General features: G+C 70.3%; 155 protein-coding genes, 5 tRNA genes, 6 pseudogenes and 1 riboswitch. Of the genes and pseudogenes, 80 read left to right on the top strand and 86 right to left on the bottom strand.

Annotated features, from left to right (window positions below; all coding sequences use genetic code 11):
• Positions 1-109: 109 nt before the first annotated feature.
• From AB0M62_RS18595 to iolC, 5 genes are all read right to left on the bottom strand, one after another.
• A complete protein-coding gene (locus tag AB0M62_RS18595) occupies positions 110-1,609 on the bottom strand; it encodes a CoA-acylating methylmalonate-semialdehyde dehydrogenase (protein ID WP_366075287.1) in 1,500 nt (499 codons plus the stop codon).
• Positions 1,610-1,620: 11 nt separating this feature from the next.
• Positions 1,621-3,495 carry a 3D-(3,5/4)-trihydroxycyclohexane-1,2-dione acylhydrolase (decyclizing) gene (gene iolD / locus AB0M62_RS18590; protein WP_366075286.1) on the bottom strand — a complete coding sequence of 625 codons (1,875 nt, stop codon included), beginning with the start codon at positions 3,493-3,495 and terminating at the stop codon, positions 1,621-1,623.
• Positions 3,492-4,322 (bottom strand): 5-deoxy-glucuronate isomerase, encoded by an 831-nt coding sequence (iolB, locus tag AB0M62_RS18585; protein ID WP_366075284.1) that lies wholly within the window; start codon positions 4,320-4,322, stop codon positions 3,492-3,494. Before iolB ends, iolD begins: the two co-directional genes overlap by 4 nt.
• 22 nt (positions 4,323-4,344) lie before the next feature.
• On the bottom strand, positions 4,345-5,217 hold the full coding sequence (locus AB0M62_RS18580; protein ID WP_366075298.1) for a deoxyribose-phosphate aldolase: 873 nt from the start codon (positions 5,215-5,217) through the stop codon (positions 4,345-4,347).
• 221 nt (positions 5,218-5,438) lie between these two features.
• Positions 5,439-6,497 carry a 5-dehydro-2-deoxygluconokinase gene (iolC, locus tag AB0M62_RS18575; RefSeq protein WP_366075283.1) on the bottom strand — a complete coding sequence of 353 codons (1,059 nt, stop codon included), beginning with the start codon at positions 6,495-6,497 and terminating at the stop codon, positions 5,439-5,441.
• A 125-nt stretch (positions 6,498-6,622) separates the two neighbouring features.
• Here iolC and AB0M62_RS18570 point away from each other — a divergent pair, with 125 nt between their 5' ends.
• From AB0M62_RS18570 to AB0M62_RS18560, 3 genes are all read left to right on the top strand, one after another.
• On the top strand, positions 6,623-7,534 hold the full coding sequence (locus AB0M62_RS18570) for a sugar phosphate isomerase/epimerase (RefSeq protein ID WP_366075282.1): 912 nt from the start codon (positions 6,623-6,625) through the stop codon (positions 7,532-7,534).
• A 10-nt stretch (positions 7,535-7,544) separates the two neighbouring features.
• Positions 7,545-8,558 carry a Gfo/Idh/MocA family oxidoreductase gene (locus AB0M62_RS18565; protein WP_366075281.1) on the top strand — a complete coding sequence of 338 codons (1,014 nt, stop codon included), beginning with the start codon at positions 7,545-7,547 and terminating at the stop codon, positions 8,556-8,558.
• 203 nt (positions 8,559-8,761) lie between these two features.
• Complete coding sequence (locus AB0M62_RS18560) at positions 8,762-8,962, top strand: MerR family transcriptional regulator (protein ID WP_366075280.1); 201 nt, start codon at positions 8,762-8,764, stop codon at positions 8,960-8,962.
• A 139-nt stretch (positions 8,963-9,101) separates the two neighbouring features.
• Here the strand turns inward: AB0M62_RS18560 and AB0M62_RS18555 are convergent, their stop codons facing one another.
• Positions 9,102-10,157 carry a zinc-dependent alcohol dehydrogenase family protein gene (locus AB0M62_RS18555; RefSeq protein ID WP_366075279.1) on the bottom strand — a complete coding sequence of 352 codons (1,056 nt, stop codon included), beginning with the start codon at positions 10,155-10,157 and terminating at the stop codon, positions 9,102-9,104.
• Positions 10,158-10,540: 383 nt separating this feature from the next.
• Between AB0M62_RS18555 and AB0M62_RS18550 the strand changes: the two genes are divergently transcribed.
• Both AB0M62_RS18550 and AB0M62_RS18545 read left to right on the top strand, forming a co-directional pair.
• On the top strand, positions 10,541-10,846 hold the full coding sequence (locus AB0M62_RS18550; RefSeq protein ID WP_366075278.1) for a cation transporter: 306 nt from the start codon (positions 10,541-10,543) through the stop codon (positions 10,844-10,846).
• Between the two features lie 140 nt (positions 10,847-10,986).
• Complete coding sequence (locus AB0M62_RS18545) at positions 10,987-13,221, top strand: heavy metal translocating P-type ATPase (protein ID WP_366075297.1); 2,235 nt, start codon at positions 10,987-10,989, stop codon at positions 13,219-13,221.
• A gap of 463 nt (positions 13,222-13,684) precedes the next feature.
• On the opposite strand, the gene AB0M62_RS18540 is transcribed toward AB0M62_RS18545, so the two are convergent.
• The 5 genes from AB0M62_RS18540 to AB0M62_RS18520 form a co-directional block, all read right to left on the bottom strand.
• Entirely contained in the window at positions 13,685-14,974 is a 1,290-nt protein-coding gene (locus tag AB0M62_RS18540; RefSeq protein WP_366075277.1) for a citrate synthase, read from the bottom strand.
• A 102-nt stretch (positions 14,975-15,076) separates the two neighbouring features.
• Positions 15,077-17,413: an ATP-dependent RecD-like DNA helicase gene (locus tag AB0M62_RS18535; RefSeq protein ID WP_366075275.1), complete on the bottom strand. Its 2,337-nt coding sequence runs from the start codon at positions 17,411-17,413 to the stop codon at positions 15,077-15,079.
• A 229-nt stretch (positions 17,414-17,642) separates the two neighbouring features.
• Complete coding sequence (locus AB0M62_RS18530; RefSeq protein WP_366075274.1) at positions 17,643-18,473, bottom strand: sugar phosphate isomerase/epimerase family protein; 831 nt, start codon at positions 18,471-18,473, stop codon at positions 17,643-17,645.
• Complete coding sequence (locus AB0M62_RS18525) at positions 18,470-19,630, bottom strand: dihydrodipicolinate synthase family protein (protein ID WP_366075273.1); 1,161 nt, start codon at positions 19,628-19,630, stop codon at positions 18,470-18,472. The genes AB0M62_RS18530 and AB0M62_RS18525 overlap by 4 nt, the downstream gene beginning before the upstream one ends.
• Positions 19,627-20,778, bottom strand: a complete 1,152-nt coding sequence (locus AB0M62_RS18520; RefSeq protein WP_366075272.1) for a Gfo/Idh/MocA family oxidoreductase — start codon at positions 20,776-20,778, stop codon at positions 19,627-19,629. The genes AB0M62_RS18525 and AB0M62_RS18520 overlap by 4 nt, the downstream gene beginning before the upstream one ends.
• 109 nt (positions 20,779-20,887) lie before the next feature.
• Between AB0M62_RS18520 and AB0M62_RS18515 the strand changes: the two genes are divergently transcribed.
• The 5 genes and pseudogenes from AB0M62_RS18515 to AB0M62_RS18495 all read left to right on the top strand — a co-directional run bounded on the left by AB0M62_RS18515 (position 20,888) and on the right by AB0M62_RS18495 (position 25,940).
• Positions 20,888-21,952, top strand: a complete 1,065-nt coding sequence (locus AB0M62_RS18515; protein ID WP_366075270.1) for a LacI family DNA-binding transcriptional regulator — start codon at positions 20,888-20,890, stop codon at positions 21,950-21,952.
• A gap of 27 nt (positions 21,953-21,979) precedes the next feature.
• Positions 21,980-22,237: pseudogene (locus tag AB0M62_RS18510) on the top strand (MarR family transcriptional regulator); the annotation flags it as partial.
• The gene (locus AB0M62_RS18505) at positions 22,234-23,022 is read left to right on the top strand and encodes a sugar phosphate isomerase/epimerase family protein (protein WP_366075269.1); all 789 of its coding nucleotides are present in this window, start codon (positions 22,234-22,236) and stop codon (positions 23,020-23,022) included. The pseudogene AB0M62_RS18510 and the gene AB0M62_RS18505, both read left to right, overlap by 4 nt.
• A gap of 390 nt (positions 23,023-23,412) precedes the next feature.
• Complete coding sequence (locus AB0M62_RS18500) at positions 23,413-25,233, top strand: glycoside hydrolase family 3 protein (protein WP_366075267.1); 1,821 nt, start codon at positions 23,413-23,415, stop codon at positions 25,231-25,233.
• A 65-nt stretch (positions 25,234-25,298) separates the two neighbouring features.
• The gene (locus AB0M62_RS18495) at positions 25,299-25,940 is read left to right on the top strand and encodes a hypothetical protein (RefSeq protein ID WP_366075266.1); all 642 of its coding nucleotides are present in this window, start codon (positions 25,299-25,301) and stop codon (positions 25,938-25,940) included.
• Positions 25,941-25,974: 34 nt separating this feature from the next.
• Here AB0M62_RS18495 and AB0M62_RS18490 read toward each other — a convergent pair whose 3' ends face one another.
• The 7 genes from AB0M62_RS18490 to AB0M62_RS18460 form a co-directional block, all read right to left on the bottom strand.
• Entirely contained in the window at positions 25,975-27,405 is a 1,431-nt protein-coding gene (locus AB0M62_RS18490) for an aminopeptidase (protein WP_366075265.1), read from the bottom strand.
• Positions 27,406-27,505: 100 nt separating this feature from the next.
• Entirely contained in the window at positions 27,506-27,898 is a 393-nt protein-coding gene (locus tag AB0M62_RS18485; protein WP_366075264.1) for a hypothetical protein, read from the bottom strand.
• Between the two features lie 72 nt (positions 27,899-27,970).
• Positions 27,971-31,879: an ABC transporter ATP-binding protein gene (locus AB0M62_RS18480; protein WP_366075263.1), complete on the bottom strand. Its 3,909-nt coding sequence runs from the start codon at positions 31,877-31,879 to the stop codon at positions 27,971-27,973.
• A gap of 107 nt (positions 31,880-31,986) precedes the next feature.
• Positions 31,987-32,943, bottom strand: coding sequence for a serine hydrolase (locus tag AB0M62_RS18475; RefSeq protein ID WP_366075262.1), 957 nt, complete (start codon positions 32,941-32,943; stop codon positions 31,987-31,989).
• Positions 32,944-33,056: 113 nt separating this feature from the next.
• Positions 33,057-34,745, bottom strand: coding sequence for a thiamine pyrophosphate-binding protein (locus tag AB0M62_RS18470; RefSeq protein ID WP_366075261.1), 1,689 nt, complete (start codon positions 34,743-34,745; stop codon positions 33,057-33,059).
• Entirely contained in the window at positions 34,742-35,719 is a 978-nt protein-coding gene (speB, locus tag AB0M62_RS18465; RefSeq protein WP_366075260.1) for an agmatinase, read from the bottom strand. Before speB ends, AB0M62_RS18470 begins: the two co-directional genes overlap by 4 nt.
• Before the next feature lie 150 nt (positions 35,720-35,869).
• Positions 35,870-37,348 (bottom strand): sodium:solute symporter, encoded by a 1,479-nt coding sequence (locus tag AB0M62_RS18460; protein ID WP_366075259.1) that lies wholly within the window; start codon positions 37,346-37,348, stop codon positions 35,870-35,872.
• A gap of 119 nt (positions 37,349-37,467) precedes the next feature.
• Here AB0M62_RS18460 and AB0M62_RS18455 point away from each other — a divergent pair, with 119 nt between their 5' ends.
• The 3 genes from AB0M62_RS18455 (at position 37,468) to tesB (ending at position 41,162) form a co-directional block, all read left to right on the top strand.
• A complete protein-coding gene (locus AB0M62_RS18455; RefSeq protein WP_366075258.1) occupies positions 37,468-39,000 on the top strand; it encodes a PucR family transcriptional regulator in 1,533 nt (510 codons plus the stop codon).
• A gap of 100 nt (positions 39,001-39,100) precedes the next feature.
• On the top strand, positions 39,101-40,258 hold the full coding sequence (locus AB0M62_RS18450) for an acyl-CoA dehydrogenase family protein (RefSeq protein WP_366075257.1): 1,158 nt from the start codon (positions 39,101-39,103) through the stop codon (positions 40,256-40,258).
• A 28-nt stretch (positions 40,259-40,286) separates the two neighbouring features.
• A complete protein-coding gene (tesB, locus tag AB0M62_RS18445) occupies positions 40,287-41,162 on the top strand; it encodes an acyl-CoA thioesterase II (protein WP_366075256.1) in 876 nt (291 codons plus the stop codon).
• Between the two features lie 16 nt (positions 41,163-41,178).
• Here tesB and AB0M62_RS18440 read toward each other — a convergent pair whose 3' ends face one another.
• The 4 genes from AB0M62_RS18440 to AB0M62_RS18425 all read right to left on the bottom strand — a co-directional run bounded on the left by AB0M62_RS18440 (position 41,179) and on the right by AB0M62_RS18425 (position 43,383).
• On the bottom strand, positions 41,179-41,601 hold the full coding sequence (locus AB0M62_RS18440; RefSeq protein WP_366075255.1) for a PIN domain nuclease: 423 nt from the start codon (positions 41,599-41,601) through the stop codon (positions 41,179-41,181).
• On the bottom strand, positions 41,598-41,807 hold the full coding sequence (locus AB0M62_RS18435) for a type II toxin-antitoxin system VapB family antitoxin (RefSeq protein WP_366075254.1): 210 nt from the start codon (positions 41,805-41,807) through the stop codon (positions 41,598-41,600). The genes AB0M62_RS18440 and AB0M62_RS18435 overlap by 4 nt, the downstream gene beginning before the upstream one ends.
• 69 nt (positions 41,808-41,876) lie before the next feature.
• The gene (locus tag AB0M62_RS18430) at positions 41,877-42,662 is read right to left on the bottom strand and encodes a phosphatase (RefSeq protein ID WP_366075253.1); all 786 of its coding nucleotides are present in this window, start codon (positions 42,660-42,662) and stop codon (positions 41,877-41,879) included.
• 118 nt (positions 42,663-42,780) lie between these two features.
• Positions 42,781-43,383: a TetR/AcrR family transcriptional regulator gene (locus tag AB0M62_RS18425; protein WP_366075252.1), complete on the bottom strand. Its 603-nt coding sequence runs from the start codon at positions 43,381-43,383 to the stop codon at positions 42,781-42,783.
• Between the two features lie 89 nt (positions 43,384-43,472).
• Here AB0M62_RS18425 and AB0M62_RS18420 point away from each other — a divergent pair, with 89 nt between their 5' ends.
• The 11 genes from AB0M62_RS18420 to AB0M62_RS18370 all read left to right on the top strand — a co-directional run bounded on the left by AB0M62_RS18420 (position 43,473) and on the right by AB0M62_RS18370 (position 57,339).
• Positions 43,473-45,089, top strand: a complete 1,617-nt coding sequence (locus AB0M62_RS18420; protein WP_366075251.1) for a carboxyl transferase domain-containing protein — start codon at positions 43,473-43,475, stop codon at positions 45,087-45,089.
• 8 nt (positions 45,090-45,097) lie between these two features.
• The gene (locus AB0M62_RS18415) at positions 45,098-47,134 is read left to right on the top strand and encodes a biotin carboxylase N-terminal domain-containing protein (RefSeq protein WP_366075250.1); all 2,037 of its coding nucleotides are present in this window, start codon (positions 45,098-45,100) and stop codon (positions 47,132-47,134) included.
• Positions 47,131-48,069: a hydroxymethylglutaryl-CoA lyase gene (locus AB0M62_RS18410; protein WP_366075248.1), complete on the top strand. Its 939-nt coding sequence runs from the start codon at positions 47,131-47,133 to the stop codon at positions 48,067-48,069. The genes AB0M62_RS18415 and AB0M62_RS18410 overlap by 4 nt, the downstream gene beginning before the upstream one ends.
• Positions 48,070-48,071: 2 nt before the next feature.
• Positions 48,072-49,232: an acyl-CoA dehydrogenase family protein gene (locus AB0M62_RS18405; protein WP_366075247.1), complete on the top strand. Its 1,161-nt coding sequence runs from the start codon at positions 48,072-48,074 to the stop codon at positions 49,230-49,232.
• 487 nt (positions 49,233-49,719) lie between these two features.
• Positions 49,720-49,923: a hypothetical protein gene (locus AB0M62_RS18400; RefSeq protein ID WP_366075246.1), complete on the top strand. Its 204-nt coding sequence runs from the start codon at positions 49,720-49,722 to the stop codon at positions 49,921-49,923.
• A 124-nt stretch (positions 49,924-50,047) separates the two neighbouring features.
• On the top strand, positions 50,048-51,079 hold the full coding sequence (locus AB0M62_RS18395) for an ABC transporter substrate-binding protein (protein WP_366075245.1): 1,032 nt from the start codon (positions 50,048-50,050) through the stop codon (positions 51,077-51,079).
• Positions 51,080-51,113: 34 nt separating this feature from the next.
• On the top strand, positions 51,114-51,998 hold the full coding sequence (locus AB0M62_RS18390) for a siderophore-interacting protein (RefSeq protein WP_366075244.1): 885 nt from the start codon (positions 51,114-51,116) through the stop codon (positions 51,996-51,998).
• A 191-nt stretch (positions 51,999-52,189) separates the two neighbouring features.
• Positions 52,190-53,710: an aspartate aminotransferase family protein gene (locus AB0M62_RS18385; protein WP_366075242.1), complete on the top strand. Its 1,521-nt coding sequence runs from the start codon at positions 52,190-52,192 to the stop codon at positions 53,708-53,710.
• Positions 53,694-54,989: a lysine N(6)-hydroxylase/L-ornithine N(5)-oxygenase family protein gene (locus tag AB0M62_RS18380; RefSeq protein ID WP_366075241.1), complete on the top strand. Its 1,296-nt coding sequence runs from the start codon at positions 53,694-53,696 to the stop codon at positions 54,987-54,989. The genes AB0M62_RS18385 and AB0M62_RS18380 overlap by 17 nt, the downstream gene beginning before the upstream one ends.
• A complete protein-coding gene (locus AB0M62_RS18375; RefSeq protein WP_366075240.1) occupies positions 54,986-55,555 on the top strand; it encodes a GNAT family N-acetyltransferase in 570 nt (189 codons plus the stop codon). Before AB0M62_RS18380 ends, AB0M62_RS18375 begins: the two co-directional genes overlap by 4 nt.
• Positions 55,552-57,339: an IucA/IucC family siderophore biosynthesis protein gene (locus AB0M62_RS18370; RefSeq protein WP_366075239.1), complete on the top strand. Its 1,788-nt coding sequence runs from the start codon at positions 55,552-55,554 to the stop codon at positions 57,337-57,339. Before AB0M62_RS18375 ends, AB0M62_RS18370 begins: the two co-directional genes overlap by 4 nt.
• A 61-nt stretch (positions 57,340-57,400) precedes the next feature.
• On the opposite strand, the gene AB0M62_RS18365 is transcribed toward AB0M62_RS18370, so the two are convergent.
• On the bottom strand, positions 57,401-58,996 hold the full coding sequence (locus AB0M62_RS18365; protein WP_366075238.1) for a beta-N-acetylhexosaminidase: 1,596 nt from the start codon (positions 58,994-58,996) through the stop codon (positions 57,401-57,403).
• A 131-nt stretch (positions 58,997-59,127) separates the two neighbouring features.
• Here AB0M62_RS18365 and AB0M62_RS18360 point away from each other — a divergent pair, with 131 nt between their 5' ends.
• The 3 genes from AB0M62_RS18360 to glmS all read left to right on the top strand — a co-directional run bounded on the left by AB0M62_RS18360 (position 59,128) and on the right by glmS (position 62,222).
• Positions 59,128-59,991: a DUF4429 domain-containing protein gene (locus AB0M62_RS18360; protein ID WP_366075237.1), complete on the top strand. Its 864-nt coding sequence runs from the start codon at positions 59,128-59,130 to the stop codon at positions 59,989-59,991.
• 66 nt (positions 59,992-60,057) lie between these two features.
• Positions 60,058-60,336, top strand: a complete 279-nt coding sequence (locus AB0M62_RS18355) for a hypothetical protein (protein ID WP_366075236.1) — start codon at positions 60,058-60,060, stop codon at positions 60,334-60,336.
• Positions 60,337-60,407: 71 nt separating this feature from the next.
• Positions 60,408-62,222 (top strand): glutamine--fructose-6-phosphate transaminase (isomerizing), encoded by a 1,815-nt coding sequence (glmS, locus tag AB0M62_RS18350; protein WP_366075235.1) that lies wholly within the window; start codon positions 60,408-60,410, stop codon positions 62,220-62,222.
• Positions 62,223-62,328: 106 nt separating this feature from the next.
• On the opposite strand, the gene AB0M62_RS18345 is transcribed toward glmS, so the two are convergent.
• A complete protein-coding gene (locus AB0M62_RS18345) occupies positions 62,329-62,898 on the bottom strand; it encodes an acetate uptake transporter (RefSeq protein WP_366075234.1) in 570 nt (189 codons plus the stop codon).
• Between the two features lie 152 nt (positions 62,899-63,050).
• Positions 63,051-63,572 (bottom strand): universal stress protein, encoded by a 522-nt coding sequence (locus tag AB0M62_RS18340; RefSeq protein WP_366075233.1) that lies wholly within the window; start codon positions 63,570-63,572, stop codon positions 63,051-63,053.
• Positions 63,573-64,278: 706 nt separating this feature from the next.
• On the opposite strand from AB0M62_RS18340, the gene AB0M62_RS18335 reads away from it, so the two are divergent.
• The 3 genes from AB0M62_RS18335 (at position 64,279) to AB0M62_RS18325 (ending at position 66,388) form a co-directional block, all read left to right on the top strand.
• The gene (locus AB0M62_RS18335; protein WP_366075232.1) at positions 64,279-65,523 is read left to right on the top strand and encodes a helix-turn-helix domain-containing protein; all 1,245 of its coding nucleotides are present in this window, start codon (positions 64,279-64,281) and stop codon (positions 65,521-65,523) included.
• Positions 65,524-65,528: 5 nt separating this feature from the next.
• Entirely contained in the window at positions 65,529-66,131 is a 603-nt protein-coding gene (gene orn / locus AB0M62_RS18330) for an oligoribonuclease (RefSeq protein ID WP_366075230.1), read from the top strand.
• Between the two features lie 184 nt (positions 66,132-66,315).
• Positions 66,316-66,388 (top strand) — tRNA-His (locus AB0M62_RS18325).
• A gap of 78 nt (positions 66,389-66,466) precedes the next feature.
• Here AB0M62_RS18325 and AB0M62_RS18320 read toward each other — a convergent pair.
• Positions 66,467-67,495, bottom strand: a complete 1,029-nt coding sequence (locus AB0M62_RS18320) for a LacI family DNA-binding transcriptional regulator (RefSeq protein WP_366075229.1) — start codon at positions 67,493-67,495, stop codon at positions 66,467-66,469.
• A gap of 241 nt (positions 67,496-67,736) precedes the next feature.
• On the opposite strand from AB0M62_RS18320, the gene AB0M62_RS18315 reads away from it, so the two are divergent.
• From AB0M62_RS18315 to AB0M62_RS18295, 5 genes are all read left to right on the top strand, one after another.
• A complete protein-coding gene (locus AB0M62_RS18315; RefSeq protein WP_366075228.1) occupies positions 67,737-69,080 on the top strand; it encodes an extracellular solute-binding protein in 1,344 nt (447 codons plus the stop codon).
• A gap of 5 nt (positions 69,081-69,085) precedes the next feature.
• Positions 69,086-70,099 (top strand): sugar ABC transporter permease, encoded by a 1,014-nt coding sequence (locus tag AB0M62_RS18310; RefSeq protein WP_366075227.1) that lies wholly within the window; start codon positions 69,086-69,088, stop codon positions 70,097-70,099.
• Positions 70,096-70,938, top strand: a complete 843-nt coding sequence (locus AB0M62_RS18305) for a carbohydrate ABC transporter permease (protein WP_366075226.1) — start codon at positions 70,096-70,098, stop codon at positions 70,936-70,938. The genes AB0M62_RS18310 and AB0M62_RS18305 overlap by 4 nt, the downstream gene beginning before the upstream one ends.
• Before the next feature lie 54 nt (positions 70,939-70,992).
• Positions 70,993-72,402 (top strand): GH1 family beta-glucosidase, encoded by a 1,410-nt coding sequence (locus AB0M62_RS18300; RefSeq protein WP_366075225.1) that lies wholly within the window; start codon positions 70,993-70,995, stop codon positions 72,400-72,402.
• A 95-nt stretch (positions 72,403-72,497) separates the two neighbouring features.
• Positions 72,498-72,935, top strand: a complete 438-nt coding sequence (locus AB0M62_RS18295; protein WP_366075224.1) for a CBS domain-containing protein — start codon at positions 72,498-72,500, stop codon at positions 72,933-72,935.
• 256 nt (positions 72,936-73,191) lie between these two features.
• On the opposite strand, the gene AB0M62_RS18290 is transcribed toward AB0M62_RS18295, so the two are convergent.
• The 3 genes from AB0M62_RS18290 to AB0M62_RS18280 all read right to left on the bottom strand — a co-directional run bounded on the left by AB0M62_RS18290 (position 73,192) and on the right by AB0M62_RS18280 (position 76,919).
• Positions 73,192-74,658 (bottom strand): cellulose binding domain-containing protein, encoded by a 1,467-nt coding sequence (locus AB0M62_RS18290; RefSeq protein ID WP_366075223.1) that lies wholly within the window; start codon positions 74,656-74,658, stop codon positions 73,192-73,194.
• 162 nt (positions 74,659-74,820) lie between these two features.
• Positions 74,821-76,221, bottom strand: a complete 1,401-nt coding sequence (locus tag AB0M62_RS18285; protein WP_366075222.1) for a HAMP domain-containing sensor histidine kinase — start codon at positions 76,219-76,221, stop codon at positions 74,821-74,823.
• A complete protein-coding gene (locus AB0M62_RS18280) occupies positions 76,218-76,919 on the bottom strand; it encodes a response regulator transcription factor (protein ID WP_366075221.1) in 702 nt (233 codons plus the stop codon). Before AB0M62_RS18280 ends, AB0M62_RS18285 begins: the two co-directional genes overlap by 4 nt.
• Positions 76,920-77,029: 110 nt before the next feature.
• Between AB0M62_RS18280 and AB0M62_RS18275 the strand changes: the two genes are divergently transcribed.
• Positions 77,030-77,563 (top strand): hypothetical protein, encoded by a 534-nt coding sequence (locus AB0M62_RS18275; RefSeq protein ID WP_366075220.1) that lies wholly within the window; start codon positions 77,030-77,032, stop codon positions 77,561-77,563.
• A 68-nt stretch (positions 77,564-77,631) separates the two neighbouring features.
• Here the strand turns inward: AB0M62_RS18275 and AB0M62_RS18270 are convergent, their stop codons facing one another.
• A complete protein-coding gene (locus tag AB0M62_RS18270) occupies positions 77,632-78,501 on the bottom strand; it encodes a fused MFS/spermidine synthase (protein WP_366075219.1) in 870 nt (289 codons plus the stop codon).
• 33 nt (positions 78,502-78,534) lie between these two features.
• On the bottom strand, positions 78,535-79,047 hold the full coding sequence (locus AB0M62_RS18265; RefSeq protein WP_366075296.1) for a hypothetical protein: 513 nt from the start codon (positions 79,045-79,047) through the stop codon (positions 78,535-78,537).
• 262 nt (positions 79,048-79,309) lie between these two features.
• On the opposite strand from AB0M62_RS18265, the gene AB0M62_RS18260 reads away from it, so the two are divergent.
• Positions 79,310-80,689: a tetratricopeptide repeat protein gene (locus AB0M62_RS18260; RefSeq protein WP_366075218.1), complete on the top strand. Its 1,380-nt coding sequence runs from the start codon at positions 79,310-79,312 to the stop codon at positions 80,687-80,689.
• A gap of 171 nt (positions 80,690-80,860) precedes the next feature.
• On the opposite strand, the gene AB0M62_RS18255 is transcribed toward AB0M62_RS18260, so the two are convergent.
• Complete coding sequence (locus tag AB0M62_RS18255) at positions 80,861-81,460, bottom strand: histidine phosphatase family protein (RefSeq protein ID WP_366075217.1); 600 nt, start codon at positions 81,458-81,460, stop codon at positions 80,861-80,863.
• Between the two features lie 163 nt (positions 81,461-81,623).
• Here AB0M62_RS18255 and AB0M62_RS18250 point away from each other — a divergent pair, with 163 nt between their 5' ends.
• The 7 genes from AB0M62_RS18250 to AB0M62_RS18220 all read left to right on the top strand — a co-directional run bounded on the left by AB0M62_RS18250 (position 81,624) and on the right by AB0M62_RS18220 (position 88,018).
• A complete protein-coding gene (locus AB0M62_RS18250; RefSeq protein ID WP_366075216.1) occupies positions 81,624-82,553 on the top strand; it encodes a phosphatase PAP2 family protein in 930 nt (309 codons plus the stop codon).
• A complete protein-coding gene (locus AB0M62_RS18245; protein ID WP_366075295.1) occupies positions 82,486-83,655 on the top strand; it encodes a hypothetical protein in 1,170 nt (389 codons plus the stop codon). The genes AB0M62_RS18250 and AB0M62_RS18245 overlap by 68 nt, the downstream gene beginning before the upstream one ends.
• Positions 83,646-85,268, top strand: coding sequence for a hypothetical protein (locus tag AB0M62_RS18240; RefSeq protein ID WP_366075215.1), 1,623 nt, complete (start codon positions 83,646-83,648; stop codon positions 85,266-85,268). Before AB0M62_RS18245 ends, AB0M62_RS18240 begins: the two co-directional genes overlap by 10 nt.
• A gap of 104 nt (positions 85,269-85,372) precedes the next feature.
• On the top strand, positions 85,373-86,656 hold the full coding sequence (locus AB0M62_RS18235) for an AAA domain-containing protein (RefSeq protein WP_366075293.1): 1,284 nt from the start codon (positions 85,373-85,375) through the stop codon (positions 86,654-86,656).
• 71 nt (positions 86,657-86,727) lie between these two features.
• The gene (locus AB0M62_RS18230; protein WP_366075214.1) at positions 86,728-87,066 is read left to right on the top strand and encodes a hypothetical protein; all 339 of its coding nucleotides are present in this window, start codon (positions 86,728-86,730) and stop codon (positions 87,064-87,066) included.
• Positions 87,067-87,303: 237 nt separating this feature from the next.
• Positions 87,304-87,954 (top strand): bifunctional DNA primase/polymerase, encoded by a 651-nt coding sequence (locus AB0M62_RS18225; RefSeq protein ID WP_366075213.1) that lies wholly within the window; start codon positions 87,304-87,306, stop codon positions 87,952-87,954.
• Positions 87,945-88,018: transfer RNA gene (locus AB0M62_RS18220), tRNA-Lys, on the top strand. The genes AB0M62_RS18225 and AB0M62_RS18220 overlap by 10 nt, the downstream gene beginning before the upstream one ends.
• A gap of 82 nt (positions 88,019-88,100) precedes the next feature.
• On the opposite strand, the gene AB0M62_RS18215 is transcribed toward AB0M62_RS18220, so the two are convergent.
• Positions 88,101-89,339 carry a M6 family metalloprotease domain-containing protein gene (locus AB0M62_RS18215; protein WP_366075211.1) on the bottom strand — a complete coding sequence of 413 codons (1,239 nt, stop codon included), beginning with the start codon at positions 89,337-89,339 and terminating at the stop codon, positions 88,101-88,103.
• A gap of 346 nt (positions 89,340-89,685) precedes the next feature.
• Here AB0M62_RS18215 and AB0M62_RS18210 point away from each other — a divergent pair, with 346 nt between their 5' ends.
• Entirely contained in the window at positions 89,686-91,503 is a 1,818-nt protein-coding gene (locus AB0M62_RS18210) for an EAL domain-containing protein (RefSeq protein WP_366075292.1), read from the top strand.
• Positions 91,504-91,641: 138 nt separating this feature from the next.
• Here the strand turns inward: AB0M62_RS18210 and AB0M62_RS18205 are convergent, their stop codons facing one another.
• From AB0M62_RS18205 to AB0M62_RS18190, 4 genes are all read right to left on the bottom strand, one after another.
• Positions 91,642-93,423, bottom strand: a complete 1,782-nt coding sequence (locus AB0M62_RS18205) for a glycosyl hydrolase family 18 protein (RefSeq protein WP_366075210.1) — start codon at positions 93,421-93,423, stop codon at positions 91,642-91,644.
• Between the two features lie 247 nt (positions 93,424-93,670).
• On the bottom strand, positions 93,671-94,735 hold the full coding sequence (locus AB0M62_RS18200; protein WP_366075209.1) for an LLM class flavin-dependent oxidoreductase: 1,065 nt from the start codon (positions 94,733-94,735) through the stop codon (positions 93,671-93,673).
• 121 nt (positions 94,736-94,856) lie between these two features.
• Positions 94,857-95,576 (bottom strand): decarboxylase, encoded by a 720-nt coding sequence (locus AB0M62_RS18195; RefSeq protein ID WP_366075208.1) that lies wholly within the window; start codon positions 95,574-95,576, stop codon positions 94,857-94,859.
• Positions 95,573-96,373 carry a decarboxylase gene (locus AB0M62_RS18190; protein ID WP_366075207.1) on the bottom strand — a complete coding sequence of 267 codons (801 nt, stop codon included), beginning with the start codon at positions 96,371-96,373 and terminating at the stop codon, positions 95,573-95,575. The genes AB0M62_RS18195 and AB0M62_RS18190 overlap by 4 nt, the downstream gene beginning before the upstream one ends.
• Positions 96,374-96,515: 142 nt before the next feature.
• Between AB0M62_RS18190 and AB0M62_RS18185 the strand changes: the two genes are divergently transcribed.
• Together AB0M62_RS18185 and AB0M62_RS18180 are read left to right on the top strand one after the other, a co-directional pair.
• On the top strand, positions 96,516-97,466 hold the full coding sequence (locus tag AB0M62_RS18185; protein WP_366075206.1) for a D-2-hydroxyacid dehydrogenase: 951 nt from the start codon (positions 96,516-96,518) through the stop codon (positions 97,464-97,466).
• The gene (locus AB0M62_RS18180; RefSeq protein ID WP_366075205.1) at positions 97,459-98,871 is read left to right on the top strand and encodes an amidase; all 1,413 of its coding nucleotides are present in this window, start codon (positions 97,459-97,461) and stop codon (positions 98,869-98,871) included. The genes AB0M62_RS18185 and AB0M62_RS18180 overlap by 8 nt, the downstream gene beginning before the upstream one ends.
• Here AB0M62_RS18180 and AB0M62_RS18175 read toward each other — a convergent pair.
• Positions 98,849-99,352 (bottom strand): DUF3830 family protein, encoded by a 504-nt coding sequence (locus AB0M62_RS18175; RefSeq protein WP_366075204.1) that lies wholly within the window; start codon positions 99,350-99,352, stop codon positions 98,849-98,851. The two genes, AB0M62_RS18180 and AB0M62_RS18175, sit on opposite strands and share 23 nt — an antisense overlap.
• Positions 99,353-99,394: 42 nt before the next feature.
• Here AB0M62_RS18175 and ehuB point away from each other — a divergent pair, with 42 nt between their 5' ends.
• The 6 genes from ehuB to AB0M62_RS18145 all read left to right on the top strand — a co-directional run bounded on the left by ehuB (position 99,395) and on the right by AB0M62_RS18145 (position 103,496).
• Complete coding sequence (ehuB, locus tag AB0M62_RS18170) at positions 99,395-100,270, top strand: ectoine/hydroxyectoine ABC transporter substrate-binding protein EhuB (RefSeq protein ID WP_366075203.1); 876 nt, start codon at positions 99,395-99,397, stop codon at positions 100,268-100,270.
• Complete coding sequence (gene ehuC / locus AB0M62_RS18165; protein ID WP_366075202.1) at positions 100,267-100,926, top strand: ectoine/hydroxyectoine ABC transporter permease subunit EhuC; 660 nt, start codon at positions 100,267-100,269, stop codon at positions 100,924-100,926. Before ehuB ends, ehuC begins: the two co-directional genes overlap by 4 nt.
• Positions 100,923-101,573: an ectoine/hydroxyectoine ABC transporter permease subunit EhuD gene (gene ehuD, locus AB0M62_RS18160; protein ID WP_366075201.1), complete on the top strand. Its 651-nt coding sequence runs from the start codon at positions 100,923-100,925 to the stop codon at positions 101,571-101,573. Before ehuC ends, ehuD begins: the two co-directional genes overlap by 4 nt.
• Entirely contained in the window at positions 101,563-102,318 is a 756-nt protein-coding gene (locus AB0M62_RS18155) for an amino acid ABC transporter ATP-binding protein (RefSeq protein WP_366075200.1), read from the top strand. Before ehuD ends, AB0M62_RS18155 begins: the two co-directional genes overlap by 11 nt.
• 226 nt (positions 102,319-102,544) lie before the next feature.
• Positions 102,545-103,303, top strand: coding sequence for an IclR family transcriptional regulator C-terminal domain-containing protein (locus tag AB0M62_RS18150; protein ID WP_366075199.1), 759 nt, complete (start codon positions 102,545-102,547; stop codon positions 103,301-103,303).
• A 119-nt stretch (positions 103,304-103,422) separates the two neighbouring features.
• Positions 103,423-103,496 (top strand) — tRNA-Lys (locus tag AB0M62_RS18145).
• 55 nt (positions 103,497-103,551) lie between these two features.
• Here the strand turns inward: AB0M62_RS18145 and AB0M62_RS18140 are convergent.
• From AB0M62_RS18140 to AB0M62_RS18115, 6 genes and pseudogenes are all read right to left on the bottom strand, one after another.
• Positions 103,552-103,761 (bottom strand): annotated as a pseudogene (locus tag AB0M62_RS18140) (LuxR C-terminal-related transcriptional regulator); the annotation flags it as partial.
• Positions 103,762-103,793: 32 nt separating this feature from the next.
• Positions 103,794-104,157 (bottom strand): annotated as a pseudogene (locus AB0M62_RS18135) (AMP-binding protein); the annotation flags it as partial.
• An 89-nt stretch (positions 104,158-104,246) separates the two neighbouring features.
• Positions 104,247-104,837 carry a lytic polysaccharide monooxygenase gene (locus AB0M62_RS18130; RefSeq protein WP_366075198.1) on the bottom strand — a complete coding sequence of 197 codons (591 nt, stop codon included), beginning with the start codon at positions 104,835-104,837 and terminating at the stop codon, positions 104,247-104,249.
• 96 nt (positions 104,838-104,933) lie between these two features.
• Positions 104,934-105,584: a nucleoside/nucleotide kinase family protein gene (locus tag AB0M62_RS18125; RefSeq protein WP_366075197.1), complete on the bottom strand. Its 651-nt coding sequence runs from the start codon at positions 105,582-105,584 to the stop codon at positions 104,934-104,936.
• Positions 105,585-105,637: 53 nt separating this feature from the next.
• A pseudogene (locus tag AB0M62_RS18120) lies at positions 105,638-106,552 on the bottom strand (SPFH domain-containing protein); the annotation flags it as partial.
• A gap of 2,015 nt (positions 106,553-108,567) precedes the next feature.
• A complete protein-coding gene (locus tag AB0M62_RS18115; RefSeq protein ID WP_366075291.1) occupies positions 108,568-110,112 on the bottom strand; it encodes a peptidoglycan-binding protein in 1,545 nt (514 codons plus the stop codon).
• Between the two features lie 183 nt (positions 110,113-110,295).
• Here AB0M62_RS18115 and AB0M62_RS18110 point away from each other — a divergent pair.
• The 3 genes from AB0M62_RS18110 (at position 110,296) to AB0M62_RS18100 (ending at position 114,566) form a co-directional block, all read left to right on the top strand.
• Positions 110,296-110,369: transfer RNA gene (locus AB0M62_RS18110), tRNA-Lys, on the top strand.
• Positions 110,370-110,733: 364 nt separating this feature from the next.
• Positions 110,734-112,635, top strand: coding sequence for a cellulose synthase catalytic subunit (locus AB0M62_RS18105; RefSeq protein WP_366075196.1), 1,902 nt, complete (start codon positions 110,734-110,736; stop codon positions 112,633-112,635).
• The gene (locus tag AB0M62_RS18100; protein ID WP_366075195.1) at positions 112,632-114,566 is read left to right on the top strand and encodes a galactose oxidase-like domain-containing protein; all 1,935 of its coding nucleotides are present in this window, start codon (positions 112,632-112,634) and stop codon (positions 114,564-114,566) included. The genes AB0M62_RS18105 and AB0M62_RS18100 overlap by 4 nt, the downstream gene beginning before the upstream one ends.
• Positions 114,567-114,686: 120 nt before the next feature.
• Here AB0M62_RS18100 and AB0M62_RS18095 read toward each other — a convergent pair whose 3' ends face one another.
• From AB0M62_RS18095 to AB0M62_RS18065, 7 genes and pseudogenes are all read right to left on the bottom strand, one after another.
• Entirely contained in the window at positions 114,687-115,697 is a 1,011-nt protein-coding gene (locus AB0M62_RS18095; RefSeq protein ID WP_366075194.1) for a glycoside hydrolase family 6 protein, read from the bottom strand.
• 182 nt (positions 115,698-115,879) lie between these two features.
• Positions 115,880-116,500 (bottom strand): hypothetical protein, encoded by a 621-nt coding sequence (locus AB0M62_RS18090; protein WP_366075193.1) that lies wholly within the window; start codon positions 116,498-116,500, stop codon positions 115,880-115,882.
• A 107-nt stretch (positions 116,501-116,607) separates the two neighbouring features.
• Positions 116,608-117,387, bottom strand: a complete 780-nt coding sequence (locus tag AB0M62_RS18085) for an HAD-IIA family hydrolase (protein ID WP_366075192.1) — start codon at positions 117,385-117,387, stop codon at positions 116,608-116,610.
• A gap of 144 nt (positions 117,388-117,531) precedes the next feature.
• Complete coding sequence (locus tag AB0M62_RS18080; RefSeq protein WP_366075191.1) at positions 117,532-118,665, bottom strand: alkaline phosphatase family protein; 1,134 nt, start codon at positions 118,663-118,665, stop codon at positions 117,532-117,534.
• Positions 118,647-119,027 (bottom strand): annotated as a pseudogene (locus AB0M62_RS18075) (GntR family transcriptional regulator); the annotation flags it as partial. The gene AB0M62_RS18080 and the pseudogene AB0M62_RS18075, both read right to left, overlap by 19 nt.
• Positions 119,028-119,046: 19 nt before the next feature.
• Positions 119,047-119,883, bottom strand: coding sequence for a hypothetical protein (locus AB0M62_RS18070; RefSeq protein WP_366075190.1), 837 nt, complete (start codon positions 119,881-119,883; stop codon positions 119,047-119,049).
• 385 nt (positions 119,884-120,268) lie between these two features.
• Positions 120,269-121,486, bottom strand: coding sequence for an ROK family transcriptional regulator (locus AB0M62_RS18065; protein WP_366075189.1), 1,218 nt, complete (start codon positions 121,484-121,486; stop codon positions 120,269-120,271).
• A gap of 57 nt (positions 121,487-121,543) precedes the next feature.
• Here AB0M62_RS18065 and AB0M62_RS18060 point away from each other — a divergent pair, with 57 nt between their 5' ends.
• Both AB0M62_RS18060 and AB0M62_RS18055 read left to right on the top strand, forming a co-directional pair.
• Positions 121,544-122,680, top strand: a complete 1,137-nt coding sequence (locus AB0M62_RS18060) for a Gfo/Idh/MocA family oxidoreductase (protein ID WP_366075290.1) — start codon at positions 121,544-121,546, stop codon at positions 122,678-122,680.
• The gene (locus AB0M62_RS18055) at positions 122,677-123,147 is read left to right on the top strand and encodes a heme-degrading domain-containing protein (RefSeq protein ID WP_366075188.1); all 471 of its coding nucleotides are present in this window, start codon (positions 122,677-122,679) and stop codon (positions 123,145-123,147) included. Before AB0M62_RS18060 ends, AB0M62_RS18055 begins: the two co-directional genes overlap by 4 nt.
• Before the next feature lie 80 nt (positions 123,148-123,227).
• Here the strand turns inward: AB0M62_RS18055 and AB0M62_RS18050 are convergent, their stop codons facing one another.
• The 4 genes from AB0M62_RS18050 to AB0M62_RS18035 form a co-directional block, all read right to left on the bottom strand.
• Complete coding sequence (locus tag AB0M62_RS18050) at positions 123,228-124,085, bottom strand: fumarylacetoacetate hydrolase family protein (protein ID WP_366075187.1); 858 nt, start codon at positions 124,083-124,085, stop codon at positions 123,228-123,230.
• A 133-nt stretch (positions 124,086-124,218) separates the two neighbouring features.
• Positions 124,219-124,950: a membrane protein insertase YidC gene (yidC, locus tag AB0M62_RS18045; RefSeq protein WP_366075186.1), complete on the bottom strand. Its 732-nt coding sequence runs from the start codon at positions 124,948-124,950 to the stop codon at positions 124,219-124,221.
• 124 nt (positions 124,951-125,074) lie between these two features.
• Positions 125,075-125,356, bottom strand: a complete 282-nt coding sequence (locus tag AB0M62_RS18040; protein ID WP_366075289.1) for a DUF6412 domain-containing protein — start codon at positions 125,354-125,356, stop codon at positions 125,075-125,077.
• A gap of 114 nt (positions 125,357-125,470) precedes the next feature.
• Entirely contained in the window at positions 125,471-126,268 is a 798-nt protein-coding gene (locus tag AB0M62_RS18035) for a class E sortase (protein ID WP_366075185.1), read from the bottom strand.
• 120 nt (positions 126,269-126,388) lie between these two features.
• On the opposite strand from AB0M62_RS18035, the gene AB0M62_RS18030 reads away from it, so the two are divergent.
• Both AB0M62_RS18030 and AB0M62_RS18025 read left to right on the top strand, forming a co-directional pair.
• Positions 126,389-127,396, top strand: a complete 1,008-nt coding sequence (locus tag AB0M62_RS18030) for an SEC-C domain-containing protein (RefSeq protein ID WP_366075184.1) — start codon at positions 126,389-126,391, stop codon at positions 127,394-127,396.
• A 74-nt stretch (positions 127,397-127,470) separates the two neighbouring features.
• Positions 127,471-130,644 (top strand): DUF3427 domain-containing protein, encoded by a 3,174-nt coding sequence (locus tag AB0M62_RS18025; protein WP_366075183.1) that lies wholly within the window; start codon positions 127,471-127,473, stop codon positions 130,642-130,644.
• 130 nt (positions 130,645-130,774) lie between these two features.
• Here AB0M62_RS18025 and AB0M62_RS18020 read toward each other — a convergent pair whose 3' ends face one another.
• Positions 130,775-131,434 carry an ATP-binding protein gene (locus tag AB0M62_RS18020; RefSeq protein ID WP_366075182.1) on the bottom strand — a complete coding sequence of 220 codons (660 nt, stop codon included), beginning with the start codon at positions 131,432-131,434 and terminating at the stop codon, positions 130,775-130,777.
• Between the two features lie 196 nt (positions 131,435-131,630).
• On the opposite strand from AB0M62_RS18020, the gene AB0M62_RS18015 reads away from it, so the two are divergent.
• The 3 genes from AB0M62_RS18015 to AB0M62_RS18005 all read left to right on the top strand — a co-directional run bounded on the left by AB0M62_RS18015 (position 131,631) and on the right by AB0M62_RS18005 (position 133,672).
• Positions 131,631-132,479 (top strand): helix-turn-helix transcriptional regulator, encoded by an 849-nt coding sequence (locus tag AB0M62_RS18015; protein ID WP_366075180.1) that lies wholly within the window; start codon positions 131,631-131,633, stop codon positions 132,477-132,479.
• Positions 132,476-132,673 carry a DUF397 domain-containing protein gene (locus AB0M62_RS18010; RefSeq protein WP_366075179.1) on the top strand — a complete coding sequence of 66 codons (198 nt, stop codon included), beginning with the start codon at positions 132,476-132,478 and terminating at the stop codon, positions 132,671-132,673. The genes AB0M62_RS18015 and AB0M62_RS18010 overlap by 4 nt, the downstream gene beginning before the upstream one ends.
• A 147-nt stretch (positions 132,674-132,820) precedes the next feature.
• Positions 132,821-133,672: an excalibur calcium-binding domain-containing protein gene (locus AB0M62_RS18005; RefSeq protein ID WP_366075178.1), complete on the top strand. Its 852-nt coding sequence runs from the start codon at positions 132,821-132,823 to the stop codon at positions 133,670-133,672.
• 156 nt (positions 133,673-133,828) lie between these two features.
• On the opposite strand, the gene AB0M62_RS18000 is transcribed toward AB0M62_RS18005, so the two are convergent.
• The 4 genes from AB0M62_RS18000 to AB0M62_RS17985 all read right to left on the bottom strand — a co-directional run bounded on the left by AB0M62_RS18000 (position 133,829) and on the right by AB0M62_RS17985 (position 136,035).
• The gene (locus AB0M62_RS18000; protein ID WP_366075177.1) at positions 133,829-133,984 is read right to left on the bottom strand and encodes a hypothetical protein; all 156 of its coding nucleotides are present in this window, start codon (positions 133,982-133,984) and stop codon (positions 133,829-133,831) included.
• Positions 133,981-134,331 carry a hypothetical protein gene (locus AB0M62_RS17995; protein ID WP_366075176.1) on the bottom strand — a complete coding sequence of 117 codons (351 nt, stop codon included), beginning with the start codon at positions 134,329-134,331 and terminating at the stop codon, positions 133,981-133,983. Before AB0M62_RS17995 ends, AB0M62_RS18000 begins: the two co-directional genes overlap by 4 nt.
• 82 nt (positions 134,332-134,413) lie before the next feature.
• A complete protein-coding gene (locus AB0M62_RS17990; RefSeq protein ID WP_366075175.1) occupies positions 134,414-135,046 on the bottom strand; it encodes an N-acetyltransferase in 633 nt (210 codons plus the stop codon).
• A gap of 485 nt (positions 135,047-135,531) precedes the next feature.
• A complete protein-coding gene (locus AB0M62_RS17985; RefSeq protein WP_366075174.1) occupies positions 135,532-136,035 on the bottom strand; it encodes a hypothetical protein in 504 nt (167 codons plus the stop codon).
• Between the two features lie 193 nt (positions 136,036-136,228).
• Between AB0M62_RS17985 and AB0M62_RS17980 the strand changes: the two genes are divergently transcribed.
• Positions 136,229-137,122, top strand: coding sequence for a CHRD domain-containing protein (locus AB0M62_RS17980; RefSeq protein WP_366075173.1), 894 nt, complete (start codon positions 136,229-136,231; stop codon positions 137,120-137,122).
• Positions 137,123-137,180: 58 nt separating this feature from the next.
• On the opposite strand, the gene AB0M62_RS17975 is transcribed toward AB0M62_RS17980, so the two are convergent.
• The gene (locus tag AB0M62_RS17975; protein WP_366075172.1) at positions 137,181-138,482 is read right to left on the bottom strand and encodes a DUF445 domain-containing protein; all 1,302 of its coding nucleotides are present in this window, start codon (positions 138,480-138,482) and stop codon (positions 137,181-137,183) included.
• Positions 138,483-138,629: 147 nt separating this feature from the next.
• Here AB0M62_RS17975 and AB0M62_RS17970 point away from each other — a divergent pair, with 147 nt between their 5' ends.
• On the top strand, positions 138,630-139,904 hold the full coding sequence (locus tag AB0M62_RS17970; RefSeq protein WP_366075171.1) for an SGNH/GDSL hydrolase family protein: 1,275 nt from the start codon (positions 138,630-138,632) through the stop codon (positions 139,902-139,904).
• A 90-nt stretch (positions 139,905-139,994) separates the two neighbouring features.
• On the opposite strand, the gene AB0M62_RS17965 is transcribed toward AB0M62_RS17970, so the two are convergent.
• From AB0M62_RS17965 to AB0M62_RS17950, 4 genes are all read right to left on the bottom strand, one after another.
• Entirely contained in the window at positions 139,995-140,693 is a 699-nt protein-coding gene (locus AB0M62_RS17965) for a DUF1707 domain-containing protein (RefSeq protein WP_366075170.1), read from the bottom strand.
• Between the two features lie 62 nt (positions 140,694-140,755).
• Complete coding sequence (locus AB0M62_RS17960) at positions 140,756-141,718, bottom strand: ATP-binding cassette domain-containing protein (RefSeq protein ID WP_366075169.1); 963 nt, start codon at positions 141,716-141,718, stop codon at positions 140,756-140,758.
• A gap of 8 nt (positions 141,719-141,726) precedes the next feature.
• Positions 141,727-142,491 carry an ABC transporter permease gene (locus tag AB0M62_RS17955; RefSeq protein ID WP_366075288.1) on the bottom strand — a complete coding sequence of 255 codons (765 nt, stop codon included), beginning with the start codon at positions 142,489-142,491 and terminating at the stop codon, positions 141,727-141,729.
• Between the two features lie 76 nt (positions 142,492-142,567).
• Entirely contained in the window at positions 142,568-143,368 is an 801-nt protein-coding gene (locus AB0M62_RS17950; RefSeq protein WP_366075168.1) for an ABC-2 family transporter protein, read from the bottom strand.
• 238 nt (positions 143,369-143,606) lie between these two features.
• Between AB0M62_RS17950 and AB0M62_RS17945 the strand changes: the two genes are divergently transcribed.
• Positions 143,607-146,108, top strand: coding sequence for a transglycosylase domain-containing protein (locus AB0M62_RS17945; RefSeq protein ID WP_366075167.1), 2,502 nt, complete (start codon positions 143,607-143,609; stop codon positions 146,106-146,108).
• A 31-nt stretch (positions 146,109-146,139) separates the two neighbouring features.
• Here the strand turns inward: AB0M62_RS17945 and AB0M62_RS17940 are convergent, their stop codons facing one another.
• The 3 genes from AB0M62_RS17940 to AB0M62_RS17930 all read right to left on the bottom strand — a co-directional run bounded on the left by AB0M62_RS17940 (position 146,140) and on the right by AB0M62_RS17930 (position 147,402).
• Entirely contained in the window at positions 146,140-146,460 is a 321-nt protein-coding gene (locus tag AB0M62_RS17940) for a multidrug efflux SMR transporter (RefSeq protein ID WP_366075166.1), read from the bottom strand.
• 29 nt (positions 146,461-146,489) lie between these two features.
• A riboswitch (guanidine-III (ykkC-III) riboswitch) is annotated at positions 146,490-146,560 on the bottom strand.
• Positions 146,561-146,686: 126 nt separating this feature from the next.
• Entirely contained in the window at positions 146,687-147,028 is a 342-nt protein-coding gene (locus AB0M62_RS17935; RefSeq protein WP_366075165.1) for a co-chaperone GroES, read from the bottom strand.
• A gap of 53 nt (positions 147,029-147,081) precedes the next feature.
• Complete coding sequence (locus AB0M62_RS17930; RefSeq protein WP_366075164.1) at positions 147,082-147,402, bottom strand: DUF3618 domain-containing protein; 321 nt, start codon at positions 147,400-147,402, stop codon at positions 147,082-147,084.
• 131 nt (positions 147,403-147,533) lie between these two features.
• On the opposite strand from AB0M62_RS17930, the gene bcp reads away from it, so the two are divergent.
• From bcp to AB0M62_RS17910, 4 genes are all read left to right on the top strand, one after another.
• The gene (bcp, locus tag AB0M62_RS17925) at positions 147,534-148,001 is read left to right on the top strand and encodes a thioredoxin-dependent thiol peroxidase (protein ID WP_366075163.1); all 468 of its coding nucleotides are present in this window, start codon (positions 147,534-147,536) and stop codon (positions 147,999-148,001) included.
• Positions 148,002-148,141: 140 nt separating this feature from the next.
• Positions 148,142-148,834: an HNH endonuclease signature motif containing protein gene (locus tag AB0M62_RS17920; protein ID WP_366075162.1), complete on the top strand. Its 693-nt coding sequence runs from the start codon at positions 148,142-148,144 to the stop codon at positions 148,832-148,834.
• Complete coding sequence (locus AB0M62_RS17915; protein ID WP_366075161.1) at positions 148,831-149,496, top strand: HNH endonuclease signature motif containing protein; 666 nt, start codon at positions 148,831-148,833, stop codon at positions 149,494-149,496. Before AB0M62_RS17920 ends, AB0M62_RS17915 begins: the two co-directional genes overlap by 4 nt.
• Positions 149,497-149,548: 52 nt before the next feature.
• Positions 149,549-149,632, top strand: a tRNA-Leu gene (locus tag AB0M62_RS17910).
• Between the two features lie 45 nt (positions 149,633-149,677).
• On the opposite strand, the gene rdgB is transcribed toward AB0M62_RS17910, so the two are convergent.
• From rdgB to AB0M62_RS17890, 4 genes are all read right to left on the bottom strand, one after another.
• Positions 149,678-150,280 carry an RdgB/HAM1 family non-canonical purine NTP pyrophosphatase gene (gene rdgB / locus AB0M62_RS17905; RefSeq protein ID WP_366075160.1) on the bottom strand — a complete coding sequence of 201 codons (603 nt, stop codon included), beginning with the start codon at positions 150,278-150,280 and terminating at the stop codon, positions 149,678-149,680.
• A 22-nt stretch (positions 150,281-150,302) separates the two neighbouring features.
• On the bottom strand, positions 150,303-150,692 hold the full coding sequence (locus tag AB0M62_RS17900) for a hypothetical protein (protein WP_366075158.1): 390 nt from the start codon (positions 150,690-150,692) through the stop codon (positions 150,303-150,305).
• A gap of 103 nt (positions 150,693-150,795) precedes the next feature.
• A complete protein-coding gene (gene rph / locus AB0M62_RS17895) occupies positions 150,796-151,521 on the bottom strand; it encodes a ribonuclease PH (protein ID WP_366075157.1) in 726 nt (241 codons plus the stop codon).
• A 106-nt stretch (positions 151,522-151,627) separates the two neighbouring features.
• Positions 151,628-151,942 carry a PTS glucose/sucrose transporter subunit IIB gene (locus AB0M62_RS17890; RefSeq protein ID WP_366075156.1) on the bottom strand — a complete coding sequence of 105 codons (315 nt, stop codon included), beginning with the start codon at positions 151,940-151,942 and terminating at the stop codon, positions 151,628-151,630.
• 142 nt (positions 151,943-152,084) lie between these two features.
• On the opposite strand from AB0M62_RS17890, the gene AB0M62_RS17885 reads away from it, so the two are divergent.
• Positions 152,085-153,386 carry a PTS transporter subunit EIIC gene (locus AB0M62_RS17885; RefSeq protein ID WP_366075155.1) on the top strand — a complete coding sequence of 434 codons (1,302 nt, stop codon included), beginning with the start codon at positions 152,085-152,087 and terminating at the stop codon, positions 153,384-153,386.
• 272 nt (positions 153,387-153,658) lie between these two features.
• Positions 153,659-154,909 carry a PTS transporter subunit EIIC gene (locus AB0M62_RS17880; protein WP_366075154.1) on the top strand — a complete coding sequence of 417 codons (1,251 nt, stop codon included), beginning with the start codon at positions 153,659-153,661 and terminating at the stop codon, positions 154,907-154,909.
• Positions 154,910-155,027: 118 nt separating this feature from the next.
• Here the strand turns inward: AB0M62_RS17880 and AB0M62_RS17875 are convergent, their stop codons facing one another.
• On the bottom strand, positions 155,028-155,780 hold the full coding sequence (locus AB0M62_RS17875; RefSeq protein ID WP_366075153.1) for an MBL fold metallo-hydrolase: 753 nt from the start codon (positions 155,778-155,780) through the stop codon (positions 155,028-155,030).
• Positions 155,781-155,957: 177 nt separating this feature from the next.
• Here AB0M62_RS17875 and AB0M62_RS17870 point away from each other — a divergent pair, with 177 nt between their 5' ends.
• Complete coding sequence (locus tag AB0M62_RS17870) at positions 155,958-156,425, top strand: type II toxin-antitoxin system PemK/MazF family toxin (protein ID WP_366075152.1); 468 nt, start codon at positions 155,958-155,960, stop codon at positions 156,423-156,425.
• A gap of 81 nt (positions 156,426-156,506) precedes the next feature.
• Here the strand turns inward: AB0M62_RS17870 and AB0M62_RS17865 are convergent, their stop codons facing one another.
• From AB0M62_RS17865 to AB0M62_RS17850, 4 genes are all read right to left on the bottom strand, one after another.
• Complete coding sequence (locus tag AB0M62_RS17865; protein ID WP_366075151.1) at positions 156,507-157,457, bottom strand: cysteine synthase; 951 nt, start codon at positions 157,455-157,457, stop codon at positions 156,507-156,509.
• Positions 157,457-157,735, bottom strand: a complete 279-nt coding sequence (locus AB0M62_RS17860; protein WP_366075150.1) for a MoaD/ThiS family protein — start codon at positions 157,733-157,735, stop codon at positions 157,457-157,459. The genes AB0M62_RS17865 and AB0M62_RS17860 overlap by 1 nt, the downstream gene beginning before the upstream one ends.
• Before the next feature lie 100 nt (positions 157,736-157,835).
• Entirely contained in the window at positions 157,836-157,997 is a 162-nt protein-coding gene (locus tag AB0M62_RS17855) for a putative leader peptide (protein ID WP_366075149.1), read from the bottom strand.
• Between the two features lie 286 nt (positions 157,998-158,283).
• Positions 158,284-158,583, bottom strand: a complete 300-nt coding sequence (locus AB0M62_RS17850; protein WP_366075148.1) for a hypothetical protein — start codon at positions 158,581-158,583, stop codon at positions 158,284-158,286.
• A gap of 293 nt (positions 158,584-158,876) precedes the next feature.
• Between AB0M62_RS17850 and AB0M62_RS17845 the strand changes: the two genes are divergently transcribed.
• Positions 158,877-160,106 carry a SpoIIE family protein phosphatase gene (locus AB0M62_RS17845; RefSeq protein ID WP_366075147.1) on the top strand — a complete coding sequence of 410 codons (1,230 nt, stop codon included), beginning with the start codon at positions 158,877-158,879 and terminating at the stop codon, positions 160,104-160,106.
• Between the two features lie 70 nt (positions 160,107-160,176).
• A pseudogene (locus AB0M62_RS17840) lies at positions 160,177-160,320 on the top strand (DUF4279 domain-containing protein); the annotation flags it as partial.
• Between the two features lie 32 nt (positions 160,321-160,352).
• Here the strand turns inward: AB0M62_RS17840 and AB0M62_RS17835 are convergent.
• The 4 genes from AB0M62_RS17835 to clpS form a co-directional block, all read right to left on the bottom strand.
• Positions 160,353-160,775 carry a M67 family metallopeptidase gene (locus tag AB0M62_RS17835; RefSeq protein WP_366075146.1) on the bottom strand — a complete coding sequence of 141 codons (423 nt, stop codon included), beginning with the start codon at positions 160,773-160,775 and terminating at the stop codon, positions 160,353-160,355.
• A 148-nt stretch (positions 160,776-160,923) separates the two neighbouring features.
• A complete protein-coding gene (locus AB0M62_RS17830) occupies positions 160,924-162,372 on the bottom strand; it encodes an amino acid permease (RefSeq protein ID WP_366075145.1) in 1,449 nt (482 codons plus the stop codon).
• Between the two features lie 338 nt (positions 162,373-162,710).
• The gene (locus AB0M62_RS17825) at positions 162,711-163,346 is read right to left on the bottom strand and encodes a DUF2017 domain-containing protein (RefSeq protein ID WP_366075144.1); all 636 of its coding nucleotides are present in this window, start codon (positions 163,344-163,346) and stop codon (positions 162,711-162,713) included.
• Positions 163,346-163,660: an ATP-dependent Clp protease adapter ClpS gene (gene clpS, locus AB0M62_RS17820; RefSeq protein ID WP_366075143.1), complete on the bottom strand. Its 315-nt coding sequence runs from the start codon at positions 163,658-163,660 to the stop codon at positions 163,346-163,348. Before clpS ends, AB0M62_RS17825 begins: the two co-directional genes overlap by 1 nt.
• 80 nt (positions 163,661-163,740) lie before the next feature.
• On the opposite strand from clpS, the gene AB0M62_RS17815 reads away from it, so the two are divergent.
• Positions 163,741-165,069 carry a nicotinate phosphoribosyltransferase gene (locus tag AB0M62_RS17815; protein WP_366075142.1) on the top strand — a complete coding sequence of 443 codons (1,329 nt, stop codon included), beginning with the start codon at positions 163,741-163,743 and terminating at the stop codon, positions 165,067-165,069.
• 154 nt (positions 165,070-165,223) lie between these two features.
• Positions 165,224-165,817: a nicotinamidase gene (locus tag AB0M62_RS17810; protein ID WP_366075141.1), complete on the top strand. Its 594-nt coding sequence runs from the start codon at positions 165,224-165,226 to the stop codon at positions 165,815-165,817.
• Positions 165,818-165,874: 57 nt separating this feature from the next.
• Here the strand turns inward: AB0M62_RS17810 and AB0M62_RS17805 are convergent, their stop codons facing one another.
• Together AB0M62_RS17805 and AB0M62_RS17800 are read right to left on the bottom strand one after the other, a co-directional pair.
• Positions 165,875-166,207 carry a hypothetical protein gene (locus AB0M62_RS17805; RefSeq protein ID WP_366075140.1) on the bottom strand — a complete coding sequence of 111 codons (333 nt, stop codon included), beginning with the start codon at positions 166,205-166,207 and terminating at the stop codon, positions 165,875-165,877.
• A 136-nt stretch (positions 166,208-166,343) separates the two neighbouring features.
• Positions 166,344-168,746, bottom strand: coding sequence for an immune inhibitor A domain-containing protein (locus tag AB0M62_RS17800; protein WP_366075139.1), 2,403 nt, complete (start codon positions 168,744-168,746; stop codon positions 166,344-166,346).
• Positions 168,747-169,135: 389 nt separating this feature from the next.
• Here AB0M62_RS17800 and AB0M62_RS17795 point away from each other — a divergent pair, with 389 nt between their 5' ends.
• Positions 169,136-169,435 carry a hypothetical protein gene (locus AB0M62_RS17795; RefSeq protein ID WP_366075138.1) on the top strand — a complete coding sequence of 100 codons (300 nt, stop codon included), beginning with the start codon at positions 169,136-169,138 and terminating at the stop codon, positions 169,433-169,435.
• Positions 169,436-169,455: 20 nt separating this feature from the next.
• On the opposite strand, the gene AB0M62_RS17790 is transcribed toward AB0M62_RS17795, so the two are convergent.
• Together AB0M62_RS17790 and AB0M62_RS17785 are read right to left on the bottom strand one after the other, a co-directional pair.
• Positions 169,456-170,142, bottom strand: coding sequence for an RDD family protein (locus tag AB0M62_RS17790; RefSeq protein WP_366075136.1), 687 nt, complete (start codon positions 170,140-170,142; stop codon positions 169,456-169,458).
• A gap of 74 nt (positions 170,143-170,216) precedes the next feature.
• Positions 170,217-171,584: an RDD family protein gene (locus AB0M62_RS17785; protein WP_366075135.1), complete on the bottom strand. Its 1,368-nt coding sequence runs from the start codon at positions 171,582-171,584 to the stop codon at positions 170,217-170,219.
• A 224-nt stretch (positions 171,585-171,808) separates the two neighbouring features.
• Between AB0M62_RS17785 and AB0M62_RS17780 the strand changes: the two genes are divergently transcribed.
• Positions 171,809-172,291, top strand: coding sequence for an SsgA family sporulation/cell division regulator (locus AB0M62_RS17780; RefSeq protein ID WP_366075134.1), 483 nt, complete (start codon positions 171,809-171,811; stop codon positions 172,289-172,291).
• Positions 172,292-172,333: 42 nt separating this feature from the next.
• Here the strand turns inward: AB0M62_RS17780 and AB0M62_RS17775 are convergent, their stop codons facing one another.
• Positions 172,334-173,701, bottom strand: a complete 1,368-nt coding sequence (locus AB0M62_RS17775; RefSeq protein WP_366075133.1) for an FAD-linked oxidase C-terminal domain-containing protein — start codon at positions 173,699-173,701, stop codon at positions 172,334-172,336.
• Positions 173,702-173,829: 128 nt separating this feature from the next.
• On the opposite strand from AB0M62_RS17775, the gene AB0M62_RS17770 reads away from it, so the two are divergent.
• A complete protein-coding gene (locus AB0M62_RS17770) occupies positions 173,830-175,506 on the top strand; it encodes a tetratricopeptide repeat protein (protein ID WP_366075132.1) in 1,677 nt (558 codons plus the stop codon).
• Positions 175,507-175,639 lie beyond the last annotated feature (133 nt).

The following is a 175,639-nucleotide window of genomic DNA, read 5'->3' as shown; positions in this document are numbered from 1 at the left end:
GGGGTCCCCCGGGGCTCCCCCCCCACCCCCTCCCCGCCCCGGGGCGCCCGCCCCTTCGGGGCGGCCGCACGGGTGTGGACGGGCCGAAGGGGCGGCCGCACGGGTCCGGTCAGTGGTTGCGCGGGAAGCCCAGGTCCACACCGGCCGGCGCATCGGCCGGGTCCGGCCAGCGGGTCGTGACGACCTTGCCACGGGTGTAGAAGTGCACGCCGTCGTTGCCGTAGATGTGGTGGTCGCCGAAGAGGGAGTCCTTCCAGCCACCGAAGGAGTGGTAGCCGACCGGCACCGGAATCGGGACGTTGACGCCCACCATTCCGGCCTGGACCTCCAGCTGGAAGCGGCGGGCGGCGCCGCCGTCGCGGGTGAAGACGGCGGTGCCGTTGCCGTAGGGCGACGCGTTGATCAGCTCGACGCCCTCCTCGTACGTCTCGGTGCGCAGCACGCACAGCACCGGGCCGAAGATCTCGTCACGGTAGGCGTCGGAGTCGGTGGAGACGTGGTCGAGCAGTGACAGCCCGATCCAGTGGCCGTCCTCGAAGCCGTCGACGGTGTGACCCGTGCCGTCGAGAACCACATCGGCGCCCTGGGCGGCCGCCCCCGTGACGTACGAGGCCACCTTGTCCCGGTGCGCCTTGGTGATGAGCGGGCCCATCTCGGACGTCGGGTCGTTGCCCGGACCGATCTTGATCTTCTCCGCGCGCTCGCGGATCTTCTCGACGAGCTCGTCGGCGATCGACCCGACCGCGACCACGGCGGAGATCGCCATGCAGCGCTCACCGGCCGAGCCGTACGCGGCGGAGACCGCGGCGTCGGCGGCCGCGTCCAGGTCGGCGTCCGGAAGGACCAGCATGTGGTTCTTGGCACCGCCGAGCGCCTGGACGCGCTTGCCGTTGGCGGAGGCGGTGGTGTGGATGTACCGGGCGATCGGCGTGGAGCCGACGAAGGAGACCGCCGCGACGTCCGGGTGGGCGAGCAGCGCGTCGACCGCGACCTTGTCGCCGTGGACGACGTTCAGCACGCCGTCCGGCAGGCCGGCCTCGGACGCCAGCTCGGCCAGCCGGATGGACGCCGACGGGTCCTTCTCGCTGGGCTTGAGGACGAAGGTGTTTCCACAGGCGATCGCGAGCGGGAACATCCACATCGGCACCATGGCCGGGAAATTGAACGGGGTGATGCCCGCGACGACTCCCAGCGGCTGGCGGATCGCGGCGACGTCCACGTTGCTGGAGACGGACGTGGACAGCTCGCCCTTGAGCTGCGTGGTGATTCCACAGGCCAGCTCGACGATTTCAAGACCACGGGCGACCTCGCCCAGCGCGTCCGAGTGCACCTTGCCGTGCTCGGCGGTGATCAGCTCGGCGACCTCGTCACGGTGGGAGTCGAGCAGGGCGCGGTACGCGAAGAGGACCTTGGTGCGGGCGGCGAGGGAGGACTGCCCCCAGCTCTGGAACGCGGCCTTGGCCACGGATACGGCCGCGTCCACCTCCTCCTCCGAGGCCAGGGCGACCTGGGTGGTGACCTCGCCGGTCGCCGGGTCGGTGACCGGGCCGTAGTTGCCCGACGCGCCCTCGACGGTCTTGCCACCGATCCAGTGGTTGACGGTCTTCATTTCGAACTCCTTCACAGATGGCGACGTCGCGCTGCGGCTTGACGGTCGTACTCCTCGCGGGCCAGGACCGCCGACGGGCGGGTCGCGGTCTCGGCCACCGGAACATCCCACCACGCCTGGGCGGCGGGCGCGCCGGACACAGTGTCGGGCGTTTCGGTCTCCACGTAGACACATGTGGGCCGGTCCGCCGTGCGCGCCTCGGCCAGAGCTTCGCGCAGGTCACGCACGGTCTTGGCGCGGATGACATGCATGCCGAGGGAGGCCGCGTTGGCTGCCAGGTCGACCGGCAGGGGATCGCCGGTGTACGTGCCGTCGGCCGCCCGGAAGCGGTACGCGGTACCGAAGCCCTCGGCGCCGACGGACTCCGACAGGCCGCCGATGGAGGCGTAGCCGTGGTTCTGCAGGATGACGACCTTGACCGGAACGTTCTCCTGGACAGCGGTAACGATCTCGGTGGGGTTCATCAGGTACGTACCGTCGCCGACCAGGGCCCAGACCGGGCGCGCGGGGGCCGCGAGACCGACCCCGATGGCGGCCGGGATCTCGTATCCCATGCAGGAGTAGCCATACTCGACGTGGTACTGCCGCGGGGAGCGGGCCCGCCACAGTTTGTGGAGGTCGCCGGGGAGCGAGCCGGCCGCGTTGATGACGACGTCCTCGTCGGTGACCAGGGCGTCGAGCGCGCCGAGCACCTGCGTCTGGGTGGGGCGCACCTCGTCGTTCTCTGCCGCGTACGCGGCGTCGACGCGTGCCTCCCAGCGCGCCTTCGCCTCCCGGTATCCGGCCTCGTAACGCGCGGGAACGCGGTGGTCCTCCAGGTGCCGGAGCAGGATCGTGACGGCCTCCCGGGCGTCGGCGACCAGCGGCAGCGCGGCGAGCTTGTATGCGTCGAAGGCAGTGATGTTGATGTTGAGGAAGCGGACGCCGGGGTGGGCGAAGAGGGTGCCCGACGCGGTGGTGAAGTCGGAGTACCGGGTGCCGATGCCGATCACCAGGTCGGCGGTCCGGGCCAGCTCGTCGGCGGTGGCGGTACCGGTGTGGCCGATGCCGCCTACGTCGGCCGGGTGGTCGTACCGCAGCGAGCCCTTGCCCGCCTGGGTCGAGGCGACGGGGATACCGGTCGCCTCGGCGAGCGCGGCGAGGGCTTCCTCGGCCCCGCTGTGGTGGACGCCGCCGCCGGCGACGATCAGGGGCCTGGCCGATTCCCGCACCGCCCGGATCGCAGCGGCCAGTTCGCGGGTGTCGGGGGCGGGGCGGCGTACGGACCACAGGCGCTCGGCGAAGAACTCCTCCGGCCAGTCGTGCGCCTCGGCCTGTACGTCCTGCGGCAGCGCGAGGGTGACCGCCCCCGTGTCGGCCGGGTCGGCGAGGACCCGCATCGCCTGGAGTGCGGCGGGGATCAGGGCCTCGGGGCGGGTGACGCGGTCGAAGTACTTGGAGACCGGCCGCAGGCAGTCGTTGACCGAGACGTCGCCCGCGTACGGGACCTCCAGCTGCTGGAGCACCGGATCGGCCGGGCGGGTGGCGAAGGTGTCGCCCGGCAGCAGCAGTACGGGCAGGCGGTTGACCGTGGCGAGGGCGGCGCCGGTGACCAGGTTGGTGGCGCCGGGTCCGACGGAGGTGGTCACGGCGTGCGCGGAGAGCCGGCCGCACTGCCGGGCGTACCCGACGGCCGCGTGCACCATGGCCTGTTCGTTGCGGCCCTGGAGGTACCGCATGTCCTGCGCCGATTCCAGCAGTGCCTGGCCGATGCCGGCGACGTTGCCGTGCCCGAAGATCCCCCAGGTGGCGCCGATCAGCCGGTGACGCTGTCCGTCGCGCTCGGTGTACTGGCGGGCGAGAAAGGCCACCAGGGCCTGGGCGGTGGTGAGGCGGCGGGTGCTCATCGGAGGTCCTCGGGTCCGTAGAAGGGCAGCCGTGCGTCGACCGGCTGCGACGGCCAGGTGGAGCGGATCCAGCCGTGGTCGGGGTGGTCGCGGATCAGCCACTCACGCTCCGCCCCCGGCCCCGCCATGACGTTGAGGTAGTACATGTGGTGGCCGGGCGAGGCGATGGACGGGCCGTGCCAGCCGTCCGGGATGAGCACGACGTCGCCGGTGCGCACCTCGGTCAGGATGTCCGTCTTTCCGTGCGGCGACGGGGAGACGCGCTGGTAGCCGAGGCCGGTAGTGCCTTCATGGGCCGCGATCTCGTAGTAGTAGATCTCCTCGAGCTCGGACTCCTCGCCGGGCACGTGCTCGTCGTGCTTGTGCGGCGGGTACGAGGACCAGTTGCCGGCGGGGGTCAGTACCTCGACCGCGATCAGCCGGTCGCACGCGAAGACGCCGGCCGCGGCGAAGTTGTTCACCTGGCGGGAGCAGCTGCCGGTGCCGCGCAGTTCGACGGGAACCTCCGGCGCGGGGCCGTAGCGGGCGGGGAGTCGTCGCTCGCACTTCGCCCCTGCCAAGGCGAACCGGCCCCCCGCGCCGGAGGCGATCTGGGCGTGGGCGTCGCGAGGCACGTACGCGAAGTCGGTGACGCCGGTGAACACGTCCGGCCTGCCCCGCAGTTCGAACACCTCGTCGTCCACCAGGACCGTACAGCCGCCGCTGAGCGGCAGCACGATCCACTCGCTGTCCCCGGCGGCGTGGGATTGCGAGGCGCCGGGCGCCAGTTCCAGCACGCGCAGCGCCGTGTACTGCTGCCGGTGTCCGGGTTCCGCGGGACCACTCATGTCTGTTCTCCCCTCTCGCCCCTCACAGCAGTCCTACCGCGGTGTCGACCGCTCCCGCCACGTCGCCGTCCGCCGGATAGAGCAGCGAACGGCCCACCACCAGCCCCTGAACGGTGGGCAATTGCAGCGCCTTGCGCCACTTCTCGTACGCGGCGTCCTGATCGCCGCCGACCTCGCCGCCCAGCAGGACGGCGGGCAGGGTGGACGTGTCCATCACGCGTGCCATGTCGTCCGGGTCCGCCGTGACGGGAACTTTCAGCCACGTGTAGGCGGACGTGCCCGCCAGCCCCGAGGCGATGGCGATGGACTTGGTCACTGCCTCCGCGGACAAATCGTTGACCAGCTTCCCGCCGACCCGGCGGGAGAGGAACGGCTCGACGAAGACGGGCAGCCGGTGCTCGGCCATCTCGTCGATGGCGCGGGCCGTGGAGTGCAGGGTCCGCAGTGATCCGGCGTCGTCGTAGTCGATGCGCAGGAGCAGTTTGCCCGCGTCGAAGCCGTGGCGGGCGAGGTCCTGGGGGCGGTGGCCGGTGAAGCGGTCGTCCAGCTCGAAGGCGGCGCCGGCGAGACCGCCGCGGTTCATCGAGCCGACGACGACCTTGTCCTCGAGGGCGCCGAGGAGGAGGAGGTCGTCGAGGATGTCGGCGGTGGCGAGGACGCCGTCGACGCCGGGGCGTGACAGCGCCAGGCACAGCCGCTCCAGCAGGCCGGGACGGCTGGCCATGGCGAACTCGCGGTCGCCCACACCGAGTGCGCCCCGGGCGGGATGGTCGGCGGCGATGATCATCAGCCGTCCGCGCTCACCGAGCAGGGGCCGCCGCCTGCGCCGGGCGGCGGCGTCGGCGATGGCCTCGGGGTGCCGGCTGCGCACATGTACGAGATCGGAGACGCGCAGGGGGGTGTGCGGGGCGCGGACGGCGGCACCCGCGAGGTACGGGACCCGGACGACTCCGCCGGTACTGGTGTCCAGGGCGGCCACCGGCTCGGTTCGGGGTTCGGTGGTTCGCGGTGCGGGCGCGGGTGCGGCGGGTCGCGGTGCGGGTGCGAGGGGTCGGGGTGGGGGCGCGGGGGTTCGCGGTGCGGGCGGTTGCTGCCATCCGTCCGGGGCGGGCGCGGTCACGACGCCGCTCCTTCTCGGGGCACGGCGCCGTCCGCGAGGACCCGGTCGACCTCGGCGGGGAACGGCATCGCGGTGGAGCAGGCGAGGCGGGAGGCGACGATGGCACCGGCGGCGTTCGCGTACCGCATCGCTCGCTCCAGCTCCCAGCCCGCCAGCAGTCCGTGGCAGAGGGCGCCGCCGAACGCGTCCCCGGCGCCGAGGCCGTTGAGGACTTCGACGGGAACGGGCGGGACCTCGGCGGTGCTGCCGTCGCGGTGGACGGCGAGTACCCCCTTGGGGCCCTGTTTCACGACGGCGAGCTCGACACCCATGTCCAGCAGGGCGCGGGCGGCGGCGTGCGGCTCGCGCTCACCGGTGGCGACTTCGCACTCGTCGATGTTGCCGACGGCGACGGTGGCGTGCCGCAACGCCTCGGCGTAGTGGGGCCGGGCGGCGGCCATGGCCGCGTGCGCATCCGCGCCTTGGCCGGCCCCGGCAGCCGTGTCCGCGCCCGTGCTTGTCTCCTCGTCCGCCCAGAACATCGGCCTCCAGTCCAGGTCGAAGACCGCGATTCCGCCGCCGGACGCTGCCCGTTCACCCGCCCGGTGCGCCGCGAGCGCCGCCAGGGTGGCCGTGCGGCTGGGCTGTGCGCAGAGGCCGGTGCCGGTCATCCAGAAGATCCGGGCCGCGCTGATGGCGTCCAGGTCCAGCTCGCTCTCGTGGATCTCCAGGTCGGGTGCCTTCGGCAGCCGGTAGAAATACAACGGGAAGTCGTCGGGCGGAAAGATCTCGCAGAAGGTGACGGGCGTGGGGTACTGCGGGACTTCGGTCACCCAGCGGTCGTCGACCCCGAAGGACCGCAGTTCCTGGCGGAGGTAGGCGCCGAAGGGGTCCGCGCCCGTACGTGTCACGACCGCCGTCCGGCGGCCCAGCCGGGCCGCGGCGACCGCCACATTCGTCGCCGAGCCGCCGAGGAACTTCCCGAAGGTGTCGACCTGTGCCAGGGGGACTTGGGCCTGCAAGGGGTAGAGGTCCACGCCGATCCGGCCCATCGTGATCAGGTCGTACGCACTCATACGTGTCCCTCCGAGTCGGCGGCTGTTCCAGGTCTAGCCGTCCGCCCGGAACCCTGTCAACATTTTGTCCTTACATTCGGACCAATCCTTGACACCCTTCTCCCGGGGCCGGAAAGCTGACGCCCATGACCTCCTCCGTACCCGCGCTCAACCGCATCCGGATCGGTTCGGCCCCCGACTCCTGGGGGGTGTGGTTCCCCGACGATCCGCAACAGGTCCCCTGGAACCGCTTCCTCGACGAAGTCGCACAGGCCGGCTACACCTGGATCGAGCTCGGCCCGTACGGCTATCTGCCCACCGACCCCGGCAAGCTCACCGACGAGACGCAACGGCGCGGGCTGAAGGTCTCGGCCGGGACCGTCTTCACCGCCCTCCACCACGGGTCCGCCGTCTGGGAGTCGACGTGGGCGCACGTGTCGCGCATCGCCGCGCTGACCCGGGCGATGGGCGCCAAGCACCTGGTCGTCATCCCGTCCTTCTGGCGCGACGACAAGACCGGCCGAATGCTGGAGGAGCGCACACTGACAGCCGCGCAGTGGCGCGAACTCACCACCCAGACCGAGCGGCTGGGGCGCGAGGTGCGGGAGCGGTACGGCCTGAAGACCGTCGTCCATCCGCATGCCGACACCCACATCGACAGCGAGGAGAACGTCGCCCGCTTTCTCGACGCGACCGACTCCGACCTGGTCTCACTCTGCCTGGACACCGGCCACTACGCGTACTGCGGCGGCGACAGCGTCAAGCTCATCGAGACGTACGGAGAACGGATCGGCTACCTGCACCTCAAGCAGGTGGACCCGCGGATCCTGGCTGAAGTGGTGGCAGGCGGTGTGCCGTTCGGCCCCGCCGTCGCGCGCGGGGTGATGTGCGAGCCGCCCGGCGGGGTGCCGGCACTGGAACCCGTACTGGCCGCTGCGCAGAAGCTGGACGTCGACCTGTTCGCCATCGTCGAACAGGACATGTACCCCTGCCCGCCCGACGAGCCGCTCCCCATCGCCCGGCGCACCCGCGCCTTCCTCCGCTCCTGCGGTGCCTAGGAGATACGACATGAGCCGACCTCTCGGGATCGCCGTCATCGGTACGGGGAAGATGGGCGCGGATCATGTCCGCCGTATCGACGAGACCGTCAACGGGGCGTGCGTCGTAGCGGTCGCCGACCTCGACGCGGAGCGGGTGAAGGACCTGGCCTCCCGCATCGAGGGCTGTACCGCGCACACGGACCCGGTGGCGGCCATGGCGGCGCCGGGTGTCGACGCGGTACTGATCGCCTCCCCCGGCCCCGCCCATGAGGGAGCCCTGCTCGAGGCGTTCGCGCGGGACCTGCCCGTGCTGTGCGAGAAGCCGCTGACGCCGGACTCGGCAGGGGCGCTGCGTGTACTGGAGGCCGAACAGCGGCTGGGACACCGCCGTGTCCAGGTCGGCTTCATGCGCCGGTACGACGCCGAGTACCTGCGCCTCAAATCGCTGCTGGACAGCGGTGAGTTCGGGCGGCCGCTCTTTCTGCACTGCCGGCACCGCAATGCCTCGTCCCCGTCCTTCTTCACCACCCGGATGTTGATCAACGACTCCGTGGTGCACGAAGTGGACGCCGCACGCTGGCTGCTCGGACAGGAGATCACCGCCGTCTCCGTGCTGCGTCCCACTCCGTCCTCGGCCGCGCCCGAGGGGCTGCAGGACCCCCAGCTGGTGCTGCTGGAGACATCGGGCGGCGCGATCGTGGACGTCGAGATCTTCGTCAACTGCGGATTCGGTTACCAGGTGCAGTGCGAGGCGGTTTGCGAGGAGGGGAGCGCGCGCATCGGGGACGGCCATGAGATGGTCACCCAGGCGGCCGGCCGTTGGGGCGGGGAGATCCCGCAGGACTATGTGGTGCGGTTCGCCGACGCGTACGACCGTCAGGTGCAGCGGTGGGTGGAGGCGATACGGCTCGGCCGCGTCGAGGGGCCCAGCAGCTGGGACGGCTATGCGGCGGCCGCCGTCTGCGAGGCCGGCGTACGGGCGCAGGAGACCGGTGTACGCACCACTGTCGAGCTGATCGGAAAACCCGCCCTCTACCGGTGAGGCGGGAGCCACCGGTAAATCCCACTCGTGTCACACATGTCCCGGTTGGGCGGTTCTTCCGTCACAGTCGGTCGACAGGCCCACTCCTGCCCGCAGTGCGCGTCGTTCACGGGACACAGGCTGAGTGATCGTCAGCGTCCGTGCCCCAGCTCCCCCGACGGCCCCCCGGCTGCCGCTGCGGTGCGGACAGGGAGGTGCCACAGATGACCGACCGAAGGCTCTGGTCCTACAAGGACATCGCCGCGCACATCCGGGTACAGCCGGACACCGTTCGCTCGTACCGCAAGCACGGCCTGCTCCCGCCGCCGGACCATGTCGAGGGCGGCAAACCCTACTGGTACGCCGATACCGTCCGCGCCTGGGTGGCCCGCCGGCCCGGGAACCGGGGCAGACGCGAGGACTGAGGCCGCGTGCGGCCTCTCCCTCATCCGCCCCCGCACCGCCGCGCCTCGTCCTCGCAGCAGTGCGGGGCGTCCCGGTCGCCCTGCTGCTTCTCACCCGGTTCAGGCCGCTGCCGACCGTCGCCCGGGCCTGGCAGGACTGTCAGACAGTGCTCGCCCGAGGCTCGATGATGGTGACTCCCGCGGCCGGCGCCGTGGCCATGGCGGCGAGCGCCGCCGGGGCGGCTTCCAGCGCGATGGTCGCGGTGACCAGGAGTTCCGGCCGGAGCACGCCCGACTTCACCATCTCCATCATCGTCGGGTAGGCGTGGGCGGCCATGCCGTGGCTGCCGAGGATCTCCAGCTCCCAGCCGATCACCCGCTCCATCGGGACGACGGGGTCGCCCGCGGCCGAGGGCAGCAGCCCGACCTGCACATGGCGGCCGCGCCTGCGCAGTCCGGCGACCGAGGCGGCGCAGGTGGCCGGAGAACCCAGGGCGTCCAGGGAGAGATGAGCCCCGCCGCCGGTCAGTTCCCGGACCGCCTCGGCGGTACCACCGGGCACCGCCGAGGCATCGACGCACTCCGTGGCGCCGAACTTCCGTGCCAGGTCAAGCGCGCCGGGGGCCACGTCGACCGCGACGACGCGGGCCCCGCACGCGGCCGCGATCATGACGGCGGACAGTCCGACCCCGCCGCAGCCGTGTACGGCGACCCATTCGCCGGGAGCCACCCGCCCTTGAGCCACCACGGCCCGGAAGGCGGTCGCGAAACGGCAGCCGAGTCCGGCGGCTGTCGCGAACGACAGCTCGCCCGGCACGGCCACCAGGTTCACGTCGGCGTTCTCCAGGGCCACGTACTCGGCGAACGAGCCCCAGTGTGTGAACCCGGGCTGCGTCTGGCGCTCGCACACCTGCTGGTCACCGGCCGCGCAGGCGGCACAGCGGCCACAGGCGCAGATGAAGGGCACGGTGACCCGGTCGCCGGGCCGCCAGTTGGCGACGCCGGCGCCCACCTCCTCTACCACACCGGACAGTTCGTGTCCCGGTACATGCGGCAGGGTGATGTCCGGGTCGTGGCCCATCCAGCCGTGCCAGTCGCTGCGGCAGAGTCCCGTAGCCTCGACGCGGACCACCGCACCGTGGTGCGAAGGTTCCGGATCCGGTACCTCCCGGACCTCGGCCCGCCGCCCGTACTGCTCGAAGACCACAGCGCGCATGGGTACCGCCCTTCACTCGACCGCCCCGCCGGCTTCCCCGCACGCTAACGCCCGGCCGTGACCTTGTCCCGCTCCGGGGGGGGCCGGGACGGCGGCGTCCGTGGTCGTGGCCGGCTGTCGCTGAGGCCGAACCGGTCGTGGAAGCGCCGCAGCGGTCCGGGGGCCCACCAGGTGAGGGAGCCCGTCAGCTTCATCACGGCACTCCGGATGAGCCGGCGAAGCCTCGCCGCCGCCAGGCCCGCGGCGAGCGCCGCATCACGCAGCCGCTGGAAGCCGCACTCCTCTTTATACCCCCTAGGGGTATAGTGTGTACGTCAGGAGGCTACGGGGGTACCCGGTGCCCCTGACGCCCCAGACGCACATGCCTTGATAAGGAGAACGACATGACCGCCGAGACCCGAACCCCGCAGACGGCCGGCTCCTGCTGCTCCGCAACCGGCTCCTGCCACGACACCGCGGCCGAGGTCCAGGCGGGTACCGTCACCGCCGTCTACCAGGTCACGGGCATGACGTGCGGCCACTGCGAAGGTGCTGTCGCCGGCGAGATCTCCGAACTCTCCGGCGTCGCCTCGGTCAAGGCCGTTGCCTCCTCCGGCCAGGTGACGGTGATCTCCGCGGCTCCGCTCAGCGAGGACGCCGTACGCGCCGCGGTCGACGAGGCGGGCTACGAACTGGTCGGGCAGGCCTGAGCTCCCCTCTCCTCCGCCGGGCCCTACCGACCAGCTGATACTGGATCCGTACGGCTCGGCCCTTCCTCTCTGGAGCCGGAATGACCAGCACCGCTCATGAGGCGCCCGCCCGTGAAGCAGCCGCCCCCGAGGCGCTGCCCATGGCGCAGACCTCCCAGGTCGAGCTGTCCATCGGCGGCATGACCTGCGCCTCCTGCGCCGCCCGCGTGGAGAAGAAGCTCAACCGCATCGCAGGCGTCACCGCCACGGTCAACTTCGCCACCGAGAAGGCCCGTGTCTCGTACCCCGACGGTGTCGAGGTCGCCGACCTGATCGCGACCGTCGAGAAGACCGGCTACACCGCCGAGGAGCCGCCGCCGCCGGTGCCCGGGCCGGCCGCTCCGGAGATCCCCCCAGCCGTACGGGACCCGGAAACGGCCTCACTGCGGCAACGCCTGCTCGTCTCGCTCGCATTGTCGGCGCCGGTTGTCCTGATGGCGATGATCCCGGCACTCCAGTTCGACAACTGGCAGTGGCTCTCACTGACGCTCGCCGCCCCGGTGGCGGTCTGGGGCGGGTACCCCTTCCACCGGGCCGCCTGGACCAACGCCCGGCACGGCGCCGCCACCATGGACACCCTCGTTTCGGTCGGCACGCTGGCGGCCTTCGGCTGGTCGCTCTGGGCCCTCTTCTTCGGGCACGCGGGAATGACGGGGATGCGGCACACCTTCGACTTCGGCGTCTCGCGCACGGACGGGCCGTCGGCGATCTACCTCGAAGTCGCCGCCGGCGTCATCACGTTCATCCTGCTCGGCCGCTATCTGGAGGCCAGGTCCAAGCGGAAGGCGGGCGCCGCGCTGCGCGCACTGCTGGAGCTGGGCGCCAAGGACGTCGCGGTGCTGCGCGAAGGCAGGGAGATCCGGGTCCCGCCGGCCCAGCTGGCCGTCGGGGACCTGTTCGTCGTACGTCCGGGAGAGAAGGTCGCCACGGACGGCACGGTCCGTGAGGGCAGTTCGGCGGTGGACGCCTCGATGCTGACCGGCGAGTCCGTACCGGTGGACGTGGGCGTGGGCGACGCCGTCACCGGCGCGACCGTGAACGTCTCCGGCCGGCTGGTCGTCGAGGCCACCCGCGTAGGTGCCGGAACCCAGCTCGCGCGAATGGCGAAGCTGGTCGAGAACGCGCAGAACGGCAAGGCGGAGGCACAACGCCTCGCCGACCGGATCTCCGCGGTCTTCGTACCCGTCGTCCTGGTCGTCGCACTCGGCACGCTGCTCACCTGGCTGCTCGTGACCGGCGACGCGACCGCCGCGTTCACCGCCGCCGTAGCCGTGCTGATCATCGCGTGCCCCTGCGCCCTGGGCCTGGCCACCCCGACCGCCCTCATGGTCGGTACGGGGCGCGGCGCCCAGCTCGGCATCCTGATCAAGGGCCCGGAGGTGCTGGAGTCCACCCGCCGCGTCGACACCGTCGTCCTGGACAAGACCGGCACGGTGACCACCGGCCGCATGGCCCTGCAGGACGTCCTCACCGCCGACGGGGTGGACGAGAAGGAGCTGCTGCGGCTTGCAGGGGCGCTGGAGCGCGCCTCCGAGCACCCCATCGCCCAGGCCATCGCCGCCGGCGCGACCCACCGAGCGGGCCCTCTCCCCGAAGCCGGGGGCTTCGAGAACGTCGCGGGGCTCGGAGTGCAGGGCGTCGTCGAGGGCCGTGCAGTGGTCGTCGGCAGGCAGGAGCTGCTGGACGAGTGGGCGATCGAGCTGCCGGAACCGCTCGCCCGGGCCAAGGCCTCCGCCGAGGCGGAGGGCCGAACGGCAGTCGCCGTGGCGTGGGACGGCAAGGCCCGCGGGGTCATCACCGTCGCCGACGCGATCAAGGAGACCAGCGCCGAGGCGGTTTCGCAGTTGCGCGCCCTGGGCCTCACGCCGGTCCTGCTGACCGGCGACAACCGGCTTGTCGCCGATTCGGTGGCGCGAACGGTCGGGATCGACGAGGTGTACGCCGAAGTCCTGCCGCGGGACAAGGTCGCCGTGGTCGAGCGGATGCGGGGCGAGGGCCGCAGTGTGGCGATGGTCGGGGACGGCGTGAACGACGCGGCCGCGCTCGCCACCGCCGATCTCGGTCTGGCCATGGGCACGGGCACGGACGCGGCCATCGAGGCGGGCGATCTGACGCTCGTACGCGGAGATCTGAGGGTGGCCGCCGATGCCATCCGGCTTTCGCGCCGCACCCTGGCCACCATCAAGGGCAACCTGTTCTGGGCCTTCGGCTACAATGTCGCGGCTCTGCCGCTCGCCGCCGGCGGTCTGCTCAATCCGATGATCGCGGGAGCCGCGATGGCCTTCTCGTCGGTGTTCGTAGTGACCAACAGCCTCCGCCTCAGGTCCTTCACATAGCGTCCTCAATATCCACACCTCGGGGCCCGGATCGCCATATCGGTCCCCTTGTGCAGCTACCGGACATATGCAAGAGACGTAGATCACAGCGATCCCAACGTAACCATTGGCGGGGTTCGCGAGTCTAAGAAGCGATGCCAGAAACGTCTTGGGGGACGTTTCACTGGATGTCTTGGGGGACGTCCTGGGCAAGCGTTGGCCGGGGCACGTGCCACGCGGGGAGCTTGAGCGGCCCTCCCGCACGTACGCGTCCCGGCAGACCGCATGCGGAGCTTCTGTATCTCAGACGCCCGGAACGGATCCCGTGGGGGGAATCCGGCACCGGGGAAATGGGAAGCGCCCCGACCGTCGACCCGTGGGGGGATCGGCGGCGGGGCGCTTTTCGCTTACTCGGCGGCCGGCGACACGCTCGGCAGCCGGCGCGGCAGTCGCCGCGCGACAAGTGCCGCGCGCCGGACCTGCGTCAGCGGGCCTCGACCGGGACGAAGTCGCGCAGGACCTCGCCGGTGTAGATCTGGCGCGGGCGGCCGATGCGGGACCCCGGCTCCTTGATCATCTCGTGCCACTGGGCGATCCAGCCGGGCAGCCGGCCGAGTGCGAAGAGCACGGTGAACATCTCGGTCGGGAAGCCCATCGCGCGGTAGATCAGGCCGGTGTAGAAGTCGACGTTCGGGTAGAGCTTGCGCTCCACGAAGTAGTCGTCGGCGAGCGCGTGCTCCTCGAGCTTGAGCGCGATGTCGAGCAGCTCGTCGGACTTGCCGAGGGCCGAGAGGACGTCGTGCGCCGCAGCCTTGATGATCTTCGCCCGGGGGTCGAAGTTCTTGTAGACGCGGTGCCCGAAGCCCATGAGCTTCACGCCGTCTTCCTTGTTCTTCACCTTGCGGATGAAGGTGTCGACGTCGCCACCGGACTGCTTGATGCCCTCGAGCATCTCCAGGACCGACTGGTTGGCGCCACCGTGCAGGGGGCCCCACAGGGCGCTGATACCGGCGGAGATCGAGGCGAACATGTTCGCCTGCGAGGACCCGACCAGGCGCACGGTGGACGTCGAGCAGTTCTGCTCGTGGTCCGCGTGCAGGATCAGCAGCTTCTCGAGCGCAGCGACCACGACCGGGTCCAGGTCGTACTCCTGGGCGGGGACCGAGAAGGTCATACGCAGGAAGTTCTCCACGTACCCGAGGTCGTTGCGCGGGTAGACGAAGGGGTGGCCTATCGACTTCTTGTACGCGTACGCCGCGATCGTCGGAAGCTTCGCGAGCAGCCGGATCGTCGACAGGTGGCGCTGCTGGTCGTCGAACGGGTTGTGGCTGTCCTGGTAGAACGTCGACAGCGCGCTGACCACGGACGACAGCATCGCCATCGGGTGCGCGTCACGCGGGAAGCCGTCGTAGAAGCGCTTGACGTCCTCGTGCAGCAGCGTGTGCTGGGTGATCTCGTTCTTGAAGGCCGCGAGCTCGTCGACCGTCGGCAGCTCACCGTTGATGAGCAGGTACGCCACCTCGATGAAGGTGCTGCGCTCGGCCAGCTGCTCGATCGGGTATCCGCGGTAGCGCAGAATGCCCTGCTCACCGTCGAGGTACGTAATCGCGGATTTATAGGCGGCGGTATTGCCGTATCCGCTGTCCAGGGTGACCAGACCGGTCTGGGTTCGGAGCTTCCCGACGTCGAAGCCCTTGTCACCGACGGTGCTCTCGACCACCGGGTAGGTGTATTCACCGTCCGCGTACCGCAGTACTACAGAGTTGTCGCTCACGTCATCCCTCACCGACGTAGTGCCTCTTCTTCGAGGTGCCCTGACTGTCTCTACCTTCCCCCATTTGGCCCAGGAGAGTGCACTCGGGGTCGACCATCAGGCCTATGGACGGCACTGAGTGCCGCCAACCTCCACATCCTGCCTTCTCCGCCCGGAATCCGGAAACCCCGGCCGGTCCGGCTGGGTGACTCTGCCCGCCGTCAGGGAGCCGGACAGCCGATGGGCGAGGGCCGTATGCCGCCTGCCTGCGGAAACCGTACGGACGGCCTGGCCCAGCGCCTTGCGCGAACCGACCAGGACGACGAGCTTCTTGGCCCGGGTGACTGCCGTGTAGAGCAGGTTCCGCTGCAGCATCATCCAGGCGCCGGTGGTGACCGGGATCACCACGGCCGGGTACTCGCTGCCCTGCGACCGGTGGATCGTCACGGCGTAGGCATGCGCCAGTTCATCCAGTTCGTCGAAGTCGTACGGCACCTCCTCGTCCTCGTCGGTCAGCACCGTCAGCCGCTGTTCGTCGAGATCGAGCGAGGTGACGACACCGACCGTGCCGTTGAAAACACCGTTGCTCCCCTTCTCGTAGTTGTTGCGAACCTGGGTGACCTTGTCTCCGACCCGGAAGACCCGGCCGCCGAACCTTTTCTCCGGCAGATCGGGTCTGGCCGGCGTGATGGCCTGCTGAAGCAGACCGTTGAGCGTGCCCGCGCCCGCCGGTCCCCGGTGCATCGGGGCAAGCACCTGGACGTCCCGGCGCGGGTTCAGCCCGAACTTCGCCGGGATGCGCCGGGCCGCCACGTCCACCGTCAGTCTTCCCGCCTCCTCGGTGTCCTCCTCGGCGAACAGGAAGAAGTCGGGCAGTCCGCCGGTGAGGGGCGGCAGCCCGGAGTTGATCCGGTGGGCATTGGTGACCACACCGGACTGCTGGGCCTGGCGAAAGATCCTGGTCAGCCGGACGGCGGGGACCGGACCGCCCTCGGCGAGCAGGTCGCGCAGTACCTCGCCGGCGCCGACCGAGGGCAGCTGGTCCACATCGCCGACCATCAGCAGATGGGCACCCGGTGCCACTGCCTTGACCAGCTTGTTCGCGAGGAGCAGATCGAGCATCGAGGCTTCGTCGACGACCACCAGATCGGCGTCCAGCGGCCGGTCCCGGTCGTACGCCGCGTCACCACCCGGCTTCAGCTCCAGCAGCCGGTGCACGGTCGAGGCGTCGGTGCCGGTGAGCTCGGCCAGCCGTTTGGCCGCCCGGCCGGTGGGCGCCGCGAGGACCACCTTGGCCTTCTTTGCGCGGGCCAGCTCGACGATGGACCGGACGGTGAAGGACTTTCCGCAACCGGGGCCGCCGGTCAGCACCGCCACCTTCTTGGTGAGCGCGAGCTTGACCGCCGCCTCCTGCTCGGGCGCCAGTTCCGCACCCGTACGGTCCGCGAGCCAGGCCAGCGCCTTGTCCCACGCCACGTCCCGGAAGGCCGGCATCCGGTCCTCCTCGCTGCGCAACAGGCGCATCAGCTGCGCGGACAGGGAGAGCTCCGCACGGTGGAAGGGCATCAGGTAGACAGCGGTGACCGGCAGCTCGGCATCCGGTCCGGGGACCCTTTCGCGCACGACTCCCTCCTCCTCCCCCGCGAGCTCGGCGAGGCACTCGATCACCAGCCCGGTGTCGACCTGGAGAAGCTTGACCGCGTCGCTGATGAGCTGCTCCTCGGGCAGGAAGCAGTGGCCCTGGTCGGTGGACTGCGACAGCGCGTACTGCAGGCCGGCCTTGACCCGCTCGGGGCTGTCGTGCGGGATGCCGACGGCCTGTGCGATCCGGTCGGCGGTGAGGAAGCCGATACCCCACACATCGGCGGCCAGCCGGTACGGCTGGTTCCTCACCACGGAGATCGAGGCGTCGCCGTACTTCTTGTAGATGCGGACGGCGATCGAAGTGGAGACCCCGACGCCCTGGAGGAAGACCATGACCTCCTTGATGGCCTTCTGCTCCTCCCAGGCGGCACCGATCAGCCTCGTGCGCTTGGGCCCGAGGCCGGGCACTTCGACGAGCCGCTCCGGCTGCTGTTCGATGACGTCGAGCGTGTCCGTCCCGAAGTGCTCGACGATCCGGTCTGCGATTCTCGGGCCGATGCCCTTGATCAGGCCGGAGCCGAGGTAGCGGCGGATGCCCTGGATGGTGGCCGGCAGGACGGTCGTGTAGTTCTCCACGGTGAACTGCTTGCCGTACTGCGGGTGGGAGCCCCAGCGGCCCTCCATGCGCAGCGATTCGCCGGGCTGCGCACCCAGCAGAGAGCCGACCACCGTCAGGAGGTCGGCGGCGCCGCGCCCCGTGTCGACTCTGGCGACCGTGTAGCCGCTCTCCTCGTTGGCGTAGGTGATCCGCTCGAGGACGCCTTCGACCACCGCTGAACCGGCCCCGGCTGAGCCGGTCACTGCTGGACTGGACATGACCCGACGCTACCGCCGGGCACCGACAGCGCGTGCGTCCTGTGGACAACTCCGGCTCCGGACCGGCGGGTGCCTCATCGAGGGGGCCCGGCCCGTCGGCCGGAACCCCCTCGCGGTCCCTCCCCGTCAGGTCTTCCCGATCCCCCCGGATCCCCCCGGAAGCCCTGACTCCCAGTACGACCCACCGAGGGCCGGGAAGGTTGCACGGCTGCAGCGAGTTTCTTTCCGCTCACAGCACGTGCTGCACGTACCGCGCCGTGACCTCGGCCAGAACCTCCGCGCCATCCCTCTCCCACAGCCCCTCGTTGAAGATCTCCACCTCCACCGGGCCCGTCCAGCCCGCCGCGTCAACCCGCTCCCGGAACCACCTCAGGTCGATGCTGCCGTCCCCCAGTTGCCCGCGGCCCAGCAGGACACCGGCCGGCAGCGGGGTGATCCAGTCGGCCAGCTGGAAGGCCGCGATACGGCCGCCGTCGCCCGCGCGGGTGACACTCTCCGCGATCGTGTCGTCCCACCACAGGTGGTAGGTGTCGATGACCACGCCCACCTGTTCGGCCGGGAAGCGTTCCGCCAGGTCGAGGGCCTGGGCCAGCGTCGAGACGACGCAGCGGTCGGCGGCGTACATCGGGTGCAGCGGCTCGATGGCGAGGCGCACGCCCGCGGATGCCGCGTACGGGCCGAGTTCCGCCAGCGCGTCCGCGATCCGCTCGCGTGCCCCCGGCAGGTCCCGGCTGCCGGGCGGAAGGCCGCCCGAGACCAGCACCAGGGTGTCCGTGCCCACGGTGGCCGCCTCGTCGACCGCCCGGCGGTTGTCGGCCAGGGCGGCGGCCCGTGCGGCCCGGTCGAGGGCGGTGAGAAAGCCGCCCCGGCACAGGCTGGTGACGGCGAGTCCGGCGTGGCGCACCAGGCGGGCGGCGCGCTCGACGCCGTACTCCTGGACCGGCGCCCGCCACAGACCGACGCCGGGGACGCCCGCCTTGACGCAGCCTTCCGCCAGTTCCGGCAGGGACCACTGCTTGATGGTCTCCTGGTTGAGACTGAACCTGGTCAGGTCGGTCACTGGTCCACCCCGTGTATGGCGAGCAGGTTCTTCATCCGGGCTTCCGCCAGGGCCGGATCCGGGAACAGGCCCAGTCCGTCGGCCAGTTCGTACGCCCGGACGAGGTGCGGCAGCGGGCGGGCGGAATGCAGGCCTCCGACCATGGTGAAGTGGGTCTGATGGCCGGCCAGCCAGGCCAGTAGTACGACACCCGTCTTGTAGAAGCGGGTCGGCGCTTCGAACAGATGACGCGAGAGTCCGACCGTGGGGTCCAGGAGCTCCCGGAAGCCGGGAACGTCTCCGGTGTCCAGTACCCGTATCGCCCCGGCCGCCAGAGGACCCAGCGGGTCGAAGACCCCCAGCAGCGCATGACTGAAGTGCTGGTCGTCGCCCGCGATCAGCTCGGGGTAGTTGAAGTCGTCGCCGGTGTAACAGCGCACGCCCGTCGGCAGCCGGCGACGCAGCCCGATCTCGCGACGGGCGTCCAGCAGCGACACCTTGACGCCGTCCACCTTGTCCGGATGGGCCGCGATGAGCTCCAGGAAGGTGTCGGTCGCGGCGTCGAGACCGGCACTTCCCCAATAGCCCTCCAGGGCCGGGTCGAACATGGGACCGAGCCAGTGCAGGATGACCGGCCGCCCCGCCTGCCGCAGGAGGTGGCCGTAGACCTCCAGGTAGTCGTCCGGGCCGGTCGCGGAGGCCGCCAGCGCCCGGGACGCCATCAGGACCGCCTGCGCGCCCGTTCCCTCCACCAGCGCGAGCTGTGCCTCGTACGCTTCGGTGATCTCGGCCAGGGACCTCGGGCCGGGGGGCAGTTGATCCGTGCCCGCTCCGCACGCGATCGCACCGCCGACGGCCTTGGCCTCGGCCGCGGACCGCCTGATCAGTTCCGCCGCGCCCGTCCAGTCGAGACCCATCCCGCGCTGCGCGGTGTCCATGGCCTCGGCGACCCCGAGGCCGTGCGACCACAGGTGGCGGCGGAAGGCGAGTGTGGCGTCCCAGTCGACGGCGGCGGGGCCGCCCGGGCCCCCGTCGGCGTACGGGTCGGCGACGACGTGGGCCGCGGAGAAGACCGTGCGGGAGGTGAGGGGCGGGCCGCCGGGGGCGGACGGCGCCGGCCGGGAGCGGGGCTCGTACGCGTACAGCCCGCCGCCCGCCCGGGGCAGCCGGATCGTCACAGCGTCAGCTCCGGTACGTCGAGCCGGCGGCCCTCCGCCGACGACCGCAGGCCCAGCTCGGCGAGTTGCACGCCACGCGCTCCGGCGTGCAGGTCCCACGTGTACGGCTCGTCGAGCGCGACGTGCCGGAGGAACAGTTCCCACTGTGCCCGGAAGCCGTTGGCGAACTGGGCGTTGTCCGGCACCTGCTGCCACTGGTCGCGGAACGACTCCGTGGCGGGCAGGTCCGGGTTCCAGACCGGCTTGGGGGTGGTGGAGCGGTGCTGGACGCGGCAGTTGCGCAGGCCCGCGACCGCGGATCCGTGGGTGCCGTCGACCTGGAACTCGACGAGTTCGTCCCGCCCCACGCGGACCGCCCAGGAGGAGTTGATCTGGGCGACCGCCCCGCCCTCGAGCTGGAAGATGCCGTACGCGGAGTCGTCGGCGGTGGCCGCGTACGGCTTCCCCTGCTCGTCCCAGCGCTGCGGGACGTGCGTGGTGACGAGCGCCTGTACGGAGGTGACCCGGCCGAACAGCTCGTGAAGCACGTACTCCCAGTGCGGGAACATGTCGACGGTGATGCCGCCGCCGTCCTCGGCCCGGTAGTTCCAGCTGGGGCGCTGCGCGTCCTGCCAGTCGCCCTCGAAGACCCAATAGCCGAACTCGCCCCGGATCGACAGGATCTCGCCGAAGAACCCCCCGTCGACGAGGCGCTTCAGCTTCAGCAGGCCCGGCAGGAAGATCTTGTCCTGGACGACCCCGTGTTTGATACCGGCGTCGCGGGCCAGACGGGCCAGTTCCAGGGCTCCGGCCAGGCCGGTGGCGGTGGGCTTCTCGGTGTAGACGTGCTTGCCGGCCGCGATCGCCTTCTTCAGAGCCTCCTCACGGGCGGAGGTGACCTGCGCGTCGAAGTAGATGTCGAGGGTGTCGTCGGCGAGGACCGCGTCGAGGTCGGTGGACCAGTGCTCGATGCCGTGCCGCCGCGCCAGGTCCGCGAGCGCGTGCTCACGGCGGCCGAGGAGGACCGGTTCCGGCCAGAGCACGGTGCCGTCGCCCAGGTCGAGGCCGCCCTCATCCCGGATGGCGAGGATCGAGCGGATCAGGTGCTGGCGGTAACCCATGCGCCCGGTGACGCCGTTCATGGCGATGCGCACCGACTTGCGTTCCACGTAAGTTCCCTCCGTACCGCGATAGCAAGCGCTTTCTATGCGCTAAGAAGCTAGCCTGCGGACAGCGGCCCGACAAGGGCCCGGCGAAAAGCACTCCTCGGAGGACCTCATGACAGTGACGCTGGCGGATGTGGCGGCCCGCGCCCAGGTCTCCCCTGCCACGGTCTCCCGTGTGCTGAACGGCAACTACCCGGTGGCCGCGTCGACGCGGGAGCGGGTGCTGCGGGCGGTCGACGAGCTGGACTACGTACTGAACGGGCCGGCCAGTTCGCTCGCCGCCGCCACGTCCGACCTCGTCGGCATCCTGGTCAACGACATCGCCGACCCGTTCTTCGGGATCATGGCCGGGGCCGCGCAGTCCGAGATAGGCGGGCAGGAGGGCACCGGGCGGGGCGGCGGAGAGAAGCTGGCCGTCGTCTGCAACACGGGCGGCTCGCCCGACCGGGAACTCACGTACCTGACTCTCCTGCAGCGGCAGCGCGCCGCCGCGGTCGTCATCACCGGAGGCGCCGTCGAGGACGCGGAACACTCCGCCGCCATGACCGGAAAGCTCGCGAAGCTGGCGGCGGCGGGCACTCGGGTGGTGCTGTGCGGCCGGCCGCGGCTCGCCGGGGCGGAGGAATCCGTGGCGGCCGCCCTCACCTTCGACAACCGGGGCGGCGGGCAGCGGCTGACCGAGCACCTGCTCACGCTCGGCCACCGGCGCATCGGTTACGTCGCCGGCCCGGCCGACCGCACCACCACCCGGCACCGGCTGGAGGGCCACCGTGCGGCGATGGACGCGGCGGGACTCCGCGACGGCGTGGACCGGCTCACGGTGCACGGCCCGTACGACCGCCGCACCGGCTTCGACGCCACGCTGGAACTCCTGCGCCGGGACCCCACCCTGACGGCCGTCGTGGCCGCCAACGACACGGTGGCCCTGGGTGCCTGCGCGGCCCTGCGCGAGCGGGGTCTGAGCATCCCCGGCGACGTCTCGGTGGCCGGCTTCGACGACCTGCCCTTCAGCGCGGACGCGGTCCCCGCCCTCACGACCGTACGGCTGCCGCTGTACGAGGCCGGCGCGCGGGCGGGGCGGCTGGCCATGGGCCGCGAGGAACCGCCGCCGGGGGGCATCGCGACCGTTCGCGCGGACCTGATGGTGCGCGGCTCGACGGCCCGGCCGGGGCCCTGACTCCCCGCTGTCGTGGAACATCACCGCCGGCTGCGCCTGCTGCTGGTCGGCCCCGCGGGCCGGAGGCACCGGATCGGCGAGCAACTTGTCGGCACGGTGGATTTCGCCCGCCGGGCGGGGTACCGGGAACTCGTGCCGTGGACCAAAGACGTACCGGCCGCGGCGCGGAAGATCTGTCAGCGTGCCGGCTTCACGCTCGTCACCGAGAAGCCGCACCGCTCGTACGGAGTGAACCTGGTCGGCCGGGCCTGGCGGCTCGGCCTGAAGGAAGGAACCGCACAGTGAAGTTCGCCTTCTCGACTCTCGGCGTCCCCGGAATCCCGGTTCCCGAGGTGGCGCGGCTCGCGGCCGCACACGGCTACCACGGCGTGGAGCTGCGGGCCCACCCGGAGGAGCCCGTGCACCCGGGCATCGGCGAGAGCGAACGGGCGGACACGGTTGAGGAGTTCCGGGCCGCGGGCGTCAAGATCCTGGCCGTCGCCGGGTACCCGCGGGTCGCGGCTGCGGGCGACGACGAAGCCGTGCGGCAGGAACTGGCCGAACTGCTGCTGCTGGCCCGTGACCTCGGCGCTCCCTACGTGCGGGTCTTCCCCGGCGGCGGCGACCAGGACCCGGCGGAGGCCGATGCGACAGCGGCACGCAGGCTGGCCGCGGTCGCCCCGCTCGCCGCCGACTGCGGCGTGCGTGTCCTGCTGGAGACCCACGACTCGCACCGGACGGGTGCCGACGCGATCCGGGTCCTGGGCCCGGTCGGCCACCCGAACATCGGCGCCCTGTGGGACGTCATGCACACCTGGCTGGGGGGCGAGGACCCGGTGGACAGCCACGCCGCCCTCTCCCCGCACCTCGGCTACGTACAGGTCAAGGACATCGCCTCGGCCGAGGACACCAGGCCGCTGCCGCTGGGCGCGGGTGTGCTGCCGCTGGCCGAGGCGGTGGAGCTTCTGGCGGACGACGTCTGGCTGTGCTGGGAGTACGAGAAGCGCTGGTACCCCGGCGCGGCGGAGCTGCCGGGCCTGCTGGACGAGGGGCGGGAGCAGTTGCTGCGCCTGACGGCACGGAGGCCCTGAGCACGGGAGTGCCTGAGCTCGCGCACGGAGCCGCACAGGCCGGCCCATGCGCACCAGTGATGACAGCCCGGCCCGTCCGTACCATTTCGGCGCAATACCCGGCACGGCGGGAACCGTCGTGGAAGCCGGACCGTCCAACCGCGGTGCCGCCGGAGAGTCTCCGCAGGACGGTGTCGGCCTCGCCGCTGGCTGCGACCGTCGACTCCCCTCTCCAACCGCCTGCGGCCGGCAGCACACCGCCATCGGCGCGCCCCCCTCCGAAGCGCCGGTGGCGGTCACCCCGCCTCTCGAACGACAAAGCTCGGGCGGGTCTCTTGACCTGGCAGTTACTTTCCGGATATCCGTGACTCCTTGGAAGTTTCCTTCACAGCACGGCCGGAAGGAGCTCACGTGCAGTACCGCACCTCCAGACGCACCCTGCTCACCGCGACCGCCGCGGTGGCCGCCGCGGCGGCCACCGCCCCCACGTCGGCCGCCGACGAGCCGGACCGGGCAAGGAACCGGGACCGGGACCGGCTCATGCGGCTCATCGCCCGGATGAGCCTCGAGGAGAAGGTCGGCCAGCTCTTCGTGATGCGGGTGTACGGACACTCCGCGACCGCCCCCGACCAGGCCGACATCGACGCCAACCTGAAGGAGATCGGCGTCCGGACGGCCGCCGATCTGATCGCCGACTACCACGTCGGCGGCATCATCTACTTCACCTGGGCCCACAACACCCGGGACCCGCACCAGATCGCCGACCTCTCCAACGGCATCCAGCGGGCCGGACTCGCCCAGGCCACGCCCGTACCGCTGCTGATCTCCACCGACCAGGAGCACGGCATCGTCTGCCGGGTCGGCAAGCCCGCCACCCTGGTGCCGGGTGCGATGGCGCTCGGCGCGGGCGGCTCCCGCTCCGATGCGCGCCGGGCCGCACAGATCGCCGGCGCCGAACTCGCCGCCGTGGGCATCCTGCAGAACTACGCGCCGGTCGCGGACGTCAACGTCAACCCGGCCAACCCGGTGATCGGCGTCCGGTCCTTCGGCTCGGACCCGCAGGCCGCTGCCCGGCTGGTGGCTGCCCAGGTCAAGGGATACCAGAGCGCCGGAGTCGCCGCGACGGCCAAGCACTTCCCGGGACACGGCGACACCAAGGACGACAGCCACTACGCCTTGCCCACCATCCACCACACCCAGGAGCAGTGGGAGGAGCTGGACGCGCCTCCGTTCCGGGCCGCGATCGCCGCCGGCATCGACTCGATCATGACCGCGCACATCGTCGTCCCGGCGCTGGACCCGGCGCTGGACCCGGCCACCCTCTCCCGCCCGATCCTCACGGGCATCCTGCGGGAGAAACTCGGCTACGACGGAGTCGTGGTCACGGACTCCCTCGGCATGGCGGGCGTACGGCAGAAGTACGGAGACGACCGGGTACCGGTGCTCGCCCTCAAGGCCGGCTGCGACCAGCTGCTGAACCCGCCGAACCTGGCCGTGGCCTGGAACGCGGTGCTGAAGGCGGTCAAGGACGGCGAGATCACCGAGGCGCGGCTCGACGAATCGATCCTGCGCATCCTGCAACTGAAGGCGCGTCGCGGGCTGTTCCGGGATCCGTACGTCACCCACCGGGGTGTCGACCGGACCGTCGGGGCCCGCTCGCACCTCGCCGCAGCGGACCGGATCGCCGAGGAGACCACCACCCTCCTCGCCAACACCGGTGGACTGCTGCCGCTTTCCCGGCTCCGCGAGCCGAAGCTGCTGGTCGTAGGAGCGGACCCGGCCTCGCCGTCCGGGACGACCGGTCCGCCGACCACCGTTCTGGTGCAGGCCCTCACGGAACTGGGCTTCGCCGCCACCGCCCTCTCCACCGGGATCACCCCGACGGCGGCGAAGATCAGCGAGGCGGTGGCCGCCGCACAGGGCAAGGACGCCTTGATCGTCGCCACGTACAACGTCTCGGCGACCAGCCCGCAGCGCACGCTGGTGTCGGAGCTGGCCGCCACCGGGGTGCCCGTGGTGACCGTCGCGATCCGCAATCCGTACGACATCGCCCGGCTCACGGGGTTCGGGGCGAGCCTCGCCACGTACTCCTGGACGGATGTCGAACTCCGGGCCGCCGCCCGGGTCATCGCGGGCCGGGCGGAGCCGTCCGGCCGGCTGCCCGTCCCGGTGCAGCGCTCGGACGACCCCACGCAGGTGCTATATCCGATGGGGCACGGATTGACGTACTAACCTCGGTTCATCTGGCGTGTGCCCGCTCCGGCGGGCCACGCTGGGTGCACTCACCGGGGGGTTATATGGGCAAGTTGCCGTACACGGGGGTGTTGTGCGCCCTGCTGCTGTCAGTCGTCCTGACCGGCTGTCAGAAGCAGCCGGCCGGCGGCGAGCGGCCGGAGGCGAGCCTCGGCGACGGCTCCGCCGCCGTCACGCCCTCGGAGTACGGGGCGACGTTCCTCGGCACGGCGGAGTGCAGTTCACGCGCCCAGGGCGAGTTCCGCGAGGTCTCCTGCACCAGCGAGAAGGCTGCCGCCCGGGTGCTGGCACGGCACGACGGGAGCCGGAAGACCGGCCCGGCCTGTCCGTCCGCCACCGACTTCGTCTTGCACATCAGCGAGAGCGCTCCGGTCGTCGAGAACGGTCCTGGAGCGGTCGGAGTGCCGGTGACCGTGCCGACCGGCTACGCCTGCATGCGCAATCTCGAGGCCCCGCACCCGGGCGACCCCGGGATGGGCGGCGGCCCGCTGACAGTGGTCGGCGACTGCGTCTACAGCTCGCGCAAGGGCCAGGTGAAGGAAACCGCCTGCGACGGATCGGCCGAGTACGCACCCGGGTTCCGGGTGGAGCGGGCGGTCGCCGCGCGCGCCGAATGCCCGCATTCGACGGCGCTGTACGTGCAGTTGGGCGGCGAAAAACCGGTGGGCTGCGCCCGCCGCGTGTGAACGGCTGGCGCAGCCCCTCTCGAACCGGTCGTTGCTACGGGCGGAGCGTCGGCTCGCGCTCGATGTCGTACCTGTCGAGCTTCGCGTCGGACTTCGCCAGCGGCTTGGCCTTCGCCGGGTTCTCCTGGACGGCGGCCGGGGCGACGCCCGCCCACTCCAGGATCTCGGCGGTGGCCTTCGCCTTCTGGTCCGCGAGCAGACCGGCGACGTTGGCACCGTGGTTGGCGCCCGGCGCGGTGAAGACGTAGCTGTCACGCGCGCTCTTGCCGAGGCGGAACGGCTCCGCACCCCACGGGTCGTTCTCGCCGTACACGAACATCATCTGCTTGGCGTTGTGACGCACCCAGCTGTCCACGTCGTCCATCACCCACGGCTTGAAGCGCATCGCGATGTCGCGCGGCACGAAGTTCCGCGGCGGCTGGTAGCCGTAGCGGCTGAGACCGTCGAGGTGCGGAAGCTTGATCGCGGGGGAGCCCAGCTCGGTGCCCGCCTGGTAGTAGTACGGCGTGTACGGCGCCAGGCCCTGGTCCGTGTAGAAGGAGAACCCGGAGATCGCGTCGACGATGTCGTAGATCTCCTGGTCGGAGGCGGAGGCCGGGGGGATCGTGTCGCAGTCGGACGCCAGGCTGTACTGCCAGAAGGCCCACACGAAGTCGAGGACGACGGCCTCGTACGCCTTGTCGAGGCTGCCGACCGTGGTGAAGGTGGCGCCGTTGGCCTCGGCCCACTCCTTGTACTTGGCCTGCAGCGGCTCGCGCCGGACCAACGCCTCGCGCTGGACCGAGTTCAGCTTGTCGCGGCACTCCTTGGTACCGACCGTCTCGAAGAACCGGTCGTACGCCGAATCCTCCTTGTTCACCACGTCGTTGGGGGCCACGTACGCGACGACGCCGTCCATGTCGCGCGGGTAGAAGCGCTCGTAGTACGTGGCGGTCATGCCGCCCTTCGAACCACCCGTGGAGAGCCACTTCTTGGCGTAGATCTTCTTCAACGCCGAGAAGATGCGGTGCTGGTCGCCGGCGGCCTGCCAGATGTCCAGTTTGGCCCAGTTGGCCGGCTCCGGGCGGGACGGCGTGAAGAAGCGGTACTCCATAGACACCTGGTTGCCGTCGATGATCGTCGTCGGCTCGCTGCGGCGCGGGTTGGTGTTGACGCTGTAGCCAGAAGTGAAGAAGACCGTGGGGCGGTTGGTGTCCTTGTGCAGCAGGGTGATCCGCTGCTTGAAGGAGCCCTTCTGCGGGTTCCGGTGGTCGACCGGCTGTGTGTAGTTCAGGACGAAGAAGCGGTAACCGGGGTACGGCTTCTCCTCGATGAGGCTCATCCCCGGTATCGCGAGGATCCGGTCCTTGATGTCCGTGCCGACGGCCGGCTCGGCGGCGGTGGCCGCCCCAGCGGTCGCACCGGCCGCACTCACAGTGCCTATGAGCACCACGAGTGACAGCAGCCATCTGAGCGCCTTGCGCATTCACCCTCCCCTTGGTTCACGACTGTCGCCGTGAACCTAGCGGGGGCAACGCACCGGCCGCCAGACCCAGTTGAAAACGAGCGTCAGGTCGGGCGCGGGTTCAGCAGAGTATCCAGCCGGATGCGGCCGATTTACTTCCCACCGAACCCGTCACCCGCACACAGCGGTTCACCGCGTGCACCGTCACCGGGCCCGCCATGCGCGTGAAGCGGCCGCTGTCCTTGACGGCCCGTCCTCCACGCGGCTGGATGCTGACCGACATCTGCCGGCGGACACCCGGCCGCCGGGAGATCGTGACCGCGCATGCGTGGGTGCGTGTCTTGTAGACGTGCACCTGGCCGGTGGCGAAGGGAACCGTCTTGACGAGCCGCCCGGCGCACGGCGCGGCCGCCTGCGCGCTGGGCGCGCCCGGTACCCCCAGAGCCAGGGCCAGGGCCGACGCGCACACGGCCAGGCCGCGCGCGGGCAGCCTGCTCTTCGAACCGTCGAACACGTTTCTTCCCTTCCGCCGCGTGAGCGTACACGCGTACGGACGCAGGCCGGCCACCGACTGGTTGCGACCGATTCAGGCTGCAGCCGGTTCGTCCTCGCCCACGAAAGTGCGCCAGAGCTCCGCATAGCGCCCGTCGAGCTTCAGCAACTCGGCGTGCGTACCGTCCTCGACGACCCGGCCGTGGTCCATGACGACCACACGGTCCGCGCGGGCCGCCGTGGTCAGGCGGTGGGCCACCACCAGCGTGGTGCGCCTGCCGGTGAGCCGGTCCGTGGCCTGGTTGACCAGTGCCTCGGTCGCGAGGTCCAGCGCGGCGGTGGCCTCGTCGAGCAGCAGCACGTCCGGGTCGACCAGTTCGGCGCGTGCCAGCGCGATCAGCTGCCGCTGGCCGGCCGAGAGATTGCGGCCGCGCTCCGCGACCGTGTGCAGGTAGCCGTCCTTCAGGGTGGCGATCATGTCGTGGGCGCCGACGGCGCGGGCCGCCGCCTCCACCTCGGCGTCGGTGGCGTCCGGCCGCCCGTACGCGATGGCGTCGCGGACCGTGCCGGCGAAGAGGTAGGACTCCTGCGGGACGACACCGAGGCGGTGCCGGTAGCCGGTGAGGTCGAGTTCGCGCAGGTCCGTCCCGTCGGCGGTGACACGGCCGGAGGACGGGTCGTAGAAGCGGGCGACCAGCTTGACGAGGGTGGACTTGCCCGCGCCCGTCTCCCCGACGAAGGCGACGGTCTGGCCGGCCGGGATGGCGAGGTCGATGCCGGAGATGGCTTCCGCCTCCGCATCCGCGCCCTCGGCCCCTCCGGCCCCGGCCTTCGAATAGGCGAAGTGCACGTCCTCGAAGGCGATTTCGCCGCGCAGCGACGAAACCTCGCGCGGCCGCGCCACGAGCGGTGTGGTGGTCGGCTCCTGGAGCAGTTCCTGGATGCGCCGGAGGGAGACCGTCGCCTGCTGGTAGCCGTCGAAGACCTGGGAGAGCTGCTGCACCGGGGCGAAGAACAGGTCGATGTAGAGCAGGTACGCCACGAGCGCGCCCGTCGTCAGGGTCCCGGTCTCAACCCGCCCGGCGCCCACGATCAGCACGGCGGCGGCGGCGACCGAGGACAAAAGCTGGACGAAGGGGAAGTAGACCGATATCAGCCACTGACCGCGCACCCGCGCCTGACGGTAGCTGTCGCTCCGGTCGGCGAAGCGCTCGGCTCCGGTGCGCTCGCGGCGGAAGGCCTGGACGATGCGCAGTCCGGAGACCGACTCCTGGAGGTCGGCGTTGACGGTACTGACCCGCTCGCGTGCGAGTTCGTACGCCTTGACCGACTTCCGCCGGAAGAAGACCGTTCCGACGACGAGCACGGGCAGGGTCGCGAACACGACCATCGCCAGCTGCACGTCGATGACGAGGAGCGCGAAGAGAATGCCGAAGAAGGTGAACACAGACACCACGGCGGTGACCAGACCGGTCTGCAGGAACGTCGACAGAGCGTCCACGTCCGTCGTCATCCGGGTCATGATGCGGCCGGTCAGCTCACGCTCGTAGTAGTCGAGCCCCAGCCGCTGCAACTGCGCGAAGATCTTCACGCGCAGGGCGTACAGCACCCGCTCGCCGGTACGCCCCGTCATACGCGTCTCGCCGAACTGTGCTGCCCACTGGGTGAGTACGACCACCAGGGCCAGCCCGGAGGCGAACCACACCGCGCCGAGCGCGACTTGCTGGACACCCTGGTCGATGCCGTGGCGGATCAGAACGGGCACCAGCAGCCCGGCGCCCGCGTCGACGGCCACCAGCAGCAGGCTGATCAGCAGGGGCGTCCCGAAGCCGCGCAGCAGCCGCCGCAGACCGTACGACTCCTCGGCTCCGGCGGCCCGCGTCTCGTCGACGTCCGGGCTATCGGTGGCAGGCGGGAGTGCGGCGACCTGGGCGAGCAGCTCGGGGGTGGCCGGCATGCCCGCGATGGCGGCGGCCATGCCGGGCCCGCCCGCGGCGAGCTGGGCGGCGGTCGCCGGGCGGCCTCCGGTGTCGGCTCCACCGCGTTCGGAGCGGCGCCACAGCTCAGGGGTGACTCCGTCGACGACACGGCGTTTGGAGCTGACCGGCTCCGAGTCGATCTCCGCCTCGATCTCGATGTCCAGATCCAGGTCCAGCTCGCGGTCGCGCTCGGCCCCGGAGGCCGCGCTCTCCCGGTCGAAGCCATGCGAGGCCGCGGCGACAGCGGCGGCCGCAGGGTCCGGGGATCCACCGGCCAGTTCGTCGGGGTCGGTCAGCAGCCGACGGTAGAGGGCGGAGCGCCGCTCCAGTTCCCCGTGCGTGCCGACGTCGGAGAGCCGCCCGTGGTCCAGTACGGCGATCCGGTCGGCCAGCGCCAGGGTCGAGCGGCGGTGCGCGATCAGCAGGGTGGTACGCCCGGCCATCACCGACCGCAGGGCCTCGTGGATCTCGTGCTCGACCCGCACGTCGACCGCCGAGGTCGCGTCGTCGAGGAGCAGCAGCCGGGGGTCGGTCAGAATCGCGCGCGCCAGGGCGACGCGCTGGCGCTGGCCGCCGGAGAGGGTGAGGCCGTGCTCGCCGACCTTGGTGTCGTACCCGTCGGGCAGGTCGGCGATGAAACGGTCCGCCTGGGCGGCGCGCGCGGCGGTGCGGATCTGCTCCTCGGTGGCGTCCGGCAGGCCGTACGCGATGTTGGCGCGGACGGTGTCGGAGAAGAGGAAGCTGTCCTCCGGTACGAGTCCTATGGCGGCCCTGAGGGAGTCCATGGTCAGCTCGCGCACATCGTGGCCGCCGACGAGGACGGCTCCGGCGCTCACGTCGTAGAAGCGTGGCAGCAGCAATGAGACGGTGGACTTTCCGCTGCCGGAGGCTCCGACCACGGCTACGGTCTCGCCGGGCTCGATGGTGAGGGAGAAACCGTCGAGGACGGGGCGGTCCTCGGTGTAACCGAAGGAGACGGAGTCGAACTCGACGGTCGCGGGCGCGTCGGCCGGCAGCTCCTTCGTACCGTCCTTGATGGACGGCTCGGTGTCGATCAGTTCCAGGACCCGCTCGACGCCCGCCCGCGCCTGCTGCCCGACCGTGAGCACCATGGCGAGCATCCGGACCGGGCCGACGAGCTGCGCGAGGTACGTCGAGAACGCGACGAACGTGCCCAGGGTGACCTGGCCCCGGGTGGCCATCCAGCCGCCGAGCGCCAGCATCGCGACCTGCCCGAGCGCGGGGACGGCTTGCAGGGCGGGGGTGTAGCGGGAGTTGAGCCGGATGGTCCGCAGCCGGCCCGCGTAGAGCCGGCGGCCCGCCGTGCGCAGCTTGCCGGTCTCCTGCTCCTCCTGGCCGAAGCCCTTGACCACCCGGACGCCGGTGACAGCCCCGTCGACGACGCCGGCGACCGCTGCGGCCTGCCCCTGGGCGTACCAGGTGGCGGGGAAGAGGCGGATGCGGCTGCGTTTGGCGATGAACCACAGGGCGGGGGCGACGGCGAGGGCGACCAGCGTGAGCAGCGGGGAGAGCCAGGTCATGATCACGAGCGAGATCACGAACAGCAGGATGTTCCCGATGGTCATCGGGAGCATGAAGAGAAGGCCCTGAATCAGTTGGAGGTCGCTGGTCGCGCGGCCGACGACCTGGCCGGTGGACAGCTCGTCCTGGCGTCTGCCGTCCAGCCGCGTGATCGTCCCGTACATCCCGGTGCGCAGATCGTGCTGGACGTCGAGGGCGAGGCGGCCGCCGTAGTAGCGCCGGATGTACGTCAGGACGTAGACGAGGAGGGCCGCGCCGACCAGGGCGCCCGCCCAGGGGGCCAGGGGCCGCGTCCCCCCACCGATGACATCATCGATGATCACCTTGGTGACCAGCGGGACGAGGGCCATCACGGCCATGCCGGCCAGGGACGATCCGAGCGCGAGAAGGACATGCAGCCGGTACCGCCAGGCGTATCGCGCCAGCCGCCGTGCCCAGCCGTCCTCACATCGGGACGCCTCGCCCTGCTCTGCCGCCGCCACTGGTGCCTCCCGTCGTACCACCGCTGCCGGAAGGCACCAACGCGGCTACCGGCGGATTTCATCCCGCCGCAACAAAACCGTTCCGGTTGCCCGGGGCGGTGCTACGCCTACGGGACCGCCGTGACCAGCGGGACCGCCGGTGCTTCGGGAACGGCGGGGACCGCTTCCTGAGGCGCGGCCGGCGGGATGAACGCCGTCGTCGGGGAGGCGGTGGGGTTGAGGTCCTTGTGCACCACACGCGCCACGGCCTGGATGGTGTTGACGCCGTCGGTCATCGTCTTGTTGTCGTGGGTGAGCACGGTCATCGTGTAGTTGTGCCCGGTGCCCGTGAAGGCACCGATGCTGTGCACGCGCCAGCCGTACGTGGCCCGCTGCAGCCAGCCGTTCTTGACCTGGACGACGACCCCCGCCGGGGCACCGGCCGGGGTGCCCCAGCGCTGGGACGCCACGACACCGCGCATCAGGTACAGCACGTACCCGCGGGAGCTCTCGGTCAGCACGGTGTTCTTGACGGTGAGCATGGAGAGCAGGCGGGCCTGGTCGCGGGCGGTGATCCGGGTGAGCCCCCAGTAGCCGCCGGAGCCGGGAACGGTCTGTGTCATGCCGACCGCGGTGAGGAAGGCCTGCACCTTCGCCACGCCCAGCTGCTTCCACAGGGTGCTGGTCGAGGCGTTGTCCGACTTGGTGATCATCGCGAAGGCGAGGTTCTTCTCGGTCGCCGTCAGCACGCGGTTGTTCTTCTGCGCGTCCAGCAGCAGCGCGCCGAGCACCGTCACCTTGACGACGCTCGCGGAGTCGTACGCTCGCGCGGGGCCGAGCGAGCAGCTGGTGCCGGTGGTGCGGTCGAAGACGGCCACGGAGGTCGTGTAGGTCCGGCCGCCGAGAGCCGTGGTGATGTCCTGGGAGAGCTTGGCTGCCAGTTCCGGCTTCCCCGTACAGACCACGGCCGGCGCGGTGACCGCGGCGGCGGGCGCCGCTCCCGCGGCCACGGGCACGAGCACGCCCGCGGCGAGCACCGCGGAGAGCCCGCCGCGCGCGCGGCGGGATATTCGGTGGTGAGTCATGGAGGCTTTTCCCGTCCCCTGATGTGTGAAGCGGCGCGCCCACCGGCGCACCCGCCCCACATGACTCACCGACGTAAAGGAATGGTTGTACGGTTGCCGATCACACTTCGGAATCAGAGGTGCGTCGGCGCGAACATCCGCAGCAGGGCGGGCAGCACGACCACCGAGGGACCGGGCGTGCCCAGCGCCTTGGCGAGGTCCTCGCCCACGGTCTCCGGCGTCGTGCGGACCGCCGGCACCCCGAAGGACTCGGCGAGCGCCACGAAGTCCGGCCCGGCCAGCTCGGTGGCGGTGGCCTCGCCGAACGCGTCGGTCATGTACTCGCGCAGGATGCCGTAGCCGCCGTCGTCCACGATCAGCCAGGTGACCGGCAGGTCGTACTGACGGGCGGTCGCCAGCTCCGCGATGGAGTACATCGCGCCTCCGTCGCCCGACACGGCGAGCACCGGCCTCGTACGGTCGGCCACGGCCGCGCCGATGGCGGCTGGGAAGCCGTAGCCGAGACCGCCCGCGCCCTGGCCGGAGTGCATGGTGTTCGGTTGCCGGGCGTCGAAGGCGGACCAGGCCCAGTAGCCGAGGATCGTCATGTCCCAGAAGCACGGGGACGTGTCCGGCAGGGCCGCCCGTACGGCCGCGAGGATCTCCTGCTCCAGGGTGAGGTCCTGGCTCGCGATCCGCTCGCGCACCCGGGCGAGCACCGCACGGACGGACTCGGCGGCGGCCGGGTCCTGCCGGACGTCGGGCACGGCCTCCAGCAGGGCAGAGAGCGCGAGCCGCGCGTCCGCGTGGATGCCCAGACCGGCGTAGTTGGACTCCAGCTTGCCGAGGTCCGCCTCGATCTGGATGACCTGGCCGCGCGGCTTGAACGTGTGGTAGTTCGAGGAGAGTTCGCCGAGACCCGAGCCGACGACCAGCAGGACGTCGGCGTCCTCCAGGAAGTCTGTGGTGTGCCGGTCCTCCAGCCAGGACTGGAGCGAGAGCGGGTGCTCCCAGGGGAACGCGCCCTTTCCGCCGAATGTGGTGACGACAGGGGCGTTGAGCTTCTCGGCGAGCGCGAGCAGCTTGCCCGAGGCGTCGGCACGCACGACACCACCGCCGGCGATGACCGCCGGACGCTCCGCCTGTGCCAGCCGGTGGGCGGCCACGGCGATCAGCTCGGGCCGGGGGTGCAGCTCACGCGGAGTGGCGTCCATGGCCGTGACGACCGGCAGGGACGTCTGCGCGAGCAGCACGTCCTGAGGGATCTCGACCCACACCGGCCCGTGCGGGGCGGTGAGCGCGGACTCCCAGGCGGCGGCGATCGCGGAGGGAATCTGCGAGGCCGTGCGGACGGTGTGCACGGACTTCACGACGTCGCGGAACGACGCCTGCTGGTCACGCAGTTCGTGGAGGTAGCCGTGCCGGCCGCCGCCGAGCCCCGGGGTGGGAACCTGGCTGGAGATGGCGAGAACGGGCGCGGAGGCCGCGGCCGCCTCCTGGAGCGCGGCGAGCGAGGTGAGCGCACCGGGACCGGTGGAGAGCAGCAGCGGGGCGACCTCGCCGGTGATCCGGCCGTACGCGTCGGCGGCGAAGCCGGCGTTGTTCTCGACACGAAGGCCGACGTACTGCAGCGAGGAGCGGCGCAGCGCGTCGAACATGCCGAGCGCGTGCTGGCCGGGCAGCCCGAAGACGGTGGTGGCGCCCAGACCGTGCAGCGTCTCGATCAGGAGGTCGCCGCCGTTGCGACCGGCCGGCGGGGCCAGCGCGGCAGCCGTCTGCTCGGCCGTCAGCCGCGGTACTTCGTGGTGGTGGTCGTGGGTCACTTGGCGGCCTCGGTCGCACGCGACTGGGCAATCTGGCGGGACATGATCGTGGTCAGCTCGTACGCGGTGTGGGAGGCCGCGACACAGGTGATCTCCGCGTGGTCGTACGCCGGCGCCACCTCGACGACGTCGGCCGAGACGAGGTTGCACGAGGACAGCCCGCGGATGATCTCCAGCAGCTCGCGGGAGCTCATCCCGCCCGCCTCGGGGGTACCCGTGCCGGGCGCGAAGGCCGGGTCGAGAACGTCGATGTCGATGGAGATGTACAGCGGCCGGTCGCCGATGCGCTGACGCAGCTGGTCGGCCACTTCGTCGGCGCCACGGCGGTAGACGTCGGCCGACGTAACGATGCCGAAGCCCATCTTGGCGTCGTCGTCCAGGTCCTGCTTGCCGTACAGCGGGCCGCGGGTACCGACGTGGGAGAGGGCCTCGGTGTCGAGGATGCCTTCCTCGACGGCGCGACGGAACGGCGTACCGTGCGTGTACTCGGCCCCGAAGTAGGTGTCCCAGGTGTCGAGGTGGGCGTCGAAGTGCAGCAGCGCCACCGGGCCGTGCTTCTTCGCCACCGAGCGCAGCAGCGGCAGCGCGATGGTGTGGTCACCGCCGAGCGTCATCATGCGGGCGCCGGTGCCGAGCAGATCGTCGGCCGCGGCCTCGATCGTCTCGACGGCCTCGTGGATGTTGAAGGGGTTGGCGGCGATGTCACCGGCGTCCGCGACCTGGGCGAGCGCGAAGGGCGAAGCGTCCTGGGCCGGGTTGTACGGGCGCAGCAGCCGCGACGCCTCGCGGATGGCGTTGCCGCCGAAGCGGGCACCGGGGCGGTAGGAGACGCCGGTGTCGAAGGGCACGCCGACCACGGCGACATCGGCGGTGCCGACCTCGTCGAGCCGTGGCAGCCGGGCGAACGTGGCCGGTCCGGCGTACCGCGGGACGCGGGACGAGTCGATGGGGCCGCGCGGCTCGGTGCTGCTCATGGGGGGCTGCCTTCCTGGGGTGCGCTTCGGTACTGCGAACTGCTGATTAGTACGGGTTGTGCTGCTTCGAGTGTGCCTGTACCCCCTTGCGGGGGCACAGGGCGGGGGTGGGTCCCGGCCCGCACGGGGGCAGCGGGCCGGGACCCGGTCTCAGGGGGTGGCCGCCGGGACGGTCTCGGCCACCGGCTCCTCGTCCTCCTCGGCTCCGCGGCCTGCCAGCCGCTCCCGCCAGGCGACGAGGATGGCCTCGTCGGTCGGCTTTGTGGCGAGGGAGACGATCAGATAGGCGGCGAGCGAGGCCAGCAGGCCGTAGTAGACGGGCTCGTTGGCAAGGATGCCGAACTTCCACATCAGCGCGATCACTGTCAGGCCGCCGGTCACGACGGCGGCCAGCGCGCCGTACACCGTCCCGCGCTTCCACAGCAGTCCGCCGAGGATCGGCACCAGCAGTCCGCCGACCAGCAGGTCGTACGCCACGGTGAGGCCTTCGAGCACGCTGCTGAGCTGGATGGCGATGAGGATCACGGCCACACCCATGATCAGGATGAAGACACGGTTGCCCTTCACCTCGTCGTGCTCCTTGGCGCCGTCCCGGGAGACGGCACCGCGCAGCCGTGACCAGATGTCGTTGTTGGCGACGGTCGCGGAGGCGATCAGTGCGCCGGAGGAGGTGGACATCACCGCGGCGAGGGCGGCGGCCAGCACCAGGCCCCTCACACCCATGGGCAGTTCGTCCTTGACGATGGTGGCGAAGGCGTCGTCGGCGTTGGCGAGGTCGGGGTAGAGGACCTTGGCCGCGGTGCCGATGACGGCACCGGCCAGTGCGTACGCCAGACAGTACGTACCGGCCACCGTGCCGCCCCACTTGGCCGTCTTGTCGCTGCGCGCGGTGAACACGCGCTGCCAGATGTCCTGCCCGATCAGCATGCCGAACGTGTAGATCAGGACATAGGTGAAGATCGTCTCGCCGCCGATGCCCAGCGGGTCGAAGTACTCGGTGGGGAGAGTCGCCTTCATCTCGCTGAAGCCGCCCGCCTTGACGACCGCGATCGGCAGCAGGAGCAGCAGGACACCGATGGTCTTGACCACGAACTGCACCATGTCGGTGAGGGTGATCGACCACATGCCGCCGAGCGTCGAGTACGCGACGACGATCGTGCCGCCGAGGACGATCGAGGCGGTGCGGTTGATGTCGAAGAGCACGTCGAAGATGGTGGCGTAGGCGATGGTCGAGGTCACCGCCAGCATCAGCGTGTACGCCCACATCACCACGCCGGAGATGACGCCGGCCTTGCCGCCGTAGCGGAGGTCGAGCATCTCCGAGACGGTGTAGACCTTCAGCCGAGCGATCCGCGCGGAGAAGAAGACGGACAGGGCAAGCAGGCCGAGGCCGATGGTGAAGACCATCCACGCGCCGGAGAGGCCGTACTTGTAGCCGAGGCCGACACCGCCGATGGTGGAGGCACCGCCGAGGACGATCGCGGCCATGGTGCCCGAGTACATCCAGGGACCGAGCCGACGGCCGGCGACCAGGAACTCGCTCTTGGACTTGGCGCGGCGCATGCCCCACCAGCCCATGGCCAGCATGCCGGCCAGATAGACGACGATCACCGCGTAGTCGACAGCCATGGGCCTTCCTCCATTCATCCGCGGGACGCTTGCGTGGGATGACGATAGGTGGCTGAAAAGCAGCGCTGAAGTGTACTTTTCATACATCCTTGACGCGCCCTATGGATGGACCGTCCATCATGCCGGACCTGGCCCCGCCCACTCCGCCCATCCCGCTGCCCGCCCTGCTGGCGTACGGGGATCTCGGGCTGCGCCAGGTCGCGGGGCCGCCGGCCGACGAGGTCGCCGTGCACTGGGTGCACACCTCCGAGATGGGTGACCCGTACCCGTATCTGCTCGGCGGGGAGCTGCTGCTGAGCGCCGGGGTGCACTTCGCGGAGGCAGCCGACGTCGAGGCGCACCTCGACTTCTATGTGTCACGGATCGTCGAGGCGGGCGCGGCGGCGCTCGGGTTCGGCCTCGCGCCGGTGCACCACACCGTGCCGGAGGCGCTGACGGCAGCGTGTGAACGGCACGGCCTGCCGCTGCTGGAGGTCCCGCCGAAGACCACGTTCACCGCGATCGCCCGCGCGGTGTGGCGGCTCATGGCCGAGGCCCGCACCCATGAGCTGCGCCGGGTGACCCGGGCCCAGCAGGGCCTGGCCACCGCCGCGGCCCGGCCCGACCCGGTGCCGTCGGTACTGCGCCAGCTGGCCGCCCGGGTCGGCGGCTGGACGGTGCTGCTCGCCCCGGACGGTACGGAACTCCAGGCCGCCGACCGGCCGCCGCCCGCCGGGGCCCGTGCCGCCCTGGCCCGCCTGGCGCAGGTGGTGACCCCGGCTCCACCCCGGGCAGCGCCGTCCTCCGCAACCGACACCGCCGGGGGCGCGCACCTGGCCGCGTACGCCCTCGGAGGGAATCAGGGGCTCGTCCTCGGTGTCGCCACGGAGGGCCGCGAGTCCGGTGACCACACCATCGCCGGGGTCGCGGCCGTCCTGCTGTCCCTGCTCACCGCGCCCCATCAGGGTGCCGACGCGGCGGGCCGGTCGGCCGCGCTGGTCCGGCTGCTGCTCGGGGCCGCGCCCGACGAGGTGGCCCCGCTGCTGGGGCCGGGCCCGTGGACGGTGGTCCACGCGCGCGCCGGAGGCAAAGGCCGGAGCCTGGGCAGGGACCGGAGCACCGGGGACAGCGGCGGGGACGGGGGCAGCGGCGGGGACGGCACCCCGTTCGCCGCGTCCCCGCTCGCCGCGTCCGCCCTCGGCGCGGCCCTCGGCAGCGCACTGGTCGACGCCGAAGGCGCGACGGTACGGATCGTCACCGACCGGGAGGTCACCCCGCAGCCCGGCTGGATCCTGGGCGTCAGCGCTCCGGCGGCGGCCACGGACCTGGCCGCCGCCGACACCCAGGCGCACCGGGCCCTGCGCCGCGCCGAGGCGGGCCGCGCGGGCCTCGTGCGGCACCGCGAGGCAGGTCTCTCCGCGCTGGTCGCGCCGGACGAGGCACGCGCTCACGCCCGGACCCGGCTGGCGCCGATCGCGGACTCCCCCGCGCTCACCGAGACGCTGCGCGGCTGGCTCTCGCTGCACGGCAGCTGGGACCGTACGGCCGCGTCCCTGGGGGTGCACCGCAACACGGTGCGGCAGCGCATCGCGCGCTGCGCCACGCTGCTCGACGCGGACCTGGACGACCCGGATGTCCGGATGGATCTGTGGTTCGCGCTGCGCTGGCTGTGATGTGCGCGACCGCCTCTGGACAGCGTGTGTGACTGCCGGGTAACTTTTTCTGAGCAAGCGCTTAGACAAGCTGACCAGTGCCGACGAAGGAGGGCGTCCCGTGCGCCGTACGGTTTACAACGAGGACCACGAGGCGTTCCGCGAGACCATCCGTGCCTTCATCGAGGCCGAGGTCGTCCCCGTCTACGACGAGTGGTTCGCCGCCGGTCAGGCGCCCCGCGACTTCTACTACAAGCTCGGCGAGCTGGGCGTCTTCGGCATCAACGTTCCCGAGGAGTTCGGCGGCGCGGGCCTGGACACGCACAAGTTCGAGGCCGTGCTCTACGAGGAGACCTCGCGCGCGGGCGTCAACTTCGGCGGCTCCGGCGTGCATGTGCTGCTCGCCCTGCCGTACATCAAGCTGCTGGCCACCGACGAGCAGAAGAAGAACTACCTGCCGAAGTTCGTCACCGGCGAGGAGATGTGGGCGCTGGCGATGACCGAGCCGGGCACCGGCTCCGACGTCGCGGGCATGAAGACCACGGCCAAGCTCTCGGAGGACGGCACGCACTACGTCCTCAACGGCGCCAAGACCTTCATCACCGGCGGCGTGCACGCCGACCGTGTGATCGTGTGCGCCCGCACCTCCGCCCCGCGCGAGGACGACCGCCGCTTCGGCATCTCGCTGTTCGCGGTGGACACCAAGTCGGAGGGCTACTCGGTCGGCCGCAAGCTGGACAAGCTCGGTCTGCGCACCTCCGACACCGCCGAGCTGGCCTTCGTCGACGTCAAGGTCCCGGTCGAGGACCTGCTCGGCGAGGAGAACAAGGGCTTCTACTACCTCGGCCAGAACCTGCCCTCCGAGCGCTGGGGCATCGCGTTCGGCGCGTACGCGCAGGCCAAGGCCGCCGTCCGGTTCGCCCAGCAGTACGTGACCGACCGCACGGTCTTCGGCAAGCCGGTCGCCTCCTTCCAGAACACCAAGTTCGAGCTGGCCGCCTGCCAGGCCGAGGTGGACGCCGCCGAGGCCGTGGCCGACCGTGCCCTGGAGGCCCTGGACGCCGGCGAGCTCACGGCCGCCGAGGCCGCGTCCGCGAAGCTCTTCTGCACCGAGGTCGCGCACCGCGTGATCGACCGCTGCCTGCAGCTGCACGGCGGCTACGGATACATGAACGAGTACCCGATCGCCCGCCTGTACGCCGACAACCGGGTCAACCGGATCTACGGCGGCACCAGCGAGGTCATGAAGTCGATCATCGCCAAGTCGATGGGACTGTAGGCCAGTTCGACTGCCCTACTGTTCAATCATGAACGAATCCCTGGAGTCCCTGCTCGATCTGCTCGATCTCGAGCAGATCGAGCAGGACATCTTCCGCGGCACCAGCCGCCCTTCGCTGGTGCCGCGCGTCTTCGGCGGCCAGGTCGCCGCACAGGCCCTGGTCGCCGCCGGCCGTACGGTCCCCGAGGACCGCACCGCCCACTCGCTGCACGCGTACTTCCTGCGGCCCGGAGACCCCGGCGCGCCGATCGTCTACACCGTCGACCGGATCCGCGACGGCCGGTCGTTCACGACCCGGCGAGTGGTCGCGGTCCAGCACGGGCACCCGATCTTCCACCTCTCGGCGTCCTTCCAGACGTACGAGGAAGGCCTGGATCACCAGGCGGCCATGCCACACGCGCCCGACCCCGAATCGCTGCCCACCGCCGCCGAGATGCTTCCCCGGTACCGGGACATCTTCAGCGACCCGGGAGTCGTCGACCGGATGATCGAAGCCCGGTCCGCGGTCGACCTGCGCTACGTGGACACACCGCCCTGGGGCAGCGTGGGTGAGCCGCGCGAGCCCCGCTCGCAGGTCTGGTTCCGCACCCAGGGCAAGCTGGCGGACGACCCCCTGCTGCACGTCTGCCTCGCCACCTACGTCTCCGACATGACGCTGCTCGACTCGGTGCTGCTCGCGCACGGGCGCGGCGGCTGGACCGTCGGCGATGTGGTGGGCGCGAGCCTGGACCACGCGATGTGGTTCCACCGGCCTTTCCGGGCCGACGAATGGCTGCTGTACGACCAGGAGTCGCCGTCCGCGCACGGCGGCCGCGGTCTCGGCCAGGCCAGGATCTACACGGCGGACGGCCGGCTGGCGATCTCGGTGATCCAGGAGGGCGTGGTCCGGGTCCCGCGCAGCTGACCTGCCGTGGACCGAGTCATACCGATCCAGGAGGCGCTACCCACACCGTGGGCTGTCCAGTGACCCTGGCGACGGTCTCGAAGTCCGCGTCGTAGTGCAGAACCGCGAGCCCTGCCAGTTCGGCGGTAGCCGCGACAAGCAGATCGACCGGGCCGGCGCTGCGGTGCTCACCGCGTTCGGTCAGCATCCGCTGTACGGTCCGGGCCCGCCGGAGAACGTCGTCGGGTACGGGCGTCCAGTTGAAGAGAGTTGCCAGCAACTCCTCCTTGGAAAGCCGATCGGCCAACGACCGGGCCGAGATCAGCATCTCCAGTTCGGTGATGTCGCACAGTCCGATCACGCCCTCGGCGAGATGTCCGCTCCAGCGCTCCCGGACGGCCTTATTGGTGAGGACCCGGGCAGCCGCGGAAGTGTCGATGAGGTGGGTGACCGGACTCATCGACGGTAGTTGTCCTTGTCCAGGAGGATGTCGAAGTCCCCGCGGTCACCCATGGCCGCGAGCTCTTCCAGCGCCCTGAGACGCCGGTGACGCTGCGCCACCTCCCGCAGAGCCGCGTTCACCGTGTCCTTCTTTGTGGTGGTGCCCAGTATCGAAGCAGCCTCGCTCAGCGCGTCGTCATCGACTTCGACGTAGAGATTCGACATTGCATATCCTCCCTAGGTCAACGGCATATGTAGCATATGTTGCCACTAGGAGACGCCGCCACCTTGCCCTCAGTCGACCGCCAGCCCCGCCGCGTTCAGCAGGTACGCCGTCATCGGGTCGTAGAAGCGCGGGTCCGTCACGTGGTCGTCCAGTGGGACCGTCACCTGGAGCGTGCCCTCGGCCTCGCCGAGGAACAGTGCCGGGTCGTTGGAGTCCGCGTACCCGACGGCGTCGATCCCGCGCCGGCCGGCACACCCGGCCCAGCCGTGGTCCGCGACCACCAGGTCTGGCAGCGGGCGGCCCTCCGCCGCGAGGCCGTCGAGAATCGCCGCCATCGGCTCGGGCGAGTGCGTGTGCCACAGGGTCGCGCCGCGCTCCAGCACCGCGACGTCGGCGAACTGGAAGACGTAGCCCTCGTCGGCCGTCAGGCCTGAGGGAATGACCACGATCTCGCAGCCGGCCGCCCGCAACGCGGCGGCCGTGGCGCGGTGCACGTCCAGCAGGCCGCCCGGGTGTCCGGTGGCGAACAGCACACGCTCCTTGGCCGCGGCGGCCTTGCGCAGCCGCGCCGCCATCCGGTCGAGGGCGTCGACCGTCAGCTCCGGGTCGATCGTGTCCTGACCGAAGCGGTACTGGGGGTCGTCATTGACACCACAGCGCTCGGCCATGACGGCCAGCACGTCCTGCTCATCGGTCCAGCGGTCACCGAGCTCCAGGCCCAGCCAGTAATGGCGGTCGCCGTTGGCGAGCTTGCGGTAGTGGGAGAGGTTGTTGTCGCGCGGAGTGGCGACATCACCGGCGATACGGGTGCGGACAAGGTGTTCGACAAGGGCGGCACGGCTGGGTATCGGCATGTGCCCATTGTGCCGTCAGCCACGGCCCGGAGGCCGGTTGTCCCGAACGCTGGACGGCTCGCCGGGCCGTGGCCGCCGAGGTGACCGCCCCGCCAACCTCGCGACGGACGCGGGCGATTCAGGAGCCGGCTGCCGCCGCGAAGGCACCGCGCGCCAGCCGGTGCAGCAGTTCCGCCGTCGCGGTACGCCCGGGGAGAGCGCCCGGACGTCCGAGGTGCGGAGTCGAGTTCAGCAGCCCGAAGACCGCGTGCACGGTGGCCCGGGCATCGGCCTCGGCAAGGGCGGGATAGCTCTCGCGTACGGTCTCCACCCACAGCTCGACGTACTGCCGCTGGAGCTGGCGCACCAGCTTGCGGTCGCTCTCCCGCAGGCGGTCCAGCTCACGGTCGTGGAGAGTGATGAGCGGACGGTCGTCGAGGGCGAAGTCGATGTGGCCCTCGATGAGCGAGTCCAGCAGCGCCTCGGGCGGGGCAGAGTTCTGCGCGCGCTCCGCCACCCGGTACCTGCCACCCGTCAGCAGCCGGTCGCTGATGCCGACGAGCAGCTCGGCGAGCATCGCGTCCTTGCCCGCGAAGTGGCGGTAGAGACCGGGACCGCTGATGCCCACGGCGGCCCCTATCTCGTCCACGCCGACGCCGTGGAAGCCGCGCTCGGCGAAGAGGCGGGCGGCTTCCTTGAGGATCTGCTCACGGCGGGTCGGGGCCGCGGTCCTGGTGCTCATGGGAATTCATTCTAGACAGGGCTGTTAGCGCTCGTTAACCTAAGGGAAACAACGTTAACGCTCATTAACCGAGCAAGGGAGCTCGAGGGATGCAGCAGGCACCAGTGCTGGCGAGCGCCGCCGATCCGGCGTCCGAAGCCTGGCGGGCCAACGAGGCCGCCCACCAAGAGCTGTCCGACGGGCTGCGGGCCCGGCTGGCGGCGGCCCGGCTGGGCGGCGGCGAGAGGGCCCGCGACCGGCACACGGCACGCGGAAAGCTGCTGCCGAGGGACCGCGTGGACACCCTCCTCGACCCCGGGTCGCCCTTCCTGGAGCTGGCACCACTCGCCGCCGAGGGGATGTACGGCGGGGCGGCCCCGGCGGCCGGCGTGATCGCCGGCATCGGGCGGGTCAGCGGCCGCGAGGTGGTGATCGTCGCCAATGACGCCACGGTCAAGGGCGGCACGTACTACCCGATGACCGTCAAGAAGCACCTCCGGGCCCAGGAGGTCGCCCTGGAGAACCGTCTCCCCTGCCTCTACCTGGTCGATTCCGGCGGCGCCTTCCTGCCGATGCAGGACGAGGTGTTCCCCGACCGCGACCACTTCGGCCGGATCTTCTACAACCAGGCCCGGATGTCCGGCGCCGGCATTCCGCAGATCGCGGCGGTGCTCGGCTCCTGCACGGCGGGCGGCGCGTACGTCCCGGCCATGAGCGACGAGGCCGTCATCGTGCGCGGCCAGGGCACGATCTTCCTGGGCGGCCCGCCACTGGTGAAGGCGGCCACCGGCGAGGTCGTCACCGCCGAGGAGCTGGGCGGCGGCGAGGTCCACTCGCGGGTCTCGGGCGTCACGGACCATCTCGCGGAGGACGACGCGCACGCGCTGCGGATCGTCCGTACGATCGTCTCCACCCTGCCCGAGCGCGGCGGGCTCCCCTGGTCCGTCGAGCCGGTGGAGGAGCCCAAGGTCGACCCGGCCGGGCTGTACGGCGCGGTGCCGGTGGACTCCCGTACCCCGTACGACGTCCGCGAGGTCATCGCGCGGCTGGTCGACGGCTCCCGGTTCGCCGAGTTCAAGGCCGAGTTCGGCACGACCCTCGTCACCGGCTTCGCCCGGATCCACGGACATCCGGTCGGCATCGTCGCCAACAACGGCATCCTCTTCTCCGAATCCGCCCAGAAGGGCGCGCACTTCATCGAGCTGTGCGACCAGCGCGGCATCCCGCTGCTCTTCCTGCAGAACATCTCCGGCTTCATGGTCGGCCGGGACTACGAGGCGGGCGGGATCGCCAAGCACGGCGCCAAGATGGTCACCGCGGTGGCGTGCACGCGCGTACCGAAGCTGACGGTGGTCGTCGGCGGCTCGTACGGCGCGGGCAACTACTCGATGTGCGGCCGGGCCTACTCGCCTCGCTTCCTGTGGATGTGGCCCAACGCCAAGATCTCGGTGATGGGCGGCGAGCAAGCCGCCTCGGTGCTGGCCACCGTCAAGCGCGACCAGATCGAGGCGCGCGGCGAGGACTGGCCGACGGCGGAGGAAGAGGCCTTCAAGGACCCGATCCGCGCCCAGTACGAGACCCAGGGCAACGCCTACTACGCGACCGCCCGGCTGTGGGACGACGGCGTGATCGACCCGCTCGAGACCCGCCAGGTGGTGGGTCTGGCCCTGACCGCGTGTGCCAATGCCCCGCTGGGTGAGCCCGGCTACGGCGTCTTCCGGATGTGAGTGACCAGATGACGACTTTCGACACAGTCCTCGTCGCCAATCGTGGCGAGATCGCGGTACGGGTCATCCGCACCCTGCGGGAGCAGGGCATCCGCTCGGTGGCCGTCTTCAGCGACGCCGACGCGGACGCCCGGCATGTACGGGAGGCCGACACCGCGGTGCGGATCGGCCCGGCGGCCGCCTCGGAGAGCTACCTCAGCGCCGAGCGGCTGCTGGAGGCGGCCCGCCGGACCGGCGCCCGGGCCATCCACCCGGGCTACGGCTTCCTCGCCGAGAACGCGGCCTTCGCGCAGGCGTGCGCGGACGCCGGGATCGCGTTCATCGGACCTCCGCCGCGGGCCATCGCCCTCATGGGCGACAAGATCCGCGCCAAGGAGACGGTCCGGGCGGCAGGCGTGCCGGTGGTCCCGGGCTCGTCCGGCAGCGGACTGACCGACGACGAACTGGCCGCCGCGGCACGGAAGATCGGCATGCCGGTGCTGCTCAAGCCCTCGGCGGGCGGCGGCGGCAAGGGTATGCGGCTGGTCCACGACGAGGCCCTGCTCGCCGACGAGATCGCCGCGGCCCGACGGGAGGCGCGCGGCTCCTTCGGCGACGACACGCTGCTGGTCGAACGGTGGATCGACCGGCCCCGCCATATCGAGATCCAGGTCCTGGCGGACGCCCACGGCAACGTGGTCCACCTCGGTGAGCGCGAATGCTCCCTCCAGCGCCGGCACCAGAAGATCATCGAGGAGGCGCCCTCGGTCCTGCTGGACGAGGCCACTCGCGCGGCGATGGGCAAGGCCGCGGTCCAGGCCGCCCTGAGCTGCGGCTACCGGGGTGCGGGCACGGTGGAGTTCATCGTCCCGGGCAACGACCCCGCTTCGTACTACTTCATGGAGATGAACACCCGGCTCCAGGTCGAGCACCCGGTGACCGAGTTCATCACCGGCCTCGACCTGGTCGAATGGCAGCTGCGGGTCGCCGCGGGCGAACAACTCCCCTTCGGCCAGGCGGACGTCACCCTCACCGGCCACGCGGTCGAGGCCCGTATCTGTGCGGAGGACCCGTCGCGCGGCTTCCTTCCCTCCGGTGGCACGGTGCTGGCGCTGCACGAACCCCGGGGAACCGGCGTGCGTACCGACTCCGGCCTCACCGAAGGCACCGAGGTCGGGAGCCTTTACGACCCCATGCTGTCCAAGGTCGTCGTCCACGCCCCGGACCGCCCGACCGCCCTGCGCAAGCTGCGTGCGGCCCTGGCGGAGACGGTCACCCTGGGCGTACCGACCAATGCCGGCTTCCTGCGCCGCCTGCTGGCCCACCCGTCAGTGGTCTCCGGCGACCTGGACACAGGTCTGGTGGAGCGGGACGCGGACGGGCTGGTGCCCGACGGGGTCCCGGACGAGGTGTACGTGGCAGCCGCGCTGCTGCGAGCCGGGGGTTCCGCCCCGGCGACGGGCTGGGTCGATCCGTTCTCGGTCGCGAGCGGCTGGCGTCTGGGCGGTACCCCCGCGTGGACGGTCCGCCACGTACGCGTGCCAGGGCACGACCCGGTGACCGTCCGCCTGCGCGGTGGAGCCGGGGGCACGGAGGTCCTGGTCGGCGACGTACCGCCGGGCGGCGAAGCCGCACCGGGAAGGGGGCGGCTGGTCGGCGGCGAGAGCCCCCGCACCCGCGTCACCGTCGAGTGGGACGGTGCCACGCACACCTTCAGTCACGCCCCCTCGCCCGACGGCGTCTGGCTCGGCCGGGACGGGGACAGCTGGCACGTCCAGGTCCACGATCCGGTCGTCGCCGCCCTCGCCGGCGCGGGCCGGGCCGGGAGCGCGGACTCGCTCACCGCCCCCATGCCCGGCACCGTCACGGTCGTCAAGGTCGCCGTGGGCGACGAGGTCGCCGCAGGGCAGGGGCTGCTGGTCGTCGAGGCGATGAAGATGGAGCACGTGATCTCCGCCCCGCACGCCGGCACCGTCACCGAGCTGGACGTGATCCCGGGCAGCACCGTCGCCATGGACCAGGTCCTGGCCGTGGTCGCCCCGCACGAGGAGGAGGACCCGTCATGACCGGCGGACTGCCGATGGAGATCCCCGGCGCGGGTCTCCCCCCACGCGTCCGGATCCACGAAGTGGGCCCGCGCGACGGCCTGCAGAACGAGAAGACCGTCGTACCGACCGAGATCAAGGCGGAGTTCGTCCGCCGTCTGGCGGGCGCCGGGCTCTCAACCATCGAGGCGACCAGCTTCGTGCACCCCAAGTGGGTGCCCCAACTGGCCGACGCGGAAGCGCTGTTCCCCATGCTGGACGGGCTCGGAGCCACTCTCCCCGTACTGGTCCCGAACGCGCGCGGCCTGGACCGCGCCATGGCCCTCGGCGCCCGCCGGATCGCGGTGTTCGGCAGCGCGACCGAGACCTTCGCCGCGCGCAACCTCAACCGTACGATCGCCGAATCACTCGCCATGTTCGAGCCGGTGGTCGCCCGCGCCCGGGAGGCCGGGATCCATGTCCGCGGCTACCTTTCGATGTGCTTCGGCGACCCGTGGGAGGGACCCGTCCCCGTCGCTCAGGTCGTCCAGGTCGCCAAGCAGCTCATGGACCTCGGCTGCGACGAGCTGAGCCTGGGCGACACCATCGGCGTGGCCACACCCGGCCATGTGCTGTCCCTTCTCGCCGCACTGAACGAGAAGGGCGTGCGCACCGACACCATCGGCGTGCACTTCCACGACACCTACGGCCAGGCCCTCGCCAACACGCTCGCCGCACTCCAGCACGGGGTGACCACCGTGGACGCGTCCGCCGGCGGTCTGGGCGGCTGCCCGTACGCCAAGAGCGCGACCGGAAATCTCGCCACCGAAGACCTCGTGTGGATGCTCCACGGCCTCGGCATCGAAACCGGGGTCGACCTCGGCCGGCTCACCGCCACCAGCGTGTGGATGGCCGAACAACTGGGCCGACCCAGCCCTTCCCGCACCGTCCGCGCCCTCTCCCACAAGGAGTCGTAGCAATGTCGCTCGACCACCGCCTCTCCCCCGAACACGAGGAACTCCGCCGCACGGTCGAGGAGTTCGCGCACGACGTCGTCGCGCCGAAGATCGGCGACTTCTACGAGCGTCACGAGTTCCCGTACGAGATCGTCCGCGAAATGGGTCGCATGGGCCTGTTCGGCCTGCCCTTCCCCGAGGAGTACGGCGGCATGGGCGGCGACTACCTCGCCCTGGGCATCGCCCTCGAGGAACTCGCCCGGGTCGACTCGTCGGTCGCCATCACCCTCGAGGCGGGCGTGTCCCTCGGCGCCATGCCCGTCTACCGCTTCGGCACGGAGGAGCAGAAGCGCGAGTGGCTCCCGCGTCTGTGCTCCGGCGAAATACTGGGCGCCTTCGGCCTGACCGAGCCGGACTGCGGCTCGGACGCGGGCGGTACGAAGACGACCGCCGTCCGGGACGGCGACGAGTGGGTGATCAACGGTTCCAAGTGCTTCATCACCAACTCCGGTACGGACATCACGGCCCTCGTCACGGTCACGGCGGTCACCGGCCGCAAGGCGGACGGCCGTCCGGAGATCTCCTCGATCATCGTCCCGTCCGGCACCCCGGGCTTCACCGTGGCCACCCCCTACTCCAAGGTCGGCTGGAACGCCTCGGACACCCGCGAGCTGTCCTTCTCCGACGTCCGGGTGCCGCTCGCCAACCTCCTCGGTGAGGAGGGCCGCGGATACGCCCAGTTCCTGCGCATCCTCGACGAGGGCCGCATCGCCATCTCGGCGCTCGCGACGGGTCTCGCGCAGGGTTGCGTCGACGAGTCGCTGAAGTACGCCAGGGAGCGCCACGCGTTCGGCCGCCCGATCGGCGACAACCAGGCCATCCAGTTCAAACTGGCGGACATGGAAATGCGCGCCCACACGGCGCGCATCTCCTGGCGGGACGCGGCCTCCCGGCTCGTCCACGGCGAGCCGTTCAAGAAGGAGGCGGCGCTCGCCAAGCTCTACTCGTCGACGGTGGCGGTGGACAACGCGCGCGAGGCCACCCAGATCCACGGCGGCTACGGCTTCATGAACGAGTACCCCGTGGCCCGCATGTGGCGCGACTCCAAGATTCTGGAGATCGGCGAGGGCACCAGCGAGGTCCAGCGCATGCTGATCGCCCGTGAGCTGGGCCTGCCGGCCTGACCCATCCAGCACGGACCCCGTGGGCCGGTCTCCTCAGCCAGGAGGCCGGCCCTCCGCGTGTCCCACACCGTCTTCGTGCTGGTGGAGAACGGGTGGGCAGCGCGCCGAGCATTGCCCGTCTCGCTCAGGAGGCGCGGCGTGGCGTGCGGCCGCCGACTCGTCAACCGTCCGGCAGCCGCTCGCCCTTGCCTGGCGGGCCGCGGCACCGTGCCTGCTTGCCACAGAGTCGAGCGGTGCATTACGCGATGCCCTACGGATCGCGGTCAGCCGAGGCGCGCGCCTCCCCGCGCCGGGCCCCTTCCGGGACGATCCTTGACGCGACGGCACGAGCGAGGACCCCGTCCCGGGGCAGGAGGAGAACCCTTGAGAACGCCCATCGCGGGCCGGCGCAGCCGGATCAGATACGCCCTCTTCACCCTGTGCGGGATCTTCATCGCGCTGGGACTCCTGTGGGGAGCGACGTCGCTCTTCGACGCGGGGTGACGCCGTGCAGGAAGGCCGCGGCTGGAAGTGGCGGAAGGGCGGCGCCCAGGAGGCCGCCTCGGCGATGAAGGTCGCCGTTCCATCCGCCGCGACCGACCTCCGGGGCGCGATCCGGGACAACTTCCAGGACTCCGCCTACCTGCTGGCCTTCGTCGTACCCGACTCCGATGTCAATGCCTTCGTCAACTCCCTGCACGCCCTGAGCTGACACCGAGCTGACGCGCTGCCACGTTGCGGCGGGCCACCCCCCTGGACAAAAGATGAGGTTAGGCTAACCTACCTTCGAACTTGTCCGGCGGACGGAACCCGCACGTACGAAAGCAGACGCCCTCATGGATCACGCCCGAGCTTCCCACTTCTCCCGTCGCGGCCTGCTTGCCGCGGGCGGCGCCCTCGGCCTTGGTGCGCTGCTCGCCGCCTGCGGCGACAGCGACTCGAAAAAGGGCTCGGACAAGGGCGCCGACAAGGCCGGTCCGTGGTCCTTCAAGGACGACCGCGGCCAGACGGCGAGCACCAAGAGCACCCCGAAGAACATTGTCGCCTTCATCGGTACGGCTGCCGCCCTCCACGACTACGGGATCGGCGTCAAGGGCGTCTTCGGACCGACGAAGCTCCAGGACGGCAAGCCCGACGTCCAGGCCGGCGACCTCGACATCTCCAAGGTCGAGATCCTCGGCAACGTCTGGGGCGAGTTCAACGTCGAGAAGTACGCGGCTCTGGTGCCCGACGTCCTGATCACCAACACCTGGGAGAAGGACGCCCTCTGGTACGTGCCGGACGAGTCGAAGGACAAGATCCTCAAACTCGCCCCCAGCGTCGCCATCGCGGTCGGCGGCGACGTCTCTCTGACCAAGCCGCTGGAGCGCACCGCCGAACTCGCCAAGTCCCTGGGCGCCGACCTGAACGCCAAGGCTGTTGTCGACGCCAAGACCCGCTTCGAGAAGGCGGCCGCGAGCGTCCGCGAGGCGGCCAAGTCCAACCCGGGCATCAAGGTGCTGGCGGGCTCCGCCGCGGCCGACCTGTTCTACGTCTCCACCCCGAAGACCTCTGCCGACCTGCGCTACTTCGAGGAGCTGGGCGTCACGTTCGTCGTCCCGACGAAGCTCGACGCCGGCGGCTTCTTCGAGAGCCTCAGCTGGGAGAACGCGGACAAGTACAAGGCCGACCTGATCATGCTCGACAACCGCACCTCACAGCTCCAGCCCGAGGCGCTCAAGGCGAAGCCGACCTGGGCCCAGCTGCCCGCCGTGAAGGCCGGTCAGATCACCCCGCGCGTCACCGAGCCGATCTTCTCGTACGCCAAGTGCGCGCCGATCCTCGAGGAGCTCGCCGAGGCCATCAAGAAGGCCAAGAAGGTCAGCTGACACCGAGCAGTCCCGAGCCGAGGGAGACCTCCGCATGACCGTCACCGCCCCCGCCCCCGCGATCACGCCCTTCCGATTCTTCGACCTGCGGGTCGTACGGACGCGCCGCCTCGGCCCCTCGCTGGTCCGCATCACCTTCGGCGGCGAGGAGTTGAAGGACTTCGCCGCCGGCGGTTACGACCAGAGCCTGTCGCTGTTCCTGCCGCATCCGCACCAGGACGTCCCGGTCGTACCGGTGGAGGAGGGTGACGGGTGGTTCGCCGCGTGGCGGGCGCTGCCCGCGGACGAGCGGGCGGTCATGCGGTCGTACACCTGCCGCGAGCAGCGCCGCGAGCCGCGGGAGGAGGTCGACATCGACTTCGCCCTCCACGGTGACATCGGCCCGGCCTCCCGCTGGGCGGGCCGGGCCTCGGCCGGAGACCGGGTGAGGGTGCTGGGTCCGGCCGTCGCGGACAACACCGCGATACGTTTCCGCCCGCCGCAGGACCCCGACTGGGTGCTGCTGTTCGCGGACGAGACCGCGCTGCCCGCGGCGGCGGCGATCCTCGACCGGATGCCACGCGACCGCAAGGTCAGGGCGTGGCTCGAGGTCCCGCATCCGGACGACCGCCTCGTGCTGCCCACGCTCGCCGACGCCGAGATCACCTGGATCGTCCGCGGGAGCCAGGGAGAGGGCCGCGAGCGGACCGACCGCGTCGTGGACGAGGTGCGCGCCGCCGAGCTGCCCGACGGGACGCCGTACGCGTGGATGGCGGGCGAGTCCGGCAGCGTGCGGGCGCTGCGGCGCCATCTTGTCCAGGAGCGCGGGTTCGACCGCAGGTCGGTCACCTTCGTCGGCTACTGGCGACTTGGCCTCAGCGAGGAGCAACTCCTCGCCGAGGCCCTCTCGGGCAGCGGCTCGAACGACCAGGCCTTCTGAGCGACTGGTTCTCATCGCCTTCCGGCGTTTTCAGGCAGGGATCCGGACAACGCGTGCGTCCCACAGGGGGCGAGGGTGATTCCGGCTCGAACTTAGGTTAGGCTAACCTCACTTCGACGCCACGCCCTCGCCCCCCGCTTTCCTTCCTGCCCGGAGGGTGTGACGAATTCCCTCACCCCGGAGGACAGTTGATGCGCTCGCATCTGCTCAACCAGACGACCGCGGAGCAGTACAGACTTTCCGTCACCGAGGGCGTCGAGCGGGTGGCCGCCAAACTCGCGACCACCGAACGGCCCCACACCGGTGTCGCCGTCGACCAGCTCGCTCCGGTGATCTCCTCGATCGATCTGGACCAGCCGCTGCACGACCCGGCCGCCGCCCTCGACGAACTCGAGAGCGTCTACCTGCGCGACGCCGTCTACTTCCACCACCCGCGCTACCTCGGCCACCTCAACTGCCCGGTGGTCATCCCCGCGGTCGTCGGCGAGGCGGTGCTCTCGGCCGTCAACTCCTCGCTGGACACATGGGACCAGAGCGCCGGCGGCACTCTGATAGAGCGCCGGCTCATCGACTGGACAGCCGAGCGCATCGGCCTCGGCACCGCGGCGGACGGCGTGTTCACCAGCGGCGGTTCGCAGTCCAACTTCCACGCCCTGCTGCTCGCCCGGGACGAGGCCTGCCGACTGGTTCAAAAGCACCCCGACTACGTAGGGCATGAGCTCGCCAAGGCCGAGATCCTGCCCAAGCTGCGGATATTCGCCTCCGAGTGCAGCCACTTCAGCGTCAAGAAGTCCGCCGCCATGCTCGGACTGGGCTACGAATCCGTCATCTCGGTCCCGTGCGACCAGAACAAGCGGATGCAGACCGTCGCACTCACCCGGGAACTCGAACGCTGCGAGCGCGAGGGCCTCTTCCCCATGGCCGTCGTCGCCACCGCGGGCACCACCGACTTCGGCTCCATCGACCCGCTTCCCGAGATCGCCCGGCTCTGCGGACAGCACGGCGCCTGGATGCACGTGGACGCCGCGTACGGCTGTGGACTGCTCGTCTCCCGCACCCGGCGCCACCTGCTGGACGGCATCCAGCACGCCGACTCGGTGACCGTGGACTACCACAAGTCCTTTTTCCAGCCGGTCAGTTCGAGTGCGGTACTGGTACGCGACCGCGCCACGCTCGGCCACGCGACCTACCACGCGGACTACCTCAACCCGCGCCCAATGGCCGAGGCCGGGGCAGCACCCGCGCACGGGATAGAGGGAAGCGTCCCCAACCAGGTCGACAAGTCCATCCAGACCACCCGCCGCTTCGACGCCCTCAAGCTGTGGATGACGCTGCGCGTGATGGGCGCGGACGGCGTCGGCGAACTCTTCGACGAGGTCGTGGAACTGGCTGCCGAGGGCTGGAAGATGCTCGACGCGGACCCCCGGTTCGAGGTCGTCGTCCAGCCCCAGCTCTCCACCCTCGTCTTCCGCTTCGTGCCGGAGGGCGTCGCCGGCCCGGCGCTCGTCGACCGGGCCAACCTGTACGCCCGCAAGGCCCTGTTCGCCTCCGGCGAGGCCGTTGTGGCCGGCACCAAGGTCGGCGGCAGCCACTACCTCAAGTTCACCCTGCTCAACCCGCAGACGACCACCGGCGACATCGCCGTCGTCCTCGACCTCCTGGCCGAGCACGCAAGCCAGTACCTGGGAGAAGCCCTTGTCCACGCCTCGTGAGCCCCACGACTTCATCGCCATCGGGCTCGGCCCCTTCAACCTGGGACTCGCCTGTCTGACCGAGCCGATCGACGAGCTCGACGGTCTCTTCCTGGAGTCCAAGCCGGGCTTCGAATGGCACGCCGGCATGTTCCTCGAAGGTGCGCACCTCCAGACGCCGTTCATGTCGGACCTGGTGACGATGGCCGACCCCACCTCCGCGTACTCCTTCCTCAACTACCTGAAGGAGTCGGGGCGGCTGTACTCCTTCTACATACGGGAGAACTTCTATCCGTTGCGGACGGAGTACAACGACTACTGCCGCTGGGCCGCCGGCAAACTGAGCAGCGTCCGCTGGAGCACCACGGTGACGTCCGTCGAGTACGACGAGAAGGACGCGCTCTACGCCGTGCGCACGGAGGACGGCGAGACGTTCCGCGCCCGCCACCTGGTCCTGGGCACCGGCACCCCGCCGCACATCCCGGAAGCCTGCCGGAACCTGGGCGGAGACTTCATCCACAACTCGCGCTATCTGGACAACAAAGCGGCCCTCCAGGCCAAGAAGTCCATCACGCTGGTCGGCAGCGGCCAGAGCGCCGCGGAGATCTACTACGACCTCCTCTCCGAAATCGATGTACACGGCTACCGGCTGAACTGGGTCACCCGGTCCCCTCGCTTCTTCCCGCTGGAGTACACCAAGCTCACGCTGGAGATGACCTCTCCGGAGTACGTGGACTACTTCCACGCCCTCCCGGAGGCAACCCGCTACCAGCTGGAGAGCCGGCAGAAAGGTCTCTTCAAGGGCATCGACTCGGACCTGATCGACTCGATCTTCGACCTGCTCTACCAGAAGAACCTCAAGGGCCCGGTCCCGACGCGGCTGATGACCAACACGGCGCTCAGCGAGGCGGCTTACGACGCCGCGACCGGTACGTACACCCTAGGCCTGCGCCAGGAGGAACAGGAACGGGACTTCTCCCTCGTCACCGAGGGCCTGGTCCTGGCGACCGGCTACCGCTACACTCCGCCGGCCTTCCTGGAACCCCTCCACGACCGCATCCGCTGGGACGGTCGCGGCCGCTTCGACGTGGCCCGCAACTACAGCATCGACACCACTGGACGCGGGATCTTCCTGCAGAACGCCGCCGTCCACACCCACAGCATCACCTCGCCCGACCTGGGCATGGCCGCGTACCGCAACGCGTACATCATCGGTGAACTGCTCGGCCGAGAGCACTACACGGTCGAGAAGTCCATCGCGTTCCAGGAGTTCGCCGCCCCGGAGGGCACCCTCGTATGACGGACATATTCTTCTCCCGCACCGACACGACGCTCGGCGAGTTCGCCGTACGCGCCCTCGACCCCTTCGCCGACGCCGAACTGCTGCACGGCTGGGTCACCCACCCCAAGGCCGCCTTCTGGCTGATGCAGGACGCCTCGCTGCCCGACGTCGAGCGGGAGTACATGGCCATCGCCGCGGCGGAGCACCACGACGCGTTCATCGGCCTGCACGAGGGCCGGCCCACCTTCCTCATGGAACGCTACAACCCGGCCGAGGTCGAGCTGAAAGGTCTGTACGAGGCGCAGCCGGGCGATGTCGGCATGCACTTCCTCGTCGCACCGTCCGACACCCCGGTGCACGGCTTCACACATGCCGTGATCACCACCGTGATGGCGGCGCTGTTCGACGACCCGGCGACCGGGCGCGTCGTCGTCGAGCCGGACGTGCGCAACGCCGCCGTCCACGCGCTCAACAAAGCCGTCGGCTTCGAGATCGTCGAGCGGATCGCGAAGCCCGAGAAGGACGCCTACCTGAGCGTGTGTACGCGAGAGCAGTTCGAGGCCACCCGGGGAGCGACGCGATGACGACGGCCCAGCAGGAGGCGGTCGCCCACCTCACCCCCGAGCTCTGGGCCCGGGCCAACCGGCAACTCGTCCGCAAGGCCCTCGCCGAGTTCTCGCACGAACGGCTGCTGACCCCTGAGCTGGTCGCCGACAACCGGTACGCCGTACGAAGCGACGACGGCGGCACCGAGTACCGGTTCACCGCCCGAGTCTTCGCCCTCGACCACTGGCAGGTGTTCGCCGAGTCCGTCACCCGCCACCGCGACGGCGACGAACTCCCGGTGGACGCGCTGGACTTCTTCCTCGAGATGCGTGGCGCGCTGGAGCTGAGCGACGAGATCCTCCCGGTCTATCTGGAGGAGATCAGCTCGACCCTGTCCGGGACGGCGTACAAGCTCACCAAGGAGCAGGTCCCGGCGGCGGACCTCGGCGAGGCCGGCTTCCAGGCCATCGAGACCGGCATGACCGAGGGCCACCCCTGCTTCGTGGCCAACAACGGCCGGCTCGGGTTCGGCGTCCACGAGTACCACGCGTACGCCCCCGAAGCGGCCGCCGGCACCAAACTGGTCTGGCTGGCGGCGCACCGCGACCACGCCACCTTCACGGCGGGCGCGGGTCTGGACTACGACGCGCTGGTCCGCGCCGAGATGAGCGAGACACAGCACGCCCGGTTCGCGGGGACGATGGCCGGCCTGGGCCTGGACCTGGCCGACTACTACCTCTTCCCCGCCCATCCGTGGCAGTGGTGGAACAAGCTCTCCGTCACGTTCGCCGCCGAGGTCGCGCAGCGGCGTCTGGTTTTCCTGGGCGAGGGCGACGACAGCTATCTGGCACAGCAGTCCATCCGCACGTTCTTCAATACGAGCGACCCGGCCAAGCACTACGTCAAAACCGCCCTCTCGGTCCTCAACATGGGCTTCATGCGGGGGCTCTCGGCGGCGTACATGGAGGCCACCCCGGCCATCAACGACTGGCTGGCCGGTCTGATCGCGAGCGACGACATCCTCCGGGCGGCCCGCTTCTCGATCATCCGGGAGCGCGCCGCCATCGGATACCACCACCGCCAGTACGAGGCCGCCACCGACCGCTACTCGCCGTACCGCAAAATGCTCGCCGCGCTCTGGCGGGAGAGCCCGGTGCCATCGCTGGCGCCGGGCGAGAGCCTGGCCACCATGGCGTCCCTGCTGCACACCGACCACGAGGGCGCGTCCTTGGCGGGCGCGCTGATCACCCGGTCGGGGCTGGAGCCGGCGGAGTGGCTGCGGCGCTATCTGCACGCGTATCTGACGCCGCTGCTGCACAGCTTCTACGCGTACGACCTCGTCTACATGCCGCACGGCGAGAACGTCATCCTCGTACTCAAGGACGGTGCCGTCGAGCGGGCGGTCTTCAAGGACATCGCCGAGGAGATCTGTGTGATGGACCCCGCCGCCGTGCTGCCGCCGGCCGTCGAGCGGATCCGCGCGGAAGTCCCCGAGGACATGAAACTGCTGTCGCTGTTCACCGACGTCTTCGACTGCTTCTTCCGCTTCCTCGGGGGCGCCCTCGCCACCGAGGGCATCGTGGACGAGGACACCTTCTGGCGGGCCGTCGCCGACTGTGTGGCGGACTACCAGGACTCGGTTCCGCACCTGGCGGACAAGTTCAAGCAGTACGACATGTACGCACCGGAGTTCGCGCTGTCCTGCCTCAACCGGCTGCAGCTGCGCAACAACAAGCAGATGGTCGACCTCCAGGATCCGTCCGGCGCCCTCCAGCTCGTCGGCACCCTGGTCAACCCCATCGCCCGGTTCGCGCGCCGCTGAGCGCGACCGAGAGCCGGCGGGCGCCCGTGCCAGGTCCCTCACGGGCGCCCGCTCTCTCATCTCACTCGGCAGGCCAGGGCACCTGGGCCGACCGGTAGTAGTCGATCCCGAGCGCCGACATCCGGGGACCCTGCGCCGCGAGCCTCACCTTGTACGTGTCCCAGTCGTGCGAGGACGCGGGCGACCAGCCCAGCTCGGCGATGCCGGGCAGCCGCGGGAAGGCCATGAACTCGATGTGGTCACTGGTGGAGACGGTCTCCGACCACAGGGGTGCCTCGACGCCGAGGACCGACGAGGCGGGGGCGCCCTTGATGTACGTCCCCGGGTCCCAGTCGTACGACTTCTGCACCTCGACATAGCCCGCCCAGGCCAGACCGAGGGGGGTGTCCTTGTGGTATTTCATGTCGAGGTAGGCACGGTTGGCGGGTGAGAGCACCAGTTTGGTGCCGGCCCTGGCCGCGTCCGCGACCTCCTTCTCCTCGCCGGTCAGTCCCCAGTACTGCGCGACCGCGCCGGGCACCGGCTTCGCGCCGACGAGCTGGTGCCAGCCGACTACCGTCTTGCCGTAATTCCCGACGACGGCCTGCGCCCTGTCCATGAACGCCACGTAGTCCGCGTGGCTGGTGGAGTGCGCCTCGTCGCCGCCTATGTGCAGGTACTTGCCCGGGGTCAGGGCGGCCAGCTCGCGGACCACGTCGTCCACGAAGTCGTACGTCACGTCCTTCGGCACGCACAGTGAGCTGAAGCCGACGTCCGTACCGGTGTAGAGGGGCGGGGCGACGCCGTTGCAGTTCAGCTCGGGGTACGAGGCGAGTGCCGCGTTGGTGTGCCCGGGCATGTCGATCTCCGGGACGACCTCCAGGTAGCGGGAGGCCGCGTAGCCCAGGATCTCCTTGTAGTCCTTCTTCGTGTAGTGGCCGCCGGGGCCCCCGCCCACCTGTGTGGAACCGCCGTACGTGGCCAGCCGCGGCCAGGAGTCGATCGCGATCCGCCAGCCCTGGTCGTCGGACAAGTGCAGATGCAGCTTGTTGACCTTGTAGAGCGCCATCTGGTCGATATAACGCTTGACCTGCTCGACGGTGAAGAAGTGGCGGGAGACATCGAGCATCGCGCCGCGGTAGGCGTACCGCGGCGTGTCGGTGATGGTGCCGCCCGCCACCTTCCACGGCCCGCGCTGGCGGGTGTCCCTCTCGACCGACGCCGGCAGGAGCTGCCGCAGTGTCTGGACGCCGTGGAAGAGCCCGGCGGGCCCACGCGCGGTGATGGTGACCGACCGGCGTCCGGACTCCAGGCGGTACCCCTCCTCCCCCAGCCCGCGCGCCTCGGAGCTGAGGCGCAACCGGATGCCGTCGCGGCCGTCCCGGCCGGTGACCGGCAGCGCGTACCCGGTCGAGGGACGCAGGACGTCGGCCAGATAGGAGCCGATCCTGCGGGCCTCGCGCGAGCCGTCGTCGACCCGGATGGGGGTCCGGGCGGTGAGGGTGTACGACGGTCCGCCGCTCTCCACCGAGGCGGGCGCCGGAACGACGCGGGCGAGCGGCGGGACGGACGCGGTGGCCGGGGAGTCGCCGGCCGAAGCGGCGCCGACACACGAAAGAGTGGCCGCGACAAGGAGGAGGGAGCCGAACAACGAGGGGAACGTTCTGTGCTGTCTCACGAGCTGGGTCCCTTCGACGGGCTTCGCAACTGTGGTTCTGAGCAACCGAACGGTCACCATGCGTACCGTCTGCCTCAACCGCGGTCAAGGTGTAGACCACTTCTCCTTGCCCCGAATGGAAGAATCCGCGCATGGCGGAAATCATCCAGAAGGACGGGACGTGGACCTTCTACGGGGACACGGTGCGGATAGTGCCGGGCCGGGACAAGGGCGTGAGCCTGCTGCGCCAGACGCTCGGCGAAGTGGCGGTCCCGCTCGGGGCGTTGGCCGGTGTCTCGTACGAGGCGGGCCGCAAGTCCGGACGGCTGCGGCTGCGGCTGCGCGAGGGCTCCGACCCGCTGCTCCAGGTCACCGGCGGCAAGCTGCCGGACGCCTCGGACCCGTACCAGCTGAGTGTCGAATCGGACCGGGCGGGCGTCGCCGAATACTTCGTCGACGAGGTGCGCAACGCCCTGCTGCTCGACCAGGTGCCGCAGGGCCCGGTCGACCGCTATCTGCTGCCGGGCCCCTCAGTACCGGTCACCGTGGGCGCGGGCGACGGGACGGCCTCCTTCGACGGGGACCAGGTACGCCTGGAGTGGAACTGGAAGACGGAGGAGGCCAAGAGCTCCAACGGCACCCGCGTCTTCCCGGTCTCCGACATCTCCTCGGTCGAGTGGTACCCGGCCGCCGGGCTGGAGAACGGCTACCTGCGCTTCGTGCTCACCAAGGGGGCCACCAAGGCGCCGCCGAAGTACGACCCGCACGCCGTGGAGCTGTACGGCTTCAGGAAGGACCCACTGATGGCGCTGGTCGCCGCGGCCGTCACCGTACGCATGGCGCACCCGCTGGCCCAGGACAGGGCGACCGGACCTTCGGCCGCGCCGGCGGCCGACGGGGTTGATCATGACGCGCTGCTGCGCCGACTGCGGGAGCTGGGCGAGCTGCACCAGGCCGGAATCCTGACCGCGGACGAGTTCTCGGCGGCAAAACAGGCGGTACTCCGACGATTCTGACCCCATACTGCCCGGAATCGGGCAGGATTCTTGCGTTCAAGCCCTCCCGCCCTCCAATATCTACGGGTGCTCGAACGCCGCCCGTCCGCTCATGACGACCTCGTCGACCACCTGGTGCGCAGCACGCCGCTACAGCGCGGCGAGGCTGCCCGGGTGGTGCTGGACGTGCTCGCGTACTTCGACGAGAAGACCGAGGAGTTCGTCCGCCGCCGGCACCGAGAACTGCAGTCCGGCGGGCTGACGAACACCGAGATCTTCGAGCGGATCGCAGCCGAGCTGCCGCACCGCGCGGTGGCTCCCCCGGACCTCACACTCCGGCAGCTGCGCCGTCTCGTCTACGGCTGACACGACTGGCACGACCGGAACGGGCCGCTGCGGCGGAGCACCCCTAGGCAATCACTCGGAGGGCACGACATATGTGCGGAATCGTCGGATACATCGGGAAGCGCGACGTGGCTCCCCTGCTGCTGGAAGGCCTGCAGCGGCTGGAGTACCGCGGCTACGACTCGGCCGGCATCGTCATCACCGGCAAGTCGGGTGGACTGAAGACCGCCAAGGCCAAGGGCCGCGTCCGTGACCTGGAAGCCCGCATCCCCAAGCGCTTCGCGGGCACCACCGGCATCGCGCACACCCGCTGGGCCACCCACGGCGCTCCGAGCGACGAGAACTCGCACCCCCACCTGGACGCCGACGGCAAGGTCGCCATCGTCCACAACGGCATCATCGACAACGCCACGGAGCTGCGCGCCAAGCTGGAGGCCGACGGTGTCGTGTTCGCCTCCGAGACCGACTCCGAGGTGCTCGCCCACCTCATCGGCCGCTCCCAGGCCGAGACCCTGGAGGAGAAAGTCCGCGCCTCGCTCCGCCTGGTCGAGGGCACGTACGGTCTCGCCGTCATGCACGAGGACTTCGCCGACCGCATCGTCGTCGCCCGTAACGGTTCGCCGGTGGTCCTCGGCATAGGCGAGAAGGAGATGTTCGTCGCCTCCGACGTCGCCGCCCTGGTCAGCCACACCCGCCAGGTGATCACCCTGGACGACGGCGAGATGGCCACCCTCAAGGCCGACGACTACCGCACCTACACCACCGAGGGCTCGCGCACGACCGCGACGCCGACCACCGTGGAGTGGGAGGCCGAGTCGTACGACATGGGCGGCCACGACACGTACATGCACAAGGAGATCTCGGAACAGGCCGACGCGGTGGACCGGGTTCTGCGCGGCCGGATCGACGACCGCTTCTCCACCGTGCACCTGGGCGGCCTGAACCTCGACGCCCGCGAGGCACGCGCCGTGCGCCGGGTGAAGATCCTCGGCTGCGGCACCTCGTACCACGCCGGCCAGATCGGCGCCGGGCTCATCGAGGAGCTGGCCCGCATCCCCTCGGACGCCGAGCCGGCCTCCGAGTTCCGCTACCGTAACCCGGTCGTGGACCCCGACACCCTCTACATCGCGGTGTCCCAGTCCGGTGAGACGTACGACGTGCTCGCCGCGGTCCAGGAGCTCAAGCGCAAGGGCGCCCGCGTACTGGGCGTGGTCAACGTGGTCGGATCGGCGATCGCCCGCGAGACCGACGGCGGCGTGTACGTGCACGCCGGCCCCGAGGTATGCGTCGTCTCCACCAAGTGCTTCACCAACACGGTGGTCGCCTTCGCGCTGCTCGCGCTGCACCTGGGCCGCATCCGCGACCTGTCGGTGGCCGACGGCAAGCGGATCATCGAGGGCCTGCGCAGGCTGCCCGGCCAGATCGCCGAGATCCTGGAGACCGAGGCCGAGGTCAAGAAGCTCGCCGAGGAGTACGCGAACGCGAAGTCGATGATGTTCATCGGCCGGGTGCGCGGCTACCCGGTGGCTCGCGAAGCCTCGCTGAAGCTCAAGGAGATCACCTACATCCACGCCGAGGCCTACCCGGCCTCCGAGCTGAAGCACGGCCCGCTCGCCCTCATCGAGCCCGCCATGCCGACGGTCGCGATCGTTCCCGACGACGACCTGCTGGAGAAGAACCGCGCGGCGCTGGAGGAGATCAAGGCGCGCAGCGGCAGGATCCTTGCGGTCGCGCACCGTGAGCAGGAAAAGGCCGACCACACCATTGTGGTGCCGAAGAACGAGGTCGAGCTGGACCCGATCCTGATGGGTATCCCGCTCCAGCTCTTCGCGTACCACGCGGCACTGGCGCTGGGCCGCGACATCGACAAGCCGCGCAACCTGGCGAAGTCCGTCACCGTCGAGTAGAGCCCTCTCGCTGCGAAAGAGGCGACCCCCTGTGCGTGCCACCAGTGCGCACAGGGGGTCGCCCTCTTTCAGTGGCCGGCGTCGCCCGCGCCGGCCCGGGGCTGCCTCAGCCGGTGGCCGTCACCCGCCGGCCGGCAGCGCGTCCCGGTACCGCGGTCGGCCAGTGGGCCAACGCGGCCGTCGCCCCGTACCAGGCGGCGAGACCGGCCACCGCGGCCACCCAGCCGCCGGCCTTGACCAGGCCGCCGCTCTCGGCGAATGTCGCGATGCCGAGGAGCAGGAGCGAGAGGCAGAGCAGCCCGTAGGTGCCCTGGGCGAGGAGCCCGCTGCCCGCGGAGCCCAGGGTCAGGCTGAGCGCGAGCAGGGCGAACAGGAGCAGGAACAGTCCCGCCGCCTCGGACGAGACCTGGGCGTCGGCCCCGGTCGCCCAGGTGAACCAGAACGCGCCGAGTCCCGCGTACGCCGTTCCGTTGAAGGCGTTGCCGCCACGGAATTCAAGCAGTCCGGTGACGAACAGTGCGATGCCGCCGACATAGAGCGCGAGCGAGACGGAGTCGGCCGCGGTCACGCCGTCGATGACATCGGCGTGGCCGATGCCGAAAGCGAGCAGGGTCAGGCCGAGTGCGAGGTGGCCGAGAGTCGAGGTGGTGCTTCCCGCAGAGACGTCGTTGTCCACGGCGGGCTCCCTTCATGCAGTTGTGCTGCTTCCCAGGACCCTTATGTACCCTTCACAAGTACACAATCCACCTATACCTGTGAGTAGATTTACCGTTGGACAAAAGGGAGTTGACGAGGCATCAGCCAGGTCTCACCTGGAACAACGGGAGGTTACGGGATCACAACGACCGGCCGCTGCGCCCGCTTTGCCAACCGGCCCGCGACCGAGCCGAACAGGCGGCCGACGATGCCGTGCGTGGAGCCGACCACGATCGCGTCGGCGGAGTACTCACGGCCGACCTCCTCGAGCTCGTGGCAGATGTCGCCACCGCGCTCCACGAGGATCCATGGCACTTCGGCCAGATACTCGGCGCAGGCGAGCTCGAGCCCGAGCACCTCGGTCCGATGATCCGGTACATCCACGAAAACGGGAGGCTCGCAGCCCGCCCAGACTGTCGTCGGCAGCCGGTTGGCCACATGGACGATGATCAGGCCGGAACCCGACCGCCTGGCCATGCCGATCGCATAGGCGAGGGCCCGCTCACTGGAGGTCGAGCCGTCGAAGCCGACGACGACACCATGCCGGAAGGCGGGATCGCAGGGGTGACGCGCCTCTTCCGCCGCCTGGAGATCGGCCGAGTGATCGGCGACCTGCTTGCGGTCCGCGGGTTCAGGGATTTCGTGACCGGCCATCGGTGTCTCGGCGAAGAATGTCCTCTTGGGAGGGGAACGAACGACAGTTGTCGGCGGAGCTGTGTCCGGGAATCATCTTCCCAAGCCCATACCCCCAAGGGTACGGCGACACTCCTCTCCTGCCCAGGCCCCGCCGCCTTCTCGCGGCGTTCCCCGGGAGCATGCCGGAGCCCGGCCCGGATGGCAATGCTGGCTGCCCCCTACAGCCGGTGACCGAGCGGGCCCGCCATGCACCGGTCACACTCCGGCACGCCACCGGTCCAGGCCGCCGGCGGCGAAGGGGCGCCCAGGGGCGGCCGGGGAGCCGGTGGAGGTGCGCCGGAGCTCTGACCGGTTCACAGCCTGCGCTCACCAGTTTTCAGCCAACTTCGTTCGGCCACCTTCGTCTTGGCGGAATGACCACCCAACCCCCGTGCCACCAGCGAAGAAAGGGGCATCACAGCCGCTCGCGGCCTACTGGGACGGGCCACTGACGCCAGGCGTACTTCCCACGGGGGCCCCTGAGTGGAACGCTTCGTGATCGAATGCTTTACGCCAAGTTGCCAAGTCGACATAGCGCTGGGTGCTGAACTTGTCACGCCGACACCACGGGACACAGTAGATTCGATCATGAGTATCTACGGCGGGGGACACGTGCAGGACCGAGGGGAAACGTGCAGGAGCGACCAGAACGAGGAGTCGCGACACCCGAGGGGGGCTTAGCGCCATGAGCCAGGACTCCACCGCCGCAACGGAGGCCGCGCGCAAGCTCTCCGGGCGCCGTCGCCGGGAGATCGTCGCAGTGCTGCTGTTCAGCGGCGGCCCCATTTTCGAGAGTTCCATTCCATTGTCCGTCTTCGGCATCGACCGGCAGGACGCCGGCGTGCCGCGCTACCGCTTGCTGGTGTGCGCGGGCGAAGACGGACCCCTGCGGACCACAGGCGGACTGGAACTCACCGCACCGTACGGGCTGGAGGCGATCGCACGGGCGGGCACCGTCGTTGTACCGGCCTGGCGGTCGATCACATCACCACCACCACCGGACGCGCTCGACGCACTGCGCCGCGCGCACGAGGAGGGGGCCCGGATCGTCGGCCTGTGCACCGGGGCCTTCGTCCTGGCCGCGGCAGGCCTGCTCGACGGCCGGCCCGCCACCACGCACTGGATGTACGCGCCGACGCTCGCCAAGCGCTATCCGTCCGTACACGTCGATCCGCGCGAGCTGTTCGTGGACGACGGCGACGTGCTCACCTCGGCGGGCACGGCGGCCGGCATCGATCTGTGCCTCCACATCGTGCGCACGGACCACGGCTCGGAGGCCGCCGGGGCACTGGCCCGCCGGCTGGTCGTGCCGCCGCGCCGCAGCGGCGGGCAGGAGCGCTACCTCGACAGATCTTTACCGGAGGAGATCGGCGCCGACCCGCTGGCGGAGGTCGTCGCCTGGGCCCTGGAGCATCTCCACGAGCAGTTCGACGTGGAGACACTGGCCGCGCGCGCCTATATGAGCAGGCGCACGTTCGACCGGCGGTTCCGCTCGCTCACCGGCAGTGCGCCGCTGCAGTGGCTGATCACTCAGCGGGTGCTCCAGGCACAGCGCCTGCTGGAGACGTCCGACTACTCGGTGGACGAGGTCGCGGGCCGCTGCGGCTTCCGCTCGCCCGTCGCGCTGCGCGGCCATTTCAGGCGCCAGCTGGGCTCCTCCCCCGCCGCGTACCGCTCCGCGTACCGGGCCCGCAGGCCGCAGAGTGAGCCCGCGGCAGTGGCGGAGGCGCCGGTGCCGCACCAGAGGTCGCCGCACGAGCGTTCACAGCACGAGCGGTCGCCTCACGAGCGCCGGACGGCCGCGGCCACCGCGCCGAACGGACCGACGGCGATCGGTCACGCGCCCCCGGAACCGGGCAAACCGGGCTCGGACCTCTACGCTTCCGGCCGCCCTGTGCTGCCCGGTCAGCGAGAGCGCCCCGTAGGGTAAGACACATGAACGACCGCATGGTGTGGATCGACTGCGAGATGACCGGGCTCTCGCTGACGGACGACGCACTTATCGAGGTGGCCGCGCTGGTCACCGACTCGGAGCTGAACGTGCTCGGCGAGGGGGTGGACATCGTCGTCCGCCCCCCCGCCGGGGCACTGGAGACCATGCCCGAGGTGGTGCGGCAGATGCACACCGCCTCGGGACTCCTCGACGAGCTGGACGACGGCATCACGCTGGCCGAAGCCGAGGAGCGGGTGCTGGCGTACGTGCGTGAGCACGTCAAGGAACCGGGCAAGGCGCCGCTCTGCGGGAACTCCGTCGGCACCGACCGCGGTTTCCTGCTGCGCGACATGCCCACGCTGGAGAGCTACCTGCACTACCGGATCGTGGACGTGTCCTCGATCAAGGAGCTGGCCCGCCGCTGGTACCCGCGGGCCTACTTCAACAGCCCGGAGAAGAACGGCAACCACCGTGCGCTCGCGGACATCCGCGAGTCCATCGCGGAACTGCGCTACTACCGCGAGGCGGTCTTCGTCCCGCAGCCCGGTCCCGACTCGGACACCGCGAGGTCCATCGCGGCGAAGTACGTACTGCCCGTGGAGTGAGCCGGAGTCCGGGATCGGCCGGGGCCGGATGTCGGGCGGGACCCACGATCAGCCCGGCCCTGGACGGCCCGTGCCCGGGCCGTTCGAGGCGTCCTGTCGGGGCTCCGACAAAGTGGGGCGCGAGCACCCTCCCGGACCATGTACGCTTTTCCTCGGCCGGTCGCTCTGTGAACGACCGGACATGGTGGGTGTAGCTCAGTTGGTAGAGCACCTGGTTGTGGTCCAGGTGGCCGCGGGTTCAAGTCCCGTCACTCACCCTGAACGACCGGAGGCCCGGTCCGCGCAAGCGGACCGGGCCTCCGGCGTTGTGACAGCCGCTCCCGGACCGGCCGGGCTCAGGACGACGCCCGCACCACCAGTTCGGTGGGCAGCATGATCTGCGGCCGGTCGTCCGCCCGGCCCGCGATCTCCTGGAGCAGTACGCCGACCATCGTGCGGCCCATCTCCTCGATCGGCTGCCGGACGCTGGTCAGCGCGGGATCCATGTGCCGGGCGACGGCCGAATCGTCGAAGCCGACCAGCGCCACGTCGTCCGGAATCCGACGGCCGGTCTCACGCAGCACCTGACGGGCCCCGGCCGCCATCACGTCCGAGGCGGCGAAGACCGCGTCGAGTTCCGGCCGGCGCTCCAGCAGCCCGGCCATGGCCCGGCGGCCGCCCTCCTCGGTGAAGTCGGCAGGCGCGATCAGCAGCTCGTCGGCGGCGAGGCCGGCCTCGGCGAGGGCCTGCCGGTAGCCGTCGAGGCGGCACTGCGCGCCGTACACGTCGAGCCGGCCGGTGATCGTGGCGATGGTCCGACGGCCGCGGGCGATCAGGTGCTCCACGGCAGTGCGGGCGCCGCCGAAGTTGTCCGAGTCGACCGAGGCGAGCGGCTCGTCGGCCGAGCGGCGGCCGCTGACCACGGCCGGGATGGCGAGCTGTTCCAGCAGGTCGGGCAGTGGGTCGTCGGCGTGTACGGACACGAGCAGCACACCGTCCACCCGGTGGGCGGCCAGATACTGGGCGAGCCGGCGGCGCTTGCTGTCGTTGCCCGCGAAAGTCAGGAGCAGCTGCATCTCGGTGTCCGCGAGGGCCGCGCCGACGCCCCGCAGCACGTCGGAGAAGTACGGCTCGGCGAAGAAGCGCGTCTCCGGCTCCGGGACGACGAGGGCGATCGCGTCCGTACGGTTGGCGGCGAGCGCGCGTGCCGCGCGGTTCGGTACGTAACCGAGCTCGGCCACGGCCGCCTCGACGGCGGCCCTGGTGTGGTCGCTGACCCGCGGCGAGCCGTTGACCACGCGGGACACCGTGCCGCGCCCGACGCCCGCGCGGGCCGCCACTTCTTCGAGGGTCGGCCGTCCCCCGCTGCGTCCACGAACATTCATGGCTGCCTCCCGGATCGAAATCTAACAGCCGGATAACCGAAGCCAACTCCCGCTGTCCGGTCCCTTGACACCCCCTCGGTGAGCGGCAACCCTTCAACACATCACATCTGGGAGCGCTCCCACGGTACCTGACCCATACACAACCCGCACGTTCCCCGTCCCGAGCCGCAGCAATACAACTCACGGGCACAAGACCGCAGTTGGCCGGGGGGTCGGCACGTCAGGGCGCAAGGAGGACGCTATGCGCAGGACTGTGTTTTCTCGAAGGCCGGGCGGCTCGCCGCGCCGGATGGTGGCCCTGGCCACCGTCGCCGCGCTGGGCACCGGGCTGCTGGCCGGCTGCGCCGCGGACAAGGAGGAGCCCGGCGGCTCATCGGGCGGAGGCGGCGGCAAGGGCAAGACGACGATCACCGTCGGCGTCTTCGGTGCCTTCGGTCTCAAGGAGGCGGGTCTCTACGACGAGTACATGAAGGCGAATCCCGACGTCGTCATCAAGCAGACGTCGATCGAGCGGAACGAGAACTACTACCCACAGCTGCTCACTCACCTCGGCAGCGGCAGCGGTCTGGCCGACATCCAGGCCGTCGAGGTCAACAACATCGCCGAGATCACCCGGACCCAGGCGGACAAGCTGGTGGACCTCGGCAAGACGGAAGGCGTGACCAAGGACGCCTTCCTGCCCTGGAAGTGGGCACAGGCCACCACCGAGGACGGCAGGACGGTCGGCCTCGGCACCGACATCGGCCCGCAGGGCATCTGCTACCGCAAGGACCTGTTCAAGGCGGCCGGGCTGCCCACCGACCGGGAAGCGGTCGGCAAGCTGTGGGCCGGCGACTGGCAGAAGTACCTCGACGTCGGCAAGCAGTACAAGGCCTCCGGCAAGGGAAAGGCGTTCGTCGACTCGGCCTCCGGGGTGATGGCCGCCGTGACCGGCAGCAGCGCGAAGCGCTTCTACGACGAGGACGGCAAGGTCATCTACAAGACCAACCCGGCCGTCAAGGAAGCCTGGGACATCGCGGCCGCGTTCGCGACCGAGGGGCTGAGCGGCAAGCTCCAGCAGTTCACGCCGGCCTGGGACCAGGGCTTCTCCAACGGCAACTTCGCGACCATCTCCTGCCCCGCCTGGATGCTCGGCTATATCCAGGACAAGGCCGGCGAGAAGGGCAAGGACAAGTGGGACGTCGCCCAGGCGCCCAGGCCCAGCAACTGGGGCGGCTCGTTCCTCATCGTCCCCTCGGCCGGCAAGCACAAGGACGAGGCCGCCAAGCTGGCCGCCTGGCTGACCGCTCCCGAGCAGCAGGCCAAGCTCTTCGAGAAGCGCGGCAGCTTCCCGAGCGCCAAGACGGCGTACGACCTGCCGGCCGTCGCCGGCGCCAAGCACGAGTACTTCGCCAACGCCCCCATCGGTGAGATCTTCGCCAAGGCCGCCGAAGGCATCCCGGTCACGATCGTCGGTCCCAAGGACCTCGTCATCGCGCAGAACATGGCCGACGTGGGCATGCTCCAGGTCGACCAGAAGGGCAAGTCCTCCGCGGAGGGCTGGAAAGCCGCGGTGAAGGCGATCGACAACGCACTGGACCAGTGACCCGTATGGCAAGCGATTCCCGTACTGCCGCGCCCGCCAGGGGGGAGGGGGGCGCGGCCCCGCGTGCGGACAAGACGGTCACCGAGGACCGGATCCGCGAGCGCCGCAGCCGCCGCTACCGGCTGGACATGAAGTGGAGCCCGTACGCCTTCGTGGCGCCCTTCTTCGTCTTCTTCGTCGCCTTCGGTCTCTTCCCCCTGCTCTACACCGGCTGGGCCTCCCTGCACCAGGTGGAGCTGACCGCCCCCGACGACATGAACTGGGTGGGGCTGCGGAACTTCTCGCGGCTGCTGGAGGACGAGTTCTTCTGGAACGCGCTGCGCAACACCGTCACCATCGGACTCATCTCCACGGTCCCGCAACTGCTGATGGCGCTCGGCATCGCGCATCTGCTGAACTACCGGCTGCGCGGCTCGATGTTCTTCCGGGTCGCGGTCCTCACCCCGTACGCGACTTCCGTGGCGGCCGCGACGCTCGTCTTCGTGCTCCTCTTCGGGCGCGACTACGGAATGATCAACTGGGCGCTCGGGCTGGCCGGCATCGACCCCGTCGACTGGCAGAGCGGTGCGTGGACGTCCCAGATCGCGGTCTCGACGATCGTCATCTGGCGGTGGACCGGCTACAACGCGCTCATATACCTGGCCGCGATGCAGGCCATACCGAACGACCTCTACGAGTCGGCGGCACTGGACGGCGCCTCACGATGGCAGCAGTTCCGCCATGTCACCGTTCCCGCGCTGCGGCCCACGATCCTGTTCACCGCGGTCGTCTCGACGATCGGGGCGACCCAGCTGTTCGGCGAGCCGCTGCTGTACAACGGCGGCGCGGGCGCGACGGGCGGCGCCGACCACCAGTTCCAGACACTCGGCCTCTATCTGTACGAGCAGGGCTGGGTGAACCTGCACCTCGGCCGGGCGTCGGCGATCGCCTGGACGATGTTCCTGATTCTGCTGTTGATCGGTGCGGTCAACTGGCTGGTCACCCGCAGGCTGCGCAAGAGCGAGGGGGGAACGGCATGACCTCCAAGCGTGCCGGGAAGCACCTGCACGGCGGCAAGTGGACGTACGCGGTGCTGATCCTCTTCACGGTGGGCTCGCTGTTCCCGCTGGTGTGGACCGCGATCGCCGCGTCCCGCACGAGCACGCGGCTCGCGGAGACGCCGCCGCCCTTCTGGTTCGGCGGAAATCTCTTCAAGAACCTGGAGATCGCCTGGACCGACGCCAACATGGGGACCGCGCTGTTCAACACGACGCTGGTGGCCGGGTCGGTGGCGGCCGGAACGGTCTTCTTCTCGACGCTGGCCGGCTTCGCCTTCGCCAAGCTCCGGTTCAAGTTCAAGAACGTTCTGCTGCTGCTGGTGATCGGCACGATGATGGTGCCGCCGCAGCTCAGCGTCGTACCGCTGTACATGCTGATCGCCGAGCTGTCCTGGACCGACCAGCTGCAGGCCGTCATCCTGCCCACCCTGGTCAGCGCGTTCGGGGTCTTCTTCATGCGGCAGTACCTGATCGAGGCGCTGCCCACCGAGCTGATCGAGGCGGCGCGCGTCGACGGCGCCGGCAGTTTGCGCGTGGTGTGGCACATCGTCTTCCCGGCCGCCCGGCCGGCCATGGCGGTGCTGGGCATGCTGACCTTCGTGATGGCCTGGAACGACTTCTTCTGGCCGATCATCGCGCTGACCCAGAACGGCAGTCCGACCGTGCAGGTCGCGCTGACCGGCCTCGGCCGCGGATATATCCCGGACCAGTCGGTGATCATGGCCGGCGCGCTGCTCGGCACGCTGCCGCTGCTGCTCGCCTTCGTCGTGTTCGGCAAGCAGATCGTCGGCGGCATCATGCAGGGCGCGGTCAAGGGCTGAACTCCTTCCCCACCCACCAACCCGCTTCTTCATACCAATCTTGGGAGCGCTTCCATGACCGAGAGCTTTCCGCCCGGCTTCCTGTGGGGATCGGCAACCGCCGCGTACCAGATCGAGGGCGCGGTACGGGAGGACGGCCGTACCCCGTCCATCTGGGACACGTTCTCGCACACGCCAGGCAAGACGCTGGGCGGCGATACCGGAGATGTCGCCGTGGAGCACTACCGGCGTTGGCGCGACGACATCCGGATGATGGCGGACCTCGGCCTCACCGCCTACCGCTTCTCGGTCTCGTGGCCGCGCGTGCAGCCGACGGGCCGGGGCCCGGCCGTCCAGCGCGGGCTCGACTTCTACCGCGCGCTCACCGACGAGCTGCTGGCGCACGGCATAACACCGAGTCTCACCCTTTACCACTGGGATCTGCCCCAGGAGCTCGAGGACGCCGGCGGCTGGCCGGAGCGCGACACCGCGTACCGCTTCGCCGAGTACGCCGGCCAGGTCGCCGGGGCCCTCGGTGACCGCGTGGAGCTGTGGACCACGCTCAACGAGCCCTGGTGCAGTGCCTTCCTGGGGTACGGCTCCGGGGTGCACGCGCCCGGCCGTACCGACCCGGTGGCCGCCCTGCGCGCCGCCCACCACCTCAACCTCGCACACGGCCTGGGCACTCAGGCACTGCGGGCCGCGTTGCCCGCCCGTGCGCAGATCGGCATCTCACTCAACCCGAGCGCGGTCCGCCCGTTGACCCCGTCCCCCGAGGACGCGGACGCGCAGCGCAGGATCGACGCCCTGGCCAACCGGATCTTCACCGGGCCCCTCCTCAAGGGCAGCTATCCGCAGGACCTGTTCGCCGACACCGCACGGCTCACGGACTGGTCGTTCGTGCACGAGGGTGACGAGGCAGCCATCCACCAGCGGCTGGACATCCTGGGCATCAACTACTACGCGCCCGCGGTGGTCTCGGCCGCCCCCGCCGGCTCCGGCCCGCGCCGCGACGGCCACGGCGCCTCGGCCCACTCCCCCTGGCCGGGCGCCGAGGACGTCGCCTTTCACCAGCCGCCGGGCGAGCTGACCGCGATGGAGTGGTCCGTGGACCCGACGGGGCTGTACGACCTGCTGCTGCGGTACACCGGCGAGGCTCCCGGCGTGGCACTGATGGTCACGGAGAACGGCGCGGCGTACGACGACAAGCCCGCCACCGACGGCACCGTCCACGACCCGGACCGCATCCGCTACCTGCATGCACACCTCGCGACCGTGCGGCGGGCGATCGGCGCCGGGGCGGACGTGCGCGGCTACTTCCTCTGGTCGCTGATGGACAACTTCGAATGGGCCTACGGCTACAGCAAGCGCTTCGGCGCGGTGTACGTCGACTACGAGACTCAGGAACGGACACCGAAGTCCAGCGCCCACTGGTACGCGCGCCTGGCCGGCACGGGCATCCTCCCGGAGGCACCGGCGGCCTGAGTGGGAGCCGCCGGCCACTGAGGGGCGCCATTGGTCCATTCGTGTTGTCATCGAGGGAGGAAGGCAACGACCTGAAGGCGGGAGGAATCATGGCCATGAACAAGCAGCTCAAGGCACGCGACATCATGACCGGCGGCGTGCAGTGCGTAGGTGCCCACCAGTCGCTGCTCGACGCAGCGAAGATGATGCGCGATCTGAATGTCGGTGGCCTGCCCATCTGTGGTGACGACAACAAGCTCAAGGGAATGATCACCGACCGTGACATCGTCTTGCAGTGCGTGGCGGAGGGCATCAACCCCGCGGAGGTACAGGCGGGATCGATGTCCGGGGAACTGCACTGGATCGACGCGGACGCGGACGCCACCGAGGCCCTGGAGGTCATGGAGCAGCACCGGATCAAGCGTCTTCCGGTGATCGACGTGAAGCAGGGGCACAGCCTGATCGGCATGATCACTGAGGCCAACCTCGCAAAGAACCTCAGCGACGAACAGATCGCGGAGTTCGCATCCCGCGTGTACGCGGGCGCCGGCTGAGGACCGGAGGACAGAGCGCGCGGGCCACGCCGGACTCCTGGAGCGCGGGTGCGTTGTGCGAGTGCCTTCCCGGTTCGGCGAAGACCCGGGGCCGTCCGAGCACCGCGCGGGCGCGCCCCGGCCGGCGTGGGGTTCCGGTCGGGGCGCGCCCTGGGGGGTGGTTCAGGGGTGCCGGCGGGGCGGCGGGTTCAGTGGCTCGGCGGGTTCGGTGGCTCGGCGGGTTCGGTGGCTCGGCGGGTTCGGTGCGGCCAGGGCCCTACTTGTAGGCCGCGAAGGCCTTCGTGAAGGCGAGCGGCTGCTGCAGGATCGACGAGCACGTGGCGTCCGCGGAGTTCTGCGCGCCGCCCGGGCACTCCTTGTCGCGGGTCGAGGACCACATCGACAGCCAGCCGAGGCCCTTGGACTTGGCGAAGTTGACCAGCTGCGTCGCGTCGTCGACCTTGAAGATCTCCGTCGTGACGTCGTTGACGCCGATCATCGGGGTGACGGCGACCGCCTTCCACGCGGCGGAGTCGGACAGGCCGAGAACTCCCTTGAGCTGCGCCTGCGTCGCGGTCGCGGCCTGGACGGCGTACTCGCCCATGTCACCGCTGTACGCGGGTCCGTAGTCCATCGCCATGATGTTGACGGCGTTGATCTTGACGCCGTTCTTCTTGGCGTCCGCCAGCAGGTCGATCCCCGGCTGGGTCAGCCCCTCCGGCATCACCGGGAGGGTGAAGGAGACGTCCAGGCCCGGATGCGACTTCTGGAGCTGCGCGATGGCCTGAGCGCGGCGGGTGTTGGCCGCCTTGTCCGGGAGGGCGGCGCCCTCGATGTCGAAGTCCGCCTTGGTGAGTTTGTACGTGTCGACGACCTTGCCGTACGCCGCCGCCAGGTCCGAGGCGGAGGAGCAGTTGAGCGCCAGCTCGTGGCCGGCCGCCCCGCCGAAGGAGACCCGGACGTCGCCTCCCCTGGCCCGCAGCGCGGCGATCTGTGAGGCGACCTTGTCGCTCGCCAGGTCGGTCACCCCGCCCCACAGCGGCGCGCAGCTCCCGCCCGAGGTGATGAAGGCGAGGTTGAATTCCTTCACCCCCGTCTTGGTCACGGTGTCCAACAAGTCGTACGCCGGGTACAGGGACGTGTCGATGTACGGGGCGTAGCCCGCGGCCCCCGTTCCGGTGCCCGGCGAGGTCGGCGTCGGCGTCGGGCCGGTGGTCTGCGTGGGCGTGGGCTTCGACGTGGGCGTGGGTGTGGGCCTCGGCTTGGGCGGCTGGGTGGGCCGGCCGCTCGGCTCGGGGGTGGCGCCGTCGTCGACCGAGCACTTGGCCTGGTTGATGAGGCATCCGGCGGGGTCGCCGGCGGAGCCGTCGGACGACGTCACGAAGCCCACGGTGACCGACGCGCCGGGCGCGAGGTTCTTGTTCCAGCTCGCGGGCTTCACCGTGATGTGGCCGCCCTTGACGGTGTGTTCTCCGTTCCAGAGCGAGCCGATCTTCGTGCCGGCGGGCAGGTCGAACTCGAGCGTCCAGTCCGACTGGGCCTTGTCCGTCGCGTTGGTGACGACGTACTGGCCGGTGTAACCGCCCGTCCAGCCGCTGGTCCGGGTGTACGCGGCGCCGACAGCCGCGGCCTGCGCCGTGCCCGTGAGCGCGAACGCGGCCCCGCCGATCACTGCCGCGGCGACCACGGCGCCGACGGCCTTGGTCTTTCCGCTCGCCCTGCGCCGGTGCGTACTGCTCATCACGTGCCTGCCTCCGCGTTGCGAGAGTGGGGGGGGTGCGGGCAGCACGCTAGCGAGACCGATTCGGACAAATGCCCGGAGTGCGGCGGGGGTTGAGGATCTTAGGGCTCGCTTAAGGAAGGCATCGGGAGCCATTAATGGTAAAGACCATTCGTGGTCGGCCGCTCACACGCGGCGACGCCGCCGGACCCCGCCCCGGTGTCCCCGCCTCCGGCCGCCGGCGGAGGTCTCGCGGCCGTCCAGCGCGATCCAGATACGCACTTCCGTGCCGCCCAGCACCGAGCGCCCTATGCGTACGTCCCCGCCCGTCGACTCCGCGACCCGGCGCACGATGTCCAGGCCGAGGCCGGTGGAACCGTCGCGGTCCCCGTCGTTGCCGCGCCGCAGCGCGGCGTCCGGGTCGTCGATGCCCGGGCCCGCGTCCGAGACGAGGATGATCACCGAGTTGCTTTCGGTGCCGCCGTTGTGGACGTCCACCGAGAAGGCCGTGCCCTCGGGTGTGTGCCGGAAGACGTTACCGAGCATCGCGTCCAGCGCCGCGGCCAGTTCGGGCCGGGCCACGGGGATACGAACCGGCCGGTCCACACCCGCGAGACGGACCTTCCGGCCCTCGTCCTCGGCCAGCGCGGACCAGAAGTCCATCCGCTCCCGGACGACTTCGGAGGCGTCGCAGCCCGCGCCGGGTCCGGGCGGCCCCTGGGTCTGCGGGCGCTGCTCGCGAGCCGTGCGGATGATGGTGTCGACCTCGCGCTCCAGCTGCTCGACCGCCGCGCGCGTCTGGTCGGCGGCCGGGCCCTCGCCCAGCGAGGCGGCGTTCAGCCGTAGCACGGTGAGCGGGGTGCGCAGCCGGTGCGACAGGTCGGCCGCCAGTTCCCGTTCGTTGGTCAGGAGCTGGACGACCTGGTCGGCCATGGAGTTGAACGCCACGGCCGCGGAACGCAGTTCGGTCGGCCCCTCCTCCGGGACCCGCGCCCCGAGCCGCCCCTCCCCCAGGTCCTGCGCCGCGTCCGCGAGCCGCGCGGCCGGCTGGATCAGCCGTACGCCGAGCCGGTCCGCGACCGCTACCGAGCCGATGACCAGCGCGATACCGACGCCCGCCAGCACCATCCAGGCGGTGGTCACGCCGTTGCTGACCTCGCCCTCCGGAACGAAGACCTCGACGATCGCGATCTTCCCGGTGTTGATTGCCGTGGGCTGCAGCAGCGCCGAGCCGCCGGTCACCTCCGAGATCGAGGCCCGGCCGAGCCGCCGGGTGGTGTCCAGGTCCCGCTGGGCGGCCCGGCGCATGCCGATCTCCAGGTCCCGGCTGCCCGGTTCACCGGAGCCGGGAACGTGCACGGCCATCCGGTTCGCGGCGCCGGCCTGGGTGGAGGCGACAGCCCTCTCCAGCTGGTCGCGGTCGGTGGTGATGGAGAGCGTGGGACCGATCGCGGCGGCCTGGCGCTCGGCGTTGGAGAAGGCCCGGTCGCTCGCCATCTCCCTGATGACCAGCCCGAGCGGTACGGCGAAAGCCACCACGACCATCGCCGTGACGGCCAGACACACCCTGACCAGAGCCCATCTCATGAGCGCTCGCCCGGCGGCGGCTCCAGCTTCACACCCACGCCCCGCAGCGTGTGCAGGTAGCGCGGCCGGGCCGCCGTCTCGCCCAGCTTCCGCCGCAGCCAGGACAGATGCACGTCGATCGTCTGGTCGTCGCCGTACGACTGCTGCCACACCTCGGCGAGCAGCTCCTTGCGCGGTACGACCACGCCCGGCCGCCCGGCGAGGAACGCCAGCAGGTCGAACTCGCGCCGGGTCAGGTCCAGTACGGCCCCGTCCAGCTCGGCCTGCCTGCGCAACGGGTCGATGGACAGGCCGCCGACCTGGATGACGCGCGAGGGCGGCTCGGCGCCGGCCGCGGCGCGCGCCCGGCGCAGCACGGCCGCCATCCGCGCCGACAGGTGCTCCACCGAGAACGGTTTCGTCAGGTAGTCGTCGGCGCCGTCGTTCAGCAGCCGGACGATCTCGCTCTCGTCGTCCCGCGCTGTCGCGATGATCACCGGTACGTCGGTGATGCCGCGCAGCATCTTCAACGCCTCGGATCCGTCGAGATCCGGCAGTCCGAGGTCCAGAATGACCACGTCGAAACGGAAATGGGCGACCTCGCGCAGCGCCTCCAGGGCCGTACCGACGCTCCGCACGGTGTGGGAGGCCTCGGTCAGGTGCCGGATGAGGGCGGAGCGCACGAACTGGTCGTCCTCGACCACGAGCACACTTGCCATGGGCGGCACCGTACGCCATGCGGGGGATGCCGGGGACAGGTCCGGCGCGGGCCCGCCTCCCCGGGTCCCCACGGGACAGCAGTGGGGCGGGTGGGGCAGTATGGCCCGCGATGCAACGAGGACTCGTACACGGCTTGGCTTGGTCGCTCGCCACGGGCGCGGCGGTCACGCTGTCGTGGTGGGGTGTCCACACGGTCATGGCGGGCACAGCGTACGACCGGCCGCGCGCCCTCCCCATCGCCGCCGACGCCGCCACCAGGAGCCCGGCGCCGCTCTCCTCCGCCACGCGGCGCCCGGAGCAGTCGGCTTCACCGGACAAGTCCCGTAAACCGTCCGGAACTCCGGACGCCGAACCGTCCGGCAGACCGAGCGGGGCGGCCACGTCCGAACCACCCAGCAGCCCCACCGCCTCCGCCTCCGCCGGAAATGTGAAGGGCTACACGGTCGACGGCGGCCGGGTCGTCTTCGACCTCGGCGACACCTCGGCCGAACTGGTCTCGGCGACACCCACGGCCGGCTGGCAGATGCAGGTCTGGAAACAACCGTCCTGGATCAGGGTCACGTTCACCGGCGACGGCCGGGAGCTCTCGGTCTTCTGCACCTGGCACGCCCACCCGCCGCTCGTCGAGATCTACGAACGCTGACACCGACCGCCGTCGTCGACCGCTGACCGCCGGCCGCTGACCGTCGACTGCTGACCACGGTTTCCCGGTTACCTGAACACCGACGGCGGCGGCGCCGGCGACGGTGCCGCGTCCGCGTCGGAGACCACGGCGGCTCCTCCGGTGAAGTCCGTGAGTTCCCGGCCGTGTTCGACCCGGCCGGGGTGCGGATCGCTCGCCACCCTGCGGGTCAGCTCCGCGACAGGCAGCTCCCGGTCCGCGGCCAGCAGTACGGCGTTGCCGAAACGACGGCCACGGAAAACCACCGGGTCGGCGGCCAGGGCGAGTTGGGGGAAGCGGGCGGCGGCGGTGGCGACCTGCCCGCGCAGATGCGTGAGCGGCGGACCGTCGGCGAGGTTGGCGGCGTACCAGCCGGTGGGCGCGAGGACCCGTCGTACCTCGTCGAGAAATTCCGTGCTGGTGAGGTGCGCCGGGGTGCGGGCCGCGCTGAACACGTCCGCTATCACCAGGTCCGCCCAGCCGTCCGGCACCTTGGCGAGCCCGGCCCGGGCATCGGTGGAGCGGACCCGTATCCGGGCGTTCGCGTCCAACGGCAGCTCGCGGCGCACCAGTTGGACAAGAGCGGCGTCCAGTTCGATGATCTGCTGGGTCGAGCGGGGGCGGGTGGCCGCGATGTAACGGGCGAGCGTGAAGGCACCGCCGCCGAGGTGCACGACGCGAAGCTGCTGCTTCGGCGGGGCGACGAGGTCGGCGATGTGCCCGATCCGACGCTGGTACGCGAAGTCGAGATAGGAGGGATCGTCGAGGTCCACGTGGGACTGGGGGGCGCCGTCCACCAGCAGCGTCCAGCCCCGGGCCCGCTCCGGGTCCGGTATCAGCTCGGCGAGACCGCCGTCCACCTGCTCGACGACGGCTTCGGGGGTTCGCCCGCGCCCACCGCGCCGTCTGTCCTTCGCCACCCGGCCATTATTCAGGCCGGGGACCCGTCGCGCTCAGCGGCAGCTGTCCGCGGCCTCGATGAGCCGGGCCGCCTCGCCCAGAGCGGCCCGCAGCACGGCCGGGTCGGTGACCGGGTCCGCACTGTCCGGGGGCAGCAGCCAGCCGCTGCCGGCGACCGGGGGTGCGGGGGCGATGCCGATTTCCGGATCGCCGGCAGCGGCCGGGACACCCGGAGCGGCTGCGCCGCCGAGGAGGTCAAGTCGCAGTCCGCGCCCGGACGTCTGCGTACAGGCGCTGCCCGGCACGTCCCAGGCGTCGGCCGTTCCGGGGGGCACCAGGAAGCTGAGCGTGTCGCAGTCGTCGTCGTGCAGTACGGGACCGACGGCCGCCTGGTCCGCACCGCGTCGCAGGATGTCGACCGCCTCCAGGCCCTGCCGGGCAGGGACGGTCACCAGGTCGCAGGGCTCCGTGCCGCCGTGCGAGATGTCCAGGACGTCCGGCAGCGCGCTGGACTCCTGAGTGGGCCTGTGTGTAGCGGTGGTGGTGCGTGAGCCGCTGGTCTCCATGCCGGCCTCCAACAAGGGAACCCCTCCTCGTCACGGGATGGGAGCCGCCTCCCACTCCGCATGGTTCAACGCGGGACTACGTCAACAGGTGTGGCGGCATGCCGCTGCAAAGGATGGCAGTTCATGGCGGATCGCGGGTGAGATATCCGGTTTGTAGCTAAACACCACGTGAGCACCCGGTCACAGGCGGTACGTTTTTGCGCGCCGGCCCCTCGGGCACAGGCAACGCACAGGCAGCACGCTTCGCCAGAGAGGCCCGGCCATGGCGTCGACATCCCCGTCACCCAACCATGCGTTCCGACTGCTGCGCGGACAGCGCTCACCCGGCGAGTTCGCGGCGGCGGTGCGCAGGGCGGCCCGGGAGATCGGCGAGACGGTCGCGTGCGACGCGCGCTACATCGGGCGGGTTGAGGCCGGCGAGATCCGCTGTCCCAACTACGCGTACGAGCGGGTGTTCCTGCACATGTTCCCCGGCCGGACGCTGACCGATCTGGGCTTCGCGGCCCGCGAAGCGGTTCGCGGCCGGGGCCCGCGCCGGGCGTCGGCCGCCGCCTCCGGCACACCTGTTTCCTCCGTTCCCCCGTTCGTCAGTTGCACCAAGGAGAGCGACGTGCTGCGTCGCGCGTTCATGACCGGCGGATCCGCCACCGTGGCGGCCGCGTCTTTGGGGCTCGCCCCCGCACTGGCCTCACTGGGCGGCGACGGCCGCCGCGTCGCCCACCGGGTCGGCGAGGCCGAGGCCACCGCAGTCGAGGAGGCCGTTCGGCAGATCCGGCTGCTCGACGACCGGCACGGTGCCGACGGCCTCTACAGACGCGCCGCGCAGCCACTGCGCACCGCGTACGCGCTGCTGGACGCCGACGCCGTGCGCCAGTCCACGACCGACCGGCTACACGCCGGCGCCGGTGAACTGGCCATCTCCGTGGGCTGGCTGGCCCACGACTCCGGGCGCATCGACGACGCCCGCTCGCACTACGCGGAGGCACTCGCCACCGCTCGGGTCTCCGGCGACCCGGCTCTCGAGGCGCACGCCTTCTGCAACACGGCCTTCCTGGCGCGGGACACGGGCCGGCCGCGTGAGGCGGTACGTGCCGCGCAGGCCGGTCAGCGGGCCGCCCGGCAGCTGGGATCCGCCCGGCTGCTCTCGCTGCTCACGCTTCGCGAGGCCGGCGGGTGGGCGGGGCTCGGCGACCGCACCGGGTGCGAGGAGGCGCTGGGGCGGGCGCACACCCTGTTCGGCCGCGGGCCATGTGACGCCGACCCCGAGTGGATGTCCTTCTTCGGCGAACCCGAACTGGAGGTCCTGGAGGCGCAGTGCTGGTCAGCGCTCGGGGACTGGCCACGGGCCGCGCGCCACGGGCGGCGGGCGGCAGTCCTGCAGGACCCGTACTTCGCCCGCAACGTCGCGCTCTACACCTCGCAGCTGGCGGACGACCTCGCCCGCGCGGGCGCGCCGGACGAGGCGGCCTCGGCCGGGCGGCGGGTGCTCGATCTGCTGGACCAGGTCCAGTCATCCCGGGTCCAGACGATGCTGGCGGGCACGGCGCGGGTACTGCTCCCGCACCGGCGGTCGCCGGACGTCTCGGAGTTCCTGACCCGCCACGCGGCATCGGCATCGGCATCGGCGTCCGCGTCCGCCTGAGCGGGGAACGCACCAGCCCACCCCGGCGGCGCGGGCCGCGCCCGGCGGGCGGCTGAGCGTCGTCTTCCGCGCGTCCCCGCGAGGCGGTTCCGCGACGGCTGTCCCGGGCCCGGCGCACCGCGCCCGGCCGGCGATCGGGAACGGCGTCGCGCCTCCGGGTGGGGGACGGCCTCAGCCTTCCAGGTGGGCGGTGTCGTTCCAGCGCTCCAGCGCCGGGTCGCCGTACGCCCAGCCCAGGACCGACAACGAGGTCGGGTCCAGCCGGACCCGGGCGGCGAAGGACGGGTCCAGGCCCAGCCAGCGCGCGCCCAGCACGCGCAGGATGTGGCCGTGCGCGAAGACCAGCACATCACGGTCGGCCGACCGGGCCCAGGCGACGACCTCGTCCGCGCGGGCGCCGACCTCGGCCAGCGCCTCCCCTTCCGGGACCCCGTCGCGCCAGATGAACCAGTCGGGCCGCTCCGCCTTGATCTGGCCCGGATCCAAGCCCTCGTACGCGCCGTAGTCCCACTCCCGGAGCGTGGCCCACTCCTCCGCCCGGTCGCCGAATCCGGCCAGCTCGCAGGTCTCACGGGCCCTCAGGAGCGGACTGGTCCGTACCTCCACGCCCGGCAGCCCCGACCACGGTGACTCGCGGTGCAGCCGTTCACCCAGGAGCTTCGCCCCACGGCGGCCCTCCTCGAGCAGAGGGATGTCCGTCCGACCGGTGTGCTTTCCGGCCAGCGACCACGCGGTCTGTCCGTGCCGGGCCAGCAGGATTCGGGGTGCCATGACGGTGTCTCCCGGGGTTGCGCGGTGAGCGGGACGGGCTTGATCTCCGCTTGATCTCCATCATCGCGCACATGAACGCCGGGCAACCCCTCGGTGGATCTCGGCGTCCTCCCCGTCGAACGGAGTTCACATACACCGTACAGTTGATCAAGGGGGGCTGACGATGGGGATCCGCAACCGGCCGCGATGGTGGGCCGAGCTGCTGCTGATCGGTGTCGTGTACGCCGCCTACTCCTGCGGACGACTGCTCGCCCGCGGCGATGTCTCCACCGCAGTCGACCACGGCCTCGCGATCCTCCGGACCGAGAAATTCCTCCGGCTCAACGCCGAGCACCCGCTCAACCGGCTCTTCACCGACCAGGCGTGGCTGGGCATACCGGCCGACTTCGCGTACGCCTCACTGCACTATCTGGTGACGCCAGCTCTCCTCGTCTGGCTCTTCCGGCGCCGCCCCGCGCACTACCGCGCCGCCCGCACCTGGCTGATGGTCTCCACCCTCCTCGGCCTGGCCGGTTTCACGCTCCTGCCGACCTGTCCGCCCCGCCTGCTCGACTCGAGCCACGGCTTCGTCGACACGATGGCCCAGTACAGCACGTACGGCTGGTGGGGCGGCGAGGCGAGCGCACCACGCGGGCTGGGCGGCATGACCAACCAGTACGCGGCCATGCCGAGCCTGCACGTCGGCTGGGCGCTGTGGTGCGGCGTCATGCTCTGGCGGCACGGGCGCACGCCGTCGGCGAGGGCGGCCGGTGTCGCGTATCCGCTGATCACCGTCCTCGTGGTGATGGGAACCGCCAACCACTACTTCCTGGACGCGGTCGCCGGCGCCGTTGTGATGGGGCTCGGTCTGCTCCTCGCCCCGCCCGCGATGCGGCTCGCCGACCGGGCCCGATCCCGCCTCACCCTCGTCCCAGCCGTCGCACCGCCCACGAAGTCCCCGATTGTCAGTGGCGGATGCGAGACTTCCGCGGGTGAGCGATTCCCTGGACAGCGGACCTCCTCCGCAGGCGCCGGCACGGGCAGAGGTGCCGAGGCAGACGCCGCAGCCGTCGACGCCGGCGCCGACGACGGCGCTCCGGCAGCGACTCGCTGAGCTGCGCGGCCCGGCCGTACCGCCCCACCCCCTCGATGCCCGCGCGCTCGCGGCCCTCGCCGCCAACCCGGGGTGCGAGCGGCGCGCGCTGCTCGACGGGGCAGGGGTGGACAAGGCCGCGCTCGCCGCGGCGCTCGGGTCGCCCTCCGCCTTCGGCCAGTCGCAGTTCGCGTTCGTCCGGGGCAACGCCTTCGAGGCCAAGGTCAAGGCGGACGGCGGCACCGAGCTGCTGCGGCTGTGGTGCGAGCGCACGGGTTGCGAGCCGCCTGCCGCCGACGACCTGTCCCTTCCGGAACTGTCGGCCGCCGGTCCCGAGGGCCGCGCGGCGCGCACCGCGCTGGCCCTGCGCGAAGCCACGGCGGCCGGCGGGTGGTCGCTGCTGAACCATCCGATGCTCGCCCTGGAGGTGGCGGGCTCGCCCGCGTACCTGGAGCCGGACGCGGTCGTCGTCCAGCCGGACGGGCGGTGGACGGTCGTCGAGATCAAGTCCTTCCCCATGATCGACGACTCGGCGGACGCGGCGAAGGTCGGTGCGGCGGCCCGACAGGCTGCGGTGTACGTACTGGCGCTGCAGCGTGTTGCCGAACGGCTCCCCGGGGCCGAGGTGAACCACTCGGTGCTCCTGGTCTGCCCTAAGGACTTCTCCAACCTGCCGACCGCGTCGCTCGTCGACGTGCGCAAGCAGCTCTCGGTCACCCGCAGGCAGCTGGCCCGGCTGACTCGCGTCGAGGACATCGCCGCCGCGCTGCCCGACGGTACGACGTTCGACCTGGAGCGCCCGGCCGACGAGCTGACGGCCGCGGTCGAGTCGGTCGACGCCGCATACGCACCGGACTGCCTGGCCGCGTGCGAGCTCGCGTTCCACTGCCGGGAACGCGCCCGCGCCGCGGGCGCCGTGCAGGCGCTGGGGCGCGGAGTGCGCGGGGAGCTGGGCGGCCTGACCACGATCGGCGCGGTCCTGGCGGCGGCGGAGTCCGACGCGGACGCTCCCACGGGCAGTCCCGCAGGCCGTCCGGCCGGCGAGACCGATCCGACCGTGGCAGCGCTGCGCCGCGCGGCGGCGCTGCGCGCGGAGGCCCTGGAGGCCGCCGCATGCCGCTGATCAGTACGCTCGCGCGGCTCGAGGCCGTGCGCAGTGGGCGGGCACAGACCGCCGCCACCGTGCGCCACCGGCATCTTTCCGAGCGCCCGCTCGTCCTCGTACCGCTGACCACCGCCGGAGAGACCGGTGCGCCACTGGGCGCACTCGTGGGGACCGACCGCGATGAGCCACGGCTGCTGGTCGTGTCGCAGCCTCGCGACCGGGACCTGCGGTTCGCGTTCCTCGCGGAACTGGCCGAATCCGTACTGCCGTACATCGACGGGTACGCGGACGCCGTCGAGGCCGCCGAGCGCACCGAGGCCGACGCGGAGACGGGCAAGCGCGTCAAGGTCGAGGTCGAGCTGTGCTCGGACGCTCCGCAGCTCATCGTGCCCGGCCGGGCCGGCGTCGAGTTCGTCCGGCTGCTCGGCCGCTCCATGCGGTTCCGGCGGACCGCCGAGCAGGACCCCGACACCCCCTATCCGGCGCCGCCGCGCGTCCCTCTGTTGGGGCGCTGGCTCACCCACTTCGGCGAGCGCGCGCGGGTGCCCGGCTCCTCGCTGCTGCTCGCCGCCACCGAACTGCTGGGCCGGCACTGGGCGACCGGCCAGAGCAACCTCGAGGACCAGCACTTGGGGGCGCTGCTCGCCTGGATCGACCCGCCCGCCGGGGAGTCGGGCGCGCAGGCGGCACTCCGGGCGGAACTCGAGCGCGACCGGGACGGGCAGTTGGTGTGCCCGCCGGCCGGACCGGCGACCGACCCGGCCTTCGACAACAGACTGCTGGCCCCCGCCATGGCCCGGTACGACCAGGCCCGCGCGGCGGTACGGGACGGCGGCGGGTCCGCCGCGCTCAGCCGGCTCACCACGGCCGAGCGGGAGATCCGGGACCTGGTCGAGAGCCGGATGCGGCCGACCTGGGACGCCGTGTGGCACGGGCTGGACCTGCTGCGCCGGCTTCCCGCAGGCAGCCGTACCGAGGAGCGCTGGACCCGCGACCGCTGGTCGTTCACCGGCCACCGCGACCGGGTGCGTGCCGGGGAGCCGCCGCAGCCCCGTCGCGACGACGCGGTGACCGCCGCCCGGAAGCTGGCCGCGCGGGAGACCGCGCAGGCCCAACTGGAGGCGCAGGAAGCGCTTGACGATCCGCTGGTGATGGCGGCGCGGCGGCTGTCCGGCGAGGCCTTCGCGGGCGAGGTGACCGAGGTCGTCATGGAGTGGAGCGACTCCAAGCGGCCGAGCCCGCGTCCCCTGCTCACCATCCGGACGGACGACCGGCCCCACCTGGACGAGCGCAGCAAGGTCTACCGCTCTCTGGACGGGCGCCCGCAGACGGCGGAGTTCGTCCGTGCCGAGACCGAGGATGCCCTGGTCCTTCGGCTCACCGACAAGATGGGCCGTGGCAGGGATCCGGCGCCGGGGTCCGTACCGGAGAAGGGCGAGCGGCTGTGCTGGACGCTCTTCGAGCACGACCGGCGCGGCGGCCCGAAGCTGCCCGACCCGGAGGAGACGCCGTGGACCCACGGCGGCCCCCGCATGGCCTCCGGCGACGCCACCGGGACGACCCCTGATGCGGTGACGACCCCTGACCCCGGGACGGCGCCCGACCCCGTGACGGCGGAGGACTACCTGTGACCGGAACATCGCGGCGCGACACGCCCGGCGGCGGACCGGCGTCGGCCGCGTCCCCCGCCCGCCACGGGGATCCCGCCGCACTCGCGACTCGTGCGACCGCGGCGATCCTGCACGACACGCTGCACGGCACCCACCGCGGTGTCGTCGTCGACTCCCCGCCGGGAGCGGGCAAGTCGACGCTCGTGGTGCGCGCGGCCCGGGAGCTGGCCGCCGCCGGGCGCCCGCTGATGGTCGTCGCCCAGACCAACGCCCAGGTGGACGACCTGGTGCTGCGGCTCGCCGAGAAGGATCCGGACCTGCCGGTGGGCCGGCTGCACAGCAGCGAGCCCGACCCCTACGACAAGGTCCTCGACGACCTGCCTTCGGTGCGCAAGTCGGCCAAGGCCGCGGACCTCGCCGGCCTGGACGTCGTCATCTCCACCGCCGCGAAGTGGGCCCACACCCAGGGCGTGGAGCCCTGGGGTCACGCGATCGTCGACGAGGCCTACCAAATGCGCTCGGACGCGCTCCTCGCCGTGGCCGGGCTGTTCGACCGTGCGCTGTTCGTCGGCGACCCCGGGCAGCTCGACCCGTTCAGCGTCGTCGGCGCGGAGCAGTGGGCGGGGCTGTCGTACGACCCGTCGGCCAGCGCGGTGTCCACACTGCTGGCACACAATCCGGACCTGCCGCAGCACCGGCTGCCGGTGTCCTGGCGGCTGCCGGCCTCCGCAGCGCCGCTCGTGTCTGGCGCCTTCTACCCGTACACCCCGTTCCGCAGCGGTACGGACCACCGCGACCGGCGGCTGTCCTTCGCCGTCCCCTCGGACGGCTCCGGACCCGACCGGGTGCTGGACGAGGCGGCCGAATCGGGCTGGGGGCTGCTGGAACTGCCCGCCCGGCACACCCCTCGAACGGATCCCGAGGCAGTACGGGCGGTGGCCCTGGTCGTACGGCGCCTGCTGGACCGCGGCGGTGTGGCGACCAGCGAGCGGGCGGACGGCCCGGAACCGGTCACCGCCGAGCGGATCGCGGTCGGTACGGCTCACCGCGACCAGGCGGCGGCGGTCCGCGCGGCGCTCGCCGAGCTGGGCGTCACCGGAGTCGCGGTCGACACGGCGAACCGCCTCCAGGGCCGCGAGTTCGACATCACGGTCGTCCTCCACCCGCTGTCGGGCCGCCCCGACGCGACGGCCTTCCACCTGGAGACGGGCCGACTGTGCGTTCTGGCCTCGCGCCACCGGCACGCCTGCATCGTGGTGTGCCGCGCGGGCGTCGCCGACCTGCTGGACGACCACCCCTCGACGGAACCTGTGCAGCTTGGCGTGACCGTGAAGTTTCCGGACGGCTGGGAGGCGAACCACGCGGTTCTGGCCCACCTCGAGGAGCACCGCGTGCCCTGGCGGGGGTAGTACCGGCGATGCGTACTTGCGCGGAGCTGGACAATGGAGGGTGGCCCGAAGGCGATGAGCAGGAGGAAGCGATGGCAGAGCCCGAGCGGTCCGAGCGACGGCTGCGGCCCGCACCGCTGATTTTCGAGCCCTCGGAGGCCGCCGCGGACCCGGAACACTTCTTCGATCTGGAGTCGATCGAAGACCCTCGCGAGCTGCTGTCGCGGTCCACGGAACTGACCCTCGCCTTCCGTGCCGCGACGGACCGGGCCGTCGAGTTCCAGGCGGTCGCGGCGGCTCAGCTCGCGGACCCCAAGCGGTTCGACCGGCTGTCGCCGGCGGAGATCGGCGCGCGGGCGGAGTGGACCGAGGACTACGCGCGAAAGATGATCGAGTTCGGCCAGGAACTGCTGCGCGGCACGCAGCCGTAGGTCCCGCCCGGCAGCACGTCCTGGGCCCGCCGTCTCGCAGTCGGGCCGGCCTCCTGGCTGCCGGCCCGCTGCGCGCCGGCAGCAGGCCCGGCAGATCCCGGCCGCCGCTGCCCGCCCGGGATTGCGCAGCGCCATAGGCATATGCGGCGGCGCAAGGTACCCCAACCCGCCCTGCCCTGTCCTGATTTTCCGCAACTCTCGGAAACCGGATCGTGACCGAGGGTAGATGTAGGGCGCATGAGCGCTTGGCAGCGAGACGAGACGCCCCTCACCGGCGACGACGGGAGCTTGGACATCTTCGGCTTTCTGCGGGAGGACGGCCGGCACCACACGGCCCAGGTCACCTCGGAGGGGGCGGCCTGGCTCGCCTCCGCCGCCGCGTATCCGCGCAGCACGCTCTCGCTCTGGGAAGCCCGGCCGAACTCCCCCGGCGTACTGCCCTGCGGCTCGGTCTTCGACGTGGTGAACGTCCCCGCGATGTTCGGGCGCCGGATGCTGGACCGGCTGTGGGAGAAGGGCCCGGGCTCCGGGCCGGTGGCGGCGCACCGGGGGCGGATGCTGCTCTTCGCCGCACCCGGTACCGCCCAGCGGCTGCCGTCGCTGCTCGACTGGGAGGAGTGGGGCGGCGCGATGCCGCCCGTACTGTGCCACGGCACCGGCGACGCGGTGACCGTGCCGGCGATCGGCGCGGCCGGCCCCGGAGCGGCGCCGGCCGCGCGCTGGGTGGTCGCCCCCGACACCCGTCATCCGTGGCTTCCGGGCCCCGAGGTACTGCTCTGGGCCTGCGTGCGGGCAGTCCGGGCGGCGTCCGCCTCAGCAGTGCGGATATCGATTTTTCCTCCCGCCGATCAGGATGCTAAGGTCTACGACGTCAGCAGGCGCCGCTAGCTCAGTTGGTTAGAGCAGCTGACTCTTAATCAGCGGGTCCGGGGTTCGAGTCCCTGGCGGCGCACAGACGGAAGAAGCCCCTCGTGGAAGCGAGGGGCTTTTTCGTTGTCCGGTGTCCGGGCTGTCCGGCTGTCCGGTGTCCGGGCTCACGTAGTGATCTTGACCGTGTACGCCCCGGACTTCGTCCGGTCCGCCACCTCGATCCGGATCTTCTCGCCCGGCACCTTGTACGACTCCCCCACTCCGAGCGGCGCGTCCGCCAGCGGCGGGTACACCGACTCCTCCCAGCACGCCTCCGAGTCGGGATGCGTGTCCAGCACCTCTACCGGTCCGCCGCCCGACTGGGTCCGGCTGCGCACCCGGTAGACGAGCACCCCCTCGGTGCAGGTCGCCTCGTCGTTGCCCACCGCGGCTCGCGCCTCGATGGCGATCACGCTGTTCTTTCCGGTGCGTACGACCGCAAGCCTGGTCCCGCCCGTCCCGCCCCGGGCCGGCGCGGCAGCCAACGGCTCGAGCGTCCGCATTTTGGTGCCCCTGCCCTGAATGCAGCTGACGTGGCGCTGCTTCAGCCAGCCGAGCTTCCACTTGTGCCAGCCGAACAGGTCGGGAGCCAGGCCGAACTGGCTGCCCATCACGTCCCAGTCGCCGACGTACGTGTCCCAGTCGCCCTTGCCGTCCACGGGTCGGTGGTACAGGTCGGCCAGATCGAACACGTGTCCCGTCTCATGGGCGAGGACGTGGCGGTCGGGCGGGTGCTGCTCGAAGACGGTGACGATGCGCCTGAGCTTCTTGCCGTCCGCGCGCAGCGGCTTGTCGAAGTTGACGACTTTCGTGGCGTCGGAGTCGACCCCGGGGGCGTCCGGGTCGGCGACGAAGTAGACGATGTCGTAGCGGCTGAAGTCCACGGACCGGTCCGCCTTGGCCAGGGCGTCGCGCAGATAGGCGGCGCGCTTCTTGGGCGCCCAGTCGCGCTTTATGCCGTACGCCGTGGACGCCTTCGGCATCGTCACCCACTTCTTCTTCGGATGCGCCTTGAGCTGGAACTTCCCGTACGAGGCCTTGTGGAAGAACCGGCTGGTGGCGGGGAAGTGGTCGGCCGCGAGCTGCTGCGGAGTGACGGTCGGACGGGAGTCCGGGAAGGACAGGAAGACCATGACGGCGTTCAGGGTGCGCACCGGCTTCGGGTAGGAGGCGTTCCAGCTGTCGAGGCCGAGCGAGTGGTGCGCGGATGTGCGTGAGAGCGCGCAGGGCCCGACCGCCGGCTTCGCCACCGCGGGGCCCGCGAAGAGGGACATGGCAGCGAGCGCCGTGAGGGAGGTGAGCGCGGCGCCGGTGCTCCGTACGGAAAAGCGCTCCACTCGCTCGGGTGTCTGCTGACGCGGCACGTCGACCTCCGGAGGGTGAATCGGGACATCTCACCTACCTTGTGGTGTTTTTGTATGACATGCCTTGTCGGGGTGGCCCGGCCGGGTGACCGGTCCGACACTCCGGCGCGTCACGGAAAGTCACAAACGGTCTAGCACCAACCGGCCCCGCACACAGCTGTGCAGAAACGATCGGCCGGAAGGGGCAGGTGCGCATGATCACGCCACCGAAGCTGGATCGGCTCTCCCGCCAGCCTCTATGATCGGCACACTTTCCAGCGTGGAGCCCGCCCTCGGGCGGTTCACCCACCCGGCCGACGACACCCGACCAGACCTGTTCGAGACAACTGCACTGCGGGAGCGAGCGGTGAGCGGAACCTCCGAAGGACCCGGTTCGGCACCCGACAGCATCCGATCACCGGTTACGGAACGTGATTCCGTCAGCAGGACCGCGTCGGAGCTGCGCGATTACCGTGCCGCGTTCAACGCCGCCCAGCTCGCCATGGCTGTCGTCGACCGGGAAGGCCTGGTGGTCGCCGCCAACCACGCCTTCGCCACACTGCTCGGCGCCGAGCCGGCCGCGCTCGTCGAACAGGCGGCTGCCGACCTCGTCGACCTCGCCGCGGAGGCCCGCACCTGGCACGCGTACCTCGAGGTGCTGCGCGGACGGCAGGCCCGGCTGCGCTGTACCCGCCGGCTGAAACACCCGGACGGCCGCTCGATGTGGACCGAAGTCGCTCTCGCGCCCATCCCCGACAGCCGCAATGTGCTGATGTCCGTCGCCGACGTGAGCGACCGGCGCGATCTGCAGGCGCGGCTGCGCCACCTGCAGATGCACGATCCGGTGACTCGGCTGCCCAACCGCGCACTGTTCTTCGAGCGGCTCTCCGCCGCGCTGGAGTCCTCCTCGTACGGCAGCGGCGGCACGGGGCGCATCGGCCTGTGCTACCTCGATCTGGACGGCTTCAAGGCGGTCAACGACACACTCGGCCACCGGGTCGGCGACAGGCTGCTGACCGCCGTGGCCGCCCGGCTCACCCAGTGCGCCGACCAGTCCGGCTACGGCCGGAGCGGCGGCCATCTCGTCGCCCGGCTCGGTGGCGACGAATTCGCGCTGCTGGTGGAGGACTCCACCGGTACGGAACAGCTCGCCGACCTCGCCAAGTCCGTACTGGCCGCGCTCCAGAAGCCGTTCGACCTGGCCGGGCAGCGGCTGTCCGTATCGGCGAGCATCGGAGTGGTGGAGCGAGCCGCGGCCGGGACCTCGGCAACCGGGCTGATGCAGGCCGCGGACACCACGTTGTACTGGGCGAAGGCCGACGGCAAGGCTCGTTGGACGCTCTTCGACCCGGAGCGCAACGCCCACCGGATGACCCGGCAGGCCTTGTCCAGCACCCTGCGACCCGCCGTGGAGCGCGGCGAATTCGCCTTGGAGTACCAGCCGCTGGTGGACCTTGAGAGCGGGGCGGTACGCGGGGTGGAGGCCCTGGTCCGCTGGAACCACCCGCAGTTCGGAACGCTGGCGCCGAATCGGTTCATCGGAATTGCTGAAGAGGACGGCTCGATCGTCCAGCTCGGGCGGTGGGTACTGCGCACGGCTTGCCGGCAGGCCCGGCAGTGGCAGCTCGACCACCCCGAGGCCGCGCCCGTGTTCGTCAGCGTCAATGTCGCCGTACGCCAGGTCTGGGACTCCGATCTGGTCGGCGATGTGGCGGGGATCCTGGCGGAGACCGGGCTCGCGCCCCAGCTGCTGCAGCTGGAGCTCACCGAATCGGCCGTGATGGGTTCGGCGGGACGGCCGCTGCAGGCGCTGCAGGCGCTCAGCGACATGGGCGTGCGGATCGCCATCGACGACTTCGGCACCGGGTACTCGAATCTCGCCTACCTGAGCCGGCTGCCGGTATCCGTACTGAAACTCGACGGATCGTTTGTTCGCGGCTTCCGGTACGACGACGGGACGCACCCCAACCCCGCCGACGAGACGATCGTCGAGGCCCTGGTGCAGCTCGCGCACCGGCTCGGGCTGACGGTCACGGCCGAGTGTGTGGAGACGGCCGGCCAGGCGGCGCGCCTGCGCCGGGTCGGCTGCGACACCGGTCAGGGCTGGCTTTACTCGCGGGCGGTGGCGCCGGATCGTATCGCCGCCATGATCGGGGTCTGCCCACTGCGGGATCTGCCCGCCTGAACGTCGCATGGACCCCGCCCAAGCCCCGCATGGCCCTCGCCCGAACCTGGTCACACGGCGGCACATGGACAACGCACGGCCCGCACGGTCGTCTTCGGACCGTGCGGGCCTCTGTGCGGAGCGGGGTGGTTCAGCAGGTCAGCAGGCGCCGAGGTCCTGCCAGACGCCCCACTCACCGGTGGTGCCGGGCTCTTCGTTCGTCGTCCACCACTTGGCCTTCCAGGTGTGTCCCTTGTGGGAGACCTGGTTGTCGGCCGTGTAGACGGCGCCGGGCGCCCAGGCGCCGGCCGGGCAGCCACCCGTCGGCGGGGTGATCGTCGGCGGGGTGGTCGTGGGCGGAGTGGTCGTGGGCGGAGTGGTCGTGGGCGGAGTGGTCGTGGGCGGAGTGGTCGTGGGCGGAGTGGTCGTGGGCGGAGTGGTCGTGGGCGGAGTGGTCGGCGGGGTGGTCGTCGGCGGGGTCGTGGGGGTGCCGCCGACGGCCGTCACGATTTCGTTGAAGAGGGTGGCGTTGGCATCCAGGCCGAGCAGGGAGTACATCATCGCGCCGGCCAGGCCGCGGCTGTGCGCGTAGTCGGCGCGGGCCTGGATCGCGCGCTTGTCGAGGCCGGTGAAGAACTCGCCGTCCTTGTAGAAGTACGCGGCCTTCGCCTCGTCGTCCCAGAAGGTGGTGGCGGCGTTGTCCACGATGCCGCCGAGCTCCTTGTAGTGCGCGATGCCCGCCTGCTGGCTGACCGGCCGGGCGCCGGATGCGCCGGTCGCGGTCTGGGCGAGGCCGTTCTTCGAGCCGGCCGGGACGCCCTTCCATCCGCGGTAGTAGAACTCGTAGCCGAGTGTCAGCTTGTTGGCGGGGAAGCCGCCCGCGATGCCGTACGCCGCGCTGCCGTCGATCCAGGCGTCGATGGCGTTGTCGATGCTGTACTTCTGGGTGCCCGGCGCGATCGGGTCGGTCGGGTCGGAGGCCGGCGAGTACAGCGGCGACTGGTGGTACGTCGGGCCGTCGCCGTCCCACGAGCCGTGCATGTCGTAGGTCATGATGTTCGCGTAGTCGAGATACGCGCCGATCTTGTCCGTCTCGATGTGCTTGATCTTGTCCTGGCCGGCCGGCAGGGCCGCCGTCAGCAGGTACTTCTTCCCGCCGTTGGCCGCGCCGTGGGCGTCGAGCTGCTTACGGAACTCGGCGAGCAGCAGGGTGAAGTTCTGCTTGTCCTCCGGACCGTGGTGATTGCCGAGGTGCCCGTTCGGCGAGCCCGGGTACTCCCAGTCGATGTCGATGCCGTCGAAGACCCCGGCGGCGCTGCCGGGGCCGCCGAAGCCGCCCTCGACCGGCAGGTTGCCCTTGATGTACTGGTCGATACAGGAGGTCACGAGCTTCTTGCGGCTCGCGTCGGTCTTCGCGGCGTCGTGGAAGAACTTGGAGTAGGTCCAGCCGCCCAGCGAAATGTTGATCTTCAGGTGCGGATGCTTGGCCTTCAGTTCCTTGAACTGGTTGAAGACGCCCACGATCGGCTGGTCCCACTTGTCGGCGACGCCGTCGACGCTGTCCGCCGCGCTGAAGGACTTCTGGTAGTCGGCGTACGAATCGCCCGCGCCGTCACCGGCGTTGGGGTTGTTGTCGTCCCCGGCCGCCTTGTTGGCCTCGAAACAGGTGAGCTCGGTGGGGTGGATGTTGCCGAACGAGTAGTTGATGACATCCAGCTTCCCGGCTATCCCCCGGGTGTCCAGGTGCTTGGGGTAGAAGGCGTTGCCGTAGACGCTCCACTGGTCGTAGTACGCGATCTTCACCCCGCCGCTGCTCGCGGAGGTGGGCGCGGCTTCGGTGGCGGCATTGGCCGGGCCGAGGCCCGCGAAGGCGGCCAGGGCACCTGCGGCGAGTGCGGCCGTGGTCACGGCCGCGATCAGAGGTCTGCGGGGGGAGTGCACGTACTGCCTCCGGAGGCGGGGAGGAACGGGGGGATGGAGCAGTGATAGCGACCCCGCCGGTGTCGAGTCAATGGTCTGAACCAAATGAGGACTAGACCAATTGGAGTGCGAAAGGCCTTGTCAGGCGCGTGAGATGGATACGAGAAACCGCTCGCCACGCGAGGTGACGAGCGGCTTAAGGCTCTCTTATGGATCTTCCGTACAGGAGGTTGACGGAGAAACCACCCGGCCTCCGGAAACCCCGGATTTACCCGGCCGTGGGCAGCACGTACGCATCCGCGATGAGTTCGTAGGAGCGCAGCCGCGCGTCCCCGCCGTGCACATTGGCCGTGATCATCAGCTCGTCCGCACCCGTCCGCTTCTGCAGGTCGTCGAGGCCCGCCCGGACCGTGTCCGGAGTGCCGTACACGACATTGCCCAGCCAGCTGTCCACGAACTCCCGCTCCAGCGGGCTGAACTCGTGCGCCTCCGCCTCCTCCGGCGTCGGTACGAGACCGGGCCGGCCGGTGCGCAGCCGGACCATCGCGAGAGCGCCGGTCAGCGCCTGACGGCGGGCTTCCCTCTCGTCGTCCGAGGCCAGCGCCGAGACGCCGATCACCGCGTACGGCGCGTCCAGCACCTCGGAGGGCCGGAAGGACTCCCGGTAGAGGTCCAGCGCGGGCAGGGTGTTGGCCGCCGAGAAGTGGTGGGCGAAGGCGAACGGCAGCCCGAGCGCACCGGCCAGCCGTGCGCTGAAACCGGAGGAGCCGAGCAGCCAGACGGGCGGGCGGCCCGGGGGCCCCTGAACCGGTCCGGGAACGGCGTGGATGCGCGCGTACGGGTGGCCGCCCGGGAAGTCGTCGTCCAGGAACCGGGTCAGCTCGGCCAGTTGCTGCGGGAAGTCGTCGGCGCCCTCGTTCGGCCGGGCGGTGCGGCGCAGGGCCGCCGCCGTCGCCCCGTCCGTGCCCGGCGCCCGCCCGAGGCCGAGGTCTACACGGCCCGGAGCCAGCGCCTCCAGGGTGCCGAACTGCTCGGCGATGACGAGTGGCGCGTGGTTGGGCAGCATGACGCCGCCGGAGCCGAGCCGGATGCGCTCGGTGTGCGCGGCGAGATGGGCCAGGATCACGGCTGGGGAGGAGCTGGCGACCCCCGGCATCGAGTGGTGCTCGGCGACCCAGTGGCGGTGGAAGCCGCGGCGCTCGGCGAGGCGGGCGAGGTCCACGCTGGTCCGCAGGGCCTGGGTCGCGGTTCCGCCCCTGCCTACGGTCACCAGGTCCAGTACGGACAGGGGAACCGGCGCCGTCCCGTGCGCCGTGCCTCGAATCGCGTCCACCGTGCTTTGCCTCCTCCGTGGGAATTCGTACGAAGGACCGAACAGGAGGGTGTCTCCGGTTATTCCGGCGGACTGCCCGGCCGGCTGTCCGGCGCGTTGTCCCGGCGCGCCGCCTCGGCGGTCACCGGGGGCGGGCGAAGAGCGTGCCCAGTCCGTCGCCCCAGGCCCTGCGCTCGGCCAGCCGCAGACCCTCCCAGACCGTGACCTGGTTCGCGGTGAGGACCGGCTTGCCCACGGCTTCCTCCAGTTCCGCGAGGTGCGCCGCGGTGTGCAGGGCGGTGTCCGGCAGCAGCACCGCCTCGGCGTCCGGGTGGTCACCCGCCCTGGCGAGGGCGAGCACCTCGTCCCGTCCCCAGGTGCCGACTTCCGCCGCCGTGACGATGCCCTCGGCACGCTCGGCGACGACCTCGGTCCCCGTCGCTTTCAGGAACGCGCAGAAGTACCCCGCCACGTCCGGCGGGTACGTCGCGGCCACCGCCACCCTCCCGGCGCCCACCGCCCGTACCGCGTGCGCGAAGGCGAACGACGTACTGGAGGCGGGCAGGCCGGCCGCGAGGGCCAGGGTGCGGATCTGCTCGTGCGCCCCGTCCCGGCCCCGGACGAAGCTTCCGCTGGTGCACGCCCACACCACCGATTCGGCTCCCGACAGCCGCAGCTCCTCCACCCCCGCCGCCAGCCGCTCCGGCGAGCCCATGTCCAGCAGGGCGTCGACCCGGTGCGCGTCCTCGCCGATGTCGGTGTGGACGACGGGCAGCCGGATATCGGTGTCCAGCAGCATCTCGATGCGCGGGTAGTCGTCCTCCGCGGAGTGCCCGGGGTAGAGCAGTCCGACTGTTGTCATGTCCGGCCTCCCTGTTCCTCTTCCTCGGGTTCGGCTGCCCCCATCGCGGCGGGTCCACACCGGGCGGCCGGATCCAGCAGAGCCTGGTACGGACCGACCGCCGTGGTGCCGATGTGCCGCATCGCGGACCACATGGTCACCTGGTTCGCGGAGAGGACGGGCATCCGCAGTTCGGCCTCCAGCTGCGGAATCACGTCGTACGTCGGGAGATTGGTGCAGCTGATGAACAGCGCGTCGGCGGCGCCCACCGCGGCCCGCCGGGCCATCTCGACCACATCGCGGTAGGGCACCCGCCAGATGTGCCGGGTCAGCCCCAGGTAGGCGCGGCCGGTGACCTCGGTGCCCGACGCGGCGAGGTAGTCCTCCAGCGCCCGCGTCACCGATGCCGTGTACGGCGTGACCAGTGCGATCCGCCGGGCGTCAAGCTCCTTCAGCGCCTCCAGCAGCGCGCCGGAGGTGGTCAGCGCCGGTACTTCGCCGGCCCGGGTCATGGCCGCGCACATCGCGCGTTCGCCGGCCGGCCCGTCGACGAAGGAGCCGGAGGTGCAGGCGTACGCGATGACCTCCGGCTCGACGGCGCTCAGCGCCCGCACCGCGTCGTGCAGTGTCTCGTGCTCGCTGACCAGCCGCGCCAGATCGAGGCTGACCTCGACGGGCACGAACGGCGTACGGGTGAGATGGAGCGAGACGCCGGCGGGCACCCAGCGCCACAGTTCTCGGTCCAGTGCGAAGTCGAAGGGGGCGACGATGCCGATGCCGCGCTGCGGCTGCGGGCCCCCGAGGAAGGAGATGTCCATCGGTCCCCCACTGCAGGCGTGTTGACGACGGTAGGGCGCGGTGCGAGCGTGGTCAATCCGTACATCTCAGGCGCATTTCAAGTGCGTGATCCAGTCGTAGCGCGCAGCCGTTGCGGACCGCTTTCCGGAAGGTTTCTCCCGTATGCCGGAGCCCACTCTCCTCGTCCTGGACGCCGATCCCCCGCCCCGGCTCGGCCGGCTCAGCGGACGGGCCCGCGTACTGCACGCCGACGCGCACACGCTCGCGGACCTGCTGCCGCTCGCGGACGCGCTGCTGGTGTGGGACTTCACCTCCGACGCGGTACGCCGCGCCTGGCCGGGGGACGGGCCGCGGCCCCGCTGGGTGCACACGGCGAGCGCGGGAGTGGACCATTTGCTCTGCCCCGAACTCGTCTCGTCCGACACGGTGGTCACCAACGCGCGCGGCGTCTTCGACCAGCCGATCGCGGAGTACGTCGCCGGGCTCGTGCTCGCCTTCGCCAAGGACCTCCCCGGCACGCTGGAGAGCCAGCGGCGGCGGCGCTGGCAGCACCGGGAGACGGTCCGGGTCGCGGGCACCCGTGCGACTGTGGTGGGCTCCGGCCCGATCGGGCTGGCGATCGCGCGGACACTGGAGGCGCTCGGCGTCACCGTGGCGGTGGTGGGCCGGACCGGGCGCACCGGGGTGCACGGTCCCGGGGACCTCGACCGGCTCCTGGCGGGCGCGGACTGGGTGGTGTGCGCCGCGCCGCTGACCGGCGAGACGCGTGGCATGTTCGACGCGGCGCGGTTCGCGGTGATGCGGTCCTCGGCCCGGTTCATCAATGTGGGGCGCGGGCCCCTCGTGGTCGAGGAGGATCTGGTCGCGGCGCTCGGCAAGGGGTCGATCGGCGGCGCGGCACTCGATGTCTTCGCGCACGAGCCACTGCCGGAGCAAAGCCCGCTGTGGGACGTGCCCGGCCTCGTCGTCTCGCCGCACATGAGCGGGGACACGGTCGGCTGGCGCGATGAACTCGCGGCTCAGTTCGTCGACTTGTACGAGCGCTGGGCAGACGGAAAGCCGCTGGCGAACGTGGTCGACAAGAAACGTGGGTACGTCACCGGGCATGACTGAACTCACCGGCCTGACCGCCCGCCGGCTCCTGTCCGGCTACGAGCGAGGCGACTTCTCCCCCGTCGAGGCGACCCGCGCGGCGCTGGACCGGGCCGAGCAGGTGCAGCCGCGCGTCAACGCCTTCGTCCGCATCGACGCGCGGGACGCGCTCGACCAGGCGGAGGCGGCCACCGAGCGGTGGCGCCGCAAGGAGCCGCTCGGGCTGCTCGACGGCGTGCCGGTGTCGGTGAAGGACATCCTGCTGATGCGTGGCGGTCCGACCCTGCGGGGCTCGAAGACCGTACGCGCGGACGGCACGTGGGACGAGGACGCGCCGTCCGTGGCCCGGCTGCGCGAACACGGGGCGGTCCTCCTCGGCAAGACGACGACTCCCGAGTTCGGCTGGAAGGGCGTGACCGACTCGCCATTGACCGGCGTGACCCGCAATCCGTACGACCTGTCACGCACGGCGGGCGGCTCCAGCGGCGGCAGCGCGGCGGCCGTCGCGCTCGGCGCGGGTCCGCTCTCGCTGGGCACGGACGGCGGCGGCTCGGTCCGGATTCCGGCAGCGTTCTGCGGGATCTTCGGGCTCAAGCCGACGTACGGGCGCATCCCGCTGTATCCGGCGAGCGCCTTCGGCACGCTCTCGCACGCCGGACCGATGACCCGCGATGTCGCGGACGCGGCGCTGCTGATGGACGTCGTGAGCGGGCCCGACTGGCGGGACTGGTCCCAGCTCGGCCCGGTGGAGGGAAGCTTCCGCGACGCGCTCCGCTCCGGGGCCGATGGGGTGAAGGGGCTGCGGATCGCGTACTCGCCGTCCTTCGGCGGGCAGGTCGCGGTCCGGCCCGAGGTCGCCTCGGCCGTACGAGGGGCGGTCGCGCGTCTCGCCGAACTGGGCGCGTACGTCGAGGAGACCGACCCGGACCTGACCGACCCGGTGGAGGCCTTCCACACCCTCTGGTTCAGCGGGGCGGCCCGCGTCGTCCAGCACTTCAACCCCAAACAGCGGGAGTCGCTGGATCCGGGGCTGCGGGAGATCTGTTCGCGCGGTGCGCGGTACAGCGCGCTCGACTACCTCGCGGCCGTGGACGTGCGGATGGCGTTGGGCCGGCGCATGGGCCGCTTCCACGACACGTACGACCTGCTGGTCACCCCGACCCTGCCGATTCCCGCCTTCGAGGCGGGCGTGGAGGTGCCGAAGGGGTCCGGCCACCACCGCTGGACGAGCTGGACCCCTTTCACGTACCCCTTCAACCTGACCCAGCAGCCGGCCGCGACGGTGCCGTGCGGCCTGGTGGCCGGGCTGCCGGCCGGGCTGCAGATCGTGGGCGCCCGGCACGCGGACGCCCTGGTACTGCGGGCGGCGCACGCGCTGTACGAGGCGGGGGTGGCGGACAGCGTCAGTCTGCCCGGCGGAAGCTGAGGGTCTCGCCCAGCGCACCCGCCCGCCAGAGGTCCTGACAGGCCTCTGCCATCCGGTCCAGGCCTTCCACGACCGTGCCCCAGACGATGCCGGGGACCCAGCCCGTATCGCCGTTCAGCAGCAGGTTGTTCCGCTCGTAGAAGAGGGCGAGGTCGACGACGGCGCCGTGCCCCCGGTGGGCGGCCCGGGGGGCATATCCGTGAGAGGACGTGCCCAACTGGGTGTCCGAGAAGGAGAAATAACACAGATCACCCGGAATGGGGGTGACTGTCGGGTTTTCCAGAGGAGGTTCCTCCGCCGCGAACGCGGGCACCAGGGCGTAGATCTCGTTGCGCGCGTACTTCGCGTGATAAACGTCACCACCGAGCGGCAGCGCCTCCCACACCGCCGCGCAAGTCACCGGGGCCCGGTCGTCCAGGAGTTTCGCGGTGCAGCGCACACCGCGCTTGTCGAGCATCACGTCCACGTATCGGTCTGCCATCCCACCCGCATACCCCGCCGGGAGCCGGGTAGCCGCGCGCCCATGGCTCCACGCAGACACCACCTCCACCGACGATCGTTCCTCGCCGGCGCCACCGCGCTGGGCGCCGCGGGCGCGCTGGGCGCCGCGGGCTGTGCCCGGGTGCCCTCCGGCGACGCCCTCGCCCGGCTGAAGACGCAGGGCACGGTGCGGCTCGGCATCGCCGGCGAGGTCCCCTACGGATACGTCAATGACCGCGGCGAGTTCACCGGCGAGGCACCCGAGCTCGCCAAAGTGATCTTCGGGCGACTCGGCATCAGCCGCGTCCAGCCGGTCGCCACCGACTTCTCCTCCCTCATACCCGGGCTCAACTCCCAGCAGTTCGACGTCGTCTCGGCCGGGATGTACATCAACAAGGAGCGCTGCGCCCAGGTCGTCTTCGCCGACCCCGAGTACCAGATGCTCGACGCGTTCATCGTGCGCAAGGGCAATCCCAAGCAGCTGCGCAGCTACGAGGACGTCGTGCGGACGAAGGCGAAGTTCGCCACCGGCACCGGATACGCGGAGATCGGCTACGCGGTCGCCGCGGGCTTTCCGGAGAAGGAGATCGTGATTCTCCAGGACCAGGTCGCCGGGCTCAACGCCGTCGAGTCCGGCCGGGTCGACGTCTTCGCCGGAACCGCGCTGACCGTCCGTGAGGTGGTGAAGAACAGCGCGAGGGCGGAGGCCACCAAGCCGTTCGCCGCGGTCGTGGACGGCAAGAAGAAGATCGACGGCGGCGGCTTCGCCTTCCGCCCCACCGACACCGAGCTGCGTGACGCCTTCAACACCGAGATCCACAAGATGAAGAAGAGCGGAGAGCTCTTCCGGATCCTGCGGCCGTTCGGCTTCACCCAGGCCGAGATGACCGAACTGACGGCCGAGGAGCTGTGCCGATGACAGCGGGACTCTGGCAGAACTGGGTGCTCCCGGGCATCTGGACCACCGTGCAGCTCACCCTGTACAGCGCGGCGCTCGCCACCGCCGTCGCCTTCGCCGTCGGTGTCGCGCGGACCGGCCACTCACGCTTCGTGCGCTTTCTGGCCGGTTTCTACACCGAGGTCTTCCGCGGGACTTCGGCCCTCGTGCTCATGTTCTGGCTGTTCTTCGTGCTGCCCTCGCTCGTGGGCTGGCAGCTCGTTCCCATGTGGGCCGCGGTGCTGGCGCTCGGACTCTCGTACGGCGCGTACGGCGCCGAGGTCGTCCGCGGTGCCCTGAATGCTGTTCCGCCCGCCCAGCGCGAGTCGGGCATCGCACTCAGCTTCACGCCCTGGCAGCGGATGCGGCTGATCCTTCTGCCGCAGGCGGTGCCGGAGATGATCCCGCCGTTCTGCAACCTGCTCGTCGAACTGCTCAAGGGCACAGCCCTGGTGTCCCTGCTGGGCGTCGGTGACGTGTCGTTCGCCGCGTACCTGGTCCGGCTCGCGACCCAGGACAGCGCGCAGATCTACACGGTCACGCTGGTGATCTACTTCGCGATCGCGTTCGCCCTCACCCGCGGGATGAAGGTTCTCGAGCGCAGGACCAAGGCCAATCTGGGAGTGGTGGTCAAGTGAACTGGGACTGGTCCGCGGTGGCGGACTTCATGCCGCAGTTCTGGGACGGCGTGCTTGTCACGCTGCAGATCCTGGCGCTCGGCTCACTGCTCTCCTTCGCTCTCGGCCTGGTCTGGGCGATCGGCTTCCGCGCCCCGACCCGCTTCGTCCGCTGGCCGGTGCACGCGGTCACCGAGTTCATCCGCCTGACCCCGCTGCTGGTGCAGCTGTTCTTCCTCTTCTTCGTGCTGCCCGAGTGGGGCGTGCAGTTCTCCGCACTGACCACCGGCACGATCGCGATCGGCGTGCACTACTCGACGTACACCGCGCAGGTCTACCGGGCGGGCATCGAAGCGGTACCGGCCGGGCAGTGGGAGGCGGCCACCGCGCTCAGCCTGCCCGCCCGCCGCACCTGGACGGCGGTGATCCTGCCCCAGGCGGTCCGCCGCGTGGTGCCCGCACTGGGCAACTACGTCATCTCGATGCTGAAGGACACTCCGCTGCTCGCCGGGATCAGCGTGCTGGAGATGCTCCAGCAGGCGCGGCTGGAGGGTGCGTCCACCTTCCAGTACACCGAGCCGCTGACCGTCGTCGGCATCGCCTTCATTCTCATCGCCTACCCGGCTTCACTTCTCGTACGAACCCTGGAGCGCCGCCTTGTCCACTGAACTCAAGGCCCCTGAACTGATCCGCTTCGAGAACGTCACCAAGCGCTTCGGAGACAACACCGTCCTCGACAACCTCTGCTTCTCCGTCCGGCCGGGAAAGCACGTCACCCTGATCGGGCCCTCCGGTTCCGGCAAGACGACGATCCTGCGGCTGCTGATGACACTGATGAAGCCCGACGCGGGCACGATCGACGTCAACGGAAGCCGGCTCTTCCCGGCCGGGGAGAAGGAGATCCGCGAGGTGCGGAAGAACATCGGGATGGTGTTCCAGCAGTTCAATCTCTTCCCCAACATGTCCGTACTGCGCAACATCACCGAGGCACCGGTCCGGGTGCTGGGGCTGAGCAGGGACGAGGCCGAGGAGCGCGCCCGCGACCTGCTCGACCTCGTGGGCCTCGGCGACCGGTGCGGCGCGAAGCCGAGCCAGCTCTCCGGCGGCCAGCAGCAACGGGTGGCGATAGCCCGGGCGCTCGCCATGCGCCCGCAGGTGCTGCTGCTCGACGAGGTGACGTCGGCGCTCGATCCGGAGCTGGTGGCCGGGGTGCTCGACGTGCTGCGGGACATCGCCCGCACCACCGACATCACCATGCTCTGCGTGACACACGAGATGAATTTCGCCCGTGACATCTCCGACGAGGTGCTGATGTTCGATTCGGGGCGTGTCATCGAGTCCGGATCCCCGGAAAAAATCTTCAGCGATCCGGGGCACGAACGTACCCGTGAGTTTCTCGGCGCGGTGCTCTGACCTCTCCAATCAGTCCGGAACCGTGACTCTGGCATATGCCAGGGTGGTGCGCCCCTGTTGAGAGGCGCCGTGCCCGCCATCATTCTCATCAACAGCCGCTCCAGATCGGGCGCTTGGCCGCTATCGTGGTATCAAGCCAAGCTCTGGGGCCGGTCCGCATCGCAAGGGGGACGTAACCAGCTGCGACGCCGCCAACGCAAGCGGTCACACCTGCTAGGGGGAAACCGTGGCGCTGAAGCCCGAGCCGACCGCGCCGTTCCATTCGGTGCAGTACGCCCTGCGCGTTCTCGAGACGATTTCCAGGCACGGTGGCGGGGTCACCGATGTCCAGATCGCGCGCGAGACCGGTCTGCCCGCCGCTCACCTCTCCCCCATGCTGCTGATGCTGCGCCGCGAAGGCTATGTGGTGCAGGTCTCGGACGGGGCCTACACGATCGGCGACTCCCTGGTGCTCCTCGGCTCCGGAGTGAACCGCCAGCAGGCTCTGCAGGCCAAGCTGCAGGAAACCCTGGACCAACTGCGTGACTCGGTCGGCGCCGCCGTCTACATCAGCCGGTACGTCGACGGCGAGGTACGGATCACCCAGTTCGCCGACGGTCCTCGGACGCCCAAGGTCAACGAGTGGGTGGACTTCCGGTCGGCGGCGCACGCCAGCGCGGTCGGGAAGTGCCTGCTCACCCAGCTCGACCAGAACGGCCGCCGCGACCACCTCTCGCGGCACAGGACCGCCCGCCTCACCTCGCGGACGATCACCAACGAGAAGATCCTCTTCTCCAAGCTGGACAGCCAGCCGGCCACCGTGCCAGTGCTCGACCTGCAGGAGTACGCGGTGGGTACGGTCTGCGCGGCCGTCCCGATCACCGCCGGCGCCGCGGTGGGCTGCCTGGCGCTCTCCATGCCGATCGAGCACGCGCACCGGCTGCGCTCGGCGGCCCAGACGCTGAACCGCAGGGCAGCCCCCGTGCTGCTGTCGCTGGCGATCTAGGACGGGCCGGCCCGGCCAGATCCGAGAGACACACCCAGGACCACCCCGGCGCCTGATCGAGCGCCGCGGGGGTGGTTGGGAGCACCCCTGCGGACCAGGTACTATTTACGGGTCAGCAGGCGCCGCTAGCTCAGTTGGTTAGAGCAGCTGACTCTTAATCAGCGGGTCCGGGGTTCGAGTCCCTGGCGGCGCACAGACGGAAGAAGCCCCTCGCGGAAGCGGGGGGCTTCTTCGTGCTCCGAGCCTCCTAGGATGTTGCCGATGTGCTTGCCCACCGCCGCTTCCGTGACCACCAGCTCGCGGGCGATCGCCGCGTTGGACCCGCCCTCGGCGACCAGCGCGAGCACCGCGCGCTCGCGCGGAGTCAGCTTCTCCAACGGATCCCGCTGCCGGCGCAGGAGCGGCCGTACGACCTCCGGGTCGACGACCGTGCCGCCGGCGGCGACGTGGGCGAGCGCGTGTCGTTCGGGTCGGCTCGCAAGGGACCCGCGCCCGGGAGCTCCAGGCCGGCGAGCAGCGGCAAGTGCGCCCGCTCGGTGACGAGCACCCGGCAGTCGGTGTGCAGGATGTCGCGGGCCAGTTCGGTGCGCGCAGGGTAGGCTTGATCCCGGCCACCGCGGCTCCCGCGAGAGCCGCCGCACTGAGCCACAGCGGGTATTCCGGAGTGTTGTCGAGCAGCAGACCCAGATGCGGCTCGGCGCCGCGCGGCAGCAGATCGGCCAGCAGTGCCGCCCGCGAGGCGGCGCCGGACGCGCCTGGTGGTGGCTGAGGACGGTGTCCGCGTCTCTCAGCCCGGGCCGGCGGTCGCCCCACTGGGCCTGCACGAGCTCCGCGACGGTGCCTGTGTTCGCCATGCGCCGTACGGTAATTAACGTGTCGTCAGATGGGGAGACGCCGAGTCCGGCTCAGTGGTCTCCCCATCAACCCCTGAGGGGCGGGACGGTCAGAACTGCACGTCCGAGCACGCGTAGAACGCGTTCGCCGTGTCATGCACGGTCCACACGGACAGGATGATGTGCTTGCCGGTCTTCTGGGTGGGGATCGTGCCCTGGTGGACGGCAGTGGACGACGGACGGGCGCCGTTGTAACTGACCGTCATGAAGGGCTGGGGGTCGAGCGCGGCCCTGGTGAGCGGCTTGGTCCGGTCCCAGCCGTTCCTGGTGATGTAGTACTTGAAGTCGGTCGTCGCGTGGGATGCGGTGAACTGCCAGCGGAAGCTGTACCCCTGGCCGCCCGTCACCCTGGTGGCGGGCCAGTTCCCTCCGCGCACCTCGTCGAGCTGGGCGAACTGACTGTTGCCGCCGGCACAGATCCTGCCGTCGGCGGGTCCGGCGCCGGGGAAGCCCTTGGGACCCTCGACGCTCTGCGGCTCCCACTGGATGGAGCCGCAGTTGGTGACTGTGCCGTTGGCGCAGAGCTTCTGCCGGCTGATGGGCTGGTCGGTGTATCCGTGACTGGTTGCGCTGCCGGTGGCGACTACGGAGATTCCGGCGACGGCGAGGCTTATCGCGGCCACGCCAATCTTTTTACGCATGACGCTCCTTGAGAACGTGGGGGAGTTCTGCGAGCTGTGCGCACTTCAGGTCTAGACCAAGTCCCAGACTATTGACAGCGACTGGCCGTGTCCATATCAAGGCGCGTACGGACCGGTCCCGCACACGATCCGGTCGCACCGCTCCCGCGAGGCCTCGACCAGCCGGCCGTTGGGCGTGTCGTTGCCCTCCACCCACGCCTCGGCCCCCGCGGCGCTGCGGCCACCCGCCAACTGCCGCTCCACCAGCCGTGAACGGCGCACCGCGGCGGGAGCCTCCACGTACCAGACCTCCGCCATCAGCGACCGCGCCTCCCGCCACCCGGGCAGATCGCACGCCAGGTAGTTCCCCTCGGTCACCACCAGGCGCGCCGCCGGCCCGACCAGGTGCCGCGCGGCGACCGGTTCGTGCAGGATGCGGTCATAGTCCGGTACGTAGATCTCCCGCGCCGGCCGCTCCCGCACCCGCCGCAGCAACGCCTCGTACCCCCACACGTCGAAGCTCGGCTCCGACCCCTTGCGGGCGGTCAGCCCGAGACGCTCCAGCTGGACGTTCGAGAGGTGAAAGCCGTCCAGCGGCATATACGCGGCCGAGCCCGCCCCGTGCGCCCGCTCCACCTCTGCGACGAGCTCGCGCGCGAGGGTGGACTTGCCGGCCCCGGGCGGGCCGGCGATCCCCAGCACCTCGCGACGCGCGCCGACGCGCTCGGCCACCGCCCAGGCCCGCGCGCCCAGTTGCACCAGATTCATGCGCGAGAGGGTAGCCCCGCAGGGGGTGTCCGGCCGGTCATGCCGGACACCCCCTATCCGACCCTCCCCGTGTAGAAGGCCACCGTCAGGTCCTTCACCAGCGCCTTGCGCTCGTAGTCGTCGAGGTCGACCAGTCCGCGTGCGGTCAGCCGGTTCACCGTGTCGTCCACCGCGTCCACCACCGCGGTGAGCACGCTGTCGCGGTGCTTGGCGTCGAGCGCCTCCACGCGGCTCCGCTGCATCGCGGCCGCCACTTCCGGCGCGTACTCGATCCGCGTCGGCTGGGCCGAGAACACCTCGATCCCGACGGGCTCCGCCTCGGCCGACAGCATCCGGGTGAGCTCGTCCCCGACCGCCTCCGCGTCGCGAAGCGTCGGCGCCTCGTCGTGGAAGGCGTCGGCCGGCAGTTGGGACAGCACCCGTGCCATCGCCGCTTCGACCTGATCACGCAGATACGCCTCGTGGTCCGCGACGGCGAGCGCCGCGCGCACGGTGTTCTTGATCTGCCACACCACGAGCACGACCACCCGCAGAGCGACCCCGTTCGCGTCGACGACGGGCATCGGTTCGCTGCGCCAGTGCCGAAGCCGTACGTCGACACGTCGGTGCATCAGCAGCGGGCTCATCCAGACCAGCCCGGTGCGCCGGACACTGCCGCGGTACTGCCCGAACAGGGTCAGCACCCACGCGTGGCCGACCCGGCCACGGCCTAGGCCGCCGAGGGCGAGGAGGGCGAGGAGGCCACAGACCGCGAGCACCGCCCAGTGCCCCAGCCCGAGACCGCTGTACGGGTAGGAAGGGAGCCCGGTGGCACGGGCCACCGAGTCGGGCAGGAACCCGGCCCGCAACAGCGCCCCGGCACACCCGACCAGCGAGACCGTCCCCGCAAGGAGTGCGGCCCAGCCGGGCAGGGCGGGTCCGGGGTGCTCGACGAGGTCGGGATTGACGGGCGGCGCGGGCCGCCCGGCGCGCCGCGGGGCCGTGCCGTTCTGCGAGACGTCGCGGAACGGCATGTGCACCGGGATCTCGGTGCCGGCGTCGTTCTTGATTACCGTGCCGGGCAGTTGCCCGGCCGCCCGGGCGTCGTCGGCGTCGCGGAACTGGTCCGCGGCGGATCCGACCACCACACCGGCCGCCTCGTCGGCAACTTTCCCGTGGTTCAGGGGCGCGACGGGGTGGTCGCGGTTCACGCCGTCGACGGGGTGCGCATCGCGGTCACCGTCCACCGGCCCCGCGGCATCCCGCGGACCCCACTCGTCCACCGGTCCCGTGCCGTGTGCCGCGTCCACGACATGGCCAAGGCCCTGGGCCTGGACCGGAGTTACGGCCTGGGCCTGGGCCGGATCGCCCGGCTGGGCCGGCCGTAGGAACTGGGCGTGTCCCTCCGCATACGCCGTATCACCCATGGGTGCCGGACTTGCGGCAGATGCGGGACCGGCGTCGTGTGCGGGCTCCACCACGTCCATGGACCGTGCGGCGCCGTTAACGGGATGCGCGGGCGCAACGGGATCCGGCCGGTCCACCGGACCGACGGAGCCGGCCGGAACCGTCCAGCCCGCGAGGTCCGCCGGCTCCGGCTGAGCCGCATGCCCGACGAGATCGCCGAAGCCCGGACCGCCCACCGGGCCGGCAGGGTAGGCAAGGGCGGACCGGTCCTGCGTCTCCACCGGCTCGGACGGACCCGCAGGGACCACGTGGCCGTTGGCCACGGCCTGGACCGGCCGCTCGACCGGCTCCGCCGGGCGCCCGTGGTCCGCGGAGTGGCCGGGGCCCACATGGGTCATCCGGGCCGACGGGGCGGCAGCCCACGCGCGTTCCCCGGACTCCACCGGATTCGCCCCTTCCACGGAGGGCATGGTGACCCCGGCGTCCGCGTGGGTCACCGCGCCGCCGTGGCCCACCGGGCCCCGCGGGTCGGCAGAGGCCTCCCGGTCCGGCACCTCCACCGGCTCCGCAGAGCCCGCGGGCACGTGACCATTGGCCACGGCCTGGACCGGTCGCTCGACCGGCTGCGCCGGGGCCGCATGGGCCATGCGGTCCACCTGGGCCATGCGCCGGCCGGGCTCCATCCGGCCCACTGACCGCGCTCCGTTCAAGGGGCCGACGGGAGCCTCGGGCGCCCGTGTCTCCTCGCGGTACGCCGTTGCCACGTCCAACGGGTCGACCGGACGCGCCACGGTCGGCGGGTTCGCGGGGGGCGCCGGCCATCCGTTCACGGGCTGCGCCGGGCCCGCCGGAGCAGCCACGTTGAACGGACCGACGGGAGTCCGCGGGGCACGCGCCTCCGGGCCGTACTCACCGGACACCGGAGCCGCCGGAGCCGCCGGAGCGGGAGCCGCCGGGTTCGCAAGCCACCCGTTCACGGAATGCACCGGACCCGCCGGATTCGCCGGGTTCCCCGGGTCTCCCGGGGTCACCGGACCCGCCGGGTTCGCCGGGTTCGCCGGCCACCCGTTCACGGACTGCACCGGAGCCGGAGCAGGCGCGTTGAACGGACCGACGGGAGTCCGCGGGGCTCGCACCTCCCCGTGGTGTGTCCCGGCCACCGGGCCCCCGCCCGCATAGCGCTGCGGGTCGGCCGGGGCGACTCGAACCTCACCGTGGCCCGTGTGGTTGGCGGGCCGCGCCGCCGGGGGCGCCGGGGGCGCCGCCCAGCCGCGGTCCGCCGGTGCCTCTTCGGGGCGCGTCGGCGCTTGTCGGGCCCATGCCTGCCTGCCTCGGGCCGCCGCGTCGACCCGGCCCGGCCGGCCCGGCCGGGGCGGCAGGGGCGGCAGGCCCTGTGGTTCCGGCGGCAACACGTGGTCCGCCGGGTCCACCAGGACCACATGGGCCGCCGGCTCTGCCAGAGCCACCGGGCTCGCCCCCTCGGTTGCCATGGGGGCGGGGGCGCGCAGGCCCTCGGCGCCGGGCTCGGGCCAGGGCCCGGCCGGCTCCATGGGCGTGCCCTCCGGGTGCGAATACGCTGTACTCATCTTTGCCTCCGTCATGCGAAGAGCCGCCGCCAGGTCTCGGGACCCGGGTAGCCGTCCGCGGCAGCGCCGCGCCAGCCCTGGGCTCGCTGGAACGCCTCGACATTGCGTCTGTCCGCCTCGTCCCAGCGCGGTCCCGGCTCCGACACGTAGTGCTTGCCGAAGCCCTTCTTCACCAACTGCCTGCCGAGCCTTTCGATCTCCGGTCCGGTCTGCCCCGGCCGGAAAAGTCCCTTGCCCGGATACGCCGGCACACCGCTCGCGCCGGCATGCCCCGAGCGGGGGATGTCCTTCCCCTCCTTCTGGACCAGCAGCCGCCAGGTCGCGGCGCCCGGGAGCCCGTCGGCGTCCGCGCCCTTCCAGCCCTGTGCCTGCTGGAACGCCTGGGTGGCAAGCCGGTCCGCATCACTCCAGCGCGGTCCGGGCCCGCGCCCGTAGAAGCGGGCGGCGCCGCGGCCGATGAGCATGTCGCCGAGGCGGGTGACGTGTTCGTTGTTCGCGCCGGGTCCGAAAGACGCGGCGCCCGGGTACTCGGCGCCGCTGCCCGCCACGTCGGCCGGCGGAGTCGGTGCCGCGGGCGCACCCGGCGCGGCGGGCGCGGCGGACTCGGCGGGCGCGGCGGACTCGGCGGGCGCGGCGGACTCGCGCGGCGTCGCGGGCACAGTCGGCGCCGCTGACGAGTCCGGCGCGGTCGGCGCCGAAGTCGCGGGATCGACCGGGCTCGCCGGATCGACCGGTGTGGTCGGATCGACCGGTGTGGTCGGCGTCGTGGGCTTGGCCGGGGTCGCGGGCTTGGCCGGCGTCTCCGGCGCCAGGGCCTTGTAGCGGTACGGGACATAGCGGTCGGCGTTGTTCCAGTACCCGTACGGCGTGGCCAGCCTGCGGGCGTACGGGCGGGTCTGCTCGTACGCGGTGTAGTACGTGTGCGTGGGGTCGGCCCAGCCGCCGAAGATCGTGACGTGCGAACCGTTCGTCGGATTCGCCGGATTGTGGAAGAGGAGCATGTCCCCCGGCAGCAGCTGGTCCTTCGTGATCCGGTCGGCGAACGTGTCGAGGCTGCCCGTCCACTCGTTGCTGCCGAGGTTCCAGGCCATCGACACGTAGCCCGAGCAGTCCTGCCGGTACCCGTCCCTCCAGTACAGCGACATGCTGTACGGAACCCGCTGGCTCACCCACTTCCTGGCCCGGTTGATGATCGTCGCCCGGTCGATGGGCTTCATCGCCGGCGCGCCGGGGTTCCCGGTGGGCGGATTGCCCTGCGGCCCGTGCAGCGGCTCCTTGCCGCCCTGCGGGTTGCCCTCGCCGGGGTCCGGGTCGCCCGCCCGGACCGGCGCGTGCTCGGGTGCGGTGCCCGCAGCCGCCACTCCGCCACCGCCACTGAGCGCGACCCCCGCCGCGGTGGCGAGCACGAGCGCCCGGCGCGCTCCGTGTGCGGCCGGGTGCCCGCCGTCCTTCAGCGGCAACGCGTGGGTCCTGGCCCTGCGCTGCCGTACACATCCCACGCAAGCGCAGTCGCTCGCGGGCTCGAACTCTTCAAACACCGGTGCCTGCACCGGCATCGCCACCGGCTCTGATGCCGGCAACGCCCTGGCCATCGTCATGCCATCCCGTCCGCTCCCCTTGACGCTTATCCTCTGGACATAGTGCATGTTGACGTACCAAAAGATGATTAATGGGACAATCAACGGCGTGGCCGGTCGGTATCACCCTTCTGCTTCAGGTAGAGTTCTCCAGGTCAGCAGGCGCCGCTAGCTCAGTTGGTTAGAGCAGCTGACTCTTAATCAGCGGGTCCGGGGTTCGAGTCCCTGGCGGCGCACAGACAGAAGAAACCCCCTCACCTCCGGTGAGGGGGTTTCGACGTTCCGACCCCGCTTCGGGGCCGTATGCCACCCTTGCGATCAAGGCGAGCGGTCGTGGACCCTATCCTGGAGCCAATGGCTCCAATGGGGCAGGCGTTCCGAGCACTTGGAGTCTCGGCCGGTTGCGGCGCAGAACGGGGTGGGGGCCCCGTAAACGAACAGATGTCGGTGCGGGCATCATGCAACCGGACAGCTTCCGTCCCGTGTCTGTAGGGACGGTGGCTCGCCACCAGTGTGCCCGAGGCGGTCGAGGGGGACCGGCACCTCTGGGCAGAGGACCGACGACCACGCAGCCCAGCATGCGTGCGGGGGGAATGACTCATGACGTCGACGCCGACCGGCGCCCGGCACAATTTCGACCCGTCCCAGACGACACAACTGCGGGTACCCCCGCACCGGGCGGGAGGATCCCGCCGACGCCAGAAGAAGGCGCTGCCGCGTTACGACTACGAGCACTACAGCCGGCTGGCCGGTCCCCTGACCCAGCCGGACCCCGCCAAGCCGTACAAGGTCCAGTACCGTTCGCTGCTCTCGCAGGAACCGCACCGGATCCGTGCCGCGCTTCTGCTGGGCGCGGCGCCGCTGGTCTCCCTCGGCCTGCTCGTCTGGCTGCTGCAGCCCGCGCACTGGACCGAGCGGGATCCCAATCTGCAGAACGACACCCTGCTGATCCTCGACGTGATCATGCTCGTGTCGATCGGCCTGATCGAGCTCTTCCGCACCATGAACGTCACCTCGAACGCGCACGCGACGCTGGTGGCGCGCGACCCCATCCCGGTCGTGCCCGAGACCGGCACCCGCGTCGCCTTCCTCACCTCCTTCGTTCCCGGCAAGGAACCGCTGGAGATGGTGACGAAGACCCTCGAGGCCGCCGTGAAGATCCGGCACCGCGGGCTGATGCACGTCTGGCTGCTGGACGAGGGCGACGACCCCGCCGTCAAGGAAGTCTGTGCCCGGCTCGGCGTCCACCACTTCTCCCGCAAGGGGGTTGCGAAGTGGAACCAGCCCAAGGGCGCGCACCGCGCGAAGACCAAGCACGGCAACTACAACGCCTGGCTCGACGCGCACGGCGGTGACTACGACTTCTTCGCGTCCGTCGACACCGACCACATCCCGCTGCCCAACTACCTGGAGCGGATGCTCGGTTACTTCCGCGACCCGGACGTCGGCTTCGTCATCGGCCCGCAGGTCTACGGCAACTACGACACCTTCGTCACCAAGGCCGCCGAGTCGCAGCAGTTCCTCTTCCACGCCCTGATCCAGCGCGCCGGAAACGCCTACGGGGCCCCGATGTTCGTCGGCACCTCCAACGCCGTACGCATCAGGGCGATCAAGCAGATCGGCGGTCTCTACGACTCGATCACCGAGGACATGGCGACGGGTTTCGAGATGCACCGCGCCAAGAACCCGGCGACGGGCAAGAAGTGGCGCTCGGTCTACACCCCGGACGTACTGGCCGTCGGTGAGGGCCCGACCGCCTGGACCGACTTCTTCACGCAGCAGCTGCGCTGGTCGCGCGGTACGTACGAGACGATCCTCAAGCAGTACTGGAGGGGCTACGGCACGATGCCGGCCGGCAAGCTCTTCAACTACACGATGATGATCATCTTCTACCCGATGTCGGCTCTCAACTGGATCCTCGCGGCCCTGAGTTGTGCGCTGTTCCTGGGCATGGGCGCCTCGGGTGTGCAGATCGACCCGGCCATGTGGATGATGCTGTACGGCAACGCGTCCGCGCTCCAGATCGGCCTCTACATCTGGAACCGTCGCCACAACGTCTCGCCGCACGAGCCGGAGGGCTCCGGCGGACTCGCCGGCATGGTGATGTCCGCTCTCTCCGCACCGATTTACGCGCGTTCCCTGATGGACGCGGTGCTGCGTCGCAAGAGCTCGTTCGTGGTGACGCCCAAGGGCGACTCCTCCAGCCCGGACACCCTCTTCGGCACCTTCCGCATCCACCTCTTCTTCATCCTGGTCTTCGGCGGATCGCTCGCCTCCTCGTTCTGGTTCGGGCACGACCACCCCGCGATGATCACCTGGGCCTCGCTGGCGCTGCTGATCACGGCCGCCCCGATCTTCGCCTGGCGGCACGGCGTCCGGCAGGAGAAGAAGCGGAAGGCCCGCCCACCCGTTCAGCCCGAGCGACACGTTTCGCCCGAGAAGCCGAACCTCGCCGCCGCAGACCAGACCATGCAGATCGCCCTTGGGGGACGTAAGAAATGAAATACCGTCCAAGCCGCCGCACCCGCCGCGTAGCGATAGGTGCGGCAGTGGTCGTTGCGCTGGCGGGGTTCAACGGGCCTGCGCTCTACCGCTTCGGCTCGGAGCAGTACCACGAGTACAAGATCAACCGCCCCGAGTACAAGGCCGACAACGGCCACTGGGACATGCTCGACGTACCGGCCGAGTACAAGATCAACACGATTCACGCAGCCCTGCTGCACACCGGAAAGGTGCTGCTGGTCGCCGGTTCGGGCAACAACCAGAAGAACTTCGACGCCAAGAGCTTCCGCTCGGTGCTCTGGGACCCCGAGACCGACACGTACAAGAACATCCCGACGCCCAAGGACATGTTCTGCGCCGGGCACACCCAGCTGCCCGACGGAAAGCTGCTGATCGCCGGCGGCACCAAGCGGTACGAGAAGCTCAAGGGCGACGTCACCAAGGCCGGCGGCCTGATGATCGTCCACAACGAGGACCCGGACGCGCCCAAGACGCTGCCCGCGGGAACGGTCTTCACCGGCAAGAAGAACGGCAAGACGTTCGTCTCGAAGGACCCGGTGGTCGTCGAGCGCGCGAAGAAGGTCTTCGACCCGGCGACCGGCAGGTTCCTGCGGACGGAGGCGGGCCTGGGCCGTATCTACGTCGAGGCGCAGGAGAGCGGCAAGGAGTACGAGACCGGCACCGAGGACAACTACCGGGTGACGGGTCTCAAGGGGGACGACGCCCGCAACGTCTACGGCATTGCGCAGAAGCTGGCTCTCGACAAGAAGGACTTCCAGGGCATCAAGGAGGCCTTCGAGTTCGACCCGGTGGCGGAGAAGTACATCACCGTCGACCCCATGAACGAGGCGCGCTGGTATCCGACGCTGACCACCCTGGAGGACGGCAAGGTCCTGTCCACCTCGGGGCTCGACGAGATAGGCCAGATCGTCCCGGGCAAGAACGAGGTCTACGACCCCGAGACCAAGAAGTGGGAGTACCTGCCGAAGGAAATGAAGCTGCCGACCTACCCGGCGCTCTTCCTGATGGACAACGGCAAGCTCTTCTACTCCGGCTCCAACGCGGGCTACGGGCCCGCCGACGTGGGTCGCGAGCCCGGCATCTGGGACGTGGACAGCAACAAGTTCACCAAGATCCCCGGCCTCAGCGACCCGGACCGGATGGAGACCTCGCTCACCGTCATGCTGCCGCCCGCCCAGGACCAGAAATTCATGGTCGTCGGCGGCGGCGGGGTCGGCGAGTCGGAGAAGGCCAGTGAGAAGACCCGGCTGGTGGACCTCAAGGAGGACAACCCCCGCTTCAGGGACGGCGCTTCGCTCACCGAGGGCACCCGCTATCCGAGCGGCTCACTGCTGCCCGACGACACCGTCCTCGTCACCGGTGGCTCCAGCGACTACCGCGGCCGCGGCGGGTCCAACGTCCTCGAGGCCCGGATGTACGACGCGAAGGCGGGCGAGTACCGCAGGGTCGCCGATCCGGCGGTCGGCCGGAACTACCACTCCGGCTCGGTGCTGCTGCCGGACGGGCGCGTCATGATCTTCGGCTCCGACTCGCTGTACGCCGACAAAGAGAACACCAAGCCGGGCGTCTTCGAGCAGCGCATCGAGATCTACACCCCGCCGTACCTCTTCCGCGACTCGCGGCCGGAGCTCGGCGAGGGCCCCAAGACCGTCAAGCGGGGCGACACGGCCGTCTTCAAGTCCAAGGACGCCGCGGCCATCACATCCGCACGGCTCATGCGGCCGAGCGCGGTCACCCACGTCACGGACGTCGACCAGCGGTCCATCGCGCTGGAGCTGACGAAGACAGAGGACGGCGTCTCGGTCACCGTCCCGGAGAACCGCGCCCTGGTCCCGTCCGGCTGGTACATGCTCTTCGTCGCGAACGCCGAGGGCACGCCGTCGGAGGCGGTCTGGGTCGAGGTGCCGTAGCCATCGCCGGATGTACGTCCGGATGTACGTCCGGATGTTCGTCCGGTCGTACGTGAAGAGTCGTACGTGAGGAGGGGGGCGTCCCGGGCCGGGGCGCCCCCCTCCTCACGTACCGTGTGGCTACTTCGTATTGCGGGCCAGCTCCAGCGCGTACTGCGGCCACCAGTCGCCCGCCTTCGGACCGCCCTTGCAGTCGCCGTCCGACTCGCCCGGGCGCTTGACCCACAGGTACGCCTTCACCAGGGGGTCGCCGGTCTTCGTCGTGGGGGTCTCACCGAGCGCCCGGCCTGGCGGGTTGCACCAGTTCTCCTTGGGATCTCCGCCGGTGTACGGGCCGTTGCCGTTGCGGCTGGTGTCGATGACGAAAGGCTTGTTGCCGACCTTCGCGGAGAGTTTCTTGCCGAACTCGGTGCTGGCCTGCGTGGTCTGGAAGTTGGAGACATTCACCGCGAAGCCGTCCGCCTTGTCGATGCCCGCCCTCTTCAGCGGGTCGAAGAGCGCGTCCGGCGACTGCCAGCCGGCGTTGCCGGCGTCCAGGTAGACCTGCGTGTTCGGCAGCGTCTTCAGTTTCTCCACTGCACCCTTGAGCAGGTCGTAGCGCTCCTCGTGGAACTCGCCCGGCGTACAGCCGTCGACCAGGTGCAGGATCGCGTCGGGCTCCAGGATCACCGTGGCGGGACGGTCGCCGATGCCCTTGGCCACGCTGTCGATCCACGCGCGGTAGGCGTTCCCGTCCGAGGCGCCGCCCTTGGAGAACTGGCCGCAGTCACGGTGCGGGATGTTGTAGAGCACCAGGAGCGCGTCGCGGTCGGCCTTGACTGCCGCCTCGGTGAAGCCTTTGGCCTCACCCTCCGGATCCTCCGCGCCGATCCACTCCCCCACCGGCTGCTCGGCGATCTTCCTGATCAGCTCGGCGTTCTTGTCGTCCTCGTCGTCGAGGTAGACGGCGACCTGCCTGGCCGCCTTGCCCTGGGGGTTGACCCAGAACGGGTCTGTTTCCTTGGGCTGTTGGGAAACGACCGGGTTCTTCGTCCCACCGTCGCCGTCGCCGTCGCCGTCGCCGGAGGAACATCCCGCAAGCAGGAGCACCGCCCCGACCGCGGCCATGCCCGTCTTCACACTGCCGTACATCCACTCCCCCTTGGGTGCACCGAGCACAGGACTTCCCGGGCTCCCCTGCCCGGACAAGACCGGTCGAATCCATCCTGGCACAGCGTTCCGACGGCCAGCGGGCGGTGCCCGTGTCGTCGGAAAGCTGTTACGTCAGGAGAGGGCGCCCGTGAGGCAGGCCGAGACCGCCACGTCCGGACATGTCAGTCGCTTCGGCGCCGGCGTCGCAGTGCCCGGCCGGCCACCGCGACGATGGCGGCTGCCGCGAGGAGGATGCCGACGACGGTGTGCGGAGTGCTGGGCCCGTCGTCCGCCGCGGCCTGCGTGGCGGTACCCCCGCCACCGGCCCCTGCCGGGGAGACCGGCGACCGGTGGTGCGTCGGCTCATCCGCCGGGGCGTGCGCCGCCGGCCCGTGCGTGGGCCCGGCGACCTGCACGCCGGCCGTCGCCGACCTCATCTCGCCGTCCTTGCCGTCCTTTCCGTCCTTGCCGTCTTCGCCGTCCTTGCCGTGGCAGAGGACTGCAACCGTGTGCCGGCCGGCCTGCGCACTCGACGTGATCATCGCCTCGCCGTACAGCGGGCTCCCGCGGCCGTCCCGGACCGAGAGATGGCCGTCGGCCACGAACACGGCGGACTCGGCGGCTCCGGTCCTGCCGTCGCACCCGGTCGCCCGGAGTTCGATCTCACCGCCCGGTGCGACGGTGGACGGAGTGACGGTGAGCGCGGCGCGGTTCTCCTCACCGGCGTACGCGGTGCCGACGGGGGCGGCCACCAGTACGGCGGCCGCTCCTACGGCACGGAAAGTGAGCAGAGCTGAGCGCATCGTCAACCTCCTGATACACAGAAGACTCACGTGCGGCGCACTCTTTCGCATCCGGCCGGGCCGGTGACTGATCCGTACGGGGGTACGAACCGGCCCGCGGGGCGGCCTCAGACGCGGTCGATCAGGTCCGCGATCGAGTCGACCGTCTTCGACGGGCGGAAGGGGTACTTGTCGACGTCGGCGGGCTGCGTGACGCCGGTGAGCACCAGGAACGTCTGCATCCCCGCCTCCAGCCCGGCCAGCACGTCGGTGTCCATCCGGTCCCCGATCATCGCGCTGGCCTCGGAGTGCGCGCCGATGGCGTTCAGCCCGGTCCGCATCATCAGCGGGTTGGGCTTGCCGGCGAAGTAGGGCTCCCTGCCGGTCGCCTTGGTGATCAGCGCGGCGACGGACCCGGTGGCGGGCAGCGGGCCCTCCGGGCTCGGACCCGTCTCGTCGGGGTTGGTGCAGATGAACCGGGCGCCGGCGTTGATCAGCCGGATGGCCTTGGTGAGGGCCTCGAAGCTGTACGTACGGGTCTCGCCCAGCACCACGTAGTCCGGCTCGAAGTCGCTCAGGACATACCCGATGTCGTGCAGGGCGGTGGTCAGACCGGCCTCGCCGATGACGTACGCCGTGCCGCCGGGCCGCTGGTCGTCCAGGAACTTCGCGGTGGCCAGCGCGGAGGTCCAGATGTTCTCGACGGGCACGTCGAGGCCCATCCGGGCCAGCCGGGCGTGCAGGTCGCGCGGAGTGTAGATGGAGTTGTTGGTCAGCACCAGGAACGGCTTGCCGGACTCGCGCAGCGCCTTGATGAAGGCGTCCGCCCCCGGGATCGGGATGCCCTCGTGGATGAGGACGCCGTCCATGTCGGTGAGCCAGGATTCGATCGGCTTGCGCTCTGCCACTGGACTGTTCTCCGCTCTGCGGTGGCCAATACTCGACTGCTCGACTGTCCGACTCGCCCAGCGTAACCGGGACGGGCCGTGGACGACCTTGCCGTCCACGGCCCGGACGGCCGGCCGGGACTTCACCCGGCGCTCACCTGCGCATCAGGCGAGCCAGACGTTGTCGAGAGTCCAGTACCAGTTGTTGCTGCCGCTGTAGCGGAAGCGGACCTGGACGTCGGTGGCACCGGCCGGCACCTGGAGGGGGACCGACTCCCACCGTGCGACCGCGTCGGCCGTGTAGCTCTTCACCACGGCCGGGGTTCCGCCGTTGTACGAGACGAGCACCTCGGCCTTCTGACCGGCTTCCTGCCGGTAGTGCGTCTGGAAGCGCAGTGTCCTCGAGGTGCCGCCGGTGACCGCCCACTTCGGGCTGACCAGTGTGGAGTCGTACGTACCGCTGAAGCTCTTGTCGGCCCACTCGTCGGAGTCGGCGACGGCGAAGACGTCCCGGGAGCGGACGTTCAGTTCGCGCCACTGGTCGCGCTGCGACTGACTCCAGAACTCGTCGGTCGCGAAGGCCCAGCCACGCCATTCGGTGACGCCGCCCGTACCCATCCTGGAGTTGTCGACGGACCACCCGGCGGGCGCGGTGTGGGTGAAGCCCTTCACTCCCGATCCGATGCCGGTCTCGTCCACGCGCGCCTGGAGGTTCGGCCGGAGGGTGTCGAAGGCGTCGTTGTCCGGGCTGCGCAGCGGGACCCCGTCGAGTCCGGCGGTGGAGACGCCGACCTGGTCGAGCGCGGTGGCGGCGACGTCGACGAGTCTGACGTCGCCGCGCACGGAACCGGCCGGGACACCGGCGCCCTTGGCGATGACGAAAGTGCCGCGCTCCTTGATGGAGGAGCCGCCGTGACCGCCCGCGTCGGTGTGGCCGAGATCGGTGGTGACCAGGATCGTCCAGTTTTCCTGTGCGTACGTCGGGCGCGAGGTGACGGCGTTCAGCACGGTACCGATGTGCTTGTCGCTGCGGGCGATCGCGTCGAGGTACTGCGAGCTGGCCGCGCCGTGGTTGTGGCCGGCGATGTCGATCTCACCGAAGTAGACGTAGGCGGCGTCGGGGTTCTGGTTCCGCAGCTCGTCGGCGGCAGCGGCGGCGATCCTGGGGTCCTCGACGTCGTAGCCGTGGGCGTCGCCCTTCAGGCTCAGCCGCTTGTCGACCGCCGCGGAGAAGATGGGGCCGCCCTTGTCCGAGGAGGTGATGGGCTCCCAGTCCGCGGCGCGAGCCCCTCGGGACAAGGGAAGCGTTCGAGGCTGATCAGGTTGCGGCCGGGACGGCGGCCCTGACGGCGTACGCCCTCGGTGTAGCTGACGAGCGCGAGCGGCTGCTCCAGCTTCGGGCCCGCGACGACCGTGCCGCGCCCGTGCCGGCGCAGCCGCCCCTCCAGCAGCAGTTCACGCAGAGCCTGCCGGACGGTCTCGCGCGCGACCCCGTACCGCTCGGCGAGATCGCGTTCGGTGGGCAGCAGCCCGCCTTCGCCCAACTCGTCGAGCAGTACGGCGATCCGGGCCTTCACCGCGTAGTACTTGGGAACGCGCCCGTGCTCGGGGACGCCGGACCGGATGGCTGCGCCGGGGACCTGGCCGTTCGGGTAGTCCACGGTTGGACTGTACGGCCGGTCAGCCTCTGCGCAGGCGCCGGGCTCCCATCACGAGGGCCCCGCCGCCGAGCACGAGCCCGCCGGCGACGACAGCGAGGCGGCGGAGCCGGTCCTCGTCCACGCCTGTGCCCGCACCCGTACTCGCGAGCCCCTCGGCCGGTGGCTCGGACGGGCCCTCGTCGGCCGCGGCGATGGAGAAGCGGTAGTCGCCGGAGCCGGCGGCGTCGCCGGATTCCCCGACCCAGTCCCCGTCGTCGCCCTTGCGCTGGACGACGGCCGCTTCCGCGACGACCTCGTTGGGCGGCGCGTCGGCGGTGAACGCGAGCCGGATCTCGACGGTGCGCGTTCCACCGGGCTCGACGGTGAAGCCGGGAAAGTCCGTGCCGTCCTGCAGGACGCCGATGGTCTCGTCCTCGTCCGTCTCTTCCAGGGTCGCGGGCCGGTGGCGGCCTGCCTCCGCGTCGAAGAACTCCATCCGGACGTGAGAGGCCTTCAGTACCCGGTCGCGGTCGGTGAGTACGACCACAGGATGGATCTCGCGGCATACATCCCGGGTGGTGTTGGTCAGCTCCAACTGCCAGGTCTTCCACTCGCCGCCGGGCCGGTAGATCGCGGGCCCGCCGTCGATCGCGGCACGGAGCGGAAACTCGCGGCCGGCGGGGTCCCCGCAGCCGGCCGGCAGGCCCGGGCCGGCTGCGACCGTCTGGTCGGCGAGAGCGGGGCCAGGAACCGCGGGGCCAGGAACCGCGGGGGCGGCGACCGCGGGGGCGGCCGGGACGATCGCCGCTGCCGCCATCGCCAGTGTGGCGATCGCTGCTGTGGCAACTCCGAGGGCAAGGGCAGTGGGCAGTCGCATGAAGGGCCTTCGCTGCTCGCCGGGCGTGCGTCGGACGCGTATCGGACATTTGTCGGACCAGATGACTAAATGACATGGCTCGGCCGAGACCTTGCCAGGCGCGCCGGCCTTCACCGGGACGCCACGAGCCCCTGCACCCGGACCGATCCCCGAATCCACGCGAACGGTCCAGTGGCGACCGCGCTCCGGGCGCGGTCAGCGCGGTGCGATCGCTCGCGGGGTCGCGTTCGGTCGCGCGGTCGAGCGGTCGTGCACCCAGCGGGGCCGGCGGGCCGGGCGAGCTCGGCGGGCCGAGCGGGGCCGGGCAGGCGGGGCGAGCCGACCGAGCCGGCCGCACCCGATCGGCGCCGGATAGGCGCCGGATAGGCGCCGGATAGGCGTCGGATCAGCGTCGGGCAGGGAAGGCTACTTCCGCCGCCCGGCCGAACACCGACGCGAGGACCAATTGCGCCGCCCCGTCCGCGACTCCGCGCGCGCCGCCCGGCGCCACGGCCACCGCCACCGGCACCGCGCCGGGTCCGCCCTCGCGCCGGGCACGTTCGGCGAGTACGTCCGCCACTCCCCGCACGAAGCGCTCGGCGTCGGCGTCGACCGTCCGGCCGCCGAGCAGGACGCGGTCGATGTCCAGCAGCCCGACGAGGTTCGCCGCTCCGGCGCCGAGGACGCGCGCGGCCTCGGCGATGTCGCCGCGTCCGACCGCGTCGAGGCACAGCGCCTCGATACAGCCGCGGCTGCCGCAACTGCACAGGGGGCCGTCCAACTGAATCACCTGGTGGCCGAATTCGCCCGCGCCGGTGCGGGCACCGCGGTGGAGCGCCCCGGCGAGGACGAGGCCTGCACCGAGGCCCGTACCGAGATGGAGGTACGCGAAGGATTCCCCGGCGGGGTCGTCGGCCACCCCGCCCAGAGCCAGGCCCAGAGCCGCGGCGTTGGTGTCCTTGTCGAGCACGACCGGCAGGCCGAGCCTGCGGGCGAGGGCGTCGCGCAGGGGGTACCCGTCCCAGTGCGGGAAGCCGGTGACACGGTGCAGCACACCGGCCGCGTGATCAAGAGGCCCGGGCACAGCAACTCCGACACCCAGGACTCCCCGGGCTCCGTCCGGAGCGGCCGGCTCGTCCGCAGCCGGCTCGGCCTCGGGCACCACTCCCGGGGGCGAGTCCCCCGCAACCTGGCAGAGCAGCGCCTCGACCTCGCGGGCCGCCGCCTCCACCACCTGCTCCGCGCCCGCGCCGAAGGCCAGCGGCGCGGTGCGTGCCGCGACGGGCGTGCCTGACAGGTCGGCGAGGACGGCCGTCAGCTCGTCACGGTCCAGGTGCAGGCCGACGGCGTAGCCCGCCGCCGGGACGAGGCGCAGTACCGTGCGCGGCTTGCCGCCGGTGGACGCGCGACGGCCCGCCTCCGCCGCCAGCCCGTCCGCCCGCAGTCGCGCGGTGATCTTGCTGACGGCCTGCGGGGTGAGCCCGGTCCGCTCGGCGAGTTCGAGGCGGCTGATGCCGTCCGGACCCGCCGTACGGAGCAGGTCGAGCACAAGCGCGGCGTTGTGGCTGCGCAGCAACGGCAGATTGGCCCCGGCCGTCCCGGCCCCTGAGTTACCCCTGTTCACATCCGCCATTCTCCACTGCGCTTGCACTTTGGCAACAGCGTTGCTTAAGTGGGGAACATGACTGGCACCGGCACCCCTCTGCGCGTAGGGCTCGTGGGCTACGGCCTGGCGGGCTCCGTATTCCACGCTCCGCTGATCACATCAACCGAGGACCTCGTCCTCGACACGATCGTCACCTCGAATCCGGAACGGCAGGACGAGGCCCGCGCCGCCGTTCCCGGTGTCCGCATCGCGGAGTCGCCGGACGAGCTGTGGGAGCGCGCGGACGAGCTCGACCTGATCGTCATCGCGTCCCCCAACAAGACGCATGTCCCGATCGCCCGCGCCGCGCTGAACGCCGGTCTGCCGGTCGTCGTGGACAAGCCGCTCGCCGGCACCGCCGCCGAGGCGCGCGAGCTCGCCGGCCTCGCGGAGGAGCGGGGGCTGCTGCTGTCCGTCTTCCAGAACCGCCGCTGGGACAACGACTTCCTCACTCTCCAGCAGCTGATCGCCGACGGCGAGCTGGGCGAGGTCCAGCGCTTCGAGTCCCGCTTCGAGCGCTGGCGGCCCCAGACCAAGGGCGGCTGGCGCGAGTCGGGCGACCCGGCGGAGATCGGCGGTCTGCTCTTCGACCTCGGCAGTCATCTCGTGGACCAGGCACTGGTGCTCTTCGGCCCGGTGGTACGCGTCTACGCCGAAGCCGATGTACGCCGCCCCGGCGCCGAGACCGACGACGACACGTTCATCGCGCTCACCCACGCCGGCGGGGTCCGCTCCCACCTCTACGTCAGCGCCACCACCGCCCAGCTCGGTCCACGCTTCCGGGTGCTGGGCTCGAAGGCCGGATTCGTGAAGTACGGCCTCGATCCCCAGGAGGCGGCACTGCGCGAGGGCAAGCGTCCGTCGGCCGACGGCGCGTGGGGCGAGGAGCCGGAATCGGCGCGCGGACGCGTGGGTTCCGGAGAGTCTCCGCTGACCGGCGGCGGGATTCCCGTACCGACGCTGCCGGGCGACTATCCGGCGTACTACACCGCGGTGGCGGCAGCCGTCCGCGACGGCGGGAAGCCCCCCGTCACCGCGCAGGAGGCGGCGGCGGCGCTGGACGTACTGGAGGCCGCGCGTCGCTCGGCTCGCGAGGGCATCACGGTCGAGCTGGAGCACGCCGAATCGGAGCACGCCGAACGGCAGCAGGCGGAACGGGAGCCCAAGGCATGAGCGCGGACACCCCCGACATCGCGGCGCTCGAGGAGCAGGAACGCCGTCTGGTCCTGCCCTCGTTCACATACGAGGACGCCTGGCGTCTGGGCGGCCTGCTCGTCGAGCTGGCGTCCGCCCGGTCGGCGCCGGTCGCCATCGACATCCGGCGCGGGCCGCAGCAGTTGTTCCACGCCGCATTGCCGGGCAGCACCGCCGACAACGACGCCTGGATCGACCGCAAGCGCCGGGTCGTCGAGCGGTACGCGGAGAGCTCCTACCTCGTCGGTACGCGCTTCCGCGCCAAGGGCACCACGTTCGAGGAGTCCTCGAGGCTCGACCCCGACCGCTTCGCCGCGCACGGCGGCTCGTTCCCGCTCGCGGTCGAAGGCGCGGGCGTGATCGGCACGGTCACGGTCTCCGGCCTTCCGCAGGCCGAGGACCACGCCATGGTCGTGGAGGCACTGGAGCACCTCACGGCAGGCTGATGTTCCGGCGTGACCGGCCGGCCGTCCTGCGGCCGGCCGGTCATGGCAACACAGGTCAATACGGGGCGGAACAGGACCGGCTAAGCGTCCTTCAGCTCCTGCCGCTGGCGGCCCAGTCCCTCGACCTCCAGCTCCACCACATCACCCGAGCGCAGGTACGGCTTGGGGTCGGGCTGTCCCATCGCCACACCCGCCGGGGTGCCGGTGTTGATGACGTCGCCCGGGTACAGCGTCATGAACTGGCTCACGTAGCGGACCACTTCACCAACGGGGAAGATCTGGTCGGCGGTCGTGCCGCTCTGCTTCAGCTCGCCGTTGACCCAGAGCTTCAGGCTCAGGGCCTGCGGGTCCGGCACCTCGTCGGCCGTCACCAGCCAGGGGCCGAGCGGGTTGAAGGTCTCGCAGTTCTTGCCCTTGTCCCAGGTGCCGCCGCGCTCGATCTGGAATTCGCGCTCCGAGACGTCGTGCGCGACCGCGTAGCCGCCCACGTGGGCGAGACCGTCCTCGGCCGAGTCGAGGTAGCGGGCGGTACGGCCGATGACGACCGCGAGCTCCACCTCCCAGTCCGTCTTCACGCTGCCGCGCGGAACCAGCACGTTGTCGTCGGGGCCGACGACGGTGTCCGGCGCCTTGAAGAAGACGATGGGCTCGACAGGTATCTGCGCGCCCGTCTCCGCCGCGTGGTCGTGGTAGTTCAGCCCGATGCACACGATCTTGCCGATCCGGCCCAGCGGGGGCCCGATCCGCGAGTCCTCGGCATCGAGCACCGGCAGCTCGCCGGCCGCCGCCGCGTCCCGTATCCGGGCGAGAGCGGACGGGTCGGCGAGCAGTGCGCCGTCGATGTCCGGGGCAAGTCCGGCCAGGTCACGGAGGGTTCCGTGCTGATCGAGCAGCGCGGGGCGCTCGGCCCCCACCGTGCCGACACGCAGCAGCTTCATGGGCATTCTCCCGTGGTCGAGGGTCGGCCCGGGGGTGCCCCCGGGCCGGCCGATGGGGTGCGGCCATCGGAGGATTGGCTGATCCTCCAAGGAATATGTCCACTCCGCAACACCCTGTTCACGGACTGGACCGTTACCCGGCGGTAGTGGTGGGCCGGTCGCGGTACAGCCAGGCTCGCTCGACCGCTGTCCAGGCCGTGGTCGTCAGCAGGTAGAGCCCGGCCGCGAGCGGCACGACGGCCGCGGTGACCAGCGTCCCGAACGTGAGCAGCGGAAGGACTCGGGTCAGCCCCTGCATGCCAGGGGTTGCCGGTATCGCCACCACGGCGTCGGCGGTCCGGCGGCGGGCCCGCAGGAAGGTCCACGTCGCCACCGCCGCGATCGCGGCGAACAGCCCGAGGAACACCAGTCCCTGCGCCCCGAACGCCCCACCCTCCCCGAGCGCGTCGAACCACCGGGCACCGAGCGGCGCGGCGCCCAGCTTCTGCCCGAGCAGCTCGTTGACCTCGCCGCCGATCCGCGACGACGAGAAGATCTGGTACATCACGAAGAAGACGGGCAGCTGCACCAGCATCGGCAGACAGCCGGCCAGCGGCGGCACCTTCGCCTCCGCGTGCAGCTCGAGCACGGCCTTCTGCAGCCGGTCGGCGTCCTTGGGCCGGCCGTACGTGCTCCGAAGCGCGGCCAGCTGCGGCGCGAGCGCCGCCCGTGCCTTCTCACCGCGGACGGCAGCCCTGGTGAGCGGGTGCATGGCGACCCGTACGAGCATCGTGAACAGCACGATCGCCGCGGCGGTGGCGGAAGCCGCGAAAACCGGGTCGAGCAGCCCGGCCAGCTGCACAACAAGAGTGGCGAAAACGGACATGGAAAACCCTCCGAGGGGTCTCGTCGAACCGAAGTACCGAAAAGGGCAGATATCGGCGTGACAAGCCACGAAGAGGGCGAAAGACACACCCCAGCCGTACGTGTCGTACGTGAAGTGCGGGACCCTACGCGGCCGTCGGGACGAGACGGCCGGGGGCCCTGGGGCGCGGACGCCCCGAAGCGTCGGGATCGCGCTGGGGCAGGAAGGCGGTGCGCCGCTCCCGGTCGCGTATGGCGGTCCGTATTCGCGTCGGCGGGACGGGCGCCGCACAGCGGGCGGCGATCACCGTAGAGGCGAGCAGCGCGGCTCCGGCCGCGGCGGTGGCGGCGAGCGCGACGGCACCCGCCAGGCCGCTCTGGCTGAGCAGGAGCCCGGCGAGCAGGAAGAGGAGCAGGCTCAACTGCATACGCACCGCGGTCGCGCCGGCTACCCGCATGCCGTCCCCCCTCTCCCCTGCGTGCCCGCGCGTGCGAGCGTTTTCGATACTAACCACCCCCACTGACAAGCGGGGTGGGCGGCCCTAACGCCGCTCGACCGACTTCAGCTTCCCCCACACCACCAGCCGGTACTTGGAGGAGAACTCCGGAGTGCAGGTGGTGAGCGTGATGTAGTACCCGAGCTTCCCGTAGCCGTACGCCGGCTTGACCGCACTCCGCGGAATCGGCGCGATCACACCGCCGTCCCGCGCGGATGTCTGCGCCAGCGTCCGGTCCACCACATACGTGAAGCGCCCCACTCGCGTTTCCACGCGCAGCTCGTCACCCGCCCGCAGCCGGTTGATGTAGCGGAACGGCTCACCATGAGTGTTTCGGTGCCCGGCCACCGCGAAGTTCCCGGCCTGGCCGGGCTGGGCGGTCTGCGGATAGTGCCCGACGTACCCCTTGTCCAGGACGCCGCGCTTCCCCACTCCCTGTGCGACGGGCGCGGCCACGCCGAGCCGCGGAATCCTGAGCACGGCGTAAGCCCGGTCCCACCGCGGCGCCCGCGGCTTCTCCCGCGCGCCGGCCCGTACGGTCTCCTCGGCCTGCGGGCCGTCGGGCACCGGAACCAACTCCTCGGGCGCATCCTCCCCGGCTGCGTCCTCCAGAGGCGCATCCGCAGGGACCTCGGTCCGCTCCCAGGCCCGCTCCAACGCCTGGACCTGCCGCTCGGCACCCTCCCGCGCCTCCCGGTTCGTCCACCACAGCTGGTGCACGACGAGCAGAAGCAGGACCACACCGAGGGTCACCGCCACTTCGGCCGCCGCCCACAGACCGCGCGCCAGAGCCGCCCGCCTGCGGACGGTCCCCTGTACGACCACCGGCAACCGCTCCCGCACGGGCCCCCCTTCCACCGCCCCGCACGATAAGGGGTCCTCCGACAACTCTCCAGGCCACGGACAGCGTGCGGCATGAAGGAACCAGTCCCCACACCCCCGTACAGCAGTACGGTGTGCATCATGCGCCCCGACATTCCTGCCGATCACATCGCCGAAGCCGAGCGCCTGCTGCGTACCGCCGAGCGCTATCCCGAGGACAACCAGCAGCTGCTCCTCCAGGCCGCAGCCCACCTCGAGCTGGCGGACGAGCGTGAGCGGGCGACGACGATCTACGACCGTCTGCTCGCCGCCGGCCCGTCGAACCCGCACCTGATCAAGGCACTCCAGGCCGCGAACCTCTGGGAGTACGGCCACGAGGCCGAGGCCCGCGCGCTGATCGACGGGATCCGCGCCGCGGCCCCGCGCGACGCCGCGCCCTGGGAGATCATCGCGGAGACCCTCGAGTCCCACGACGAGCTGCAGGCGGCGGACGACTGCTTCACCGAGGGCGCGCAGCTCCTGATCTACCCCGACGAGCCGATCTCGTACGCGGCCCACGCGCTGCTGACCGGCCGCCACCGCGTCCGCCGCCTTGCCGGAACCCCGCACGACGAGTGGGACATGGTCGCCGACACCCACCACACCGGTGAGATCCCGCTGGACGAACTCCACGACCCGAAGCGGGTCTGGTCCCTTGGCTCCGACAACCCGGCCGAACTCAGCGCGGAAATCGCCCGCCTGCGCGCGGAGTTGGGCGAGCGCCGGGCGGCCCTGTCCCGCCCGTTCCCGGTCGCGGTCCTGCACTGGCCGGCCGAGGAGCTCAGCGAGCTGGTAGCGGCGTACCCGGCCCTGATCGCCGAATACCCCTCCCACGAGGCCCACCTGACCCGGATCGAGGCGGCTCTGCGCGAACTGGCCGCGTCGGGAACCCCGAACCTGGGCATTGTGACGGGATCGGTCCCGTCCTACGAGGCCTTCGCGGCCTCGGAGAAGGCGTCACCGAAATCGACGACGGTACTGGCGGAGTACGCCACCACGCTGGCGGCCCGCGGCAAGGCGACCCCGTGGCCGCCGGAGCGAAGCGCGGACTGCTGGTGCGGCTCGGGTAGGACGTACAAGGACTGCCACGGGGCGGCGCCGTCCTCCTAAGGGCAACGCGTCGCCGTCCACAGCTGTTGTTGATCTACCGCCTTCATGTCGGTGGCCCCTGGTAGAACACGTGCATGAGTCGCAAGGTGGGGGATGCAGCGGTGAGCAGCAACAACTATGAGGTCCAGGCAGCGCCAGTCGCTGGGCTCTACGAGAAACTGATCACGAATCGGCTCCAGCAGCGGATCGAGGAACTGGACGCCGGCGGCTGGATAGCGATCGACGCCCTGGTTGGCGCGGATTCGTCCCCACACGTCCTCTCGCGGCACATCGGCGACACGGTGAAGCGCGTTTTGCAGGGTCTACGTCCAAGCGAACAAGTCATCGCAGTCAACGAGATCTTGGAGTCCCTCAGCTCGATCGAAGGGGCCAAGGAGTGGATCGAGCTCGTCGCAGACGGTCCACGACAGCTCCTCGCAGTGGCCGAGCAGGAAGCGCCAGGCGTGTACGCCATACGCCCGGCGACACCACTGTCCGAGACCGCCCTCATCACCAATTCCCCCGAGGACCCGAGCCTCGGATTCGAGCTCCGGAGAGAGCTCGCGACGGCCGACCGAATAGATCTTCTCTGCGCCTTCGTGAAGTGGCATGGGCTGCGGGTTTTGGAAGAGCCCCTCAGAGCAGCGCAGGCTCGCGGGGTTCGCCTGCGCGTGATCACGACGACCTATATCGGAGCCACCGAGCGCCGAGCCCTCGATCGCCTGGTTCGTGAGTTCAACGCCGAAGTGAAGGTCAACTACGAACTCAGGTCGACCCGCCTGCACGCGAAGGCCTGGCTCTTTCGTCGTAACAGCGGCTACGACACCGCCTATGTCGGCAGCTCCAACCTTTCCAAGTCCGCGCTCCTTGACGGCCTGGAATGGAACGTCCGCCTGTCCGCAGTGGCGACGCCTGCCGTCATCAAGAAGTTCGAGGCCACATTCGACTCATATTGGAGCGAATCGGCCTTCGAGTCCTACGACCCAGACCGCGATGCCCAGCGGCTCGATGAGGCTCTCAGCCAAGCCGGGAGAAGTACGAGCAGCGCTGGCGACCGACGGATCAGCCTGTCCGGGCTTCAGGTGCGGCCGTATCCCCATCAGCGCGACATGCTCGAGCGCCTGGAAGTCGAGCGCGAGGTGCACGATCGCCACCGCAATCTCTTGGTTGCGGCTACGGGAACGGGCAAGACGGTCATGGCGGCCCTGGACTACAAGCACCTGCGACAGAAGCACGGCCGCGATCTGCGGCTGCTGTTCGTCGCTCACCGCCAGGAGATCTTGCGGCAGTCGCACCGTACGTATCAGGACGTGCTCATCGACGCGAACTTCGGCGAAGAACTACACAGCGGTGACGTGCCCGACGAGTGGAACCATGTCTTCGCGAGCGTCCAGTCTCTCAATGCCCGTGGCCTGGACCGATTCCCACCGGACCACTTCGACGTGATCGTCATCGACGAGTTCCACCACGGCGTCTCGCCCACCTACCGCAGAATCCTTGATCACTTCGCCCCGTTGGAGCTTCTGGGACTCACGGCCACTCCGGAACGCATGGACGGCCGTAATGTCCAAGACGAGTTCTTCGATGGCCGGATTGCTGCCGAGATGCGTCTGTGGGAGGCGCTGGAGAACGACCTGTTGAGTCCGTTCCACTACTTCGGCGTGACGGACAACACCGATATGAGCGCCATCACTTGGAAGCGCGGTTCATACGACGCAGGGGCACTCAGCAACCTCTTCACCGGCAACGACGCACGTGCGCGCCTCGTCGTTAAAGCAGTCCGGGACAAGGTGACCGACCCTGGCACCATGCGTGCACTCGGCTTCTGCGTATCCGTGGCTCACGCCCGCTTCATGGCCGAGTTCTTCCAACGAGCCGGCCTCGACGCCGCGTGGCTGTCGGGAGAGTCACCACGCGCGGAGCGCAAGTCAGCACTCGATGCCCTGAAGTCCGGTCAGCTCCAAGTGATCTTTTCAGTGGATCTGTTCAACGAAGGCCTCGACATCCCTGACGTGGACACGCTGCTGCTCCTACGACCCACCTCGAGCGCCACCGTGTTTCTCCAGCAGTTGGGTCGTGGACTCCGTCGGACCGAGGACAAGGCGGTCCTGACCGTTCTGGACTTCATCGGCCAGCATCGCAAGGAGTTCCGGTTCGAGGAACAGTTCCGCGCGCTGACCAACCTCACCCGCAACCGTCTCCTCTCGAACATTGAGCACGACTTCCCGCAGTTGCCCTCGGGCTGCCAGATCATCCTTGAGTCGAAGGCCAAGGACCTGGTCATCGAGAACATCCGCAGTCAGATCAACGTCAACGTCAGCCAGCTCGCCCTTGAAGTAGGTCGGTACGCAGAGCCTCGCCTCGCCGAGTACCTCAAGGAGAGCGGGCGCGAGATCAAGGAGATCTACCGCGGTAACGGAAACTCGTGGACGGGGCTGCTCCGCCGGTCCAAGCTGCTGACGGATCCCGCGCCCGAAGGAGAGGGAGCGCTCCTCAAGCGAGCGTCTGCGTTCCTCCACGTGGACGATCCGCACCGAGTGGCCGCGTACACGAAGCTCCTCACGGACGACGCGCCCGCCTACGATGACCTCGCCGAGCGCGAGCAGGCCTATGCGCGCATGTTCTTCTTCTCCCTCTGGCCCTTGGGCGGCGGCTTCGCCACCTATGAGGAAGCCTTCGACTCGCTTCGGTCACAGCACGCCTTCAGGAGCGAACTCCGACAGGTACTAGGTCACGCCTTGGACCAGGCCGACCATGTCCCTGTACCTCTCCTCGGAGAGCTGGCCGGCCTTCCCCTCACCGTCCACGCCTCATACAGCCGCGAAGAGATCCTGCCCTCGCTGGGGCAATCGGCCATCGGGGGCTTTATGCCGGGGCACTTCCGCGAGGGCGTGAAGTGGTGCGAGGGCATCCAGACCGACGCGCTGCTGATCACGCTCGAGAAGGACGAGAAGGACTTCTCTCCGCAGACGCGCTACAAGGACTACGCCATGAACGAGTCCTTGTTCCACTGGGAGTCCCAGAACCAGACGTCTAAGACTTCCCTCACCGGGGTCCGATACCAGACGCACGTGGAGCGGGGCAGCCACGTCCTCCTCTTCGTCCGCCGCTACAAGAAGACGGACATCGGTGGCCCCCAACCGTGGATGCTGCTCGGTCCAGCCGAGTACGTGAAGCACGAGGGCAGCAAGCCGATGGGCATCGTGTGGAAGCTCCGGCACGATTTGCCCGCCGATGTGTGGACGTACTCGGCTATCGCTGCTGGTTAAGGGGAGCGTGCTGGCTGTCGGCGACGGGCGCTGCTCAGCCAGCACGACAACGCGTGCGCGAGATGAGCTCCGGCTAAGGCTCGACGGGTTCGCCCTTGCGGCGCCGCCCCTGGGATAAGCAGTGTTGCGATCACTCCACGGTCTGCATGCTTGCCTCAAAACGCATCTGAGCGTGGTCGAGCACCTCATCCGCGTGGAAGCCGCGCGCTCGGAGCCAATGGAGGACGTCAGCGATGAGGTCGATTGCGGCTTCCTGCGTGCGTGCCCCTTCCAGTGGACTGTGTCGATGTCGCCTCGCACGTTGGCCACCGCCGTAGAGCGTCGAGCAGCCCTCCGTCAGCCCGAGCTTCCGTCGCTGAGTGAGCTCATTCGGGGACGTGAGGCAAGTGGCGAGCTCACACCACACAACCTTGTGGTCGTCTCGAAGGATGACTCCCCAACGGTCGGCGGCGGCGTTCACGAGGGCGAGTCCACGGCCCGATTCAGCGTCGCGATGGGCCGCAAGCAGGGTAGGAAGCGCGCGGGTGTCGGGATCGCGGATCTCCACTCGTACGAGAGGTCCGTTCATCGATACCGCAAGCGTGGTCGGCGTCCCGCTGCCCACGTGTTGGATCACGTTACTCACAAGCTCAGTGACACAGATCTGGGCCGTTTCAACCACCTCTGACAGACCCCAGAGAGTCATGTGCAGCCGAAGTACGCGACGCAGGCTCACTACTTCTTGAGGTTCTGCCAGGAAGGGCAGCTCCCAAGACCTCCGCTCCATGCAGCTCTCGTAGTCGATGGCCATGAGCGCCCGCCTTTCACCGTTAGCACCTCATTGCACGTCGCGTGACGCTGTGGCAACTCTCGGTTGCCATGGGTGCGAGGATGGCAGCAGCAAATCCCTTCATGCAATGTGCACGAAGAGATTCGCCCCATCGAGTGATTGGAGAATCGAGCTCCTTCCGATGGGATGAGATTCCGTTACTGGACGAGGAGTTGAAGTGGCCGGTTCACCCACAGCGCGGCGTCGCCGCCTGGCGATTGAGCTCAGGAAGCTCCGCGAGGACAGCGGCCTCACTTGCACCCAGGTGGGTAAGGAGCTGGACTGGAGCGGGTCCAAGGTCAACCGTATGGAGACTGGTCAGGGGCGCGTCCAGCCGTCGGATATCGACGCCCTCTGCCGCTTCTACGGGACATCCGACGAGCTGAGGGAGCTGCTCAAGTCGCTCGCCAAGGAGTCGAAGACCAAGGGGTGGTGGCGCGCCCATGGCGATGCCGTACCGGCATGGTTCTCGGTGTACGTCGGACTTGAGCAGGCCGCTTCGAACCTGCACACGTATCAGGGCGAGTTCGTACCCGGCCTTCTGCAGACCTCGGAGTACGCGACCGAGCTGAGCCGGGCTGCCGCCGATCAGACCGATGAGGAGATTCAACGACTCGTGGACGTAAGGCTCCGTCGCCAGGAGCTACTCACTGCGACGAGCGCTCCCGACCTTTGGGCCGTTGTCCACCAAAGCGCGCTCTCGCATGTGGTCGGCACTCGCCAGGTGATGGCAGCACAGCTCGAACGTATGCTGGAGTTGGTGAAGTTGAGGAACGTGACGGTTCAGGTCCTACCGTTCGACGCGGGGGCTTACCCGGCGACGGGCCCGTTCACCATCCTCGGTTTTCCAGAACAGGAGGATCCGGACGTGGTGTATCGAGAAGGCCTGACGGACTCGGTCTACCTTGAGCAACCGGCAGACGTACAGCTCTACACCAAGGCGTTCGACCACCTCAGGGCTCTCGCTCTGAGTCCGCAGCGATCGGCATCGTTGGTCCACAGAGCTCTGAAGGAGCACTCCCGATGAACCTGCCTCCCAGCCGCCCGCAGTGGCGGAAGAGCAGTTACAGCAACGGCACCGGCGGCGAGTGCGTCGAGGCCGCCTTCCTGCCCGGCGTCGCCGCCGTGCGCGACTCCAAGCGGCCCGACGGGCCGCGGCTCAGCTTCGGCGGGGTTGCCTGGGCCGGTTTTGTGGGGGCCCTGCGCGACGGTCGGTTGTAGGTCGAGCCTGTCGGTACGGGATCGCTTGTGCGCATCGCGCGCACACTTCCATCACAATCTCGAGACATTCGGACGTACCCCCTCCGCGCCGGCCGGCAGGCTGCGAGCATCGCCCCCTCAGTCGTACGGAAATGCCTTGGGGGGCACATGTCTTCGAGAGTGGTGCGCGGACCGGCCGCGATATCGGCAGGGGTTGCCGCACTGGCGATGGCTCTGGCGGGATGTGGTGGCAGCAGCGCGACCAGGGACGCGAAAACCGTCGCCGATACACCGGCCGCCGCCCCGGCGACGTCCTCCTCGCCCACGGCCGAACGGGCGCTCGCGCTCGTCGACGACGAGGAGAGCGCGGAGGCCGCGCAGGCGATCGTGGTGGACGTACTCGGCAATGACTCCGTGACACTCGTGGACGGTACGGCGGCGGAGTTGCTCACCGAGTACGACGAGGCTGAGCTCGTCCTCGCCGTCGACACTCCGCCCACGAACGGCACCGCGGCGGTGGACGGGACGTCCATCGGCTACACGTCCGCCGCTGGGTACGGCGGTGAGGACGAGTTCACGTACAAGGTGGAGGTGAAGGGCGAGGCAGCCTTGACCGCGACAGCCGTCGTACGGATCACCGTCGCCAAGCCGACGCCCACGCCCACACCGACCAAGGCCAAGGCCAAGGCCAAGCCCAAGGTCTACTTCACCAACTGCGACGCCGCCCGCGCCGCCGGGGCTGCCCCCGTGCGTACCGGTGATGCCGGGTACGCGCGGCATCTCGACCGGGACGGAGACGGAGTGGGCTGCGAGCCGTACGGCGGCTCCGGCGGGTCCAGCACTGGGGGCTCCGGTTCCGGCGGGTCCAGCTCCGGCGGGTCCACCGGCGGTGGAGGCGGCAGCACGTACTACGCGAACTGCACTGCCGTCCGTGCCGCCGGCGCCGCCCCCATCCGTACCGGCGACCCCGGTTACGGCCGCCACCTCGACCGGGACGGCGATGGTGTCGCGTGTGAGTGAGCAAGGACCTCGGCCCCCGCTACTACAACCGACCCTGTGACTGGGCCCGGATCACCAGGTGCGGGGGCTCCCGCCGCGCGGCGCCCAGGATCAGCATGGCCCTGACCGCCGCGATCACCTCCCGCCGCGTGTCCCGGTCCATCGCCGGGGTTGCGCTCACCACCAGCCGGCCGTGGGCCTCCAGGCGCAGACGGCGGCGCACAGTGACTGCCGGCTCGCGCGGCTGAAGTGGTACTCCGCCGAGTCAATCTCCAGTGCCACGCCCTCTTCCGGCCAGTAGCCGTCCGGCGTGGCGAGGAACTCGCCGTTCATGGTGAGCAGTCGGGGTTCCAGAGCGGCTCCGGGCGTTGTCGGCGCGGGCCGCGAAGTCGGCCGCCGCGCGGATCGGGCGGGTGCTCGGGATGCCTGACACGGATGGTGGGCGGCCAGCGGCGGGTGCTGAGGGTGCGTACGTACGCCTTGTCCATGACCGCGCGCGGGGCGTCGACCAGCACGTCCACCGGCGTGGCCGGTGCTCCCCGTGCCCCGATGAGGGCGAGGGCCGCCCCACCGGTCAGTACCGACGTCGAGCCGGAGAGCGGGTCGGTGGACGGGCCGGCCGCGTAGAGGACTGCCGACAGGGCCCGTTGATGGCGGTCGGGCGGCCCAGTCTGCAGCAAGCAGACGCGTGGCAGCAGGCGTTGCCACGGGCCGCCGGCTCTGGCGCGGCCGGTGATGGTGCCCGGGGGATTCCGGCGTTCTTCAGCTGGTGGTACGTCGCCGGGTTGCGCTGCCTGCGGCGAGACCGTCGAGTGTTTCCATCATGCCTCGGTGATTGCCGCGGGGAGGTCGATCCCCCTTGGCGGACGGGTGGTTGGGCCCCAGAAAGACGATGACCTCGTTCTCCGTGCCGGGGAGCGGGGTCACCTCGTGCCAGCCCAGACGACGGTACGTCGCGACCGTGGCTCTCGCCTTGCGCGCCGTCAGCAGCCAGGCACGGGCATCCGGTGCGTCGGCCGCCAGTTCCGCGAGGAGGCCGCGGCCCGTGCCCTGGGCGCGGGCGTGCCTGCGGACGGCCAGTTCGTCGACCTCCAGGGCGCCCAGCAGAAGATCCTTCGTGCGGTCGGGGCCCAGTTGGGCCATGACCTTGCCGTACGCCCGGTCGGCCGGGAAGGGCCCTTTGGTCAGCCAGGCCGTCGCGAAGCCGTCGATGCCGGAGACGGACTGGGCGAGGGCGGCGCGGAAGCCGGGCCGCCGGGCGTCCGTCGGCAGGCGGGATGCGAACTGACGAATGGTTTCTTCGTCCTCGTTCCACGGGGGCGCGGAGAAGACTTCGGTGTAGGCCTCGACCAGCTCGTCGGCCAGATCCAGGACGGTCGGTCCGTAGCAGATCACTTGGGTTGGCTCCTCGGTTCCTGTCTCCTTCTGCGCCCGAATGTACGCGGAGTTGGCCTTCTGGGTGGATGGTCTACAGATACGGAGGTTGTGAGGCAATTCCGACTTTCGTACGGCATGCCGCCCACACGTCCCACAGCCGCACGTCGCCCTGGGATTGGGGTGGCCGGTGGGTGTCGTGTCGTCTCGCGGGTCCCATGCGCCCGTCCTGCGGGGTCCCGCGAGTCCCGTGCGTCCCCGTGCGTCCCCACGCGCCCCGAGGGCTTCGGAACCCCGGACAGACGAATTCCCGGCCGCCGTACGGAGATCAGCCTCCGCACCGCTGCCGGGAATCCGCGCATCCGGGTATCCGGGTATCCGGGTATCAGGGACCACACGTCCGGATCTCCGTGAATCCGATCTCCGGTGGCCACTATTCAGCGCTTGCGGAATATCGGGTTTCCGAGATCCGGAATTTTCACGAGTCCGCAACAATCGCGGAGCGGTCAGGCCGCCTTCTTGACGAGCTTTCCGTCCGCCGCGATCACGAACCATTCGCCGTCCAGACCCTGTCCGTTCACGTCGCCGGACGACGCGTCCCCGACGTAGTAGTACAGGGGCCAGTCCCCGTAGGTGGCTTGTTCCGCGCCCTCCCCCAGCTTCGTCTCCTTCAGTAGCGCGGCATCCGCGCCCGCGCCCGCCGCCACGTCCTTGGCGGTCGTCAACGCCGGCCAGACCGCGATGCAGTCCGCGTCGCACGCGCCGCCCTTCCCGGGCTTGTCCTTGGTGAATCCGTACAGCGTACGGCCGGAATCGTCGACCAGGATCCTGCCGAGCGGCGAGTCCGCGACCTTGACCGAGGCGGCCGCGGCGGGCTTCGGCGAAGGCTTCCCCGCCGACTCCTCGGACGAGCCGCCCGAGTCCGGTGAGCCGCAGGCGGCGAGGGTCAGCAGCGCCAGGGATACCAGCGGTGCCGCGAGCAGAGTGGTGGTCCGGGTGGTGCTGCGCATGATGATTCCTTGTCCTCTTGTGGATGGGTGGGGTGCACAGGTATGTACGGCCGCAACTGACCCACGGTTCAACCGAATTGCAGGAATTTCCCTTTGAACAGCACGACCGGACCGCGCGTACTTCCCGGCGACCGACCGCATCGGCGGCCGGCCTTAACGGGAGGCACAGGAAATGCGTAAGAGCATTGTTGCGATGGCAGCGACCGCAGTTGTTCTCGGTACTGCTGGGATTACTCCTGCGATCGCTCACGACGGTCCCCACCAGAGCGCCGCCCACGGCCCCGCCAAGGGCCGCGCCGCGAGCTTCACCGCCACCCTCAGCGGCGCCGAGGAGGTACCGGTCGCGGGCGGGCCCGCCGTCAACGACCCGGACGGCAAGGCCGTCGCGCTCGTCAAGGTGAAGGGGAACCGGGTGACGTTCGCCCTGCGGTGGAAGGGCCTCGTACCGAGCCTCGGCCACATCCACCAGGGCGCCAAGGGCCAGAACGGGGCGGTGAGGGTCCCGCTCTTCGGTTCCGCCATGCCCGACACCGTGCACTCTGCGGCCGGGCAGGTGTCGCTCACCGACGCCGAGCTGGCCGACGACATCCGGTCCGACCCGGCCGGCTTCTACGTCAACCTGCACAGCGCCGAGTTCCCCGGCGGCGCCGTCCGCGGCCAGCTCAAGCCGCTGAAGCACAACGTCAATCCGCTGTCCATCATCAAGGGCGGCAAGCTCCGCGGCCTCTCCAACGGCGACCAGGAGGTCCCCAAGAACGACGCCTCGAAGGTCGGCGACCCCGACGGCCACGCCGTGACGTTCCTGCGCCCCAAGGGCACCAACGTCGACTACTCCCTGGCTTGGGTCAGCATCAAGAGCCCGTCCCTCGGCCACATCCACAAGGGCAAGTTCGGCGTCAACGGCCCGGTCGTCCTCGACTTCTTCAACAACCCGGTGCCCGACGGCATCTTCGCCGTCTCCGGCCGCCTGACCGGCCAGGACGCGGCCGTCGTCGACCGGGTGCGCGCCAACCCGCGCAACTACTACTCCAACATCCACACCACGGAGTTCCCCGACGGCGCGGTCCGAGGCCAGCTGTTCCGCTGACCGTGGCCGTGGCCGTGGCCGTGGCCACCGCCGGGCGTTGCAGGGCGTTGGGCGCGCGTTACGCGCCCAACGCCCGCGACACCGTGTAGATCAGCAGTCCCACCAGCGCACCCACCACGGTGCCGTTGATCCGGATGAACTGCAGGTCCCGCCCGATGTGCGCCTCGATCTTGCGCGAGGTGTGCTCGGCGTCCCAGCCCGCCACCGTGTCGGTGATCAGGGACGTGATCTCGTCACGGTACGTCGTCACCACGTACGCCGCGGCGCCCTCCACCCAGCCGTTCACCTTGGACTGCAGCCGGGCGTCCGTCGCCAGCCGGTTGCCCAGGGACAGCAGGGACGCCCGCACCCGCAGCCGCAGCTCGCTCTGCTCGTCCTCGGCCGCCGAGATGATCATCGCGCGTACGGACGACCAGGCGGAGGCGATCACGTCCTGCACCTCCTCGCGACTCAGGATCTCCGACTTCAGCCGCTCCACCCGCTCCCGGGTGTCCGTGTCCGACTGGAGGTCGGCGGCGAAGTCCCGGAGGAAACGGTCCAGGGCCCCGCGCGCCGGATGCTCCGGCATGTCCCGCATCTCGGTGATGAAGCGCAGCAGCTCCTTGTAGACACGCTCGCCGACCTTCTTGTCGACGAAACGCGGCGTCCAGCCCGGAGCCCCGCCCTGCACCGCGTCCATGACCGAGTCGCCGTGCAGGACCAGCCAGTTTTGCGCCCGTAGGCACACCAGGTCCACCATCTTGCGGTGACCGCCGTCCGCGACGATGTTCTCCAGGGTCTTTCCGATGCCCGGACCGATCTCCGCCTCGTTCGCCCGCCGGGTGATGGCCTCGCTGACCACCGCCTGGACGTCCGAGTCACGCAGGACCGTCAGCGCCCCGCGCAGCGCGGTCGACAGCTCGGCCGTCACCCGGTCGGCGTGGGCCGGTTCCGCCAGCCAGGCGCCGAGGCGGTTGCCGATGCCGATCGCGCGCAGCCGGGCCCGTACGACGTCGGAGGAGAGGAAGTTCTCGCCGACGAAACCACCCAGAGTGACACCCAGCTGGTCCTTCTTGGTCGGGATGATCGCGGTGTGCGGGATGGGTACGCCCAGCGGGTGCCGGAACAGCGCGGTGACCGCGAACCAGTCGGCCATCGCGCCGACCATGCCCGCCTCCGCCGCGGCGGCGACGTAGCCGGTCCAGCCTCCGGCGCCCTCGTGCTGCGCCCACTTGGCCAGTACGTACACCAGCGCGACCAGGAGCAGCAGTCCGGTCGCCGTCGTCTTCATACGGCGGACGCCGCGGAACTTCTCCTCGTCGGCGGGACTGTATGAGAAAGCGCCGAGCGGGGCAGACCGCGCAATGTCTGCTTCTGCCACTTTTGTGCGTTCCATTCACTCCACCCGTCCGACCGTCCTCGTACGCATTGTCCCTACCTGACCTACTCCTGGAACGCGCCACGAGTTCCCGACGTCTTCCCCGGCGAACCAGGCCTGACCCTCCGGCCGGACGAGGAGACACCGCGGATGACCCAGCACCGTATGAGCACGCACCGAGGTCTGGCCGTGCTAGCCACGCTGCTGACCGTGGCCGCTCTCGTCTCCGCCGGGGTGTTCATGGGCGTCTCCGGCGCCTCGGGCAGCGAGGACCGCCCCGCCGGCCACCCGCGCGCCCTCTGGGTCGGCACCTGGTCCGCGTCCCCCGCCGCCGCGGAGCCCGGCACGCACGGCACCGGCCACTCCGGGCGTACGTTCCGCAACGTCATCCACACCAGCATCGGCGGCAGCCGTGTCCGGGTCACCCTCTCGAACCTTTTCGGCGTACGACCGCTGCGTATCGGCCACGCCTCGATCGCCCTGGCCCACCCGCGCGAAAGACCCGCCGCCGCGCCGGGCACCCTCCGCCCGCTCACCTTCGGCGGCTCCCCCGCCATCTCCATCCCGGCCGGCGGAGAGATCACCAGCGACGCCGCACGGCTGCCGGTACCGGCCGACGCCGACGTCCTGGTCAGCACCTACGCGCCACGGTCGGCGGCTCCGGCCGGTCCCGTCACGTACCACCCGCGGGCCCGCCAGACTTCCTACGCGGCGGCCGGTGACCACACGCACGACACCGGCGCGCAGGCCTACACCGAACGGACCCTCAGCTGGCGGCACCTCACCGCCGTGGACGTACTGAGCGACCGGGCCCGGGGCGCGGTCGTCGTCCTCGGCGACTCCATCACCGACGGCTCCTCCTCCACGGTCGACGCGAACCGCCGCTGGCCCGACGTACTCGCCGACCGGCTGCGTACGTCGCGGGGCGCCCCGCGGCTCGGCGTCCTCAACCAGGGCATCAGCCGGAACCGGCTGCTCACCGACGCGTCCAGCCCGAGCGCCCTCTCCCGCTTCGACCGCGACGTGCTGTCCCGCTCGGGAGTACGGGCCGTCGTCGTCGTGATCGGCGTCAACGACATCCTGGGAACGCCACAGCAGACCGACCCGGCCCGGATCACGGACGGCCTGCGCGAGCTGACCCGCCGGGCGCACGCACGGGGCCTGAAGGTGGTCGGCGCGACGGTGATGCCGTTCGGCGGACACCGCGGCCATACGGCCGAACGGGACGCCGTACGCCGCGCGGTCAACGGCACGATCCGCGCAGGCGGCGTCTTCGACGCGGTGGTGGACTTCGACCGCGCGCTCCGCGATCCGTACGCGCCGGACCGGCTGCGTCCCGCGTACGACTCGGGGGACCATCTGCACCCGAGCGACACCGGTTACCGGGCGATGGGACGGGCGCTCGACCTCACGCTGCTGGGCTGAGGACACGGGCCCGCACGCTGCCGGCCCGACGGAACGCGGACGAGCTGACGCTGCCGGGCCGAGGACACGTGCCGCGCCGGGGCCCCGCGCTCAGTCGAGCTCCTTGCGGTCCTCGCCATTGCCCTTCTCCAGCTTCTGCTGCCTGCGCTCCGCCTTCAGCCGCTGCTTCTCCGCACGGGCGAGCCTGCGCTCCACGCCCACACCGCCCCAGAAGGCGAAGCCCGTGACCACCACGCGCGGCGCACCCGGCTCGCCCGGCTCACCCACCTCGCGCTGGTCGAAGCCGCCCATCAGACCAAAGCCGCGCACGTCCACCTCGACCCCCGGCGGGACGATCACCTGCACACCGCCCATGATCGCGATGCAGTTGATCACCACCTCGCGCTCGGCGAACCGCGCCTCACGCAGATCGATCACGCCGCCGCCCCAGAACGCGAACGAGGTGAAACGGCGGGGCACGGTCCAGTACCCCTTGCGCTGGAAGCCGGCCATGATCGCGACGGCCCACTTCGAGGTGCCCTCGCCGCCGATACGCCCCGCCCAGCCGCCCGGTGAGACGGACGCGGCGGACCCTGCGGGCGCCACCGTGCCGGCGCTTCCGGCAACCGGCAGATCGCGGGTGATCGGCTCCAGCTCGGCGTACGTACGGGACTTGAACGTCGCCTCCAGCCGCTCCCCGAACTCCTCCATGTCGAGCCGCCCCTCGGCAAGGGCGTCCCTGAGCCGCTCCGCGACCCGCTCCCGGTCCGCATCGGAGGCACGCAGTTCAGGAAGCTGCTCGTCAGTCATGACCAACAGCCTATTCAGTGAGACCCGTTGCCCGCAGCACCTGATCTGCCGCAAAAAAGGATCTACGCGCCCGACCGTTCCGCGTACATCTTCGCGATCACGTCCTCGATGGCCGGCTCCCGCACCGACAGATCCAGCAGCGGATACTCCGCAGCCACCGCGGCCACCAGCGGCGCCGCCGAAGCCGAGGCCGGGAAGGCCAGCCACTGGCGCGGCCCCTCCACCCTGACCGTGCGCGCCCCGTCCACCTCGATCGCCGGCAGCTCCCGCTCCAGGTCGACGACGAGCGTCCGCTCGCTCTCCCCCACCTCGTGCAGCCCCGCCAGAGCCCCGTCGTACATCAGCCGCCCGTGGTCGATGACCATCACACGCTTGCACAGCTGCTCGATATCGGTCAGGTCGTGCGTCGTCAGCAGGACGGTCGTGGCGCGCTCCGCGTTCAGCTGCCGTAGGAAACCCCGCACCTTCGCCTTGCTGATCACGTCCAGACCGATGGTCGGCTCGTCCAGATACAACACCTCCGGGTCGTGCAGCAGAGCGGCCGCGATGTCACCGCGCATGCGCTGGCCGAGCGAGAGCTGCCGTACCGGAACCTCTAGCAGCTCGGCCAGATCGAGGAGTTCGACGCAGCGGTCGAGGTTCTCCTGGTAGCGGGCACGCGGGATCCGGTACATCCGGTGCATCAGCTTGTACGAGTCGATCAGCGGCAGGTCCCACCACAGGGTGGTGCGCTGCCCGAAGACCACCCCGATGCGGTGCGCCAGCCGCGTACGCTCCCGGGACGGGTCGATGCCGGCGACCCGCAGCCGGCCGCCACTCGGCGTCAGAATGCCCGTCAGCATCTTGATCGTGGTCGACTTGCCCGCGCCGTTCGGCCCGATGTAGCCCACCATCTCGCCGCTCGGCACCTCGAAGGTGATCCCGTCGACCGCCCGCACCTGGTGCTTCTCCCGGCGCAGGAACCCCGTCCTGCGCCGTACGTCGAAGACCTTCTCGACACCCTCCAGTTCGATGAAACCCGTCACGCCGCCCCTCAGCTCCCCGTACTCCGATACGAACGCAGGCCCGCCCGCCACCCGAGCGAGGCCAACAGGACAGCGGCCAGCGCCACCAGCGGACTCAGGAACGCCGACCAGGACGGCAGGCCCAGCTGGTCCGGCCGGCCCAGGATGTAGAGCGCCGGCATCCAGTTGACGAATGCGAGCGGCACGACGAAGACCACCCCGCGCACCAGCTCCCTCGCGAAGATCGTCGGCGGGTACTGCAGCATCGTGTTGCCGCCGTACGTGAACGAGTTGGCCACCTCCGCCGCGTCGCTCGCCGCGAACTGAAACGCGGCACCGGCGACGAAGACCGCGGAGAAGATCACGGCCCCGGCCAGCACCATCACCGGGACCAGCACCGCCTTCAGCGGCGACCACGCCACATCGGCCGAGGCCAGCCCCCACACCAGCACGAACAGGCCCTGGCTGACCCTCCCCACCCTGCGCAGCGCGAACCGGTCGGCGGCGACCTGCGCGAACACCGGGACGGGCCGCACCAGCAAGGTGTCGAGCGAGCCGTCCCTGATGCGCGCGCCCACCCGGTCCGTGTTGCCCAGCATCAGATCGGCCAGGCCCAGCGAGGTCGAGCAGGCCCCGTACAGGACGGCGACCTCGGCCAGCGAGAACCCGCCCAGTACCTCGGTGTGCCGGAACATGATGACGATCGCGACGAAGTCCAGGCCGCTCGCGGCGAAGTTGCCGAAGGTGTTGAGCGCGAAGGACGCCCGGTACGCCATGGTCGAGCGCACCCACATCGCGACGATCAGCCAGTAGCCCCGCACGGCGTCGGCCACACGGGCCGCCGGCGACTCCCCCGCCTCCCCGTACCGGTCACCCACCCTGGGCCACCACCTTCCTGGTCGCCACGGACTGGAGCAGCCGCCCGGCGCCCAGCAGCGCAAGACCCCACGCCAGTTGGAACCCCAGCGCCCCCGCCGCCGCCCGGCCCGAGTGCCTGCCCAGCAGCACGTCCACCGGCACCTGGAGCATCGCCGCCCACGGCAGAGCCCGCGCCAGCTCGCCGAGCGCGCCCGGAAAGACCGTGAGCGGCAGAAGCATGCCGGAGAAGAAGACGGCAAGGAGAAGAGCGATCATGTTGACCCCGGCCCCGTCCAGCAGCCAGAACGCGCACAGCCCGACCAGGAAGCGGACCGCGAAACTGACCACGATCCCCAGCCACACGGAGACCAGGAACAGCAGCCACACCAGCGGATCCGAAGGCAGCGCGAGCCGAAAGCACACCGCACCCGCGGCGAGCGGCACGACACCCCGGCCCAGCAGCTGGAACCCCGCCCGCCCCAGATCGCTCGCCATCCACCACAACTGGAGGTCCGCCGGCCGGTACAGATCCACCGCGATGTCGCCGGTACGGATCCTCTCCTGCAGCTCCTCGTGGAAGCCGCCCCCCAACAGCGCCGTCGGCGACAGCAGCGCCTGGCTCACCCAGACGAACGTCAGCGCCTGCGCCTGGTCGTAGCCGCCCAGCCCCGGACGCTCGTCCCACAGCGCGATGAACGTGTAAGCGAGGATGAAACCGAACACGGTGTTGGTGAACACCCCGGCAGCCGTCGCCGTCCCGTACGTCGCGTAACGCCGGAACCCGCCCGCCGCGACGACCGCGTACATCCGCACGCCAGACCACTCCCCCGCCGCCGAGACCGCCACCCGAACCGCCACCGGAACCGCCCAGCACCAAAGCGCACGACCTTAGCCCAGCGGGCCGGAACGCCGCGACCGAATATCGGCCGACCGCATGCGACAGTGTTTTGGGTTTCATCGGTTTTACGGGCGTAGCACGCGAATCGCCCGTTACGACACCGTTGCCTCCGGAGAGTGAACCGCCGGACGCGACCGAGGAGTCACTAGAGACATGAGCGACGAGCAACACCAGCAGGGCTGGACACCCCGGGACCCCGCGACCCCCGGCGCGGCCCGCGGGTCCGGGCAGCCCGGCACTCCCCCGGCGACCGGGAACGCCGGAATGGCCGGCAACGCCGGAAAGGCCGGAAAGAAGCCCCGCCCCAAGCGCACCGGCCTCCGGCGCCTCCTCCCCACCTGGCGGATGGTCCTCGGCACCTTCCTGCTGCTCGCCCTGCTCGTCGTCGGCGGCCTCGTGGCCGGCTACCTGCTCGTCTCCATCCCGCCCGCCAACGCCGCGGCCACCGCCCAGAGCAACGTCTACCTCTACGCCGACGGCTCCCCGCTCGCCCGCGACGGCGAGGTCAACCGGCAGAACGTCAGACTCGCCGAAGTGCCCAGCACCGTCCAGCGGGCCGTGCTCTCCGCGGAGGACCGCGACTTCTACTCCGAGCGGGCCGTCGACCCGCAGGCGATGCTCCGCGCCGCCTGGAACACCGTCACCGGCAAGGGCAAGCAGTCCGGCTCCACCATCACCCAGCAGTACGTCAAGAACTACTACCTCGGCCAGGAGCAGACCGTCACCCGCAAGGCCAAGGAGTTCTTCATCGCGGTCAAACTCGGCCGCGAGGAGACCAAGGACTCCATCCTCGAGGGTTACCTGAACACCAGTTACTTCGGCCGCAACGCGTACGGCATCCAGGCCGCCTCCCAGGCGTACTACGGCAAGGACGCCATCAAACTCACCACCGCCGAAGGCGCCTACCTCGCCGCGCTCCTCAACGCCCCAAGCGCCTACGACGTCGTCACCCACCCCCAGAACAAGGCCAGAGCACTGGCCCGCTGGAACTACGTGCTCGACGGCATGGTCAAGGAGAACTGGCTCACGCCCGCCGACCGGGCCGCCATGACGTTCCCCGTCCCAAGCGCGGCCAAAGCCTCCGCCGCCATGTCGGGACAGCGCGGCTACCTCGTCGAGGCCATCGAGGACTACCTCACCACCCACGACATCATCGACGAGCAGACACTCGCCGCCGGCGGCCACCGCATCACCACCACCATCGACAAGGAGCGGCAGAACGCCTTCGTCGACGCGGTCGACAAGGAACTCGTCAACTCCATCGACAAGGACCGCAAGAAGGACCGCATCGTCCGGGCCGGCGGCGCCTCCATCGACCCGGAGACCGGCAAGGTCGTCGCCATGTACGGCGGCTTCGACTACACCCGGCAGTACGTCAACAACGCCACCCGCCGCGACTACCAGGTCGGCTCCACCTTCAAGCCGTTCGTCCTCACCTCGGCCGTCGAGAACCACTCCTCGACCCAGTACGGCCGTCGGATCACCCCCAACACCGTCTACGACGGCACCAACAAGCGACCCGTGCAAGGCCCGGACGGCCGCGTCGGCTACGCCCCGGCCAACGAGGACGACGTCTCGTACGGGCGGATCACCGTCCGCACCGCCACCGACAAGTCCGTCAACTCCGTCTACGCGCAGATGGCGGTCGACGTCGGCCCCAGCACGGTCGAGCGGACCGCCGTCGACCTCGGAATCCCCGAGGACACCCCGGCCATGGACGCCGTTCCCTCCATCGCGCTCGGTACGGCACAGGCAAGCGTCCTGGACATGACCCAGGCGTACGCCACACTCGCCAACCACGGCGAACGCGTCTCGTACACGATGGTCGAGAAGATCACCAAGGACGGCACCGCGATCGAGCTCCCCCCGCGGCACAGCACGCGGGCGGTGACCCGTGAGGCCGCCGACACCACCACCTCCGTCCTGCAGAGCGTCGTGGAGAACGGCACCGGCACCGCCGCCCGCGCCGTCGACCGCCCGGCCGCGGGCAAGACCGGCACCGCCGAGGAGGACCGCGCCGCCTGGTTCGCCGGCTACACCCCCGACCTCGCCACGGTCGTCGCGGTGATGGGCCAGGACCCGGACACCGGCAAACTCCTCCCGCTGTACGGCACGCTGGGCGAAGCCCGCATCAACGGCGGCGGCTTCCCCGCCCGGATCTGGGCCGAGTACACGAAGAAGGCACTGGAGGGCAGCGACCCCGTCGAATTCGAGCTGGAGCTGCAGCCGGGCGCCGAGGAGGTTCTGATCCCGGAGGACCCGGACACGCGGGAGCCCGGTGACCAGGAGACCCCGGGCCAGGACCAAGGTGGCCGGACGGAGGGCGGCCAGACGCAGGGCGGCACGACCGGCCCCGGAGGCACCACGGGCGGCGGCCAGACGCAGGGCGGCCAGACCCAGGGCGGCCAGACGCAAGGCGGCCAGACGCAAGGCGGCCAGACGCAGGGCGGCCAGACGCAGGGCGGCCAGACGGACGGCGGCACGACCGGCGGGACCACGGACGGCGGGACCACGGACGGCGGAACGACGGACGGGGGCGGTACGACCGACGGCGGCACCGCCGACACCGGAGGCACCACCGGCGGGGGGACGACGGACGGCGGCGGAGCCACGGGCACCACGGGCACGCAGGGCCCCCGCCCCCGGAACCGGTAGGACCCGCCGGCGGGGCGGTCGAGCGGGCGGCCTAGTGCCCGGAGGTCGCCTTCAGGCCCACGACGGCGACCAGCAGCAGACAGACGAAGAAGATCCGGGCGGCGGTGGCGGGCTCACCGAGCACAGTCATGCCGAGCACCGCCGCACCGGCCGCACCGATACCGACCCAGACGCCGTAGGCCGTACCGATCGGCAGCGTCTTGGCGGCGTGCGACAGCAGCATCATGCTCGCGACGATGCCGAGGCCGGTGAACACACTCGGCCAGAGGCGGGTGAATCCGTCGGTGTACTTCATACCGATCGACCAGCCGACCTCGAGCAGACCGGCGACAAGAAGAAAGACCCAGGCCATGACGGCACCTCCGAGACGTGGAAACACGGGGTGCGTCGTCTTTGCGAAGCCCGGTACGGCGCGTCTCGTCGGGTTCCGCCAACCGTAGCAAACGGGCAGCAAAGGGGCCGGTGACGGTGGTCACCGGCCCTCTGGTTCCACTACGGCCGACTGTGGCCGGCTGCGGCCCGCTGCGGCCCGCTGTCGCCCGCTGCGGCCCGCTGTCGCCCGTTGCGAGCGGCTGCGGCTACAGGTACAGCCCGGTCGAGTCCTCCGACCCCTCCAGCCGCTCCGCCGCCACCGCATGCAGATCGCGCTCCCGCATCAGTACGTAGGCGACGCCCCGCACCTCGACCTCCGCCCGGTCCTCGGGGTCGTACAGCACCCGGTCCCCCGGCTCCACGGTCCGTACGTTCTGGCCGACCGCGACCACCTCGGCCCACGCCAGCCGCCGGCCCACAGCCGCGGTCGCCGGAATCAGGATGCCGCCGCCCGAGCGCCGCTCGCCCTCGGGAGTGTCGGACCGGACCAGCACACGGTCGTGCAGCATCCGGATGGGCAGCTTGTCGTGGGTGGTGTTCTCGCTCACGCCACGAACCTACCTGCCCGGCCGCACGGCGTGCCCCTGAGGGTCATCGCCGGTCATCCCCGCCTGCGCCGCGCCGAGAAGGCCAGCAGCCCCACGACGCCCACGAGCACGAGCGCCACCGGCACGATCCGCTCCAGCCGCGGCGCGCCATCGTCCGACACGAGCTTTCCGCGTACGTCCGTCACGGTCCGGTTCACGGCGACGAAAGCACGCCCGGCGGTCTGGTCCACGGTCGAAGCGACCTTCGCCTTCGCGTCCCCGATGATCGTCCGGGGGTGCACCCGCACCCCGATCTCGTCGAGCGTCTCGGCAAGCTGGTCGCGCCTGCGGATGATGTCCGCCTCGATCTCCGCAGGGGTCCTGGCATCCGACACCGCGCTGCCTCCGTCGTCGTATGTTTCGTGGTCTTTTGCTCGACAGTCTGTCAGCTTCGGACGCGTCGCACCCCACGGCGCCCCTATTACGCTCGATGTCGTACGCCCTACCCCCTACCGAGGAGACCTTGATGAGCGAGCGACTCCAGCCCGGCGACACTGCCCCCGCCTTCACCCTGCCCGACGCCGACGGCAACGACGTCTCGCTCGCGGACCACAAGGGCCGCAAGGTCATCGTCTACTTCTACCCCGCCGCGCTTACCCCCGGCTGCACCAAGCAGGCCTGCGACTTCACGGACAACCTCGAGGTGCTGGCGGGCGCGGGCTACGACGTCATCGGCGTCTCCCCGGACAAGCCGGAGAAGCTCGCGAAGTTCCGCGAGAAGGAAGACCTGAAGGTCACGCTGGTGGGCGACCCCTCGAAGGCCACGCTCGAGGCGTACGGCGCGTTCGGCGAGAAGAAGCTGTACGGCAAGACGGTGACGGGCGTGATCCGCTCGACAGTGTTCGTGGACGAGGAGGGCAGGGTCGAGCGCGCGATGTACAACGTGAAGGCGACCGGCCACGTAGCAAAGATCATCAAGGACCTTGCCATCTGACCGGGACCCTTTGCTCCTCCGGAACGGCTCGTACGGAAGTGGTGCGGGCCGTTCCGTATTTCGGACGTGACCATCCGATAACCGGTTCGTTACTCAGTGCGATGCCGCGAACATGCGGCCGGACTGGAGGGGGACGAACCATGCCAGCGAGCCCATACACCCGAGAGCGTCTCGGCGAGGCGGCCACGTCGTCGCGGACCATGTCCGAGGCCCTGATCAAACTCGGGATCGACCCAAGGAATCTGCCGCGACGCAAGTACGTGTCCGAGCGGATGAAGAAGCTGGACATCGACACCTCGCACTTCGAGCGTGAAGGAGCGCGGTGGACCAGGGAGATACTCGAATCCGTCGTTTCTGCGTCGACGAGCATGAATGAGGTCTTGCGGCGGCTCGGTGTTGAGCTCGTGGGCGGGCAACACACGCACATCAGCCGCAGGGTAAAGGCCTTCGGCATCGACACGTCGCACTTCGCCCGATACGGACACACGGAGAGCATGCGCGGCAAGCGACGCCGCCGGTCAGCCGAAGAGATCCTGGTGGAGGACGGCTCGGCGCATGCGCGCCGCGTACCGAGCGTGCAACTCAAGCGAGCGCTCCTCGGTCTCGGGGTCGTGGATCGCTGCGCTCAGTGCGGCATCGAGGCGACATGGCGTGGGCAGCCCCTCCCGCTGGAGGTGGATCACATCGACGGCAACTGGCGCAACAACCGCGCCGGGAACCTCCGTCTCCTCTGCCCCAACTGCCATTCCACCACCGACACTTACCGCGGTCGTGGCAAAGGGCGACGAGCCACCGCAAGCCGTCTCTCACGCCTCGGAGTTGACGGCTCGTGAGCGAGACGCAGCGGTACACACGCGAGCGGCTGGTGGAGGCCGCGGAGAAATGTGGAGACATCGACGAAGTCATCGTGTACCTGGGGGCGCGTCCCTACAGCCACCTACGCAGGTACCTGTTACGACGCTTCGAGCACTTCGACATCGACACCTCGCACTTCCGCCGCCGCGATGGCCACACAGTGAGAAGTCGCCCCGAAGCGGGCGTGCTGCGCGAATCCGTCGGCAAATCCCTCTCCATAGCCGACGCTCTTCGACGGCTCGGCCAGCCGGACAATGGCCGCCAACGCGCTCTGTTGCGCCAGTGGACAGCGGACTACGGAATTTCGACATCGCACTTCCTGGGGCAGGCTCACAAGCTCGGGAAGCCAGGCACGACGCCGACGAAGAAACCGGAGGATGTGCTCGTCAAGCACACCGGCGGGCAGCGCACCAGGACGGTGCAACTCCGCCGGGCGCTCCGGGAGACCGGCGTTCCTGAGCGATGCGCGGAATGCGGCACCGAGCCCCTGTGGCAGGGCAGACCCATGACTCTTGAGGTCGACCACATCAACGGTGACTGGAGCGACGACCGTCGGGAGAACCTCCGGCTGCTGTGTCCCAACTGCCACGCCATAACCAGCACCTGGTGCCGAGGAGGCAGCCGCCGGAGCGCACGCTGACAGGACAGTCGAACCACCCCAGCCGCCTGCCCGGTACGATGGCAGGCGGCTAGCGGCGGTGGCGCAACGGCGACGCAGCAGACTTAGGATCTGTGGCCCGTGAAACGGCTTGAGGGTTCGAATCCCTTCCGCCGCACGTCAGCGGCCTGCGAATCGAAGGATGATACGCAGGCCGCTTTTCTCAGCCCAGCAGCTCCCGCAGCACCGGCACCAGCGCCCGGAACGCCGTGCCCCGGTGGCTGATCGCGTTCTTCTCCTTCGGCGAGAGCTCCGCGCACGTGCGCGTGTGGCCCTCCGGTTGCAGGATCGGGTCGTAGCCGAAGCCTCCCGTGCCCGCCGGAGTGTGGCGGAGCGTGCCCTGGAGGCGGCCCTCCACCACCCTTTCCGTACCGTCCGGCAGGGCGAGGGCCGCCGCGCAGGCGAAGTGGGCGCCCCGCTGGGCGTCGTCGATGTCGGACAGCTGGGCCAGCAGGAGCCGGAGGTTCGCGCTGTCGTCGCCGTGCCGCCCCGCCCAGCGGGCGGAGAAGATGCCGGGAGCACCGTTCAGTACGTCGACGCAGAGGCCGGAGTCGTCCGCGACGGCGGGCAGGCCGGTGGCCTGGGCGAGGGCGTGCGCCTTGAGGAGGGCGTTCTCCGCGAAGGTGACGCCGGTTTCCTTGACGTCGGGGATTTCGGGGTAAGCGTCCGCGCCGACCAGCTCGAGGGGCAGGCCGGCGGCGGACAGGATGGCGTGGAGCTCGGTGACTTTGCCCGCGTTGCGGGTGGCGAGAATCAGGCGGGTCATGCCACCGATTATCGGGGGCGCGTCAGGGCGAGCAGACCTTGGTGAGTTCGGAGGCCGCGTTCGTGACCGGGGTGATGTCCGGGGTGGCGTCGCCGCTCTCGATGGATTCGCGGACGTTCTTCACGCCGCTGGTCAGGTCGTCGACGGCCTTGCCGACGTCGGCGTTGTCGGTCTTGTCGCCGATGTCGTTGAGGTTCTTCTCGATCTGGTCGAGAGCTTCCTGGGCCTCCTGCGGACTGTTGCCGGCGTTGGAGACGGCCTGCTGGAGGTCGTTGACGCTGTCACTGATGGCGACGGCGGTCTGGGCGCAGTCGAATGCCTTGTCGATGGCGCTGCAGCCGATGGCGGTGGGAATGGCGATGAGTACGGCGGCGGCTGCGAGTGCGGCGTTACGTCGGCGGCGCGAGGCCATGGAACGGTCCCTCCCCAGGTGCGGGCTGTGCGGACGGGCGCACGGTTCGGCCCGTGCGCCCGTGTGTGTGATGACGCAGGTGGCGGCGTCTTCGGTTGCTTCTTTACTGGCCGAGCGCGGTGGCCTGCACGGCTCGGAGGTCGGCGCAGCCGCCGGCGGCGAGGTCGAGGAGGGCATTGAGCTCCTTGCGGTCGAAGGGTTCGCCTTCGGCGGTGCCCTGGACTTCGACGAAGCGGCCGTCGCCGGTGCAGACGACGTTCATGTCGGTTTCGGCGCGGACGTCTTCCTCGTAGCAGAGGTCGAGGAGGGGTTCGCCGTCGACGATGCCGACGCTGACCGCGGCGACGGTTCCGGTGAGGGGCTTGCGGCCGGCCTTGATGAGTTTCTTGCCCTGGCCCCAGGTGATGGCGTCGGCGAGGGCGACGTAGGCACCGGTGATGGCGGCGGTGCGGGTGCCGCCGTCTGCCTGGAGGACGTCGCAGTCGAGGACGATGGTGTTCTCGCCGAGGGCCTTGTAGTCGATGACGGCGCGGAGCGAGCGGCCGATGAGGCGGGAGATCTCGTGGGTGCGGCCGCCGATCTTGCCGCGTACGGATTCGCGGTCGCCGCGGGTGTTGGTGGAGCGGGGCAGCATCGAGTACTCGGAGGTGACCCACCCTTCGCCGCTGCCCTTGCGCCAGCGGGGAACGCCTTCAGTGAAGGAGGCGGTGCAGAAGACTTTGGTGTCGCCGAAGGAGATGAGTACGGAGCCCTCGGCGTGCTTGCTCCATCCGCGTTCGATGGTGACGGGGCGGAGCTGGTCGGGGGTGCGGCCGTCGATGCGAGACATGGTCCCGAGCCTATCGGCTGGCGCGCGAGGGCCCCGTTCCGGTGCCGTGGGGGCGGCCGGACCGGGGTCTTCGTCGTGTGCGGGGGGTGCGTGAGCGGGTGTCAGCTCACATCATGTCTTCGATGTCGGCGGCGATGGGGTCGGCGTCGGTGCCGATGACGACCTGGATCGCGGTGCCCATTTTGACGACGCCGTGGGCGCCGGCGGCCTTCAGCGCGGCCTCGTCGACGAGGGAGGGGTCGACGACTTCGGTGCGGAGGCGGGTGATGCAGCCCTCGACCTCTTCGATGTTGTCGAGCCCGCCGAGCCCGGCGACGATCTTCTCAGCCTTGGTGGCCATGTTCTTCTCCCTGCTTTTCAAAGAGCGCTGTCTCGGCCCAGCGTTGGTCCGCTTCGTCACGGTAACGCACGGTTGGCCCATCTTCACGAGCGGGCATCGGGCTTCTGTCGAATGATGACGATCACCGGTTGCCCGCCCTCCGGCCGGATTCCGGGACCGCATCGCAACTGGTCTACACCAGTGTGGGGCAACTGCCAAACCTGCCTGTTCCGGGAGGCCGCGGATGAGCGCGTACAGCAAGGCGGCAGCGCCACCGAGGAAGCCGTGGCACGGGCTGTTCCAGGGGCTCCAGAAGATGGGCCGCAGCCTGCAGCTGCCGATCGCCGTCCTCCCGGCGGCGGGCATCCTCAACCGGCTCGGACAGCCGGACGTGTTCGGCGCGAAGGGTCTCGGCTGGGACAACGTCGCCAAGGTCATGGACGGAGCCGGCGGCGCGCTGCTCGACGGGGAACTCGGCCTGCCCATGCTGTTCTGCATCGGCGTCGCCATCGGCATGGCCAAGAAGGCGGACGGGTCCACGGCGCTCGCGGCCGTGGTGGGATTCCTGGTCTATCTCAACGTGCTGCGCCAGTTCCCGAAGGACTGCGAAGTCGGGTCGACCGTGGTGGAGACGGGGTGCCAGGGACTGGACAAGTCGGTGACGGCATTCACCTACCAGAACCCCGGCGTCTTCGGCGGCATCGTCATGGGTCTGCTCACCGCATGGCTCTGGCAGCGCTACCACCGGACCAAGCTGGTCGACTGGCTGGGGTTCTTCAACGGCCGCCGCCTGGTCCCGATCATCATGTCCTTCGTGGCCATCGCCTTCGCGGTCCTCTGCCTATGGGTCTGGTCGCCGGTCGGCGGCGCGCTCGAGAGCTTCAGCGACTGGCTGGTAAGCCTGGGCGCCTGGGGTTCGGGCATCTTCGGTCTGGCGAACCGGGCCCTGCTCGTCATCGGCCTCCACCAGTTCCTGAACGTGCCCATCTGGTTCCAGTTCGGGGAGTACACCGAGCCGGACGGCACCGTCGTGCACGGCGACATCAACCGGTTCCTGGCGGGCGACCCCACGGCCGGTCAGTTCACCACCGGCTTCTTCCCCATCATGATGTTCGCCCTGCCTGCCGCCGCGCTGGCGATGTACCACTGCGCGAAGCCACACCGCCGGAAGGCGGTCGGCGGCATGATGCTGTCGGTCGCCCTGACCTCTTTCGTCACCGGCATCACCGAGCCGATCGAGTACTCGTTCCTCTTCATCGCTCCGCTGTTGTACGCGATCCACGCGGTGCTGACCGGTGTGTCGATGGCCGTCAGCTGGGAGCTCGGCGCGAAGGACGGCTTCAGCTTCTCGGCGGGCCTGATCGACTTTGTCATCAACTGGAGCCTGGCGACGAAACCCTGGATGCTGATCGTGATCGGTCTCGGTTTCGCGGTGATCTACTACGTGATCTTCCGCTTCGCGATCACCAGGTTCAATCTGCCCACCCCCGGGCGCGAGCCGGACGACGAGGAGGCGGAGGCCGAACGGGACATCACGAAGCCGTAGCCGTTCGAGGCACCATCCGCACCACGCCCGGGCTCGCCCCTCACGCTGCCCGTGCCCACCCTTCACGCCGCCCGCGCAGGCCCCCGGACCGCATAGCCCGGGGGCCTTTGTCGCGTATGCCCGAATGTGGTCTGGACCACTGGAACTGAGGGTTCCTTATCCGTCCTTCACCATGCTAGAACAGGTCTACACCACCGAGTGGTGTAGACCACCTGGATGCTGCCGCCCCGCCTTCATGCCCCCTGGCAGCACCCCGGCCCATGGAGGAAGACATGAGTACGGCCACCGCTACGGCGGCACCCGCGAAGAAGCGGGGCTCCGGGCTGTTCCAAAATCTGCAGAAGATCGGCCGCAGCCTGCAGCTGCCCATCGCAGTCCTGCCGGCCGCCGGCATTCTGCTCCGCCTCGGCCAGGACGATGTCTTCGGCAAGGAGGGGCTCGGCTGGAACAAGGTCGCCGCCGTGTTCATGACGGCCGGTGACGCCGTGTTCACGAACCTGCCGCTCCTGTTCTGCATAGGCATCGCCATCGGCTTCGCCAAGAAGGCGGACGGCTCCACGGCACTCGCCGCACTCGTCGGCTTCCTGGTCTACCAGAACGTCCTGACCGCGTTCCCGGTCACCGAGGCCAAGGTCCAGAAGGGCGCCGACGTAGCGGCGACCTACAACGACCCCAAGGTGTTCGGCGGCATCATCATGGGCCTGCTGGCCGCCGTGATCTGGCAGCGCTACCACCGCACCAAGCTGGTGGACTGGCTCGGCTTCTTCAACGGCCGTCGCCTGGTCCCGATCCTCATGGCCTTCGTCGGCACCGCGATGGGTGTCCTCTTCGGCCTGGTCTGGGCGCCCGTCGGCAACGTCATCACCGGCTTCGGCGAATGGATGACCGGCCTGGGCGCCGTGGGCGCCGGCATCTTCGGCGTTATCAACCGCGCGCTGCTGCCCGTCGGCATGCACCAGTTCGTCAACACCGTCGCCTGGCAGGAGATCGGCTCCTTCAAGGACTCCGCCGGCGCGATGTGGCACGGCGACCTGCCGCGCTTCTTCCACGGTGACCCCACCGCCGGCCAGTTCATGTCCGGCTTCTTCCCGATCATGATGTTCGCGCTGCCGGCCGCCGCCCTCGCGATCGCCCACTGCGCCCGCCCCGAGCGCCGCAAGGCCGTGCTCGGCATGATGATGTCGCTCGCGCTGACGTCCTTCGTCACCGGCATCACCGAGCCGATCGAGTTCGCGTTCATGTTCATCGCGCCGGTCCTGTACGCCATCCACGCGGTGCTCACCGCCATCTCTATGGCGGTGACGTGGGCGCTGGGGGTGCACCACGGCTTCAGCTTCTCGGCCGGTGCGATCGACTACTTCCTGAACTGGAACCTCGCGACCAAGCCCTGGATGATCATCCCGATCGGCCTCGCGTTCGCGGCGATCTACTACATCGTCTTCCGCTTCGCGATCGTCAAGTACGACCTCCCCACCCCGGGCCGCGAGCCCGAGGAGGAGGTCGAGGACCTCACCAAGGCGTGATCGCCCACCCGGGCCGAGCCCGGACGCACCACCGAAGCCTCCACCCTTCCGTACGAGGGGTGGAGGCTTCGGCGTACCGGGCGTACATGACGAACCGGGCGCACATCACAAACCGGCTTCAGATCAGATACGTCGCCCCGGCGCTGGCCAGCTCGGCCGGGCCGTCGTACGCCGCCCGCGCGTCGGCGAGGTTCCGCCGGGCGTTTGTCCACGGCGGGATGTGCGTGAGTACGAGTCGGCCGACGTTCGCCCGCCGGGCCTGCTCACCGGCCTCGCGGCCGTTGAGGTGCAGGCCGGGGATGTCTTCCTTGCCGTGCGTGAAGGACGCCTCGCACAGGAAGAGGTCCGCACCGGCCGCGAGTTCGTTCAGCGCCTCGCTGACCCCGGTGTCGCCGGAGTACGTGAGGGACTTGCCGTCGTGCTCGATCCGGATGCCGTACGCCTCGACCGGGTGCAGGACCCTCTCCGTACGGACCTGGAAGGGCCCGAGGACGAAGGAGCCGGGCTTCAGGGTGCGGAAGTCGAAGACCTCGCTCATGGACTTCTCGTCGGGCACGTCCTCGTATGCCGTGGTCAACCGCTGCTCGGTGCCTTCCGGGCCGTATACGGGCAGTGCGTCGCAGCGCCCGCCCTCGTGGCGGTAGTAGCGGGCCACGAAGTACGCGCACATGTCGATGCAGTGGTCCGCGTGCAGGTGGCTGAGGAAGACGGCGTCGAGGTCGTAGAGACCGATGTGGCGCTGCAGCTCGCCGAGGGCGCCGTTGCCCATGTCGAGGAGCAGCCGGAAGCCGTCGGCCTCGACGAGGTAGCTCGAGCAGGCCGAATCCGCGGACGGGAACGAACCCGAGCAACCGACGACGGTGAGCTTCATGGAGCAGGAACCTCCGTAAACGAGGCGCGCGGCAAGGGTCGTGCGGTGCGTCGAGCGTAAGGCGCGAAAGGTCCGGTCGCTCCTCCACAGCCGACCGTTGTGGGCGAACTCACCTGCTCTGTCACCGGTTCGGGCGGCCGTCGCGCCGTGCGGCGCGGGCGCCGGTACCTTCGGGGCATGGATACGTCCTGGTGGCCCGCGCTGGCCGCGGCGGTCGTGCTGGCCCTGGTCGCGGCGCTCGCGGGTCTGCGCCGGCCCGGTGGACGGACCCGGCCGCCCGGGCGTCCGAGCGGTCCGGGCGGTCCGGAACGGGCTCCGCAGCGAAAGCCGCGGCACGATCCCCGGCCGGGCGAGATCTGGTGGGCGAGTGTGCCGTACGAGGACGGGCCGGGGGCGAAGGACCGGCCGTGCCTCGTGCTGTCGGTGCACGGCGGGTCCACCCGTGTCGCGAAGATCACCAGCAGGTATCACGACGAACGGCCGGGCGTCATCGCGTTGCCGCCGGGGGTGGTGGGCGATCCTCAGGGGCGTCCGAGCTTCCTCGAGACGGGGGAGCTGCGGGACGTTCCGCTGTGGGAGTTCAGACGCAGGGTCGGTCCGGTGGACCCCACCTTGTGGGACCAGGTACGGCACCTGGCGGGGTGAGGGGCGCGTCGCCGCCCCACGCCGCCGGTGCCGTTGCCGTTGCCGGTGCCATGGCCCCTGCCGGTGCCGGTGCCCGGCGCGTTACGCCCAGAGCTGGCCCTGGAGCGTCTCGATGGCCTCTTCGGTCGTGGCAGCGGTGTAGACGCCCGTCGACAGGTACTTCCAGCCGCCGTCCGCCACGACGAACACGATGTCCGCGGACTCGCCCGCCTTCACGGCCTTCCTGCCGACGCCGATCGCCGCGTGCAGGGCGGCTCCGGTGGACACGCCCGCGAAGATGCCCTCCTGCTGAAGGAGCTCCCGGGTGCGGGTCACCGCGTCCGCGGAACCGACCGAGAAGCGGGTGGTCAGCACGGAGGCGTCGTACAGCTCGGGGACGAAGCCCTCGTCCAGGTTGCGCAGGCCGTAGACGAGGTCGTCGTACCGCGGCTCCGCGGCGACGATCTTGATGTCGGGCTTCTGCTCGCGCAGGAAGCGGCCGACTCCCATGAGGGTGCCCGTAGTGCCCAGACCCGCCACGAAGTGAGTGACGGAGGGCAGGTCGGCAAGGATCTCCGGGCCGGTGGTCGCGTAGTGCGCGCCCGCATTGTCCGGGTTTCCGTACTGGTAGAGCATCACCCAGCTGGGGTTCTCCGCCGCCAGCTCCTTCGCCACCCGGACCGCGGTGTTGGAGCCGCCCGCGGCCGGGGACGAGATGATCTCCGCGCCCCACATGGCGAGCAGGTCCCGGCGCTCCCGGGAGGTGTTCTCCGGCATCACGCACACGATGCGGTAGCCCTTGAGCTTGGCCGCCATGGCCAGCGAGATGCCGGTGTTGCCGGAGGTCGGCTCGAGGATGGTGCAGCCCGGTGTCAGCCGGCCGTCCTTCTCCGCCTGCTCGACCATGTGGAGCGCGGGGCGGTCCTTGATCGAGCCGGTCGGGTTGCGGTCCTCCAGCTTGGCCCAGATACGGACGTCGTCCGACGGTGACAGACGTGGGAGGCGCACCAGCGGGGTGTTGCCGACCGCCGCCAGGGGGGAGTCGTAGCGCATCAGACCATGCCGCCGGCCACGGCCGGGAGAATCGTCACGCTGTCGCCGTCGGCGAGCTTCGTGGAGATGCCGTCGAGGAAGCGGACGTCCTCGTCGTTGAGGTAGACGTTCACGAAGCGGCGCAGCTGGTCGCCGTCGACGATGCGCTCCCTGATACCGGCGTGACGCGTCTCCAGGTCCGCGAGGAGGTCGGCGAGGGTCTCGCCGTTGCCCTCGACGGCCTTGGCGCCGTCGGTGTAGGTGCGGAGGATGGTCGGGATGCGGACCTCGATGGCCATGGCGTGGGCTCCTGTCGGAAGCGGAGGTGGCGTGCGGGGGCGCGGCGTTCCGCGCAGGTTCGGGCTGCGTGCTGGGTGCTGAATGCGCGGGGGCCGCGGCTCAGGCCGTACGCGGACAGATGGCGCTGGCCAGTCGGCACAGGTCGACGTGCAGCCGCGCGGCTCCACATCCGAAGGCTCCCAGGAAGAGAGTGGAGGCGGAGCGCAGCGAAGCGAGCAGCGGGGTGCTCGGCGTCTTGTCGCTCACGTCGTGGGAAACCATGGGGTCATCGTATCGATTCCTTGTCCGGGTCCCGGAATGTGATCTCGCATCGTGGACGAGATCTGTTCGCCAGGTGGACGGGGGCGTGTGGAGGCGGTCGGAGCGCCAGTGGCGGGGTGGGTTCCGGCCCCGCCAGTCGCACCGCGACGACCGGTTCCTACGTCATCACATTCCGCGCGGACACGATTCAGCGGGTGCCGGTGAGGCCGGTGCCGCTCAGCCCACATGGCCACTATTCACGTGGCTCTCCGCCATGCAGGAACCGGGCGGCCGGCCGCGAAAGGGATCAGTGACCAGAAGCCCAGGTGATCCATCGAAGCACCGCCGCGAACGTCGTGCCGTCGAGCTCGCTGAGGACCCCGATGGCGGCCACGTCGCCGGCGAGGGGTGCCACGCCCTTCGCCGTCAGGGCGGCGTGCAGGTCCAGGCGGCGCCTGTCACTGGCGGCCATGGGACAGGGCAGCCGCTGCGCGGGGTCGGGTGCGGGCAGGACGTGGTCGTCGGCATCGTCCGGCCCGGTCGCGTCGCTGTGCCAGTCCAACTCTTCTGCGCCCGGGAAGCGGTACGGGTCGAGCTGGGGCGCCATGAGTGGAAGTGAAGAAACCTGCCAAGCGTCCATGAGGCCTCCTGTGCTGAGTAACTGGCCGTCAGGAGGTTCGCCGGGCCGTGTCCAGTTGCACTCCTCGGCACATACCACTCGAATGCCTTCATAAGCATCTCGTCACCACGCAGCGCACGGCCCCTGCCGCGGTTCCGTCGACAGGACCAGGAGCCACCGACCTGACCATGTGCGACACGCCCCTGAGGGAGCAATGGAACCTGCGGCCTGTCCGGCCGGGTCACCCTGCGCGGGAGACACACAAGAAGGCGGGACGCGTCGTGAGGGATTCCGGGACCGACTACGGGGCGGTCTTCCAGGCGCTGCCGGGGCCGGTGGCACTGCTCACCACTGACCTGGTGTACGTGGATACGAATGAGGCGTTTCTGCAGATGTCGGGGCGCACGCGGGACCAGGTGGTCGGCCGGTACCTGTTCGACGTCTTCCCCAACAACCCCAACGACCCCACCGCGACCGGCATGCGGAACCTGGAGGCGTCGCTGCGGAGGGTGGCGGCCACCGGAAAGCGCGACACCATGGCGCTGCAGCGCTACGACGTCGAGCGGCCCGACCGGCCCGGCGAGTGGGAGGAACGGTACTGGAGCCCGGTCAACGCGCCCGTCTTCGGCCCGGACGGGCGCGTGGCGCTTCTGCTGCACCGGGTGGAGGAGGTCACCGAGCTGATCCGCGCCCGCTCCGGCCGGAATGGCGGGGACCGGGCCAGGGTGCTGGAGGCCGATCTGTACACCCGTGCCCGGGAACTGCAGGAGGTCAACGAGCGGCTGCGGCATGCCCATGCCCGCGAACGTGAGGTCGCGCTGTCCCTGCAGGCAGCGATGCTGCCTGCCCCCGTTCCCGTCGGCCGCGGCCGGGCGGCTGTGCGCTACCGGCCCGCCGGCGGCGCTCTGAACGTGTGCGGCGACTGGTACGACCTGGCCGAACTGCCCGGGAACCGGATCGCGGTGGCGGTGGGCGACGTCGTCGGCCACGGCCTGGCCGCGGCCGGCGTGATGGGCCAGCTCCGCAGCGCACTCAGCGCCGCCGTACGCGTGGCCGACGGCCCCGCGGCCGCCCTCGACGCACTTGGCCTGTACGCCCGCTCCGTCGACGGTGCCGAGTCCACGACCGCGGTACAGGTGGTCGTCGACTGTGACGGCCATTCCCTCTCCTACAGCAGCGCCGGCCATCCCCCGCCCGCCCTGCTCCACACCGACGGCACCGTCGCGTTTCTGGACCAGGCCACCGACCCCCCGCTCGGCGCCCGCCCCGAGCACACCGCCAGACCCCAAGCCGGAACCGCCTTCACAGAGGGCGCCACCCTGGTCCTCTACACCGACGGACTGATCGAACGCCGCCGCGAAGACATCGACACCGGTCTTCGCCGGCTCGCCGACTGCCTCGCGCACCACGGGCCTGCGGACGCCGACACCCTCGCCGACACCGTGCTGGCCGAGCTGATCCCTCCGGGCGGCAACACCGACGACATCGCCCTGGTCGTCGTCCGCCTTTGACCTGGGCCCCGCCGTAAGGGAACCGCCGGGCCCTGCGGCTTCTGGGTACGTGGCGTGCCTGTTGATCACCGAGCCCGATGAGACGACTGTTCGCGGAAGCCGCCGCGCTGAGCCGGTGGTGCCGCTCTGCCATCGATGGCAGATCGTGTGCCGGGACCCGGACCTCCGGGTCGACGAACAGATCGCCCAGGTTCTCGATCGGCTCCGGCCTCACGCCGCGCCTCGCCGAACTCGCCGCGGCGGCCGTCAGTACGTCTCGACGATCTTGACGTCCTCCTCCGTGATCACGCCGTCCACGATGCGGAACGAGCGGAACTGGAAGGGCCCGGCGTCGTCCGCGTCGGCGGTGGACACCAGCACGTAGTGGGCGCCCGGCTCGTTGGCGTACGAGATGTCGGTACGGGACGGGTACGCCTCGGTCGCGGTGTGGGAGTGGTAGATGACCACGGGCTCCTCGTCCCGGTCGTCCATCTCCCGGTAGAGCTTGAGGAGATCGGCGGAGTCGAACTCGTAGAACGTCGGCGAGCGGGCGGCGTTCAGCATCGGGATGAACCGCTCGGGCCGCCCGGTGCCCGCGGGGCCGGCGACCACACCGCACGCTTCGTCGGGGTGGTCCTCACGGGCGTGGGCGACGATGGCGTCGTGCAGGGCCTGGGTGATGGTGAGCATGGGCACGAGGATAAGCAGATGGCCCCCGGGTCTGAGATCCGGAGGCCATCTGCTGAGACGGGCCCTTGCAGAGCCGCTTCGAAGCGTTGTCGCGACGGTGCTTCGCCGCGCCACCTGGCCGCGCTACGTAGCCGCGCTACGTGGCCGCCTACTTCGAGACGGACTCGTACTGCGGCGTGCGGTCCGCGATCTGCGGGTTGCGCCTCTTCAGGATCGCCCAGCCGACGCCCAGGCCGACGGCCCAGACCGCCGCCACGTACAGGCAGACGCGGGCGTCCTTGTCGTACGCGATCATGCCGGTCACGAAGACGAGGAAGAGCAGCGCGACCCAGCTGAACTTCGCGCCGCCCGGCGCGGGGAAGGACGAGGCCGGGAGCCGGCCGGCGTCGACCGCCCGGCGGTAACGGATGTGGCTGACCAGGATCATCATCCAGGTCCAGATGCCGGCCGCGGTGGCCACCGAGACGACGTACCCGAAGGCCTTCTCCGGAACGATGTAGTTGAGGATCACGCCGATGCCCATGAGGGCGACGGAGACGGCGATGCCGATCGCCGGGGTCCTGCGGGCGTTGAGCCGGCCGAAGACCTTGGGCGCCTCGCTGTTGGCGGCGAGGTCGCGCAGCATGCGGCCGGTGGAGTACATGCCCGAGTTGCAGGACGACAGCGCAGCGGTCAGCACCACGAAGTTGACGATGCCGGCGGCGAGCGGAATGCCGATCTTCTCGAAGGCGTGGACGAAGGGGCTCTGGCCCGCCGAGAACTCGGTCCACTTGACCACGGAGAGGATGACGAGCAGCGCGCCGACGTAGAAGACGATGATGCGCCAGGGCAGCGTGTTGATGGCCTTGGGGAGCGTCTTCTCCGGGTTCTCGGACTCGCCCGCCGTGACGCCGACGAGCTCGACGGCGAGGTAGGCGAACATGACGCCCTGCAGGGTCATCAGGCTGGAGCCGATGCCGTTCGGGAAGATGCCGTCGTGCGCCCAGAGGTTGGAGGCGGCGGCCGTGTCACCGGCGTCGGAGAAGCCGAGCGTGAGGACGCCGAGACCGATCACGATCATGCCGATGATCGCGGTGACCTTGACCATCGAGAACCAGAACTCGACCTCACCGAAGATCTTGACCGAGATCAGGTTGACGCCGAAGAGCACCACCAGGAAGACCAGGGCGCTGACCCACTGCGGGATTTCGGGGAACCAGAAGTGCACGTAGATGGCGGCGGCGGTCAGCTCGGCCATGCCGGTGACGACCCACATGAGCCAGTACGTCCAGCCGGTCACGAAGCCGAAGAACGGACTGAGGAACTCCCGGGCGTACTCCGCGAAGGAGCCCGAGACCGGCCGGTAGAGGAGCAGCTCGCCGAGCGCCCTCATGATGAAGAAGATCACGACGCCCGCGAGGGCGTACATGAGGATGATGCTCGGTCCGGCCTTGGCGATATTGGCCCCGGCCCCCATGAAGAGACCGACGCCGATGGCGCCGCCGATCGCGATCATCTGGACCTGGCGGCTGCCGAGTCCGCGCTCGTATCCCTCTTCGGGAGTGCCGCCCGCGGCCTCATTGCCGTCGTGATGCTTGTCGACCTGCAGTGAGGTCATGGTGGTGCGCCCTTTCTCCATGCCGATCCGCGCCCGACTGGCGACGGATCGGGTCCTCGATCCCCCCGGATGTGGATGGAGTTGCATGCCGGCGGTCAGCCGGCCCAAGCGCCCCTGCGGGACATGGGTGGCGTCCCGTCAGCGGTCGTGAAGATTTATCACGCTCGCAACACTGATCCACGAGGACAGATGTGGTGCACACCACAGGAAGAAGCGGACAAAAGTCCCAAGATGCAACAAAAGAAGCGATCACGGTGACATGATCGTTATCCGGATTTGAGCGTCCGTTGAGCGAACACGTTGATCGAAATGTCCTGACAAGTCAGGCCATTCGCGATTCAGGGGAGCAGAGTTTCGACCAGGGTTTCCTGAAGACCGCCGAGCCAGAGGTACGCCATCACCATCGGCTTGCGCGGATCGTCGTCCGGCAGCCGGTACAGCTCCCCGCTCTCGTCCTCGTCGGTGACCTCCAGGCGGGCGCCGATCGCCAGCCGCAGATCGTTCAGCGCGCCGAGCCACTGCCGCGAGTCGTCCTCGGTCAGTTCCAGTACGGCTCCGCCGTCGCCGCCCGCGGTGAGCGAGTCCAGCTTGTGGACCATCGCGAGGGCGTCGTCGCGCTTGCGGGCGCGCAGATCGTTCTCCGTGAAGCGGCGGAACTCGGCGGAGCGTGCGCGCAGCTCCTCGTCCAGACCTTCACCCGGGGAGTCGGCCGAGGCGGCGGGGCCGGCCACGTCGGGCCCGCCGTACGCGTCGGGGAAGAGACGGGCCAGCGCCGGGTCGGAAGGAGGTTCGCTCGGGCCTTCGGCGAAGAGTGCGGCGAGCGGGTCCGCGCCCTCGGCGAGTGCGTCCCCGGGGCCGATCAGTTCGAGCAGTTGTACGGCGAGGGAGCGCAGGATCGAGATCTCCACCTCGTCCAGGGCCACGGCCGCGCCGCCGCCCTTCAGCGGCACGAAGGTGCCGGGGTGTGCCGCCATCAGCCGCGGTCCTGCGAGAGGGTCGCCCAGAGGCCGTACCCGTGCATAGCCTGCACGTCGCGCTCCATCTCTTCGCGGGAACCGCTCGAGACGATCGCCCGGCCCTTGTGGTGGACGTCCAGCATGAGTTTGTGCGCCTTGTCCTTGGAGTAGCCGAAGTAGGCCTGGAAAACGTAGGTCACGTAGCTCATGAGGTTGACCGGGTCGTTGTGGACGAGTGTGACCCAGGGGACGTCCGGCTCGGGTACCGCAAAGGTCTCTTCGGCCGACTCGGTGCGTTCGATCTCTACGGGAGCAACACTCACTTGTCCCATGCTGCCACTGGGAGGGGCCCATCGCACAAACGGCTCGCACATCTCGTCAATCTGACGAGATGTGGAGTAGCATCCTCGTCATGAACACTGCGGACCTGTGCCTGCCGGTGGATGTTCCCTCGACAGCGCTCTTCACGGACCAGTACGAGCTCACGATGCTGCAGGCAGCCCTGAAGTCGGGTACCGCCGACCGTCGCTCCGTCTTCGAGGTCTTCACCCGCAGGCTGCCCGAGGGGCGCCGCTACGGGGTCGTCGCGGGCACCGGCCGGGTGCTGGACGCCGTGGAGAACTTCCGCTTCGACGGCCAGGTCCTGGACTTCCTGCGGGAGAAGGCGATCGTGGACGCGCCCACCCTGGAGTGGCTGTCGGGCTACCGGTTCAGCGGGGACATCTGGGGTTACCCGGAGGGCGAGGTGTACTTCCCCGGTTCGCCGGTCCTGCGGGTCGAGGGCACCTTCGGCGAGTGCGTCCTGCTGGAGACGGTGATCCTCTCCATCCTCAACCACGACTCGGCGATCGGGGCGGCGGCCTCGCGGATGTCCGTGGCCGCGGGCAGCCGGCCGCTCATCGAGATGGGCGCCCGGCGCACGCACGAGCTGGCGGCCGTCGCGGCCGCCCGTGCCGCGTACGTCGCCGGCTTCACCTCCACCTCCGACCTGGCGGCCGGTTTCCGGTACGGAATTCCCACCGTCGGCACCAGCGCGCACGCCTTCACCCTGCTCCACGACACCGAGCGGGACGCCTTCACCGCGCAGGTCGTCTCGCTGGGCAGCGGTACGACGCTGCTGGTGGACACCTACGACGTGGCCGAGGCGGTCCGTACGGCCGTGGAGGTCGCCGGTACGGATCTCGGCGCGGTGCGCATCGACTCCGGGGACCTGCTGCTGGTCGCCCACCGGGTGCGGCAGCAGCTCGACGAGCTGGGCGCGACCGGGACGAAGATCGTGGTGACCTCGGACCTCGACGAGTACGCGATCGCCTCACTGGCCGCGGCGCCGGTGGACGCGTACGGCGTGGGCACCCAGCTGGTCACCGGCAGCGGTCACCCCACCTGCTCGATGGTCTACAAACTGGTCGCCCGCGCGGAGTCGGCGGACCCCAGGGCCCCGCTGGTGCCGGTGGCGAAGAAGTCGCTGGGCGGGAAGACCTCGGTCGGCGGCCGCAAGTGGGCCGCCCGGCGGACCGACGCGGACGGCATCGCGGAGGCGGAGGTGATCGGCACCGGCCCGGTACCGGCCGAGCTGGCAGACCGGCAGCTGCTGGTGGAACTGGTCAAGGGCGGCGAGGCGGTCGCCCGGGAGCCGCTGGAGACTGCCCGGGACCGGCACGCGGCGGCCCTCGCGGGACTGCCGATGTCGGCGATACAGCTTTCCCGCGGCGAACCCGTCATCCCGACGGAGTACGCATGAAGCCCGGGTGACCGGGAAGGCAACGCAGGCGGTCGGCGGCCGCCGACCGCCCTCTCCCGCAAGCTCCTTGAAGCCTCTACGCTCGGTGGCACCGGCTCCCAGCGTGCCCGCCCCCACCGCATCCGCCGAAGTTTTCAGCCTAAGGAAGCCCGCCATGCACCGCGCCTTGATCGTCGTCGACGTTCAGAACGATTTCTGCGAGGGCGGCAGCCTCGCGGTCACGGGGGGTGCAGACGTCGCCGCGGCCATCACCGACCTGATCGGGCAGGCTCCCGCCGGCTACCGGCATGTCGTCGCCACCCGCGACCACCACATCGACCCGGGTGACCACTTCGCGGTGCCCCCGGCGATTCCGGACTTCGAGCGCTCGTGGCCGGTGCACTGCGTGGCCGGCACGGAGGGCGTCGGGTTCCACCCGAACTTCGCCCCGGCCGTCGCCTCCGGCGCGATCGCCGCGGTCTTCGACAAGGGCGCGTACGCGGCGGCGTACAGCGGCTTCGAGGGACTCGACGAGAACGGCACCACTCTGGCGGACTGGCTGCGCGCCCGCGAGGTCACCGAGGTGGACGTGGTCGGCATCGCGACCGACCACTGCGTCCGCGCCACGGCGCTGGACGCGGTCCGCGAGGGCTTCGCCACCCACGTCCTGCTGGACCTGACCGCGGGCGTCGCCGAACGCACGACGGAGCGGGCCCTGGAAGAGCTGCGTGAGGCGGGCGTGGAACTCTCCGGCAAGCCGGTGGTGTAGCTACTCCGGGCAAGCCGGTGATGCGAGGGCCCGGCCGGCAGCCGGTGGTGCGGGCCCTCAGCTGCGCAGCAGCGCCCGTATCGGATGCCAGAGCTCTTCAGCGTCCTGGGGGGCGGCCCGCCAGAGCAGGCCGTCCGGGTGGTGCAGAACCGCCGTGACCTCGTCCGGCGTGGGCGGTTCCGCGTTGCCGCGGAGGTAGACCGCGCGCAGGCCCAGATTGCGCAGCCGGGTCAGGGCGCGGGCACGGTTGGCCGCGTGGACCAGGACGCGCACCGGGCCGTCGCCGTCCGGGCCGGCCCCGGAGCCGCCGCCGTTGCATGCGGGCCGCGGAAGCGTGAGCGCGACCACCACACTGCCGTTCGGCAGCTTGCTGAAACCTCCACCGGCCATGCCCTTCGAGCTCCCCCGTGAGTCGTCCCTGTGGACTTGCTGTCAATAAGCGGTTCGTAGGACGCATCTAAACGCGAACGGCCGCCGCCCGCTAGAGGGCGACGGCCGATCGTGTGCTGACCTGCGATGTTGCAAATTACTTGGTCGACGGACCGACCTTGACGGTGATCGTCTGGCCGCTCAGCGGCTCCTTGACGATGGTGATCCGGGTGTTGGTGTCAGGAACCTGAACGCTTCCGGTCGGGTTCTCCGCGTACCAGTACGTCCCCTTACGGTCGTCGAAGACCGGGTTGCCGCGCTGCGCCTTCACACGCACCGGCTGGTCGGCCTTGTGCAGCGTGAAGCCGTCCGTGGTGTACCAGCTGAACGGCGCGTCGAAGGGCTGGATCTTGTTCCGCATCAGCGTGCCGTCCGCCCACTTCAGCGGCTTGGCGTGGGCGTCCACGGGCAGGATCAGGCCCTTGCCGGGATGGACACTGACGTTGTTGTCCTTCTGGGAGGTGTCCCACAGCCAGACCAGCAGACCGGTCTGGTACGGGTAGTGCTCGACCCAGTCGGGGCGGGTGCCGGTGAATCCGAAGTTGTACGGGCCGGCCTTCAGCGTCTTGTCGTACGAGACGTACTGGCGGTTCTCGGCCAGGTAGTACTGCGGGTACTCCTGCGTGAAGGACTCACCGATGCGCGAGAAGCCCTTCGCCGTCCAGCCGTTGTCGTCACCCTCGGCGCCGTCCGTGAAGAGCGGCGAGCCGTCGGCGGTGACGGTGATGGCGTCGGCGGTGAAGCCCTTGCCGCCCGCGCCGCCGTCCGTCTGGTAGCGGAAGCGGACGTCGATCTTCTTGCCCGCGTAGGCGTCCAGCGGGTAGACGAGCTTCTTCCAGGCGCCCGAGACATCGGTCAGGGCCGGGTTGTCGGCCGCGTCGCGCGGGAGCGCCTTGCCGTCGGCCGTACCGTCGACGGCCGTCCAGTTGGCGCCGCCGTCGGTGGAGACCTCGGTGTAGAGGTAGTCGTACTCGGCCTCGATGTCGTACCAGCCCTGAAGCTCCAGGGAGGCCTTGGACTTGCCGGTGAGGTCGACGGACCGGGTGAGCGTGTTCTTGAGGTCGTCACCCATGTTGCTCCACCACTGCTTGGAGCCCTCGGAGGGCTTCACGACAGTCGTGGTGACGGCCTTCTTCGGCAGCTCGACGACGAGCGCCTGCTTGTCCTTGGTGTTGTACGCGGAGACGCCCAGCTTGTGGGTCGACTTCGTCGCGGCCTTGGCCGTGCCGTAGTCGAGCCAGCCCAGCTGGAGCTTGTCCCAGGCGGTCATGTCGCCGGGCAGGTCACCGATGGAGTCCTTGCCGGTGCCGAGCCAGGAGCCCGCCGACATCAGGGACCAGAAACCGACCGAGTTCTCGGCGCCGCCCGTGGTGTCGTACAGGTCGGGCAGACCGAGGTCGTGGCCGTATTCGTGGGCGAAGACACCGAGGCCGCCGTTCTCGGGCTGCATGGTGTAGTCACCGACCCAGATGCCAGTGTCACCGATCTGGGTGCCGCCGGCCTTGTTGTTCTCGGGACCGGTCTTGCCCGCGTTGGTGCCGTACGCGTACCAGCGGTGCGCCCAGAGCGCGTTGGTCGCCTGAGCGCCGCCCCCCGCGGACTCGTCCTCGCCGGCGTGCACGATCTGGAAGTGGTCGATGTAGCCGTCGGCCTCGTTGAAGTTGCCGTCGGCGTCGAAGTCGTAGCGGTCCCACTGGTCGTACGTGGCGAGCTGCGCCTTGATCTGGGCGTCGGACTTGCCGGCCGCCTTCTGCGCCTCGGCCCAGGCCGTCACACCGTCGCGGACCGTGTCCCACACGTTGGCGCAGTTGGACTGGCCGCAGTAGTTGGAACCGTAACGGGCCTCGTTGTAGTCGACCTTGACCCAGTCGGCGACCTCGCCGTCGACCGAGTAACGGCCCGAGGAGGTCTTCTCGTAGTACGTCTTGAGCGAGTGCTTGCCCTTGCCCGTACCGAAGTAGAGCTCCTGGAAGTGCTCGCGGTTGTAGTCCTTCTGCCAGGCCGTGCTGTTGTCCTTGGCACGGTCCGGCTGGGCTATCTGGTTGCGCAGCGGGCCGGGCTCGCCGCCGAACTTCTTCACCGGCGGCTTGGGACCGTCGGGACCGTCCGGGTCGAACATCGTGGTGTCGTCGACCTTGTCGCCGAACTCCACGAGGATGGTGAAGATCTTGTCGGTCTTCTCACGGCCGAGCTCGACGTACTTGCGGTCGTCGAGCTTGACCACCTTCGACGCGCCGCGTTTCTGCACCTTCAGGTCGCCCGCGAGGACCTGCTCCAGCGCGGCTTCGCGCTGCTGCTCCTGCTGCCGGCTGAACGGGCCCTCGAGATCGTGCTCGACATGCCCCTTCTTCACGGAGGCCGGGTCGTGGCGGTCGGCCGCTGCGGCTCCCGTGGCCTTTTCGTCGGCCTGTGCCGTGGCGAACGTCGACGCGGTGGCGGCGCACGCAGCCATGGTGACGACCACGGCCGCAGCCTTGATCGCTCTCTTCTTAGTGGTCACTTGATGCTGTTCCCCTCCCGCGGCCGCAAGGGCACGGACCTAAGGGTGAGGGGTTCCGGCGCGGCGCGCGTCTCAAGTGACGACATTCGACCGGAGTTACGAGAGAAAAGACAGACCTTGACTTGAACAGACCAAGTGCACTATGTGGCGGACCAGTTCCGGAATCCGGACGTGGTCGGCAGTCGACGGGCATGGCCAACCGGCGCGCCCGTCCCGCCTGTTGGGACGGCGAATGACTCCGTGCGCCCCCTGTGCTCCGGCACCGTGGGTTAGGTCACGCTTACCGGCGGTTCCACTCGGGCATCCACCGTCGTAGAGTCGCTTGACGTGCGACCGAGTTGAGCAGACTGCCCATTCGCCATTCGTTGCCCTCGAGGACGGATCAAGCCATGCCGCGTCCGACTGCCGCACAGCTCGCTTACGGTTCGGCCACCGTCATCGCCTCCACCATCGCCATGCTGCTGCTCTCGCAGACGAGCACAGGCCCCGGGGTCGCGGTCATCTCGGCGGCGGCTCTCGCACTCGGGGTCCTCGTCGCCATCCTGGTGCCCGCCCCGAAAAAGACGGCACGCGCGGCTCGTTCGAACCGCGCGTTTGCACCGACTGGCGCGTCTGCCGCGCGGATACCGGAACCGCGCGCGCACGCCTCGGCCCCTTCCCGGGTGAGCGAGCACTCCCTGCACCGCTGACGCCGGCTCCAGGGGTGAGCCTAGGCCGCGGTGACCACCACCGTCTTGCCCGCCTTGTCGTGCAGGCCCTGTTTGTATGGCTTGTCCACAAGGATGGTGATGGCGAGCACGATCTCCCAGATGCACGGGCAGCACAGCAGTGCGGGCAGCCACAGCACCGTGGCGCGCATCAGTGAGGCGTTGGTGTCAGGGTTGCTGCCGTCGTTGAGCATCGCCACGCGAAGCTTGAGCAGCTTCTTGCCGACGGTCTGCCCCGAGGACTTCACCATCAGGGTGTCGTAGCCGATGAAGGCCACGATCGCGATCAGCGTCCAGAGCAGTCCGCTGCCGCTGTAGGACTCGACGAACACGTCCGAGGCGTCCTCGTCCCTGTCGACCGCGAAGCGGTTGCCGAAGGGGAGCTGGATCAGGGCCAGCGGCACGGCGATGATGAGCGCGTCGATGATGCGGGCCACCAGCCGCTTGCCGAAGTCGGCGAGCGGCGGCATCCCGGAGAGCGGATCGGGCGGGCCGTACCCTCCCCCACCGCCGTAGGGGTCGTACGGCGGGGGCGGCACGGCACCACCGCCGCCGTAGGGATCCCCAGGACCGCCCCCCGGAGGCCGGTCGTACGGGGAACCGCCTGCCGGGGGCGGCTGGTCGGGCGGCGGCTTCTTGAGGAACGGGTCGTCCTCGGGCGGCTGGCCGGGCGGCGGGTCGGTACTCATGGCCGTAGTCGACCGCGCCCCGAGGCGCGCCGCAACGGATGCGCGCCGTTCGGGCGAACGGCACCCGCCGGGTGTCAGCCCGCCACGAACGTACGGGCGGCCTTGTCGTGCCAGCACTGCCGCCACGGCCGGTCCACCAGGCACCACAGCACATTGACGACACCGATGGCGAACGCCCCGAGCAGCCCGTACACCAGCCAGCGGCGCAAAGCCGCCCCGAAGGACGGGGGTTCGTGCGACTCGATGTCCCTCACCTGGATCCCGCAGACCTTCTTGCCGAGGGTGCGGCCCCACTTCGCGGTCGGCAGCGCCTCGTAGAGGACACCGAAGACGAGCAGGGCGCCGAGCACGATCCCGAGATAGCCGGCGGTGGTGCCGTCGAGCAGCCATACGGTGACCGTCTCCCCGGACAGTCTGGCCGCGTCGACCTTGTCGTCGATGTGCTCGACCGCCCTGGTGAGCAGCGGTACGGCGACCGCACCGACGACCGCGCCGAGCATCGCCGAGTCGATGAGCCGCGCCGCCAGCCGCTTGCCGAGACCGGCCGGCCGGGCCGAGGCCTGGGCCTGGGCCATCCGCTGGAACGGATCACTGACAGGCGGTTTCCACGGCGTCACCGGCCGCTGCTGCTCGGCCTCGGCGGAGCGGGCGAGCTGGTGCACCTGCTGCGGCCAGGACGTGGCGCCGCCGCCGGGCCCGGACGAGAGCGGGGTCGCCGCGGCCGGCTCGGGCGCGGCGGCCTGCTGCGGCTGTGCGGGCTGCTGCGGCTGCACGGGCTGCGGCTGCGGCTGTACGGGCTGCGGCTGTGGCACGACGGGCTGGGGCTGCGGCACGACGGGCTGCGGAGCCACCGGCGCCTGGGCCTGGGCCGGCACCGAGGGCTGCGGCTGGGCGGGCTGGGGACGCGGCGGTGTGCCGGTGGCCGGCGAGGTGGCCCGGATGGACATCGTCCCGTCCGTACGGCTCGTACGGGCGGAGGCGCCGCCGCCCGGCTCCCGCATGCCCGGCAAGGCGCCGCCGCTCGGGTCCGCCTCCGCGGCCGGTCCGGCAGGCGCCGGGGTGGCGTCCGAACGGGGATCCTGCGCTGACGTGCCCCAGGAGACGCGGCTGTCCAGGTCGCCGCCGAATCCGGTCTGCCGCGCGGTGTCGGCCTGCCACGCGGAAGCCGGTTCCGGACGACTTCCGTGCAGGTCGTCGGGTTCGGACGCCGACGTGGACGCCTGCACCTGCTCCGGGTCCTCGTCGAGGAAGACCGGCCCGGTCTCGTCGTGCGCGGGGGCGGCGGGCCGGGGCGGCGTCGCGCTCGCGGCGCCCGCCGGTGCGGGGCGGCTCGTTCCGGGCACCCACGCGGCGCCGTTCCAGTACCGGACATAGCCGGGAATCGACGGATCGGGGTAGTACCCCTCACGGGCTGCGTTCTCGCCGTCACCAGGAGAAGCCACCAATGTCCCCACTCCGATCATCACCAACACAATTCAGGGAGGACACTAACGAAGAACCCGGCCTCGGCAGGAAAGAGACCGGGAGAATGCCCGCGTTCGAGCGACAGTCCGAAAATCCCGGCGCCCAGGTGCTATGGAGATTTCTGCCGGAAGTCGCGTCATGGCCGGCGGGTAAGCCGCTCCCTCCTTGTGCAGGCCCACTGACCAGGGAGAGGAACGCAGCTATGCACACCGTGGTGGAACGCGAGCTGGAGATCGAGCTGGTGCTGTCGCCCGAGCGCAGCATCTCCGTCCCGGCCCGGCTGGCCTATCGCACCGACGACCCGTACGCCGTACACATCACCTTCCACGTCGGCTCCAACTCCCCCGTCCACTGGACGTTCGCCCGCGAGCTGCTGGTCGAGGGGGTGTTCCGCCCGTGCGGGCACGGCGATGTCCGCATCTGGCCGACGAAGGTGGACGCGCGCAGCGTGCTCCGCATGGCGCTGAGCTCACCGGAGGGCGACGCGCTGCTCGAGGCGCCGGCGCTCGCGGTGTCGTCCTGGCTCGAGCGGACGCTGCGGGTGGTTCCACCGGGTACCGAGACCGGGGAGCTCCGCATCGACGACGGCCTGGCGGAGCTGCTTGCGCCGGCTCCCGGCGGGCGCGACGAGCTGTGGCTGAGCGACCCGTGGCCGTCCGACGAGTCCACCGAGGGGGAGGTGTGAGGCCGCGGGCCGGTGCGGCCGGTAGCACAGGCGCCCGAGGGCTCAGAAGAGTTTGCCGGGGTTGAGCAGTCCGAGCGGATCGAATGTCTGCTTGATGCCGCGCTGCAACTCGACGCTCACCGGACCCAGCTCCCGCGCCAGCCACTCCTTCTTCAGTACGCCCACGCCGTGCTCGCCGGTGATCGTGCCGCCCAGGCGCAGGCCCAGCGCCATGATCTCGTCGAAGGACTCACGGGCGCGTCGTGACTCGTCGGCATCCGCGGCGTCGAAACAGACGACGGGGTGGGTGTTGCCGTCACCCGCATGGGCGCACACGCCGATCGTGAGGTCGTACTTCTCGGCGATGGCGGCGGTGCCCTCGATCATCGCGCCGAGCCGGGAGCGGGGCACGCACACGTCGTCGATCATCGTGGCCGACTTGATGGTCTCCAGGGCGGTCAGGGACATCCGCCGTGCCTGGAGGAGGAGTTCGGACTCGGCGGCATCCTCGGCCGGCACGACCTGCGTGGCCCCCGCGGCCGTGCAGAGCTCGCCGACGGCGGCCAGGTCGGCGGCGGGGTCCGGAGTGTCGAAGGCCGCTAGCAGCAGTGCCTCGGTGGACTCGGGCAGGCCCATCTGCGCCATCTTGTTGACGGCCTGGATGGTCGTACGGTCCATCAGTTCGAGCAGGGACGGGACGTGGCCCAGCCTCATGATCTCGCAGACGGCCGCACAGGCGGCTGCCGCGGAGGGGAACTCGGCGGCGAGTGCGAGTTGCTGCGGAGGAGTGGGTTTGAGGGCCAGGACCGCACGGACCACGATGCCGAGGCTGCCCTCGGAGCCGACGAAGAGCCGGGTCAGGTCGTATCCGGCGACGCCCTTGGCGGTACGGCGGCCGGTGGTCAGCAGCCGGCCGTCGGCGAGCACGACGTCGAGTCCGAGGACGTACTCGGCGGTGACGCCGTACTTGACGCAGCACAGCCCGCCCGAGGCGGTGCCGATGTTCCCGCCGATCGTGCACATCTCCCAACTGGAGGGGTCGGGCGGGTAGTACAGGCCGTGCTCGGCGACCGCGCGGGAGAGGACGGCGTTGACGACACCCGGCTCGACGACCGCGATCCGGTCGACGGGGCTGATCTCCAGGATGCGGTCCATCTTGACCAGGGAGAGCACGATGCAGCCGTCGGAGGCGTTGGCCGCGCCGGACAGGCCGGTACGGGCGCCCTGCGGGACGACCGGGACGCGCAGCTCGGTCGCGGTCCGCATGACGTGCTGGACCTGCTCGACCGTGCGCGGCATGACGACGACGGCCGGGGTCCCGGAAGCGCAGAAGCCGGCCATGTCGTTCGCGTACGAGGCCATTACGTCGGGGTCGGTGATGAGGGCTTCGTCCGGCAGGCCCGCGCGCAGGCGCGACTGAAGATCGTCCATGGTCCCAGCGTGGCACCGGAGAGCCATCGGTGTGAACCCGTCTGCGTTCCGGTTCGCCTGCACCCGTGTGCTCTTCGTATTGACGCACAGTGAGCACATCCGTGCGTTTCCTCCCGAGGAGTTCCGTCGTGGACGTGGAACAAGGCCAGCAGACTTCCCCCGGTCCCTCCCCCAGGTCCGGGCTCCGCACTTTCCATACCCGCCGGACGTTGATCGCCGCGGCGGCGGCGGCCGTCCTCATCGCGGGCGCGCTGCTGATCAGACCGGCGGAACGGGACGGCCCGCGGCCAGTGCAGCCCGGGGAGCGGGCCATGACCGCCGTGGGCGCAGGCTCTCCGGCGACCGTCGAAGACCTGACGGCGCTGATCAGCGACCGCGAGAAGTGGCTGCGCAAGTACCCGCGGGACGACAGGTCGTGGGCGGTCCTCGGGTCGGCGTATCTGGAGTGGGGCCGCCGGACGGCCGATTCGGCGTACTTTCCGCAGGCCGAGCAGGCGCTGAAGCGCTCGCTGAAGGAGAAGCCGAAGGAAAAGGGCAATTTCGAGGCCATGGTGGGCATGGGGGCGCTCGCCAACGCCCGGCACGACTTCGCGACGGCGAGGAAGTGGGGCGAGCTGGTCCGCGCCCAGGCGCCGGGGCGCTGGACGGCGTACCCGGTGCTCGTGGACGCGTACTCCGGCCTCGGTCAGTACAAAGCCGCCGAGAAGGCCGCGGGGAAGCTCGCCGCACTGCGACCGGGGACCGTGGCCTACACCAGCATGTCGAAGGTGTACCGCGACATGGGCTGGCGGGAGGACGCCGCCGCGGCTCTGGAGCGGGCGTCCGCGGCCGCTCGCACGCCCGCTGAGAAGGCGGACTGCCTGTACCGGCTGGGCGAGCTGTCCTGGGAACGCGGCGAGCCGGAGGAGGCTCTGCGTCACTTCGAGGGTGCGCTGCGCAGCGACGGCGAGCACCATCAGGCGCTCGGCGGCCGGGCCAGGACGCTCGCCGCGCTCGACCGCTCGGGCGAGGCGGTGAAGGACTACCGGACCGCGCTGAGACGGGCGCCGGTGCCCCGGTACGCGCTGGAGCTGGGCGAGCTGCTGGAGTCGCTGGGCCGTACGGAGGAGGCCAAGGTGCCGTACGACCTGCTGCAGGCCCAGATCGCCCGGGCCGCCGCCCACGGGGTCAACGGCAATCTGGTGCTCGGTCTGTTCGAGGCCGACCACGGCGATCCGGCGTCAGCGGTACGGCGCCTCTCTGTGGAGTGGACGCGGCACAAGAGCGTGCAGGTGGCCGACGCGGTGGGGTGGGCGCTGCACCGTACGGGGCAGAACGAACGGGCGCTCGTCTTCGCCAAGAAGGCGACCGACCTGGGTCTGCGGAGTGCGGACTTCGCGTACCACCGCGGCCAGATCGAGCGCGCGCTCGGCAGGCCCGGTCCGGCCCGGCGGCACCTGGAGGAGGCGCTGCGGACGAACCCGCAGTTCTCGCCGCTGAGGGCGCCGCTGGCCCGGGAGGCGCTGACCGCGTTGGGCGAACCACCGCCGGGCGGCCCGCCGCCTACGCGGCTGGGGGGCGCGCAGACGGGGGCGGGGCAGCCGTCCCGGTCACCGTCCCAGCAGCCGCAGCACCAGCAGTCCCGGCCTCCCCAGCGGTCGGGGCCGCAGGCGCAGCCGCCCGTGCAGGGACTCGGGCAAGGAGCCGTGCAGGGGCTCGGCCAAGGAGCCGTGCAGGGAGCCGGGCCGTCGAGCCTGCACTCCGCCCCGCCGGGCATGCCGGCAGGGCCGCAGCTGCCGTCGGCCGGGCAGCCGCCGGGCAACTGAGGACGCGGAGAGGCAGGCATGGCTGCGGCCCCACGATCAAGATCGTGGGGCCGCAGCCAAGGAAGCCAACGCCGGGGGGGCCGGCACCGGAGGGAGAAGGAGGTAGGAAAAGGAGGGGGTTGGCGGAGAAATT

This window comes from Streptomyces sp. NPDC051219, from assembly GCF_040682335.1.
Classification (GTDB): domain Bacteria; phylum Actinomycetota; class Actinomycetes; order Streptomycetales; family Streptomycetaceae; genus Streptomyces.
Note: the sequence above shows the minus strand (reverse complement) of the source record. Positions and strands in the feature narration are given on the sequence as shown.

Coding starts and splice junctions, on each gene's coding strand:
- AB0M62_RS18595 (WP_366075287.1), bottom strand. CDS start 1,609: ATGAAGACCGTCAACCACTGGATCGGTGGCAAGACCGTCGAGGGCGCG.
- iolD (WP_366075286.1), bottom strand. CDS start 3,495: ATGAGCACCCGCCGCCTCACCACCGCCCAGGCCCTGGTGGCCTTTCTC.
- iolB (WP_366075284.1), bottom strand. CDS start 4,322: ATGAGTGGTCCCGCGGAACCCGGACACCGGCAGCAGTACACGGCGCTG.
- iolC (WP_366075283.1), bottom strand. CDS start 6,497: ATGAGTGCGTACGACCTGATCACGATGGGCCGGATCGGCGTGGACCTC.
- AB0M62_RS18570 (WP_366075282.1), top strand. CDS start 6,623: ATGACCTCCTCCGTACCCGCGCTCAACCGCATCCGGATCGGTTCGGCC.
- AB0M62_RS18565 (WP_366075281.1), top strand. CDS start 7,545: ATGAGCCGACCTCTCGGGATCGCCGTCATCGGTACGGGGAAGATGGGC.
- AB0M62_RS18560 (WP_366075280.1), top strand. CDS start 8,762: ATGACCGACCGAAGGCTCTGGTCCTACAAGGACATCGCCGCGCACATC.
- AB0M62_RS18555 (WP_366075279.1), bottom strand. CDS start 10,157: ATGCGCGCTGTGGTCTTCGAGCAGTACGGGCGGCGGGCCGAGGTCCGG.
- AB0M62_RS18550 (WP_366075278.1), top strand. CDS start 10,541: ATGACCGCCGAGACCCGAACCCCGCAGACGGCCGGCTCCTGCTGCTCC.
- AB0M62_RS18545 (WP_366075297.1), top strand. CDS start 10,987: ATGGCGCAGACCTCCCAGGTCGAGCTGTCCATCGGCGGCATGACCTGC.
- AB0M62_RS18535 (WP_366075275.1), bottom strand. CDS start 17,413: ATGTCCAGTCCAGCAGTGACCGGCTCAGCCGGGGCCGGTTCAGCGGTG.
- AB0M62_RS18515 (WP_366075270.1), top strand. CDS start 20,888: ATGACAGTGACGCTGGCGGATGTGGCGGCCCGCGCCCAGGTCTCCCCT.
- AB0M62_RS18495 (WP_366075266.1), top strand. CDS start 25,299: ATGGGCAAGTTGCCGTACACGGGGGTGTTGTGCGCCCTGCTGCTGTCA.
- AB0M62_RS18490 (WP_366075265.1), bottom strand. CDS start 27,405: ATGCGCAAGGCGCTCAGATGGCTGCTGTCACTCGTGGTGCTCATAGGC.
- AB0M62_RS18475 (WP_366075262.1), bottom strand. CDS start 32,943: ATGACTCACCACCGAATATCCCGCCGCGCGCGCGGCGGGCTCTCCGCG.
- speB (WP_366075260.1), bottom strand. CDS start 35,719: ATGAGCAGCACCGAGCCGCGCGGCCCCATCGACTCGTCCCGCGTCCCG.
- AB0M62_RS18460 (WP_366075259.1), bottom strand. CDS start 37,348: ATGGCTGTCGACTACGCGGTGATCGTCGTCTATCTGGCCGGCATGCTG.
- AB0M62_RS18455 (WP_366075258.1), top strand. CDS start 37,468: ATGCCGGACCTGGCCCCGCCCACTCCGCCCATCCCGCTGCCCGCCCTG.
- tesB (WP_366075256.1), top strand. CDS start 40,287: ATGAACGAATCCCTGGAGTCCCTGCTCGATCTGCTCGATCTCGAGCAG.
- AB0M62_RS18440 (WP_366075255.1), bottom strand. CDS start 41,601: ATGAGTCCGGTCACCCACCTCATCGACACTTCCGCGGCTGCCCGGGTC.
- AB0M62_RS18435 (WP_366075254.1), bottom strand. CDS start 41,807: ATGTCGAATCTCTACGTCGAAGTCGATGACGACGCGCTGAGCGAGGCT.
- AB0M62_RS18430 (WP_366075253.1), bottom strand. CDS start 42,662: ATGCCGATACCCAGCCGTGCCGCCCTTGTCGAACACCTTGTCCGCACC.
- AB0M62_RS18425 (WP_366075252.1), bottom strand. CDS start 43,383: ATGAGCACCAGGACCGCGGCCCCGACCCGCCGTGAGCAGATCCTCAAG.
- AB0M62_RS18420 (WP_366075251.1), top strand. CDS start 43,473: ATGCAGCAGGCACCAGTGCTGGCGAGCGCCGCCGATCCGGCGTCCGAA.
- AB0M62_RS18415 (WP_366075250.1), top strand. CDS start 45,098: ATGACGACTTTCGACACAGTCCTCGTCGCCAATCGTGGCGAGATCGCG.
- AB0M62_RS18410 (WP_366075248.1), top strand. CDS start 47,131: ATGACCGGCGGACTGCCGATGGAGATCCCCGGCGCGGGTCTCCCCCCA.
- AB0M62_RS18405 (WP_366075247.1), top strand. CDS start 48,072: ATGTCGCTCGACCACCGCCTCTCCCCCGAACACGAGGAACTCCGCCGC.
- AB0M62_RS18395 (WP_366075245.1), top strand. CDS start 50,048: ATGGATCACGCCCGAGCTTCCCACTTCTCCCGTCGCGGCCTGCTTGCC.
- AB0M62_RS18390 (WP_366075244.1), top strand. CDS start 51,114: ATGACCGTCACCGCCCCCGCCCCCGCGATCACGCCCTTCCGATTCTTC.
- AB0M62_RS18385 (WP_366075242.1), top strand. CDS start 52,190: ATGCGCTCGCATCTGCTCAACCAGACGACCGCGGAGCAGTACAGACTT.
- AB0M62_RS18375 (WP_366075240.1), top strand. CDS start 54,986: ATGACGGACATATTCTTCTCCCGCACCGACACGACGCTCGGCGAGTTC.
- AB0M62_RS18370 (WP_366075239.1), top strand. CDS start 55,552: ATGACGACGGCCCAGCAGGAGGCGGTCGCCCACCTCACCCCCGAGCTC.
- AB0M62_RS18360 (WP_366075237.1), top strand. CDS start 59,128: ATGGCGGAAATCATCCAGAAGGACGGGACGTGGACCTTCTACGGGGAC.
- glmS (WP_366075235.1), top strand. CDS start 60,408: ATGTGCGGAATCGTCGGATACATCGGGAAGCGCGACGTGGCTCCCCTG.
- AB0M62_RS18340 (WP_366075233.1), bottom strand. CDS start 63,572: ATGGCCGGTCACGAAATCCCTGAACCCGCGGACCGCAAGCAGGTCGCC.
- AB0M62_RS18335 (WP_366075232.1), top strand. CDS start 64,279: ATGAGCCAGGACTCCACCGCCGCAACGGAGGCCGCGCGCAAGCTCTCC.
- orn (WP_366075230.1), top strand. CDS start 65,529: ATGAACGACCGCATGGTGTGGATCGACTGCGAGATGACCGGGCTCTCG.
- AB0M62_RS18320 (WP_366075229.1), bottom strand. CDS start 67,495: ATGAATGTTCGTGGACGCAGCGGGGGACGGCCGACCCTCGAAGAAGTG.
- AB0M62_RS18315 (WP_366075228.1), top strand. CDS start 67,737: ATGCGCAGGACTGTGTTTTCTCGAAGGCCGGGCGGCTCGCCGCGCCGG.
- AB0M62_RS18310 (WP_366075227.1), top strand. CDS start 69,086: ATGGCAAGCGATTCCCGTACTGCCGCGCCCGCCAGGGGGGAGGGGGGC.
- AB0M62_RS18305 (WP_366075226.1), top strand. CDS start 70,096: ATGACCTCCAAGCGTGCCGGGAAGCACCTGCACGGCGGCAAGTGGACG.
- AB0M62_RS18300 (WP_366075225.1), top strand. CDS start 70,993: ATGACCGAGAGCTTTCCGCCCGGCTTCCTGTGGGGATCGGCAACCGCC.
- AB0M62_RS18295 (WP_366075224.1), top strand. CDS start 72,498: ATGAACAAGCAGCTCAAGGCACGCGACATCATGACCGGCGGCGTGCAG.
- AB0M62_RS18285 (WP_366075222.1), bottom strand. CDS start 76,221: ATGAGATGGGCTCTGGTCAGGGTGTGTCTGGCCGTCACGGCGATGGTC.
- AB0M62_RS18280 (WP_366075221.1), bottom strand. CDS start 76,919: ATGGCAAGTGTGCTCGTGGTCGAGGACGACCAGTTCGTGCGCTCCGCC.
- AB0M62_RS18275 (WP_366075220.1), top strand. CDS start 77,030: ATGCAACGAGGACTCGTACACGGCTTGGCTTGGTCGCTCGCCACGGGC.
- AB0M62_RS18265 (WP_366075296.1), bottom strand. CDS start 79,047: ATGGAGACCAGCGGCTCACGCACCACCACCGCTACACACAGGCCCACT.
- AB0M62_RS18260 (WP_366075218.1), top strand. CDS start 79,310: ATGGCGTCGACATCCCCGTCACCCAACCATGCGTTCCGACTGCTGCGC.
- AB0M62_RS18255 (WP_366075217.1), bottom strand. CDS start 81,460: ATGGCACCCCGAATCCTGCTGGCCCGGCACGGACAGACCGCGTGGTCG.
- AB0M62_RS18250 (WP_366075216.1), top strand. CDS start 81,624: ATGGGGATCCGCAACCGGCCGCGATGGTGGGCCGAGCTGCTGCTGATC.
- AB0M62_RS18240 (WP_366075215.1), top strand. CDS start 83,646: ATGCCGCTGATCAGTACGCTCGCGCGGCTCGAGGCCGTGCGCAGTGGG.
- AB0M62_RS18230 (WP_366075214.1), top strand. CDS start 86,728: ATGGCAGAGCCCGAGCGGTCCGAGCGACGGCTGCGGCCCGCACCGCTG.
- AB0M62_RS18225 (WP_366075213.1), top strand. CDS start 87,304: ATGAGCGCTTGGCAGCGAGACGAGACGCCCCTCACCGGCGACGACGGG.
- AB0M62_RS18195 (WP_366075208.1), bottom strand. CDS start 95,576: ATGACAACAGTCGGACTGCTCTACCCCGGGCACTCCGCGGAGGACGAC.
- AB0M62_RS18190 (WP_366075207.1), bottom strand. CDS start 96,373: ATGGACATCTCCTTCCTCGGGGGCCCGCAGCCGCAGCGCGGCATCGGC.
- AB0M62_RS18185 (WP_366075206.1), top strand. CDS start 96,516: ATGCCGGAGCCCACTCTCCTCGTCCTGGACGCCGATCCCCCGCCCCGG.
- AB0M62_RS18180 (WP_366075205.1), top strand. CDS start 97,459: ATGACTGAACTCACCGGCCTGACCGCCCGCCGGCTCCTGTCCGGCTAC.
- AB0M62_RS18175 (WP_366075204.1), bottom strand. CDS start 99,352: ATGGCAGACCGATACGTGGACGTGATGCTCGACAAGCGCGGTGTGCGC.
- ehuB (WP_366075203.1), top strand. CDS start 99,395: ATGGCTCCACGCAGACACCACCTCCACCGACGATCGTTCCTCGCCGGC.
- ehuC (WP_366075202.1), top strand. CDS start 100,267: ATGACAGCGGGACTCTGGCAGAACTGGGTGCTCCCGGGCATCTGGACC.
- AB0M62_RS18130 (WP_366075198.1), bottom strand. CDS start 104,837: ATGCGTAAAAAGATTGGCGTGGCCGCGATAAGCCTCGCCGTCGCCGGA.
- AB0M62_RS18125 (WP_366075197.1), bottom strand. CDS start 105,584: ATGAATCTGGTGCAACTGGGCGCGCGGGCCTGGGCGGTGGCCGAGCGC.
- AB0M62_RS18115 (WP_366075291.1), bottom strand. CDS start 110,112: ATGCCGGTGCAGGCACCGGTGTTTGAAGAGTTCGAGCCCGCGAGCGAC.
- AB0M62_RS18105 (WP_366075196.1), top strand. CDS start 110,734: ATGACGTCGACGCCGACCGGCGCCCGGCACAATTTCGACCCGTCCCAG.
- AB0M62_RS18100 (WP_366075195.1), top strand. CDS start 112,632: ATGAAATACCGTCCAAGCCGCCGCACCCGCCGCGTAGCGATAGGTGCG.
- AB0M62_RS18095 (WP_366075194.1), bottom strand. CDS start 115,697: ATGTACGGCAGTGTGAAGACGGGCATGGCCGCGGTCGGGGCGGTGCTC.
- AB0M62_RS18090 (WP_366075193.1), bottom strand. CDS start 116,500: ATGCGCTCAGCTCTGCTCACTTTCCGTGCCGTAGGAGCGGCCGCCGTA.
- AB0M62_RS18070 (WP_366075190.1), bottom strand. CDS start 119,883: ATGCGACTGCCCACTGCCCTTGCCCTCGGAGTTGCCACAGCAGCGATC.
- AB0M62_RS18060 (WP_366075290.1), top strand. CDS start 121,544: ATGACTGGCACCGGCACCCCTCTGCGCGTAGGGCTCGTGGGCTACGGC.
- AB0M62_RS18055 (WP_366075188.1), top strand. CDS start 122,677: ATGAGCGCGGACACCCCCGACATCGCGGCGCTCGAGGAGCAGGAACGC.
- AB0M62_RS18050 (WP_366075187.1), bottom strand. CDS start 124,085: ATGAAGCTGCTGCGTGTCGGCACGGTGGGGGCCGAGCGCCCCGCGCTG.
- yidC (WP_366075186.1), bottom strand. CDS start 124,950: ATGTCCGTTTTCGCCACTCTTGTTGTGCAGCTGGCCGGGCTGCTCGAC.
- AB0M62_RS18040 (WP_366075289.1), bottom strand. CDS start 125,356: ATGCAGTTGAGCCTGCTCCTCTTCCTGCTCGCCGGGCTCCTGCTCAGC.
- AB0M62_RS18030 (WP_366075184.1), top strand. CDS start 126,389: ATGCGCCCCGACATTCCTGCCGATCACATCGCCGAAGCCGAGCGCCTG.
- AB0M62_RS18025 (WP_366075183.1), top strand. CDS start 127,471: ATGAGTCGCAAGGTGGGGGATGCAGCGGTGAGCAGCAACAACTATGAG.
- AB0M62_RS18020 (WP_366075182.1), bottom strand. CDS start 131,434: ATGGCCATCGACTACGAGAGCTGCATGGAGCGGAGGTCTTGGGAGCTG.
- AB0M62_RS18010 (WP_366075179.1), top strand. CDS start 132,476: ATGAACCTGCCTCCCAGCCGCCCGCAGTGGCGGAAGAGCAGTTACAGC.
- AB0M62_RS18005 (WP_366075178.1), top strand. CDS start 132,821: ATGTCTTCGAGAGTGGTGCGCGGACCGGCCGCGATATCGGCAGGGGTT.
- AB0M62_RS18000 (WP_366075177.1), bottom strand. CDS start 133,984: ATGAACGGCGAGTTCCTCGCCACGCCGGACGGCTACTGGCCGGAAGAG.
- AB0M62_RS17985 (WP_366075174.1), bottom strand. CDS start 136,035: ATGCGCAGCACCACCCGGACCACCACTCTGCTCGCGGCACCGCTGGTA.
- AB0M62_RS17980 (WP_366075173.1), top strand. CDS start 136,229: ATGGCAGCGACCGCAGTTGTTCTCGGTACTGCTGGGATTACTCCTGCG.
- AB0M62_RS17970 (WP_366075171.1), top strand. CDS start 138,630: ATGACCCAGCACCGTATGAGCACGCACCGAGGTCTGGCCGTGCTAGCC.
- AB0M62_RS17965 (WP_366075170.1), bottom strand. CDS start 140,693: ATGACTGACGAGCAGCTTCCTGAACTGCGTGCCTCCGATGCGGACCGG.
- AB0M62_RS17955 (WP_366075288.1), bottom strand. CDS start 142,491: ATGTGGGTGCGCTCGACCATGGCGTACCGGGCGTCCTTCGCGCTCAAC.
- AB0M62_RS17945 (WP_366075167.1), top strand. CDS start 143,607: ATGAGCGACGAGCAACACCAGCAGGGCTGGACACCCCGGGACCCCGCG.
- AB0M62_RS17940 (WP_366075166.1), bottom strand. CDS start 146,460: ATGGCCTGGGTCTTTCTTCTTGTCGCCGGTCTGCTCGAGGTCGGCTGG.
- bcp (WP_366075163.1), top strand. CDS start 147,534: ATGAGCGAGCGACTCCAGCCCGGCGACACTGCCCCCGCCTTCACCCTG.
- AB0M62_RS17920 (WP_366075162.1), top strand. CDS start 148,142: ATGCCAGCGAGCCCATACACCCGAGAGCGTCTCGGCGAGGCGGCCACG.
- rdgB (WP_366075160.1), bottom strand. CDS start 150,280: ATGACCCGCCTGATTCTCGCCACCCGCAACGCGGGCAAAGTCACCGAG.
- AB0M62_RS17900 (WP_366075158.1), bottom strand. CDS start 150,692: ATGGCCTCGCGCCGCCGACGTAACGCCGCACTCGCAGCCGCCGCCGTA.
- rph (WP_366075157.1), bottom strand. CDS start 151,521: ATGTCTCGCATCGACGGCCGCACCCCCGACCAGCTCCGCCCCGTCACC.
- AB0M62_RS17890 (WP_366075156.1), bottom strand. CDS start 151,942: ATGGGCCAACCGTGCGTTACCGTGACGAAGCGGACCAACGCTGGGCCG.
- AB0M62_RS17885 (WP_366075155.1), top strand. CDS start 152,085: ATGAGCGCGTACAGCAAGGCGGCAGCGCCACCGAGGAAGCCGTGGCAC.
- AB0M62_RS17880 (WP_366075154.1), top strand. CDS start 153,659: ATGAGTACGGCCACCGCTACGGCGGCACCCGCGAAGAAGCGGGGCTCC.
- AB0M62_RS17875 (WP_366075153.1), bottom strand. CDS start 155,780: ATGAAGCTCACCGTCGTCGGTTGCTCGGGTTCGTTCCCGTCCGCGGAT.
- AB0M62_RS17870 (WP_366075152.1), top strand. CDS start 155,958: ATGGATACGTCCTGGTGGCCCGCGCTGGCCGCGGCGGTCGTGCTGGCC.
- AB0M62_RS17865 (WP_366075151.1), bottom strand. CDS start 157,457: ATGCGCTACGACTCCCCCCTGGCGGCGGTCGGCAACACCCCGCTGGTG.
- AB0M62_RS17860 (WP_366075150.1), bottom strand. CDS start 157,735: ATGGCCATCGAGGTCCGCATCCCGACCATCCTCCGCACCTACACCGAC.
- AB0M62_RS17855 (WP_366075149.1), bottom strand. CDS start 157,997: ATGGTTTCCCACGACGTGAGCGACAAGACGCCGAGCACCCCGCTGCTC.
- AB0M62_RS17850 (WP_366075148.1), bottom strand. CDS start 158,583: ATGGCGCCCCAGCTCGACCCGTACCGCTTCCCGGGCGCAGAAGAGTTG.
- AB0M62_RS17835 (WP_366075146.1), bottom strand. CDS start 160,775: ATGCTCACCATCACCCAGGCCCTGCACGACGCCATCGTCGCCCACGCC.
- AB0M62_RS17830 (WP_366075145.1), bottom strand. CDS start 162,372: ATGACCTCACTGCAGGTCGACAAGCATCACGACGGCAATGAGGCCGCG.
- AB0M62_RS17825 (WP_366075144.1), bottom strand. CDS start 163,346: ATGGCGGCACACCCCGGCACCTTCGTGCCGCTGAAGGGCGGCGGCGCG.
- clpS (WP_366075143.1), bottom strand. CDS start 163,660: ATGGGACAAGTGAGTGTTGCTCCCGTAGAGATCGAACGCACCGAGTCG.
- AB0M62_RS17815 (WP_366075142.1), top strand. CDS start 163,741: ATGAACACTGCGGACCTGTGCCTGCCGGTGGATGTTCCCTCGACAGCG.
- AB0M62_RS17810 (WP_366075141.1), top strand. CDS start 165,224: ATGCACCGCGCCTTGATCGTCGTCGACGTTCAGAACGATTTCTGCGAG.
- AB0M62_RS17805 (WP_366075140.1), bottom strand. CDS start 166,207: ATGGCCGGTGGAGGTTTCAGCAAGCTGCCGAACGGCAGTGTGGTGGTC.
- AB0M62_RS17795 (WP_366075138.1), top strand. CDS start 169,136: ATGCCGCGTCCGACTGCCGCACAGCTCGCTTACGGTTCGGCCACCGTC.
- AB0M62_RS17790 (WP_366075136.1), bottom strand. CDS start 170,142: ATGAGTACCGACCCGCCGCCCGGCCAGCCGCCCGAGGACGACCCGTTC.
- AB0M62_RS17780 (WP_366075134.1), top strand. CDS start 171,809: ATGCACACCGTGGTGGAACGCGAGCTGGAGATCGAGCTGGTGCTGTCG.
- AB0M62_RS17775 (WP_366075133.1), bottom strand. CDS start 173,701: ATGGACGATCTTCAGTCGCGCCTGCGCGCGGGCCTGCCGGACGAAGCC.